Raw genomic sequence first — 187,050 nt, forward strand, 5'->3', positions numbered from 1 at the left:
CCGCAGGCCCCGAGCCTGCCGACCGGCGTACTGAAGGACCCCATCGATTCCGTCGGTAACACCGTCGGCACCGTGTTGCGCGCACCCGGCGAGATCCTCGGAGGAAACGGTGGCTGACATCGCGTTCGACACCCTGCCGTCCGCACGCGAGATCCTCCGGGAGCTGGACTCCGCCCACCACGAACCGGTCGTCTACCTCATCCGCGGCCGCTCGCAAACCGGTAAATCCACGCTGCTCAACGAGATCCGCACCCGACTCCGTGCCCGTGGCATCCCCCTCCAGGACGTGCTGACGGCCCACGGCGCCGAGCCGATCGTCAGCTCTCCCAACGGATCTGCGCCGTCGACGGGACTTCGCCCCGCGCTGATCGTCGACAATGCCCACACCCTGAGCCAGGCGGATCTCGAATACCTGCGCGGCACGGTGGAATCCGGGCAACGCACGGTCGTGATCGCGACCCAGCCGCGCCCGCACGACCTGCGCCTGCGCGCGCTGGCCGACACCGTCGCCCGCCGCGGCCGGGTGGTGGATCTGCGCGCCCTCGGCGTGGCCGACATCGCCCCGTTCGCCAGGGAGCTCGGCATGATGGTGCCGCGCCAGGTGTCCCAGCACATCCACCGGCAGACCGACGGCATCCGCGGCGGCGTGGTCGCCGCGCTGACCGCCGCCTGCTCGGCCCGGCTCGACGCGGGCATCGGCGCGGTCGACGCCGCCGTCGCCGCATGGGCGCGGTCGCTGCTGGACAATCTCGCGCCGGACCTGCTGGAAACCCTCGTCGTCGCCACCACCGGCGCGGGCTTGGACGCCAGCGAGCTCACCGAGGTGCTCGGCGTGGAACCCGTTGCCGCACAGCAGCTCATCGATCGGGCCAGGGCCAGCGCTCTGGTCACCGATGCCGACCTGCTGCTCACCCCCGCCGTCGCGCCGCTGCGCACGCTGCTCGGTGACCGCCGGTTCGTCGCGGTCCAGCGCAAGCTGCTCGGCGCGCGACTCGATGCGGGACTGCTGCGCGACCACACCGCGCTGCTGCTCGCCGAATCCGGCGTCCGCGACCCGCGGCTGGCCGAATTCCTCTCCGCCGCAGCGGAAAAGGCGGGCCGCGAGGCGGTGCGCTACTACGCGGCGGCCGCTGCGACCGGCGCCGACCCCGATCTCATCGCGCTGCGCTGGGCCGAAGCGGCAGGCCGCAACGGCGACGGCGAGACAGCCATGCGCCTGGCCGAGCCGGTGCTGGCCCGCTCCGGGGTGTCCGGCGCGGACCTCGCCGACGCCGTGCGGATCTGTGCCGCAGCACTGACCCGGCGTGGCCTGGTCGCCCGTGCGGCGCAATTGTATTCGTGGCTGGGCGCGCAGCGCGTCGGCGCGGATTGGGCCATCGGGGCGACCGTCCTCTCGCTGGCGGGCGACCGGTCCGGCGCGGTGGAGATGTCCGGCTCGGCGACGCAGTGGCCGCCGACCGAGGCCAACGCCCATGCCAGGCTGATCGCCACCGCACTCGCCGGCTCACTGAACGGACACGGCGGCACCGACGAAAGCCGCACTGTGCCAAGGCTGTCCGCGAACGGCACAGGTGCGGCGGTCTCCGCGCTGGTCCAGGCCGCACACGCGGACTCCGGCGTCGACCGATTCCTGCCCTGCACGGCGGTCTCCATCGCGACCCTGCTCTGCCTCGGCACCGGCGAGCCACGCCGGGCAGGCGACGCGCTGCGCCGCGCAACGGCCAGCGGCCTGCGCTGCCACCAGCTCGAGGTACTCGCGGCGTGGGTGGCCATGCTGAGCGGTGACGAACGCGCCGCGGCGGCCACGGTCGCCGCGCTCGATCACGACTCGCTCGACGTGCGCGACCGGCTGCTCGCACACGGTGTCACGGTCGGCCTGGCCAGGCGTACCGGTGATCATGCCGCGCTGGCCAAGGCCTGGCAGGCGGCCTACCTGATGTTCGACGACGTGGAGGCCGACTTGCTCGCGCTGCTGCCGATAGGCGAACTGTGGCTGGCCGGAATCCGCTTGCGTGACGAAGGTCGCATCGCGCCCCTGGTCGACTCCGCGCTGGCCCTGCTGCGCCGGTTGCACGAACCGCCCGCCTGGGCCAACGCCTTCCACTGGTACGGCGTGCAGGCCGCGATCCTGCACGAGAGCCCGCAGGAGTTGCTCCCGCATGCCCGGCCGCTCAAGGCCGCGGCCGAAGCGGGCGATCGGCACGCCGCGATCCTCGCCGACGCGGGCCGCACCTGGGTGCTGGTGCTGCGCGGTCAGGTCTCGGCGATGCCGGTCGAGGCGGCCGTCGCCGGCCTGAGCGAGATCGGCATGACCTGGGACGCCGCCCGGCTGGCCAGCGAGGCCGCCCTCGCCGCCGCCGACGCGCCGACCGCGACCGCGCTGCTCAAGCTGGCCCGCACGGTCCGCGCCGACGCCAGGCCGCAGGACCCGATCCGGCCGGCCGGCCCGACGCCGCCGCAGGCCGGCAAACCCGCCCCCGACCCGGCCGTCGGCGAGCCGACGGCCATCCTCAGCGAACGCGAACGGGAAGTCGCCGAGCTGGTTCTGCTCGGGCTGACCTACCGCGAGATCGGCGCCCGCCTGTACATTTCCGCCAAGACGGTGGAGCATCATGTCGCCCGTATTCGGCGCCGGATCGGTGCCCGGTCCCGATCGGAGCTATTGTCGATGCTCCGTGCCATGGGACATGGCTCCCTGCTGGTGTGACCAGCGAGTACGGATTCGTCAGCCGGGACGCCGAAGCGAGGTATTGAGATGGCCACAGGGGTGGGCCTGCGCGTCGCCGAGAACGACTGCACGGCGGCGATCGTCACCGACGGCGACGAAGAACCGTTGTTCATCGCCCGTGAGTCGTTGCTGTACATGTCCGACGACGGTGACGCCACGCTCGGCGGACCGCCACCGGACGAGAACGCGCATGCGATCACCGGCTTCGCGCTGGCCGTAGGCGACCCGGCGGGTATCTCCGTCGACGACGGCGAGGCCTATCGCGCCGAGGACCTGGTCGCCACCGCGCTGTTCTGCCTGATCAACCTGACCGCCGACCACCTCAACGGTCCGGCCGAGTTCTACGCGACCCACCCCGGTGACTGGCCGCGCGAATACGTGCAGGCGCTGCGCGACGCCCTGGACTACCTGGGCCTGCGATCGGTGCTGCTGGTCAGCGAGGCCGATCTGCCCGGCGCAGAGACCGACACCACGGGCAGCACGTTCGCCTACGACGCCGCCCGCGCGGCGCTGGCCGCGGTGCTCTCCACCCCGGCGGGCAGTACGCCGCCGGACCCGCCGCCCGCCGAGAATTCGACGGTGGACCCCGTCGTCATCCCGGCCGTGCCCGCCTCCGAGCCGACACCCCAGGCGTATTCGGCGGCCATCCCGATGGCCGAACCCGTGGCCACCGAGCAGACCGCGACGCCGAGCGCGCCCGCCCCGCAGGCCGAGCCGGCCAAGGATCGTAAGCAACTCCCGCTGCTGATCGGTGCCGCGGCAATGATCGGGCTGGTGCTCGGCGGCTTCGCGGTGGCGGTGCTGTTCCGGGAGGACAGCGAGACGCCGGTACCGCCGATGCGTGACGCCAAGTCCGATCAGGTGTCGGTGAGCCCGACGCCGCCGCCCGCACCGCCGATCAACTTCCCGACCGTGCCGGTGACGCCGACGACCACCGAGCCGCCGGTNCCACCGAGCCGCCGACCACGACACCGAGCTCGACGGTCCGCCCGCGGCCGACCACCACTACACCGCCTTTCCAGCCCCTACCGCAGATTCCGTCGATCCCCGGCCTGGAGATACCAGGCAGTCGGTGATTAAGAGAGCCCTTCCCCGGTTTGTGCCCTAAAGTGATGCGCTGACCGGTGTTGTCGGATGAATTGCAGGCGCCCGGTCTGTTGCTGGAGGACGACTGTGAGCCAACGGATTCCAGGGCCGTTGCCGCGGATTGAGCTGGCACGTGCGTGCCGACGAAGGGATTTCATGCGCAAGTTGGTGGCGCGCCGCGCCACGGTCAAAGCTGTCGCCCTCGCTTCGACCGTTTTCCTCGCACCCTTGCTCTGCACGACCACCGCCGCGGCGGCCCCGGAGACACCCGCGCAGCTGACCGCCGACGCGCTGCCGCAGGAACTCGTGCAGGCGATCGCGCGCGACCTGAAGATGACCCCGACGGAATACCTGGACCGTGCGGCCCGCGCCCAGCAGTTGCGCGACTACGCCCGCGACTTCCGCTCGGAACGCCCGGACTCCTACGCGGGCGCCTGGATCGGCACCGACGGCAAGCCCGTCGTCGCGGTGACCTCGCTCGACGCCGCCAAGATCGCCGCGGCCGACGGGTACCAGACCCGGCTCGCCCCGGTGTCCGCGGACGGCCTGGAAGGCTCACTGGTGCAACTGAATCAGTGGATCACCAGCCTGCCGCGCGAGATCTCCACCGCGATCAACTCCGTCGCCATCGACTTCCTCAACAGCCAGCTGGTGCTCAACGTCGCCAACACTCCGGCGGGCCACCTGCTGAACCTGCCGACCCTGATCGCCAACATCAAGGTCATCCTCTCGCCCGGCAGCGGCGGCGCGGTCGAGCGGCGGCCGATGGGTGGCGACACCTACATCAGCGCGCCGATCTCGCTGCACGACGCCTCGCTCAAGGGCGTCGACGTCTGCTCGTTCGGCTTCAACAGCACCGACGCGGCGGGCAATGCGCTGAATATCAGTGCGGGCCACTGCGATCCGAACATCGGCAAGGACTCCCAAGAGGCCACCGTCTACTACCCCAACGTCAAGGACATCCCGAACAGCCCGGAGCTGGGCAGCTTCGTCCAGGCCAAGCTGGGCGGGCAGAGCGCGCTCGACTACTCGGTGATCAAGCTGAACGACCGCGCGATCCGCGCCGGCATGGATCAGCCGACGGTGCGCGGCGCCAACGGCACCACCATCGCCATCACCGGCACCGCCGACCCGATCACCGGCGCGCCGGTGTGCAAGTCCGGGCAGTCGTCCACCTTCACGTGTGGCTTCGTGGTGGCCGATCGGGTGGAGACCCAGCTGTACACCTCCGAGGGCGAGAGCAAGATCGTGCGCGGCTTCGCCAGCTCCGCCTGCACGCTCGGCGGCGACAGCGGCGGCGCGATCGTCTCCGGCACCCTCGCACTCGGCATCACCAGTGGCTCCAACGCGGCCGAGGCACCGGACTGCAACGAGGCCAATATCGCGCTGGCGCAGTACGGCGGCACCGCGAGCCTCGGCATTCCGATCCGGCCGATCCTGGCCGATATCGACGCTTCCTCGGGCGGCGGACTCGGCAGCGGCATCACCGTGCGGACCCGGCCCAGCGCCGGGTGAGGCACGCCCGGACGCGGTGCCGATCGCTATGCCGGAAAAAAGCGACCACCAAACGAACCAGAGCGTCGTTATAAGTAGGCATACCGCGCTGGAGCCCATATAGTCTGGGCATGCTCCTGCCACGTATAGGTCATCTCCGATCAGCTGCGCGACAGACCCGGGTCCGAAAATCAGTTATCGCCGCTTCGGCGGCGATACTGCTGTTCGGGCCGACGGCGGCAGTAGCGACAGCGCAACCTGATCCGGCTCCTGGTCTGCCCGCCGAACTGGTTGCCGCGGTCGCCCGCGATCTGAAGATCTCCCCGGAGGAGTACCTGCACCGCGCCGACGTGGCCCAGCAGGTCGCCGCGTTCGCCACCACCGCCCAGCGGCAGTACCCGGCGGTGTTCGCCGGTTCATGGCTCGACGACAACGGCAAGGCGGTCGTCGCGCTGGCCCAGGGTCCCGGTGCCGACGAGGCCCGGACGGCCGCGCAGTCAGCGGGTTTCGAGGTCCGCAACGTGGCCAAGAGCGAGTCCGCGCTGCGCGGTGAGAAGACCGCGTTCCAGCGCTGGCTCGACGGACAGCCCGAGGCGGTGTCGGCCCTCGTGCGTGGCGTGGTGATCGATACGGTCAACAACAGCATCGCGGTGCGCGTCGACAAGCCGGGCCTGCCGATGCCGAACTTCATCGACCCGGCCCGGGTCATCGTGATGGCGCCGCCGGTCGCCGGTGAGCAGGCGACGCTGGAGGCCAGCGAGATCGCCGGCGCGGCGAACGGCGCGCTGGCAGGCGGCGACGGCTACGCCTCGGTCGCCGGACGGCTCTCGCTGCGCTGCTCGCTCGGCTTCAACGGCACCGACCGCAGCGGCAACATCGTGAATGTCACGGCGGGCCACTGCAATCCGGACATCCCGTCGGCGGGCAACGACAACGCCGCCCGGGTGCACGAGCTGAACGGCAACCGGCTCGGCAACGAGCTCGGCCGCTTCGAGAAGTCGGTGCTCGGCTCGCAGGACTACTCGATCGTCCGGATTGCCGACCAGTCGCGAGATCGCTTCGGCAACAACGAGGTCCGGGTGCCCGGCGCCGCGTCGATCCGCATCGACGGCGTCGCCACCCCGGTCGTCGGCGCCCCGGTCTGCAAGTCCGGTTCGCGGACCGGCTTCAGCTGCGGCGTGGTGAACGCGGTGGACCAGACCGTGCAGGTCGGCGAGCGTGAGCTCACCCAGGCCTTCTCGGCCAACATCTGCGCGCTGCCCGGCGACAGCGGTGGCCCGATCGTCACCGGCAGGCTGGCCCTCGGCATCTCCAGTGCCTCGTCGGTGGCCGACTACCCGATCTGCGAGATCCCCAACCTGATCGGTGCGCTCACCGGCAATACGCCGCAGCTGTTCGCGCAGCCGGTCAGCGTGGTGCTCTCGGACAACCCGGGGCTGCGGATCCGCACCGACTAGTCCGCACCATCGTCAAGGCCGGCAGCGTTGCGCTGCCGGCCTTTTCGCTGTCCTGGGCACGTTTCCACTGGCCTTACGCGGCCCTTTCCGCCACCGATGCGGTGCCGCGCCGGGCACCGGTGCGGCATTCTGGACAGCATGTGTCTGGTGTTGATCGGGTGGCGGGCTCATCCGGAGTATCGATTGATCGTCGCGGCCAACCGCGACGAGTTCTACACCCGGGCGACCGAGTCCATGCGGTGGTGGCCGGAGGTGCCCGGCCTGCTCGCCGGGCGCGATCAGGGCGCGAAGAACAAGGCCGCGGATGACCCGCCGGGCACCTGGCTCGGCCTCACCCGAGAGGACAACGGCCGCAACCGATTCGCCACAGTGACCAATGTGCGCGACCCGAAGGGCGAGCGCGGCGATGCCCGGTCCCGCGGCGCGCTGCTGATGGATTTTCTGCGGGGCGCCTCGGATCGCCATCCCAGCGGCGATTTCCCGGGCCCGGAGAAGTACGTGCTCGACGTCGCGGGCGCGCCCGACGACTACAACGGTTACAACCTGGTGGTGTCGGACCTGGAATCGCTGTGGTGGCATGGCAATCGCAGCGCCGCACCGCCGCGCGAGCTACTCCCCGGCTTCCACGGCCTCTCCAACGGTACGTTTGTGAGCTCGGCAGGGCTGAGTCCGGGTAACCCGGATTTAACCGCCCCACAGCCCATCTGGCCCAAAGTACGGTGCGGCGTAACCGAGCTGCGGGCGGTGGTGGAGTCCGATCCCGGTGCCGTGGACCGCTATTTCGCGGTGCTGGCCGATCGCGCCAAGGCCGCTGACGAGGAATTGCCGAACACCGGGGTGCCGCATCTGCTGGAGCGGCGGCTGTCGTCGAGGTTCATCGCCGACGGCGTGCACGGCACCCGCGCGAGCACCGTGCTGCTGGTGCGCGAGGACGGTTCCTTCGTCATGGCGGAGCGATCTTTCGGGCGGTTCGGCAGGCGCCGGGGCGCGGTGTCGTTCGACGGCACGCTGGAATTGCCCGCCTGACAACGCGAAACGGGCCCGCTTCTCCGAGGAGAAACGGGCCCGTTCGAGCAGTGGATGCTACTTCGGCGGAAGCGGCTTGTCCGCCCACTGGGTGGTGCCTTCCGGCGCCTGGATGGTGTTGAGCAGCTCGATGCCCGCGGCGAGCAGCGCCGGGCCACCGACGGCGATGGTGCCGAGGATGCCACCGATACCCGCGCCCACCGGGATGCCGAGCAGGCCGCCGACACCGAAGAGCGGCAGGCCGACGAAGAAGCCGACGACCGCGCCGATGGCGGTACCGACGAAGCCGCCGATGGCGGTGGCGATGCCGAACTTGCTGGCGAATTCGTTCTGCGCCCGCTGGTTCTCGATCGGCGACGCGATGTCCTTGGCCACCGTCTGCACGCCGAGCGGCTTGTCGCCGACGACCAGATCAGCAGGCTTTTCCGGGGTGATCTCGAGGACGGTGTCGTCCTTCTTGGCGACCGCCTTGACCGGCACGTTCTCGCCGCCGACGTTGAACTCGAGCGGGAACGAGATGACGGTGGCGCCCGTCTCGTTCTTGATGTTGGCGATCTGGGTCTTCGGACTTTCCGGGGTCGCGCCGTCCTCCTCGGTCAACGAGAAGGTTCCTCCCTTGAGCGACGCGACAACCGTCTTGTCCACCAACTTGACGGAGTAGTTGATGCCGGGGTCAGCCGGAGCGGCGACAGGCTCGGCATGCGCGGTTCCGAGTCCGATGGTCATCGCGCCGATGACCAACGCGGCACCCGCGGTGGTTCTGCGGAGGTTCATTCAGTTTCCAATCCATCATCAGGTCGCCTACCAGCCGATCCCCAGCACGCGAGAGCGCTCTTCATCAAATCCGGGCGGTCGCCCCGGATCCTCCCCGAGCAGTGTGAAGACAGGCACAGCAGACAGAACGTCGTGAGCGTAAACCAAGCACGACCGAGAAGCGAGATGCATTACAGGACTTGAGGACTAAGCCTGTCCTTACCGAGAAGGCCGGGGGCCTCGACGTTTACGGTGGTGATCACCTGAACTCGCCCTTGGATCGGCAAACCTTGTGTGATGTTCATCACAGGTAAATTTTGAGTCAAGCCCCAGCAAGAGGGGGCATAGCTCAGGTGCGAATCGTACGACAAGTAGCATATGTTACCGGTGGGTAACTTACTGCCGGTTAGGATACGAGCCAATCGGGCGGTGCCGAACCGCCCTCGCTCGTGTTGCCTCTAGAGAAAGGTCGCGACATGAATGCCCTGACAGTGACGCTGGGCACGATTGGGGCGACGCTCAGCCTCTTGTGTTGGGCGTCGTTCATCGGCGGCGTCCGGGACATCGTCCGCGCCATCATGATCGGACAGCCCGCACCGGATCGCTGGCGACCGTTCTTCCCGCGCTTCAAGCAGATGGTCATCGAGTTCCTCGCGCACACCAGGATGGCCAAGTTCCGCACCGTCGGCTGGGCGCACTGGCTGGTGATGATCGGCTTCATGGGTGGCGCCATCCTGTGGTTCGAGGCCTACGGTCAGACCTTCGACCCCGCCTTCCACTGGCCGATCATCGGCAACTGGGCGATCTACCACCTGTGGGACGAGATCCTCGGCATCGGCACGGTGCTCGGCATCGGCACGCTGATCGTCATCCGCCAGCTGAACCACCCACGACTGCCCGAGCGGCTGTCTCGCTTCAGCGGCTCGAAGTTCGGTCCCGCGTATGTGATCGAGCTGATCGTGCTGATCGAGGGCCTCGGCATGATCTTCGTGAAGGCGGGCAAGATCGCCGCCTACGGTCATGCGAATCCCGCGACCGACTTCTTCACCATGCAGGTGGCCAAGCTGCTGCCCGCGAACACCACCATGGTGGCGCTGTTCGCCTTCGTGAAGCTGATGTCCGGCATGGCCTTCCTCTACCTGGTGGGCCGCAACATCACCTGGGGTGTGGCGTGGCACCGGTTCTCGGCCTTCTTCAACATCTACTTCAAGCGTGAAGACGACGGCGGCGTCGCGCTCGGCGCGGCCAAGCCGATGATGTCGAAGGGTCAGCCGGTCGACATGGAGACCGCCGACCCGGACAACGACACCTTCGGCGCCGGCCGGATCGAGGACTTCTCCTGGAAGGGCTGGCTGGACTTCACCACCTGCACCGAATGCGGTCGGTGCCAGTCGCAGTGCCCCGCCTGGAACACCGGCAAGCCGCTCTCGCCCAAGCTGCTGATCATGTCGCTGCGCGACCACGGCAACGCGAAGGCGCCCTACCTGCTGGCCGGCGGCCGCAAGGACATGGGCGGCGACGAGGTCGGCCTGGTCGACGCCGAGGGCAAGCCGGACGAGGCTGCGCTGGCGAAGATCTCCGACGCCGCCAAGGCCGAAGCCGAGCGTCCGCTGGTCGGCGACCTCGAGGCCAACGGCATCATCGACCCCGAGGTGCTGTGGTCGTGCACCACCTGTGGCGCCTGCGTCGAGCAGTGCCCGGTCGACATCGAGCACGTCGACCACATCATCGACATGCGCCGCTACCAGGTGCTCATCGAGTCGGAGTTCCCGTCCGAGCTCGCCGGTCTGTTCAAGAACCTGGAGAACAAGGGCAACCCGTGGGGCCAGAACTCCAAGGATCGGCTCAACTGGATCAACGAGGTCGACTTCCAGATCCCGGTCTTCGGGCAGGACGCCGATAGCTTCGACGGCTACGACTACCTGTTCTGGGTGGGTTGCGCCGGCGCCTACGAGGACCGCGCGAAGAAGACCACCAAGGCGGTCGCCGAGCTGCTCGCCACCGCGGGCGTGAAGTTCATGGTGCTCGGTGCCGAGGAGACCTGCACCGGCGACTCGGCCCGGCGCGCGGGCAACGAGTTCCTGTTCCAGCAGCTCGCCGCGCAGAACATCGAGACGCTGAACTCGGTGTTCGAGGGGGTCGAGGACAAGAAAAAGAAGATCGTCGTCACCTGTGCGCACTGCTTCAACGCGCTCAACAACGAATACCCGCAGGTGGGCGGCTCGTACGAGGTGGTGCACCACACGCAGCTGCTGAACCGCCTGGTGCGCCAGAAGCAGCTGATCCCGGTCGCCTCGGTGTCGCAGAACGTCACCTACCACGACCCCTGCTACCTGGGTCGGCACAACAAGGTCTACAACGCACCGCGTGAACTCATGGAGGCCTCGGGCTCCACGCTGGTCGAAATGCCGCGCCACGGCGAACGTTCCATGTGCTGTGGCGCCGGTGGTGCGCGCATGTGGATGGAAGAGCAGCTCGGTAAACGGATCAACGTCGACCGGGTCGACGAGGGCTTGAACACCCTCGCTGCGAACCCGGGCAGCACGCCCGGCAAGATCGCGACCGGCTGCCCGTTCTGCCGCGTCATGCTCAACGACGGCGTCACCGCCGCGCAGGAGAAAGGCGCGGGTGAAGGAGTCGAGGTCGTCGATGTCGCGCAGCTGATGCTGGACGCCATCGACCGGGTCGACGCGGCGAAGCTCACCGAGAACCTCACCGTCGTGCAGCAGCCGAAAGCTCCTGCGGTCGAAGAGGTCACCGAGCCCGAGCCGGAGCCCTCGGTCGAGACACCGGCGGCTGCGAAGGCGGCGCCGGCCGGTGGTGGACTTGCCATGAAGGGTCCGGCGAAGGCACCCGGTGGTGGCGGACTCGGGATGAAGGGGGCCGCCAAGGCACCTGGAGCCAAGGCGGAATCCCCGGCAGCTGAAGCGGAGTCGACGCCGGAGGCACCGGTCAAGGGCCTGGCCATGAAGGGCCCGGGAAAGAAGCCCGGTGGGCTCGGCATGAAGGGTGCGGCCAAGGCGCCCGGGGCCAAGGCCGCGTCGGCTCCGGCCGCCGAATCCGCGCCTGCGGCAGAGTCTTCCGCAGCGGAATCCGCGGCTGAGGCGCCCGCTCCCAAGCCCGTCAAGGGTCTGGGAATGAAGGGTGCTGCCAAGGCGCCGGGGGCCAAAGCGCCGGGTGCGAAGGCGCCCGGAGCGAAGGCACCGGCTCCGGCAGCGCCTGCTTCGGCGGAACCCGCGGCTGCCGAGACCAGCGCTGCTCCGGAAAGTGCTGCTGCCGAACCGGTTTCGCAGCCCACCGAAACCAAGCCGACGGTGCCCGCCAAGGGTCTGGCCATGAAGTCCGGCTTCAAGCGTCCCGGGGCCAAGGCGCCGGGTGCTCCGGCGGCCGCACCCGCGGCTCCGGCGGAATCGGCGCCGGCTCCCGCCACCGAGCCCGCCGCGGAATCCACTGCGGAATCCACTGCGGCGGAATCGGCTTCGGAGACGGCTTCGCAGACGGAGCAGCCGGCCAACGGCAACGGTTCCCCTGCGGTCGCTCCCCCGGCGGCCAAGCCGGGTGGCCTCGGTTTCAAGTCCGGCGCGAAGGCTCCCGGCCGAAAGAACTGACCGCCCTGACTGAATAGCCCTTCCGATCGACCCGGGTCCGCACGTCGGACCCGGGTCGATCCGTGTCCGACGCCGTCACACCTTGACCAAGCGACCACTTTGCAAAAATACGTCCTACTATTACGCTCCTCTCGAAGGGTGATCTTGGGGGATCGGGAGTTCTCTCATAACTGATGAATAAGGGGGGCGTGTGTCGACGTCTGAGAACGGTGCCGAATCCGACAGACCGATGCTGGTGTCGGTGGTGATCCCGGTGTTCAACGGGCTACCCGATCTGGGCGAGCAGCTCGAAGGACTTGCCGAGCAAGACTATTCGGGGCCGTTCGAGGTGATCATCAGTGACAACGGCTCGACCGACGGCCTGCGCGCCTACCTCGACCGGCATCCGCTGACCGACCGGCTTCGCTTGCGCCACATAGACAGTTCCGCGCGACCGGGCGGTCCGTACGCCCGCAATGCGGGGACCGCCGCGGCGGCGGGTGATTTCATCGCCTACACCGATCAAGACGATCGCGTGCACGCCGGATGGCTCAGTGCGCTGGTGCGCGCGGCCGCGGACTACGACGCGGTCGGCGGCCCGATCGAGACCGAGACGCTCAACAGTTCCGAGGTGGCGGCCTGGCGGCCGACGCCCGAACCGGAGCAGCGCTTCACCACGCAGTATCTGCCGTTCGCCCATGGAAACAATATCGGCATGTGGCGCAAGACTTTCGACAAGCTCGGCGGCTACGACGAGACCATGCTCGGCGGTGGCGACGACGTCGATATCTCCTGGCGCATCCAGCAGGCCGGGCTCACCCTCGGGCACGCGCCCGAGGCGATGGTCGCCTACCGGCTGCGCACGACGCTGCGCGCCACCTGGCGCCAGGCGGTCGGTTATGGGCGTACCTCGACCGAGGTCTACGTCAAACATCGCCCGCTCGGCTGCCGGCGATTACCACTCTCGATGACCTGGTTGGCGCTGCTGATCGTGCTGCGGCACAATCCGGTGATTCCGTTGACGCGCAGCCGGATTCCCACCGGGCTGTGGGTATTGCACGCCGGTGTGCTGGTCGGGCGGATCCGTGCCAGCGTGCGGCATCGCACTTTCTACGTGTAGCGCGACTGGGGAACTACTGGGGACAACCTGGCCGAATTGTGCAGGTTCACCAGTTCCCTTATGGCGCTATCGATCCCGGCGCTCGGACCCGCGATACGTCAACATACTCGCTGCTACAGCGCGCCTTGATCCTTGCTCCGTCTGCACGGGCGACTTATCGTTTCTTGCACATTAGAGCTCGAAATGTCCCCGTTTACGTCACATTTGATCACTGATCAGTACGCCGGCCCCTACTGCTCAGGCTATGAGGAGCGCCATGAAGAATCAAAGAAGACTCACCATGTTCGGGGCCGCGGTAGCAATCGCACCCCTGTTGGCGGTTCTGTTCCCGGCCGGAACAGCCAGCGCGCACGGCTACATTTCTTCGCCGGCCAGCAGGCAGGCCCAGTGCGCGGCGGGCAGCGTGTCCTGCGGTCCGATCAAGTACGAACCGCAGAGCGTCGAAGGACCGAAAGGCCTGCGCAACTGCCACGGCAACAATGCCCAGTTCGCCGAACTCAACGACGACAGCAAGCCGTGGAAGGTGCATTCCGTCGGTTCGTCGGCGTCGTTCACCTGGACGAACACCGCGCGGCACAGCACGTCCAACTGGGAGTACTACATCGGCGGCACCCGGGTCGGGGTCTTCCCCGGCAACAACCAGCAGCCGGGCCAAACCGTCACGCACAACGTGAATTTCGGCGGCATCTCCGGACGCCAGAAGATGCTGGCCATCTGGAACATCGCCGACACCTCCAACGCCTTCTACGCCTGCGTCGATCTGAACATCGGCGGTGGCTCGAACCCGACCACCACCACGGTCCCGCCGACCACCACCACGACGACACCGCCGACCACGACGGTGCCGCCGACCACCACCCCGCCCACCGGCCGGCAGTGGGCCGTGGGCACCAGCTACGCAGCCGGCAACGAAGTCGCCTACGACGGCGCCCGCTACCTGTGCCGCCAAGCACACACCGCGAGCCCCGGCTGGGAACCCCCGAACACCCCCGCCCTATGGCAAAAGCTCTGAGCTGACGCAGCTGTCCCGGACCTCGACGCCGAGGCCCGGGACAGCTGCGTGTAGTTGCCGTTGACCTATCAGGCGCCGCGCACCGGACAGCCGGCAGTCATGCGGCGGCTACTCCGTTTCCTTCGGATGTCCTGCCAGGCATCGCTCGAGCAGGACCCGGCCAGCATGTTTACTGTCCTTGGGCGCATGTTCGATGAAGTACCAGAGCCGACCGCCGTCGGTGATTTTGTACTGGTACCGCTCATAAGCCTGTCCTTGGTAGCTGCCATAACGCAATTGGCCCTTGAGGGGATAAAGCCTCGGCGACTGCACGTCCGGAGCACGCGTGAGCGTGTCCCAGGCATCGACCATCGCGTTGCGCGCCGCAGCGAGACAGTCGATCCAGCCTTTCTGAGCCTCGCTGGTGATGAAAGCGATCTGGTATTCAGTTCGTTTGAGCGGTCGCGGCACATCTTGCCGCTTGCTCACTCATCACCCCTCGGGTCACGCACCACCACCGGCGTATCGAGATAGCTGAGGTCGGTGCCGTCCACCCGGACCCTCGGGTCGGCATGTGCCGCAGCGGTATCCCGCCACGCTGCCAAGGTGGCGGTCAGTCCGGCGAGCTGCCCGACAGCGAGCCCACCCCGCGCATGGTTGAGGAAGTCGGCTACGAACTCTGGACGTTCCGACTCGGGCAGTAGCTCGATCCAGGGAAAGGTGATCGTCAACCGTCCGACCAACCGTTCGAGGATTTCGTCATCGAGTGCGATCGCCAGCAGTTGGGTCAGGGCACCGAGCGTCTGCTCCGTCGCCGCCGACTCCGCCGCATCGGACAGCCGGACGGGCGGCGCGGAGCGACGAACGAGGATTACATCCCCGTTCTCCTCCATCGCCTCGATGACCCGGTTCGGATCGCGAAGGAACTCCGACCAGGTAGCTGTCGCACTCATACCTCCAGTATGTCAGAACTAGTTCTGAAGTCGAGGACTGAAATCCTTACCGCAGGTCAGCGCCTCAAATCAGGGGCGGGTGAGGGCGGCGTATCTGGCCAGGTGGTGGTCGCTGGGGCCGAATTCGTGTTCGATGGCGGTGAGGCGTTTGAAGTAGTGGCCGATGGCGAGTTCTTCGGTCATGCCCATGGCGCCGTGTAGTTGGACGGCGTTCTGGCCGATGAAGCGGGCGGCGCGGGCGATGGTGACCTTGGCGGCGGAGACGGCGCGGGCGCGGGTTGGGGTGTCGGCGTCGAGGGAGTGGATCGCCAGGTACACGGCGGCGATGGCTTGTTCGAGTTCCATGTACATGTCGACCATGCGGTGTTGCAGCACCTGGAAGCTGCCGAGGGGCTGGCCGAACTGCTTGCGCTGCTTGACATATTCGAGGGTGTCCGCGAGTACCTTGCGCAGGCAGCCGACGGCCTCGGCGGCGGTGGCGGCGATGGCCTCGTCCACGGCCGGTTCGATGGCGACCCAGGCTGTCCCCTCGACACCGAGCAGTGCGTCGGCGGGCAGGCGGAAGCCGGTGAAGATCAGGTCAGCGGCGACGCGATCATCGATGGTGCGGTACGAGTGCACCTCGATCCCGGCCGGTGGGCTGTCCGCGTCGAATGCGGTGTGGAACAACGAGATACCGCGCTGGTCGCGACGATTGCCCGCGGTGCGCGCGGTGATCAGCAGATGGGTCGCCAGCGGCGCGCTGGTCACTACCGTCTTGGTGCCGTCGAGCACCCACGAATCACCGTTGCGCCGTGCGGTAGTCGACACATCGTGCAGGGTGTGGCCCGAAGTCGGTTCCAGGGCAGCGAAAGCGGTGCGCACGTCGCCGGCGACGATCTGCCGCAACAGCGCGTCGGCCTGCTCGCCGCCGGACCGGTTCAACAGCCCGGCCCCGATCACCACCGTGTCCACGAACGGCTCGACGACCAGCGCACGCCCGAGTTCCTCGGCGATCACCATCAATTCGACCGGGCCGCCGCCCATCCCGTCGACCCGCTCGGGCAAAGTCGCGCCCAGAATGCCGAGCTCGTCGGCGAATCCGCGCCACACGGCGGGCTGCCAGCCGGCGCCCACCTTGGCCGCATGACGGCTCTTCGCCAGGTCGTAGCGGGCGCCGAGGAATCCGGCGAGCGCGGTGCGGAGCAGTTCCTGCTCGTGGGTAAGAGTGAAGTCCATCAGAGCCCCAATGCTGCTTTGGCGAGGATGTTTCGCTGAATTTCGTTGCTGCCCGCGTAGATCGAGCCGGCCCGGTCGTTGAAGTAGCGCAGCGGCGCGACGGCCTGCCACTGCTCACCACTGCGGTAATCGTCGGCGGGCGGGGTGAACTCCGCGATCGGCCCGCCCGGTGCGGTGGCGTGTGGCTGATACACCCGGCCGCGCGGACCGGCGGCGGTCAAAGCCAGCTCGGTCAATTTCTGACTCAGCTCGGTGGCCAGGATCTTCAGCATCGAGGAGGCCGGTCCCGGATTCTCACCACGCGACATCGCCGAAATCGTGCGGTACTCCAGGATTTCGAGCACCTCGGTGCGAATCCGCGCCTCGGCGAGTTTCGCCGCGAACGCCGGATCATCGATCAGCGAATTACCGTCTGGTCCAGTCTGTTCCGCCGCGTCGACCGCGATCTCCTGCGCCATTGCCTGCAAGTACGGCGCCATCGCCCCACCACGCTCGTGTACGAGCAGGTATTTCGCGACCGTCCACCCCTCGTCGATCTTGCCGAGCACGTTGCTCTTCGGCACCCGGACATTGTCGAAGAAGACCTGGTTCTGCACCTGCTCGCCGGAGGTCATCACCAGCGGCCGGATCTCGATGCCCGGCGTGCGCATATCGATCAGCAGGAAGGTGATGCCCTGCTGCTTCTTGCCGGTGCGCGAGGTACGCACGAGGCAGAAGATCCAATTCGCCTCGGTCGCATGGGTGGTCCAGATCTTGCTACCCGTGCACACGAGGTCGTCGCCGTCCTCGACGGCCGCCATCGTCAGCGACGCCAGGTCGGACCCGGCCTCCGGCTCCGAATATCCCTGGCAGAAAAAGACTTCGCCGGTCAGGATCCGCGGCAGATAGAACTCTTTCTGCTCCGGCGTCCCATACGCGATGATCGCGTGCGCCACCATCTTGATCCCCATCGGCGACAACGCGGGCGCCCCCGCCAGCGTCGACTCCCTGGTGAAGATGTAGTGCTGCGTCAAACTCCAATCGCACCCGCCGTACTGCACCGGCCACGCGGGCGCCGCCCACCCGCGCTCATGCAGAATTTGCTGCCACGCCATGCTCGCCTCGTGGTCCGGATACACGCTGGTCGCCAGCCGCCCCGCCCGCCGCAACTCCGGCGTCAGCTTCGCCGCCAGAAACTCGCGCACCTCGTCCCGAAATGCCAAATCCGCCGCTGACCAGTCGTAATCCATCTGCCCTCCCGGAGGGTGTGCGCAGTACGTCGACGCCCACCAGGGGCCCAGACGCGACAAAAACCTTTGTATTTCCCGCCACTGTAGCAAACTGAGGTCACCTGCCAGCACTTAGTTGCGCACCGGGTGAAACCCCCGCGCGCCGAGTCCCCGATCGAGGCGTTTGCACGCAAGGGCGACGCCCCTCTTTCGACACTGCCCCGATTCGATGGCACACAGCGCAGCGAAAATGCCGAATTTTGTTGTGGTGAAAGAGGTTCGGAGGGCCTAAATTGGGTCGGTTCTGGATCGAGAGGGAATCATGGGTAACGGCGTGGTCGACGGGGTCGGCATGAATGTGGTGGGGTTCGTGATCAGCGGGATCGATGAGCCAGCGCTGACCGATGTGCCGGCCGAGAGCGACGACGGCATCATGCAGGCTTGGGGGCAGGTGTTCCGGCGGCGGCGGGTGCCTGCCGAGAGCGTGGTGGCGATTCACGCGGAATGGGCGCCGTCGGCCACCGATCACGAGTTCATGACGAGAAACTTCCCGAACCTGGGCAACGTCACCTTCACCTTCGAGCGCCCGGAGCCGGAGGGGTGGCCCGCGGCGCTCGCGCATGCCGCCATCGTTCGCGAGACGGCGCTGCGCCGGGCGGCCGCCCAGGACCTGCTCCCGGCCTTCGATGCGGACGGCGACCAGGACGCGCCCGAGCGGGTATTGATTCCGATGCTGCGGATGGTGCAGCTGCCGCCGCCGATGTCGGCTGCACGCGCACTGATTCCCAACCAGCTCTATCTCCTGGCCGCCCGGGTCGCACCGACACCGCGCGGGACGTTGAGCATGAGCTGGGTGTTGCGGAACCAGGTCGACAGCGGCGAGGTCGACTTCGATGCGGCTCTGGCCGAAGCCTTTTCGAATCTCTCCGACGGCATGCGCATCGGCGTCGGTGAATCCGCAAGCGGCGCCGACCGACTCCTCTTCTTCGAGGGGAAGACGACCACTTTCATGCCGGCCGCCGCGATCGCGATGCCGAACTTCCACGATCTGCTGGTCGAGCACCTCGGCGGCGAGCGTTTCGTCGCGGGCATCTCCTGCCATGACAAATTGCATGTGGTGCGGGCGGATTCGGGGTGGGTCGGTGACCTGAAGCGCATGGTGTTCGCCGACGACCACAACGAAGAGGACCTCGTACCGACGCTACTGCTGGTCGAGCGCGACGGAATCAGCATCCTCGAGCAGAACGGCACCCCACTCATCTGAAACTAGCAGTCCTCGACCGCGGCCTTGACGTAGCCGACGGACTGATAGAGGTAGTCGTAGGCCCAGCGCAGCACCGACAGCCGGGGTTCGGGGTCGACGAAGAGAAGTTCACCGGCCCAGCACTTTCCGAGGATGTAGCGGGCGCGGGAAATGTGCGGGGTGAAAGTGACGACGATGACGCGCTGCCAACCGCCCGCCCGGGCCAGGCGAGCGAGTTCGCGTCCCTCGCCCTTGGTGGTCCTGGGCGAAGGATCGAAACAGATCACCTCGAAGCTGTAGCTACCGCGGCAGATTCGGTTGATCATGACGCTGTTTTCGTAGGGGTCCGAGATCAGGACTCGCGGGGCGAACCCCTCGGCGGCCAGCCGCAGGCCCAGCTGTTCACGTCCGTCGTGCGCGCCACCGAGGACGAGAACTGCGTCGGCGGGGGCCGGGGGATCGGTGCGGGGACGGACGTAGACGGGCCAGAGAGCGACCCCGGCGACAGCGAGCACGACGACGAGGACCAGGCAGGCCCGGACCCATCGGCGACGTCGCATCCGATCAATGCTAGCGACATCTTCGCAGGTCAGGGCGGCCAGGGCGGGATCTGTCGCCACATGTACACCTACCGTTGCCGTGACCCTTGCCTCGGTGACGTGGTGCGGCCACCGGCGGGGCTTATCAATCGATCATGCGATGCACAGTCTTCGGAACCGGGTACCTCGGGGCCACGCACGCAGCGTGCATGGCCGAGCTCGGGCATGACGTCATCGGGGTGGATGTCGACCCGGGCAAGGTCGCGAAGCTGTCCGATGGCGTGGTGCCGTTCTACGAACCCGGTCTCGAGGACGTGCTGCGGCGCAACCTCGACACCGGCAGGCTGCGCTTCACCACCTCCTATGCCGAGGCGGCGGCGCACGCCGACGTGCATTTCCTCGGGGTGGGGACGCCGCAGAAGAAGGGCGAGTACGCCGCCGACCTGAAATACGTGCACGCCGTGGTCGATACGCTCGCGCCGCTGCTGGAACGTCCGTCGGTGATCATCGGTAAGTCGACCGTGCCGGTGGGCACGGCCGCGGCGCTCGGCACCAGGGCGCGGCAGCTGACCTCGACCGACGTCGAGGTGGCCTGGAACCCGGAGTTCCTGCGCGAGGGCTTCGCGGTGAAGGACACGCTGCGCCCGGATCGTCTTGTGCTGGGGGTGGATCGGGCGCGACCGGGTGCGGGCTGGGTCGAGGACATGGTGCGCGAGATCTACGCGGAGCTGATCGCCGACGAGGTGCCGTTCCTGCTGACCGATTTGGCCACTGCCGAATTGGTGAAAGTCTCGGCGAATGCCTTTCTGGCCACCAAGATTTCGTTCATCAACGCGGTATCGGAAGTGTGCGAGGCGACCGGCGCCGACGTGACGATGCTGGCCGACGCGCTCGGTTACGACGCCCGCATCGGACGCCGATTCCTCAATGCCGGACTGGGTTTCGGCGGCGGTTGTCTGCCGAAGGATATTCGGGCCTTCATGGCCCGCTCCGGTGAACTCGGCGCCGACCACGCGGTGGCATTCCTGCGCGAGGTCGACAACATCAACATGCGCCGCCGCACCAAGGTGGTGGACATGGCCGCCCGCGCCTGCGGCGGTTCGCTGCTCGGCGCGAATGTCGCGGTGCTCGGCGCGGCGTTCAAACCGGAATCCGACGATGTTCGCGATTCGCCCGCACTGAATGTGGCGGGCATGATCCAGCTGCACGGCGCGGTAGTGACGGTGTATGACCCTAAGGCGCTGGAGAATTCACGCCGGGTGTTCCCGACCCTGAACTACGCGACCTCGGTGGCGGAGGCCTGTGAGCGAGCCGACGTTGTGTTGGTGCTCACCGAATGGGACGAGTTCACGGCGCTGCGCCCGGAGGATTTGAATAGGGTAGTTCGGACAAAATCCATCATCGACGGGAGGAATTGTCTCAATCGTGCCAACTGGCGGTCGGCCGGATGGGTGTACGCGGGACTCGGTACGCCGTAGAGTTGCGTCGCGAAGGCGGGGACTACTGCCGGACGATTAGTCCTGCCGTAGGCACGGTCGCTCTTCGACGGTATGGTCCGGGGAGCGGGCCTTCGCGCGGGCTCGCATGTCGTGAAGTGTGAACGAGATGGGCAGCTGATGAGTTCGGTACTGGGAGTTTCGGTGGGGGCCGGCGCTGTCCGTATGGCGCGGCCACACACCGGGAACCCCCACGGCCACGTCGAGGCGCACTCGTTCGATCTGCAGACCATTCCGGTTGCCGGGCAGACCGTGGAGGAGCTGGCCGCCGAGGCCGTCGGCGTCACGCTGGAGACCACTCCGGACATCATCGCCACCGCCATCGCCTACCGCAGCGAGCAGCACGCCCGCGCGCTCCGCGCCGCCATGGCACGCCAGCAGCTGACCAACTACGAGCTCGTCCCCGAGGTCGTCGCCGCACTCGAATTCGCCCAGTCCACCGGCGATATTCGCGGCATCTCGTCCCTGGTCGTCTACGACCTCGGCAGCTCCGGACTCACCGTGAGCGTGGTCGACACCCAGTCACGCGAGGTCCGCTACAGCGAACGCACCAGCGATATCAGCGGCGACTACCTCGACTCGCTGATCCGCGAACAGCAGATCGCCTCCGGCCGGATCGCGCACCCGCCGGACGCGGCGGGCCTGGCCGTCCTGGACGGGCTGTGTCGCGAAGCCAAGGAACAACTGTCCTCCAATACAGCCGTCGCGCTGCCCAGCGAACAGGGTCTGGTGCTGCTGGCGCAGGAGAACTTCGAATCGCTGATCATGCTGGCGATCGAGTCGTCGGCCCGGATGGCCCGCGACGTGATCACCCGCTCCGATCGGCCGGTGCACGGCGTGCTCGCGATCGGCGGCTGCGCGCGGATCCCCCTGGTAGCCAGGGTCCTCGAACGGTGGATGGGTGTTCCGGTGATCGTGCCGGAGAGCCCGGAGACGGTGATCGCCCGCGGCGCGGCGCTGCTGGCCCGGCCGGTCGTGCCGGAGCCCGTGGTCAGTGCCGCGGCAATGGATGCGGAGTTATCCCCCGCTTGGTTATCGGCCCCGCCCAAACGCCGCAAGCGCGAGATCAGCGGCGCCGTACTCACCGTCAGCGCACTCGCGGTGGTCGCCGCGATCGGGCTCGGGCTCGGCTACGGTCCGCAAGTGCTGCAACGCGATTCACACAGCGAAGGCTCGCCGTCGACCCCCACGACCAGCGCGCCGCGCACCACCACGCACGACCCGCAGATCGCGGTCGCACCCGCAACGCCGACGGAGACCGCCGCGGAGTCGATCGCCGCGCCACCGCCGCGCCGCCCGACCACGGAGGCTCCGCCGCCGCCCGCGCCAGGCCCGAACACCATTGTGGTGCCCGGCCTTCCGCCGATCGTGGTCCCCACGATCCCACCCGAGGTCTTCCCCTTCCCACCTCCGCCCCCGCGCTAGTCGGTCCGGGACGGTTCGACGCGGCGGCGGGCGCGGATCAGTTGCGCGCGTGCCGGGCTCGACGCGGCGGAGCCACCTGCTTTCCCCGCTGACCGAACGGGCGCGCGAGCATGACGGCGATACCCGTGGTCAGCGGGACGGACAGGGCCAGTGCGATACCGCCGACAGATGACCGGGCGATTTCGATGGCAACCGCGTCACCGGTCAGCACGTCGCGAATGGAACGACCCGCGACGCTGAACAACAGCAGCAGCGGCAGCGCACCACCCGCGTAGGCGAGCACCAGGGTGTACACGGTGCTGGCGATGTGGTCCCGCCCGACCCGCATGGCCGCCGTGAAAACCTCTCGGCGACTGGCGGACTCGTCGATCGCGGCCAGCTCGAACGCGGCCGAGGCCTGCGTGATGGTGACGTCGTTGAGCACGCCGAGCGAGCCGATGATGAACCCGGCCAGCAGCAGCCCGGTGATGCTCACGTGCTCCAGGTAGGTGGCGACGTTGGTGTTCTGCTCCTCGGACAGGCCGGTCAGATGCGTGATCTCGATGGCGACCCAGGACAGCACCGCCGCGACGACCATCGAGGTCAGCGTGCCGAGCAGCGCCGAACTGGTGCGCAGATTCACCCCGTGCGCGAGATACAGCACGGCATAGAGGATCAAGGAGCCCGCCACCAGCGCGACCGGAATCGCGGGCTTGCCGTCCAGCAGCGCGGGCAGCATGAACATCACCAGCACGGCGAAGGCGAACACCAGCCCGAGCAGGGCGCGCAGGCCGCGCCAGCGCGCCACCACCACGATCACCACGACGAACACCACGAAGATCAGCGTCAACGGAAAACCGCGTGCGTAGTCCTCGAACGAATACATAGGAGTGCCGCTGGGATCGGTCTGCCGCACCAGCCGGATCTCGTCCCCGGCGCGCAGGTCGGGTTGTCCTGGGCCGGGCGGGATTTCGAACAGGGTCTTGTTGCCCTGGTGCGGCCCGGACTCGATGGTGATCAGGCTGCGCTGGCAGGTGTAGGCGTTGTTGCGCGGCGGCTCCGGCTTCTCCACGAACACCTTGCCGATCGACGTGCTGCCGCACGGACCGACGTCCTGCATGGCCACCGGGCCCGCCTCGGTCTGCACCGCACCACCGCCCGCGTTCTGCATGGGCAGCGGGATGTCGATGTGCTGTTTGTCCGGCCACAGCATGACCGTGCCGAGCAGTACGAGGGCACCGATGACGGTGAGCAGGCCGACGACGACGCGTGCGGCGGTGTCACCGATCGCGATCGGACCGGAGTGGTCGTGGTGATGATGATGGTCGCTCATGACCGCGCGGGGCTCCTACCCTGTCCGTCGTTGCACTGGGGGCGTTCCCCAGCGGGCAGGAACGGCTGTGCGCCCCGAGTCGGCTGCCCGCGACCGAGCTTAAAGGATTTCATTTTCAAAAGCGCCGCGGCGAACGGAAAGGGCGGGCGGGAGTCGGCGCTGCGACATGGTGGCGCTGCGGCCGGGAAAGGGTTCGGAGGGGGCGGCGGAGAGCAGGGGGATGTCTCCGCCGCCCACAGGCCGGCGGCCCAGGGGGGTAGGCGGCCGAACCCGAGACCGGGTTAACCCAGGGGGGTAGGCAACCCGGTCGGGCACTCGAAAGTGCCAAGTCCTACTGTACACAAAAGTACTTCTAATGCGCTAGCTAGTCTCCAAACTTCGCGTATATCCATACATTCGGTCGGTTTATCCGCTAGAAGCGGGGCGGCGCGGTGGCCCGGCCGGGTCGCAACTCTATTGGCGATAGCTCGACAAGAAGTTGCCGAAGCGCTCGATGGCTACCGCGAGATCCCTGGCCCACGGCAGCGTCACGATCCGCAGGTGATCATGGTTGGGCCAGTTGAAGCCGGTCCCCTGCACCATCAGGATCTTCTCCTGCAGCAGCAGATCCAGGATCAGCTTCGAATCGTCATGGATCTCATGCACATTCGGGTCCAGCCGGGGGAACGCGTACAGCGCGCCCTTCGGCTTCACGCACGACACACCGGGAATCATGTTCAGCCGCTCCCACGCGACGTCGCGCTGCTCCAGCAGTCGGCCGCCGGGCAGGATCAGATCCTCGATGCTCTGATGCCCGCCGAGCGCGACCTGAATCGCATGCTGCGCAGGCACATTCGGGCACAGCCTGGACGAGGCGAGCAGGTCGATGCCCTCCAGCAGACCCGACGCGTGCTCCTTCGGACCAGTGATGGCCAGCCACCCGGCGCGGTAGCCCGCCACCCGATACGCCTTGGATAGACCGTTGAAGGTCAGGCACAGCAGATCGGGCGCCACCGAGGCCAGCGAAATATGCTTGGCGTCGTCGTAGAGGATCTTGTCGTAGATCTCGTCGGCGAGCAGCAGCAACTGATGCTTACGCGCAATATCGACGAGTTGCTGAAGAATTTCCGCAGAATATACGGCGCCGGTCGGATTATTCGGATTGATCACCAGCAAAGCCTTGGTCTTGTCGGTGATCTTCGATTCGATATCGGCGATGTCGGGCTGCCAGCCGCTGGACTCGTCGCACAGGTAATGCACCGGCGTGCCACCGGCCAGGCTGGTCATCGCGGTCCACAGCGGATAGTCCGGCGCCGGGATCAGCACCTCGTCACCGTTGTCCAGCAGCGCCTGCATGGTGATGGTGATCAGCTCGGAGACACCGTTGCCCAGGTAGACGCTGTCCACGTCCAGCTCCGGGAATCCGGGCACCAGCTCGTACCGGGTGACGATCGCGCGCCTGGCCGACAGGATGCCCTTGGATTCGGAGTAGCCCTGGGCATACGGCAGCGCCGCGATGATGTCGCGCATGATCACATCGGGGGCTTCGAACCCGAACGGCGCGGGGTTGCCGATATTGAGCTTGAGGATGCGATGACCCTCGGCCTCCAGCCGTGCTGCCTGCGCGTGTACCGGTCCACGAATCTCGTAGACGACGTTCTGTAGCTTCGTGGACTGCTCCAGCACGCGCGGCGGGCGATGCGGTAGATGACTTGGGCTCACCCGTCCCATGGTGCCATCCGCGGCAAATGGATAAACCGCCGCTCGCCGTCAATTGCCGGTATTTCACTAGGTGGCGACGAGCGGCCCGCAGTGATGTGATCAGTACCTCAGGAAGGGGAGTTGCCAGGAGGTATCCCCTTGGCGGCCGTGGTGCCGCAGAATTCTTCGATCCGCTCGTCCAGGAACCGCGCCTCGACCGCGTCGCGGAAATCCGGCCCCGCGATCCGCCTGCGCACACCGGTCAGCCGCTCCTCCAACTGCGCGAGGCGTTTGTCCTCGGCCAGACCGAGCACCGGCCGCAGCGCCTCGGTGGCGCCGTCGAGGCTGCCGTTGATCAGATGCGCGGCGGCGCAGTCGACCCGAGCCAGCGATTCGGCACCGTAGGACCGTTGCTCCGACGGACCGCTCGCGTACAGATCGATGGCGCGCTGGGTGGCGGCCAAGGCGAGCTCGGCCTCCCCGAGATGGATGTAGGTGGCGCCCGCGTAGTACTGCGCTTTGGCGTCGTTGAAGCCGAACACCCCACCCACCTCGTCATGCAGGGTGTCGGTTTCGGACACCTCGCGGGCATCGTCGGCCGCGCGGATGCAACGATCCGCCTCCGCCGGACTGCCCAGCCGAGACCAGATCCGGGCCTCGATATTGAGCAGCCGCACCTTCGCCGTCGCCGACTCGGCGAACTCCTGCCCGCTCTGCGCCAGCAGCACGCCCCGCCGCGGCCGCTCCGACCAGTACTCGATCAGCGCGTGCATGCCGCGGGTCCAGGCTCGCAACCCGTTGTGGCCACACAGTTCGGAGTAGGCCCAGGCCGCTCTGATCTGTTCACCCGCCGAGTCGTAGTAGCCGAGATCGGTACTGGCGTTGGCGAGCAACCCGGACAGGGTGCCCGCCAGCATGTACAGATGGCTGGTGTCGACGGGCCGTTGATGCCCCTCCAGCAGCCGGTAGACCCGCCGCCGGACCCGCAGCATCTCGACCATCATCGGCACCGGGGGCACGTGCACATAGTCGTTCGCGATGCGCGTCACGTCGGCATCGAGTTGCTCCAAGGTGGTAACGCCCAAGTTTGTGCTCTCCGCGTGGCCAGCGTGCTCGCTGGCCTCATGGGCAGCCGCCATGATCAGATCCCTCTCCGAAATCGCTGCTAACGCATCACCTCTCATCGCACCGGCGTCTATGAGAGCCAAAAGTTCCGCGTCGCTCGAATAGTGGACGCGCGCCGAGGTATCGGCGGACGCATCGATTCCAGGCGGGGTCGGGCGGTCGGCCATCGATGGATCGATCATGGCCGCAAACCGTGCCCGCACAACGTCGTCCGACCTGGCCAGGGAGGTATCGAGAGCGGCTTGATTGATCGGACGTGGATGGACGCGGACGCCGCCGGCCTCCCACTTCGACACCAGGCGTTCGTGCACCCCGAGGTGTGCCGCGAACTGCCTGATGCTCATGCGCTTGGCATCGCGAAGGGCACGGGCCTCTTTACCTGACCATTGCCGGACCACGATGTCATCCCTTCCGAAAGAACTCTTTCCCAGGGTACGAGGGGTTTGTGAGCACGGCTACATACGAAACAGAGCTGGTATCAGAGGCAGCGGAAAGGCAGCAGAAAGCGGGCGTGCGGGCAATACCGAAACCGGGCCGCGACCGGGACCCTTGAGCAGGGAGGCAAGGAGTTCGCCGTGAATGTGGAGAAACTCAGGACTGTTGACGATTGGGTTGCGTTCTATCGGCACGAGTTCGGGCTACCGGTGACCGAGCGTGGCGGCTTCGTCATGCTGCCGATCACCGGCCGCGTTTGCGTTGTCCACTTGCCTACCGCCCGTGCCGAAAAGGTACGGGCCGCACTGGATCAGCAAGGGGCCAGGGGGCCCATGCTGGCCAGGCAGATCCGGTGGAGCTTTCTGGCCGAACCGGACAGCCGGCCGGGAACGCAGGTGTTAGAGGTGCTCAACCGCCTCGACATCNTGTAAAAGAAACGGGTTCCCGTTGCCGCCCGGCGCTTTACCGGACCGATTCCGCCCCACTCTCGGCAGTCGACGGGGCGGACTCGGGCCGGTGCCACCGGCATCCCCTGTGCTGAAGCGAGCCATGGCGAGGAAGTCGCTTTAGTGTGGCGGGATGGGTGGTGATCGGCTGAGCGACCTGCGCGGGACGTATCAGGTGCGTGCGCACCAGATCGTTCCCGCGTCGGCCGCAGCCTTCGCCGGCCTGGATGTCATGCGCTGCTTCGGTTTCGATGTGCTGGAGCCGAACCCAGTGCGGCGCAGGAAGATTCCGGGTGGCACGGTCAAGATCGTGTTCGCGCTGGAGGGGACGTTCGAGGGCCGAAGTCTCGACCCGACCGCACTGGTCATAGGTTTACACGATCGGGCGGGCACGGCCGGGCATGCCGGACGGATGCGCAGCGTGCAGGTGCAACTCGATCCGTTGACGGCGCACCGGTTACTGGACGCGCCGATGGACGAGTTACGTAATGGCGCGGTCGAACTCGCCGAGTTGCAGGGACGTTCGGTGCAACGCCTGGCCGAGCGGCTTGCTGAAACAGCCACCTGGCCAGCGCGATTCGAGTTGGTGGCCGATTACTTTCGCGCGCGGTCGCGCGAGGCCGACGACACTGCGGATCGGGCGATCACGCATGCGGTCCGGCAATTGCGGCGTTCTGCGGGCAGGCTGCGGGTGGCGGATCTCGTCGCCGAAACAGGCTGGAGCGCAAGACATTTCCGGCGTCGGTTCGCCGAGCAGGTCGGGCTGCCACCGAAGGACTACGGTTCGCTGCTGCGCTTCTCGGCCGCGCTCACCGCGCTGACGAACGAACCGACGCGCGATATGAGCGTGCTCGCGGGGGATTTCGGCTACTACGACCAATCGCATCTGATCCGGGATTTCCAGCGCTTCGCCGGCGCACCGCCGGGGCGCCTGCTCGGGATGAGCATGACCCATTCGTCCAACACCGCGGCGGCCGGCGCGACATAGCGTGCACGGACCTCGACCGCGAAGGATCAGCGCGATGTCCGCTTCACCGATCACCGTGCGGATGGCCGTCTTCGGCATCGGCATTCATGCGATCAACCATGTACTCGTCCTACTGTTCTCGCCGTTCAGCTGGAACGCCGGCACCGTTTTCCATCTCACCCACGGACCGATCTACGCCGCGCTCCTGGTGCCGGTTCTGCGCGGCAAGAACTGGGCGCGGATCACCATCACAGTGCTGCTCGGTGGGCAGTTCCTCGGGCGGTTCGTGGTGTGGGTGATGTTTCCGAGCGCCGGCGCGCACCTGGCGTTGATCGGCGGGTGGGCGCTGTCGGTAGTGGTGCTCACGCTGCTGTGGGTGCCCGGTTCGACGCGGCGGTACTTTCGGCGGAGCCGTGCGCTGGCGGAGCAGCAGCGGGCCTAGCTCTGCCGCGATTCCGCGGCGTCCACCACGGCGGCGGGCAGCGGGAAGTTCAAGTAGGACTTCGACGGTGTCGGCCCGCGCTGGCCCTGATACTTCGAGCCCGCGGTGGCGCTGCCATAGGGATGCTCGGCCGGGCTGGTCAGCCGCAGCAGGCACAGCTGGCCGATCTTCATGCCGGGCCACAGGGTGATCGGCAGGTTCGCCACGTTCGACAGTTCGAGGGTGATGTGGCCGCTGAAGCCGGGATCGATGAAACCCGCGGTCGAGTGGGTCAGCAGACCGAGCCTGCCGAGACTCGACTTGCCCTCCAGCCGGCCCGCCAGATCGTCCGGCAGCGTGCACACCTCGAGCGTGGAGCCCAGCACGAACTCGCCCGGGTGCAGCACGAACGGCTCACCCGGGGCTGGTTCGACCAGGCTGGTCAGCTCGTCCTGGCGTTGCGCCGGGTCGATGTGGGTGTAGCGGGAGTTGTCGAACACCCGGAACATGCCGTCCAACCGCACGTCGATACTCGACGGCTGGATCAGGCTCGCCAGGAGCGGCTCGACGCCGAGACGCCCAGCGGCGATCTCCGCACGGATGTCGCGATCGGAAAGCAGCACGCCGAGCAGCGTAGCGCCTGCTGATCCAGGCTCTTCAGGCGCACAGTGGCAGTGCTGTTCAGCCGGTTCCTCAGCCGCCGCACAGCTTCGAGATGAGATCGTGGAAGAGTGACCACCAATTCCACACCGGGCCGGAGCTGGAACATGGTCCCGACGCTCGCCGCGCTGGCCGCGGTTCTCGCCGTTTGCGCCGTCGGACTGACCAGCAACGTCCTCGCGAAAAACGGGCTCACCGCGATCGACTCGCCGATCTCGGACTGGGCCGTCGCCCACCGCAACGGCACGCTCACGCCGCTCGCGATCACCGTCAGCTATCTCGGCGGCACCGTCGCGATGACCATCCTGGTGGTGCTCGCCGTCATCATTTATGGGCGGCGCGGACAGTGGCGGGAGGCCGGGCTGGTCATCTGTACCGGTCTCGGGTCATGGGTACTGGTCGATGGTGGGAAGCACCTCATCGGACGAGAACGCCCACCCACGGTCAACCACGTCATCGTCAAGACGAACCTGGCGTATCCCTCCGGGCACAGTCTCGGATCGATGGCGGTGATCGGAATCCTCTCGGTCCTGCTGATCCCGCAGATACGCCGTCCTGCGATGCGCTGGGTCGCGGGTGTCGCCGCCGTCGTCTTCGTTGCGGCAGTAGGGCTTTCCCGTATCTACCTCGGCGTGCACTGGCCGACCGACGTGCTCGGCGGCTGGGTGCTCGGTGCGCTCTTGGTCACCGTCTGCTTCGCTGGTTACCGCGATCTCGAACGGCGACAGATTTTGCTGCCGAGCAGCCGCTCTCCGAAAACCACACCGGCTGACGATGTGCCGGTGCGGGCCCAGCCGTCGGACACCCCGGCTCGGGGCACGCCTGCACCGCGCCGGTGATCATCGAATCGCTGGCTATCGTGGTGCGTAGCGCCGACCACAGAGGGAGTTGATCGAGGGCTTGTCTTCACCCATTGGTGCGCACGTCCTCGTCGGCGGCGGGCTGATCAAGAAGGGCCTGCGCGAGGCGCGGGAGATCGGGGCCGAGGCGATCCAATTCTTCGCGGGCAACCCGCGGGGCTGGAAGCAACCGACCGCCGACCCGCACGACGCGGCCGCGTTCCGCACTGCCTGCGCGGACCTGCCGGTTTTCGTGCACGCGCCGTATCTGCTGAATTTCGGCTCGCCGGACCCGGTCGTGCTGGAGAACTCCGCGCAGGCGCTGACCACCATCATGCGGCGCGCCGGCCTGGTCGGGGCGGCGGCGGTCATCGTGCACGCGGGCTCGTCGGTGCGCCGGGAACTGCGCGAGCAGGCATTGGATCGCCTGCCTGAACTCTTCGCTCCGCTGCTCGACGCCGCACCACCCGGCGTGCGACTACTCATCGAACCCACCTGCGGCGGCGGTGCGGCGCTGGCCTCGACCGTCGACAGCACCCTGCAGTACTTCGCCGCGCTCGACGACGAGCGGATCGGCCTGTGCATAGACACCTGCCACCTGCACTCGGCAGGCGAAGACATCACCACCGCCACCGCGCTGCACGCCGTAGTCACCAAGCTGACGGACGCGATCGGCCCGCACCGACTGGACCTGGTCCACGCCAACGACAGTCGCGACCCGGCAGGTTCACACCGCGACCGCCACGAAACCCTGGGCAAAGGCACGCTCGGCGAAGACGTCTTCCGCACCCTGTTCACCATCCCCCAGCTTCACGACGTCCCCATCTTGGTCGAGACCGCGACCAACGGTGTCGACGTAGCGCTACTGAAACGGCTGAGAGACGAAGTCCGGCAAACTGATTCGGCCATTCCCGACGACGGTTCGCCGGGAGTGCGGCCCGTGCAGCCGAGTGCACGGACTCAGCCGGTCGAATAAGGTCTTGGCGGCGAGGGGGTTTCGCCGGTGTGTCGTGCCCCCGCCGGAGCAGGTCGAGGAGGCGTCGTGGTGCTGGTGGACGGATCGGTCGAGCGTGGATTCGAGGTGGTTCGCGACGCTTTCGCGCACGCACAAGCCGCGGACGAAGGTGCGGCGCAGCTCTGCGTCTATCGGAACGGTCGCGTTGTCGTCGATCTCTGGGCGGGGCAGGACCCGATCTCCGGTATGGGATGGGACGCGGATTCGCTGTCGGTACTCATGTCGGTGTCGAAGGGGGTGACCGCGACCTGTGTGCACATGCTCGTGGAACGCGGACAACTCGATCTCGACGCACCGGTCGCTGACTACTGGCCCGAGTTCGCGGCAAACGGCAAAGCCACCATCACCGTCGCCGAACTGCTGGCGCACCGCGCAGGTCTGGCCGGGTTCGCCCCGGAGTCCGGAATCGGGGCCCAGGAGTTGACGGACTGGTCGCTGTGCACCTCGGCCTTGGCGGCCATGACTCCGGTCTGGCAGCCCGGAACCGCGTTCTACTACCACTCCATCACCTGGGGTTACCTGGCCGGTGAGCTGATCCGGCGGGTCACCGGCAAGAGCGTCGGCGATTTTCTCGCCGCGGAGATCGCCGGACCGCTCGGATTGAGCCTGTGGATCGGGCTGCCCGAAAACGAGGAGCACCGTGTCGTTCCCCAGTTCTCCCGCAAGGAACAGCCGAACGCCGCGCAGGTCGCCGCGGTACTCAGCGGGATGGGGATAGACGTCGACGCACCATTGATCCGGACGCTCCTCGCCGCCGTCGCGACCAGGGAAGACGGAGTCGCGCTGCTCAACACCCGCGCGGGGCACGCGGCCGAGGTACCCGCGGGCAACGCGATCGGCAACGCCCGCTCGCTGGCGCGGATGTACGCGGCGACCATCGGCGAGATCGATGGTGTCCGCCTGCTGAACTCCGCGACCGTCGACCGAGCACGGCAACCGCAAACCGACGGCCTGCGTGGTCCGGCGCCCTTGGACGTCCTGCCGGTAACCCACCGCTTCGCCAACGGCTATGAAATTCCTGGCCCCGCCCACGCCATGCTCGGCCCCGGATCCTTCGGCCACAACGGCACCGGTGGCCGAATTGCCTTCGCCCACCCCGAATCCGGCATCGCCCTGGCCTACACCTGCACCCACATGATCTGGGACGATGTCGCAGGACCCGACCCGCGCTGGCTCCCCTGGATCGCGGCGCTGCACGAGGCGATCGCCTAGCGCGGCAACGCCGAGTCATCCGGCCCGATCATTCAGCTGTCATCACGACGACTTGACAGCATACGTTGAGATCACGTCCCAGACGAAGACACCCGCTTCGGGATCCACGTCGACCGCCAGTAACTGGAGGCTGCGGACGGTGAGTGATGCGGGAGTCTTGATGATGGACAGCGCGAGTTCCACTGGGGCCGAGTCACGTTCGGCGGTGCCGTAACCGAGTGAGACATGCGGCCTCCGCAGCGGAGCAGGCAGCGCACGCTCCGTTCCGAAGACCTGCTCGGCGGCGTCACGGGTCGCGGTGTTCAGCTGCTTCCACTGCTCGTCCTCGGGCGCGGCTACGCCAGCGCCGTAGTCGTGCAACCACGGCCCCTGCATCGGGATCGCGAACGGCGCAGTGTTTGCAGCCACTGCCGCCAGGGCATCGGAATACCGGCTCAGTGCTTCATCGTCTTCTTCGTTGCGCCCACGGGGTTCACGTGGCTGTCGCATGCTGCCATCGCGGTTCCACTGCGGCTCAGCTCTCGAACGCTTTCTCTGCCGCAACAGGATTCGGCATTTGGCGATCGCGTTCGCTTAAATACCTCTATCAGGTCGAGTTGATCAACCATTTCACAACGGTACAGCCAGATGAGCTATTGCCCGGGTAGAGGTCCTCGCTCGGATACAGGTACTCACTGGGGTACAGCATCTGAGCCTTCGGGTAGATCCCCTTCGTGACGTCGTGGGTCATGTCGCCCCGGATCAGACTGATACCTTCCGCCATCTCCCCGAGCGAAGACCATAAGCCCGCGCGCGATAAGCGTGACGGTCTAGATCTGGTTGACCTTCGCGCCAGCACCGAAGCTTGTACAGGTGATCGAGCACTGCCACCATCGCCATCCACGTCTCACGCAGCGTCGTTGCTCGACGCAATGACTCGTTTGCAACGTCAGGTCACCGATCAGATCATCTATCCGAGTCATCCACTGAAGGTGTCGCCGCGAACGCGCTTTCGATAGCGTCGGAGCATTAGGAGGCGTTCATGGGCGACCAAATCTCCTGCGCTGTACCGTCTTCCCATGTCCGCGGGGAAGAACGCAGTCATCCGGCCCGCAGCCGGGAACCGCATTCGCAGGTGGAGCGCGACGCACCGTCGATCGATCTGGACCGGGCTCGCGCTTGCAGGTGCTAGCGGAGCAGGCTTCGCTGCCGCAGTGTTGGCGGGGGTCTCGCCCGCCTTCGGCCAGCCGCTCGCGACGCTGCTCGCCGGCGCGGGCGTACTCGCTGCTGGCATCCTGGCCTACCTCAACGGTGAACGCACCCGCGATCTCACCAAGCGACAACATGAAGCCGATGCGAAGCGCGAGCGAGAGCGCCACCAAACCGATACGGATCGTGAGCGCGAACGACACGCAGAGGACTCTCGCCGCACACTGGTATCGGACCTACGCGACCGGTACACCGCCATCGCCGCCCAGATCGCCGACACCAACTCTGCTGCCATTCGGCAAGCGGGTGTCTACGCGCTGACAGCACTCGCCGACGACTGGCATGCCTTCGGCGAGGACGACGAACGACAGGTCTGCATCAACCTACTCCAGTGGTACCTGCGTGTCCCGTTTCCTGTGGGTGACGACCCTACGAAGCCGGATCTGTCCGAGCGTGAAATCCGGCAGACCATCGTCGCGATCTTGGCAGAGCGCCGCCGTCGACCCGCCGACCATCCGAAATCCTGGGCCACCGCCGCCATCAGCCTTCATCAAGCATCACTGCCCGGTTGCACCTTCCTTACGGGCAATCTCGCGGATCTCAACTTTTCCGGAGCGGACTTAACCGGCGCGAACTTAAACTCCGCGAACCTGAACAGTACCCATCTGAACCTCACGATCCTGAATAATGCGGACCTGGCCAGAGCGAAACTGATCAAAGCAAACCTGGCGGGCGCGAACCTGACCAACGCTACATTGGCCTACGCGAGACTGAACAATGCAAACCTGTGGGGTGCGAACCTGACCAACGCGACATTGACCTACGCGAGACTGGGCGGCGCGGACCTGACCAACGCAAACCTGGACCGCGCGCGCCTGAACGGCGCACGCCTGAACGGCGCACGCCTGAACGGCGCGGACTTGACGGGCGCGAAACTGGCCAATGCTCAATTGTTCGGAATCACATACGACGAGACCACGCAGTGGCCGGAAGGGATTATTTCACCACAACCCGACGCCTGACCGACGATAACGGCTGTTTATCGATGCCTACACTGGCGGGCTAGGATCGGCTGCGAGAAAGTTCCGCGCTTCGACGACTGTCTGCAGCACTGGCTTCCCTGCAACATATTTGGCGTCGAACCCGCGACGAGGATCTTTCGGAGGCTTCAGTTCTGGTGTCGGAGGACTGCCGGGATCGATCTGGTCAATCATGTCGCTCAGGTAACTGCCAGATGAGTTGCTTGCCCGGATAGGTGTTCTCGCTCGGGAAAACGTCTTCACCGGGTAGAGCATCTGGTCCTTGGGAACGATCTCCATCGTGACGTCGTGAGTCATCTCCTCTCGAAGCAGACTGATTCCTTCTGCTATCTTCCCGCCCCGCTGTGCGTCGGCCCGCAGTTTGTACGCATCTCGATCCGGGCCAGGTTCGCCTTCTCACAGACATCGAAGGTTGTACAAGTGGCTGAGAGTGGCGGCCCCCATCCGCTTCTCGCGGGAGGTCATGGCGCGGCGCAGTGTCTCGATCGCTACATCGAGATCGCCGATCAGGTCATCCTCCCTCGTCATAGGTTGAACGTATCGGTGGTCCGAACATTCAAACCGGTTATCGCAGGGTGGTCCCGGCGGCACCGGCGGACACTCGTCCTTCTGCCACGAAAGCTGACCGGCACGAAGGTGCGGGTGCGATGATTTGTGTTGTGTCTGCCTGGCTTCCTCTGATTAGTGCTCTGGTCATCGCCACTGTGACGACATTCGGAATCGTCATCAACAACCGCGCCAACACTCGGGCTATCACAGCTGCAGACGAGCGGAACCAGACGACTCTCGAAGCAGCACAACGCAATATCGAACTATCCAACTCAGCCGCCGATACCCGCGAACACGACAAATGGCGGCGCGATGCCGTGCTGGAATCCGTGTCCTCAATACTTGAGGTCAGCGAAGGCATCCTCGATGCCCTACGCCGCTTCGAAGCCAGGCAATTAGGCTCGACTGAAGAGGAGACCGACTTCACAGACCTGCGCACACGCCTCTGGAGTGTCAGCAATTCAGCGCTCAAACTGCAAATCTTATCGACGCATCATCTCCACCGTCACACATCCCAACTGCAACGAGGGCTGGCGGCCGCGATAAATGACGCGGAGTCGATCACACGGATGAGCAGAACGGCGTATACCGATTCCGGTACTGCCCAACTCAAGTTAGAGGATGACATCAGGAAGCGCGGTCAGGACTACAGCAGCGCCCGGACGAAGGCCAGCCAAATCCTCTACGAGCTGATGGAAACCACACGAAAGGAACTCAGAATCCCCGACCATGGGGTCCCGCCCCCGCACCACTACTCATCATGAGTAGAACACGCGCCGACGCAGCCGATCGGTTTTGACGCGGCGGCCGCTCTGGTGGGGTGCTGCTGGTTGGCGGCGAGGGAGGAAGTACCCCTGTACTGCATGAGGATGGGCACACCCCAAGCGCCGCTCCGTATGAATATGCAGAGGCAGTTAGGGCCGGCCGATGTGCACTCGCAACGGGGATTACTCGCCGCGCCGGGACTGGGTAACTCCGGGGGCCGCTACATCCAGCCGTGAATGCGCCTGTCCGCGTCCGCCTTACCAGATCGGTCCGCTCGTGATCGGAATTGTGGCCGTACCCTGACGCCACATGGAGATCAGGGCACGACCGCAACTGCCCTTGTCGGACGACGACTCCGGCGGCTACGACGGTCAGACCGACACCGGATCACCCCGGCAATATTTGCCCCGGTTCGATCGCATAGTGGGCGGTGCAGTAGCCCGCACAATGTTTGGCCAAGGCCACGATCAGGCCCTCCGCAGTCGGGTGTCGGCCAGTACGTTGTGGTGCGTCATGATGACCTCCCGGCGTCGAGCGCCTAGGGCGGCGCGAGTGGGGGATGGGCAGACGGCAAGCCACACCGCGCAGGTGGGTTGTTGCCGGATTTCGCACCGATCTCCTCCCCTCGACGCCCTGCAGCAGGAACGCCAGCAGGTCAATCGCGGCATAGCGACTGAACTCTTTGCCCTGCAAGGCAATCGCGCATCGGCGATCCGATGCGACACGCCCGCCTGCTAAACACGCCCACGACTTGAAGTGGTGGGCTACCGCCTGGCGAAGCCTCTGCGGCGGTCCCGCCACCGAGGGTGTGCAGAGCACGATCCCGGCGTCGGCAATGACGAGCCGCGACCGGTTTGGGAAAAACTTGGGAAAAATCGAGGCAAGCAGGGCCTCCCGAGGCCGGCCGAACCCGCCTGAAACCGACCGAACCGACGGAAGCGTCCGCCTTGTTCACGACTGACAGTCCGGCTCGTCTCCGCAGGTCATCGGCTTCTACCTGGACTTTTCCCGCCCCCGCGCGGGTTCTGCTAAAGTCTCGACAGGCGGTTTGCCGCTTCGCCGATGTAGTTCAATGGTAGAACTTCTGCTTCCCAAGCAGACAGCGCGGGTTCGATTCCCGTCATCGGCTCTACGACGATTGATGCCCTGGCCAGATGTTTTGGTGCGGGGCATTTTTCTTTGTATGAGGGGTCGGGCTCAGTACCGGAGGGGTAGTGGGGGTGGCTCGTTGGGGGGATGTGGGGCGGGGATCGGGGGGTCGACGATCTGGGCATGTTGATTCGTCGCGCTGTATTGGCTTTGGGGCTGGCCGTGGGGGTTTGTTCGGGGGTGGTGACTGCTTGTACGTCGGATGCTGGGACCGCGTCTGCGTTGAAGTGGGAGCCGTGTCCGGAGAATGGTGAGTTCGACTGTGGCACAGTCACTGTGCCGGTCGATTGGGGGGAGCCGGAGGGGGAGACGATCGGGGTTGCGGTGGTGCGGGATCGGGCCGATGCGCCTTCGGAGAAGGTGGGGACGTTGGTTTCGTTGCCTGGTGGGCCGGGGACGTCGGGGGTGGATGAAATCCTGAAGGGGGGAAAGTTTTCGGCGGAGCTGCGGGGGCGGTTCGATATTGTGAGTTTGGATCCGCGGGGGGTGAAGCGGAGTCATCCGGTGCGGTGTGATGCGGGGCCGGCGGGGTATCGGCCGAATTTTGTGCCGGATCTGGGTGGGCGGATCGATGAGGTGCATTCGTATGCAAGGGATCTCGCGGCGAGTTGCCGGCAGTACACCGGGGCGTTGATGGAGCATCTCGATGCGGCGAGTGTGGCGCGGGATGTGGAGGCGCTGCGGGTGGCGGTCGGGGTGGATCAGATCAGTATCTACAGCAGGTCTTACGGGACGATGCCTGCGCAGTCGTATGCGGAGTTGTTTCCGAAACGCTTGCGCGCCTTGCTGATGGACAGCGTGGACGACCACAGTTTGGATGGGCGGGCGTTCATGAACAGTGAGGCACGCGCGGCCAAGGATGCTTATGGTGAGTTCGCGGCCTGGTGTGCCCGGGATGAGCAGTGCGCCTTGCACGGTGCGGACGTCGATCAGATCTTCAATGCGGTGTACGCCAAGTCAGCCCGCGGTGAGTTACGCGATCTCACCGAGACAACCAAGCAACTGGGTGCGATCGACCTGAACACACAGGTCATCCAACGGCTCTACCGTCCCGAATGGTCGAGGCTGGCAACGGATCTGCGGGCGTTGCTCGACCAGCCCGCAGCCAACCCGCTGCCACCCGCTTCGCCACAAGAGCAAGGTCAGCCGGTGCCGATGGCGCAAATCATCTTCTGTTCCGACTGGCGTTTCGACATCACCGACCAGGACCAATGGAACCAGCTGTGGCGTGAGCAGACCCAGAACGCCGCACCACTACGCGCCCACTTTGCTTGGGGCGCAGGCGCTTTGTGCTCCGGTTGGCCCATTGCACCGGCGAACCCGCCGCATCGCCCGCAGATCGTGGACGGTCCACTGATTCTCATCATGAACTCACTGCACGACCCGTCGACTCCGCACGAATGGGCACTCGGCGTCGAGCGGAATACCCCTGACGCCACCCTGCTGACCTACGAAGGCTGGGGCCATAGTGTTTACGACCGCTCCCCCTGCACCACCAGCGCCGCCGACCGCTACCTCATCGACTTGACCATCTCCCAAACCCGCTGTCCCGCAGCCTGATCGAGCATCTGAACGCGCGAGCGCCACAGGCCATTACGGCGTGACGGCCAGACGCCAGAGCGAGGTGACTTCCGCGGCGCGGGCGGCGTGCAGCGGGTCGCTGATGTCCTTGGCGCGCGGGTGCTGCGGAGTGGTGTCGGTCTTATCGATGACGTGCAGACCGGCACCCTCGATCAAAGCCAGCAGATCATCCCGGGTGCGCAACCCCAGATGCTCAGCGAGGTCGGACAGAATGAGCCAACCTTCCCCGCCCGGCTCGAGATGAGCGGCCAAGCCGGTCAGGAAACCGCGAAGCATCGCACTGTCCTGGTCGTACACCCCGTGCTCGATGGCGGAGGTCGGCCGAGCGGGCAGCCAAGGCGGATTGCAGACGATGAGGTCGGCGCGGCCGTCCGGAAAAAGCGTGGGGCCGACGATCGAGACGGCGCGGGCGAGGTCCAGCCGGTCGATGTTCTCGCGGGCACAGGCCAGCGCGCGCGGACTGTCGTCGGTCGCCACGACCTGGCCGACGCCGCGGTGGGCCAACAGCGCGGCCAGCACTCCGGTCCCGGTGCCGAGATCGAACGCGGTGCGCACGGCGCCGGCGAGCGGGGCCTGCGCGACCAGCTCGATGTATTCGCCGCGAATGGGCGAGAACACGCCGTAGTGCGGGTAGATGGTGGCATCGAGCGCGGGGATTCGCACACCCTTCTCCCGCCACTGGGCCGCACCGAGCACACCGAGCAGTTCGGTGAGCGCGATGAGCATCGGCCCCTCCGACGGCCCGTACACATCGGCACAGGCCGCGCGCACGTCGGGTGCGCGGCGCAGCGCGAGGGTGTGGTCCTGTTCGAGTTGGACGACCAGCTTGCCGAGCACCCGCGCGCGATGGTTGCGCGCCCTGCGCTGCAACCGGAACGTCTCGGACGGACTATCGCCTGGCCCAGGCGCTTTTCGGTCGACCCGGCGGCCCATCGCCTGGAGCAGCTGGCGGGCATTGTGGTAGTCGCCGCGCCACAGCAGCGCCGTGCCCTCACAGGCCAGGCGGTACGCGGTCTCGGCGGTCATGCGATCGTCGGCCACCACGATCCGGGTCGGGGCCGGTGTCGCGCTTTCGGAATGCCAAGGGGCCGATCGTTCGGTATCGGCTTCGGTCCAGGTCATCGTGGACATCAGCGCCTCCTCGTTGTCGAACATGCACGGGCACGGAGTGCACCGCGACGAGGAGTTGTCGACCCTTCCGAATAGATGCATCTCATTTTCCCATACACGCCCGGCACCGGCGTGACCAGGGCCGATCGACGGCGCCCTAGCTGGCCTCGGCGCGCAATCGACGGAATCTGCTGCCGTGGAAGACGAGCGGGTCGACGTCGGTGCGGGTGGCGATGCGGTGGATGCGCAGGATGACGACCGCGTGGTCGCCCGCGGGCACCTGAGCCTCCGGCACACCCTCGATCCACGCGGACGCACCGTCGATGAAGATCGCTTCACCGGTGCCACGATGCAATTCGGTACCGCGGAATCGGTCACCGTTGCGGGCGCCGAGCGAACGGGCCGCGTCCTGCTGATCGGTGCCGAGCAGGCTCAACCCGAGATGGCCCGCGGCGGCCAGTTTCGGCCAGGTCGACGAGGAATTCTGCACACAGAACGACACCAGCGGCGGATCGAGGGAGACCGGAACGAATGTGCTCACCGCGAGACCCTGTGGGGTGCCGTCGATTTCGGCGCACACCGCGACCACACCGCTGGGGAAGTTGGCGAAGGCGCGGCGCAATCCGCCACCGTCGGCGGGAAACTCGAAGAGCTCATGCATGATCGGGCACCTTCGCGGTGACGGCCAGCGCGCGGGCGACCGGCCGCCATCGTGCGCTGTAGGCGTCGATCACGCCGTCCTCCAGGAAGGTCCGATCCGACAGGTACAGCCCGGGCAGCGCGGCGGTGGCGCCGAGCTCGACGAGCACGGGCTTGAGCAGCAGGTCGGGGGCCAGTGCGTGGGCAGGTCCGGCGCCGAGCATTACCGGGACGGTCAGGACGCCCGCCAGCCCGGTGCCGCCGTCGAACTGCTCGAGGAACAGTTTCAACAGGCCGGTGTAGGTGGCTTTGAACGTCGGGCTCGCGAAAACCACCAGCTCCGAATCGGCGACCGTGCGGACGGCCGCCGCGACGCCCGGATCACCCCAGCCGAGCAGGGCGGCGCCGAAATCGACCAGGTCGACCACCGCGGGCTCCGCGTCGGGACGCAGCCCCTTCGCGACCAGTGTGGCCGCCGTCAACGTGCGCGAGGCGGGCTTCGGATTGCCGACTACGACCGTCACTGTCACTTTCGTATCCTTTTCGATCACGTGCTGGTTCGACCGGCGGACCGGTCAGATCACGCCGTGCAACGGTGGCGCGGTACCGTGCAGCAGCGCACGACCGAGATGCTGGTACTTCCAGCGGATCGGATCATGCAGGGTGTGCGTGCGCGCGTTGCGCCAGAAGTGGTGCAGATTGAGATCGGTAGCGGCACTTCGGGTTCCCCCCACTTCGAACAGCGCGCTCGACACCTCGTTGGCCGCCCGATCGGCCAGCACCTTCGCTGCGGCAACCGCCAGCGAGGCGCGAGCGGCGCCCTCCTCTTGCTCGATATCTACCACTGTGCCACTGAATTCGACGCCGTCAATCCCCCCATCGGGTGGTAGTGCACGGCTCTGCCCGGTGGCTGCGTCGACGGCTTTGCCCGCGGCGGCGAGGGTCGCCTCGGCAGCGGTGACCACGACCGAAAGCTCGCCGAAACGCTGGATCAGCAACGGATCGTCGACGGCGTCGGCGACACCGGCTTCGAACCAGGGACGGCTGGTGGTGCGCACGAACTCCGTTGCGGCGGTCAGCGCGCCACGCGCGATTCCCGCGTCGATGGCAGCGTGCAGCAGTTGCGCGAACGCACCGTAGCCGGTGGGCGCCTGCACGGCGGCGGAGCGGCGGATGAGCTGGTCTCGCTCGACCAGCACCTCCTCGAACGACACCGTTCCGCTGCCGGTGGTGCGCTGGCCGATACCGTTCCAGTCGTCGATGATTCGCACGCCCGGCGTATCGGCAGGCAGGTAGGCGATGTACTCCCCCGGCTCCAGGCCGCTGCGGCCCTCGGGATCGTCGAGCTTGGTGAGCACGGCGAGCACATTCGCGAAAAGCGAACCGGTGCAGTAGAACTTACGTCCGTCGACCCGGAATCCGCTGCCCGCGGGCCGCAGGGTGGTGCTGATGTCGGCAATGGTGGCGCCGCCACGCTCGGACTGCGCGTTGGCGATCCGGGCACCGTCGAGCACCTGCCCGAGGTAGCGCTGCCGCTGCGCGGCGGAGCCCGCCAGCCGCACCAGATTCACGTAGACGAAGTGACTGTGCGGGATCTGCGCGATGTTCGGATCGGCGGTCGCGAGAATCCGCACCACCTCCGCCACGGCACTCGGCGGCAGGTCCGCGCCGCCGTACTCGGCGGGCACGGTGACGGCGAGCAGCCCGCTGGCCGCGAGCCGCTGCACCTCCGGATGCGGCAGTATCCGGCCGCGGTCGCGCGCGGCGGCTCCGGAAGCGAAGTCGGCCGCTAGGTGTTCGGCGACCGAAAAGGCCTGCGCGGCCGACGTTATGCGGTCGGCCACGAAAGCGACGCCCCCGGTGTCCGCGGCCGCGGGCGACCACGCGGCAGACCGGGAGCGCCGCCCTTCCGAGACCGTCATCAGCCCACCGCCGCGACCGGACGCCGCGCGGCCTCCAGTTCGCGAACCAGCGGAAGGACTTTCGCGCCGAAGTACTCGACCTCCTCCTGGAAGTGCAGGAAGCCGCCCAGGATCAGGTCGACACCGAGCTCGCGGTAGGCGACGATGCGCTCGGCCACCTGCTCCGGGGTGCCGATCAGCTTCGTACGGAAACCGTCGTTGTACTGCACGAGGTCCTCGAACGAGGAGTCGGCCCACATGCCCTTGCCGTCCTTGGTGGACGCGCCCGCCTGCTGCACCGCATCCCGGAACCCTTGCACCGCAGGCTTGTTCGCCTTCTCGATGATCTCGCGCAGGGTGTCGTGCGCCTCTTTCTCGGTGTCGCGGGCGATGATGAAGCCGTTGAGGCCGAACTTCACTTCCCGGTCGTTCGCTCGCGCGATGCCACGCAGGTCGTCGAGCTGCTCGGTGACGCCGTCGAAGTCCTTGCCGTTAGAGAAGTACCAGTCGGCGTAGCGGCCACCGTTGCGCCGAGCCGCAGTGGAGTTACCGCCCTGGAACAGTTCGGGATTCGGCCGCTCGGGGGTGTTGAGCGGCTTCGGCTTCAGTGTGAAGTCGCGGATCCGGTAGAAGTCGCCGCCGTAGTTCACGTTGTCCTCGGTCCAGATCTTGCGGATCACCTCGAGGAATTCGGCGCTGCGCCGGTACCTTTCGTCGTGCTCGAGCCAGGGCTCGCCGAGCGCCGTGAATTCACCGGCGAACCAACCGGATACGACATTGATGGCGAAGCGGCCGTTGGAGAGATGGTCGGCGGTGGCGCCGAACTTCGCGAGCACCGCCGGATGCCAGAGGCCGGGGTGGATGGCCGCGATGACCTTCAGCCGCTCGGTCGCGCCGAGCAGCGCCAGGCTGAACGAGGTCGACTCGTGCTGGAACTCCGCGCCGTAGGAGGCGGTGTAGCGCACCTGGGAAAGCGCGTAGTCGAAACCGTTGTTCTCGGCGGTCTGGGCCAGCTTCTTGTTGTATTCGAAGTCCCAGCCGGTGCGCTGCTCGATATCGCTGGTGACCAGTCCCCCGCTGACATTGGGCACCCAGTAGGCGAATTTGATCTGTTCGGCGATCTGCTCCGTGGTCATAGCTGCTCCAGAGGGGTCGGGGGGTAGCCGTCGAGCTCCACCCACTCCAGCATCGCGACCCGACCGGCACGAGGGTTTGAATCTGTGCGATCGGATCGCGGTGCTGGGCGGGCGGGTCTCAGGCGTGGGTGAGGGCGTCGGCGAAGGTGGACCTGGCGAACTTGCCTGCCGGTGCGAAGCGCCCGAGCAGGGCCGTCGCGTCTTCGCCGGTGACGCGGGTGATGAAGGCGTTGGCCGCGTCCAGCGAGTCGATCTCGAGGAACGGCTGCGGGTGATGCAGCAGGCCGACCAGCGCGGTGGCGAACTTCGGGTGCACGGCGGCCGCCGCGAACAGCTGGTTGCCGATCTCGGCGAGCTCCGGATCACTCAGGAACAGCCGGGTGACCTTGTTGGCGGCGTCGCCGCGCACAGCGAGGAACGTCGCGTACTGCTCGGCGATCCAGGCTTCGTCGAACGGGCCGTCGTGCACCGCGGCGGCCGCGACCAACCGCTGCGCCTGGATGAGCCCGCTCTGCGCGCCCTGGCCCGCGACCGGGTCGTACGCGGCCGAGGTGTCACCGAGCGAGGCCACCACGTGGCCGCCCGCGGTGTGCCCGACGCCGGCCCGGACCACCGGCCGCACCGCGCCTTTCAGCCAGGAATGCGGGTCCTCGGCGATCACCTGGGTGGCCAGCACCTCGGGCAGATCCCAATCGATGAAGTCCCGGTAGATATCCTGCACGATCCGGTGCGCGGCTTCGGCGGAATCCGCTGCGGCGAACCGGGTTTCCCACTCGCTGCCCGGCCTGGCCCAGCCGAGGAACGCCCAGCTCGGGCCCGCGTCCTTGTGCAGGTAAGGGCCCCACCAGGCTTCGCCCTGATCGGCCAGGATGGAGAAGCCGCTGTGCGCGCCGCCCGCCGGGCTGCGATGCGCGAAAACGTCCTTGCCGTAGCCGATTCCGGACACGGTGACCGTCAGTAGTGAGCGCTGCGGTGCGTCGTAGGGGGTTCGGGTCTGGTCGATCGGGAACAGGTCGGACAGTCCGCCGCGGCCGGTGGCGACCAAGGTGAGGGCGTTGGCCGCGGCGATCGTGTCGAGGGTTTCCGGGGTCACCTGCTCGACGACGAAACGGCCGCCGCGTTCCTGGAAGGCGGTCAGTCGTTCGTCGGCTTTCAATCGGGTGTCGACGGCGATGCCGACATAGCCGTCGAAATTGCCGTCGAATTGGATCAGTTCGGCGCCGCCCGGTCCCGCGAGGCGGACACTGAGCCCGGTGTGCCGCGGCGCCCGGCCGGTGTAGGTGTCCAGCCCGAGGGCGGATTCGGACTGCTGGGTCACCCCGAATTGGAGCGCCGTGCCGGTGGCGGGCACATCGTCGCGCAGGCTGCGCTGATCGCGGTCGCTGTAGAGGGTGACGTCGAATCCGGCGTCGAGTAAGCCCAGTGCCGCAGTGACGCCGGTTTGGCCGGCGCCGATTACCGCGGCCGAACGGGTGGAACGGGGAACGGAATTCTGCGTTGTCATGTTCGGATCATCCGGGGTGTGACACGACCCTCGTGAGTGTTGCGATCAGCGAGAATCAATGAGCAGACAGGAATTTTGCCTGGCGTACCATCGGGCCATGTCGTTCACCGTTGCCGACCTGACCGGAGACCGCACCGAGCAGTACCGCCAGCTCACCGCGCAGGCCGAAGCGCTGGTGGCGGGCGAGCAGGATCGTATCGCCAACGCCGCCAATCTCGCGTCGCTGGTATTCCACGCACTGCCCGAACTGAATTGGGTCGGGTTCTATTTCTACGACGGACACGAACTGGTGGTCGGACCGTTCCAGGGCAAACCCGCGTGCGTCCGCATCCCTATCGGAAAAGGCGTCTGTGGTACCGCGGCCCAGTCCAGGGAAACGCAACTCGTACCGGATGTGCACGCGTTCCCCGGACATATCGCCTGCGATGCCGAGACACGGTCGGAAGTCGTTATTCCATTGGTGCACAACGGCGAACTCGTCGGGGTGTTCGACCTCGACAGTCCGAAGCCGGAGCGATTCGATGAAATCGATCAGTCCGGACTGGAAGCCATTGCGCAGGCGTTTCTCGATTCGCTCTCGTCGTAGCTGTGCACCCGGCGAACACCTTTGTGTTCGCCGGGTGTCAACATTTATGCACTCGGTGCGGCGACCGCCACCCCTGGGCGTGCGACCTCGTCGGGTAGCACGGTGGAGCCCGGTGCGCCCACCCGATAACGGGCCCCGCGGTGCTCGTCCGGCAGCCGGTCGCCCGCTTCGAACAACGCGTTGCGCAGAGTTCCCGGGACGTACTCGGTGGTGTACGCGCCACGCTCGGTCAGCACCGGAACAACATGGTGGACAACATCTTCGAAAGATCCCGGCGTTATGGCGTAGGCCAGATTGAAGCCGTCGAGATCGGTGTCCTCGACCCACTCCTGGAGGCGGTCCGCGACCGTGGCGCCGGAACCGACGAACACCGGCCCCATGCCGCCGATACCCGCCCACCGTCCGATATCGCGCACCGTCCACTCGCGACCGTCGTCATCGAACTCCTGGAAGGCGGCGACGGCGGACTGGATGGCGTTGCTCTGCACCTGACCGATGGGATCGTCCAGGTCATAACCGGACAGGTCGATGCCCATCCAGCCGGACATGAAGACGAGGCCGCCCTCGATACTGGCGTAGGACAGGTATTCCTCGTGCTTGCGCTGTGCCGCCTCGTCGGTGGCGTCGGTGATGATGGTCGCCAGCGCGTAGATCCTGGCCGAGTACGGGTCGCGACCCGCCTCCCGCAGCGCCGCGCGGATGCGGGAAACCGTCTGTGCGAGTAGTCGTTTCGACGGTGCCGCGATGAAGATGGCCTCGGCGTTCTCCGCGGCGAACCGCACACCGCGCGTCGAGGCGCCCGCCTGGTAGATCACCGGCGTGCGCTGCGGTGACGGCTCCGAGAGGTGGATGCCCGGCACGGTGAAGTGTTTGCCCTGATGGCCGATGTGATGCACCTTGGCCGGATCGACGTAGATGCCCTGGGCGGCGTCGCGCACTACCGCGTCGTCCTCCCACGATCCTTCCCACAGCTTGTACAAGACCTCCAGGTATTCGTCGGCCTGGTTGTAGCGCTCGTCGTGGTCGAGCTGATCGTCGGCGCCGAAATTCCGTGCCGCCGAAGGCAAGTAGCCGGTGACCACATTCCAGCCGATGCGTCCGTTGGTCAGGTGGTCGAGGGTGGAGAGCCGGCGGGCGAAGGGGAAGGGATGCTCGAAGCCGGTGCCGGTGGTGATGCCGAACCCGAGGTGCTCGGTGACCGCGGCCATGGCCGAGACCAGCAGCAGTGGGTCGGCCACCGGGATCTGCGCGCCCTGCCGCAGCGCCGCGATGTCGTTGCCGCCGTAGACGTCATAGGTGCCGAGGACGTCGGCGATGAAGATGCCGTCGAACCGCCCCTGCTCCAGCAGCTTCGCCAGATCGGTCCAGTAGCTCAGTTCCTTGTATCGGTGCGACTGGTCGTCCGGATGTCGCCACAGGCCGGGTGATTGGTGGGCGACGCAGTTCATGTCGAAGGCGTTGAAACGAATTCGGCGGGTCACTGCGCCGCTCCCGTCGCGGGCTTGTGTTCGCCGGCGCTCCAGGCGAACGGCAGGTCGGTGCCGTTCAGCAGGTAATCGCCTATCGCCCTGGCCTTTTGGATCGCCGGGTTGTGCACCGAGATGGTGCGGGCGTTGCGCCAGTGCCGGTCCAGCCGCTGCCGCTCCGAGACCACCGAGGCGCCGCCGACTTCGAACAGCAACGTGGTGGCGGGCAGTACCAGATCGATCACCGCGAGCTGGGCTTGCGCGGCGGCGAGTTCGGCTGCCACCAAGGATTTCTCGTCCTGCGCGCCACCGGCGAGCACCTCGTCGAGGACGTCGGCGACGGCGAGCACACTGGCCTTGGCGGCGAAGGCGGCGGCCGACAAGCGCCCGATCACCTGCTGCACCAAGGGATCCTGGCGCGGAATGCCTGCCGCGGAGTGTGAGTAACTGCGGGTGCGGCCCGCCACCCACTCCCTGGCATCCAGCTCGGCGCGCTGGGCGATACCGGCGAGCACCGCGAGCTGGACCAGTTGTAGATAGGAGGTCGCGTAGGTCGGGCCGGGAGCGCCGTAACCGGGGCCGAGGATGCGGTCGTCGGCCACCACCACATCGGTGAACTCCGTGGTGCCGCTGGCGGTGAGCCGCTGCCCGAAGCCGTCCCAGTCGTCGTGCTGCCGCACGCCATCGGCGTTCGCGTCGACGAGCACACCCACCCGTTCACCGTCGCGATCCGCCGCGACCAGGATGTAGTCCGCGTACAGGGAGCCGGTGCTGTAGTACTTCACACCATTGAGCAACCAGCGGTCACCGTCCCTGGTCAGCCGGGTGCGATAGCGGTCGACCGCGCCGACCCCCGGTTCGGTGATGGCATTGCCGACCAGCGTGCTCGTCGCCGTGCGCAGCCACTGCTCGCGGCCGGGTCCCGGCTCGGCGAGCAGATGATCCTCGACGAACGAGAAGTGCACGCGCAGCGCCTGCGGCAGGTTCGATTCGGCCGCGGCCAGCTCGATCAGCAGCCGGAACAGCTGCCGCACGCTGACGCCGTACCCGCCGAACTCGACCGGCACCCGCAACGCCCCGAACTTCGCCTCACGCAGCCAGCCGACCTCCTCGAACGGCAGCCGGCGATCGATCTCCCGCGCCACCGCGCCCTGCGCTATGCGCTCGAAGATCGGTCCGAAGACCGCATCCAGTTCGGAATCTGTGGCGGATTCAGCCTCGATGGATGTCATCACCCCACGATGGCGCAGCAAAGGGGACGGCTCACGGGTTGCGCGCACCACGATCCGAAATGGCGAGCGGCGGTAGTTGTCGGTGCGGCTCGCTACAGTCGCGACGTGGCTGGATCGCAATACTCGTTCATGGCAGAGGTGTGGGAACACGCAGGCCAGGGGTCCTGGCATTTCGTTTCGCTGCCCGCGGAGGTCGCCGACGAGATCGAGGAGCGGTACGCCCATCGCGCAGGCGGGTTCGGCTCGGTCCGCGTGCACGTCACCATCGGCGCCAGCCGCTGGTCGACCTCGCTGTTCCCGGACAAGTCACGCGCCACCTACATACTGCCGGTGAAGAAGACGGTCCGTAGCGCCGAGGATCTCGGCGCCGGCTCGCGGGCCCGGATCGAATTGGTCGTCGCGATCTGAGGGGGTTCAGCGCGGAACGGACATGCACTCGGAGGCGATCCGGGTCCGCGCGGTGCGGGCCTTCTCGGCGTCCTCCTTGTTCATGCCCAGGGTTTCCTGATCGGCGGCCTTCGTGTCGTACTCGTCGCTGATCAGTACGCGCAGGCCGTCCTGCGAGATGCCCTGTTCGATAAAGAGTTTCGCGGCACAGTCGGCGAGCTGCTGACTCTTGAGGCCCTTGGCCTGCAGAGACTTGGCGAGGTCCGCCTGCGTCACCGCCGGCGCTGCCGCCGCCTTGTCGTTGCCGCATGCCGCGAGCACCGGCAGCGCGATGAGCGCCGCGGCGATCAGGGAGATCCGCACCTGAATCCCAATCTGTCGAAATAGCCACCGTCGTGCAATGGACGCCGTGGGGACGTCGGCCACGATGGTACCGATCGGGTCAGAACCCTACGTGCACAACGCGTTGCGGGACCATGTCCAAGCCCTCAGAGATCCATCGCCGCCCGCAGCGCGGTGTCCAGGCGTTCCAGCGTCTCGGATTCCATCTCGTCGACACGTTCGGCGAGCCAGCCACGGAAGATGCGGCCGATGTTCCCGGCGTGCACCCAGCCGTACTGCTGCACCGGCACCGCGAGGATGTCCCCGGGATCGTCCTGGACCACCTCGGCGGCGATCAGCCACGGCCTCGGCGACTCGTTGATGCCGTCACTGCTGATGAGCACGACTGTGCGCCGACGCGGCGAACCATGCGGGTTGTAGATCCACAGTTCACCCCGCCGCACGCATCGCCTCCTCGGCGGCGGCCATTTCAGCCGCGTCCGCGGCGGCCTGAGCCGTCACATCCGGTACCGGACCGCACCCGGTGCGCACGGCCTCACGCCGCGCGGCCTTGGAAATCCACGCCGAGGGTGACATGCCCGCGCGGGCCGCGGCCTGCTCGGCGAAGGACCAGGCGGCCTCATCCAGCGAAAGGGTGACCTTACGCGTTGCCATACCAATTATCGTACCGGCTTTTCGTGCCACTGCCAGCGGAGATTGTCCGGTTCCAGGCAGTGGACCGGCAACTGATGGCTAGTGACTGCTGTTACTGTGGGCGCCTGAATACCCGGAGAGGCGGACAACATGACGATGTTGAACCATCATCGGACCGGCTCCGGCGAGCCACTGGTTCTGGTGCACGGCATCGGCAGCCGGTGGCAGGTGTGGGAGCCGATCATCGATACCCTCGCCGAGTCGTTCGACGTGATCGCCGTCGATCTGCCCGGGTTCGCCGGTTCGGCACCGCTCGCCACCACCACTGTGGACACACTCACCGACGCACTCGCCGAATTCCTTGCCGCACAGGGCATCGAGGGACCACACCTGGCGGGCAATTCGATGGGCGGGTTGATCACGCTGAATCTCGGCGCCCGCGGGCTCGCTCGCTCCGTGACCGCTTTTTCACCGATCGCGTTCTGGGACAAGGCCGGTCGCGTCTGGTGCCAGCAGTCGCTGGGCAAGTCGCGCATGCTCGCGGGCAGGCTGAAGCCCGTGCTACCGACGATCCTCGGCACCGCCGCGGGACGCACCGCCTTCCTGAGTTTGGTCTTCGGCAAGCCATGGGCCGTCGACGCGCAAGTGGCCGTTGATACCGCGAACGGGGCTGCCGATGCACCGGGTTTCGAACCGGCGCTCGCTTCGTTCACCGACGCGAAGCTGCTCGAAACCGGCGGCCTCGCAGACATTCCCGTTACCGTCGCCTGGGGCAATCGCGACATCCTGCTGACCTACCGCACCCAGAGCCGCCGCGCCCGCGCGCTGCTGCCGCACGCCGAGCACGTCACGTTGCACGGCAGCGGGCATACACCGTTCTACGACGATCCCACCGCGTGCGCGCGAGCGGTGCTCGACACCATCGCCAGGAAGTAACCGCTACTCAGCGCTCCCGGCGCGGTTCGGTCAGCGTGTCCGGATGCGCCTTGCCGAGCAGGATGCGTACCGCATTGCGCCAGCGCTGCTGGATGATTCGGTTCCGATCCACCTCGCCGGTCAGCAGCACCCGCAGTGCGAGGCCGGTCATGATCTCGATGGTGAACTCGGTGATCGTCGGCACCCGAGGGTCGTCCGGGAACTCCGCGCGAAAGACATCACGAATGCTGGTGTGCATCAACTCGAACAGCCGATGCTCCAGCGGCAGAAAGGCGGCGAGCAGTTCGGGGTCCGTGCGCGCGCCCACCCACATTTCCAGCGCGGCCCAGAACGACGGCCCGCTGAGCATCCGCATGGTCAGCTCGACGGCCGTCTCCAACCGATCGGCCGTCGCCGGAATATCCTCGAATTCCTTTGTCAGCTGATCGAATCGGCGGGCAGCGAGATGCTCGACGGCACCGGCAAGCAGATCGGCCTTGGTCGGAAAATGATGCTGCAGCGTGCCGCGCGGCACACCGGCCCGCTTCTGCACCTCCAGCGTGGTGGTGCCCGCGTAACCCACCTCGATCAAGCTCTCCACCGCCGCGTCCAGGAGCCGCGTGCGCATGCGCGCGCGGCGCTGCGCCTGCGTCTCCCGGACGCGTTCGCCCGAGGTGGTCAGCGTCCCTGCCATTGCGGTTCGCGCTTCTGCGCGAAGGCGAGCGCGCCCTCGGCGGCGTCTTTGGAAAACAGTGCGGGCAAGGCGATCTCGCCCTGCTTGGCGAACGCGTCGGCCACCGGCCAGTCCGGCGACTCGTCGATGATCCGCTTGCTCGCGGCGACGGCGAGCGGTGCGGCGGTGGCGATTTCGGCGGCCAGCTCCAGCGCGACGGCCAATGCGGTGCCGGGCTCGGCGATCCGATTGACCAGACCCAGCTGGTAGAGCCGTTCGGCGCCGATCCGCCCGCCGGTGAGCGCGAGCTCGGCGGCCATGCTGCGCGGCAGCCGCTGGGTCAGGCGCAGCACGCCACCACCCGCGGCGACCAAGCCGCGCTTGACTTCCGGGATGCCGAACTGCGCGTTACTGGCGGCGACGATGAGGTCACCGGAGAGCGCCAACTCGAAACCGCCGGCCAGCGCGAAGCCCTCGACGGCCGAGATCATCGGCTTCACCGGAGGTTTCGCGGCAATGCCCAGCGGGCCACGCCGCTGCGTCATCGGCATCTCGCCCTTCGACGCGGCGACGAGATCCATCCCCGCGCTGAAGGTGCCACCCGCGCCGGTGAGCACCAGCACCCGGGCCGCATCGTCGGCCTCGAACTCGTCGACGGCGTGCTCGATGGCCTGCGCGGTCGCCAAGTTGATCGCGTTGCGGGCCTCGGGGCGGTTGATGGTCAGCACGGTGATGGCGTCGCGCCGTTCGACCAGGATCAGGCCGGATCCTTCCGCGTCCCGCGTCGAGTCGCCCTGCGCTGCTGCGGTCATTTGACGGTCCTCTCGATGAGCGTCAGCTTGTCTGCTGCGGTGATGTCGGCGGCAACGCCGAGCGGGTCGCCTTCGTCGAACGCGGCGACGGTCTCGGCGTCGGATGCCCGGATCAGTATGCGGGCGCCGGTCGGCGTCAACGCGCTGACCACGACCGCCTCGGCCTCGTCGGCGTGGTCCGGCGCGGGGCCTTTGCGGTAGGCGACGGTGTACGACTCGACCGTGGCGGGCCCGGTGTAGCCGGGCGCCGCTTCGCGCCGGGCGGCAGGCACCTGCGCCTCGATCGAACGGAACAGGCGCGCAGGCGGTTCGGCCGAGTAGACGCCGACACCGTGCTTGGTGATGTACCAGCCGAGCGCGGTCGCCAAACCGTACGCACTCGGGTCCTCACGCAACAGGCCGACCAGAGTCGCGATCGAATGGGTGGCGTAGTTGTTGCCGGGCCCGCCCCCGAAGGGGAGCCCGCCGGTGACCGAGAGCGGCCGCGCCGGATCGTCGATCGGCAGGCCGAGCGCCTCGGCGGCGACCTGGACCGCGACCGGGAAACACGAGTACAGGTCGATATGCGCGACGTCATCGATGCCGATGCCCGCGGCGCCCAGGGCGGCCTGTCCGGCGGCCGCGATGGCGGGTGAAGCGGCCAGGTCCGCGCGTTCGGAGACGAACCATTCGTCGGTGGCGGTGGCGCCGCCGTGCGGGAACACCCACCGGTCCCGCGGCACCCCGGCCGCGGTCGCGGCGGCCGCGCTGCACACGATCAGCCCGGCGCCCTGATTCACCGAAAGGTTCGCGATGAGCAGCTTCGGATACGGCGTAGACACCATACGATTCGCGGGCGTCGGCGTCACCAGATCGGCGGCCGCCTGCGGTGTGGGCTGCCAGGCATAAGGATTGCCCGCCGCCACCTCGGACAGCCGCGACCACAGCCCGCCGATCCGCGCGCGATGCTCGTCCTCGCTCAGCCCGAGCCGGCCGCGCAGCGCGGTTTCCATCAGCGCGTAGAAGTACACCGGTCCCCACAGCCCTGCCGCGGTTTCCATATCGGAGTTGGGCGCGCGATCAGAGCCGATGAGTTCGGTCGGCTGCACGTCGTCGGCCTGTTCCGGCCAATCCAGCGTGGCGCCCGTGCGGGTGGCGGTATTCCAGGCGGCCACCGCCTCGGCGCCGGTGATCAGCGCGATGTCGCACTGCCCGTCGGCGATCGCCTGGGCGACGGTATTGAGCAGCCGCTGCGGCGCGTCGCCGCCGAAACGCACCGACTGCACCGTCCGCTTCGGCGAGGCCCCGAGTTCCGTGGCGACCAGTGCGCCCAGATCCGCGTACGGCCTGCTGACCGGGGCCGCCGCCGCGATCAGATCGGCGGACCGGAGCAGCCGATCGCCGGCGCCGCTGTCGGCGCCCGCGCGGCGCAGCGATTCGGCGGCGAGCTCGACCGGGCCCGGCAGGCCCGGCTCGCCACTCCGGTGCACGACCTGTCCGGCACCGACGAGCACCGGCGTCCGGGGATCCATTCCCGCTGGCAGCATTGTTCCTCCGATGATCTTGCGGGGCGTCGAGCGTGCCACGAACGGACCCGGTCGGCGCGGATACCGTCAGCATTGACGGTAACTTGCGTTCGATTAGAACAGAGACCGAACGGCCGGGCAATGGCCCCCTACCGTTGAACTGACTCGCGGGTAAGATCCGGGAATGGGCACCAACATCGCGCTGCGCTTCGACGGCGACCGCGCCTACGTCACCCTCGACCGGCCGGACAAGCACAACGGCCTCACCATCGACATGCTCCGGGACCTGATCGACACCGCGCACACCATCGCGGACCGCACCGACGTGCGCGCGGTCATCCTGTCCGGCAACGGCCCGAGCTTCAGCAGCGGCCTGGACATCGCCAAGGCCACCGGTGACCCGCTGTCCATCGTGCGCAGCTTCGTCCCACTGCCGTGGCGTGGCACCAACACCTTCCAAGAGGCCTGCTGGGCGTGGCGGCGGTTGCGGGTGCCGGTGATCGCCGCGGTGCACGGCCGCTGCTACGGCGGTGGACTGCAACTCGCACTGGCCGCCGACTTCCGCTTCGCCACCCCCGACGCGGAGTTCTCCGTGATGGAGGTCAAGCACGGTCTGGTGCCCGACATGACCGGCGCGGCCACCCTGTCCCGGCTGATCGGCGTCGACAAGGCGCTGTTGCTCGCCATGACCGCGGACACGGTCGACGCCGCCTACGCCGAGCGCATCGGCCTGGTCACCGAGGTCACCGCGGACCCGGTCGCCGCCGCGGAGAAACTCGCCGAGCGCATCGCGACCCGCTCGCCGCATGCCGTCGCCGGCGCCAAGCGGCTGTTCGACAAGGCCTGGGAGGCTTCGACACGCCGCACGTTCGCGCTGGAACGCGCGACGCAGCTGCCATTGATCATTCGGCTGGCCACGGCGGGGAGCAAATCCAAGAAAAAGTAATGCTCAGAGCTCATTTTTGAGCTACGCGCCACAATTTCGGCGAGCGCGCTGCTAGCATTTCCCAAGGATTTGCCAGCCAGTCGAATTGTGGTGCGCTACACACCGCGAGGGGTCTGTGTATCGCGGGAAGTCTGTGTGTCGCATCGCGCTCGGCGTGATACGGAGGGCTCACAGACCTTGACCAGAACGGCATCCATCTTGCTCTCGGCGCTGGCGGGTGCTTCAGCCTTGCTTATCAGTGCTGCCACCCCGGCCACCGCCAACCCGAACACCATCAACCCCATTCCGGTACTCAATGGCAGCACCGGCCTGCCCCACCTGCATGGCCGAACCAAAGCCGTGTTCCAGATGACCGGCATGGCCAGCCCGAACAACACCCAGGCCTACAACGTGCTGGGCACCGACCTCGGCATCATGTGGGACAACGGCAACGGCGAGTTGCTGACAGCGTTCGGCGACACCGCCGGCCTCGGATTCCCGAATCTGCTGGCGGGCAGTATGTGGTCGTGGCGGTCCAATATTCTGATGCGCAGCCACACCCAGAACCCGGCGGGCGGGATCTACTTCGACAGTGTCGTCCGGGATGTCTTCGGGCAGGCGCGTGATCTTATCCCCAGCCCGAAAATCCCGTTCCTGGAGATCAGCCGCATCCCGACCGCGGGCATCTCGGTCGGCGGGGTGCAATTCATGAGCCTCATGTCCGTGCGGAGCTGGGACGACGTCGGGCAATGGAGCACCAATTTCTCCGGGCTCGCCGCGTCCGGCGACAACGGCGAGACCTGGGGTGAATTGCCCGCCACCCGGCGCCCGGACGAGGGCGGCAACAGCAACTTCCAGATGAGCGCCTTCCTCAAGGACGGCGGCTTCGTCTACCAGTACGGCACCCCGTCCGGCCGCAACCAGGCCGCGTTCGTGGCCCGGGTGCCGGAAGCCGAGATCACCGACCTCGGTGCGTACGAATACTGGGACGGCGAAGGGTGGCGACGCGGCGACGTCAACGCGGCGGCGCCGATCATGTGGGGCGTCGGCGAACTGTCGGTGATGTACAACGCGTATCTGGGCCAGTACATCTCGCTCACCACCGATCCGTTCAACTCGGTGGTGATGCGGCGCGCGCCCGCGCCGACCGGTCCCTGGAGTGAGCCCGAGGTATTGATCGACACCAGGGAACTGCCGAGCGCATACGCGCCGTCGATCTTCCCGTACCAGACCGGACGTGATCTGTACTACCTCACCACCGTGCACAGTCAGTACAACGTGCTGCTCATGCGCACAACGCTGTAGCGGGTTTCCCGCACCCGGTTCCGCGCGATCCGGCACGACCTTGACCTCAACACGACTTCACGTATGAGGCTCGGTGGTGTCGGATCGTCGTCTGCAGGAGGAACCATGGGAACCGTCGCGTCCGTGCGGGAATGGCTCAGCGCCAACGCACATCCGGTCATCGATACCGATCCCGGCTATACCGGTCCGGACCTCGATCCGCTGATCGATCGGCTCGGTTCGGCGACCGTGGTCGGACTGGGTGAGTCGACACGGTTCTCCCGGCAGATCTACGGCGTGCAGGAGCGCGTCTTCCGTGCGCTGGTGCAGCGACACGGCTTCCGCGGCTTGGCCATTCAGGACAGCGCGCGGTCCGGTGAGCGGTGGGATCAGTATGTGCGCACCGGTGCGGGCGATCCCGAAACGGTGCTGGCCGGTTCGTGGCGGCCGTGGCGGACGACGGAAACCATTGCGGCACTGGAGTGGATCCGCGCGTTCAACCAGGACCACCCCGACGACCCGGTGCGGATATTCGGCGTCCAGCCGCCGCGTGCGGAGCCTGCCGACTACGACGTCGTGCTCGAGCACGTTCGGCGCGTCGCACCGGATCGACTGGCCGACCTCGAGGTTCACCTCACGCCGATTCGTACCGCGCATCAGGTGGACGAACATGTCCAGCGTCATCAAGGCATTCACCCGGGTCGCCCGTTCGCCGAGCACGCGCGAGAGGCGGTTGCATTGCTCGAATCCTTGCCGAACACACCGGAATCCGTTCGCGCGCACGCACGGTTGATACTCGACTTCCATGAGAACAGCGTCGCCGGGCAAGGTGGATTCGCCGGCGATGAGCGGCTTGCGGGCGAGCGGGTCATCGATTGGCAGCGGCGCAGCGGAGCGAAGATCGTCTACTGGGACGGCATCGCGCACACCACGAATCTCGGGATACGTATGGGGACAGCGGAATTCCGGGGCGTCGGCACTTATCTGCACAAGGAGTTCGGCCCCGATTACGTGTCGGTGGCCCTCGGCTTCCACCACGGCGACCTCGGCGTGGCGATAGCGCCCGACCCGCGGCCCGATCTGCTGGACGCGATCCTCGGCTCGATTGATCTACCGAATTACTTCGTCGACCTCCGCGACGACGCACCGGAGGCCGTGCGCGACTGGTTCCGCGGCCCGGCGAAGGTCCGCGTCATCAGCGGCATCTACGACCCGGCCGAGGACGCCACCGCCAACCTCGGCCTCGACTCGCTGTCCGACGCCTTCGACGTATTGGTGCACATCCGGGAAACCTCGCCGGTGCACTGGCTGCCGATCGAGGATCAATAGACTCGCGGGCATGGATGCGACCGATTGGGACGAGCGCTACGCGCACACTGAATTGGTCTGGGGCGCACCGCCGAACAACACCGTGGTGGAGCACGTCTTCGGGCTGGAGCGGCGCACACCGCTGCAGCCCGACCATCCCGACGGCGACCCGCCCGAACTCCCGCGCGCCCTCGACCTGGCCTGCGGCGAAGGTCGCAACGCACTCTGGCTGGCCACGCACGGCTGGCAGGTGCACGCCGTCGACTATTCACAGGTCGGCGTGGACAAGGGCCGGACCATCGCCACCCGGCTGTCCCGCTCGGTGCGCAGCCGGATCACCTGGCAGTGCGCCGACGTCACCGATTTCGCCGCCGCCGAGCTCACCGGTCCGTTCGAACTGGTTCTGATGGTCTTCCTGCACCTACCCGCCGAGCAACGACGCACGGTGGTCCGTCAGGCTGCTGACCTGCTGGTTCCCGAGGGCACTCTGCTCGTTCTCGGCCATGACTCCACCAACCTCACCGAGGGTTACGGCGGCCCGCAGGACCCGTCCGTCCTCTTCACTCCGGACGACATCGTCGCCGACCTGGGCGAGGCCGTCGCGGACGACCGAATCAAGGTCCGGCTGGCCGAACGCGTCTTCCGCCCCACCGAGGGGCGCGATGCCATCGACGCGCTGGTCATCGCCACCCGTCCGGCGGCTAACGCCGACGAGGTCGAACCCGTCTCCTGACTACCCGCTCCAGCGCTGCAACCAGGGTGTGACCGTGTCGGCGATGACGTCGAATCCCGTGCGGAACGAGTGCGGCTGACCAGGAATCACGCGCAGCTCCGCCACATCGGCAGCGTCCGGAATGCCGAACGGATCGCTACCCCCGTTGATCACGACCACCTCGATATCACCCGCTTCGAGCAGCTCCGCGCGCCGCGACTTCTCCGGCTTCCCCGGCGGATGCAGCGGAAACGACAGCGCGATCACCCCGCGCGCCTCGACCGCGATCGCCGTGCGACAGGCGACCCGCGCTCCGTTGCTCCGCCCACCCTGGATCAGCGGAACCTTCTTCACCCGGGCCCGCAGCGCGGCCACGATCTCCAGCCAGGCCTCGTCCTGCTTTACCGCCGACCCGGGCGCCCGCCGGCCCGCGAGCCGATAAGGCTGCACAACTCTGGCTACCGCGCCACCCAGCGCCACCGCCGCGTCGCGCACGGCCAGGATGTCCTTCGCGTCGACCCCGCCGCCCGAACCGTGCGTGAGCACCAGCAGAAACGCGGGCTTGCGTGGCTGGTCAAGCTCGATTTCTGCGGGTCCGGCACTCGTTTCGATGCGCACACCTCACGGTAACCGGGTCGGCGCGTCAACTCGCGACGCCCCGCGTGGCGCTGTTTTTCGCGTCACATTCCCGCTCGAGCCTTTGCCAGCCCATTACCGGTCGGTAATATGGACCGTAAGTTACCCGCGAGTAGCATGCGGAACACCGGCTACCGGTAGAGCGAAACACGGGCGGGAACGGTCAACCAACCGACCGCACCAACTCAACGGAGAGTGAGTACTGACATGGGTCACTACAAGAGCAACGTCCGCGACCTGGAGTTCAACCTCTTCGAGGTCCTGGGACTGGGTTCGATCCTCGACAGCGGCGCCTACGGCGACCTCGACACGGACACCGTCAAGGAGATGCTCAACGAGGTGCGTCGCCTGGCCGAGGGCCCGCTCGCGGAGTCGTTCGCCGACGCTGACCGCAACCCGCCGGTCTTCGACCCGCAGACGCACACCGTCGCGATCCCCGAATCGTTCAAGAAGTCCTTCCGCGCGCTGCAGGAAGGCGGCTGGGAGAAGCTCGGCATCCCCGAGGAGCTCGGCGGACTCGGCGTCCCGCGCACCGTGCACTGGGCCATCAGCGAGCTGATCCTCGGCGCACAGCCCGCCGCGTACATGTACGCCGCAGGCCCCGGCTTCAACACCATCTTCCACAACAACGGCACCGACGAGCAGAAGAAGTGGGCCAAGATCGCGATCGACCGCGACTGGGGCGCCACCATGGTGCTCACCGAGCCCGACGCGGGCTCCGATGTCGGCGCGGGTCGCACCAAGGCGATCAAGCAGGAAGACGGCACCTGGCACATCGAAGGCGTGAAGCGCTTCATCACCTCCGCCGACGCCGACGACATGTTCGAGAACACCGTGCACCTGGTGCTGGCCCGCCCCGAGGGCGCAGGCCCCGGCACCAAGGGTCTGTCGCTGTTCTTCGTACCGAAGTTCCACTTCGACCACGAGACCGGTGAACTCGGCGACCGCAACGGCGTCTTCGTCACCGGTGTCGAGCACAAGATGGGCCTGAAGGTCTCGGCCACCTGTGAGGTCACCTTCGGCGGCAACGGCATTCCGGCCAAGGGCTGGCTCGTCGGCGAGGTGCACAACGGCATCGCGCAGATGTTCGACGTCATCGAGAACGCCCGGATGATGGTGGGCACCAAGGCCATCGCCACTCTGTCGACCGGTTACCTCAACGCCCTCGACTACGCCAAGGAGCGCGTCCAGGGTGCCGACCTGACCAAGATGACCGACAAGGCCGCGCCCCGCGTGACCATCACCCATCACCCCGACGTCCGGCGCTCGCTGGCCAGCCAGAAGGCCTACGCCGAGGGCCTGCGCGCGATCTACCTCTACACCGCCGCGCACCAGGATCCCGATGTCGCCCAGCAGGTTTCCGGCGCCGACGCCGATCTCGCGGACCGGGTCAACGACCTGCTGCTGCCGATCGTCAAGGGTGTCGGTTCCGAGCGGGCCTACCAGTACCTGACCGAATCGCTGCAGACCCTGGGTGGCTCCGGCTTCCTGCAGGACTACCCGATCGAGCAGTACATCCGCGACGCGAAGATCGACTCGCTCTACGAGGGCACCACCGCGATCCAGGCGCAGGACTTCTTCTTCCGCAAGATCGCGCGGGACCGCGGCGTCGCGCTGGCGCACGTGGCAGGCCAGGTGCAGAAGTTCATCGAGTCGGAGGCGGGCAACGGCCGCCTGAAGGGTGAGCGCAAGCTGCTCGCCACCGCGCTCGAGGACGTGCAGGCCATGGCCGCCACGCTCACCGGGCACCTGATGGGCGCCCAGGAGAACCCGTCCGAGCTGTACAAGGTCGGCCTCGGTTCGGTGCGCTTCCTGCTCGCCGTCGGCGACCTGCTCATCGGCTGGCAGCTGCTGCGTCAGGCCGAGATCGCCATCAAGGCGCTCGACAACGGCGCCACCGGTGCCGACGAGTCGTTCTACCAGGGCAAGGTCGCGGTCGCGCAGTTCTTCGCGCGCAACATGCTGCCGGAGCTGACCGCGGTCCGCACCATCCTGTCGAACCTGGACAACGACATCATGGAGCTGGACGAAGCAGCGTTCTGATCTAGATAACGACGAAAAACGGCCCGGATTGCTCCGGGCCGTTTTTCGTTGTCAGGCTGTGCTGGAACCGACCAGATCGTCGACGACGACCAGGTTGCCGCCCAGCTGTTTGGCTTGATACATCGCGGTGTCGGCGCACGCGAGCAGATAGGCAGGCGTCGGCGCGTCACCGATCCCGTCGAAAACCGCCACCCCGACGCTCGCGGTCACCACCACCGATTCCGGATCCAGACCGGCCGCCGCAACCGCCTCGTCCGATTCGGCGACCGCTTGCCGCACCAGTTCCGCGACCGAACGCGCCGTCAGCGTGTCGAGCGGCCCGAAGATCACGAACTCCTCACCGCCCATCCGTGCCAACAGCAGTCGGGAGCCGACCGCGCGGCGCAGCCGTTTGGCCGTCCGGCTCAGCACCACGTCGCCCATGGCGTGCCCGAAGCGGTCGTTGATGTCCTTGAACCGGTCCAGATCGATCGCGATCGCACAGGCCGGCGCCGACCGGCCGGACTGCCGCAACGTGGACAGATTCAATTCGAGCCCGCGACGGTTCAACAGCGCGGTCAATTGATCGGTCACCGCGTCCTGGCGCAGCACCCAGTAGCAGAACTGCATCGAGGGCAGCAGCACAACGCCCGCCGCCACCGAGATCAGCACGATCGCCAGGCCGACCATCGGATCACCGCCCACCGCGACCATCCGGGTGGTCAGCGCCACCACCGACACCACCGTCCAGGCCGCATGCACCGCCAGCACCTTGGCGTTGTGCATCACCGCCAGATAGCCACCGGTAACGACCAGCAGAACGAGGCCGAGCGCGCCGTACACGCGGTCCGCTTCCTGCCAACAGGCCACCGTGATCGCAAGATCCGCGGCGGCGAACAGGGTCAGCGACTCGGTGCGGCTCGGCCACGGCCGCAGCCACCAGCGCAGGGCCCAGAACAGCGCGAACGCGACAACGAGCCAGTCGAGCGCCTGGCCGAGTCTGCTCGGCGGGCCGGTCTCGGACGACAGCACCAGGATGGCGATGCCGGCCAGCACCGCGCCACCCATACCGACGGCCACCTTCGTCCAGCGCACCGCCGCGTGCGAGTCGAGGGCACGCGCCAGCCAGTTGTAATCGGCCGGATCGTGCCACCAAGCCTCGAGCATCACGCGACCATTGGCCACAGCCACCACCAAGCGCAGAAGGATCAGTTCCATCGCAGATACGCCGAGCGCGAGATTCCTCGTCGAATCTCACCAGCTAACTGATCAAGTGTATTGCCGGCGCGCCATAGGGGTCGTTGTGTTGGTGCGCACAGCGTTTTGAGCTGGGGAAATCCTGGCTGGAAAGCCGCGCTTTCGGTCCGCCGCGCTGCCACAGTCACCACTCAGCTATCTCAATCAGTTGGCTACGGATACGACAAAGCGGCCCGGATCGCTCCGGGCCGCTTCGTGACATTCAGGACGCCCCGCCGTCCCCGCCCGGCACCATGCGGGGCGGTATCTCTTCGGTGAATTACGGGGCGGGCTTGTTGCCCGAGCCGCTGGACAGCGCCTTGACGATCTCGGCGATGGCCTTGCTCGAGCCGGTCCCGGTCGGGTCCGGCTCACCCGGGGCCACCACCGGCTCCACGGTGCCCGGCTCCATTTCAGCCCCGGTGCCGCGTCGGCGGTCGCCATACCCGACCCGGCAATGAGGACGCCGGCAGCCGCGGCCAGCACGATCCCGAATACACGCGTTTTCTTCATTCAGTTGCTTCCTTTACCGAATATCCAGGTCGACACCCTTTGGTATCAACCGGAGCCAGTTCTATCACGGTAATTCGAGGGTCAGCGACTGTTCAGTCATCGCGGATTTCGGCCAGTGGTTGCGGGTGGGTTGCAATTCGATGGGTGCGCAACTTTCAAACTGTAAGCTGACATATTGCCAGTTCTCGCCCATATTTTCACCGGCATCCGGATTCGGGGCATGCCCGAAAGACACCCGCTACCGGGCCTTTTGTGGCGAAATAGCAATTCGACATAATGCTCCAGCGATGACCTACCGCAACTATGGCAAACCGGTAGCATACTCGGAACTAATTGAGCATTCATCGACTGACCACATTTGCGTCATCCAGCAATCAAGGGGCTATGTTGTGATTCATTGCATGCGGAATTAATGTAACGCCAGGAGAAGATTCACCGAATAGTGCCGGGCACCCGCTGAGGACTGCGTCAGAGGTCCCACTGTTTGAGGCCGTACGAGTCGGCTACCCAGATCGCCTTGTCGGTAACCGCTATGCCCCTCGGCGTGTGCAGCACCCCCGGCCCGGACGGCACCACCGACTGCACACCCTCAGGCGTCATCTTGAGGACTCGCGGAGTAGCGTTGCGCACTCCCCCTGCTGGACCACATACGCATTGCCGGCAGCATCGATATCCAACCCCATCGACCGATCGAGGTCGGTGAACGGCAGGGTCGTCTCGTTGCCGGCAGCATCGCGCCGAACGACACCCATCCTGTCCTCACTGTTGGAGACAGTAATCGTTCCCGCATCATCGACATAGATGCCGAATGGGAAAGAGAGATTCCCCGGCAGGATGGTCTCCTGCACCCCACTCGGATCGACCCGGACAATCCTACTGTTCCAGCTGCCGAATGCTTATAGGCTCTCTGCCTCACGGGCGAGAACGATAACCTCGGCATACCTACTCACTACCCGCAAGGGTCCTACGTCGAGTCTCTGCGCAAATCAGATCCGCGCAAGCACCCAAAACTATTTGAGTTTCTCCCACAACTCCTCATCCAAGCGCCAGCCATCATCGATTAGCGTGGATACACCATTCTTGATATCAGCGAAGCCGGGTTGCCCCTCGGCCCATATCGACCAGTTTATCGACACCTGCAAGGTAAGCATCTCCGAATCGCGAGTCATTTGGCATACAATCGGACTGGGTCGATTCACCTGCTGAGGACCACAAACCCATTGCCTACCATTGACAATTTCGACGGAATGGTCGAATACCGACCTGCCATTACGCACAGTTATGGCGTCCCCTTCCACCTCATATGCGGATGGCAACTGCGCCATAGCGGCCCTGATCCACAACGCATCCCATACAGTTCTCGAACCAGTCGCTGCATCGATATTAGGCCGCACCGCTTCCTGCATGAATTTTGAAACATTCGCAAAATTCAGATCATCGACAGAACTGACTACCTGGCCGACCCACCACGGGCTTATCGTCACATTCCGGGGAAGAGTAGCGCACTGCAGCATTCTATACTCATCAGCTAATTCCGAGGAGCGCAAGGGTACATCGAGCTCGTCGTCCCAATACGTCAAGGAAACGTCGATAGCCAGCGGTCGGCAGAACTCAGATAGAAATCCAAATAAAGCCGACAACGCGACGGAATTCAAATCGGCCTCGTGCCCCAGATCGTCCAAGTCTCGCTCCAGCGCTATCACCAGGCCGGAATCATAAATTTCCGGCATATCACTCGCAGCGGTTTGACCAATCATCTGATACGACTCCATACTTGACCAGATCGGATATATTCGGCTAAGACGGCACGAGTATCCGGGTTCACAATCGTTACTCGATCCAGGTAATTGATGTTCTTGATAGCAGGGAGGTTACCCAAGAGTTCATCGAAAAGGTTCTCCTCCTTGATCAAGGTGCCATCAGGTCTCCGTGCCGTGAATGTGCCATCGGGACGCCATTCTTTCAGTTGCCCCTTCGTGCTGCTGCCGGTGTAGACCCTAGCATAAATCGTCGCACCCAGCTCGCCACTCATCGGCTTTTGCCAAAGTACCCTTTCCACCGCTTTATCGATACCATGATGAATCTTCGCCGTGAACTCTTGCGCAGTCTTTACCGGCTTCGCTAGTGCCGCAATTTCGACTCGACTGTCAAGAACGGGACCGCCTCTGGTCAGACTGACGGATGGACTATTGCTCGACAACAAACCGACATCGAACTCTGGCAATGCCTCGTCGGTACCAGGCCGTTTCAAAACGAAACGTTCAAGCGAAGTGACAGCGTGCATTCCAGGGTTCTCTGCCAGTAACCGCTGCACCTCGTACAGCTCGTGCAATACTTCCGGGAATTGCGCGTCTGTCTTCCCTTGATGGAACTTCAACCACTCATCCAGATCTCGCACGCGCGGTCTGGTCGAGGAGTCAAAGATATCGTTTGCGAGCTGCGCTCGGTTGAGCGGCGGTACACCAGCCCCACCGGTTCCGCCTCCAGGACCGGAACCGCCGCTACCTCCGCGAACGCTCTGCGCGAAGGCTCGGCCGAGCTCGAGTGCCCGCCCGTGCAGATCTGTGAGAGCTCTTCCGATGGTATTAACCTTCGCGCCCATGTCGGCGAATATTTCGCCCATGATTGCGCCTTCACGAGCTGCTGAACCCCGCCACGATGTTCCGGCAAAAGCGACATCCGGATTAGAGTCCAAAGTGCCGATCTTCGTTTGGATGAATTCGGTGATCTGAGTATCGGCCCGCGCCCACCAGTCGCCGAGTCTCTGAGGCACCCGGTCCAAAATCGTCGCACTTCTCGTCGCAGCATTAGACATCCAGCTCGGCATACGAGAATTGGTACCGCCGCCGAGTGCAGGGTCAATGCGTGTGGGCTCTTCAGGCTTAGGTGAGCGAGGTCCACGTCCAAATCGCAGTCCTGCCACTCCTACGGCTGCGCTGACACTGAGAAGGCCGACTGATTCCCACGGATTTTCCTTGATTTCTTTCGGCGTAACTCCGATCAGATCGCCAATTAGCGCGTTTTCGCGATCCGGGCGCTGGTAGGTGGAGCCGATACCATCGGATCCGACACGGATGGTGCTTGTCGTCGCCATGAAGTCAGTGAGGTTTCCCGCCAGATACTCAACACTGCCGACTACTGGGCGTACGAATGCTCCACCGATCTCAGCCAGTCGCTTTTCCCGATCAGGCGGCTGATATGTCGTCATCACGCCGTTCTGGGTTACCCGAATCGATGACATGCCTGCCATACCGTCCGTGACCTTTCGGAACGGATAGGCGACGACGTCGATTGCCATCCCACCCAAAGCCGTACCACCGGTTATGGCGCCCGCAGCGACTTTCTCCCACGCCATACGGTCGTCCGGCGCGTTGTTATGACCGATCGGTTTGCCATTCGCGTCGAAGATGGTCTCGGATTTATCCGCGTACCGACGCGTCCGTGTGCCATTCAGATTATAGGTGTCTTCGTACCATTCACCTTTACCGCGGAATTCATCGATCAACAGGCCTGCCTTATTGGTGTGTAGCCAATGCAGACCGTCTTTTCCCTGCTCGGTGCGGCTGAGGTACGTATTGCCTTGACCATCATCCGTCAACGACCATCGTTTTCCGGTCTTGTCTAGGTGCCACCTGCTTCCATCACTGTCGATTCCGCCGACAAGTGTGCTGTCGACTCCGCCCTTCCCGTTCGGGGCAGCTTGGGTGATCAGTACATTTCCGTAATTGTCGTGGTGATAGTTGTTGTACAGGCCCTGTTCGTTCAGCACACCGACGTCGGTGCCCACCCTGTTGCCGTTCACGTCGTACGACGGCGTTTCGACGCGCTTGCCGTCCGCGCTTATATCGGCCTCCATCGGAGCCGGGGACGCCGGATCGCCTCCTGCCGGTACGGTGTAGATCTTCGCCTTCCCGAGGTCTGCACCGTTGGTGCCGTCGGGATACCGGACCGCATACGAACCGTCAGCATTCGCCGTCCAAGTAGTCACGCCTCCCTGGCCATTGGAGACGGACCGCATCTGCGTGATGGTGCCGTCGGCGTTACGAATCGTGGTGTCGATCGTTTGCCCGCCGGTGCCCGGCACGATCACGCTCGTCGCCAACCCGCCGTTGCCGGTTGGCGTGTCCCACGGAACGCCCTCAACAGGAGGCGCGGTAGGCGGCACCGGAGGAGCTTTGTCGTCGACCGGTTTGTCGGTGCCAGGGTTTGTGGTCGCCGGCGCCTGCTGCGGGTTCTGTTGCGGCTGTTGGTTTTGCGCTGGCTGCGGATTCTGTTGGGGTGGCGGGTTGTTCGCTGGCTGAGTGGCAGGTGCCTGCACCTGCTGGTTGGCTCCGGGGACTGGCGGATTCTTCTGCTGCTCCTCGAGCCTGGCGCGGTTGGCCGCCTCCTGCTCCGCCGGCGTCTTCGGACTGTCGCCCAGGCCGGTCTGGTAGCTGACCGGCTTGATCACTGGCGCTCCGAAAGGTGTATCGACAGCCGGGAACGGCGCCGAATCGATCACCGCAGCAGCTGAATTCGCCGTGGGCCGAGCCGACTCGATCAGCTCCTTGCCCGCGAAGATTCGTGCCAGCTGCTGACTTGAAGAGGCCGCGGTCATGCCGTGGAAGTTATGGATACGACCCGCGCCGGTACCCGCGCGTGCGGAATCGTCAACCGCCACACCACCCGCCGACAACGAGGACAGATGCGCGGTGCGCGCCGACACCCAGGGCGCCACCTCGGTTCGCATCGGCCAAGCCGAGTTACTCGCCATAACAGACCTCAATCGCAGTCAGAATTCGAGAAGAGAGAAAAGATGCCGCGGTTTGACCCTCGAACTCGACGGCAAGACGACAAAGCGGCCCGGAGCTTTCCGGGCAGCTTGGTATTCAATGCTGGTTCAGACGACGATTCGAGCTTCCGCAGAGGGACTTACGCCCCGTGACGGCTGCTGCGACCTCCGCCTACGAGACCGGAGCGTCGACGTACATCCAGGTGCCGTTGCGGTAAACCTGGTGCTCGTAGTACCGGATCCGGATCGGCACGCGCCATACACCGTTCAGACATGCGGCAGCGCTCAGCCTGTCGGCGGTCCACGCGTAGCCGAACCTCCGCCTGCTCCGACATCCCCTCGACTACTGACCGAGGTATTGCCCCCACGACGGCAGGATGAAGACCGGATCACACGCGGGATAACGTCTTTGCACCGTCTTCGCCGGGATGTGGCGGTGCAGCACCTGTCAGCAGCATCCGAAACTGCAGCATTTTTCCCGGCGATGCCGGGGCGCACTAAGAGGTCCAGATCGGTAGAATCGACATCACCCGGGCACAGAACCAGCCCGTGACCAGCGACGAATCCGATAGCCACGCAACACTATTGCGGAACCGCTCCCGACTTCAAGAGAGCCACAGATCACCAGGACTCAAAACTAGCGAACGCGGCGGGATCGATAGCGGCGAGCATTTTCTGAAGATATGCTGCTCTGGCCGTACGCCCTTTGATGCCCGAGCCCTCGTCGATGAACAGGCAAAATGGTAAAGACACTTCGACAGCGCATTGAAGCTCGAATTAGCAAGCTCCAAAGCACCTGACTCGACACTGAGTAGAACCGCCCTACCACCATCGATGTCGAACCCGAACAACATCGAGTACAGGTCGGCCGGAACAGCACCGATCACCATCAGTGCGGTATTCGCAGTACGTCACGCAAAGCCACCGGCACCGTGCCAACCCACCTGAGCTGCAGCCATCGCATCTATTTCCGCATCGCTGACACCTTGGACCGACTCGGCACGGAACCCTCTGGGCAAGCTCCTGATCGACAATCACGAATTAGACGAGTCTCGGCGACCTGTCTTTTCACAGGTACCCCACCAAGGAAGGGTCAGCCGGCAGGACCGGCATACTGAGTAATATTCTCAGCTTGGACGAGCGGCTTCATGCAACGAGCTGGCTACTCTATGGCATGCCACAGAATGTCATCGCCCTATACCGATACCAATAGCACTCTCAGCGGCGGCCAAGATTCGCGGTACTTCGGGAGGCGTCCAGCGTTTGAGGTCGTCGTAAACAATATCCATCGGCGATACCGAACGTTCGAGTCCATCACGACCGCGCAGGGTCAAGATATAATTTGCTCCCTGATCATCCGAAATAAGATCCCATGCAGCACCATGCTCTACGATCAATACTTGCGCGACGTAAGCTGCAAGCATTGTGTGCAACCACCGCCAGTCGTCGTCGTCCATGGAATCATATTCTTGGGAAGCGACGAAATCATCAAAGATGGCTAGAAAGGACAATGGATCGGCATCCAGGTCGAGATGGCCGGCGTCCAGCGCATCAACCAACCCTGCCAATGCCTCTCGACGTTGCCTCTCCCACTCGGCAATTCGAGAAGAGTTCGAATCCATTGCGTCCCTCATTCCTACATGTGCCATACGTATCTGATATTAGCGCGGGCTAGCTCGGCGACCAGATCAGGACTTGGACCCGCCCCAAGGAACTCCCACATCGGATCATAGCCTGGATCGGCCTTGCGTAGTGCGTAGTCTTTAGCGATCTGATGCTTGATATGGGGGCTCAATGGCACTTCGAGCTCCTTGGTGACCCACTTGCCGGGTTTTACCTCGACTCTTCGATACCGTTGGTACATTTTTACTTCGATAGCGATAATGCGACCGTTACCGAGATCGACCGGGACGTCCACCTTCCTGACCGTGTCCTTATCGATCGGAAAGTGCGGATCGGTGTTCTCTGGCACGTTATACGGACGTTCAGGCCCCGCTCCGTACCGTTCACGCGAATTTACTTCTGCTTCCTGCCAACGCCTACTCTTGTCCTTCAAGTTGCGGACCTGCTTGATCGACTTCGCAGCTTTCCCCGGCATCAGAGCGGGTAGTAGTTTTTGAGGCCGCCATGGACCGTTCGGTGACGGTGTTGCAGCGGAATCAAACCTTGTTGCACCCGAATTGATGCTCCCGCCAAAATTATCGAAGAAGCCACTGGGTACGCCTGCGGGCACAGCTCTCGGACCATCGATCAACGAACGGATCGTGTGGGCGAAATCTCGGTAGACCTGGAGCTCCGCCTCGAGGAATGCAGCGATCTTCGAAGGCGTTTTGTCGGTTCCACGCCGGGGCCGGGGCTCAGTGGTAGTCGACGCGGCATCCCGTGGTCGTTGCCTCGGTTGCGTGCTGCGAGGTTGCGCAGCCGGCGCACCGTGCGGCTGGTTTCCGGTACCGCCGCGTGAAGGTGTCCGGTCGACGGGGCGGGGTGTTGGTGAATCTTGGTGCGTAATGCCGCCCCGATTGGGTGCAGCATTGCCCTGCTCACGGCTTGGGTTTCGGACGGGGCTTGCGTCTTTACGCGCAGGGACGTCTACCTTTGGTCCCCTCGGCACACCGAGTGTGTTCGGCTTGCCCGCCAGCTTGTCAGCCGCCTTCGCCGCGGCCCCGATGGCAGCTGCATCTCCCAGATGTGCGGTGCCAGTGGCGATCTTGCCGACCTGGGCAGCGGCTGCCGCGGTCTCCCCGCCTGCGGCAGCCGCACCGCCGCCCTTGATGGGGGAGAACAGGGTGACGGTGCCGAAGACTGCTCGGCCAAGAGTGCCCCCGGGATCGTCGGAGAAGGTGGTCCAGTCGGTACCGATAAGAAGTTTGGAGGTTTCGTTCAGCGCGGACTTGTTGTTGTCCCAGATTTCGCCGAAGGTCGTGCCAAGCCCTTGCTTGCCCGCCGCGAAGCCGTAGATAGTCCCGAAGTCCTTGACCCTCGCTTGGGCGTTGCTTGTGAACACCGTGGCGAGGCTTTGGCCCAAGCCGGTAAAGGCTTCCACCTTTGTCGTCAGGTTCGGTTCTTTACCGAAGAACTTGCCGATGTCGTTGATGTTGTCGTTGGCGCCGGTCAGCGCACCAATGCCTTCAAGTAACCCGCCTGCGGCGCCGTAGACGCCCTTTCGGTAGGCGTTGGCGAAGTCGAGAGTCTTGTCGAGGACACTGCGGGTGTCGATCTCATTCCCATTCTTGTCGAACTCGACCGTCTCACCACCGTCGTAGACAATCCGGAAACCGTTGTCGTGGTTTTCGATTCGGCCTCGCGTGTTGTTCTCGAGGTCTTGGATGGTGTCGATCATCTTGCCGTCGGGGCCGCGGGTCGAACCCAGAACGATCTGACCGTTACGTGACCACGACCACAGCAATTCACCGTTCGGTGCGAACTTGCGCCTCGCGACGGCGTTGCCAGCCGCATCCACCATGCTTTCGGCAGTATTGGGGCCGTCAGGTGCGATCTCCCAGCGATTGCCTTGCTGATCGGTCCGCCAGCCGAGGCCGTCGCCACCCATCTGGCCGACAACCCATGGTGTAGCAAACTCTTTACTGCCAGGGCGGCTTTCGAGGGTTACCCTGCTGCCATCGGGTAGAAGTTTGGTTTCCAGATAGCTGACACCATCGGGCTGCTTTTCGAGTATCGACCTCGCAATGTCCCCGTTCGAGTCCGCTGACTCTTTTGCCCAGTTGCCCTTGCCATCGCCCTGGATGTATTCGTTGGCACCGTTGACCATGTCGCCGCCTGCGGGGACGGTGTAAGTCTCGGTCGCGCCCGCGTTCGGCTGACCCGCGCCCGCCACGTAGGTGACCGAATGGCGGCCGTCGGCGTGGGCGGTCCACACGGTCACACCACCCTGATCGTTGGCCACTGCCCGATGTGAGGTGATGACTTTGCCGTCGGCGTCGCGAACTTCGGTGTCGATCGTCTGGCCGCCTGTACCAGCGACGATGGTGCTGGTCTGGGTACCGCCGTTGCCCATAGGGGTTACCTGCGGGACACCCTCGACCGGAGGCGTAGCGGGCGGGGCTGGAGGAGCGATGGGTTGTCCCGGCAAGGGACCCGGTGGCGTCTTGTTTTCGACCGGCTTGTCACTGGTCGGCGCCGTCGGCGGTGCAACCGTTGTCGCGGGCGGTGCGATGGCCGCTGGTGCGGGCGGAGGTGCGTCCTTCTGCTGGTTGTTCTCGCGGATCCGCCGGTCGTTCGCGTCGATCTCGGCCTGTAGCCTGTCCGACTCTTCTTTGGTGGTTGGACCAGGCGATCCCAGGCCCTTGTCGAAACCGATGGGCTTGGCCCCGGTTATGACAACTGGCCCATTGGACGGTGCCGAGGCTGCCGGTTGCGCGTCTGCGGCCTGGAACGGAGCCGAATCGGCCACCGCAGCCATGGAATTCGCGTTCGGCCGGGCTGACTCGACCAGCTCCTTGCCCGCGAAGATTCGTGCCAACTGTTGGCCTGAAGAGGTCGCGGTCATGCCATGGAAGTTGTGGACACGGCCCTCGCCGGTACCCGCGCGTGCGGAATCATCAACCGCCACACCGCCCGCCGACAACGAGGCCAAGTGCGAGGTACGGGTCGACGCCCATGGCGGCACTTCGTTCTGCTTCGGCCGCACCGAATTACTCGCCATAACAGACCTCAATCGCAGTCAGAATTCGAGAAGAGAGAAAAGATGCCGCGGTTTGACCCCTCGAACTCGACGGCAAGACGACAAAGCGGCCCGGAGCTTTCCGGGCCGCTTGGTATTCAATGTTGGTTCAGATGACGATTCGAGCTTTCGCGGAAAGACCTACGTCCCCATGGCGGCTGCTGCGACCTCCGCCTACGAGACCGGTGCGTCGACGTACATCCATGTCCCGTTGCGGTAAACCTGGTGCTCGTAGTACAGGATCTGGTAACCGTCGCGCATGCGCTTCACACCGAGTTCCCATGCACCGTTGAACTCTTCGCCGCCGATGCCGACGCGGATGCGGTGTACTTCGACGCTCTTGTTGTCGTAGCGGATGACCAGGCGCACCGTGTTGGAATGCTCGTCGGTGTCGACTTCCTCCACTCGCTTGAATCCAGCGATATGGATAGTGTCACCGTAAAGGGTGGGCTGCATTTCTACGACCATGAAGGTATCGGGCATGGTGCTTTGCTTTCTGTGCTGGTGAGCAGGGTTGTCCTGCTTCAGATTTCCTCTTGGAGCGAGGAGGGGATTTTGTAGCGGGCCTTGGGTGGTTCTTGGCCGGGGACGTGCAGGCGGAGGAAGCCGCGTAGTTCGTCGATGTGTTGCTGGAGGGCGCGGATCAGGCGGATGGCTTCGCGGAAGCGTTTTTTGTCGTCTGCCGCTTGGGTTTCCAGGATCTCGACGCGGGTGCGGAGTTTGCCTACCTCACGCGCCTGCCAGGCGGTGATCGCACCGATGACGGTGGCGACGGCGATGCCGAAGGCTTGCACCAGTTCGGGATTCAGCCAGTGCTGGGCCATTCATAGCCTGCCTTCCTGCCGGTCGACCGGGGTCACCGCCGGTCGAATGAGCAGGCCGGCGAGCACGGGGGTGAGCAGGCCGTAGACGGCCAGCACCGCTTCGATCCACGCGGTATCGATCTGGTGGCCGACTATGAAGGCGATAACTCCGGTGACGGCGACGAGTACCGAACGGATGAGCGCGGGTTCGGGAATCCGGTTCATCAGATCCGTCCTTCCGACGCGGCGAGCAACCGGTCGAGCTTGAGTTCGAGCGCCTTGAGGCGCTGTTCGTTGCGGTAGTCCGCGGCGTCGGAGTTGAGTACGTAGCCCGCGACGGTGTCGCGGTATTCCGAGTCGGCGACCCGGGATTGGAAGCCGTAGGTGAGCTCGAAGTGCACCCGACGCAGCTTGTCGAGCAGTTCACGCTGCTCGGAGTCCGAAAGTGCCATCAGTGCACTGCCTTTCAGTCGGTCCGCGATGTCGGCGCGGAATTGGTCCATGTCCATGCAGCCGGGATCCCATTTGCCTTGCTTGGGTCCGGCCCACTCTTTGTGGGCGATCACGCGATCGGCGCCGTGGCCGAGCTTGCGCAGGATCGCCGCACAGCAGCCGACGTAGGCGTCGTACTGCGCGTCCGACCAGCCCTCGGTGCCGTTGTTGACGGCCTCGATGCCGATGGTGCGGAAATTGGCGTTGTCCTCCGGCAGGCCGGGCCAGGAACCCGCGCCGGCATGCCAGGCGACACCGGCCGCGACCACGGTCACCGTGCCGTCCTGCGCCAGATGCAGCTGCGACAGCGGTCCTGCCAAAGAAGGTATGCCGTAGGCGATTTCGGTCGGCGGCGAATGCGAGCTGCCGGTGTGGTGGGCAACTATGCCCCAGATGTCACCGAAATCCCCGTGGCCGCGTTCCCGCCACCCGGGGAATTCGACGACCCGCAGACCCTCCTCGCGGAGCACGTCCGCGAGCCATACCGGATCACCGGTCCAAGACATAGTTGTCCTACTTTCTGAAAAATACTGCGCCGCGCGGTATTACGTGCGCATCAGAGGATCCGCACGTATCCGCCCGCGGATACGGTGCCCGCCGCCCCGCCCGAAGCAGGCACCGCCAAGGCCTCCACGGTCACCAGATCACCCGCGACGATGTCGACGGTTGCGTTGACCGTCAAGGTGCCCGACGGGCCTTCGACCGGGGGATCGATGGTCGCGACGATCGTCGAATTGACGCGCAGCCGAGCCTGTAGCTGGGTGGGACCGCCGAACCCGGTGGTCGCGCCGGTAAACGGGATCGAGGCGGTCACCGCGGCGGCATTCTTGTTGCCGACAGCCCGCAGGCCGTCGTTGACGACGACGGAGCCGGGAAATCCACCGGTGTCGGCCGTCCAGTTCTTGATAAGGCCCCATGCCTCGGGCATCGGCTGGGTGCCGGTTTTCGTCATACGGACCGGCAGAAAGGCTGGAATTCCAGCGACGACGACGAATGGCATCAGATCCTCCGAAAGCAATGAGCGATTAGACCGGATTGAAGTAGAGGTAGCTGTTCACGCCGCCCGCGACTGTGGTGTTCCAATTGAGGAACGTCGAACCGGTCATTCGCAGCCACACCCGGTCTCCACGCGCCAGGGTCAACGTCTTGGCCGGAATGGCCACCGACGCGGCGGCGGTGGCGAACGTTTGGACCGGGATGTCGTTGTGCATGACCTCGAAGGTTCGCTTCTCGCTGACACCTAGGTTGCCGGACACCTCCAGCCCGCAATACACAGTCACCGTGCCAGGGCCGCTGGAAACCAGTTCGTCGTTCGCGCTGATGACGGTCTCCCCGAAGCCACTGCGGACGACCCAACCCGTCAGCTTGACCTTCGGGGTGTCGGCGGGGACGGACTGATTGCCGTTCTTGTTCATGCCCATCGGCACCGCGGCTTCGGCCATACCGGCTGCAACGATGAACGGCACCGCTACGCCCCAGCCGAAGACGTTGCGTCCGTGGCACTCTCGACTGCGGCAGGGCTTGTTCCGGCGGAACCCTCCGGCTGCTCCATGGGCGGCTCGGCGGGCTGTTCCGTGGGCGGCTCCACCGGCGGTTCAACGGGCGGCTCGACAGGCGGCTCCACCGGCGGCTCAACAGGCGGCTCAACAGGCGGCTCAACAGGCGGTCCAGTGCCCGAACCTGGCGAAACAGGCCGTTCATTAGCCGGCGGAGTAGCAGACCTCGGCCAGCCGACATACATCGTCATGCGACCGTCACTCCCTTGATGCTGGCCTGCAAACCCTTACCCGCACCGGCATCCAACGTGGTGATCGAGACGGTGACCCGATCCCCCGGGTTGAAGGTCCAGGTCAGCGGAACCGTGGTATCCCCAGCCTGATTCGCCGGAAGGATGGTCGCCGACGAACCCGTCACGGCCGTGGTGCCGTTCACCTTCAGTTCGACGACAAGGTTTCCGGTGCCCGCGGTTTCGCCGCGATAGGTCACCGAGCTGACCAAGATCTTCCGTTCGATCCGCAGACCCTCCGGCATCACATTGCCCGGGCCTGCGGCGCGAGTTCCGCTGTGCGACTTGAACGCGATGTCATAGATCTGCCCGACCGGCGTCGGCGTGCGGGCGTCGGTCAGCCGCGGGTCGGTGCTCGCGATCGTATCGATCGCTGTGCGAGCGGCCGCCGCGGTGGCTGCGGTGAGCACCGACCGGCCCAGCGCGGTCGAGTCGGAGATCTGGTTCGCCGGATGGTTGTGCGCGGTCGGGGTGCGCGGATTCGTCAGACGTGCGTCGTCACCGGCGACCGCGGTGGTCGCGGTATCGCCGATGGCAGGCGGGAACGTCGCGGGCTTGCCGGTGATACCCGCCCAGTCGGTGGTGCCCGCCTGACCACGGATCACCACGCCCTGCCCGTTCGGCAACCAGCCGCCGCGCGCCGCGTGATAGACGTACAGCAGCCCATCCGCCTTGACCACATACTGCGCGCCGTCGCCGGGGGCGGCGGGCAGCTGGGCGTAGGTGCCGACCTGCCCGTCGATCTTGATGCCCTCGCCACGCGGCCCCATGACAACGGCGTTACCGGCCGAGGCAGGCACCGGCGAGACCAGCGTCAGATCGACCAGGCCGGTCGAACCGACATCCGGCTTCTCCGGGTCGGCGCCCGGAACATATTCGGGCACAGTGAAACTGAAGGACTCCATCGGAACCCGTTCACCGTCATAGGACAGGTCGAACGACACCCGCCAGGTCCACTGCGAGGGATTCGTCGCCGTACTCGGCGCGACGAGTCGCACGCCACGTCGACCGCGCCAGGTGATGAAACCCCATTCGTCCAACTGACATTCGTAGTGGCTCGGCAGCTGGACATAGGTCGCCGGGCCCGACTGTGCACCGGGGACAAGCACTTTCGGCGCGTCGGCGGTGAAGGTGAGCGAGCCGGTCAGCGGCTCGAATTCGGGGGTGTCACCGACGTCGCCGTCGTCGAGGACGTTCGCGAGGAAACGCCCGACGACTTTGCCGTACTTCAACGGGGGCAGATCGGCCATGGATCAATGCCTTTCGGACAGCAGGCAGCCGGAAACGGCATACCGGAATACGGAAAATGAGTGCGGCCGTTTGGTCAGCCGGTATAGAGCAGCGGTCCCGGCTACACAGGCAGCGCGCGAACGTGGATATGCGAGTAGTTGGAGTCGATGTTGTAGCCCCCCGTACCCTCCATTCGCTGCGCCACGACGTACAGGGTGATCGTCTGGTTCGCGGGAACTATGCCGTAGGTCGCACCAGGCTTTGTCGGGTACTGAAAGCCCGGCGAGACAAGCACATACGCGATGCGCGAGACCCGGTGGCTCCAGCCGTATCCGACGCGCTCACCGGTGGGACTGCCGATGCGCACTTCGATATCGCAGCGCGTCGGTTGTTCCGTCTGCACCTGCACGCCGCCCTCGACGAGTGGGCGCCATGCCGTCGGCTGCGCCGGAATCGTGATGGCGGCCAGCGTCCTGACCTTATCCGTGACGTTCTTGGCGGTGGTGAACTGCTTCTGCCCGATCACCCACGGCCCACTCGGCCGCGGGCTGGGGATGGGCCGGAACTTCTGGGTGGCGGCATCCCAGGCGAGCACGTGGTCTTGACCGAGCGAACGTTCGCTGTCGATCAGGACATCGGAAGCATCCTGGATCCGCCCTTTCGCGCCCGGATCACCGACGTCACCGGTCTCGCCGCGCGGGAAGGTGATCTCCACCTGCTGGGCCGGCGAGGTACCCGTGACCCTGGCGGCCGCAGCCGATCCGGTGGGTCCAGCGACGGCGATTCCGGTCAGCTGATTCGACGCACCCCGGCTACCGACCGTGCGGAAGGCCTTGCCGAAAGCGATGAACCCCATCCCGGTCCAGTAGTAGATGCTGTTCTCCGCGACGACTCGCCACGCTTTGCGTGCGTCCGCCGTGGTGAGTTTCAGTTGGTTCAGGGCAGCCACGTCGGCGACGTCGCCTTGCCACGACCACGGCCACGCCGCGTCGCCTTCCGGCCCGACCGCACCCTGGTTACCTTCGCGGAGTTCGATCAGAGCTTCACGATCGACCAGCTCGAACGGGTTCACCGTGTAAGGCAGCCCGATCGAGTCGGCGACGCCACGCATGGTGATCATGATGTCGTCCTCGTAGACGACGGTCGGTTCGCTGTTCACAGCGTTGTCGGTGGTCACAGCGCCCCCACGGGTCGGGCGAAGCACACGATCGACGCGCACTCCATGGAATAGTCGTAGTTGGCAGTGCCCGAACGGCGCAGCAGCACATGCAGCGTCACCGGCTGACCGGCGGGCACGACACCGATGGTGCTGTCCGGGGTCATGGTGCGCACCGCATAGTGCGGCTGGAATCGGGCGAGGGTGCTTGCGCCGGTCACGAAGCCGACGCCGAGCGCGACGAGCTGGCCGGTCACCGAGCCGATGCGCACCTCGGCATCGATGCGGGTAGCGAATTCATTCCAATTCTCATCGGGGCGTACGACGACGCCACCGGTGATGATCGGCCGCCAGTCGGTGTCCTGTGCCGGAATATTCAACTGCGCAATGTTTTTCGTAGCGGCGGTGATCCCCGTCTGCGAGGCGACGAAGCCGGGACCGTTATCCCAGGAACGTCCCTCGAGCATGGTCCATGGTCCACGCAGGCCGGGGTACGGCCGCGGCTTCCACTTCCCGGCCGCCGGGTCCCATGTCGGCACTGCGCGATCGATGTGCGGACCGTCGGCGTAGTCCGGTGCGTTCCGGATCGGCCCTGGACCACCGGCTTCACCTTTGCGGCCCTTGCCGCCGCGCGGAACCGTCAGGTTCAGTGTCAGATTGGGTGCGGTGCCGGTCACCGACGCCTGGAGATCGGACCCGACGGGTCCGGTGTCGACCGCGCCGATGGTGATCGTGCACGGCTGCCCGTCGGGACCCGCGGCACCGAAGGCCGCGGTGAACTCGTCGAATCCGGCACCGTTCCAGTACACCAGGGCGCCGGTGGACAAGATCCGCCATGCTTTGCCCGCATGTGCCATCGTCAGCTTGGGGGTGAGCGCCGAGAGCGCGGACTGATCCGCGATGTCACCTTCCCAGCGGAACGGCCTGGCGGCCTCGCCCGGCTTGCCGCGGCCTCCAGTAGTGCCGGTCATCAACTCCAGGGAGCCGTCGCGCGGCGTACCGTGCATGGACTGCACGACACCGGGCGCACCGACACCCTCGTCGATGCCGCGGACCTCGGTCGACGCGAAATACTCTCTTACCGTAGACATTTCACCTCACTCGATTGGTTCTGCGAAAACGACGATCGATGCCCGGGATGGCGAGAATCCGATATTGCCGTTGCCGTCGCCGACCCGCTCGACCGCGACAATCAGATTCGCGGGTGCTCCGGCGGGGACTGTGGCGAAATCCGACGTCGGCGACAGTACTTTCGATGTGGTGCCGTCGCGATAGCACGGAACAACCGGCATATACACCCAGGCGCCGGAGCACGCGATAGAGGTAGCCACGATCTCGCCCTGCGAATGATGCAGCCGCACAGTGGCTTCCGCGCTCACCCCGGCATCGCCGCGACTGTAGATATGCCCGTATACGACGGGACGCCATCGGAAGGGCAGTGGCGCGATGGTGAACGTACCGGCCTCGATCCGACCGGCGTTCTCTTGCCGTTCGACCCCGAAATCTTCCTGGTACCACGACCAGGGCCCCAGCCCCAGCGGCGTGGCCGACGATCGGAACTTCCGGCTGGACTTGTCGTAGGCGAACACACTGCCGACACCCGGGGTACGCACCTTGTCGTAGTCCGGGGACTCGGTGATCTGCCCGGACGCACCGGGCGGACCCTTCGGACCGCGCGGACCGGCCGGGACGGTCACCTTCAACTGCTGGTCCGCGCCCGTCCCGCTGAACTCCACGGCGGGCACGGTGTAGTTCTCCCCGCGTTCGGTCTTCGTGACGGTGACGGTGGTCGGCGCGGCAACCGGACCCCGAGGTCCGACCGCGTCCGGGGAATGCCGCCACTCGGTACCGGTCCAGACATCCATACCGTTGTCGTCGAGCCGATGCCACCAGCTGCCACGATCCTCCGCTCCGAGCCCGGTCGGCCGGGCCGCCGCATTGGCGATCTCACCCATCTTTCGGAAAGTGGTGCGTGGCCGACCCCGCTTGCCCTGCTCACCGGGTGGGCCCGGCGGTAGGTCCAGGTTCGCGGATCCCGCGGAGACGGTCGTCTGCGCGGTCAGCACGGGCAACCCATCGACGTCGGGCACCCGCTTGATGGTGATATGGGCGGGAAAAGTGATGTCCGCCATGGTTTCTCCTCTTCGAAAGGGCTCAGAAGATGAGCAGGTCGAGATCGGCGCCGACGTCGGTGGCCAGATCCTTGATCGCGGCGGCGACGCGGCCGAGCCGCTGCCATGCCTTGACGATCGAGTCCTCTTCATCGGATCCGTCGCCGACCACGATGTGCCATTTCGCGGCGGTCTCACGGTCGTCGGTGAAGGTCAGTTCGGTCACGTAATCGGTGAAGATCTTGCCGTCGAGTGCGAAGCCGATCTGGTCGCCGAGCCCGTAGTCCTGACCGAGGATGTAGGGGGCGTTGTCTTCGACGGTCACCCGCTTACTGGTGTAGCCGCGGGTCAGGTGCATGCCCTGGCGGGCGGCGACCAGACCGTCCAGGTTGAACGCCTTGTCGCTGCCCGAGATGTACAGCTCCCGGAAGGCATACGGACCGGCCCGGTCCACCCGCTCCATGTTGCGGTAGACGTTCCATGCGAGGAACACGTCGTTGAGCTGCCCGCGGTACAGCCAGCCGAGCCCGATGAGCGACAGCAAGCCCTTGATCACGAACTCGATGCCCGCGTTCACCCAGCCGGGCGAGCGGCCGCCGATGATGATGTCGGTGGCGGTGGGCTTGTGCAGCGCGATCTCGGATTTGCCGATCCCGGAGTACTCGCCTTCGAAGTACCACACCCAGGGGTAGTTCCGGAAAGTGCCCTGACTGAGGCGCTCTCCATACACCGCTTCGTATTCGGTGGTGGAGTCCAGGTTCGGGTAGCGCACGGGCGTGGTGCCGTCGCCGGTGAATTCTTCGATCCAGGAACGGATTCCGTCGATCAGCGTGCCGGTCGGGCCGGTGACACCCGACTTGTCCACGGTCTCCAGCACCACGGTCGGCCGATCGAGGTGGAACCATTTCGGCGCCGGCTGTTCGTCCTCGTCGGGCAGGAAGAACCGGGCGGTCAGCATGACGCCGGAGTCTTCGAGCATGGGGGCGAACAGCTTGTCGGCCATGTCGAAACGGGCCGACGCCGCGCTCCACTTGCTGGTGTCGTGCAGCGGATCCACCGGGACGACGGCGATCGGGAAGAGCAGGTTGCCGGTGCCGCCCCACTCCGGCTTCTCGGCGTGCTGCGGCGGCACCCAGCCCGGCGCCTGCAGGCGCATCAGGTTGGTCGTCAGGTAGTTGGTGATAATGGTGCGCACCGGGCCGAACTGGATCATGTGCCGCGGGAACTGCGCCAGAATCGGCGCGAAAGGGCTTGCCCAGCAACAGATCGTCGAGATGTGGTTCCAGCAGTGGATGGCCTCGATGTCGACGGTCTCGACGCCGTACTCGTCCCGGACGATCGAGGCCTTGGTGATGTAACCATCCCAGCGGAATCCCTTGGTGTTCACCGTGATCGGGATGGTGGCGTCTTCGTGGTCTTTATTGTTGAAGAGGTGGTCGAAGTGCACCATGTCGCGCGGGCAGATCATCTTGAGTCCGCCGGGTGCGTTGCGCGGGTAGGTGAACTCCAGCGAGAGGTAGCTGTGCTCCTCGCCGACCTCCTGCATCCATTTGTCCCAATAGCGCACCAGGACATCAGGATCGCGTAGCTGCTCCTGTTCGTCTTTGTACGCCTTGTCCATGCGCAGGGCTTCGTCCTGCGGGTCCCAGGCAGGCATGCTCATCAGAACGGCCTCGACGATCGCGGCGTGACCGAGACGACCAGGCTGGACTGCAGATTGCCGCCGTCGACCTGGACGATGATGTCGGTGGCGCTCCATGGCGGCAGCGCGGCGAGCCAGCGGCGACCGGCCAACTGGCCCCAGACATTCTGCGGCGTCGTCGAATTCCCCGAGTACAGGCGAGCGGTGCGATGCCGAGGATGCGTATCGATCCGCAGGGTCTGTGCGGCGGTGAGCCGAGGCGTGTGCACCAACCGCGGGGTCGCACCTCCCGTCGGATCCAGAATCGCCCAGCGGCCGGGACCATTCATGGTGTACCGCGGCCAGGCAGGCTGGTCGGCGGCGTTGCGTGCCCGCACCTTGCCCTCGTTGAGGCCCGAGGTGTTGGTCCACACCGCGGTTTCGTCGAAATGTCGTTCCAGCGGATCCATCGCGGTCGCCGACATCTTGTACAGCGCAAAGGCATTGCGCGCCGGGTCGATCTCGCCGACGGCTTCAGGTGCGCTGTCGAGCTGCACCTGCTGGAACCGCCAGCCCTGATGACGGGTGAAAAACCCGATGGTGGACGGCTTGTCGGTGGACCAACCGCGGAACCAAGCATCGTGCACCGCGTAGAAATCCCGGACCGGATGCGCGCCAGTGCTTTTCGCGGACTGGGAGATCACCGCGATGAAGTCCCATTCCTTCTTGGCGCGGATCGAGCGCTGGAAGGTCGCGCCGTCCTGGCGCGCACCCTCGTTGACGAGCAATTGCACCGGGGCGAACATGTACCCGGTCTGGTTCGACAGCCGGACGCCTTCGCGTCCGGCATTCGAGCCGGACAGGTGCCACACCCGGCCGTTGACGTCCCACAGGACGATCTTCGTGTAATGGCTGTTGTCCAAAAGTTGGTGGGTCATCGGCCGAGCCCTCCTCCGCGTTGTTGCGCCACCGTGCGACGCCGGCGAACCCGCTCCACCGCGATGGCGGCGCTCTTGGGGTCCATGCCGTTGAAGTTGTAGATGTCTCCCCGGGCGGTGCGACCGCCCGGACCTTTGGCGAGATTGGTCAGGCCGAAACCGGTGCCGAGCTCCTCTTTCACGCCGCTGGCCACGATCTCGATAGGTTTGGTGATGAACTCCGCGGCGGTGCCCGCGACCATCGACCCGATCATCGAGCCGATCGCGGGAGCCAGCGCGCCCAGCGGGCCGAGGAACGGGGCGACCAAGGTGCCGGCGGCGGTACCGAGGGTGCTGCCGACAGTGGACGCCGCGCCCTTGATCGCGCCGGTGATACCGCCGACCAGGCCGTTCTGCTGGAGGCCGCTGATGCCGCCTTGCAAAGCGGCGAGCCCGACCTGCTGATCGCGGGTCATCTGCGGCGTCGCACTCTGGGTGCCGGTGGGGTTCCAGTCGATACCGGTGTACTCCTTGACGACCGCGGCGATGCTCGACGACCACTTGCCCTCGGGATCCACGCTCTTGTAGAGATCACCGAGCGCGTCACCCTGTTCGGCGCCGAATTGGGCGCCGGCCTCGATGATTGCGTTGCCGTTCGGGCCCACCAGCGGCGCGAGCACGGAAGCCGCGTCGCCACCGAGCTGACCGCCCGCGACATTGAGGAGATCCTTGAAGCTGCTCGTGTAGGGGTCGTAGATCTCGTCGCTCAGTGCCAGCGACTGCGCACCGAATCCGGCCGCACCGACCGCAGGAGTTCCGCCGGTCGGTGCATCGGTCAGCGGCACATCGACACTCGACGGGTCGCCGGACTGCCCGTTCTTGCTCGGGCGGTTGCGGACCAGGTACGAGCCGGTCGGTGAGGGGGTCGGGACGCCACCGTAGGTGTACGACCCGCCACCGGAATACGAGGAACCCCCACCGGATGCGCCGGTGACACTCTCATCCGTCTGTTGCGGCACAAACGAATTCCCGCCGTCACCGCTGCCGTTTTCGCCGGTACCGACGCTGGTCGGCCCGCTGGCTCCGAGCCCGGATCCGCCTGACTCGCCGGACAATGTCATCGACGCGGACAGGCTGCCGCCGAACTTCGCACCGATCAAACTGCCGAGCTGGGCACCGATCACCGGCGCCAACGCGCCGTCGGGCCCGAGTGCGGGCGCCAGCACCGAGCCCAATGCGGCACCGACCTGACTGCCCGCCTGGGTTGCCGCACCGACGATGCCGGTGGCCAAGGCGGTCGACAACGACCCCAAGGGGTTGAGGCCGCCGGTGCGCACCGCCGTGGACTGGCCGGCCTCGTTGCCGGTCGGCATATTCCCGATCGGCGCCTGGTACGCGCGGCCGAAGCCGAGCGCCCCGGGCGTCCCCTCGGACCGCACCCGCATGGCGGCCCCCAACGGATTTGCTTCGCCGAGATCGGGCGAGTCCGAACGGGTCGCCGACTCCTGTGCCGGGGCGCCTGCCGCACCGCCGGAGCCGAGCACCGAGTTCAGTACGCCGCCCGGCCCGAAGGCGGGCGCGACGATCGAACCCAGCGCGGCACCGGCGGCGCCGCCCGCATTGATGGCGGCATTCCCGATGCCGCCGAGGACATCGGCCACCATGCCGAACAGGCCGAAATCCTGTGGCCGGAAAGCGGCATCCGGGCTGGTCGGCGCGATGGGGTTGCGCAGCAGATCGCGCCACGACTGGGCCGCCGAGCCACCCGCGCCGACCAGACCGCCGTCGGCGAAACCGGGCAGCATGCCACCCAAATAGGCCGGCGACGGCACCCAACCGCCGTTGATCGCGGCCAGCAGCGGCAACGCATTCGACGTCGCCGCGGCATTGACCACGAACTCACCGGGCGACAACCGGGCAAGAACCTGGTCTTGCCGCGGCCCGCCCGGCCCGTGCACCATGCCGCCGTTCGCGAAACGCTGCGGCGTGCGGCCTTCGACACCCGACCCGGGTACACCCGAATCGTCGCTGACCTCGTCGCCGGAGTCGTTGTCGCCGTGGCGATCTCGGGCCGGACCGGACAGCGTCGCCTTCGAGCTGACCCGAACGATCCTGGTCCGCGTCTTGGCGGCTTTGCCGTCCGGGTCGTAGCGGTTGAGCGCACCGGTCGCGACCCAGTTTGCGAAGAATTTCGGTACCGCGCCGAGGATTTCCTGGAAAGCCTGTGTCAGCGAACCGATTTGCACGGAATCACCGGTGATCCCGTTCGCCGACACCGACGAATCGCCGGCCACCAGGATCGGCTCGTCACCGGGCAGGGTGATCACCGAGGTGCCGGTGACCTTGCCGCCTTCCCAGACCGCCCCGCTCGGCAACGAGACCTTCTGCCCGGGGCCGGGCTGGCCGCTGTTGGACATGGCCAGGATGTCCGGCATCGCCATGACCGGCGGGCGCGCCGAAGGTCGCCTCGAGTCCGGCGGAGTCCGCACATCGGAGCTCATTTGTTTCTCCACATTCGCATCTACTTTCTCGGCCGTTTGCGCAGATCAACGCCCGCGGGCTAGTCCTCCCAGTTGAGGAACTCGTTCATCTCGTCGATCCCGGTGGCCGTGCCGATTCGTTCGCGCCCGGACTTCACGCCGGGGCGCGGCACGAGTTCCGGACGGTTGCGGCCGTTCCTGGCGTCGTCGGTTTTCGCCCAGACGAGCCAGCGCAGCGAATCGGTGATGTCGGCCAGCAGGAACTGGTCGAGCTGCCAGCGGTAACTCTCGGGATTCATCGCACGAAACAGCGCGGACTCGGCGGGTAGCCATCGGACGATCGCCTTCAGCTCACGCCAGCCGAGCACCTCGGTGCCGAGCTGACGCAACCGCAGGCCGAGCGTGATCAGGTCGTATTCGATAGCCTCGCAATGCTCTTCGAGAAGAGCATCGAGGCTTAGGATTCCCCCAGGTTGACTCCCGAGTGGGTGCGCCAGGCATCCAGCAGCTCGTGGTAGGCGTCCGGATCCATCTCGTCCAGCACCGCGAGCGACTCGGCGGACAGAGTCAGCTCCAGCAGTGTGTACATCGCGTCGACGTCGCCGAGGCGGCGGATCCGGCGGATCAGGCCCGGCTTGAGATACGACAGGGACGGGAGATTCAATTCGGCATCGCCCACTTTGTAGACGAAGTCGTCTTTTACCTGAAGCGGGCGGTTGAGGGTGATGGGGGCTTTCGGGGAAGTCATTGGTTCGCAGACCCTTTCATGACATGTTTGTGCGCAGGTGATGGAAGATTTTTTGAAATGGGAAATAAGGGCCCAACGGTGGCGGGCGGGCCTGCGCATAGGTGTGAAACCCGCCACCGCTGGGGGCTTTTATCAGGCGGTCTTGATGCCGTCGTCGAGGTAGCGGTAAGCCTTGACCTGGGCGTCGTCCTTGAACGCCTCAATGGTGATGTTGAAGCCGGCCAGTTCCTTGGACACGAACTTGCGCTCCTGAACCTGCGAGATCGAGGCATTCGGCAGCACGATGCGCATCTTCTTGTTCTCGCTCAGCATGTCGAACACCCATGCGCGACGCGGCAGCACCGAGCCGGTCTCCTTGATCGCGTACTGCTTGCCCGAGGTGGCCGACGCCGCAGTGGGGACGACATTGCCGTCGCCGAACACCTGGGTGAGGACATCCTCGTCCCACACCGCGTACAAGGTGAGGCCGAAGCGGACCGAGTGCTCGGTCTGCAGGTTGGCGATGATGTCGGCGTTCCAGTCCTTGACCTGCTCGATCTTGCGCTCGCCCTTGGACTCGATGCCGTCCTCCGAGACGTAGCCGAGGGCCTTGAACGCGTCGACCGGCTTGACGCTCGCGCCGACCGGCAGCAGAGTGCCGATCGGGGCGACCAGCACACCGCCGGAAACAGTGACCGGAGCACCGGTACCGATGTACTTGCTAGAAGGCAAAGCCATTGTGATTCTCCCTTGGGATTGTTGCGCAGGCCCATGGGATTTCGGTATTCAGTTGTGGCTCCCATGAGGGGGAGTCAGGCGAGGGCTACGCCTCGCACGTTTGATGTCCGCACGACCGCGTTCCCCCGATAGAGAGAGGCGGGCGGCGTTCCCGTCAGTAGACCTGGGTAGCGGGACGATCATCGGAGACTGCGAAACCGCCCCAATCGACGATCTCGTAACCGCCGCTACTGCCGGCATACCCTGCAAGCACCGAGACAAGTAGCTGCTTCACGGTCTTCTCGCCCCAGGTATCCCGGTGGACAAGTTGATGACCGCGCCTGTCGTCGTCGCGGTGCACGTAACTGAGCACGCAGTAGGGCGAATAGAATCTCGCCTCCATCTGCGAGAACACGAAGTCTTCTCCCGGTATCGTCGGGTGAATATCGAAGATAAATGCATTGGGCCAGCCGTTTGCGTTGACGATCCGAACCAACCGCGCATACCGGAATGGCTCGGCAATCCACTTCACCAGCAGGGTTTCATCCTTCTTGAGGCTGATCTCTCGCTGTGTCACTGCTATCTCTCCTTGTTCAGGCGACCAGTTGTGTTGGCGTACAAGGTGTTCAGGCCGCTTTGCCGCGTACGATCAAATCGGCGACGATGGTGTGTCGCGGGGCGGCCGTCGCCGGATCGGTGTCGTTCTCGAGGCCGACATCTTCGATGTAGTCGCACCACACGGTGCCGAGGTAGCCCGGCGCAGCAGCCGAGAGGATGGCGCGGACAAGCCCGGCCAAAGCGGCTGCGGCACCGGCATCATCGGTGCATTCGAGGACAACGCGTGGCCGATCCAGAATCAGGTTCGGACCGCGGCGACCCTCTCGATCTTCGATGTCCTGTCGCAGGATTCGATCGTTCCGCTTGACCCGCACCATCCGCGCCGGCCGTGGCTCCGGAATCCGGGTGACCACCTTCGCGGTGTCGGAAACTGCGGTGAGTTGCGCGGTCAGGTAATCGACCAGAGTCTTCTCGATGTCGGGGTACACGATTCGTTCGGTCATCGCGCTACCACCCTTTCGTGGCTATGGCTCTTGCCGGGCTTGCTCGATCCGCTGACGCAGTTGATCGACGACTCCCGCATAGGCTTCGGTCTTGGTCGCGGCCTCGAAGGACAGGCCGCGGGGATGGACGGCGTACCAGCGGCCGTCGTCGGTTTGGCTGACCTGGATGTCGTCGAGGTCGTAGAACGACTCGGGGTCCGGTACCGGCCACTCGCCGTTCTCGTCCTTGGTGACGTGCAGGCCGGTATCGAACGCACCGGGCGCGCCACCGGGGGTAGCGGTCCAGCGGATCTCCTCCAGCTCGGGATGCACTCGCACACCGCGCTTTACGAGATACTCGGCGACGCGCGTCGCCTGCTTGATGCCGGTCACCGTCGGCTCCGCCGTCTTGGGCGACTGCTTGCTCCGCCATTCGGGCAGGTGGATCACCGACAGTTCCTCGGCCAGCGCCTTCACCTGTGGATCCAGCTCCGCGGTGTCCGCGGACTCGGCGAGCTTCCCGCTGAGAGCCTGCTGGATGAACGCCAGGAACTCCGGCGTCACCAGCTGTCCGGCATCGGTGCGCACGTACTCCGGCGGTGGCTGATGGTTGGCGAACTGGATGGACTCGACAATTTTCTTGTCAGACAATGTGTTACGTCCCCTGATCTGAACTCGGTGGATGCTGGGCATGAAAAAGCCCAGTCCCGACCAGGGATTGGGCTTGGGCATAGACGGCGGGCGGACCTCGCCGCGCTCGGGTTTACAGACCCAGGAGCGGGCGGATCAGGGGCGCCAGGTGGCAGGCCAGGGTAATCAGGTCGAGGACGACGGTGAGCATCGATTCACCTCCTCTCGAGAGGGTCAATAACGCCGGGACGAGTCCGGCACGATGCGACCTGCTTCGACCAAGGTGTTGAAGGCCAACGCTTTTCGACGGCAGTGGTCGACGGAGCAGGCGCGGTGGACGCGCATCGACTCGTGAGCCTGGGCGATGGTGAGCGGGGCCGCCGGGGTGGCGTGGTCGGCCAGTTCGAGCAGCTCCAGGACGGTGTTGTCCATGTCAGACCTCGGTTGTCGAAAAGGTTCGGGCTCCGGCGGGTTCACCGTGCCATGTGAGACGTTTGAGCCCCACCCCCGATCAGGGGGTGTACCGGGGGTGGGGCGAAACGCCCCGGTCGCATCTGCACGTCTGCAACCGCGAGAAAGGGGTCAGCGGGAGACAGGAGCGGAAACCGGGGCGGGTATGTGGCAGGCTCGCGCCCGCTTGTCATCGATCTCGAAGAGGTTTCGGGGGCATGCCACATGCATTCGCTACGCCGGCCACACAGGGGGCCGTAATAGCGGAACGTGAAAGTGATTGGTAGTACGAGAGTTTCCCGGAGAAGTTCGGGATGAGGGCGCAGCTGTGGCGCTGCACAAAGCTTCACCTAAAGCGCGGAAGATGTCAACCCCCGAATACAGAATTGCATGAAAAACGCAGGTAGATGGCTACTTTCGAGCGTCCACCCGAGAGCATCGATTGCCCATAAAACGCCGATTGCCCCACCTCCTGCGAGGTGGGGCAATCGGCTCAGCTGCAAGCAGATGTACTACGAGGCCTCCGCCGAGCCCGTGCTCAGCAGCTTGAGGAGGTCACCGAGGATCGTGGCCGAACCGCTCTCGGTCGCGGTGTCGGTCTTGGCGGAACCGGTGCCCGAGCCCGAGTCGGTGCCGGCCGAGGCCAGGCCCGAACCGGCCAGGATGATGCCTGCGGTAGCCGCGAACACAACGCCGAACACGCGAATCTTGCTCATCTGAGAATCTTCCCCTTGAAAAAATTGTCCCTCGAATCGACAACCTGCTGGTTATCGGTCGAGAGTTTTCTAGCACAGGGTTTACCCGGCTAGCGACCCGCCAGTCACGCGCAACGCACGACGTCAATTGCCGATCGATAACGGGTCATGCACAGCGAGGGTTTCGGAACAATACCTGCAAATTCGGTGCAGGGCCGCGACTTCTACGGTTTCCCAGGCGCTCCGGGAACTTCGTTCACATACCGGCATCTCGACGCACCAGTCCCCGGCACTCGGCCGAGTCCGCAGCCGATGCACAGCCACCGACCCAGCTATCGCCGAGCGTGAACGTTGCGAATAGCGCACCCGGTCACAGGTACCCAGCAATTCGAGAGTTATGTTGTGATTCATTTCATACGAAATGACTGTAACTTTCTGCGTTCTTTCGCCGAGCGCGCACCGAATTACGTTTTGAAACAACTCAATTCGAGTCATTCACGGCGGCCGGTGCGCGACGTCGCATCGGATGCACCAGGTGTTCGTCCAATACCTCACCCACGGTGTACAACTCTGGCCAGCCCGGTGCCCACGGCCCGGGTAGTGGGGCGATTTTCCCTGCGTTGCGCAGTGTTTGGATCCGCCGCACGGTCAGTCCCTGATACTCGGCGCCGAGTTCCTTTGCCAACGTGGCGATCCCGGATGCGTTGAGCCGGTGCCGGCGCGCCTGCTCGAGTTTCTGCTCGTCCAGCTCGATCGGTGCGGCAGGCGGGCACACGATCCACAGTGCGGCCTGCACCACCGTGCGGATCTCCGAGGGGGCGCCCTCGGCACCCTCGGTCATGGCCAGCGCGATCAGGTTTCGGTCCAGCCAGCGAGCGAGGCCGGGCGTGGACGGTGATCCGGCATAGTCGAGACCACGCTGCTCACACACGAGCCGCACCCACGAGACGAGTACCGCGTGTAATTCGTCGGCGGCCCGGGAGGCGGCGGGGTTGTAGGGCAGGGGCTGTTCGCTCGGTCTGCGGTTCATCCGATAGTCACCGCGGGTGCTCAATCGGGACTGCCTGGTCAGCGAAATGCTGAGATCCTCGGCGAGATCGGGGATTTCGCGAAGCAACTCAGCGAGCGCACGGAGTTCGATGCGGTCGAGGTACAGGTGGTTCGGGTGCTCGGTCACCGGGAAACCGCCTCGATGGACCGCGGTGCGGTGGTGGTTGTCATGGTGTCGTTTCCTCTTCGGTGGCATGCCAGTGGTCGAGCGAGGTCACCGTGCGGTGGTCGCAGCGCAGCACGGGCGGATCGGGGTTCACGGCGAGCAGATCGGCTGGTGGGTGGCGCCAGCCCGCGTCGTCGCACATCACGCAGTTGCGGGCGGCTTCGCGGCGGTGCACGGCATCGGCGCGCAGGTCGCTGCCGTGCGCCGCGTCCCACCGCTGTCTGGCGCGCCTCGCGTCGGCACAGCCACCGCACGGTGGCGGCGCGGGGTGATTGCGGTGCATCGGGCATTGCCGGGGCGGCGCCGATCGCACTGCCCTGGAAGAACTTTCAGGGTCATGGGCAGGGACAGGGGTTTCGATGTGCTCCGGCAATTGCTCGACAGCTGGTTCAGCTTCGGCCGGAACCCTTGCTGCAGTGGGTGTTCGAGCAGATGGTGCAGCACTTGCTTGCGCACGAAGCTGTCTGGCTTGCCCGGAGACCTGACCGCCTTTGCGACCCGCGTCGGCCCGTTTACGGCGTCGGTCCTCGATTTCGGCCTTCGACATCTGGCGTTCGCCCCAGTCGTGGAACTGGTAGCCGCCGTCGACGGCCATCCACAGGCCCACCTCCACCAGCTTTTTCGCCTGCGCCGCCGAGCCGAGGCCGCGCACGATCGCGGCGGGCACGAAACCCTCGGTGAGCTGTTGCATCGACCACGAGCCGGCCCGCACCCACAGCCCCATCGCGGCGTTGCCCGCCGCGACGGCCTTGGGATGGAAACCGAGCTGGTCGTCGACCTGGAACCACGGCATCAGCGGTTCCCCTCGGCCACCTCGCGGTTGATCGCCTCGGCGAGCAGCCGGGCGTGGCCGTGCCGGACGTAGGCGTCGGTGTGCCGCCCGTCGAACAGATAGCCGCGGGCATAGGCGACGGCGCCACCCCAGGAGCGCCAGTGCTCCAGCGACCACCAGCGTTGCAGCTGGTGCCGGGTGGCGACCGCGATGATGCTCTGCCCCCAGCGCACCATGGCTTCCGGACTGGCCAGGCTGAAATACGCACTGAGATCGGCGATCAGGCGCAGCGGATTGCCCGCGGGCAGCGCGGTGATCGGATCACCCTCGGCAGCAACCCAATACGTCGGAATACCGGTGATGGTCCGCTGCCCGACGACGCCGTAACCGCCGGGATCCTTACCGAGGCAACAGCCCGCCGGACGCAGCGGGTCCGCGATCAATGCACAGGCGATGACCTCCAAGTGCGGGAACAGACCGGCGCCGATCTCGGCGGCGAGGTCACCCGCGATACCCGCCCCCTGTGAATAACCAGCCAGCACTACACGATTGGGCGTTGCTTCGATCGCATCGATCAAGGCCTGCCTACCTGCCGCCACACTGTCGGCGAACGCGACGTGCCGCCCGTAATCCGCCGGATAAGGCACCATTCGCACGACAAAACGCCGTGGGTCGAGAGCTTCGGCGAAGGCGGCGGTGACCGGATCGCCATTCGGATTCCAGGTACCTCCGACGATCAACACATCGATGACCTCGCCGGGAGCGAGCAACTTGCCGAATAAACGGCGGCCGAAAATGGCCACGTGGTCTGTCCTTTCGTGCACGACTCGACCGGTTGAGCGCATGACGGAACCACTCGGTCAGGTCGGAGAATGAGAAAACGAGAGCGCCGGATCAGCGGGGCGCGTGCAATACCGGGCCGGGGCGTTCGGCCGCGGTGCCGCAGTGATCACAGGAGCCCGGCTGTGCGACAGCGGTTTCCAGTCGAAGATTCGACGGATGGGTGGCGATGGCGTTACCGAGTTCGGCACAGACGGGATTGGCATAGCCGTAGTCGACGTACACCATCCGGTGATCCACATCGACGATGACGCCGTGTTCGACGGCGCCGCGCGCCGCGGTCGTTCCGAGGTAGGTGACGCGGGCACCGATATGGTGCCGGAAGATCTCGAGGGCGGGATTCGCGCGACGCCGTCGCGCCGGCTTGCTCACCGCGGGCTCGGCTCGGGGTCGATCGGTGCCGTCGGGTCCGGGGTCGCGACGAGTGTCGCGCTGCGCACCCGGGCGTCGCGTGGATCGTGGATGAGGACCACGACGACGGCGTGCGGTTCGTCGCCGCCGAGGTAGGGAATGCCGGAGATGCCCGGGCGCCACGCGCCGAATCCGGCGAGCCTCGGCACACTGCGCACGGCGTGATCGAGTGCCGTCTCGGCGGTAGCTGATCGATCGCTCAACACCGCCCATCCGCCTTCCGGCAGGCAGTGATTTGCGTCACAAAATGTTTGGTACGACACGCCGAAAGTCGACGGCGGGACTCGCCGGGCGACCGGCGGGCATCAGTGATTGTCATCGCATCTCCGCTTGGTCGGGCAAGAGGTCGACGACGCGGCGCCGCACTACCGCGGCGATCCGAACGAGCTCGTCCAGCGTGAACGAGCCGTGCGCGGCGAGCAGGCTGCGCAGGTCGGAAGCCGGCAGCCCGGAACGCGCGGCCAAGTCCTCGAGACAAAGTCCCGCATCGGACATGGCGAGCCGCACCTTCCCGGCAACCATCTGGTCTAGATGTTCCATACGGAGCACACTAAGGTCCGTTTGGACCTGTTGCAACTCACAGATGACCTTTACGGGCGAAATATCCGATAACTGTGGGAAACCTTGGTGTTTTTACGGCATGTCGTTTGCCAGGTAGCCGTTCGGACCTCAGAATGGTCCATATGGGTGTGGAAAAGGTACCTTCGGACATCAATCGCGCAGTAGGAGCAGAGCTCAGGGCAGCCCGGGCTCGGCGAGCCCTGACGCGTCCGCAACTCGCGGCGCTGACCGGCCTCGGAGTCAGCACGATTCAGCGCTTCGAGAACGGCGACCGGTCGCCGGACATGCAGCAGCTGCACGCGTTGTGCACCGCACTGGACATTCCGATGCGGGAGTTCGTGGCGCTCGCGCTGCGCGACGTCGAACGCCCCGCGGAGTAACGCACACAACCGAACAGCACCCACACTGCCGTCACCACCGGGTCTCGGCGGTGCGAAAGCTATTGCGCGGGACAGTGAGTCGAAAAGACGATCGGCGAACTGATGCGGCGCAGGACTTCACGCCCTGACATCGGCGCGCCGTGTGAGAAGACCGCGCCGGCACCCTACTGCCGTGCGGCGAAAACGCTTATGCGCAGCGTGGATCGGCACCACCGTCGGCCACCACCACGGTGTCGTCGACGATCACTCCGGTGGCCGCCTCGGCGTACTGCAGCACCGCTTCGACCGGATCTACGCCCATCACCCACGCCGCGAGTACGACGTCACACAACGTGCCCTTGCCCTGCACAACCCGCCGGGCAACTTCATCCCCGATAGCCGTACCCAGTGTGACTGCGGCGTTGTTTCCCCGCCCCGCCGCAAACGGTCTGACTGAGTCGATCTGGTCCACGACTGTTATCCCCTTCACTTCGCTCAACCTTGAGCCCCACTCCGAGACAGAACCGGACTGGCGTCCCGGAATCTGGCGTAGTTATATCCCATTCGCCGGGGGGTCGCCCACCAAAGTCGCCCTGCCACAGAATGATTCGTGGCTCGCCGGGCTAACCAGCGGCGCGCTGTGAGATAGCCGGAAGTTGGCTCGAGCCGCACATCGCGGCCGGAAGGCGGCGGCGTGCGGCTCGTCGGCGGGGACGGGCGTTGCCCAGGAGTTGTTGCGGTCACTCACATTTCACGACGGGGATCGGATCGTATTTGACCGTCCGGGTGGTCCGGGAGACCTCGCGACCGGAGCGCTTGTCGGTGATGATGCGGGTGTCGGAGATGGTGAAGCCGGGGGCGCCCTCCGAGGCGATGCAGTCCTTGCCCTTCGGGAGCTTGATGGTGGTCGGCTCGGTCGGCTTGGTCTTCTCACCGGTCACCGATTCGACGTTCAGGGTCTTGGTACCCCAGAGCCGAACGGTCACTTCGGAATCGGTGGTGACGGCCTCGATGAAGACGCCGTGCGGGGTGTTGTTGCGGAAGCGCAGATCGATCGCGCCGTCGAAGACGGTCGCCTCGCGCGCGGCCGGGTAGCGGGAGATGTAGTAGCTGTGCTCGGTGTGGCCCGCGTCTTCCATGCCCGCGAAGTACGCGGCGTTGTAGAGGGTGGTGGCGAACTGGCTGATGCCGCCGCCGACGGCGGTGCTCGGCCTGCCGTGATCGATGATGCCGGACTCCACGTAGCCCTCGGCGGTGCCGCGCGGGCCGGTGAAGTCGTTGAGCGAGAAAGTATCTCCCGGCTTCACGACCGCGCCGTTGACCTTCCTGGCAACCACCTTGATGTTCACCCCGGACGGGCCGCTGAAGCCGTTGGTGGTGAACGTGCCCATGGTCTCGACCACGCCGAGCCCCTGTGCCGCCTCGGTGGTCAGCTTCGGCTCCACTTTTTCGTAGATCGCCTGGCCGGTCCGCTCCTGCGGCGCGGCGAGCAGCGCGGCGAACTGCTCGAAGGTCTTCGGCCAGTTGATTTTGTCACCGACGACCGCGGGCACCACGGTCGGTTTGCCGCCGGTGAGTGCGAACGTCGCGTCCTTCGCCTCGATCTCCGAGGGCGCGAGTTGCGGCGCCAGCAAACCGACCGCGACGTTTTGATCGACGGCCATGGCGAGCCCGCCTTGACCGTCGGGCGCGAAGGACAGCACCGACGCGATCTGCTCCGGGTCGAGCTTGGCCGACCCGCCCTTGCCCGCGAAGACGATCGGCGCGCGCACCGCGGGCTCGGCCACTTCGCGCAGGGCTTGGTCGACCGCGTCCGGGCGGACGGTGAGCGGTGCGGGGTGCACCGGCAGGTCCAGCGCGGCACCGGTGATCCACTTGTCGATCAGGTCGGTGCGGGCGGCCGGGGTGTCCAGCACGCGGCCGGGGACCGGGGCGACCGCGACCGGTCGTGCCTTGTCGAAGGCGATGGTGCCTTCGACCGAGGGTCTGTCGTGTACGCGTAGCGCGGTCAGCTGGCGATCCAGCGCGGCGTCGTCGACGCCGCTGGCCACCGCGACATCGCGGGTGGTGAAGAACGAGGTGAGCCGGGTGATCGGGTCGAGCGGCTGCTTGCCGATGCGCGCCCAGGTGCCGTCCCAGTCGACGGTCAGCCCCGCGGCGGCGGGGACGAGCCTGGTCTGCACGTCACCGATGCGCAGCGGTAGTTCCCGGTCGGCGCGCGGTGCGAGTTCGGCGCGCAACTTCGTGTCCGCGGCCTCGGTGTCCAGGCCGCCGACGTCGACGCCCGCGACGACCGTGCCGCGCGGCACCTCGCCCGAGGAGAGCACCAGATCGACCGCGTAGGCGAGGCCGGTCACCGCGAGCACCGCACCGACCGCGAGGCCGGCCCGCTTCAGCACGGTGCGATTCAGCCGCTGCGCGGGAGGACCGGAGATGGGCCGCCGGGTCGGTGGCGCCGGACGCTCCCCCGGCTTGGCCCGATGGGTGGCGCGCCTGGTCGGGGTGACCTGTAGCGGTTCGGTGGGGGCGGAATCGCCGCCCCACTCCTGGGGCTGCTGCGCCCCGTTGGCCTGGGCCGATTCGAGCAGCTGGCGTAAACCGACCTCGCCCGCCGGTTGTTGGCCGCGGCGTCCGGTGCTCGACTGGCTCGTCACGAACCGTCCTCCCCGTTCGGTTGAGTTGGGACTCACTGGGTGCGAGTCTCCGCCAACGATAGTGCGCCCCAGCGACAACGTCAGGTGAGCACTGATCTACAGCTAATTCCTTGCAAAGAACCCGGTGGGCTACGCAAAGGGCCCCGCGCAGTTGCCGGGTCGGGGGTCTGGCAACTACGCGGAGCCGATCTGATTATCGGTGCGGCGCACCGTGCGTTACACCGCCGGACGGACCAGGATCGAATCGAGGCGGGACAATCGAGGACGAACGAGTGTCCGGCCACCGCACACACGAGGAGAGGGATGGCATGCAGCTGGGAATGATCGGCCTCGGACGAATGGGCGCCAATATCGTGCGCCGCATCGTCAAGGACGGGCACACCGCCGTCGGCTACGAACGTCGTCCGCACCAGATCGACGTGCTGCGCCAGGAGCTGGGTGACAAGTTCCAGGGCAGCACCGACCTCGCCGAATTCGTGGGCACGCTGGAGACACCGCGGGTGGTGTGGGTGATGATCCCGGCGGGCGCCACCGGCGCCGTCATCGACCAGGTGGCCGAGCTGCTCGAGCCCGGCGACATCATCATCGACGGCGGCAACAGTCGCTACCACGAGGACATCAAGCGGGCCGAGCAGTTGCAGCCCAAGGGCATCCACTATGTGGACATCGGCACCTCGGGCGGTGTCTTCGGCCTGCAACGCGGCTTCTGCCTGATGATCGGCGGCGAGGCCGAACCGGTGAAATATCTCGACCCGCTGCTGAAATCCATCGCACCCGGCGTCGAGGCGGCCGAGCGGACGCCGGGTCGCACCGGTGAGCCATCGATGGCCGAGCAGGGTTACCTGCACTGCGGGCCGGCCGGCGCGGGACACTTCGTCAAGATGGTGCACAACGGCATCGAGTACGGCGCGATGGCCGCGTACGCCGAGGGCCTGAACATCCTGCACCGGGCCAATTACGGCGCCGAGCACGACGGCGAGTTCTCCGCCGAGGAGACGCCGCTCGAGCACCCGGAGTACTACCGCTACGCCATCGATGTGCCCGAGGTGACCGAGGTGTGGCGGCGCGGTTCGGTGGTCGCCTCCTGGTTGCTGGACCTCACCGCGAGCGCGCTGCACGCCGATCCGAACCTCGATTCCTACAGCGGCCGGGTCTCGGATTCCGGCGAGGGCCGGTGGACGATCGACGCCGCGATCGACACCGGCGTTCCGGTGCCGGTGCTCGCGGCCGCCCTGTTCCAGCGGTTCTCCTCGCGCGGCGAGGCGCTCTACGCGGACAAGATGCTCTCGGCCATGCGCAAAGCGTTCGGCGGGCACAACGAGCTACCCGGGGCGTAACGCCCGACCGCGGCTCCCGCGGTGGGCGGGAGCCGCGCTCAGCGGATCAGAAGCCGGCCGCCTGCGCCAGCAGCTTGGCGACGGCCAGCGGGCCGAACCAGAACAGATAATTGATGCCGTAGAGAAATGCCATGACCGGCACGTCCTTTCAGTCGAAGTTGCGGTCGATCCAGTCGATCGTCTGCATGCCGAACAGGTCGGTGCCCCAGCCGTAGAGGTCGGTGAGCATGCGAACCATGCTGCAGTCGGTCGGCTGATAGGTCACCTCGGTGCCGCCTGCCCGATAGATGTCGGCCAGCTCCCGGGAGTCCTTGGCGGGCACCAGCGACATGAGCGAGTCGTCGGCGGCGCAGGAGGTGATGGCCACCTTCGCCTTCGGCGTGCCGGAGCGGCCGAGGATGTTGTCCTCGAACGCGCGCTGGAACGCCGGCTGGTCGGCGGGGCTGAGGCCGGAGTTGAACAGGGTGTTCAGTGGCAGGAATGGCAGCCCGAAGTAGGCAGGCGTCTGGCACTGGGTGCGGAAGGCGTTCGCCAGCCCGACGCCCGCCGGGTTGAGCTTCGCGTTCACCTCCATCTCCGGGTACGCGGGCTCCAGGCCGAGCAGGGTGGCCAGCGCGAAGCCGGAGCCGACCGAGCCGTCGGCGACCCGCATGAAGTTGCGCGGGTTGACCACCATCCCTTCCAGCACGGCGGATTTCACGTCGAGCTCCGGCGCGTACGTGGGCTGCAGCTCGGCCGAGAAGCCCGCGCCGACGCCGCCGCCCGCGATCCCGAACAGCGCGATCTGCGCCTGCGGATCGAGTCCGGCCTCGCGATGCGCCAAAGCCGCACGGACACCGTCGAGTTGGGCGTGCGCGGCGAACTTGCCCGCGAAGACGCCGTGCGGCTTGCGATCTCCGTCGTTGCCGACATCGGAGATCATCACCGCGTAACCCTTGTCGAACATCAGCGCCAGCGGGCCGAGTGCGGACCAGGACGAGCCGTCCAGCGGGTCGCCACCGGTCCACTGGGTGCTCGGATGACACGACCAGCCGACGCTGTCGTTGGCCTCCTGGTAGGAGATCACCTTCTTCTCACCGACGGGCACACCGTGATTCGGGATCATCAGGATGCCGGTGCTGATCATCGGGGTGACACCGTCGATGCCGGTGGTCACGTACATCAGCTTGTACGCCTCGACGTCGGGCGGTGTGATGCCCAGGAACATCACGTCGACCTTCTTGGCCTTCAACAGCGTTCCGGGCTGCTCGGTACCGGTCAGCGGCGGCTCTTCGTAGAACGGGTCGTTGGCGAGCAAGGCCTGGAACGCCTGATCCGGCGGAACCGGTTGCGCGCCTTGGATCTGGCCGACGACGAAACCGTTGAAGACGCGGTCCAGTCCGGGTGTCGGCATCTCCGTCTGCGCCGCGGCGGTTCCCGCGGTCAGTACCAGCGAAGCGGCCGTCGCAACGGCCACGGTGAAGCGTTTCATCTAGCGCACCGCCATCGTATCGATCGGGGTTATCTGGATCTCCCTGGCCGCGGAGTCGAGCAGCTGCGGAATGTTCAGCAGCGGACGATGCGATTCCATCTGGATCTCATAGGGCGTACGCATCACGGCTTCCAATGCGGGCCAGTTGTTCTCGACCTGGAACTTGTACTTGGGCAGCAGCTCCGAGGTGATGTAATCCCAGCGCGGGCCGAACTCCGACCAATTCCATTCCGGCAGTGGCAGGGTCAGCAGGGCGGGCCGGCCATCGGCCATGGTGAACGGGATACGCACCGGATGGAACTCCCGCGGCGGGGCCACGCCCGCGACCGACGGTGAGCCCGCCGCGCCGCTGACGTAGGTGATCGCCTCGCCGACGCTGCCCTTGTAGCCGCGTGCCTCGTCCCACTGCGCCCCGATCACCCACTCCTGTTCCCGGCGAAGCAAAGTCCCGTTGCCCGCGGCGATCCGGTCGTAGTCGCCGGAGGCCACCCCGCGCCAAGCTTCCATGATGTCAGCACCGAACAACCCGGCCGCCTGGAACTCCTCCAGCGCGGGCAGGCCCTCGGTGACGTAGGCCTCGTGCATGGGCATCAGGTCCGAGAAGATGTTCTTCTGCATCACCAGGATCAATCCGATGAGGTAGCGCAGATCTTCCGGCGTGATCTGGGAGCCCGCCTCGGCCAGCGCCATCAGCCCGCGCGGAAGTTGGGCCACCGCTTGCGGTCCGGCCGCCTGGTCGACCGCCGCGATGATGCCGCGCGCGGATTCGGAGAGACCGGGCAGGCCGTAGAGGTTGCCCATCAGCTCGAAATCGAGCAGCCCGCCGCCGAAGTCGGCGCCGACCTGCCCGCCCATCCCCGCCCACTGCAGCTCTCGGTGGTTCAACTGCAGGTCTTCGTAGTAGCGATAAGACCTGACCAGGTTGGTGCGGTTGGCCTCGACGCCCGCGCGCGGATCCCAGGACCGCAGGTCGATGCCGGCCTTGTTCGTCGCGGCGACTAGCCAGTACTGATAGAGCAGGGCGGCATATCGGGTGGGCGCGACGCCTTGGCCGCGCGCCTCGTCCAGTAGCCCGCGCAGCTCGGCCGCGTCGTAGGGCAGTTCGGGGTTGACGCCGCCGGGGCTCGACGCGGCATCCCGGTTCACCAGCGGCAGATCCAGGTAGCGATCCACCTCGCCCGCCGCTGTGGCCGGGGCCGTTGCCGCGAGTCCGAGACCGACCGCGGCCGCCAGCGCCAGTGCGGTGGCGCGCAGCGCTATACCGATTCGCATCAGCTGTTCAGCCTTCCTCTCTGCTAGCTCGATTCGAGTTATTCGTTAAGCCGAAGAGATGTCCTGCCGGTAGCTGCCTATCGATCGGGCGGTGGTATAACGCCATCTCGATTAACAAGCACCGGTAGCACAGTAGGTGACGTGCAGGTAAACACAGAGATCAGCCCCGTCGCAAGGCACGATATGACAAACGATCAGCAACTGAAGAAGACCTGTAACACGAAAGTTGCGAGCTAGTAGCTACAAACTCGGACGTTTAACACGGCAAATGGGAGCAAAAAGGCGAACCGCACCGAATGAGATAACTCACAGCAACGGCGAGCAAGCCGTGAGACCCCCGGGGGCTACCCGAAACTCACCGTCTCAGACAGAATGGGTGGGACAACTACGTCCACGGACCGCGACCCGCGCGGCCCGGATAGTGGGGTGAATCCATGGCCCAGAAGCATGTGGTCCGCAACGGCGAGGTCGACCTCGCCGTCTATGAACAAGGCAATCCGGACGGGCCGACGATCCTGCTGCTGCACGGCTGGCCGGACTCCCATCGGCTGTGGGACAACGTCCTGCCCGAGCTCACCGAGCGGTTCCGGCTGTTGAGCGTGGATAATCGCGGTCACGGCGAATCGACCAATCCGTCGGGCACAGCGGCCATTTCGACCACGACGCTGGCCTCGGACTACGTCGCGGTGATCGAGGCACTCGGCGGCGGCGAGCCGGTGCACGTGCTCGCGCACGACTGGGGCAGCGTCGCCACCTGGGAAATCGTCTGCCGCCCTGACGCGCAACGGTTGATCGCGTCATTCACCTCGGTCTCCGGGCCGAGCATCGCGCACGCGAGCAAGTGGGCACGCAGCCGCCTCGCCCGGCCGACACCGCGCAATATCGCGTTGCCACTGGCCCAGCTCGGCTCCTTCGCCTACTCGACCTTGCTCGCACTGCCGGTACTGCCACAGGCCGCGATCAAGGTGGGGATGAACGAACAGCGCTGGCGCGCCATGCTTTCCGCCACCGAGGGCGCACCGCCGGAGCAGATCCACCTCGCGCCGACCTTCAAGCAGGACATGGCGAACGGGCTGCGCATCTACCGGTCCACGTGGGCCGCGAATCCGCTGCGGGACCGCGACCAATTCACCACGGTCCCTACGCAGATCATCGTCGGCACCCGCGATCCCGCAGTGCGGCAGTCGAGTTACGCCGACGAGGACCGGTGGGCCGACCAGGTCTGGCTGCGCGTGGTGAAAGGCGGGCACTGGCTGCCGTTCTCGCATCCGCAGTTGCTCGCCTCGGCCGCCGTCGAATTGATCGACGCGGTATCCGGTGCGCCGCAAACCCGAGCCCTGCGCCGGGCGCGGATGGGGTTGTCGCGCAAGCCGTTCGAGGATCAACTCGTCGTGATCACCGGCGGCGGTAGCGGTATCGGCCGGGCGACGGCGCTGGCCTTCGCGCGCGAGGGCGCCGAGGTCGTGGTGTCCGACATCAACGGGATCGCGGCGGAGGCGACCGTGGCGCTGATCGCGCAGGCGGGTGGCACCGGCCACGCCTACGAGCTGGACGTCTCCGACGCGTCGGCGGTGCGCAAACATGCCGATGGCGTGATCCTCGAGCACGGTGTGCCCGACATCCTGATCAACAACGCGGGCATCGGGCAAGCCGGAAAATTCCTCGACACCTCCGCCGCCGATTTCGACCGGGTACTCGCGGTCAACCTGCACGGCGTCGTCAACGGCTGCCGCGCCTTCGCGGGCCCGATGGCCGAGCGCGGACTCGGCGGGCACATCGTCAACCTGTCCAGCATGGCCGCCTACACCCCGCAGCAGGCTTTCTCGGCGTACTCCACGAGTAAGGCCGCGGTGTTCATGTTCTCCGACTGCCTACGCACCGAATTGGCAAGCAGCGGAATCGGTGTCAGCACCATCTGCCCCGGCATCGTGCACACCGACATCGTGCGCAACACCCGCATGTCCGGCGTCTCGGCCGAGGAGGAGCAGCGTAGACAGCAGCTCTACGACCGGCTGTACCGGTTGCGCGGTTACGGGCCGGAGAAGGTTGCGAAGCAGATCCTGCGGGCGGTGCGGAAAAACAAGGACGTCGTCCCGGTGACCCCGGAAGCCCGGCTGCAGTACGTCTTCGGGCGCTTGGCACCGGGCGTGGTTCGATTCGCCGCTGCCCGAGGCAGTTTGGTGCGCTGACCGAAAAAGGTGGCACCCGAGGATCGGGTGCCACCTTCTGTCAGTTGTTGACGACGCTACCGCTCGACGATGGCGACGACGCCCTGTCCACCGGCGGCACAGATGGAGATCAGCGCGCGGCCGGATCCCTTCTCCGCCAGCATCTTCGCGGTCGAGGCGACGATGCGGCCGCCGGTCGCGGCGAACGGGTGACCCGCCGCCAGCGAAGAACCGTTGACGTTGAGCTTGCTGCGGTCGATCGAGCCGAGCGCGCCGTCGAGACCGAGGCGCTCCTTGCAGTAGGCGTCGGACTCCCACGCGGTGAGCGTCGCGAGCACCACCGAGGCGAACGCCTCGTGGATCTCGTAGTAGTCGAAGTCCTGCAGGGTCAGGCCGTTTCGGGCGAGCATGCGCGGCACCGCGTAGGTGGGCGCCATCAGCAGGCCGTCCGGGCCGTGGATGTAGTCGACCGCCGCGACCTCGCTGTCGACCAGGTGGGCGAGCACCGGCAGGTTGCGCTCGGTGGCCCATTCCTCGCTGGACAGCAGCACCGTGGAGGCGCCGTCGGTCAGCGGGGTGGAGTTGCCCGCGGTCATGGTGGCGTCACCGGCCTTGACGCCGAACACCGGCTTGAGGGTGGCCAGCTTCTCCACGGTCGAGCCGGGACGCAGGTTGTCGTCGCGGGTCAGCCCGAGGAACGGGGTGACCAGGTCGTCGAAGAAACCGCGATCGTAGGCGGCCGCCATGTTCTTGTGCGACAGGTAGGCCAGCTCGTCCTGGGCCTCGCGCGGCACGGCGAATTCCTTGGCGGTGATGGCGGCGTGCTCACCCATGGACAGCCCGGTGCGCGGCTCGGCGTTGCGCGGGATCTCGATGCCGAGCATGCCCGGACGCAGCTGGCCGACCAGCTTGAGCCGGTCCTTGTTGGTCTTGGCGCGGTTGGCGTCGAGCATCCATTCGCGCATGCCCTCGCTGACGCCGATCGGGGCGTCCGAGGTGGTGTCGGTACCGCCGCCGACGCCGGCCTCGATGCGGCCCTGGGCAATCGCGTCACCCACGGTGACGACGGCCTGGAGACCGGTGCCGCAGGCCAGCTGCAGATCGTGGGCCGGGGTGTACGGGCTGAGCTTGCTGCCGAGCACGCTCTCGCGGATCATGCCGTGCTCGCCGACCCGCTTCAGTACGGCGCCGCCGACCACCATGCCGAGCCGCTCGCCCTGCAGGCCGAAACGGCTGACCAGGCCGTCCAGCGCGGCGGTGAACATGTCCTGGTTGGAGGCGTGCGCGTACGCCTTGTCGGAGCGAGCGAACGGAATCCGGTTGCCGCCCACGATCGCGACCGGGCGGGTGGTCTTACCGGTCTTGGCGGTGCTCTTCGCCGAACGGGATTTGGTTGTCACTCGAGTCTCCAGGTCTCGTTGGGGATGTTCGGCGCTCCGGAGTCCGCGTGGAAATCTCCACAGATCGGCGCCCCGTCGCGATTGGTTTACATTAAACTTACTCTGGAGTAAGTTTAATGTCGACACCGTACCCGCAAATGTGTGCCAGCGGTCCACTGCCGGGTACCACCAGACCCGAGAACTGAACATCGCGGCGTGAGCGAGAGTCGGTGACGGGTTAGCTTGCGTAACCTCGCCAGGGACCGTGCACGCCGCCTGTCAACACAGAAAAGGTAGGAACAGTGGCAGCCAGCAAGAGTAAGGGTGCTCCCAACCTCTACGGATCGTTCGTCCACTCGGCCCCCGGTCAGTTCCTGGCGAGCAAGCTGGGACTGCCGCAGCCGGAGAATCTGCGTCGCTACAAGCAGGGCGAGCCCGCCCTGCCCGGCCCCGTGCTGCTCGGCGGTAAGGGCCGGGTCGCCGAGCCGGTGCGCGCCCTACTGTCGGACTACACCTTCGTCGACTCGCCCAGCGCGGGAACGAAGCTCGGCGCGCTGGTGTTCGACGCGACCGGCATCGGGTCCATCGAAGACCTGTCCCAGCTCTACGAATTCTTCCAGCCCGCCATGCGCACCATCGCCGCGTCCGGGCGCATCGTCGTCATCGGCACCACCCCCGAGCTGACGTCGAGCGTGGACGAGCAGATCGCGCAGCGCGCGCTCGAGGGCTTCACCCGCTCGGTGGCCAAGGAGCTGCTGCGCGGCGCCACCGCCCAGCTGGTGTACCTGCACCCGGAGGCCGCCGCGGGCGCGTCCGGCCTGGAGTCGACGCTGCGCTTCCTGCTCTCGGCCAAGTCGGCCTTCGTCGACGGCCAGGTCATCCGGGTCGGCAAGGACGACGCCACTCCGCCGACCAGCTGGGACCGCCCGCTGGAGGGCAAGGTCGCCGTGGTCACCGGCGCCGCGCGCGGCATCGGCGCGACCATCGCCGAGGTGTTCGCCCGCGACGGCGCGACGGTGATCGTCGCGGACATCCCGGCCGCCGGTGAGGCGCTGTCGCAGACCGCGAACAAGGTCGGCGGCACCGCACTGGCGCTGGACGTGACCGCGCCCGACGCCGCGGAGAAGCTGGCCGAGTTCGCCACCGAGCGCTTCGGCGGCATCGACATCGTGGTGCACAACGCGGGCATCACCAGGGACAAGCTGCTCGCCAACATGGACGACGGCCGGTGGAACTCGGTGCTCAACGTCAATCTCGCGGCACCGCACCGAATCACCGAGGGCCTGGTCGCCCGTGGCGCGCTGAAGGAGGGCGGCCGGGTGATCGACGTGTCCTCCATCGCGGGCATCGCGGGCAACCGCGGCCAGACCAACTACGGCACATCCAAGGCCGGTGTCATCGGCATGGTCGACGCCGAGGCGCCGAAGCTGGCGGAGAAGGGCATCACCATCAACGCGGTGGCGCCCGGCTTCATCGAAACCGCGATGACCGCCGCCATCCCGCTGGCCACCCGCGAGGCGGGCAGGCTGATGAGCTCGCTGCTGCAGGGCGGGCAGACCGTCGACGTCGCCGAGACCATCGCCTACTTCGCCAGCCCGGCGTCGAACGCGGTGACCGGCAACGTGGTTCGCGTCTGCGGGCAGAGCCTGATCGGAGCATGATGACCGAACTCATCTCGCTCACCGAAACACCCAAGAACGGCCCGCTGTATCTGAAGGCCGCGCTGGGAGCGGTTCCGCTGCCGCTGGTTTCGGCGCGTAAGCCGACGCTGCCGGATCGGGCGAGCAAGCTCGACGGCCTGCAGGTCGATCCGGATCATCTGGCCGCGTACTGCCGGGCCACCGGGCTGCGGTTCGGCGATGCGCTGCCGCTGACCTACCCGTTCATCCTCACCTTCCCGATCGTGATGCAACTCGTTGTGCAGCGCGACTTTCCGTTCGTCGCGGTCGGTGCGGTGCACGCGGAGAACGTGATCGAGCGGACCCGCGACATCTCGGTGAGCGAGCCGCTGGACATCAAGGCGCACATCGAGAACTTGCGGGAGCACCCGAAGGGGCTGCTGGTGGACGCGATCACCGAGATCAGCGTCGGCCGCGAGCTGGTGTGGCGGCAGGTCACCACCTTCCTGCACCAGCAGCGCACCTCGCTCTCGGGCGGGCCCAAGCCGGAGCCCAAGCCGGAAGAGGTGCCGCCGCCGCCGCTGCGCACCTGGCGGGTCGATCAGAAGACGATCAACCAGTACGCCGCGGCCTCGGGTGATCACAACCCGATCCACACCTCGGCGTTGGGCGCCAAGGCTTTCGGGTTCCCGAAGCCGATCGCGCACGGCATGTGGTCGGCCGCGCACCTGATCGGCACGGTCGAGGGCCGGGTACCGGGCAAGACCACCTACTCGGTGAAGTTCGGCAAGCCGATCTTCCTGCCGTCGACGGTGAACGTGTATGCGGATCAGGTGGCCGGCGGCTGGGATCTGGCCGTGCTGAACCCGAAGAAGGGGTTCCCGCACCTCACCGCGACACTGCGCTGACGCACTCGACTGCCGGAGCCGCACCCTCGTTCGGGTGCGGCTCCGTGCGTTGAATTACCCTGCGCCACGCATGTTTTCGCCTGCCTTACAGGAAACTGTCGACGAAGTTCTCCCGTGCCGGGAGAGGTCGGTGCGCGTCGGGTGCCGGTCAGCAGCTGCAGTCGCAGCCGCAGCAATCGCAGTTACAGTTCTCGCAGCCACCACAGCCACAGTCGCCATTGCAGTTCTTCATCCAGGCGTCCTTGCGTTCGCCGGTGCACGGCTGGGTGTGGTCGGCACAGCAGGCGTACCCGGTGCAGTACCCGCCGACGATGAGGGCCAGCGACTCGCCGATACCCGGACGACGATGCCGGGTGCGCCGCGCGCTCATCCGCACGTCGGTGCTGTCGTGCGAGATCCCGCAGCTGTGGCCGGCTACCGTGCCGATCCCGCGGCCGAGTCGGCGCAGCACGCCGGCCAGCGGGTCGAGCAGCATCCAGCGCACCGTGGGGACGGCATCGAGCTCGGCTTCCGTTACTGCTTCGCGCAGCCGTGAATCCGATTCCCGCAGTAGGTCATACGCCTGCGGCATGGTCGTTCCGGTGGCGGCGAGCGGATTGAACCGGCCGCGGGCCAGGTCCTGCTCGTAGTCCTGCACGGCATCGGCCAGGTGCGCGATCCGGCCGAATTGCCAACCGGCGGCGCGCAATGCGTCGACATTGGCCGGGCGCTCCGCCAAAACCGCTGTGTGCGCGAAGAACTCGGACGCGCAGAGCTGGGTCGGCTCGGTCAATCGCGCCAGCGAATCCGTCCCACCGGCCGTCGCCGCCTGCTCCAACCCCGTCTGTGCGCTCAACGCGGCGACGAGAGGTTCGACATCCAACCCGATGCGCTGTGCGCTCAACCGCGCCTGCCCGGCCCAGCGGCTCGCCGCCTTCGCCATCGGCGTGCGAGCCAGGGCGGACGCGTCGCCGTCGTCCACATGGTCGCGGACCTTAGCCGACGCCAGCAACAGTGACGCGGTGGTGGCCAGTCGCACACCCGGCGAATTCGCGGCCGCGACCGACGCGCGTTGCATGCCGCGCAGGGCACACCGCCCCGCCGTGCTGCGCTCGACCGCGCCCGCGGACTGTGCCTCGGTGAGCATGCTCAGCACGATCGCATCGACATTCGTTGTCGCACGGGCCAATTGCCCGTGCTCGTCCCGCAGCCCCAGACACAGCCCGCACATATGTGTGCGCCACTCGGCCGCATCGATGCCGTACTTCGCCGCGCCGTGCGCACACGGCCTGAGCAACCCGAACAATTCCGCCCCGTTCTCCCCGGCCCGTTCCGCGCAGAGCCGGTCTGTACTTGTTGATCACCGCACTCTGGCAGGCCGTTAACGGCACGGCAACCGGTACCCGCCACTTCCGCCACAGTGGCGAGCCGGAGTTACTCCGCCTTCTTGCGCCCGGCCAGACCGCGCCACGCGAGATCGTCGAGCAGGTCGACCGCCTCGGCCACCTCGATCCGGCCGCTGGCCACCCGGTCCGCGATGGCCTCGCCCGCACCGATCACGGCGGCCGCGACAATGTCGAAATTGGTGCCGGGCTCAGGGTGTTTGGCGCTGGATTCCAGCAGCTTGGCGGTCAATTCGATGACGCGCTCGCGGGCGTTCTCGATCTCCGACGCGAACGCCTGCTGACCGATCGCCTGCCGATAGAGCACCTGCCAGGAGCGCCGGTTGCGGTCCACGAAGCCGAGGAAGCCCTCCAGCGCGACCCGCACCTGTTCGTGCGGCGTCAGCTGGGGGTTTCCTGCGGGCACCACCGATTCGATGAAGCGCAGACCCTCGCGCTGGATGCAGGCGCGGAACAGTTCGTCCTTGGAGCCGTAGTACAGGTACAGCATCGGCTTCGATATCTTGGCCTCGGCGGCGATGGCATCCATCGACGTATCGTGGAAGCCCTTCCGCGAGAACACCTCGACCGCGGCATCGAGCATCTGCTGCTCACGAACCGCTCGAGGAAGTCGCTTCGTTCCGCCCGCCATCCACTCTCCTACCGCACGGTGAAGTTCACATATTACTCCAAGGTAAGTTCCGCGGGTCGCATTTGCTCATCAGTCGCGGGAACCGGGCCTCAGCAGCGCGGCAGCGCGCCCTTGAACGCCGCCATCCGTAGCACCGACGCGTCCACCTGCGCGGCGGGCAAGCGGCCCGCTGCCACCGCCTGCTCCAGCTGATCGAGCACGCTGGGCACCGCGTCGGTGGTGATCCACAGCGCGTTGTCCGCGCCGGCGACCAGCGCGGCCTCCACCGCGTCCGCGATGGACAGCCGGTTGGTGATCGCGGCCATGCCGCCCAGGTCATCGGTGAAGATCGGCCCCTGGAACGGGGCGGCGCCGTAACCACGGCCCTCCCGCAGCAGCGTCATCACCTGGGGGCTGATGCTCGCGGGCACGTCGGGGGTGGTGAGGCCGGGGACGTCGAGGTGACCGACCATCACGCCCGCGCCGGAACCGATCAGCGCGCGGAACGGGACGAGATCGACGGTCTGCATGCTGTCCAGCGGTGGTGTGCGGACCGCGCCGCGGTGCGAATCGCCCGAGCCGGACCCGTGGCCGGGGAAGTGCTTGAGCACGGTGCCCACGCCGACCTCACGCATGGCGCGGATGTAGGCGTCGGCGTAGCGGGTGACCACGGCGGGATCGTCGGAGAAGGAGCGGTCGCCGATGACGGAATCGGCGGGCTGGGCGCTCACATCGACGTCGGGGGCGAAGTTCACCGTCACACCGAGGTCCTTCAGCGCGCGGCCCCTGGTCAGGGTGGCGTCGTGGAACTGTTCGGCGGTCATCGCGTCGACGGTGGCCCTGGCCGAGGGCGCGGCGCCGATCAGGTTCTTCACCCGGGAGACGCGGCCGCCTTCCTCGTCGATGGTCACCATGAGCGGCACCTTGGCCGACTGCTTGATCTGCTCGAGGCTGCCGTCGCTCAGCAGCGTCAGGTCGGTCCAGCCGCCGACGAAGATGCCGCCGACCTGTTCGGTGCCCACCACATTCGCGGCGTCGTCGGCGCCGGTGACGCCGACGGTCAACAGCTGCGCCAGCTTCTGCCGCAGCGTGAACTGCCCGAGATATCCGGCCGTGCAATCCGGCTTCGCGGATGTTGTTGCCTGCGTTGATGATTCGGACGTCGACTCGGGCGACGCCGCTTGCGACGGCGTCGGGTCGGCGCCACCGCCGGACGAGCAGGCGGTCGCGACGGCGGCCAGCACGGCGAGCACGAGCAGGGGCGTCTTCCGCATGGAAGTAAACCGTACTGATCCCGCGCGCCAGCAAGTAGGCCGGGCTCGGCCAGGGTAGCCTTGTTCAATAGCCGTGAGTCTCCCACCAGGAGGTCATCGTGCCCTGCGATCTGATGCTCATTGCCTACGATGGGTCCGAGAACGCCAAGCGGGCCATCGAATACGCCGGGCGGTTCCTCAGCGCGAACAGAGCGATCGTGCTCACCGCGTGGGAGCCGATGGTGCGCCAAGCCGCCCGCCTGTCCGGACTGTCCGGGGTGATGCAGCCGGAATGGGTGCCCGACGACGAGATCGAGGACGTCGCCTACGTCGACGCCCGCACCATCAACACCGAGGGCGTCCGGCTGGCCAAGCTCGCCGGGCTCAATGCCGAGGCGCGCACCGCCGAATGCACGACGACCATCTGGAATGCCATCGTCGAATGCGCCGATGACCTGGACGTCGACATCATCGTGGCGGGCACCAGGGGAGCCACCGGCATTCGCGCACTGATGCACAGCAGCGTCGCCGACGCGGTCCTCAAGCACTGTCATCGCCCGGTCCTCATGGTTCCGCCGGGCAAGGAACCCGCTGCCAAAACTGGGTAGGTGCGGGCGGCCACGCGGCCAAGCGCATTGGCAAGGTCGCTTCCCCGTGAGCGAGCGAACCGAAGACACAGCCGCGTAGCGCGGTCACGTCGCGATCGAGGGTTGGCGAGGTCGCTTCGTGAGGGCGCTCACGGAGCGGGTTTCGGGGGTGGGGGCGGGGTTAGGGTCGAAGGACTATGGATGGATTCCTGCTTGCTCAGCCGGATGGGGTGGTCCGGACGTCCGGGAGCCGCGCCGCCTTCGACGAGGCGGAGCCCGCGATCGCCGCGCTGCGGGACGGCACCGCTGAGCTGATCGTCGGCGCGTTGCCGTTCGATCCGCGCAGGCCTGCCGCGCTGACGGTGCCCGAACACGCGCGGCACATGGCGGGGCCGTGGCGGCCCGCCGCCCTTCCCGACCTGCCCGCCGTCCAGTTCGTGACCGAAATCCCCAGTGCCGCTGAACATATCGCGCGCGTGACGAAACTCGTTGAGCAGCTGAACGATCCGGCACAACCACTGCAAAAGGTGGTCGCCGCCCGGTCGGTGATGGCCGAGGCGTCCGCCGCATTGGACCCCGAGCTCGTCGCGGCCCACCTGCTGGCCAGGCACCCACACGCCAATGTGTTCGCCGTCGACCTGTCCCCCGCCGGGCGAACAGGTGCGACGCTGGTCGGTGCCACGCCCGAGGTGCTGATCGCCCGGCACGGCGAGACGGTCACGCTACGCCCGTTGGCCGGCACAATGCCCAGGCTCGCCGACCCGGGTGCCGATGCCGTCCAGGCCCGAGAGCTGCTGTCCAGCACCAAGAATCGCGCCGAGCATGCCTTCGTCATCGAGTGGATCCGGGAGAAACTCGGCCCGGTCTGCGCCGAGCTGTGCATCCCCGACGGTCCGGAACTGATCAGCACGCCCGAGGTCTGGCATCTCGCCACCCCCATCACCGGGCGGCTGCGCGACCCCGCGACCACCGCGCTCGAACTGGCACTGTTGCTGCATCCCACGCCCGCCGTCTGCGGCACCCCGACCGACCTCGCGCTCGACACCATCGCCGATCTGGAGGAGGACCGCGGTTTCTATGGTGGCGCGGTCGGCTGGTGCGATGCGCGGGGCGACGGCTCGTGGGTGGTCGCCATCCGCTGCGCGGAACTGTCGGCCGACGGACGCACCGTGCACGCCTACGCGGGCGGCGGCATCGTCGCCGCCTCGGACCCGAAAACCGAGCTCGACGAAACCACGGCCAAGCTCCGCACCCTGCTCGGCGGGCTGCACTGCGCCATCCCCGCACACTGAGCCGGCGCGCTCGGCCGGGCCGTTGATAGCACCCGGAATCCCCGGTGATCGCCGCCTCAACCGGACTGCCGACCGACAATCGGCGGGCTGAACGCACCGGATACGGTTGCGGGCTGCTAGGTTGACCGGGAATGTGCCTGCATCGATGTATTGGAGTGCCGCAATGAAGTTTGCTGTTCCTGGTGTTGCGAGTGCTGTCGGCGGCGCCGTACTCGGCGTGATCGCGGTGCTCCTCGTCACGGTGGCGGTGCAGCAGAACTCGCGTCCCGACATCGACCGCAGCGGCGACAAGGACTCCTCGTTGCTGAACAACGTCGAGTACGGCAGTCGCTGAGCCGCTGACCCCCGCTTCACCCACCGACTCGCTCGGACCGGCGGCGCGGCGGCACAACACCGCGCCGCTCGGTAGACGCTGGTTCGCCGGGACGGTGCTCGCGGCGTTCCTGCTGACCTTCCTGCAGGCGCCGGGACGCACGGTCGCCGACACCAAGTACGACCTGGCGCAGAACCCGCTGGGTTTCCTCGAACGCGCCAGCCACCTGTGGAGCAGCCAGGCCCCGATGGGCCAGGTGCAGAACCAGGCTTACGGATACTTCTTCCCGCACGGCACGTTCTTCTCGCTCGGCCATGTGCTCGGCCTGCCCGCCTGGGCCACCCAGCGCATCTGGTGGGCGCTGCTGCTCATCGCCGGGTTCTGGGGCATCATCCGGCTCTGCGAGACCCTCGGCATCGGCACCCGCGGCTCCCGCATCATCGCCGCGACCGCGTTCGCGCTGTCTCCACGGGTGCTCACCACGCTCGGCTCCATCTCGTCCGAGACGCTGCCGATGATGCTGGCGCCTTGGGTGTTGCTGGCACCAGCGGCGCTGGGCATCCGCTATCGGAATCGACGGCGAACGGTCGATCCAGGTGGTGTTCGGCGGGACTCGGACGCGATTCGCAGGGCAGCGCACGCGCCGGATTCCGGTTCGTCGCGAGGTGACGGCCCTGCGCGGGCCGGGACCGACGCGGGCGCCGATCGGCCGACGCAACGCGGGCGGCGCGGTGGTGCCGAATCGGCGGCAGGCAGCGCGCTGGCACTGGCGCTGATGGGGTCGGTCAATGCCGTCGCCACGGTCGCGGCGTTCCTGCCCGCGCTGCTGTGGTGGGCGTCGTATCGGCCGAACAAGCAGTGGTGGCGCTTCACCATGGCCTGGGTGCCGCTGCTCGTGCTCGCCACGTTCTGGTGGGCGGTGCCGCTGCTGTTGCTCGGCAAGGTGAGCCCGCCGTTCCTGGATTACATCGAATCCTCCGGTGTGACAACGCAGTGGGCCTCGCTCGCCGAGGTGCTGCGCGGCACGGACAGTTGGACGCCGTTCGTCTCGCCCGAGCGCATCGCCGGTGCAGTGTTGGTGACCCAGCCCGCGGCGGTGCTCGCGACCGGGCTGCTCGCGGCGGCGGGCATGGCCGGACTGGCGATGCGGTCCATGCCGTACCGCGGCCGGTTGACGCTGATCCTGTGCGTCGGCCTGGTCGGCATCTGCGCCGGCTACGTCGGTGAACTGGGCGGGCCATTCGCGGAATCGGTGCGGCTGTTCCTGGATTCCGGTGGGGCACCGCTGCGCAATGTGCACAAGCTGGAACCGCTGATCCGAATTCCCTTGGTGCTCGGCCTCGCCCAGCTGCTGGCCCGGGTGCCGCTGCCCGCCTCGGTGCCGATGCCGGTGTGGCGCAGCGCGTTCGCGCATCCGGAGCGGGATCGTGCCGTCGCGGTGGCCGCGCTGATCCTCACCGCCCTGGCCCTGTCCACCTCGCTGGCCTGGACCGGCAAACTGGCCCCGCGCGGCGCCTACGACAAGGTGCCCGCGTATTGGCAGCAGACGGCGGACTGGTTGCAGGACAACGCTTCCGACACCAGGGCGCTGATCGTGCCCGGTGCCCCCTTCGGCAGTCAGGTCTGGGGACTGACGCGCGACGAACCGTTGCAGGCGTTGGCGAGCACGCCGTGGGCGGTCCGCGACGCCGTGCCGCTGAACCCGCCGGGCACCATCCGCGCGATGGATTCGGTGCAGCGACTGATCGCCGACGGCAGACCGTCGAACGGACTCGCGGCGACCCTGGCCGGGCAGGGCATCGGAATCCTGGTGTTGCGCAACGATCTCGATGCCGAGACATCGCGATCGACCCGGCCGATGCTGGCGCACCGGGCGATCGACGGATCCCCCGGCCTGGCCAAGGTCGCGGAGTTCGGTGCGCCGATCGAATCCGCGGTCATCGCTGAGGATCTCGTTGCGGACGGTGATCTACGGCCTGCCTACCCGGCGGTCGAGATCTACCGGGTGCAGACGCCGACGCCCGGCACACCGGCCGAGGTGCGCAGCGGAACCGGTGCGCCGCCGTCGTTCCCCGGCGCGTACACGGTGCCGCTCGACGCGTTACCCGTGGTGCAGGGCGGGCCCGAAGTGCTCGAACGCCTGCACCGCGATCCGGGCAGCACCGAGACGCCCGCCATGCTGGCCGCCGACGCGAGGCGCGCCGGACTGCCGATCGGACCGTTGACCGTCACCGACACCCCGATGGACCGGGAATCCGACTTCGGTCGCGTCGACAACCACAACTCCGCGCTGCGTGCGCCCGACGACGCCCGCCGCACCCACAACCTGGTGCCCGACTACCCGGTGCCCGGCACCGACCTGGTGCGCGGGGAATGGACGGGCGCGACCGTCACCGCGTCCAGTTCGGCCGCCGACGCCACCCAGCTGGGTGGCGCAGCGCCGGGCAGCTCTACCGCGGCCGTCGTCGACGGAGATCCGGCCACCGCGTGGATCAGCAACGGTTCCGAACCCGCGCTCGGGCAATGGCTACGACTCGATCTGGACCAGCCGATCCGGGTCGGCCAGCTGAGCTTCAGCACCAGCGCGGCCGCCATCGGCGATCCGGTGAAGTGGGTCGAGGTGCGCACCGCCAACGGCACCGTGGGTACCCGCATTACCGAACCCGGTACGCCGGTGTCGGTTTCGCTGCCAGCGGGCAAGACACAGTGGATCACCATCACCGCCATCCGCACCGAAAACGGCAAGCGCGGTGGACAGTTCGGCATCAGCGAGATCGCGCTCGACGACTACTCCGTCCGTGATCAGCCGGTCCCCGTCGACATCCGGCACCGGACCGTGCTTCCGCCGACCCCGGCGGGTGCGCAGATCCAGGCTTGGGATCTCGGGCAGGAATTCCCCGGGCGCAGTGCCTGTTTCGATTCGCCGGACCGAGTGCGCTGCAGCAAGGGTCTCGCGTTGGCACCCGAGGAACCGGGCAACTTTCAACGCACGCTGTCGGTGCCCGAACCCATGTCCGTCACGCCGGAGCTGACCGTCCGGACCCGGCAGGGTCCCGCACTGGAGGCGCTGCTCACCGACCACGACCGCCCGGTCGCCAGGGGCAAGGCCGACGTCGGAGACCTGCGTGGCGCCGCGTTCGCCGCCACCGATGGCGATCCGCGCACCAGTTGGACCGCGCCCGAGGACTCGGTGCGGGTACTGACCGGCGCCAAACCCACCCTGACGATCGAGCTGCCCGCCCCCACGCTGGTGACCGGACTGGAGCTGACCCCGTCGCTCGGCGGCCTGCCCGCCGCACCCACCTCGGTGGTGGTCAACCTCGGTGACGGCCCCCAAGTTCGTGAGCTGGACAAGAGCACCGCAGGTGCGCCGGCCCGAATCTCGCTGCACCCCACCGTGACCGATCGCATCGAGCTGAGCATCCGGGACTGGCAGCCCGTCCTGGACCGGACGGCAATGGGTTTCGTGCTCGCGCAGCCTGCGGGACTGGCCGAGGTGTCGGTGCTCGGCCCGGACTATCCCGCGCCCGCGGCGCTCGACCGGGAGATCACCGTCCCGTGCGAAATCGGCCCGACCATCAACATCGACGGACAACTACGGCGCACCACCGTCACCGCGACCGCGGCTGAACTACGCTCCGGCGCTCCCGTTCCCGCACGCGTCTGCGCGGAGGACGCTTCGCCGCAGCCCGATTCCGGTGCGCTCGGACTTTCGCAGGGTCGCGCCGACGTCACCGTCGGGCCGACCGACCTGTTCTTCGTCGACCGGCTCCGCCTCGACCGCACCGGGCTCGCCGCACCGGCCGCGCAGTCGTCCGGCACCCGCGTCCTCGTGCTGCCGCTGAGTACTAATGTAGGTTGGCAGGCAACAACTTCCGACGGGAAGACCCTCGATCCGGTGGTGATCGACGGCTGGCAGCAAGCCTGGCTGCTGCCGCCCGGCGCCACCGGTCCCGTCACCGTGTCGTTCCCTATCGACCGCTGGTACCGCCTCGGCATCTTCGGCGGACTCCTGCTGCTCCTGCCGCTGATAGCTCTGGCGATTCCGCGGCGCGCCCGCACCACCGCGAAACCGGTTGGCGCCGAGCTCAACATCGCGCCCGAGACCGCCGGCACGGCACCCGCCGCCGCAGCCCCCGCAACGCCCGACCTCGATACCGCATCGTCGGATGCCGCAGCCATCTCAGGCTCGGCCACCCCCACCGTCGATGCCTCGGCTCTCTCCAACTCGACCACCATCAGCACGGATGCTGTTGCCCACGTGCCGGATTCCACGCCACGAACGTGGGGCACCCGCTGGCTCGGGGCACTCGGCCTCGCGGCAGCAGCAACGCTGATCGCCGGTCCGGTCGGAACCATCGTCACCGCAGTAGTTCTCGCCGCCGTCCGGTTCTATCCACAGGTCACACCCCGAGCGCTCGTAGTCATCGCAGGCGTCGGCACGGCACTCTCCGCAGCAGCCCTGTCGACCGGACCGTGGCGCGCCTCGGGCGGCTACATGGGCGGCTCGCTGTGGGCGCAACTCCCCGCAGTCCTCGCGGTGATCGCCGTCGGCGTCGCCGCACTGCCGCCGCCTCGGCCATTCGGGCTGCGCCGCAACGGACCTCGTTGATAATGTGACGCCGCGTGAGGGAATGTGCCGAATGCGGTTTCGTCTACGACCTGACCCGCGCGACCGATGTCGCGCCGCTGGCCAGAGAGCACGCCGTGGAGTACGCGGACCTGCTCCTCACCGACTCACCGAAGTTACGGCGGCGACCCGAGCCCGACACCTGGTCGCCGCTCGAGTACGCCTGCCACATGCGGGATGTGCTTCTCGTGCAACGGGAACGCGCACTGGCCGCCCGGCGCAGCACGACCCCCGACGCCACCCCGATGGGCCGGGACGAGCGCGTCGAGCACGACGGGTACCTCGACCAGAAGCCCTCGGACGTCGGCCGCCAGCTTCGGGACGCGGCGCAACTGTTCGCCAATGTGCTGGAACGACTGAGCGGCGACGACTGGGAGCGGACGCTGATCTACAGCTACCCCGAGCCGCAGGAACGTTCGCTGCGCTGGCTCGCGCTGCACACCCTGCACGAACTCCGGCACCACTTGCTCGACATGCACCGGCAACTGGATACCTGAGCGCGCCGGGCGATCACGGCGCCGCGAGGCGGTCTTCCTCTTCGACTTCCTCGGCCGGCTTCGCCCGGTCCCGCCTGCGCGCCCACTGCCGCACCGGCTCCTCGATCAGCGCGTAGCTGGCCGCGGCGACGGGCAGGGTCAGCGCGATGGTGAGGATGAGGACGTAGCCGAAGTCGCCGCTGAACGGCAGGATCCCGAACACCGGGAACACCACCCACAGCACCGCGAGATGCCAGAGGAAGATCCCGTAGGACCAGCGCCCGATGGTCGCGGCCACCCGCGATTTCAGCCACCGATGCCCGCTGCTCGGGTCGCCGAGCACCAGCGGGGCGAGCAGCGCGAAGCCGATGATCGCGCCCAGCGCCATCTTCGCCGCGTACTGCCACGGCTGGGCGTGCGTCAGTCCGGCGGGGCCGCCGATATCGGTGGCCGAGATGAGGAAAGCAATCAGCGCGATGATCCACATCAACGGTTGATTTCCGGCGAGCGTGCGCCATTTCGATAGCCGTTCGCTACCAAAAGAAAGTTCTGCCAGCACCATTCCCATCGCGAACCACGGCAGATATCCGGGCAGCCAATTGTCGGAATGGATGGCGTCCGGAGTCGGCACCGGAATGAAGTTCCAACTCAACGACACCGCGGCCAGACCGAGCAGTACCGGCACCCGCCACCGAGCGGTGCTGCCGCGCAACCAGACCACCGCGAACGCCAGCAACGGCAGCACCAGATAGAAGGCCACCTCGACCGAGAGGCTCCACATCTGGGTCAGCCCATCGGTCAGTGTCAGCGGCACGAACACCTGCAGCAACGCCAGATTCGACACCCAGACGCGTAGCCCCGCCGTGCCCGCCGCACTCGGCAGCAGCACCAGAACCGCGCACACCACAACCCAATACGCAGGCAGGATGCGTGCGGCGCGATGCCGCAGGTAGTAGCCGAGCGTCGGCGCGTTACCCAGCCCGCGGGCCGCGGCGGCATGCGGGCGCCAGAGCAGAAAGCCGGAGAGTGCGAAGAACACCGCGACCGCCATATCGAAGCGGCCCCACACCCGCCCGAGCACCGGGGTGCCCGCGGCGCCGGTCTGGAAGGCGACGTGCGTCAGCAGCACACCGAGCGCGGCCAGCCCGCGCATGCCTTCGAGCGCGGGCAGAAAGGCGCGTGCCGGAACCGATTCGGTCGCCGGGGCGACCGCGACGGCGGAAGTGGACGGGGATGCGGTCATCGGACTCCAGTCTGCCTTGCCAATTCTTAGGTGATAACCCCACGTTTCACATTTCGCGCTAAACTCGGGCGATTTCTCGGCCGTTTCCGGCCTCGGCGCCGCATGGTACGTCACCGGACTGTTAGTGTCGGGGCTCACGAGTGCCGCGGGAGGCCCGCCGTACTCGCCGGAACGACCCTGTTCTACGACGAGGAGAGTTTGCATGGCACTGAGTGCCGGAACCAGAAGGACGGTGGCCTGCCTGCTCGTGGGTCTCGGCGCGTTGCTGATTGTCGCCGCGCTGCTGATCCCGACTTACACCGTCGGCAAACTGTCGAAGACTCCTCTCGATCTCGAGATCACCACGATCGCGACCAACGCGCCGGGCGAGGAAAGCCTGGTGCTCGACTCCAAGTCGCTCAGCGCGCCCGAGGGTGCCGCGAAGATCGATACGAACGTGCCGCTGGTCTCGCAGCGCTTCCTCACCGTCGAGGAGCCCTCCGACGCCACCGAGATGACGGTGCAGGCGGGTCAGACGCTGCGGCGCATCGACAAGCAGGGCGACACCGGCCTGCTCACCGCGAGCATCGACCGGGTCACCATCGACCGCAAGACCGGCGAGCCGGTCTCGAAGGAGCCGAACGGCTCCATCGCGGTCAACGTGGACAAGGAGATGAAGTCGGTCGCGGATCCGGTGCAGCACACCGGTTTGCAGTACCGGTTCCCGATCGGGACCGAGCAGAAGACCTACCCGTACTTCGATCTCAACGCGCGCAAGACGTTCGACATCAACTACGTCGGCGAGACCGAGATCAACAGCATGAAGGTCTACCACTTCCAGCAGACCATCCCGGCGACCAACCTGAACGACGTGGTGAAGGCGCCGACCAACCGGCTCACCTTCCCCGCCGCGAAGTGGGGCGTGCCCGGCGACGGCGACGTCACCATGTCGCGCTGGTACACCAACACCCGCGACGTGTGGGTCGAGCCGAAGACCGGCACCGTGATCAAGGGTGGCGAGCAGCTGCACCTGTACTACGGCCGTGACTCCAAGCCCGAGGTCACCGCGCTGAAGTCGCACATCGTGTTCGACGAGAACACCATCGAGTCGCAGATCTCGGTGGCCAAGGAGAACATCGACAAGCTGTCGCTGTACGGGCGCATCATGCCGATCGTGCTCGGCGTGCTCGGTGTGATCGCACTGATCGTCGGCATCATCCTCGGCGTCCGTGGTGGCGGTTCGACGCCCGCTCCGGCGCGCGGCGGTGGACCGCTGAGCCAGGGACGCGGTGGACCGGCACCGGCCGGTGGTGGTGCGCGTCGCGTGGACAACGATCCGCCGACCGAGCAGATCAACGTCACGAAACAACCTTGATGTAGCTGAAGATTCGGCCCCCGGTCCTTGTGACCGGGGGCCGTTTTGTTGCGCCTCCCCGGGTGTGCACCACCGGTAGCGACGATCAGTTGGGGCACCGCGCCAACCGCCGGTAGCGAAGTCAGATGGACGCTGAGGCGACCGCCGGTAGCGGCAGTGATCGGCTCAGCTCGTCGAAAGGCTTGCTACAGCTGGGGTTCGGGTTCGTGGCGACGGACATTGCTGTCTCGATCGGCGGTGCGCAGGACGATCACGGCGACCACGAGGGTGGTGGCGGCCGCGACGGAGGCAACGGTGGTGATCAGCGTCGGGATGGAGCGGGCGAACGAAACCATCAGTGCCACTTCGACGGCCAAGCCGAGCCAGGTCAGCGCGGCGAGAGCGGTGCGGTCCACGGCGATCGCCGAGAGCATCGCGCCCTGCAGGACCGCGAGGATGGCGCCGTGCAACGCGAACAGCCACAGCAAGCCTTGGATGGGGGCGTAGTCCTGGCCGGCCAGCAGCGGAGCCAGTGGTGCGGCGAGCGCGGCACCGAGCACCGCCACGATGCCGATGCCCGACAAGACCGCGAGCGCCGATCTGATCGCCTGCGCCGAATGCGTGGGCTGCGCCATCCGCGGGTACAGCACCACACCGACCGCCTGCGGCAACCAGAATGCGATCTTCGCGGCGATGGTGCCGAGTGCGTACCGGCTGGCATCCGCTTCGTCGAGGACCATGCGGACCACGATCAGATCCGTGGACGATAACGCCATCAACGCCGCCTGCACCTGCGCGGCGCGCAGCACCGGCAGCACACCGACGGCGTCGTCCTCGTCGGTTCCAGCACGTGACCTCGGGGTTGGCGACCCCGCGACGAACCGGGCGAACGCCGCGGCCGCCGCGACACCTACCGCCGCCGCACACAACGCCAGCGCGGCCCCACCGCCTACAGCGAGCAGCACCAGCGCGGGCGCGACCCGAAGGATGCCCGCGGCACCGAGCACCACGCCCAAGGCCCGAAACCGCCTGCCACCCTGGAGAACTCCCTGTTCACCGGAGAGCAGCACCAGCGCGGGGGCCGCACCGAGCGCGGCAGCACACGCGGCGACCCCGACGTTCAACGCAGCGGTCACCACCGGCACCAGCACCGCGACCACCACCGCGACGATCACCGCGCACCGCCATTGCAGGCGCCGCAGCGCCGCGACACTCGCCCCCCGGACCAGCTCCCTGGCCACCACGTTCTGCAACGCCAGCGCGGGCACCGCACACAACAACTGCACCGCGAGCAGACTCGCGAACTCGCTGTACCCGGATACCCCGAGCCACCGTCCGGCCAGCAGCTGCAAGAGGTACCCGGCCACGTTGGCCGTCATTGCCCCCGCCGTCACCAACGTCAGATCCGCCACCACAGGAAACCGACGGACAGCAGACACGCCCGCCATCGTCCCACCCGACCGTAGCCGCCGATATCCCGCCCCGCCGGGGCGAACCGGTCAGCGGGACTGTCGGCGCTCGAGCTTCCAGCGGACGTACTCGCCGAGCGGGATATCCGGGCGCTTCAGGAACGCTTTGGGTCGACGCGCACGCAGCCGGATTTCGGCGGCGTCCGATACCTCGACGTCGACCGGGCCGGTCGCACCGAGCAGATCCTGGTGCGCGCGGTGCCGGTTGGCGCGGTGCACTCTGGCTCGCTTGCGTGGCAGATTCTTGCGCGACGCCTTGTCGTTCTCGCCGTAGGTGTTGCGGCGGTCCTTGGCGTAGCTCAGCTGCTTCTTCTCCTGCGGAGATTTCCTCACCACCGAGTGAGGATATGGCCGGCGCGGACGCCTGCCGAATTCTTTTCCGACCGTGGCGGCACCGGGTGCGGGGCGGTCGGACCGTAGGGTGCACAAGCGTGAGGGCGAGCGGTCTCGGGCAACGGAGCCGGTGGGTGACGGTGGTGCCTGCCGGGTACAGCGCGGTGTTGGCGCTGCTCATCGTCGGGCCGCTGCTCGGTTCCGGGTACTTGTTGCTGCGGGATGCGGTGAGTACGCCGCGGTCTTATGCGACCGATTCGGCGCTGGGGCTCGGGGATGCCGCTCCGCGTGCGGTGCCGCAGGATGCGTTGCTGGCTTGGCTGTCGCCGGTCATCGATGGTGGGTTGATCGTCAAGGCGATACTGCTCGTCGCGCTGTGGGCGGCGGGCTACGGGGCTGCCGTGCTGGCGCGGGAATTGCTGGGAGTGCCGGTCGGTGCACAGCTGGTCGCGACGACGGTGGCGCTGTGGAATCCGTACGTGGCCGAACGCCTGCTGCAAGGCCACTGGAGTCTGCTCGCCGGGTACGCCGCGCTGCCGTGGGTTGCGTTGGCTGCGTATCGGATTCGCGGCTCGGCGCGGCACGGCTCCGTGAGCGCGTGGGCAGGCTTGGTGGCAAGCCTTGCCGCAGCGGGACTCACGCCGACCGGTGCGCTACTGGCCGGAATCACCGCGCTGTCGCTAGTCGGGCGGCGGCATCTCGCCACTGTGCTCGCCGTGCTGATTGCGGCGTCCGCACCCTGGCTGGCCGCCACCGCGCTGTCCGGGGCGGGCGGCTCGCCCTCTGATCCGGCGGGCATTGCCGCGTTCGCCGCCCGCGCCGAGCCTGGTCTCGGCACGCTCGGCAGCCTGGCCGGGCTCGGCGGCATCTGGAACGGCGACGCGGTACCCGATTCCCGCACCACACTTCTCGCGTTGATCGGGACCGTACTGCTGCTCGTCATTGTCGCGACGGGGGTGCGGTCAGTAGTCACCGGCGGCACCGACCCGGATCAGCGATACCTCCGTCGCGCACTGGTCGTGCTCGCGGCGCTCGCCGTCCTGCTGCCCACCCTCGGCGCGACACCGTGGGGCATGCAGGTGCTGGAGTGGCTCGTCGCGCACGTGCCCGGTGCAGGTCTGCTGCGGGACACCCAGAAGTACGTGGCACTGGCGATGCCCGCCTACGCGCTGTGTGCCGCGGCGGGTTGCGGAGTTATCGCCCAGCGGTTCTCGGCTGCTGCTGACCATCCACACGGCGCGGAAGCCATCGCACGGCAAGGGATCGACCCTGTGCCGGCGGACGACACGAGCGGCACGAGCGGCACGAGCGGCACGGACGACCGAGCCTCATCGCCGAGTGTCGCTGCCTCGATGACGGGCTCGGTCGTCACACGCTCGGTCGCAACGATTTTCATCGCGCTTCTGGTGCTGCCCCTCCTCGATCTCGCGTGGGGCGCCAGCGGCGCGGTGCGCCCGGTGCACTACCCAGCCGGATGGCAGCAAGTTGCCGAAAAAGTGGATGGGCCCGGCGATGTCGCGGTTCTCCCGGGTGGCATGTTCCGCAAGTTCCGGTACAGCGGAAAAGCTCCGGTGCTGGACCCCGCGCCACGCATGCTGCCCAACGACGTGCTGCAGACCGGCGAGCTCCCGGTGCGCGGCCGTACCGTGTCCGGCGAGGGCGCCCGTGCCCGCGCCGTGGAAGCGCTACTGCTGCACGGTGGTTCGGCCCAGGAGCTGGCGGCGAACGGCATCGGCTGGGTGCTCGTCGAGCACGGCACCCCAGGCCCGCTCGGTGATTCGAAAACAACACTCGCACAGCTGGATCCGGTGTTCCACGATGCCGACCTCACGCTGTACCGGGTACCCGGAGCCATCCAGCAGCGCAGTGTTTCAGCGATGGATCGGACCCTTGTCATTGCGGCGCACGCACTTTGGGTGACACTGCTGGTCGGCGGCGCGCTCATCGCAGCAGTGGCGCGCCCTGCTCATCACAGACGCTGATCAAGCCTGCGCGTGCCCCGCCGCGATGACCTGCCGTTCAAACGGCGACGGCGCGGCGGGCATGGCGGCGAACCGCAAACGCAAGACTGTTCAGTGTTCGGAGCGCGGAGCAATCAATCCAGAGGTGTGCTCACCACGCGCGACAGCAGCCAGCACGTCGTACACACCGTTTCCGGTTTGCTCCCAAGAGAATTCACGGGCTCGCGAGCGCGCCTTCTCCCCCATGACGGTGCGCGCGGCGTGCTCGTCGAGCAATTCGCCTACCGCGTCGGCCAATTGGGCGACGTCATCGACCAGGACGCCGGTGACGCCGTCGACGATGGAGTCGGTGAGCCCGCGCGAGCTGCGGTAGCCGATGGTCGGCACACCGTGCTGGGCGGCCTCGATCACCGCAAGGCCCCACCCTTCTTTGCGCGAGGGCAGCACGTGCACCCAAGCGCGGGAGAGCAGTTCGTGTTTGCGGCGCTCGTCCACGTGGCCGTGAAAGGTCACGGCGTCGGCGATGGCGAGGTCGTGCGCGTCGGCCTTCAGGTTGTCCGCCCACCAGCCGTCGCCGATCACGTCCAGGTGCAGGCCGGGGATGCGGGTGCGTAGTCGCGCGACCACGGCGAGCGCGTCCTCGATCTGCTTGTGCGGCACCAGGCGCGAGAGCACCACGATCCGTGGGTTCGCGGTGCGGGTTTCGGTGGCGCCGGTCGGGGCGTCGGCGGGCACCGGTTCGGCGCCGTTGCGCACCACCGCGATCCGGGACTGTTCGACGCCGAGGGTGGCCAGTTCTTCGGCCGAGGGCAGCGAGACGGTCAGGTACTGGTTGCGCCGATGCACCCGGGGCGAGAGCCGCGACTCGATCCACCAGCCGATCCGGCCGACCAGCCGTCCGGCGACGGGCCACTGCTCCCGGTGCCCGTGGTGCACGAGGACCACGGACGGCGCCTTGGTGGCGGCGGTGGCGAAGAACGGGATGCCGTTCTGGGTGTCGATGACCGCGTCGGGCCGCAGGCCGCGCAACGGTCCGAGGCCGAGTCGGCCGAGTGCCATGGCGGCCAGTGCCCGTGGATAGACGGAGAAGCGACCGCCCGCGCGACTGATGTCGATGCCGTCGATGCGTTCGCGTTTCGCCGCCCCGGGGTAGCGGGCGGTGCGCAGGGTGACCTTGACCCCGCGTGCGGCGAGCTGCGCGCCGACCTGTTCGAGGTACCGCTCGCTGCCGCCGCCCTGCGGGTGCCCGGTGTCACGCCAGCACAGCAGGAGGACTTCGCGCACGGTCGAGCTTCTCTCGGTCAGGTGGTCCCGGTCGGGAACATCGGATATCGCGCTACACCCTAACCCGAGCTCCGCGACAGCAGCTGATCACCGAGCAGTCGGCAGGTTATGCGAGACTCGGCGCCGTGTTGAAAGCCGAAAAGACGCCCGCCGACGGTGCGCGAGCGCGCGCACCGCGGTTCGCGCGCCGGGCGACGCTGCGCCGGTCGTTGCGGTTGCTCGGTAGTTTCCGGTTCGAGCAGACCGATCCGGCGGTGTTCTACGGCGGCCTGGCCGAGGACAGCGCGGCGATGCTCGGCGATTTCTACACAGATCTCACGGGTGCGGATCTGGCGGGGGCGACGATCCTGGATGTCGGGGGCGGACCGGGCTATTTCGCCGACGAGTTCGTCAAGACGGGTGCCCGGTACATTCCGGTCGAGCCGGATCCGTCGGAGATGCACGCGGCCGGACTATCCGTGGCGGGTGCGGTGCGCGGCTCGGGGATGGCGCTGCCGTTTCGCGACGACGCGGTGGATATCTGCTTCTCGTCGAATGTCGCCGAACATGTGGCAAAGCCGTGGCTGATGGCGGACGAGATGGTGCGGGTGACCCGGCCGGGCGGGCTGATCGTCTTGTCGTACACGGTCTGGCACGGTCCGTTCGGCGGCCACGAGACGGGGCCGTGGCATTACCTCGGTGGCGAGTACGCCGCGCGGCGGTATCGCCGCAAGCACGGCAAGGAACCCAAGAACCGGTTCGGCACTTCGCTGTTCGCGGTGCGCGCGTCGGACGGGTTGCGCTGGGCGGCAAGCACTTCCGCCGACGTGCAGACAATCTTTCCGCGATATCACCCACGCTGGGCGTGGTGGCTGGTCCGTATCCCGATGGTCCGCGAGTTGCTGGTGAGCAATTTGGTCGTGGTGGCAACCAAGAAGTAGCTCTAGTGCTCCAGCCAGCCGCGTCGCCAGTTACGCCTGCCGCACGGCTCGTGCGCGGGCCGCGTCCAGGGGGATTCCTGGATAGCCAGCCCCACGGTCTCCAGCGTGGTCAGTCCGACCTGATCAGCTAATGCTCCGACAACGGCGACGGCCTCGGCGGCCTGCATGGCCGCGGTCGCTTGCTCGATGGTCAGCGTCCGGCCCGGTAGGAAGGAGACGCCCCATCCTCCCGCACCAACACTCTTCGCTTGATGCTCGGTTTGATCGCTGGTCATCAGCGCCCGGTCGACCACTTGCACCGCCATGACTCAGGCTCCCCAATGTGGTATCGGTTCAGGAATCGAGCGAGCTGATCAGTAGCTATCAGCATCCTCTTTCCAGCAACAGAACGCAATAGTGCGTTCTACGAAAAGCGAACCGACGGGTTGGCATTGGTCCTGCTCAGCGGGACTGGGTGGACGCAGAACTGAAACAGGTTACAGACAACGCAGTGGCAAAACTGTAACGTGTTCTCATGCATTACGACAGCTTGTTCATCGGCGGCCGCTGGACCGCGCCAGCCAGCACCGAGCGCGTTCAGGTCATCTCGCCGGCCACGGTCGAGCCGGTGGGCAGCGTCCCCGCGGTGGCCCGCGCCGACGTCGACGCCGCGGTCGCCGCGGCCCGGCACGCCTTCGATCACGGCCCATGGCCGTCCACCCCGCCCGAAGAGCGGGCCCAAGTACTCACCCGCGTCGCGCGACTGATCGAGGAACGCTCGGCCGAGCTGATGGCCGCGCTCACCGCCGAGATGGGCGCGCCGCAGATGATCGCGATGACGCTCAACCAGATTCCCGCGGTGGCCGCGCTCGACGCCTACGCTGGGCTCGCGAAGTCGTTCCCGTGGACCGAGACCCGCACCGGCATGTTCGGCACCACACGCGTCAGCCGGGAGCCGCGCGGTGTCGTCGCGGCCGTCACGGCGTGGAACGTGCCGCTGTTTCTCGCGGCCAACAAACTTGCGCCGTCGTTGCTGGCGGGCTGCACCGTGGTGCTCAAACCCGCACCGCTGACGCCGATCACCGCCAATATGCTGGCGGACATCTTCACCGAAGCGGGCCTGCCCGAGGGCGTGCTCTCGGTGCTGCCCGCCGAGGCCGAGGCGGCCGAGTATCTGGTCTCGCACCCCGGTGTCGACAAGGTCACCTTCACCGGCAGCACGGCGGTGGGCAAGAAGATCGGCGCGATCGCTACCGGTCAGCTCAAGAGCGTCTCGCTCGAGCTCGGCGGCAAGTCCGCGGCAATCTTGTTGCCGGACATGGATATCGCGGGCATTCCGGTGCTCGCCTTCTCCGGTCTGATGAACAGCGGACAGGGTTGCGTCGCGCAGACCCGAATCCTGGCCCCGCGCAGCAGGTATGACGAGATCCTCGACGCGCTGGTCGAGCACGTGAAGACCATGAAGGTCGGCGACCCGAACGATCCGACCGTGCAGCTGGGCCCGCTGATCTCGGAGCGTCAGCGCGAGCGGGTCGAGGGCTATATCGCCAAGGGCAAGGCCGAGGGCGCGCGGCTCGTGCTCGGCGGCGGGCGGCCCGAGGGGCTGGATCGCGGCTGGTTCGTCGAGCCGACCATCTTCGCCGATGTGGACAACAAGTCGACCATCGCTCAGGAGGAGATCTTCGGCCCGGTGCTGTCGGTGATCCCCTACGAGACCGAGGACGAAGCCGTGGCCATTGCCAACGACTCGGTGTACGGCCTGGCCGGATCGGTGTGGACCGCAGACGTCGAGCACGGGGCCGAACTCGCCGCGCGGGTGCGCACCGGGACGTTCGCGATCAACTGGTACGCGTTCGATCCCAGCTCACCGTTCGGCGGCTACAAGGCCTCCGGACTCGGGCGCGAGAACGGCCCGGAGGGTCTCGACGCATTCTGCGAACAGAAGTCGCTGCTCATGCCCATGGGCTGGACGGGCTGATCAGTCGGTCGGCATGACCACCCGCAGGACGGGCTCGCTGTGGCGGCCCGTGAGGCTCGGCGCGTCGACGATCTCGACGCGCCAGCCCGGGGGCAGGACCGCCTGCAAACGCCCGGCAGCGCGGCGTAGCGGCGTGCTAGCGGTCGCCAGTTCGAAGCCGGCAACCAGGGGGGCGATGGACGCCCCGGTCTCCAGATCGGTCATGCTCCAACCACCTCTCGCGCGTCGATCCCATCGTTCGCCGCGAGCATCGCGGGAAACCGATGTCGATAGGGAAGTAGTTCAGTCGATCAGTTAACTTTTAGCAATCGGACTGGTAGGTCATGAGACCAAGAACACGGCAAGCATAAGCCACTTGTGCGCAAACCTCGCACACCGGGCAACTACCCCATATCGAGCTGCCGCAAACGTTGGGTGCTCGTGACCTGTGCGCACCGACCATTACCAATAGCACCACAACTTCGGGTTCCTGCGGCGGGAAACACGCCATACCGACGACTGATGATCCGTCATGCTGATGGCGGTGGGACACTGCCTCAGTTGCGACAGGTTGCGCGGGGGCATGATTCGCGGCGTTCGTCGTGAAAACTACTGTCCCGCCGCGTCGCCGGGATTCTTCATCCTGAGGTGGCGCACCGACCGATCACTGTCGCAATGACCGACGGTAATCCGCCGGAGTCGTGCCGGTCGCCGCCCGGAGATGGGTGCGCAGCGCAGTCACACTGCCGAAGCCGGACTGTGCGGCGACCACTTCGACTGGCAGGTCGGTGGTTTCGAGCAGCTCGCGGGCCCGCACGGTGTGCTGCGCGTCGAGCCAGCGCCGCGGCGTGGTGCCGACCTCCGCTTTGAAGCGACGGATGAAGGTGCGCTCGCTCATCAGCGCGTGCGCGGCCAGCGCCGAAACATCCGGCGCCGCAGCCGGGTTCCGCGCCGCCCAGGCCATAGTCGCGGCCAGGCCGCCGTGGAAGCCGTTGTCCGCCAAGGCGTCCGGGATGTATTGCGCCTGACCGCCGGAACGATGTGGTGGCGTCACATTCCACCGGGCCAACTCCGCCGCCGGGCTCGCGCCGAGTTCTCGGCGTGCGATGTGCAGGCACAAATCCAATCCTGCCGACAGGCCTGCGGACGTGAGCACGTCACCGTCGTCCACGTACAGCGCGGCCGGATCCAGCTTGACGGCGGGAAAAAGATCGGCGAATTCATCGCAATAGGCCCAGTGTGTCGTGGCGGGTCGGCCGTCCAGCAGCCCGGCCCGCGCGAGCACGAAAGCGCCGACGCAGATGCTCACCATGGTCGCGCCCCGCGCCGCCGCGGCACGCAGTGCCGCGAGCGCCTCCTCGGGCGGCGGCAGGGTAGGCAGTCCGATTCCCGGCACCACCACGATGTCGGCGGTCGTCAGCGCTTCCAGCCCATACTCGACCCGCAGTTCGAACCCGTTCGGCGTCCACACCGGACCGGGCCGCACCCCACAGGTCTCCATCCGGAACCCCGCCGGTTCGCCGAACTTCCCTGGTCCGTGCCGGAAAACCTGGACGGCGCACGCGAGGTCATAGGTCATGACACCGTCCAAGACCAGCGCGACGACCTGTTTCACCCGGCCAGTTTGGCACAAATCAGAGCATTAGTGTCATCCCTGCCACTCACTGTGCCCTGCCTGCCCGCGCTTCACTGAATTCGATGCACGAGCGAGAGGGAATCTGGATGACCACGCCGACCAGCATTGATTGGGAATGGGCCGTACGAACGGGTGGCGCATTGTCCGGCAAACAACGCCGACAACTCATGGCCACTGTCACCCGAGCACTGCCCGCCCTGCTCGCCGATCGCGCCCACCTAGCCCTCGGCCGCCGCGGCGCGGGCCGCCTCGACTTCGCCGGCCTGCGCCTCCCCGATTCGGCTCTCGCCCGCGCGGCGGAGGCCGAAGCGCACGAATCGCTCTCTCCCCACGTGCTCGGCCATTCCTACCGCACCTACTTCTTCGGCCGAGTCCTCGCCGACCTCGACGGCGCCCGCTACGACGACGAGTTGGTCTACGTCTCCTGCCTGCTGCACGACCTGCAACTCGAACACCCCACGCCCAACCGCTGTTTCGCCGTCACCGGCGCCGAACGCGCCGTCGCCTTCGCCGCCGAGGCCGGCGCCACCCCCGCCCAACTCCAAGCCATCGGCAGCGCCATCGCCACCCACATCACCCCCGGCGACGGCAAAAACCTCAGCGACCCAGGCCGATTCATCTACGCAGGCGCCTCCGTAGACGTAATCGGCAGCCGCCTAGCGGATCTCGACCCCACCTGGGTCGACGAACTCCTGCACCGCCACCCCCGCCACAACTTCAGCAAGCACATGGTCACCGCCCTCACCAACGAAGCCCGAGCAATGCCGCACGGCCGCACCCACTGGCTCAACACCCGCACCGCCCTACGCCAACTCACCAACTACTCCCCATTCCCCGAATAACCCTCCCCCACAAAAGATTCCCCACCCCACCCAGACAAACGACGAGTGGCACATGGTGTCGGCAAACGCCGAGGAGCCCTCTCCACCATGTGCCACTCGACACCTATTCAGTACCCAAGTTTGTCGCAAGCACACCCCTTGCGGATTCTCTGTTCGGTGCGCGGTCAATTACCAGCAGACCGTAATCCCCACCATGCGAATATGTTTCGGCTATTCGGCGGGCCAACCTCCGAGCAATGGGTTTCCAAACGGATCCGGACGAAGATCACGTGCCTTCGGTCCAGAACCGTTGCAGGCAGGCGACAGCCTCGGCCTTGGTCATCGCCGCAATCTCGCTATCCGTCAGACCGGCACGGCTGATGAGCAGATGAACCAGATCAGCGGGCAGCGATTCCCTCGGCACCTCGGGAATGCCGCGTTCGGGCAGCGTGCCGTCCAGCACGCACTGCCAGAATGACTCCTCGTCCACCGCCAACTGGTCGCGCAGGATATGCGCCCACAATGTGGCGCCGTAGGTGGTTCGATTCACCGGATGCGAGATTCGGGTTCGCAGAATCCGGCCGTCGAGTAGCCCGAATTCATACGTGACATGGTGGGTTCCGGTCCGGCCGCGCGCGTCTCGAACCCGCGCCCAGCCCTCGACCTTGCAGAACTGCTCATGCCGTTCGCGGGTCGGCTGCGGCCACGTCACCTGGTCACTCCGACCAGCCAATCACGAAGCTGGACATCGTCACTGAGGGCAATCAGCTGCACCAAGCCCCAGCTTTCCCGGTGGTTGGGCGCGTTCCGGAGCCGACTCTGCCAGTCGTCAGCGTATTCCCGCAGGGCGACGATCATCTCGTCGACAGCCTCGTCGAACGTGGCACCGTCAGCGGCGATGGGCAAGCCCGGCAAGAACACCGACCACCCACCGTCTTCGGCCACCACCTCGGCCGTGGCCGGGCACAGCTTGGCGAGCGCGTAGCGCAGCCGCTCCGCATCTACGACAGCGGCGTACTCCGCGTCACGACGGACGGTCGCCACCCGCCCCTGGCCGGCGGCATCCAGCAAATCCTTCAAATGAGCGCGGGCTTCGGTGTAGCTGTCGTAGTGGATCGCAGACATCGGGCACCTTTCGATCGGTACCACCATGGTCGCCGACCCACGTGAGTACGTCAAGTACTTGAAGTACTTGCGGTAGAGATGGTCGCTGCTCGATGCAACGCTCTGAAACGAAACCGCCCGCACCATTGGAAATGGTGCGGGCGGTTGACGTTGTGCGGATCAGCCGAGGCGTTCCTTCAATGCCTCGAACTCGTCGCGAACGCCGGAGGGGAGCTTGTCGCCGACGAATTCGAACCATTCCTCGATGAGCGGGATTTCTTTGCGCCACTCGTCGGCGTCGACCTTCAGGGCCTCGTCGACGTCGTCCGGGTCGACCTTGAGGCCGTCGAGGTCGAGGTGGGCGGCGACGGGGACGTGGCCGATGGCGGTGGCCTCGGCCTCGGCGGTGCCGTCGACGCGGCCGACGATCCACTCCAGCACGCGGGAGTTCTCACCGAAGCCGGGCCACAGGAAACGGCCGTCGGCGCCGCGACGGAACCAGTTGACGTAGAAGATCTTCGGCAGCTTGTTCGCGTCGGCGTTCTTGCCGAGGTTGATCCAGTGGTTCAGGTAGTCACCGACGTGATAGCCCATGAACGGGATCATCGCCATCGGGTCGCGGCGCACGGTGCCGACCTTGCCCTCGGCCGCGGCGGTCTGCTCCGACGACAGGGTGGCGCCCATGAAAACGCCGTGCTGCCAGTCGAAGGACTCGGTGACCAGCGGGACCGTGGTCTTGCGCCGGCCGCCGAACAGGATCGCCGAGATCGGCACGCCCTGCGGGTCGTCCCACTCGGGCGCCAGGATCGGGCACTGCGCCATCGGCGTGCAGTAGCGCGAGTTCGGGTGGGCGGCAAGGGTTTCGGTCTCCCGGAGGTACCAGTCGTTGCCCTTCCAGTCGATCAGATGATCGGGCTCGCCCTCCAGACCTTCCCACCACACGTCGTTGTTGTCGGTCAGCGCGACGTTGGTGTAGACGGTGTTGCCCGCCTCCATGGTGGCCATGGCATTCGGGTTGGAGCTGCGGTTGGTGCCCGGCGCGACGCCGAAGAAGCCGTACTCCGGGTTCACCGCGTAGAGGCGGCCGTCCTTGCCGAAGCGCATCCAGGCGATGTCGTCGCCGAGGGTTTCGGCGCGCCAGCCGGGCACGGTGGGCTGGATCATCGCGAGGTTGGTCTTGCCGCAGGCGCTCGGGAAGGCGGCCGCGATGTAGTAGGCCTTGTTCTCCGGGGAGATCAGCTTGAGGATCAGCATGTGCTCGGCCAGCCAGCCCTCGTCGTGCGCCATCGCCGAGGCGATGCGCAGCGAGTAGCACTTCTTGCCGAGCAGCGCGTTGCCGCCGTAGCCGGAGCCGTAGCTCCAGATCTCGCGATCCTCCGGGAAGTGGGTGATGTATTTGGTGTCGTTGCACGGCCACGGCACGTCGGCCTGACCCTCGGCCAGCGGGGCGCCGACGGAGTGCAGCGCCTTCACGAACGGACGGTCGGTGCCGAGCTTCTCCAGCGCGGCCTTGCCCATCCTGGTCATCACGCGCATCGAGACGACGACGTATTCGGAGTCGGTGATCTCCACGCCCAGCTTGGGGTCCTCGGCACCGAGCGGGCCCATGCAGAACGGCACCACGTACAGGGTGCGGCCCTTCATCGAGCCGCGGTACAGCTCGGTCATGGTGGCGCGCATCTCGGCGGGGTCGACCCAGTTGTTGGTCGGTCCGGCGTCGGCTTCGCTCTTGGAACAGATGTAGGTGCGCGACTCGACCCGCGCCACGTCCGACGGATCGGAGAGCGCGAGGAAGGAATTCGGCTTCTTCTTCGGATCGAGCTGCTTGAAGGTGCCCGCCTCGACGAGCTGAGTGGTCAAACGATCCCATTCTTCGTCGGAACCGTCGGCCCAGACCACTCGCTCTGGCTGAGTGAGTTCTGCGACTTCCTGTACCCAGGCGAGTAGTTCGCTGTGCTCGGTCGGCGGCTTGCCGTCGGATCCACGAAGACCAGGAATGGTCGCTGAGGTCATGAAACCTCTCCTGAGATGGGCGGTCCCTACGATGCATCGCCGCCTGGCCACAAAGGCCCTGTTGACCAGCGCGAATACACCGAGCGCCACCATTGGCGGGAAGGCACCCGCTACGACCAGTCGAAAGCGCGCCCCGGCTGGACGGCGGACGAGGACTTAGCGGACGCCCAAGTTCCTGATTAGAGGTTAACGCGATGTGACGACGGGAACGGAATCGGGTTCGTCACTATGTACCCATTCTTAAGAGTTAATCAACCCGCCGCGATCCAACGGTCGAGGATCGCGATATCGCGTTCACACGCCGCGAGTTGGCCGGGTTGTTCGGCAACCATGCGCCGTAAACGCGCTTCTACTTCGGCGACGCGCCGATCGGTCTCCACCATTCGGGTGGCGCTCAGCTGCACCACCCGGTCGGCCAGCACCGTCTCGGTTTCCACGAGCGCGGTCGCTATCCGCTGCTCGAGCTGGGCTTTTACATTGATGAGCGCGTCGGAGACCCACTGCCGGACGTGCGCGCGATCGGCCAGTTGCCCGCGGGCGCGCACCACCCAGCCCGCCACGCCCGCGCCGAGCAGCAGGGTCACCGGCACGCTCGCGAAATCCAGCGCCGGGACCAGCGAAAGTGGCGAAACCAACAACCTGCCGAGGCCGACACCAGCCGACGCGCCGAGCGCGATCACTAGGTGATCTTCGACACCACGGTGTCGCGGATCCGGATCGGGGCCGACCCGCGGCGCGGGGTCGCGACGGCGCGACGGCATGGTCTGCCCCGGCGCGGCACCGAGTAATCCCGGCCCCGTGCCGGGTAATCCCGGCCCGACGCTGCTATCGATGTGCGCGGTGAGTTCGGCGAGGCGCTGGTCGATGGCGAGGTCCAGCGCGCCGGTCAGTTCGGTGGTGGCGTGCTGCAACCGCTCGGGGTAGCCGCCGAGCTCGCTGCGGCGCATGCGGTCGAGGTCGGCGCGGGTCGCGGTGTGCAGCGCCCGGATCCGGGCGCCCACCTCCGTCATCAGGTCGACCCGCGCGAGGTGCAGCTGGCCGCGCAGCGTGGACATGGCGGTGGCCCGGCCGCCGTCCCGGCCGGCGAGCATGATCGCGCGCTCCTCGCGCAGCCTGGCTGTCTCGGCGCCGGACTGCAGCGCCGTCACCTGCTCGACGACCCGCTGCCGGGTATCGGCGAGCACGCGTGCGGTCACCGCCGCGAGCCGATCGCCACCCTCGGCCGCCGCACCGGTCGCCGCCGCGGCCAAGGCGGCGTGCAGCGCGCCGAGGCCGGACCGATCGAGCAGTCCCGCATCGCCCGCGGTGCGCGCCGCCGCCGCGAGCCGCGCCGAGACCGGCACGATGTCCAGGTCGGCGACGCTCTGCGCGGCCAGCAGTTCCAGGTCGCGCGCCCGAACCGAGCGCCAATCCTGGTAGGCGTGAATGGCGTTCATGGCGAGCAGGATTCGCGTGCCGTCCGAGCGGAGTCGGTGCACGATGCGCAGGATCTCGGCACCGAGGGTGGTCCCGGCGTCCAGCAGGATCAGCGCGACCGGCGACGGCGCGGTTCCCGACGGTGAGGTGGTCTCCACCGCCGTACTCGCGTCGCTCACCGGGTCGGTCAGTTCGATGCGCGGCTCGAACCTAGCCAGTTCGGTGCGCAGCAGCGCGGTGTTGGCGTCGGCCGGCCCGATCAAGGTCACCGCACCCGCCACGCCGGTCCCGCGCACCGCGCGCAGCAGCGCTATGCCCTGCGGATTCCACCGCGCTACAACGGCTTCGACCTCTGCGGGCGGGCCGGCCGATCGTTCGGCCGCAGCAGGCTGCGCGGAGGCGACAGCCGATGTGGGTGCGTCGGCAGGCAAGTCGAGCGGTCGATCACCACCGTGCGACGCGGTGGACGGACGCGTGGGCACAGCGGGCCGCTCGGCAGCAACAGACTGCGCTGGTCGATCAGGGGCCGAGCCGGTTATTCCTGCGGCGGCTCGAGGATCGGCACCACCGGGCGGTTCAGAGTCCGGCACTGCTCATCCGTTCCCATAGTCGGATGTAGCCGTTGTGCACGCGCAAGGCGGCGCGGCGGGCGGCGGGCGGCATATCGCTGGAGACGACGGCGCGCCAGCGGGCGGCACGCGCCATGGCGTCGTCGGCATCCGCGGGCGCCGGGGCGCGATAACCCGCCGCAAGATGGGCGACCCCGGGATGGGCCAGACCGGCGCACAGGCCGAGCCACCGTGCGTCGTCACCGAAGAGGTACGCCTCCAAGATGTCTCGGGCGGTGCTGCCTTCCGTCGGCACCGCTTGCGCGGCCAGCCGGGACAGTTCGTCGAGCAGCTCACCGCCGCGCAGCGCGGAGACCTGCTCGTACCGGCGGTGCAGCAACTGGTGCACCGCGTCGATTCCACTTGCGGCGTGCAGGATTTGCAGCAACGTCTGCGGGGCGAGCCCCGGGTCGTGGCCGAGCGCGGCGAGCGCACAGGTCACCCCGTACAGGTCCCAGCGTTGCAGGAGTTGCTCGCGTTCGGCCAGGTCCGGGCCGGGTGCGACGAACAGGTCCGGTGAAAGGGTCAGTGCGGCATCGGCATTCGCGGCCAGCCTGCGCAGCGCGGTCAGGTCGGCCTCGGTCATCGCGCCCGCCCTGGTGCGCATGGCCAGCGAGGCGACCACCGGCAGCACCGCGAGACCCAGCTCCCTGCCGTACTGCTCGGCGGCGGCGACCGCGTCCGCCCAGCGCGCGCCGATCGCGTCCGCCTTGTTCAGCACCACGATGGTGCGCTCCGGCGGCAGCGTGGCCAGCACGCGGCGATCCGCGGGCGAGGGTGCGGCGGACAGCACGTAGACGGCGATATCGGCGTCCAGCACCGGATCGGGCATGTCCGGCTCGTCGACCGGGCCGGACTCGACGGCGGACATCAGTGCGAGCGCGTGCGACACCGTGGTCCGGCCCGCGTGCGAGCGGCCGAGCACCTGGATGCGCGGCGGTGTGCGCCAGGCACTGACCGCGGCGCTCGCGGCATAGCCGATCTGCTTGTCCCGCCCCGTCCCGAACCGCAACTCGGCGAGCAGCCGGTCGAGCTGGTCGTGTTCGCGTGCGGGTACCCCGCGTTCCCGCAACGGCCCGTCGGACTCGGTGGCTGTCGGCATGTCGTACCCCCTCTACGGTGCGCAATTCTTGCAGAAGACGCAGAGGTTGGCGGGGACGACCGCTCAGGTACCGCTGAAGTATTTGTTCACGGTGCGCACGGCCCAGTTCGGCGCGTATTTCGCGGCGGCGGCCAGGACCTTTGCCTGCGCGCCGATCTCGTAGTGCACCCGAGGCAGCCGGCTGCGCTTACGCGTGGCCTCCCAGATGCCCGCCGCGACATCCTCCGCGGTGAGCCGGACGCCGAGCGACTTGGTCGTCCCGGTTTCCACGCCATCGACCATCGCGGTGTCCACGAACAGCGGCCAGATCGCGATCACCCGGATGTCGTGGCGCTCCCATTCGAGATCCAAGGCCTCCGTGAGGCTTTTGACCGCCGCCTTGCTCGCGCCGTAGCTGGCGAGTTCGGGCTGGCCGTAGATCGCCGAGGCCGAGCACAAATTCACCACTTGTGCGCCCGGCGTATCCCGCAGATAGCCGAACGCCGTGTGCGTGCCGGTGAGCACGCCACCGAGGTTGACATCGATGATCGCCTGATGGGTGGCCAGTTCGAGGCCTTCGAACGGGCCCGCGCGCAGGATGCCCGCGTTGTTGATCAGGATGTCCAGCTGCCCGGCGGCCGCGTGGAATTCGGCCAGCCGCTCCGTCCATTGCGTGGCGTTCATCACATCGAGAACGCCGGTGTGCACGCTGCCACCTGTGCCTGCGATGTCGGCCGCGAGCCTGCCCAGCCCGACCTCGTCGATATCGTAGGCGCCGACGCGATACCCCTGCGCAGCGAAAAGCAGAGCCGTCGCGCGGCCGATTCCGGCCGCTGCTCCGGTGATGAACACTGACGGTCTGCCCATACCGCGCAGTCTAGTGCGGCGGGGCGGACCGGACCGGGCTTCCCAGACCCGCCACCGGTCATTTACCCTGCTTGGACGTGGTCGGCGCCAGTGTTGGTGCACAACTTCGCTTTTCGACAAGCGACAACCGACCTCACCGACGAGGAGGTCGCGATGACAGCAGATGTCATCGGCACTGCCGATACGGAGCCCGCCCTAGCGGACCGGAAACCGCTGCTGCCGAGTAACGATCCGTTCCACCGCCCGCCCAAGGGTTTCGCGGCCAAACCGCCGGGCACCGTCCTGCGCAGCCGCAAGATCGAGCTCGCCCTGTTCGGTGTTGTGCCGCAGCAGGTCTCGGCCTGGCAATTGCTCTACCGCAGTTGCGATATGCACGGCACGCCGGAGGCGGCGATCACCACGGTGCTGCTACCACTGGACGCCGATCCACAAGAAGACAGACCGCTCTTGGCCTTTCAGACCGCCATGGACGCGGTCACCGAGAAGTGTTCCCCCTCCTATGCATTGCGCTACGGCGCCCGCGCGCTCGGCTCGGTCACCCAGTTCGAGTGGCTGCTCGTCGCGAACGCGCTGCGCCGCGGCTGGGCCGTCAGCATCGCCGATCACGAGGGCCCGCGCGGAAACTTCGGCGCACCACGCGAACCCGGCTATCGCTCGCTCGACGGCGTGCGCGCGGCACAGCGGTTCGCCCCGCTCGGCCTCGGCCCGCACACGCCGGTCGCGGTGTGGGGTTACTCCGGTGGCGGCATGGCCAGCGCCTGGATGGTGGAGATGGCGCCGACCTACGCGCCCGAGCTCGACATCGTCGGCGCGGTGCTCGGCGCACCCGTCGGCGATCCGGGACAGGTCTTCGCCCGGCTGAACGGCTCCAGCTACGCCGGGCTGCCCGCGATCGTGATCGCGGCGCTGCGCAGGCTGTATCCGGTGCTCGGCGCGATGCTGCAGAACGAACTCACCCTCGACGGTCGTCGTTTCGTGGCCCGCGCGGAGTCGGCGACGCCGTTCGGCGCCATCTTCGGCCTCGCCAACAAGCGCATGGACGACTACCTGAGCCGTCCGCTCGACGAGCTGATCGCGACGCCTGAGTTCCAGGCCATGTTCGACGATCTGCGCCTGGGCAATTCGACGCCGACCTGCCCGTTGCTCGTGGTGCAGCCGGTACACGACCAGGTGATCCACATGGACGGCATCGACGGCCAGGTCGAGCGCTACCGGCGCGGCGGCGCGGCGGTGAGCTACGTGCGCGACCGGCTCAGCGAGCATTTCTCGCTGCTGCCGCTGTCCACGCCGCTGAGCCTGGAATGGCTGGCAGACCGGCTGGCCGGGCAACCGGTGAGCGACGAGGGTGACAGCACCGTCTGGTCGGTCGCCGCGTCGTTGACCGGCGCCCGCGGCCTGTACGAGATGATGGTGACCGCGGCCAAGGTCGCACTCGGCCGCCCGCTGCGACAGGAGAGCGCGCCGGTGGCCACGATCGCCCGCGCACGCGCCGCCTGACCTCCCGCTGGACGGCAAGCGCACAGTCGATTGCCGTACCACTCCTTCCATGCTGGACAATGGACGCCGTGAACGACGCCGCGAACCATACTGCCGAGTCAGTTCCGGGCCCGCCGTCCACAGGTTCGGCCCCGACCGACCGTGCGCCCAGGAAAAACCCGGGCTCTCGCCTGTACCCCCGTGTCACCAGCTTCCGGTCGCGCCGAGGCGCGCTGACCGCGACACAGCAGCAATCGTGGGCCAGGATGTGGCCGGCGATCGGCCGCGAGGTCGCCGACGAACCGCTGGACGCCACCGCCTGGTTCGGCCGCGAAGCACCGCTGGTCATCGAGATCGGCTGCGGCACCGGCACCGCCACCGCGGCGATGGCCCAGGCCGAACCGCACCTGAATCTGATCGGCATCGAGGTGTACCGGCCCGGCCTCGCCCAACTGGTGCAGCGCATCGAGCGGGAAAAGATCGACAACATCCGATTGCTGCGCGGCGACGCCGTGGATGTGCTGGAAAATATGATTGCTGCCGGATCGCTGACCGGCGTCCGAGTGTTCTTTCCCGACCCGTGGCCGAAGGCGCGTCACCACAAACGGCGCCTGCTGCAGCCCGCGACATTCGCATTGATCGCCGATCGACTAAAACCCGGCGGTGTGTTGCATGTCGCTACCGATCACGCAGACTATGCCGAACATATTGCTGCGGTAGGCGCGGAGGAACCGCTGCTCAAAGGCATGAATGAGGCTGCCGGTGGGGTAAGTGCGGAGCATCGGGACACCGCTCCGATCGGTTTCGAAAGGCCTGTCACGAAATTCGAGGGCAAGGCACATCGTGCGGGTAGCGCCATTACGGAGCTCATATGGGGGAAGATTGAATAATGAGCGAGCGTAGCGAGCGAACGATTAGCTCAGCCGTCCTGACGGTCATGACGGAACCGAGCGTTAGCGAGGTGGAGTCATGAGCGTCTCTGAGATGGCCCACGAGGTGGTCGATGTTGCCGGGGAGGTGCAGGGCACCGGTTCCGAAGGTCTGGGCGGCGTCACCCCGGACGTGCGCCGGGTTCTGCTGGTGTGGGACGCCCCGAACCTCGACATGGGTCTCGGCGCCATCCTCGGCGGGCGGCCGACAGCCGCATATCGCCCCAGATTCGACGCGCTCGGCCGCTGGCTGCTGGCGCGCACGGCCGAATTGTCGGTCGGCAACGTGCATCGGGTCGAGCCGGAAGCCACCGTTTTCACCAATATCGCGCCGGGCACGGCCGATGTGGTGCGGCCGTGGGTCGAGGCACTGCGCAACGTCGGTTACGCGGTCTTCGCGAAGCCCAAGATCGACGAGGACTCCGACGTCGACGCCGACATGCTCGCGCATATCGAAATGCGCAGTCGCGGTGCCGGGCTGGCGGGCATCATGGTCGCCTCGGCCGATGGCCAGGCGTTTCGGGAACCGCTCGAAGAACTCGCCGCCAGCGGAATCCCTTGTCAGGTATTAGGCTTCCGCGAGCACGCGAGTTGGGCCGTCACTTCGGATACCCTCGAATTCATCGATCTCGAGGACATCCCGGGCGTGTTCCGTGAACCGCTGCCCAGGGTCAGCCTCGACTCGCTGCCCGACGAGGGCGCTTGGCTGCAGCCGTTCCGGCCGCTGTCGGCGCTGCTCACCTCTCGCCCAGCGCAAGGAGTCGCTTAAGTGTTCACACGCTGGGGCGATCTGGTCTACAAGCTGCGCTTCGGCGTCATCGGTATCGTCGCGGCCGCGCTCTTGGCGCTGGGCGGATACGGCCTCGGTTTGGGAGACCATCTCAGCTCCAGCGGGTGGGATGATCCGACCTCGGAATCCTCGCGGGGCGCGCAGATCGCCGACGCGGCGTTCGGCCGCGATCACAACAGCGACGTCATCGTGCTGTACACCGCGCCCGAGGGCAAGACGATCGATGATCCGGAGTTCAAGCAGAAGATCGTCGACAGTCTGAACAGCCTGCCGCGCGAACACCCGGAGATCAGCAAGATCAACGGCGCCTACTGGCCCACCGAGACCGGCCAGGCCTCACCGCTGACCTTCGGTTCGAAGGACAAGAAGTACACCTTCGCCTCGATCGCCATCAAGGGCGACAACGACACCGAGATGCTGAACAACTTCCGGAAGGTGAAGAATGTCTTCACCATTCCGGGAGTGGACGTGCAGGTCGCCGGTCTGCAAGCGGTGGCGGGCACGCTGAACGACACCATGGCCGAGGATCAGCACCGGATGGAGATCCTGGCCATCCCCGCCGTCGCGGTGTTGCTGTTCTTCATCTTCGGTGGTCTGGTCGCCGCCGGACTGCCGCTGATCGTCGGTGGTCTCACCGTGATCGGCGCGCAGGGCATCGTGCTTTTCATCACCAGATTCACCGAGGTCAACTCGTTCGTCGCGCCGGTGGTCTCGATGATCGGCCTGGGTTTGGCGATCGACTACGGCCTGTTCATCGTCAGTAGATTCCGTGAGGAACTCGCCGAGGGCTACAGCACCCCCGCCGCGGTGCGCCGGTCGGTGATGACCGCGGGCCGCACCGTCGTGTTCTCCGCGACGATGATCATCGCCAGCCTCGGCGGCATGCTGCTGTTCCCGCAGGGCTTCCTGAAATCGATTGCCTACGGATCCATTGCCACGGTCTCGCTGGCGGCGCTGACCTCGATCACCATCCTGCCCGCGATGCTCGGCGTGCTCGGCCCGCGGGTGGACATGTTCGGGTTCAAGAAGTTCCGCAAGACCAAAACCGCCGACGAGGTCGAGAACGGTTTCTGGGGCAAGTCCACCCGCTGGGTGATGCAGCATCCGCTCAAGATCGCGATTCCGATCTGCATCCTGTTGCTGCTGTTGATCATTCCGGTCAAGAATCTGGCCTTCGGCGGCATCAACGAGCGGTATCTGCCGCCGGACAATTCGACGCGGCTGGCGCAGGCGAAGTTCGACTCGATCTTCCCGCTGCGTAAATCCGATCCGATCCAACTGGTGTTCGTATCGCAGAACAGCAACGACGTCGGCAAGGTGTGGGCCCAGGCCAAGCAGGCGCCGGGGCTCGCAGGCACCTTCGACGTGCCGTCGCGCTCGAACACCGACAACCAGGTCTATCGCACCAGTGCGACCCTCGCCGACTCCGAGGACGCCGACCCGACTATCGACTATCTGCGCTCGATCGACGTGCCCGACGGCGTGGAAATGTACGTCGGCGGACAGCCGGTGATCCAGAAGGACAGCATCGACGCGCTGCTGGACCGGATGCCGTTGATGATCGGGCTGGTCCTGCTCGTCACCACGCTGCTGATGTTCCTGACCTTCGGCTCGCTGGTGCTGCCGATCAAGGCCGCGCTGATGAGCGCCCTCGGCTTGGGTTCCACGCTCGGCATTTTGACGTGGATCTTCGTCGACGGGCACGGCGCCGGGCTGCTGAACTTCACTCCGCAGCCGATCATGTCGCCGGTGCTGGTGCTGATCATCGCGGTGATCTACGGTCTGTCCACCGACTACGAGGTCTTCCTGCTCTCCCGGATGGTCGAGGCGCGCACGCAAGGTGCGTCCACCACCGAGGCGGTGCGCATCGGCACCGCGCAGACCGGTCGCATCATCACCGCAGCCGCGCTCATCCTGCTCGTGGTCACCGGTGCGTTCGCGTTCTCCGATCTGGTGATGATGCAGTACCTCGCGTACGGCATGATCGCCGCGCTGTTCATCGACGCCACCATTCTGCGCATGCTGCTGGTCCCCGCGACCATGAAGCTGCTCGGTGACGACTGCTGGTGGGCGCCGGCCTGGATGAAGAAGATCCAGCAGAAGATCGGGCTCGGCGAGCCCATCCTCGACGACGAACGGCCCGGCGGCGGTGAGGTCGTCGACCTGGTCAAGACGACCCCCATCACCGATCCCGTCACCATGCAGATCCCCGCCATCAACGAGGGCAATCGGCCGCGCAAGCCGCGCCGCCCGCGCACGGTGGAGGAGATCGAAGCCGAGGCGCCGACGCGCAGGCTCGACAAGATTCCGCCCGCCGCGCCCAAGCCGCCGGTGACGCCGGCGCCCGCGCCGCTCGACCCGACGCGTCAGCGGCCCGCATCGCCGTCCGGATTCGCGTCGGACCCGAGCATGCCGCGGCAGGCTCCGGCCGATCCGAATGGGCAGCGGCACATACCGTTCCCCTCGGTTCCGCATGATCCCACCGGGCCGCGGCCCGGCCCGCCCTTCGATGGTGGCGGTCGCGATGGTGGCGCTCGGTCCGACGGGGCCTCGGGTGCGTCGTTCTCGGCGTTCGAGTCTCCTGCGGCGAGCTCGTTCGAGCCACCGGCCGGGTCGGGTTTCGAGCCGCCCGCTGCCGCACCGTCTTTCGAACCGCCTGCGACTCCGGCAGTTTCCTTCGACGGCAACAGGCGCCCCGAAGCCAAGTTCGAGCCGACGCAGCCGACGCCTTCCGTGTCCCCCGCTGGTCCGGCACCGGCGGCATACTCGGAGTTCGTTGCGCCACAACAGGATCCGCCTGCGGAGCGGCCCGCCCACCACGCCGCCCCGGCCGTCCCGCCGGAGGAACCGGCCGAGATCACCGACGTGGGTGACCCGAATCGCAACAGCATCGAGAACTGGATGGCCGAACTTCGCTCGTCGCGTCGCTCCGGCAAGCCGGAAGAAGGCCGTCACCACGGTGGCGATGGGCGCACCGTCAGCGTCAACGAACTGCTCCGCCGCCGCGACCGGGAGTAATCGGTCGCAGCGGCGGAGGGGATCCGGCGCGGATCAGGGCTTCGGCGTCTCTCCGGTTTCGCGTGAGTTCGCCCCCGCCTCGGCGAATGCGCGCGCATACCTGGTGCCCACGACGAGGAGCAGCACGCCGACCGCCAGGAAGGCGGCGACGCGAAGCAGACCGCCGAGCGTGGCCAGATCGAACAGGAACAGTTTGGCCAAAGCCGCTGCGGTGACCAGCAAGCCGGAGCCGAGAGCGAGTTTGGCGACTGCGGTGGCCTTGCCGATATTGCGCAGACCGTAGAACAGCGCGGCGGTGGCGCCCGCCATCCACAGGATGGTCGCGGCGCTGTGGCCGATGAGGAAGCCGTCGTCCGCGCCGGTCGCGACGCCGATCGAGACGGTCGCTGCCGTCACCGAATACAGTCCGGCGATGCTTGCGGCGATCCACTGCAACTCGGCGGTGTTCTGCAAGCTCGGCAGTTTCCGGGCACACCAAACCGCCACTGCGACCACCGCGAGTGCTAGTACCGCGCCGATTACCGTCGAGATGCCGAGATTTGCTTCCGAACGATGCTGGGAGGCAAGGATATCCGGGCCGGCTGCGTTCAGGAAGGCGAAAGCGCCCAGTGTCGCGAAGGCGGCACCGATACCGGCGGTGACACCGGAACGCCGCTGCCCGGCCACGCCGAGGAAGGCCAACGCCACCAGGAACCACGCGGTCGGCAGGGTCCGCGGGTCGGTGAGCGAGACGCACGTCTCGAGCAATGCGATCGATCCGGCTACTGCGGCTACCAGTGCGGTATGGCCCGGAATCTTCGCCACGGCAGTCACTTTCGGTATCAGCGTGGTTGCCGCCACCGCGAGAAGTACCGCAGCATAGAGGCCCGCGATCGTTGCCGCGATAGGCCGTTCGGCCTCGTACATCCCCGGCACGACCAGCATCGGCACCGTCGCCAGCGCGAACATCAGCGAGGCGGTGAGATCGGTGGGCTTGCGACGCACCACCACGATGGTCCCGACCAAGCCAACCAGCGCTACCGCCACCGCGGCGAGCAGCAGCAGCGGCCGCTCCCCCGCCGCCGGACCGCCGAGGATCGCACCCGCGACGAACAGGAAGGTAGCCAGCGCCGCAGGCAATGTGCGCACCACATGCAGATACGGCCAGTCCCGCACCAATTGCACAGGCACACAGGCGAACTGCAATACGATCAGGAACGCCAGCAACGCCAGTTCCGTCGTCAAGATCGGTGACAGCACCGCCGCGCCGACCACCACCAGCACCGCCAACGGCTGCGACTGCCACCGCATCGCCACTGCCACACCGACGGCAGCGACGCCGAACGCCACCGCGAACCCGATCACCGGATGCAGCCAGTGGTAGATCGCCGTCACCGCAACCACATCCAGATACGCGCCCGCAATACCGGTGGCCGCCAACGCGATCCCACCGACCCGGCCACCGACCCGCCCGAACACCCGCATCCCCGCAGCCACCAGCGCCACCGAGAACACCGCGCCCGCAACAACCCTCGGCACCGGTCCGAAGAATCCCGCCTGCGCGGCCAGCACCAGCAACATCACCACGCCGATCAACGTGACAGCGACACCCGCCACCGCGAGCAGCCGGCTGATCACCCCGTCCCGCTGCCACCATGGCATGTGCGGAGCCCGCGGACCACTACGCGGCGGCGGCCGCATGCCCGGCGGCATCGGCGCGCCCATCGGCGAAACCGGTCCCCGCGGCGGCATCGGCCCACGCGCCCCCGGCATCTGCCCCTGCGCCGCAGCATTCGGCGGCATCATCCCGCCCTGCGGCCCCGCCCAACCGGACACCGTCCCAGCCGGAGCCGGAGCGAACCGCGGCACATAGGCCGGCGGCACCATCGAGCCCGGCGGCACCACACCGGGCGGAATCGGATGCATAGGCCAAGTCGTCTCCACCGGCGCAGCCGAACCCGGCGCACCCGATCCCGGAGCAGCAGCCCGATCGCCTGCCTCCGCCGAAGCACCCGAACCCGGCGCAGCAGGACTCTGCTCCCCCGCAGCCGACCTCGGCGCAGCGGGACCCTGATCCCCCGCACCGGCCTNGGGTGGGTGGGGTCGAGGGTGGCCAGGACGTTGCGGCCCAGCTCGGGTGGCATCACGATGGCGCTCAAGACGGAACCGGTGGTGACCATCGGGCGGCCGGCCAGCAGTTGGACCGGGAGGCCGTACAGATTCCGGAGTTCGTGTGCGATTTCGAGGGGAGTCCGACAGCGCTCGAACATATTCATGGTCGCCGCCCTTTGCTATCAAAGTTGCAGAAAGGCAACGGTATTCCATCCAGCGGTCAACGAGTCGTACGCAATGTCCCACTTCGGTCGATTGTGATGACTTAGCGTCGTACCCTGAAACCCAGATGTAACAAAGGGAATTGGGTACATGGACGATTCGTCGATCGGCGTGCGCATCCGAATGTTCCGCGGCAAGGCGCTCACCCAGCGGCAACTCGCGGATACGGCCGGGGTCAGCGTCGACCTGGTGCGCAAGCTGGAGCAGGGCGGCCGCCAGACCGCCTCGATCGCCAGCCTGCAGAAACTGGCTCGCGCACTGGACGTGGACATCGCCGATCTCATCGGCAAACGCGCGGGCGTGCCGTCCAGTGACCCCGATGCGGGCATCGTCGCCATCCGGCGCGCACTGACGCCGGTCGACGACCTGCTCGGTGAGACGAACGAAGAAGCGGCGATCAGTCTCGACGACGGCCGCCGCGCGGTCGATTACGCCTGGGGCGCCTACTGGGTCGGCCGCTACGAACTACTCACCTCGATCCTCCCGTCCGGGCTGACCCAGTTGCGCGCCACCGTGCACGCCGCGCGCAACGGCTCCGTCGCGGTCGCCAATGAGTTGCTGGCCCGGATGTATTGGGTCACCGGCTGTACCCTGGTGCACCTCGGTCAGACCGATCCGGCGTTCCTGGCGATCCGGCACGCGCTCGCGGCGGCGGAGGAGGGCAACGACCCGCTACTGCTCGGCACCATCCGCGGCTCGGTCGCCTGGCAGCTGCTCGTGCAGGGCCGCTACGACGAATCACGCCGGGTGGCGTTGCGCGCGGCGACCGGGCTGGAGCCGACCGGCGACGTCACCCCGGCGCACCTGTCGGCCTACGGTTCGCTGGTCCTGCTCGGCGCGACCGCGGCGGGCCGGGCGCAGGCGGTACCCGAGGCGTTAGCACTGGTCGAGGCGGCGAACGAGGTCGCACTGCGGATCGGCACGGACCGCCGCGACTACGAAACCTATTTCGGCCCTTCGCAAGTCGTCATGCAGACGGTCGACGTCAACGTCTCCGCCGAGCGGTACGCCGAGGCCCTGGCCGCCGCGAAGGCCATGCCCGTCAACAGCGGGCTCCCGCAGGCCTGCCGCGCCCGCCACCTCACCGACACCGCCGTCGCGCTGACCCGCACCGGCCAGCACCGGCGCGCGCTCGACACGCTGCTCACCGCCGAACGGGTCGGCGGCCCCGACTGGCTCAAATACCAATCCCTGCCCCGGCACATCGTCTCCGAGCTGCTGGACCACGACCGCCGAGTCCCGTTGCGCGCCTTCGCCCGCCGCATCGGCGTCAACACCTGACGACGGCAGGCCCGACCTCCGGTGAACGGCGCGGGCAAACCTCTCCCGTCGCATCGGGGACAACACCTGATCGACGGTGGGTCTACTTCGCCGCGAATGGTGCTGCGGCGCGGTCGATCACCTCGTCCAGGATCTCGCGCGAGCGGACGAGGTCGTCGATGGTGCGGTCGATCCGCTGCCGCTGGATCGTCAACTGGGCGACCAGCTCCGGGGTCGCGGATTCGTTCGGCCCACCGTCCACGTCGCGCATGCACGGCAGGAGCTGGCCGATGGTCTTGCTGTTCAGCCCGGCCGCGAAGAGTTCCTGGATGTGAATGACCCGGTCCACGGCCCGCTCGGAGTACTCTCGGTGCCCGCCGGGCGTGCGCTCGGACGCCAGCAGCAGTTGCTCCTCGTAGTAACGCAGCGACCGTTCGCTGACGCCGGTGCGCTTGGCCAGTTCCCCGATGCGCATCCGGTCAGTGCCCCATCATGCGACGCCAGTGCGCTATGAAGGGGTGCTTGGCGGTGACCGAACCGAATCGGACGCGGCCACGCACCACCAGGTGCAGTGGGCCGAGCGGGGGCCCGGTGCGGACCTTGTTGTTCACGCTGGACCCGATCAGGTCGACCTCGTTGAGGTCGACGGTGGCCTCGGCAGGCACGATCAGCGTGAGCGAGCTGCAATAGTCGTCGACGTTCAGTTCGACCACCTGGGTGGACATGATCGCCTCGGTGAAGTCGAGGGTCACGCCGGACAGCAAGCTGTTGAGGTGCAGCGACGGCGCGACATGCCAGGGCCCGCGCCTGCTCACGCCGGACAGGCGGGACCGAATCACGCCGCCAGGCACGGTGTTCGCACTCAGCGGTGGCGGTACCGGCCGGTGCTTGACGAATGAGGGAGCGGTGTTCACGAAGGTGGACGGCGGCACGCTGGGCCGGCCGACCAGCCGGACGCCGGGCAGGTCGATCAGCACGGAGTTCAGTTCGCCGCGCGTCTTGGCGGCCAGCGCCGTGTCCATCCGCTCGGTGAACTCGCCGAGCGAGAGCATGCCGAGCCCGACGGCGCGCTGCAGCAGCTCACCGACGTGCTCGCGCTCGGCGTCGGATACGCGTAGATCCCGGTCGCCTATCGCGCCTCCGGAGCCGACGCCATTGGATACCGATTCGGGTCCGCCCATGATTCGAGATTACCGATTCCAGCCCCGACATGTATCAGGGCAATCCCGGATGCCCGGGTACTACTTCGAGCGCGTCCTACTCGTCGAGACCCTGCTCGATCGCGTAGCGGGTGAGCTCGACCCGATTGGCCAACTGAAGTTTGCGCAGCGTCGCTTGGACGTGGTTCTCCACGGTCCGATGGCTCAGCCCCAGCCGCGACGCGATCTGCTTGGCGGACAAGCCCTTCGCGACCATGCGCAGCACCTCGGTCTCCCGCTCGGTCAGGGCCGGGCGGTGCGGTTCGTCGGGCTCGGCCGGGGTGGTGGCCATGCGCCGGTACTCACCGAGCACCAGGCCCGCGAGTCCGGGTGTGAACACCGGCTGGCCCGCCGCCGTCGCGCGCACGGCCTCGATCAGCTCCGCCACCGACGCGCTCTTCACCAGGTAGCCCGAGGCCCCGGCCTTGATCGCGTCGAGCACGTCGTCGCGTTCGGCCGAGGCGGAGAGCACGAGCACCCGGCTGTCCGGCGAGACGCGCAGCACCTCGGCGGTGGCCTGCGCGCCGTTCCCGTCGGGCAGCTGCATGTCCATCAGCACCACCGCGGGCCGCACCGCCGCCGCCCGCCTGGTCGCGCTGCCGACCCCGTCCGCGGTGGCGGCCACCTCGAAGCCCGCCTCGGCGAGGTCGCGGGAGACGCCGTCGCGCCACATCGGGTGGTCGTCCACCACCATCACCGAAATTGCCTCGGCCGCAGCATCATCGGTCACGGCGCACCTCCTGTTTCGTCGAACCTCATGTGCGCGGCACCCGGAATTCCCACTCGGTGCCGAAGCCGACCCCGCCGTCGATCTCGGTGAGCAGATCGGCGGTGCCGCCGAGTGCGCCGATCCGGCCGACGATGGACCGCGAAACCCCGAGTCGCCCTTCGGCTTCCGCCTCGGCCAGCCGGCCCGGCGGGATGCCGACCCCGTCGTCGCGCACGCTGATCACCAGCTCGTCACCCGTGTCCTCCAGCAGCACATAGGCTTTCGCGTCGGGTCCGGCGTGCAGCGCGACGTTCGACAGTGCCGTCGCGACGGCCGCCGCGATCTCGGCCCCGGCCCACCGCCCGACCAGCACCGGATGGCCGGGCGTGGAGACGAACACCGACGGCGTCGCGTGCACAGTCAGCAACGGACGCAGATCGACCTCGGCGCCGCCGGAATCTCCTCGATCGGCCGTCTCGGTGATCAGCACCCGCAGCGCCACTTCCTGTTCGGCGGCGCGCTGGGCCAATTCCTCGGTGGGCCCGCCGATCTCGGTGCCGCGCCGCTTGATGTAGCTGAGCACCTGCAGCACCCCGTCGTGCACCTCACGCGAAAGCCGTTCCCGCTCTTCGGTGGCCGCGGTGAGCCGGACCGCGCGTTCGAGCTGGTCCTGGGCGCGGCGCGCGGTGTTGGCCGCCAAACCCAGCGCCAGGCCGACGGAGACGAGCACCGGCACCGTCGCATCGGTCCACACGTCCTGCCCCCACTGATCGCGCACGGTCAGCGCGACCGAGGCGATCAGCGCGCCGGACAGCACACCCGCGACCGGTCCGCGCAGGATCGCCGCGCCGATCACCGCATTGGTGGCCCACAGCGTGGTCGGCAGCGTCTGATGTCCGTGGTACCAGTCGTAGTCGGCGACCAGACGGGTCGCCGCCATCAACGCGATGACCACCACGTGATCACCGAACACCACCCAGACGCGGACCCGCCGTACCTCGGGAAACCGCCACTGCGACAACATGATCGCCGACGCACCGGACCAGACCGCCATCAAGGCGATGAGCACCCAGCTCAACCGCTGATTCTGGTAATAGGGCGCCGACGCGAACTGCTGCAGCACCGCGTAGAGCAGCGTCACCAGCCGCAACGCCTGCGCGGCCCGCCACAGCGGGGTCGTCGCCACGTCGGACGAGTGCGGCTCAGCCCCTCGGCGCACCATCGAACTCAGTCCTTCGGCGCGCGCTCATCGGGTGCCGGATAGACGATCCCGGATTCTTTCGCTTCTTCCTTCGCCAGGGTCGCCGCCACATCGAAGCGTCCGGGCTCCGGCTCGTCCGGCTCGGCGTCGTATAGGTCCTCGCCGGTCTGTAGTTCTCCGAACATCTCCTCCGGACTGTCCGAAAGCAGTGACCGGATAGCGGTATTCATCACCGCGACCAGCGGCACCGCGAGCAGACCGCCCGCGATCCCGCCGAGCACCACGCCCGCGGTGATCGCGAGCACCACCGCCAGCGGATGGATGCTCACCGCGCGCCCCAGCAGCAGTGGTTGCAGCACATGCCCTTCCAGCTGCATCACCGCGATGATGATGCCGAGCACGATCAGCGACGTGATGAGCCCCTTGGTCACCAGCGCGATGAACACCGCGACGAACCCCGCCACGAACGCACCGATGATCGGGATGAACGCGCCGATGAATACCAGCGAGGCCAGCGGAAGGGCCAGCGGCACACCGAGAATGCCGAGCCCGGTGCCGATGCCGATGGCGTCCACCGCCGCGACGGCCACGGTGGCGCGCACGAACCCGACTAGCGTGCCGAACCCGAGCTGCCCGGCCGTGCGCACCCGCTCGCGCTGCGGCGTCGGCACGATCCTGGTGACGAACCGCCAGATCTGATCGCCGCCGTAAAGGAAGAAGATGAGGATGAACAGGGTCAGAAAGAGACCGGTGAGCAGCTCGGCGAGCACCGTCGCGGTGGTCAGTGCGCCGCTGGTGAGCCGGTCCTGATTGGACTGGATCGTCTTGATGATCTGGTCACCGGCATTGCGGATCTGATCGTTGCTCAGATGCGGCGGCCCGGTGATCAGCCAATCCTGGATCTTGTGAATGCTGTTGGTGAACTCGTCGGACAGCTGCGGCACGCCGGCCACGAACTGCTCGACGACGAAGGTCATCACGCCCGCCACCAGGCCGAGCGACCCGACCAGTGCGACGAACACACCCACCGGACGCGGCACCCCGAGCCGCTGCAACCAGTCCACCAGCGGCGCCAGCAGCGCGGCCGCGAGCAGCGCGATGGCGAGCGGAATGACCACCGTCGCCAGCTTCTGCACGATCGCGGCGAACGCGAGCACCACCGCGAACAGGACCAGCAGCCGCCAGCCCCACTCCGCCGACACCCGCACGATCGGGTGTACCGAGTCCGCGGCGGGCCGGGTCAGGGCGGCTTTCCGCTTCGGGCTTGCCTTGGGGTCCGTCACCTGGCCGAGCATAACCAGCGCAGCGGCCCATTGTCCGTCCTCAGCGTGCGCCGAGCCGGACGAATGCCAGGCCGCCGGACAGCGCCGCGGGGAACCTCACATGATCGAAACGCTAGATTGTTGGTTGTGTCAGCGCCCTTGGAAGCGGTCAAACAGACCATGCGAACGCGCTGGCCGCTGTACCTGACATCGATGCTGCTGGCCAATGCCTTCGGTGCGGTGCTGGTGTGGGCCTTCATCCAGTACGGGCTGCCGGTCCCCGAGGGCGCGCCCGACGGTGCCAGGAGCACCGGCCTGCTCGTGCCCGCCCTGGTGTTCGTCACCGGCGGCTTGCTGAGCATGGTCGCGTCCGCGCTGATGCTGCGCCCGGTGATGCGCTGGCAGATGCGCGGCGGACCACCGAGCCGCCAAGAGCAGATGGCCGCGCTGCACGCCCCGCTGCGGCAGGCCATCCTGCACCTGGCGCTGTGGCTGATCGGCGGAGCGATCCTCGCCCTGCTGATCATCTCCGAAGAGCCCAAACTGGCCGGCGCCGTCATCGTCACCCTGTGTATGGCCGCGACCATCGTGTTCGGCTTCACCTACATGCTCGGCGAACGCATCCTTCGCCCGGTCGCCGCAGCGGCCCTGACCGCAGGCACCTTCGATCACACCTTGACCCCGGGCGTCGGCACCCGGATGGCAATGACCTGGGGCATGGGCACTTTCGCCCCCACCATCGCCATCGTGCTGCTGTGTATCACGCAGATCTCCTCGGACGTGAAATTCTCCGCCCAGTCGCTGGCCATCTCCATCCTGCTGCTCTGCGGCGTGGTGATCCTGCAGGCGCTGGCGCTGTCCATGCTCACCGGCTCCAGCATCTCCGACCCGGTGCGACAGCTCAGCCAGGCCATCGACCGGGTGCAGGAGGGCGCGCGCGACGTCCAGGTCGAGGTGTTCGACGGCAGCGAGATCGGGCTGCTGCAGGTCGGCTTCAACCGGATGATGGAAGAAGCCGCCAAGCGCCGCCAGCTGCAGGAACTGTTCGGTCAGCACGTCGGCGAGGAGGTCGCCCAGCGCGCACTCGACTACGGCACCGAGCTCGGCGGGGAGACCAGGTTCGTCGCCGTGCTGTTCGTCGACATGGTCGGCTCCACCGCGACCGCCGCCGAACGCCCGCCGACCGAGGTGGTCAGCCTGCTCAACGAGTTCTTCCGGATCGTGGTCGACGTCATCGACCGGCACAACGGCTTCGTGAACAAGTTCGTCGGCGACGCGGCGCTGGCCATCTTCGGCGCACCGCTGGACCGGCCGGACGCACCGACCGCCGCGCTGGCCGCGGCCCGCGAGCTGCGCGCGGTGCTGCGCGAAGTGCCCGGCCTCGACATCGGTATCGGCGTCTCGGCGGGATTGGCCGTCGCCGGAAATATCGGGGCGGCGAATCGTTTCGAATACACGGTGATCGGCGATCCGGTCAACGAGGCGTCCCGGCTGACCGAGCTCGCCAAAGACCAGCCCGGCCGCACCTTGGCCTCCGGCAGCGCGCTGTATTTCGCCGAGGAAAGCGAGCAGGACAAGTGGGAAACCGGCGACGAGGTACAGCTGCGCGGGCGGCGCCGAAAAACGCTGCTCGCCTACCCCAGAGCAGAGCTCGACGCGCCGAAACCTACCGACGCCGAAACAGTACGTTCGTTAGGCTGACCTGGTGACGGCCAACGGGGAACCGGCAGGAGATCCTGCGCCGCCTCCCACGACCGACGGCCGCCGTGGCAAATTCTGGTGGGTCAAATGGGTGCTCGGGGTCGCCCTGCTGGCCTTGTTGATCGCCGAGGGCATCTACCTATGGCCGCGACTGCACGAATCGTGGCGCAAACTCAGCGACATTCACTGGGGGTGGGTCGCCGCCTGTATTTGGTTACAGGCCTTGTCGATGAGCGGATTCGGGCGGGTGCAGAAACAGCTGCTGCACGCCGGGGGTGTCGAGGTAAGTCAGCGTAAATCTGTCGCGGTGGTCTACGGCGCCACCGCCATGTCCGTCACACTTCCCGCAGGTCAGGTGTTTTCCACCGCCTTCACCTACCGCCAGACCAGGCGGTTCGGCGCGAGTCCGATCGTCGCGTCCTGGCAGTTGGTGTTCTCCGGCGTGGTCGCCGCGGCGGGGCTCGCGTTGCTCGGGGTGGGTGGCACGTTCCTGTCCGGCGGCAGCATCGGGCCGTTCAAACTGATCCTGTCGCTGGCCGCGGTGGTCGCGGTGGTGTGGGTCGGCAACTATGTCTCGCGCAATCCAGGGTCGCTGGAGTCGCTGCTGCGTAAGGCGCTCGCCCTGGTCAATCGGCTACGCAAGCGGCCGGCCGACCAGGGCGCGGGCAAGGTCGGCGAAGTGCTGGCGCAGTTGGAGTCGGTGGATCTCGGCAAGCGCGACGGTTCCCTGGTCGGGCTGTGGGCGCTGGTGCACCGGTTCGCCGACGTGGCCTGCCTCGGCGCCGCCTGTTATGCCGTCGGCGCGGATGCCCGGCTGGCCGGGCTGCTGCTGGCGTTCGCCGTGGGTAAGGCGGTCGGCTCGATTCCCTTCGCGCCCGGCGGGATCGTCTATGTCGACGCGACACTCATCTACGGCCTCACCGCGGCCGCCGGACTACCCGCCGCGCAGGCGGTCGCGGCGGCGTTCGTGTACCGGCTGGTGAGCTTCATCCTGGTCGCGATCGTCGGCTGGATCGTCTTCCTGTTCCTGTTCCGCACCCCGCAGGACGACGACGCCGAGTACGAGAAGGAATTCTCCCAGCGCCGGTTCTGAGCTCGGCCCATCCCGGAACACGCAGCCCCGCAGGCGCTTCACATTTGACCAGGACCGGCCAACTACGCTTGCCGCGTGAAGAAACTGGTGCCGTTGGTAGTAGATGCGCTGCTGGTGATCCTGTTCTGTGCGATCGGCAGGCGTAGTCACGACGAGGCCGTGCTCACCGGACTACTTCGCACGCTGTGGCCGTTCGCCATCGGCCTGGCCATCGGCTGGACCGTGGCGGTCGCCGCGGCGAGCCGGATGTTCGGTGACGCCGGCCGCGACGCCCGCTTCGACGGAACCGCCTTGTGGCCCACCGGGATTCTGGTCTGGCTCGGCACCCTGGGCGGCGGCATGCTGCTGCGCGTGGTCAGCGGTCAGGGCACTGCATTCAGCTTCATCCTGGTGGCAGGTGTGGTGCTCGCGCTGTTCCTGCTCGGCTGGCGCGCGGCCATCAAAGCGCTGAATTAAGTCTCCGGCGCGGCCAGCGACTGCAGCATCCGGACCGCCATGCGCGCGGTGGCGTCGCCGCTGTCCACGTCGTTGATGTGGATGGCGAAGGCCAGGTCGCCCATGATCGCGATCAGCCAGCCGTCCCGTCCCGCGGTCGCGCTGAACCCGTTGACGTCGCGGTACATTCGCAGGCTCGCGAACTCGGGGGCGTTGGTCGAGTCGCGCAGCATGCTGTGCAGCCGGTCGGTGACCTCCCTGGGCAGCGGCGCGAGTTGCGCGTCGGTGGTGCTCGGCCGGGCGACCTCGATCATCGGCCGCGGCACCTCGCCGCGCGCGATCGCGGCGGCGGCGATCGCCATGCCGAACGGGCTGGCCAGCACCGCGTCCGAGCCGCCGCCCTGGCGGACCTGTTCGGCGCTGCGGCCCGCGACGGCCAGCCGCCCGGTCACCTCGTCGAGTCCGGGCACCTTGAAGTCGATACCGACGCCGAGCGCGGTCGCGGCCTCGGCCGCCTCCTGCACCGGAATCTCGTGCGGCGCCTTGCCTTTGGTGACGGCCGCGATATTGCGGAACAGCTCGATATTGCCGCCGACCGGATAGAGGCCGGTGAACGCCACCGGCCCGTGCTCGCTGGCCTGCGAGTTCTGCGCGACCGCGACCACCGCGCCACTGGAGGGCTGGATCGCCACGATCGCGGCGGGGGTGGCGGAGCTGACGACCGCGTCCTCGGCGGCGCGCTGCAACCGCTGGTCCATGGTGCCCGCGATGTCCGGGCCCGGCGGGCCCTGCACACCGGCGAGCTGGCCGACGAAACGACCGTCCTGTTCGAAAACCTGCACACCCCAACCGGAGTGCTGTTCCTGGCTCTCCTGCTGCACCTTGCGTAAGGCGTCCAGCATGGGCGACCAGATCCGGCGGTCGGCGGAGATGAGCCGCGGCTGCTTCTCCATCACCACGCCGGGGATCGGCGCCATGTCCTTCTCCAGGATGGCGAAGTCGGGCTCGCGCAGGTTCACCGCGACCACCGGTTTGCCCTGCGAGGTGGCCACCTGCTGCATCAGCGACGGCCCGGTGATCAGCGGCGCGACCGGCTCGATGGCCTTGGCCAGTGCGTTGGTCGAGCCGACCGGGTCGGGCATCTTCGCGGGGTCGAGCTTGATCACGTTGATGATCTGCTCGGTCATCAGCGGCTGTCCCGCGATGTCGTTGACCTTCGGCGCCGGGGACGGCTCGGTGCGCACCAGGCGCACGGTGCGATTGTGGTCGAGCTGGGGCATCACCACGGCCGGATCCCAGGAGATGCGCCAGCCGATGGCGAGCTTGCGCACATTGCCCTGCAGGCTGTAGTTCCAGTTTTTGCGGTCGCCGAAGGTCCAGGCGGCGTCCATGCTGAAGATCGCCGCTTCGGAGTCGAGGCCGATGAATTGGGTCTTCTTGTAATCCACCTTGCCCGGCTGCAGTCCAGCAAACATTTGCTTCAGCGTTGCCGAAGCCGCGGACGGGTACGACGTGAGCTCGGAAGCCTTGGAGTAGTCCTGCTTGTCGAGCAGTTCGGTGAAGCGCTCGACGACAGCCTCCGCCTCGTTCTTACCCTCACTTACACCGCACGATCCCATCGCGATCGCGAGCGCCGCCACCCCCGCGAGTGCCATAGCGCCCCGGACGCGAAAGCGGCGGGATCCCCAGACATCCATGTCGCCCACTCTTCACTCTTGTCACTCCAGTAACAAGACCACCGTACCTGAAAAAGACCTGTCTGCGGTGCCTCCGCCACAAGGACGTTACCCATGCTCAGCATCTCAATTGTGCCCGAAAGCTCCCGTCTCGGGGGACCGATCCTGATCGTTGTCCAGTGCTACGGCGACAACCGGCGCCGCTACCGTACCGGGGCCCCACGCAAAGTTGTGCACTTACTGCCCTACTCGGCGTTTCGGATCACTGAGTACCCAGAGCGAGCGTCTACGAACCGCGAATCACCCCCGTTAACCACCGGCGAACTCTGTTCGCACAGAGCGGAACCATTGGCGCCGATTGCGACGTAATCTTGTAATTACTGTAAGCAACACTGAAGAGTAAGTAGGTGATCCCCTCATGAGGCATCAACACCGGGGACGGGGCTTCGGACGACCGGGCGGCTGGCAGCAGGCCGACCTACCGGATCCGGCGGACGTGCCGGACTGGTTCGCGGGCAGGTTGCCCGAGGACTGGTTCGCCGGTCCACCCGTCATCGAGATCGACCGGGACGAGATCGTCGTCATCGGTGAACTGCCGATCCCCCAGCCCGAGAAGACTCCCGTCGACGCGGAAGGCACCGCGGAAGCGGCCACTGAGGAAGTGCCGCGGGCGACCAAGGAGGGCGCCATCTCACGCTTCCGCGAGTCCACCCGCCCGGCCCGCATGCAGATCGCGGACGAGGCGCAGCGCCGCTACGGCCGCAGTGTTGCGTGGGGCGTGTCGGTCGATGGCGAACGGATCATGTTCACCCACTTGGCGGTCCCCGTCATGACCCGGCTGCGTCAACCCGAACGCAAGGTGCTCGACACGCTGGTCGACTCGGGCGTGGCGCGTTCGCGGGCGGACGCGCTGGCCTGGACGGTGAAACTGGCCGGCCAGCACGCGGAATCCTGGCTGGCGGAGTTGCGCGACGCTATGCGGAAGGTGGACGACCTGCGGTCGGAGGGACCGCAGGGACTGTAGGCCCCGGAGTTTCGCGACACCCAGCCCGATCGGTGCGGGCGACAAAGTAGTCGCTGGTCTTTCCGGACGCGCCGGGTAGGACTTCGCCGTAGGGCCTACGACTAATGTTGCGGGCATGTCCGCACCCGGTCCGATCCTGGTTCTCAACGGCCCGAACCTGAACATGCTCGGCACTCGTCAGCCGGAGGTCTACGGGTCGGCGACGCTCGACGACGTCGTCGAACTCTGCAGGCAGACCGCGCAACGTTACGGCCGCGAGATCGCCGCCTTCCAATCCAATTCCGAAGGCGCGCTGATCGACCGGATCCATCGGGCGCGCGGCGTCGAGTCGGGCATCGTGATCAATCCCGGCGGGCTCACCCACACCTCGGTGGCGCTGCGGGACGCGCTGGTGATCCCGGAACTCCCCATCGTGGAGGTGCATATCAGCAATGTGCACGCCCGCGAGGAGTTCCGGCATCACTCCTATATCTCCCCGATCGCGACCGCGGTGGTCGCCGGGATGGGGATTCAGGGATATGCGGCGGCGATCGAATTCCTGGTTCGCTCCGCCTGATCGCCGCGCATTCAGTTGATCTGAAAGACCGGGAATCCCGGTGCGATAGCGGCCAATTCCGCGTCGGTGGCGTCCTTGGTGACGCCCTCGAAGAACTTGCCCACTTCCCAGCCCCACTTGCGCAGGTACAGCCGCAGCAGCGGGACCTTGTCCGCGTCGGCGATCTCGGTGGCGGTGAACTGCTCGACCTTGCGTCCGAGCCGCAGTTCGCCGCCGCCGGCCACACGCAGATTGCGTACCCACTGCGTGTGCCCGCGCGGCGCGACGAGGAAACGGGCGCCGTCTTCGCGCACCATCAGGTTGACCATCGTGGTCCGCCACTGCCCGCTCTTGCGACCGCGGACCGCCAGCAGCCGCGAACCCATGACGCTGATGCCGAGCCTGGGCAGCCAGTTGAAGATGCGGTTCATGATCGGGTCCAGGCCGGCCGGGCCGATGTAGCGGGTGCTGTGGTCCATGGTCGATCTCCTTTGTGAGCACTGCTCTCTATTGTGATAAGTGTTCCACTTCCGCGAAGGTGAGTCAAGAGCACTGCTCTCTTTTCTTGAACCCGCAGTTCACCGCGCATAGCGGCGGCGGCATCGCGCGGATTTCCGGCGCGCACCCGACAATGTGGGGATGACGCGCGAGACCGTTCGCCGGGTGGTGCTCGCCCCGGACAAGTTCAAGGGGTCGCTGACCGCACCCCAGGTGGCGGCCGCGCTCGCGACGGGCATCGCGGAAGTCGCACCGGCGGTGCAAGTCCGACAGGTGCCGGTCGCCGACGGCGGAGACGGGACCGTCGACGCGTTCGTGGCGAGCGGGTGGACGCGGGTCGAGTTGTCCGCGCCCGGACCTACCGGCGTGCCCGGCAGCACGTCGTACGCGGTGCAGGCGGAAACAGCCGTCATCGAGTTGGCCGCCGTGGTCGGTCTTGCGAAACTCCCTGCGGGACGGCCGGATCCGCTCGGTGCGAGCACCTACGGGTTGGGCGTTGTCATCGCACACGCGCTCGACAATGGTGCCACCCATATCGTGCTCGGTTTGGGCGGCAGCGCTTCCACCGATGGCGGTGCGGGCATGGTGCAGGCGCTCGGTGCCCGCATCCTGGATGCCGACGGCCACGAATTAGCCCAGGGTGGTGCGGCTTTGACCCGCGCCGCCCAGTTGGACCTTTCCGGCCTTCATCCTGGAATCGCCGCCGGCATTGTCACCTTGGCCTGCGATGTGGACAACCCACTGCTCGGCCCCAAAGGTGCCGTCGCGGTCTACGCGCCCCAGAAAGGCACCGATACAGCCGATTTCGCCCTTCTCGAAGAGGCACTCGCGAACTGGGCACGACTCGCAGGTCCCACCTTCGCGCATCATCCCGGCGCCGGCGCCGCGGGCGGAACAGGTTTCGGCGCACTCGCCGTCCTCGGCGCGCAGGTGCGCAGCGGCATCGAGGTGATCCTCGAACTGCTGGACTTTCCCGCACTACTCGACGGTGCCGAACTCGTCATCACCGGCGAGGGCTCGCTCGATGCGCAGAGCCTGCACGGCAAGGCCCCCATCGGCGTCTGCGAATCCGCACGCAAGGCCGGGATTCCCGTCATCGCCGTCGCGGGCCGCAATCTTCTTGCCGCACAAGAGATCCGCGCGGCGGGTTTCACCGCCTGCTACGCCCTCACCGATCTGGAGCCGGACCCGGCCCGCTCGATCGCGCGGGCGAGCCACCTTTTGCAGCAAGTCGGCGCACAGATAGCAGAGCGGCACCTGACGCGATAAGGCCGGTGCTGCAAGCGATTACAGAGTCCCGCTAGTCCAGCCGGTTCGCCACGAGCGGTACTAGCTAGCCGAAGCCAGCAGGTTGCCGAGGAGCTCGTGGCGGTGCTTGTCGCCCCACTCTTCGAGGGGGCGCAGGGCGACGGCCAATTCCGCGCCGAGCGGGGTGAGGGAGTATTCGACCCGGGGCGGAACCTCGGGGTAGACCTCCCGGTGCACGACGCCGCTCGCCTCGAGGTGCCGCAGATTCTCCGCGAGCACCTTTTCGCTGACGCCGGCCAGCAGGCGCCGGATCTCGCCGAATCGTTGCGGGCGCTCACTCAGCGCCCACATCAGGTGCAGTTTCCATTTACCGCCGACGACATCGATCGCCACGGACATGCCACACACGTCGTGATCCGCGTCACTGCTCATGTCCACCGCACTCCTTCTGACCATATTTCGAACCTCTAGGTAAGCAACCCCACCTGAACGTTCGGTCTTCCCGACTTTACCTGCGGCAACGAGTATTGGTCCCGGCGCCGACACCATCCGAACCAGAAGCGAAGGGACACACAATGTCCGCACAGACCAGCCCCCGTTCCGTCTCCGTCGTCGGCCTCGGGCCGATGGGCCAGTCGATGGTCCGGGCCTTCCTGGACGCCGGCGTCGAGGTGACCGTATGGAACCGCAGCACCGACAAGGTCGACGCGATGGTCGAACTCGGCGCCAAGCCGGCCGCGACCGTCGCCGACGCGCTGGACGCCAACGAGGTGACCGTGCTGAGCCTCACCCACTACGCCGCCATGTACGACGTGCTCGGTCAGGCCACCGATCACCTGGCGGGCAAGGTGATCGCGAACCTGTCCTCCGATTCCCCGGAGAAGGCCCGGAAGGGTGCTGAGTGGGTCCGCTCGCACGGCGCGCAGTTCCTGTCCGGCGGCGTCATGTCGGCGGGTGACAACATCGCCCATCCCGCGTCGTACATCTTCTACAGCGGCCCGCGCGAGGTCTTCGACGCGCACGCCGAGCTGCTGCGCCCGCTGAGCCCGCAGGAGTACCTCGGCGCGGACGACGGTCTCGCGCAGATCTTCTACCAGGCGCTGCTGACCATCTTCCATCCGTGGCTGCTCGCCTTCGACCAGGCGACCGCGATGATCGACCGCTCCGGCCACAGCATCAGCCAGTTCATCCCGTTCGCCGTCCGCTCCGCCGCCGCGTTCCCCTATTTCATGGAGGAGTTCTCGGTGGCCAACCAGAACGGCGGCTGGGCCACCCTGGCGAGCCTGAAAATGATGGACGCCGGTGCACAGCACATCATCGACGCCAGCGAGGAGGTCGGCGTCGACGCGACGTTCTCGCACACCGCACAGTCGTTGTGGCGCAAGGCCATTGCCGCCTCCGAAGAGAAGGGCGAGGCCGTCTCGACCTACGCACTGCTCCGCGGGGACAAGGTCTAGTCGACATGCCTCAGCGGAAACCCATCGGCTCCATCTCCGTCGTCGGCCTGGGGCCGATGGGTCAGGCTGTGGTCCGGGCCTTCCTGGACGCCGGTGTCACGGTGACGGTGTGGAATCGCAGCACCGAAAAGGCCGACACCATGGTCGAACTCGGCGCCCGGCGCGCCGCGACCGTCCGCGAGGTACTCGACGCCAACGACCTGATCGTGGTCAGCCTCACGCACTACGCGGCGATGTACGACGCACTCGGCCAGGCATCGGATCACCTGGCGGGCAAGGTGATTGCCAATCTGTCCTCGGATTCCCCGGCCAGCACTCGCGAGGCCGCGGCGTGGGTGCGCTCGCACGGCGGGGACTTCCTGGCCGGCGGCGTCATGGCACAGAGCGACGGTCTCACCGACCCTGAGTCCTACGTGTTCTATGCCGGCCGCCGTGCGGTATTCGAAGCCCATCGTGACCTGTTGAGCGTGCTCAACACACCGGAGTATCTCGGCGAGGACGAGGGCTTGGCCCAGCTGTATTACCAAGCGGTCCTTGCCATCTTCAATCCGTTGCTGCTCGGCGTCGAACAGGCGCTGGCGATGATCGACCGCTCCGGCGAGCCGATCGATCGTTTCCTGCCTTATGCCCAACGTTCACTGGGCCGGGTCGACGATGTGTACGCGGGTCTGGCCGCGTCGGCACAGGCCGGCGGGCTGGGCGACGTCGCCAATCTGCAGATGATGGCGGCGGGCGCGCGGCACGTGCTCGAGACCAGCGAGGCCGTCGGCGTCGACACCGCTCTGGCCCGGACCGTTCAGTCCTACTGGCACCGGGCGATTGCCGAAAGCGGGCGGCGCGGCGAGCTCGTCCCGACCTTCGCCGTGCTCCGCGGCGACCACGCGTAGTGCCGCCGGTCCGAGCGTCGAGCCGGCTTGCTGGTCAAGCTGTCTCGACGCGGGACCCGAGGCGTGGGAAGGGGCTGGTGGAGAAGACGACCTCCACGGTCACCTCGAAGTAGGCCGCGATCCGCAGGGCCAGATGCAAGCTCGGGCTGTACTCGCCGCGTTCCAGGTAGCCGATCGTTTGATAGTGCACACCGAGCGCCTCCGCCAACTCGCGGCGCGAGATGCCGCGCTCGGCGCGCAACATCGCGATCCGGTTGTAGATGACCTCAGTAGGCACGCTGCATCGCTTTCTCCCGGCGGACGGCCACGCTGGAGCCGGACTCGCGGCGGGCCATCCTGCGCAGCACCACCGGCGCGACGAGCAAGCCCGCTACCGCCCAGATGCCGAGCACACCAACGGTTTCCAGCTGCCGCCAGGACTGTTCGAGTTCGATGGCGACCGCCTCGTCCGGCAGCAGCGCCGAGCGCATGCCGAGCCCGAGCCAGTACACCGGGAACAGCTGGGCCGCGCCCTGCACCCAGCCGGGCATCGAGGTGATCGGGTAGAAGATGCCGGACACCGCGACGAGCGCCATGATCGGGAAGGTCATCAGCGCGAAGTTGCGCGGGTCGGCGAACACCGAGCCGAAGACGGCGCCGATCGGCAGGGTGGCGAGCAGGCCGAGCACCAGCACCCAGGTCAACGTCACCCACGATCCGACCTGGCCGAGCGCGAGTCCGTCCACGATGAACATGCCGCCGACCAGCAACAGCGCAGACGGAATGAGCACCCAGCCGGACACCTGGATGATTTTGCCGATCAGGTAGCCGACCATGCCGTTCGGGGTCGCCTTGGCCCGCAGCAGGGTGCCGTCTTCCCGGTCGAGGGTGAGCTGCTGTCCCATGCCGATGATGCCGTTGATCGCGACCAGCATGCCGATCGTGCTGGGCAACGCGAGCGAGCCGAGCAGTACGCCGCTCCCCTCGAACGACGCGTTCCGCATGAAGAACAGCACCACCAGCATGGCGACGGGCCAGAACAGGAGCCCGAACAGGTCTTGGCCGTTGGTGAGTCCCTGTTTCAGCTCGATCATGCCGCGCGTCCAGCCCTGCCGAACCGCAATCGCCATCGGGTTCATCGCCCTACCTCCTCGATCGTGTGCACCTCGGACTCGACCTGCCCGGATTCGAACCGGCGCACCAGCGTCATGTAGGTGTCCTCCAGTGAGGCGCGGCGGACCTCCAGGTCGCCGATGGCCGCGCCGTGCTGCTTGAACAATTCGTGCACGAACTCGGTCGACTCGGTGGTGGAGTGCACGAATCGTTGCCCGCCGTTGGTCCAGCTCACCTCGGCCGCACCGGATATCCGGCGGGAGAGTTCGTCGGCCGAACCGTCCGCGATGATGCGCCCGCCGGCCAGGATCAGGATCCGGTCGGCGAGTTTCTCGGCCTCGTCGAGGTCGTGGGTGGTGAGCAGGATGGTGGTCTGCTGGTCGTCGGCGAGGCGGTGGACCAGGTCGTGGAACTCGCGCCGGGCCTCCGGGTCGAAGCCCGCGGTCGGCTCGTCCAGGAACAGCACTTCGGGGCGGCCCACGATGCCGATCGCCACGTCGATTCTGCGGCGCTGGCCGCCGGACAGGTCTTTGATCCTGCTCGACGCCTGATCGGTGAGGCCCACAGCCTTGACGAGTTCGTCTGTGTCCCAAGGGCGTTGGATGTCCTCGGTGCCGTAGGGCGCATAGAAGGCACCCAGATAGTCGAGCAGTTCGCGCACCCGCCACTTGCCGTGATCGCGCCATGACTGCAGGACGACGCCGATGCGCGCCCGCCAGGCCTCGTCGCCGTGCGCCGGATCGGTGCCGAGCACTTCGGCGCGGCCGGCCGACCGCATGCGGAAGCCCTCCAGGATCTCGATGGTGGTCGTCTTACCCGCACCGTTCGGACCGAGCAGCACCAGCACCTCGCCGTGCCGCGCTTGGAATGTCACGTCGTGCAAGACATCCGTGCTGCCGTAGCGCATCCGCAGTTTCTCGACGTCGATGGCGACGCCCTGACCCACTGTCATGGTTCTCTCCCCGTTGCGGGTTACCGTCGACTCGTAGCATATCTACTACATTTCGCCGCGACAATGCATTACTTCTCGGGGCCATCCTTGACATGCAGCCTTTCGGCTGCCTAATCTTTCAACATGCAGCCGAACGGCTGCATAAATCGAGAAGGTGGCATGGACGAGGTATTCAAGGCACTGGCCGACCCCCATCGTCGGCGACTGCTCGACAGCCTCAACGCACGCAACGGGCAAACACTGCGCGAGTTGTGCGCCGGGCTCGCGATGGCGCGCCAGTCGGTCAGCAAACACCTGGCCGTTCTGGAGGCGGCCAACTTGATCACCACCCGTCGCAGCGGCCGCGAAAAACTGCACTACCTCAACGCCGAACCCATCAACGCCATCACCGAGCGCTGGATCACCCGTTACCACCGTGCCCGCGTGCACGCGCTGGCCGATCTCAAGAACGCACTGGAGGCAAAACCCATGAGCGACAACGCATTCGTCTACACGACTTACATCAAGACCAGCCCGGAAACGCTGTGGCACGCGCTCACCGATCCGGCGTTCACCGATCGTTACTGGGGCGCGGCCTTCGACACCGACTGGCAGCCCGGCTCCGAAATGGTGTGGCACCAAAAGAATTGGACCAGCAAGGATCCGGAACAGGTTGTGCTGGAAGCCGACCCGTACACCAAGCTGGCCTACACCTGGCACACCTTCGATGCCGCGTTCGCGGAAACCTTCGGCATGCCGGCGAGCGAGGTGGCCGCCTTGGCCGACGAGCCGCGCTCGAAGGTGACCTTCGAACTCGAGCCCGCCGGGGACGAGGTAGTGAAGCTGACCGTCGTGCACGACGGCTTCCAGCCGGGAAGCGCTCTGCTGGAATCGATCAGCGGTGGTTGGCCGAGCATCTTGTCCGGGCTCAAGTCCTTGCTGGAGACCGGTGCGGAGCTGCCCGAACCGACTGTGTAGCGAGCAGTCCCGCTGAACCCGATTCCTCCAGGCCACGCACCGGTAAGATGCATTGGTCCGTGTCCAGCTCGGTTGGAGCACGAGTCCGTCAGGGCGACTGCGGGACTGAGCCTGTCGCACAAATTGGGGAAATCATGATCAAGGTCCTGCTGCAAACCTCCATGGGTGACATCGAGCTCGAACTCGATGAAGCGAAGGCGCCCAAGACCGTGCGTAATTTCCTGACCTACGTCAACAGTGGCCACTACGACGGCACGATTTTCCACCGGGTGATCGACGGTTTCATGATCCAGGGCGGTGGCATCGACACCACCATGCGCGAGAAGCCCGCGCCCAACAAGGTCGAGAACGAGGCGAAGAACGGGCTGAAGAACGTCACCTACAGCGTGGCGATGGCGCGCACGTCCGACCCGCAGTCGGCGTCGGCCCAGTTCTTCATCAACACCAACGACAATGCGTTCCTCGACTACCCGGGCCAGGACGGCTGGGGTTACGCGGTATTCGGCAAGGTCACCCGCGGCCAGGACGTCGTCGACCAGATCGGCAAGGTCAAGACGGGCGCGCAGGACGTCCCCGTCCAGCAGGTCGTGCTCACCTCGGCCACCGTCACCCGCTGAGCTCGATCCCCGCTGCGGCGCACCGATGCGGCGGGCTGAATTGGCTCAGGCATATTTCGGGTTCTGACTTTTCGAGGAGTCCACGGTGGCTGTGCAGAGTGACGAGTTCTTCCGGATTGTGGGCACCCTCGCCGACGTGCAACCCACCAAAGGCGAGAAGTACACCTCGTACAAGGTGCGCGGCAAGCTGTTCGGCTATTACTGGCCACGCACCCAGACGGTCGGCCTGAAACAAACCCTCTCCGAGCAGAAGGCGCTGGTATCCGAGCGCCCCGGGGTGTTCGAGGAACAGTTCACCGCAGGCGGTTTCGGCTGGGTCGTCGTGCACCTGTCCGGTATCGACGCCGACGAACTGGCCGAACTCGTCTTCGAGGCATGGCGGCTGTCCGCGCCCGAAGAGCTGGTCGCCGAGGTGCCCGACCTGCCGCCGGTACCCCGCTAGGCCTGCCTCGCCGGTTCCCCAGTGCGTTCGACGCCGGGCTGGTCGGCGTCGAACGCACTGCGGATTCGGGCTGATCGACCCTTGGCTACTCGATCACGGCTCCCGCTGAGCGGTACTGAAAAGCGCTGTGGCGGAGAGAAAGACCAGCGAGGCCGTGTGCCAGTCGGTGAGGAGCCCGGCGATCGCGGCCAGCGCCGTGCTCAGTGTCAATGCCAGTATCGGAGTGATCCTTGGACCGAGATTGTTCGGCGGTAAGCGTGGATCCCCGTCTTCGGCAGGTGGTTTGCCTATTGTCATGTGCAGTCCGTTGTTTACATATGCAAGGTTGATTCGGATAATTGTTCGGTGATCGGTGGTGGTCCGCGCGCGGCGGTAACGGCCATGATCATTTCGATACCTCGTCGCCGAAGTCGTTACGTCAGTTGCTTATAGCCTGACAACTCCTCGACCGGAAGACCGTCAAATAGTTGACGGTTTCGCAGGAAGAATCTGCAATACACTCGGTAAGTGGCAACAAGTAACACCGCCGCATCAACTATCGGCTCGCGGATCCGGCGCTCCCGGCGGACCAAGAAGATGAGCCAGGCAACGCTCGCCGCGCATGTCGATCGGTCCGAGTCGTGGATGCGCGGCATCGAGGCAGGTCGGATCAAGCTGGACAAGCACTCGGTGATCGACCGGCTGGCCGATGTCCTCGAGGTCGATGTGGCGTGGCTGCTCGGGCAGCCGTGCGAGCTCACCCAGGACACCAGGCACCGCGCGGTACCCGCACTGCGGGCCGCGTTGCGGCGCACCAGCCTCAGTCTGTCCGGGCACGCCGGCCTGCGCGCGGTGACACCACAGCCGCTGCTCACCGACCTGCGCGATGATGTCGACCGAATCACCAGGCGCAGACAGGCCGCGAATCTGTTCGAGGTGATGCGGCAGTTGCCCGACCTCACCGAAGCGTTGAACACCGGCGCCTTGCTGGCCTCGGGCACCGAGCGGGACGTGATCGACGGCCTCATCATCGAGACCTCGCATGTCGCCCGCACCGTCCTCAACCAGCTCGGCTACCACGACCTGGCCTGGACCGCCGTCGAGAACGCCGCCACCGCCGCGGCCAGGCTCGGTGATCCACTGATGAGTGCCTGCTCGGCGTGGGATCGCTGCGGCGTATTGCTGCACACGGACACGCTGGACGAGGCACTCACGGTCGCCGAGGCCGCGTTGAGCGAACTGCAAGATCTCATGACATCGCCCACGCCACAGGTACTTTCGCTGTGGGGCGCGTTGCACCTGCGGTGCGCGGTCGCGTCGGCCCGCCTGCACGACGGCAGCACAGCATGGGCGTACCTCGCCGAGGCCGAGGCGGCTGCCGCCCGACTCGGCATGGACCGCAACGATTTTCAAACAGTCTTCGGACCGACCAACTGCGGGATTCACGCTACCGAGATCGCCGTCGCACTCGACCGACCCGATATCGCGCTGAAGCACCACACCAGCATCAATCTGGCGGGCCTGATGTCCAAGGAACGCCACACTCGGCACCGCATCGAAGTCGCCCGCGCGCAGGGCAGACTCAAACACGATGCCGCCGCCGTCGAGCAGTTGGAGCGTGCGATATGCCTGGCGCCACAGTACGTCTACAACCATCCGACGGTGCGGGATCTGGTCGACGAACTGAGCAGGCGGGCGCAGCCGAGCGCGGTCGATGCCGGGCTCGGTGCGATCGAACGTGCGATGCGTCTTGCCTGAGCGTGCCGAGTCCGCCCGCTGGAACGGACTCGGCCTTCGCAGCCGTTGCGACGTTTACGTGAGTGCTCCCTGCCGCCGGCTATCGGGAATTCCCTTGCGAGCGTCCGGCATCGAGTCGTTCTGTACCGGCGGGAGCATCCCGAGGTCGACGCCGACCGCGCTCGTGACGAGGTGCAGCCTGCGTTGCTGCGGATCGGTCAAGGCCGGGACGAGCAGGGTTGGCATGCCGACCTCGACGGCCACGCCATCTCGCGAAGGGCGGTCGCCGACCATCAGCGTTTCCGCGGCGCAGGTGCGCAGTTTTTCGAGTGCCCGCTCGAATATCGCGGGGTCCGGTTTCTGCACGCCCTCCTCATTGGACAGGACGAAGGTGTCGATCAAGTCGAGCAGGTTCGCGTCTTTGAAGACCGGCCGGATATCGAAATGGATATTACTGAGAACGCAGATCTTATAGCCGCTTTGCTTGAGTGCGATGAGAGTGGCGGCGGCGTCGACTGCAAACTTGTTGAGGCTCGCGTCGGAATCGACCTCGAATAGTGCGTCAGCGACTTCGCTGGGCAGTTTCGCATCGGTGAACACCGCATAATACGTGTCCCGATGAGCTTCGTAGCTGATATTGCCCTGTGGCGACTGCAATCGATTCGGTTGGCCCGCAGCTACTTTGATGTCCAGCAACACCTTGTTCACGGCATCGGCGTGGGATTCACGACCTGCCCGCTGCAGCGCCTCGCGAGCCCAACCTTGCGGCGTAAGTTCCGAAACAAGCGTGCCTCGCCAGTCGAAGACAACCGCTCGGATGACATGCGGGGGCGACCCGTTCAATGACATGCGGAGCAGGCTATCGACGGGATGACCGACGACATGTATCAAATTGCTATTACTGGCGGGTCAAACTGTCGAGCTACCCGACACTTCCCATGATGGGCGTACGAACAGTCAGGGATACGCGCACCGATACACCGGATCTGCCCATCGCACACCGCATTACGCATGATGGTTGGGTGCTCGACTACGACAATGAAGCGACCCACTACGACCGAACCCGGGGTGGAGTGCCCCGGGCGGCGGCTGCGGCCGCCGCACTCAGCAGCATGCTGCCGCCGCGCAGCCTGGTACTCGACCTTGCCGTCGGCACCGGGATCGTGGCCATCGAGCTCGCGGTGCTCGGGCACCACGTGGTCGGCATCGACCTTTCGGGCGGCATGCTGCGGCACGCAGCCCGGCGATTGCCGGGCCGAGTGGCGCGAGCCGACGCCACGGCGCTCCCACTGCCGGACGGCTCGATCGACACGGTGACCGCAGTGTGGTTGTTGCACTTGCTCACCGACGCCGAACCGGTACTCACCGAAGTGGCCAGAGTCCTGCGGCCCGGCGGACTCTTCCTCACCACAGCGGACAAGGTCGCTGCCGCACGCCTGGCGGACAAGGCCGTTCCGGAGGATCGACCGCACACCGATACCTGTGCACAACTCACCGCGCTCGGTGCTCGCCACCAGCTGCACTTGGCCGCGGCGGCGTCCTTCATCGGCCACGGCCAGGGCAGAGCAGGCGGGGCCGACCCGCACTACCCCGTCCTGGGGTTTCGTCGCGCCGGGTAACCGTTGTCGGCGTTCAGATTCGGACGAGGACCTGGTCCATGGTTTTGCGGGTGAGGTCGGGGACTACGGCGTGGTCGGCGGGGTAGCCGATGGGGATTACCGCGAAGGCTTTCTCGTTGCGGGGGCGGTTGAGGACTTCGGAGAGGAACTTCATCGGGCTCGGGGTGTGGGTGAGGGCGGCCAGGCCGGCGAGGTGCAGGGCGGTGAGCAGCATGCCCACCGCGATGCCGACCGATTCGTCGCCGTAGTAGTGCTTGTAGGTGGTGCCGTCGGGGCGCAGGCCGAAACGCTGCTGGAAGACGACGAGCAGGTAGGGGGCCTCGGTGAGGTGCGGCTTGTGCTCGTCGGTGCCGAGCGGGCGCAGGGCCGACAGCCATTCTTCGCCGAGGCGGCCGTTGTAGGAGATGCGTTCCTCGGCTTCGGCCGCCTCCCGAATCCTGGCGCGCACCTCGGGATCTTCGACGAGGACGAAGGTCCACGGTTGTTGATGGGCGCCCGACGGCGCGGTGTTGGCCACCGCGATGGCGTCGAGCACCAGTTGCTCCGGCACCGGATCGGTCGAGAACATGCGCACGGTGCGACGCTCGTCCATCCGCCGGCGGAACTCGGCCGACTTGGCGAGCGCTTCCGCGACGGGAATCCGGTTGGGGTGGTAAGGAATCGGCTGATACGGATGCCCGTGCAGCGGTGTCCACGTGGTCATGTTTCGCAGTGTGATCCGCCTGAACCGGACAGGCAACGCTCCCACGAAGTTATCGTCCACTCGGCCAGACAGCCGGACTGCGTGCCGCTGCCGAGACCGCGCCCATCCGCGCTGTCGTCCGCCACGAATACATGGTGCTTGGCGTTTGCGACCCGAAGCCGACACATGGAGGAATGCTATGAGCTCGTTCAGTTTCGATTGGGTTCTGGCTGGTCAGAACGGCGGTGATCCGTTGGCGGCGGCACTGTACGGCCCGCTCTCGATGGTGCTCAACATCCTCGCCGCGCTGCAGACCGGTGAGATCGTCTGACGCACGGTCGCGCCGAACGCGTCAGCGCACAGGCAGTGGTGCTTCCGGTGCGTGCGTGATCGCCACCTGCCCGGTGCGCAGATAGGTCATCACGGCCTCGTCGACCGCGGGATTGCCGCGGCCGAAGTTCCCGTGATCCCCACCCTCGACGGTGACGAGGGACCCGTTCAGCGCACGCGACATGGCCGGTCCGCCTTCGTATTTGGTGAGGGCGTCGTGCTTGCTCTGGATGACCAGCGGCGCGGTGGCGAGCCCGGCACCACTGATCGCGACCGGCGTGGTGACGGGTTTCCAAGAGCCGCAAGCCATTCCGGAGCGAACCAGGTCGGCCCTGGCGTCCATGGCATTGCCGCCGGAGGCGATGGTGGCAATCGCCGAGCCGATGACGTCCAGGCGGCCGGGGATGGCGTTTTCGTTGCAGGTGATCGCGGCGAAGACGGAACGCCCGGTGGTGTCGGTGGCGGTGGCGCCCTCGATGGTGCGCAGGCGGTGCACGTTCGCCGGGTTGGCGAGCGCATCGGCCATCGCGCGGGCGAAGGTGGGCCAGTAGGTGCGGGTGTAGGTGGCGACCGAGGTGGCGCCGAGCAGTGGACCCTGCGTGGTGGCGCCGCGAGAGATCAAGGTGCGCAACAGGTTCTGCAGTTTGCCGGTCTGTTCCAGACCACCGTTGTAGCCGTCGCGGGCGATCTCGGCCAGCGGTTCGGGCAACGAACCGGGCAGGTCGGCGAGGCTGGCCGGTGGCGGGGTGAGGTTGGCGTACCAGCCGCCACCCTGGTCGACGGCGAGACGTACCCAGTTCTGATAGACCTGCAAAGCGGTGTCGCCGAGGTGATATTCGGAGCTGTGCTCGGCGATCCAGGTGAACAGATCGTCGAGCCGCTGCTTGCCCGCGATCTGCTGCTGAGCGAACTCCTCGGTCCACACCCAGTCGGGATTGACGTTGGAGTCCAGCACCATTCGCTCGACCCGGTCGGGGAACAGCGAGGCGTACACCGCGCCGAGGTAGGTGCCGTACGAAGTGCCGAGGTAACTGATCCGCTCCAGACCTAGTGCCGCACGCACGGCGTCCATATCGCGGGCGGTGTTCTCGGTGGTGATGGTGTCGAGGTAGCCGGGCAGCGCGGCGTCGCACGCCTTCTTGATGGCGTTGCGGTCGCCGCCGCCGAGCGACACCGGCCCGCCGTCCCCGGTCGCGCAGTCCAGCGGGGTGGCCCAGCGCAATCCGCGCGGCTGCACCGCGATCCGGTCGTAGTGGGTGGTCAGCTCGGCGGGAAATACGTCGGTCCGCTGGCCCCAGAAGTCCAGTCCGTCCGCGCCCGGCCCACCCGGATTGGCGAAGACGACACCGCGCCGTGCACCGGTCGCCGCGATCCGGCTGACGGTCACCTCGATCTTCGGCCCGTCCGGTTCCGCGTAGTTCATCGGCACCTCGACGACGGCACACCGCACGCCGTGACCCGCGGCCACCGACCCCGCCGGGCAGTCGCCGAAGGACGGACCCGGCGCGGCCGCGGCCGGACCGGACATGATCGATCCACCGAGCAGGCACGCGGCCATGGCAGCCGCGGCACCGGAGAACAGCCGAACCTTCATCATGTTTCGTACCTCCACGGGCCGCCGCCACGCGCGCGTGCGCGACCCCGATCATGAGCATTCTGCGCAGGCCGGGAGCGAGGAGACAAGTCGAGCGACCGATTTCGCCGGTCACGCGCGGCAATCGGCGGCTGAGCCACTACCCGTCGGCGGACCGCACGGGAACCGAGCGGACCGGACGGTAGGCGTTGCGGAATGCGCGGATGACGTCGCACGGGAGTAGCGTCGAGCCATGTCGACGGAGGTCCGTATCAACACCGCGCTGGAACGCTTCGAGCTCTATGTCGACGACGCGAACGCCGGGTACGTCGAATATCAAGACACCCAAGCCGAACGCGCGTTCGTGCACACCGAGATCTACCCCCGCTACGAGGGCCAGGGCTACGGCCGCGTACTGGTCGAGGCGGCGTTGAACAGCACCGCCCAGGACAAACTGGGTGCGCTCCCCATGTGCCCGATGGTGCACCACTTCATCGAGACCAGGCCCGAATACCTGGTGATGGTGCCGCATTGGGCGCGCGACAGTTTGAACCTGCCTCAGTAAGCGGCGACCGCCCCGTCGAGCGCCTGTTGCAGATCGGCGCGCACCAGTCGCGCGATATCGCCGGGTTTGTTCGGCAATTCGGTGATCGGCTTCCCGAAGTAGAAGCTGGCCGACTTGGCCTCCTCCTTGTTCGGCTGCACGGTGGGGTCCAGGCGCGGCCCATAACTCAGACCCATCGACACCAGCACCGGCTCGACGCCGAGCTTCATCGCGCGAAAGGCGATGTGCCCGATGCCGCTACCGACCGGCTGCACCTGGGTGGGGTCGACCTCGTTGCAGGTGCCCTCCGGGAATACCGCCACCCCGTCGCCGCGCGCGATCCGCTGCGCGCAGATATCCATCATCCGCTGCCCAGCCGCATTGACCGCCCGGATCCCGTGATCCTTGCCGCGGAACACCGGTATCCCGCCCATCATGTCGATCTTGCGCCGCTGCTCGGGCTCCTCGAACAGCTCGTCCTTGGCCAGCACCCGCACCCGCCCGATCACCGGTCGCAACGCACTGCGCCACGCCGCCGCCGCGACCGTATACGGATCGTTCTCGGAAAGATGATTGATCGAGATCAACAGCGGTCTGCCCTGCCGAATCGCGGCCCGCAAACCGGCGCGCGCACCCTCGGCGTACGCGACGCGGGGATAGTAACGACGGGCCAGAATGGCGTACGCACCCCAGGCTTTCAGCCGATTCTGGCGATGCTCGAGATAGAAGTCGTACACGGTGTCGCTGTTCTCGAGGCGCACCTCGGGCGGTTCCATGACACGGACTCTACGACGCCCGAATCCGCCCGACACCGGCCCCCGACCCAAAATTCCGGCCACTTAACTCGTCTGCGGAAGCGCATATCCACGAAACAACTGCGATGATGTCCGAGTGGCACGCGCAGACGACCCGGATGATCGGAAAACTCGCGGCGGGCACGGCGACCGTAAGCGGCGAGATTTCCGGCACGGCGAGCAGGTGGTGCGCGCCGGCACGCTGCTGGTGTCGGCGACCGAGCTGGCCGAACCCACCTTTCGGCGCACCGTTGTCTACATCATCGAGCACAACGAGGCGGGCAGCCTCGGCGTCGTGCTGAACCGGCCCAGCGATACGGCCGTGCACGACGTGCTGCCTCGCTGGACGGAGGTGGCGGCCGCGCCGCGCACCCTGTTCATCGGCGGCCCGGTCAAACGGGACGCGGCACTGTGCCTCGGCACCGTGCGCGTCGGCGCGACCATCGACGGCGTCCCCGGCCTGCGCCGGATCGACGGCCGGGTGGTGCTCGTCGACCTGGACGCGGATCCGGAGGAGATCGGCAGGCTGGTCGAGGGCATCCGGGTGTTCGCGGGATACGCGGGCTGGACCTTCGGGCAGCTCGAGGGCGAGCTGGAGAACGACGACTGGATCGTGCTGTCCGCGTTGCCCTCCGACCCGATCAGCACCGGCCGCGCGGACCTCTGGGCGCACGTCCTGCGCCGCCAGCCCCTGCCCCTTTCACTGCTGGCAACACACCCGATCGAACTCGAACGAAATTGAGATGTGCGCTCCGATTGAACCGTTCACCCCTGCTGATTCGTGGGATGAGCGGGAGGTGAGCAATGCCCGACAACCGTACGGAGTTGTTGCGGGTCCTGTACGACGAACACGCGGCCGCGCTGTGGCGGTACACGCTCGGTTTGGTGCGCGACCCCGGCCGGGCCGAGGACATCGTGCAGGAGACGTTGCTGCGGGCGTGGCAGCGCCCGAACGTATTGGATCAGTCCGACACCTCGGCGCGCGCGTGGCTGTTCACCGTGGCCCGCAATCTCGCCGTGGATGAACATCGCAGCGCCCGCAACCGGCGCGAGTTCCGCACCGACGCACCGCCCGAGCAGGCCACCCCCGACCAGGCCGACCGCGCGCTGGACGGCTGGGTGGTCGCGGACGCGTTGGGCAGGCTCAGCCCCGATCATCGCGAGGTGATTGTGCGGGCCTACTATCGGGGCCTTTCCACACATCAGATCGCCGCGGAACTCGACATTCCGCCGGGCACGGTGAAATCGCGAATGCACTATGGCATGCGGGCACTACGGCTGGCATTACAGGAGATGGGGGTGACGAACCAATGAACGAACTCGCGGATGACTACACCACGTGGGACGCGCCTTACGTGCTCGGCTCCCTGACCCGGACCGAACGCCGGGAATACGAGGAGCATTTGGCCGGCTGCCCCGCCTGCCAGGCCGCCGTCGCCGAGCTGGCCGGAATGCCCGGCATGCTCGCCATGGTCGATCCGGCGACCGCGCTGGCGATGCTCGAGTCGCCCGAAGCCGGTGCGGCGGACGCGGGCTCGCCGCCGCCCGAGGCGGGCCCTCCGGTACCGCAATTGCTGCCGAGGCTCGCTGCCGAGGCCGAGAAACGCAGGCGTCGCAGCCGGTGGGTGTCCGTCGGTGCCGCCGTAGCGGCCGCTGCCGCCGCGGTGGCCATCGCGGTGCCGGTGGTCGCCACCGTCACCTCGTCGGACACGCCAACCACTGAACAGGTTGTCGCCGAACGCAGTATGCAGGCGCTCGAGCCGAGTCCGGTGACGGCGAGTTTCAAGGTCGTGCGGGCCGACAACCGGACGCGCATCGTGATGAGCTGCAGTTACGGACCGAGTAACCAGCAGTACAGCTGGACGTTGAAGCTGTTCGTGCTCGGCACCGACGGCAGCCAGACCGAACTCGATCAGTGGCCGGCCGGTCCGGGCACCGAGCTGACCATCGACCGGACCATCGACAAGGCACCGGACCAGATCCGAGCCGTGGAGATCCGGTTGGCGTCCACCGGCAAAACGCTGCTGTCCGGCACGGTCTGACAACAGACCGAGCCCCCCGCCGGATCGGGCGGGGGGCTCGGTACCCCTCATCGTGCGGTCGTGCTCACTGGGTCTGACGGCGGAAAGTCGAGTTGGCCCAGAAGAATCCGGCGGCGGTGAGACCGGCGCACCAGGCGAGCGCGAGGATGCCGTTGTTGCCGATCTCGCTGCCCATCAGCAGGCCGCGCACGGTCTCGGTGATCGGCGTGAACGGCTGGTACTCGGCGAACTGGCGCAGCCCGACGGGCATGGTGTCGGTGGCGACCAGGCCGCTGCCCAGGAACGGCAGCATGATGATCGGGAAGACGACGTTGCTCGCGCCCTCCGGGTTCGACGACAGCAGACCCAAGGCCACTGCGAGCCAGTTCAATCCGAAGATGGTGAAGCTGAGCAGACCGAACGCGGCGATCCATTCGACGACATTGGCGTCGGGGCGCCACCCGATGAGCAGCGAGACCGCGGCCATCAACACGATGCCGCCCAGCGCTTGCAGCAGCGCACCGAGCACGTGACCGGTCAGCATCGACGACTGCGTGATGCCCATGGTGCGGAACCGGTTGACGATGCCCTTGGACGTATCGGAGGCGATGGACACCGCCACCGACGCCGTGATGTAGGCCGGGACCATCAGCAGCATGCCTGGCGCGAGGTAGTCGATATAGTTTCCGCCGGAAGACTTTTCGAGTGCTCCGCCGAAGACGAACTTGAAGACCAGCAGCAGGACGGTCGGCATCACGACGACGCCGATGCTCATGCTCGGATAGCGCTTCGCGTGGGTCAGATTGCGCCGCAACATCGTTGCGGAGTCGGCGAGTGCGTAGGACATGGTGCTCATGCGACGGTTTCCTTTTCGGAGGTCGGCTGGCCGGTGAGAGTGAGGAAGACATCGTCGAGGTTGGGCGTGTGCACGGCGAGCCCCTCGACCTCGATCTGCTCGTAGTCGAGTCGATCCAGCAGGGCCCGTAGGGATTTCACACTGCCATCGCTCGGTACCGCGAGGGTCAGATCGTCATCGTCATCGTCGTCATCGACCAACTGCGCGGCGACACCCAGTGCGGCGGACGCGGCGAACAAGGCGGTGCGGTCGGCGAACTGCAACCGGATATGCCCACCCGGCACCAGCCGCTTCAGTTCCGCCGCAGTGCCTTCCGCGACGATCCGGCCGTGGTCGAGCACCGCGATGCGGTCGGCCAACTGGTCGGCCTCCTCCAGATACTGCGTGGTGAGGAAGACGGTGACGTTGTAGTCGTCGACCAACCCGCGGATGAGATCCCAGATGACCCGGCGGCTGCGCGGATCCAGACCGGTGGTCGGCTCGTCGAGGAAGATGATGCGCGGATCACCGACCAGGGTCATCGCCAGATCCAGCCGCCTGGTCATGCCGCCGGAGTAGGTGGACGCGGGCTTGTCGCCCGCCTCGACCAGGTCGAATCGCGCCAGCAGATCCGCTGCCAGCCTTTTGCTTTCGCGCCGCGGCAGATGCTGCAGATCGCCCATCAGGATCAGGTTCTCCCGGCCGGTGAGCAGTTCGTCGACCGCGGAGAACTGGCCGGTGACCCCGATCGCCTTACGCACCGCGTCGCGTTCGGACTCGACATCGTGGCCGCCGACCCGGGTTTCGCCGTCGTCGGCGTGGATGAGGGTGCTGAGGATCTGCACGGTGGTGGTCTTGCCCGCGCCGTTCGGGCCGAGCAGCGAGTAGACCGTGCCCTCGGGGACGGTGATGTCGATGCCGTCGAGCACCACGTGCTCGCCGAATGATTTGCGCAGGCCCAGTGCCGAGATGGCGGGTGCGCGATGGCCGTTGACCATGGCGGTCCTTTCAGAAAAATGGATTAGCGAATGCGCATGCATGCATGACTGAGTTACACCGCACCCGGTGTCCCGGTGCGGCTCGAGCTGTTGCTGTTCAGTTGTGCGGCGGCTCCTCGACTAGATGTCGAGGTCCTCGATCTGCGGGCGTTTCGCGATATCGAGCACCCGCTCGTACACCTTCTCCGGCAGCTTGTCCTTCAATTCTTCGACCGAGTCCACGATCTCCAGGATGAAATCGCCCCAGTCCTGTTCGCCGACGCCGAGCATGCGCCGCCAGTTCGTCAAATCCTTGATCCAGTTCTCGGATTGCGGATACTCGTCCCAGTTGGAGTAGTGCGCGTGCAGCACGAATTTGCCTTTGCGACTGCGGAACACCCGGATGTGTTCCATGCGCTGGTCGGTGACCTCGTTCGTCTCGAAGAGCAGCGCCCCGGAGAACCGGACCTGCCGGACGCCGTTGTGGCCGACCCGGACGATGACCTCGTCGTACCCTTCTTGTCGACCCTCTTCCAATTCGATGAACCGGCGCAGCGCCGTGGTCACCGCCCCGGAGAGATTGCCGCCAACCAGCTCCTGGGCCCGCTGGAACAGCGGCAGATCGTCATCGGCAACATAGATCGTCTTGTTGGGCATGACCCAACTATACGTAGATGTATACGTACACGCAAGCGCTCCCGCTCATGCCGTGGATTTGCCCGCGCCGGAGAGTCTTCGCCGAGGCGCGCCACCGCTATGCGACACGCCCTCGCCGCTCCCCGGTAGTTCAGCGTTGAACCGCCCAGCGTCCCGGCTCGTATCACTCCTGTACGCAGAAAGTGATCTCGCGTGTGCCCGATGCACAGGTGGACACCGCGGGAAGGAGTGCCGATGCAGACCCGGGTCGTCGATTATCTGGTGCAGGCGGTTTCGGCCCTGGGCGTCCGGCACCTCTTCGGGGTGGACGGTGCGAACATCGAGGACCTGTACGACGCGATCTTCGACGCGCCGTACGACCTCACCGGGGTGATCGCCAAACACGAGTTTTCCGCGGCGACCATGGCCGACGGTTATGCCCGATCGACCGGCGGACTCGGTGTCGTCGCCGCGACCTCCGGTGGCGGCGCGATGAATCTTGTTGCCGGACTTGCCGAATCATTCGCCTCCCGGGTGCCGGTGCTCGCGCTGGTCGGCCAGCCACCGACGGCGCACGCGGGCAACGGCGCCTTCCAGGACACCAGTGGACATGCGGGCACCATCGATGCCGCCAAGATGTTCGGCGAGATCAGCCGGTACTGCGCCCGCGTCGAGACCGCCGCCGAGCTGCCGGATCAGCTGGCCAGGGCGGTCGGCGCCGCTCGGCGCGGCGGTCCGGCCGTGCTGCTGCTGCCCAAGGAGGTGCAACAGGCGAGCATGGGTGCGGCGTCACCAATTCGCTTGCCCACCAAGGTGTATCGGCGCGACGAGGCCGGACTGGACCGATTGCGCGCCGCGCTGACGACGGCACGACGGACCGGGAAGGTCGTGATCATCGCCGGTGACCAGGTCGCCCGCGACGATGCACGCGGCGAACTCGCTCGCCTGGCCGCCGTCTTGGATGCCGCGGTGGGCGTCGCCCCGGATGCCAAGGACACCTACGACAACCACGACCCCGGCTTCTGCGGCGTCGCGGGCAGCATGGGGCATCCGGAACTCGGCGCGGCGATCCGGTCCGCGGCATTGTGCCTGCTCGTCGGCACCCCGATGCCGATCACTACCCGCACCGGGCTGGACGAACTGCTGACGGGCGGCACCGTGGCGAGCATCGGCGTGACGCCGCCCTATCTGCCCGCCGTCCATGCCACCAGCACCGACCTGGCCCGCACCTTGCGCGAGCTCGCCGACGAATTCGCCGCTGGGCCTTCGACATTCGAACAGCGCCGGGCCACTGCGCTTACTCCACTGCGGGTGCCGGAATCCACCGGTCCCGGGCTGCGCTATCGACAGCTGGTGGAGACCATCGAGGCGGCGCTACCCGACGGCACCGATGTGTTTGCCGACGCGGGCAATACCGGTGCGGCCGTGGTGCATCACCTGCGGGTGCCGCGCGGCGGCCGGTTCGTCGTCGCGCTCGGGATGGGCGGCATGGGTTACGCGTTCGGCGCGGGCATCGGCTCCGCGTTCGCCCGCGGCGCCGGGCACCGCACCGTTGTCGTGGCCGGCGACGGCGCGTTCTTCATGCACGGCATGGAGATTCACACCGCGATCGAACACGAGTTGCCGATCACCTTCATCGTGCTCAACAACAACGCCCATGCCATGTGCGTGGCCAGGGAGCGGCTGTACTACCGAGACCGATACTCCTTCAACAGGTTTCAGACCGCGCACCTCGGGGCGGGCGTCGACGCCATGTTCCCCGGTCTGTCCACCTGTTCGGTGCGCAGTACCGCCGAATTGGCTGCGGCCCTGCCGCATTGCCTGCAAACCCCTGGGCCGTCGTTCCTCTCGATCGACGTGGACCCGGATGAGATTCCGCCGTTTCTGCCGTTCTTGACCGCCATCGAACAAATTCAGGAGTAAGCAATGACCACCAGTGCTCTGCCGGCACTCAGCGATATCCCGGCCGACGACACGCCGCCCGGTGTGCTGCGTATCGAGAACTCCGACAAGGACGCGACCACGCCGATCATCATGGACATGCTGCGGTCGGTGTACCCGCACGACCAGGTCTTCGGCGAATACTGTCCGGTGCAGGCCTATATCGCCGCGCCGCCGCGCGAGGTGTACGAGTACCTCGCCGATACGCGTTCGCTGGAGGAGTGGACCTACAGCCTGCGCGGGTTCGTCCCGGCCGAGGAGCCGGGTCTGTGGCTGGCCTACGACCGGCTCGGCGACGAGACCCAGATTTTCACCAGGACCGTCGCGCATCCGGAGGCGATGACCGTCGACTATCACTGCGCCTGGGACCAGTCACAGCACCTGTGGATGATCTACCTGCTGCGGGTCGTCGATGCGCAGGCGGTGTTCAACAAGCCGGGTTCGGTGGTGCTGTGGGTCAATTGCAAGCATCCGTTCTACGACGAGAACCCCTATCCGGAGACCGCGCCGCCGAAGCGGCCGGTCTGGGTCGGCGACTTCTGGGACATGTTCTCCGCGGGCCATCAGTTGGAGATGGACAACCTCAAGGCGATCTGCGAGTACCGGGCAGCGCACGGCCTGCCCGTCAAACCCGACTGGATGAAGTGAGATTCGCATGATTTCCACCAACCCGGACGCCCCGGGACTGCCCGCGGTCAGCCTGGTCGATGTGGCCAGCTACCTGCCGGGGGAGCCGGTCGGCACCGAATACTTCACCCAGTTCTCCCGCTCGGACCGGATGGCCAAGAACGTGATGTTCCGCTCGCCCAAGGCCCGCCACCATGTGGACCGGGACGAGACGGCGGTGGACATGGTCGAGCGCGCAGTCGCCCCACTGATCGAACGCCATGGCGCGCAGTTCATCTCGGATATCGACGTGCTGATCACGCACACCCAGCTGCCGACCAACCCGGTGATGGGATGCGGGCCGGAGGTCGCCAAGCGGCTCGGCGCCCGACCCGACTTCGTCTACGACGTGCACAACGGCGGCTGTGCCGCCTTCGTGCACATGATGTCGATGGCCCGCATGGTGTTGCAGACCACCAGCGCCAGGACCGCGCTGATCGCGGCGACGCAGAACTGCGCGGGACCGGTGTTCACCCAGCCCGATATCCGCAAGCTGGCCCAGGCGCCGGTGCCCGGCGACGGCTGCGGAGTGGGTCTGCTGGTGAAGGACGACAGCGCGCCGATCCTGGACATCGAGTGCCGCACCTACCCCGAATTCGCCGGGGACATGGAGTTTTCCACCAATGGCGACCGCAAGTACTGGGAACCGGGCGAGGGCCAGGGCTGCGTCAGCTTCACCGAATCCAAGATCACCAAGGTGTTCGCGCGCGGCAACCGGCTGGTGCCGGAAGTGGCGCTGGCGGTGTGCGATCGGATCGGGGTGAAGGGCCGCGACATCGATACGTTCGTCACCAATCAGCCGAACCGGCTGTTCCTGCGCAACTGGCACGACGCGCTCGAGCTGCCCGCCGAACGGCATCCGGACACCTTCGACCGGTGCGGAAACCTGTTCGCCGCAGGCATTCCGGTGACGCTGGACCTGGAGAACCGGGCGGGCAGGCTGCGCAACGGGTCGGTGGTGCTGATGTCGGCGTTCGCGCACGCGGGCGACTTCGCGGGCGCCGCGGCCATTCGGTGGGGCGCGGCGCGATGAGCCCGCACCTCGTCGAGGAGAGCACGCCGTCGCGGCAGCGTGGCGGCTCTTCGGCGGCGGAGTTCGACCTGACACTGAGCGAGAATCCGTTCCCGCCGTTGCCTTCGGTGCTGCGAGCGGTGAACAGTGCGCTGGCCCAAGCCAATCGGTATCCGGAGTTCTTACCGCGCGAGCTGCCGGCATTGATCGCACGACATCTGGGTCTGCATCCGGATCAGGTCGTGGTCGGCTCGGGCGCGACCGGGGTGGCGCTGCAGATCATGCAGTCGTTGACCGCCTCCGGTGCCGGAATCGTCTACGCGACACCGACGTTCGACGGTTACCCGATCATGGCCGAGATGACGGGCCTGGAGACGGTCGCGGTGCCGTTGGACTCGGCGGGCGAGCAGGATCTGCCCGCGATGGCCAGGGCCATCGATAAACGGACCGGCCTGGTGGCGGTGTGCCGTCCGCACAATCCCACGGGCACGGTGGTGTCGGCGCGCGAACTCACAGCGTTTTTGGGCGAGGTGCCCGCTCGGGTTCCGGTCATCCTGGACGAGGCCTACGTCGAGTTCCTGGGTGCCGCCGAGTACATCGACCCGCTCGCGCTGTTGCGGCGTCACCCGAATCTCCTTGTGCTGCGCACGTTCTCGAAGGCGTACGGATTAGCCGGGCTGCGCATCGGTTATGCCTTCGGCAGGCGCGAGCTGGTGGCCCGGGTGCGCACGCTGCAATTGCCGTTCGGGATGAGCGCGGCCGCGGTAGCGGCGGTGTCCGCGTGCTACGCGGCCGAGCCCGAGCTCGCCGCGCGGACCATGCGGATCACCGCCGAGCGGGACGCCCTGCGCGACGCGCTACGGCGCTGCGGGATCGCGGTGCCCCGCAGTCACGCGAACTTCCTGTACCTGCCGGGGCCCGGCGTGGCCACCGCGCTGCGGCGGGCGGGCATCGCCGCCAAGGCGTATCCGGATGGGAGCGCGCGCATTGCGGTCGGCGATCCGGTAGCGGCGCACGCTGTTCTGCGGGCGCTCGAGACGCTACGCAGGTAGCCGCGCCCGGCCCCGCGCGTCAGTCGGTCACAGCGGCAAAGTCCCCGGACTCACCTTGGTTCGGGGGGTTGTGCGCATCCGGATACCAGCCGACCTCGGCAGAGAAATGCGTGGTGGTGCTGGCGGCATGGCAGTGCGCCCATGTCCTATGATCCGGCCGAACTTATGGCATCGTCACGTACGGTGATGTGGTGACGTACTGGCTTGCGCCTGTTAAGACGGTGACTGCCTCCAGGCGCGGCGACGCTGGAAATGCCGGAGCGGTGACGGGCGTCCCTCGACTTTGCCGGGCACGTCGGTGTTGGTTCGCATGCCGAGGACGGGTCTGTGAGTAGTGACCGTTTCGGGTCGCACGGTGGTTTCATCCGGCGAGTGCTGTTACCGCAAGACGCCGTGACCGACCACTACCCATTTATGCTGCCAGTTGTGCGGTATCTGACCCGCCCGGGCGGCCTGGCGCTCTCGCCAGGAGTCACATTCCTAGTGGGAGAGAACGGTTCTGGCAAGTCGACCCTGCTAGAGGCGATCGCGGTCGCAGCGGGATTCAATCCGGAAGGCGGAAGCCGCAACTTCCGATTCGTCACCCGCGCCAGCGAGTCGTCGCTCGGTGATCATCTGGTCCTGCACCGGGGCATCACCAAGCCGCGCACCGGCTTCTTCTTGCGGGCCGAGTCCTACTACAACGTGGCATCGGAGATTGAGCGACTCGATCGTGGGGGTGGTCCGCCGCTGTTACCGGCCTACGGCGGAATCTCACCGCACGAGCGTTCCCACGGCGAGTCGTTCGTAGACCTGGTAACCCATCGCTTCGGGCCCCAGGGGCTGTATCTGCTGGACGAGCCGGAGGCAGCGCTGTCGGTTCGTGGATGCATGGCCGTACTCGCGCGATTGGCCGAACTCACAGACCAGGGTTGTCAGATAGTCGTAGCCACCCACTCACCTATCCTGCTTGCACTGCCGGGTGCGGCCATCTTCGAGATCGCCGACGACGGATGCATCCGACCAGTGGACTACGACAATGCACTGCCCGTCCGACTCACTCGCGACTTCCTCTCCGCTCCCGACAAGTTCGTGCGCTACCTGCTGACCGACGATAAGGACGAGTCCGCGGATCGCTGACGTCCAACCTCGAGGCTGGGGTTGTGGCGCCGAGTCCCGAAGCCGTTATTGCCTTTGCTTCACAGCGTATTCGAGGGCAAACGCCCTACGTCCTGCCATACCTGGCAGGCGCGAAAGTCGGCCGGCAGGGCCTGAAAACGCTGTGCTGAAAGCAGATTCACCTGATACGCTGAACGCAGCCGAGACATCGAGTCCGGATATGTTGGGGGCAACAATGAGCTACCACTGACTTCAGGGGCATCCCCTTGCCTTCTGTCAGTAGCGCACATTCAAAGCCATTGATCTGCAATGTTTTTGGGGGAATACTATGTTCCGTAAGACTCTCGCCTCGATCGCACTTGCTTTACTCAGCTCAATTCCCACAGCTGCGGCTTCACAAGCCACAGTGTTAGAATTTAAAACCTCGCATTCAGAAATACGCACCAGAATCGAATCCAACATTGATTGGGATCTCGTCGTCCGTGTATTCAACACGCCGGGCGAGTGTGAATCTGCAGTTGTGGGTTATCGACGGCCCGGTACCGTACCCATGTGTGTTCCCCATGACACGAAACAAAGCGGAAGGGTGTGGCTGCTGATGCTGTACTACCTGTAATCTGGGCCTCTTGTAGCTGTCGCCGGTAGGCAGGTGACAACGTTGCGGCCCACCGGCAGCGGCAGGTGCCCGTTGGCGATATCGCAATGACGAAAAGGCATACTCGACAGTCATGACACCGGAGCCAACAATCCAAGGCCGAGCGTTTCTTGCAGTCCTGGACAAGACCACAATTGAAACAGCGCGGGAGGCCGCTGTGGCCGAGGCTCAGACCTACCCGGCCGACGCTACCGTCGCCCAAACCATCGAGACCCCAGCCTCGGTCACCTACCGCACGCCAATCACCGTCGTCTGGAACAGTGACGGCCACGAGCACCAAGACCGACAGTGGACCGATGCACCCGACGACCTCGATCCGGAAGCATTCGACACTGCACTGCGTGAGATGGGGTGGACTCGCACCAGCGACTGGGACGACCGCTGGGAAGCAACCGTCTGTCGCACCAGCACCAGCACTCCACCACCGCCACCCACCGCGACCAAGCCTCGGACGACCACCATTCTGCGCCTCACTCCCGAAGCAGTCGCAGATTACGAAGCTCTCATGTGACCAGGCTTCCGGCGACGCAGCGGCAGCGATCCGAGTAGGTATCGCCGTTATGAACGGGCGGCGGCGGTGGCGCGCGTGGCACCAAGCTCTGTGAGCCTGCCCGGCAAGTGAGCTGACGGCGTTTTTGGGCCATCCGAATCTACGTGTGCTGCGCACCTTCTCGACTGCGTACGCCTTGGCCGGACCGCGCATCGGCTACGCCTTCGGCAGCCGCGAGCTCGTGGCCCGGGTGCGCAGGCTGCAATTACCATTAGGGATGAGCGCATCAGGCGGCCACTGCCGCGTCGGGCTCCTCCGCCTGCTTGGCCCAGCGTTGGGCCAGCGCGGCGCAGGTGATCAGCTGGATCTGGTGGAACATCATCAACGGCAGCACGATCAGCCCGACCGGCTGGCTCGCGAAAAGCACGGTCGCCATGGGCAATCCGGTGGCGAGGCTCTTCTTGGAGCCGCAGAACACGATCACGATCCGGTCCGCGCGCGAGAAGCCGAAGACCCGGCCGATCAGCATGGTCACCGCGATGACGAGCGCGAGCAGCACGCAGCACACCCCGGCCAGTGCGAGGATCCGCCACGGCGAGAGCATGTGCCAGATGCCCTCCACCATGCCCGCGCTGAACGCGCTGTAGACGACGAGCAGGATCGAGCCGCGGTCCACCAGCTTCGTCGGCTCGGCGTACCGGCTGAGCCAGCGGTGCACCTTGGGCCGGATCAGCTGGCCGATGAAGAACGGCACCAGCAGTTGCAGCACGATGTCGCCGATCGAGGAGAAATCGACGCTGGCCTGGCCCGTGGTGTTCATCAACAGGATGACGAGCAGCGGAGTCACGAAGACACCCAGCAGGTTCGACGCCGTCGCGCTCACGATCGCACCGGGCACATTGCCCTTCGCTATCGAGGTGAACGCGATGGAGGACTGCACGGTGGACGGCACCAGGCACAGGAACAGCAGCCCCGTGTACAGGTCGTCGGTCAGCACGCCGGGCACCAGCAGGTGCGCCGCCAGCCCGAGCAGCGGGAAGAGCACGAAGGTGCTGGCCAGCACGACGACGTGCAGCCGCCAGTGGGTGAGCCCCGCCAGCGCCTCCTTCGGCGAGAGGCGGGTGCCGTACAGCAGGAAGAGCAATGCGATGGCAATCTTCGTCAGCACGCCGACTACGTCGGCAGCGGTACCCCGGGCGGGAAAAACGCTGGCCAGGGCAACCGTAGCGAGGATCGACAGGATGAAACCGTCGATATAGAACTTGCTGAGGAATCGCACAACACACGCTAACGCCGAGACTGTGCCCTGATCGAACCGAGAAGTACGTATTTCGTCACACCATGGGATGTCTGGGCATACTAGAAATATACGAACGTTCGTCCGTACACTTGCCGAAAGCCGTACGAACGAAGGAACGACGATGAAGATCCGCCGACTGGGCTGGGCAGGCGTAGAAATCGAATTCGACGGCGCCACACTGGTGATCGACGCCGTGCAGGACAGCGAGCTGCTGCGCGGTGCCCTGCCGGACGGCGCATTGACCACCCCGCGGCCCGCGGATGCCGCACTGGTCACCCACCTGCACCTCGACCACGCCGATCCGTCCGGGCTGTCACGCATCTTGGCGGCCGACGGCATCGTGCTGCGCCCCGAGCCGATGGTGGGCACCGGCGACGATCTCGCGTGGACCGCCGCGGCCGAGAAAGGCTTCGCCGCACACGATCTGCCGACCCGGGTGATGACAGAGTGGGCGACCACCACCATCGGCCCGTTCGAGGTGACCGCGGTACCCGCCGTCGACGGACTCGGCGACCCACAGGTGAACTGGGTCGTCGGCGCGGGCGGCCACCGAATCTTCCACGGCGGCGATACCCTCTTTCACGGCATGTGGTGGCTCATCGCTCGCCGCTGCGGCCCATTCGACGTCGCATTCCTGCCGATAAACGGCGCGGCAGTGGACTTTCCACACCTGCAACCGGCCAGTCCGTTGCCCGCTGTGCTCACGCCGGAGCAAGCCGTGCTGGCGGGACACCTACTGGGCGCACGTACAGTCGTCCCGATCCACTTCGGCCTCGACCGGCCCCCGTACTACGTGGAGGTCGACGACTCGCTGGCCGAGTTCCGGTCCGCAGCATCAGATCTCGGTGTACACACCACGGTGCTGGCGCCGGGAGAATCGCTGGAACTCTGCGCGATGGCGACGAATCGCAGCGAATAGGCTCGACTCACGGACGCCCGCGGAGGCGGGGCAGAAGGGCGGCACGCGGTATCTCGCTATGCGCGTCGGCGTAGCAACAACTTTCGGGTGCGGGAAGAAGCGGAGCCGCTGAGCGCGATGCCTGCATGCTCAGCGAAAGCCGTGGCGTCCGAGGCGGTCGACGTCTTGGACTTGTCCGCGGCCCAAGCGATGAAGCGCGCGGTGAAGTCCGCACCGCAGGCATGCACCAACAATGGGAAGCGGCGTGCGACCTCGTCTGCGCGTTTGCGCAGCAACGCTCGTGCCGTCGCAGCGACGGCTTCGGTATCGAAACCGTCCGGCACCGGGCTCCCGGCCACCAGTGCCCGAACCAATGCCGCCTGCCGCTCGGCGAGCAGAACGGTATCGGCTTCCGGCGGCTGCGGTTTCATGCGCGCGCCGAACGTGCGCGCCCAGTGATCGACGGTCGGTGCGCGGACGCGGCGATAGCATCGAGTTCGTCGAGGAGCTCGGCGGCGGGTGGATAGTTGCCGTCGCGTTCCAGCATCAGCGGCACCGGGTGCAGGTCGGTGAAAGCACCGACGAGAGCCAGGACTTCGGCGGGGATCGGATCGGTGTGCGTGTCGTGGTAGCGGCCGTCGGATTCGTGGCCACCCGCGACGTGACAGTAGGCAACGCGATCCGTTGGCAGGCGCAGCAATTCGGCACGAGGATCGCGGGCGCGGTTGCGGGCGTTCGCATAAACGTTCGCGATGTCGAGCAGCAGATACACGCCGGTCCGATCGACGAGTTCGGCGAGGAACTCCGACTCGGTGTATTCGTCGTCGGGCCAGTCGAACAGTGCAGCGATGTTCTCTACCGCCAGCGGCACGTCGAGCACCGCCTGGGTTCGGGAGATGTTGCGCGCCAACACATCCAGCGCCGCCTTGGAACGCGGCACCGGCAGCAGATGCCCTGCCTCGACGCCACCCGCGCGCACGAACGCGACATGCTCGCTCACCAGCGGCGCACCGAGCGCTTCCGCGCACGCGGCGAGATGCTCGATCCGGTGCTCCTGCACCGGTTCGGCGCCACCGAGCGACAACGAAATACCGTGCGGCACAATCGCGGTCCCGGCCGCGCGCAGGGCTGTTAGTTCGGCGGGAATCGTGAGCTCCGATCCGCCTAGCAGCCGCTGGCGGACCGGCAAGGACTCCGCGATCACCTCGGCGAACCCGAGCCCATCCAGTTCCGCGAGCACGCCACAGATCTCCGGCCGCCAGCCGATCCCGAGCGCGCCGTCCGGCAGGGGTCCGCTCATCCGCGGGCGCCGGCCCGTGCCGTGGTCAGCCGCCACAGCCGCCCCCCCCCCCCCCCCAGCCGCCACCTCCGCCACCGCCCCCACCCCCACCGCCGCTCCCACCATCGCCGCCG

The 187,050-nt window shown here is 66.6% G+C and carries 178 protein-coding genes, 1 tRNA gene and 1 pseudogene; 74 read left to right on the forward strand and 106 right to left on the reverse strand.

The annotated features are described in order from the left end of the window. The first annotated feature begins 109 nt into the window (after positions 1-109). From DBO33_RS00005 to DBO33_RS00025, 4 genes are all read left to right on the forward strand, one after another. Positions 110-2,707, forward strand: a complete 2,598-nt coding sequence (locus DBO33_RS00005; RefSeq protein WP_107653198.1) for a LuxR C-terminal-related transcriptional regulator — start codon at positions 110-112, stop codon at positions 2,705-2,707. A gap of 1,263 nt (positions 2,708-3,970) precedes the next feature. Beyond that, positions 3,971-5,329 (forward strand): S1 family peptidase, encoded by a 1,359-nt coding sequence (locus tag DBO33_RS00015; protein WP_107653199.1) that lies wholly within the window; start codon positions 3,971-3,973, stop codon positions 5,327-5,329. A gap of 110 nt (positions 5,330-5,439) precedes the next feature. Further along, positions 5,440-6,765: a S1 family peptidase gene (locus tag DBO33_RS00020; protein WP_107653200.1), complete on the forward strand. Its 1,326-nt coding sequence runs from the start codon at positions 5,440-5,442 to the stop codon at positions 6,763-6,765. A gap of 138 nt (positions 6,766-6,903) precedes the next feature. Further along, positions 6,904-7,791, forward strand: a complete 888-nt coding sequence (locus DBO33_RS00025; protein WP_107653201.1) for an NRDE family protein — start codon at positions 6,904-6,906, stop codon at positions 7,789-7,791. 57 nt (positions 7,792-7,848) lie between these two features. Here DBO33_RS00025 and DBO33_RS00030 read toward each other — a convergent pair whose 3' ends face one another. Then, on the reverse strand, positions 7,849-8,565 hold the full coding sequence (locus DBO33_RS00030; protein WP_107653202.1) for a hypothetical protein: 717 nt from the start codon (positions 8,563-8,565) through the stop codon (positions 7,849-7,851). Positions 8,566-9,020: 455 nt separating this feature from the next. Between DBO33_RS00030 and DBO33_RS00035 the strand changes: the two genes are divergently transcribed. From DBO33_RS00035 to DBO33_RS00045, 3 genes are all read left to right on the forward strand, one after another. Then, positions 9,021-12,152, forward strand: a complete 3,132-nt coding sequence (locus DBO33_RS00035; protein WP_107653203.1) for a (Fe-S)-binding protein — start codon at positions 9,021-9,023, stop codon at positions 12,150-12,152. A gap of 190 nt (positions 12,153-12,342) precedes the next feature. Beyond that, positions 12,343-13,251, forward strand: coding sequence for a glycosyltransferase (locus DBO33_RS00040; RefSeq protein ID WP_234390613.1), 909 nt, complete (start codon positions 12,343-12,345; stop codon positions 13,249-13,251). Between the two features lie 256 nt (positions 13,252-13,507). Next, positions 13,508-14,263 (forward strand): lytic polysaccharide monooxygenase, encoded by a 756-nt coding sequence (locus DBO33_RS00045; protein WP_107653205.1) that lies wholly within the window; start codon positions 13,508-13,510, stop codon positions 14,261-14,263. 108 nt (positions 14,264-14,371) lie between these two features. On the opposite strand, the gene DBO33_RS00050 is transcribed toward DBO33_RS00045, so the two are convergent. The 4 genes from DBO33_RS00050 to DBO33_RS00065 form a co-directional block, all read right to left on the reverse strand. Then, on the reverse strand, positions 14,372-14,731 hold the full coding sequence (locus DBO33_RS00050) for a hypothetical protein (protein ID WP_199856495.1): 360 nt from the start codon (positions 14,729-14,731) through the stop codon (positions 14,372-14,374). Continuing rightward, the gene (locus DBO33_RS00055) at positions 14,728-15,195 is read right to left on the reverse strand and encodes a hypothetical protein (RefSeq protein ID WP_107653206.1); all 468 of its coding nucleotides are present in this window, start codon (positions 15,193-15,195) and stop codon (positions 14,728-14,730) included. The genes DBO33_RS00050 and DBO33_RS00055 overlap by 4 nt, the downstream gene beginning before the upstream one ends. A 69-nt stretch (positions 15,196-15,264) precedes the next feature. After that, on the reverse strand, positions 15,265-16,413 hold the full coding sequence (locus DBO33_RS00060; RefSeq protein ID WP_107653207.1) for an acyl-CoA dehydrogenase family protein: 1,149 nt from the start codon (positions 16,411-16,413) through the stop codon (positions 15,265-15,267). After that, on the reverse strand, positions 16,413-17,642 hold the full coding sequence (locus DBO33_RS00065) for an acyl-CoA dehydrogenase family protein (RefSeq protein ID WP_107653208.1): 1,230 nt from the start codon (positions 17,640-17,642) through the stop codon (positions 16,413-16,415). Before DBO33_RS00065 ends, DBO33_RS00060 begins: the two co-directional genes overlap by 1 nt. Positions 17,643-17,943: 301 nt before the next feature. Between DBO33_RS00065 and DBO33_RS00070 the strand changes: the two genes are divergently transcribed. Beyond that, on the forward strand, positions 17,944-18,885 hold the full coding sequence (locus tag DBO33_RS00070; RefSeq protein ID WP_107653209.1) for a hypothetical protein: 942 nt from the start codon (positions 17,944-17,946) through the stop codon (positions 18,883-18,885). A 2-nt stretch (positions 18,886-18,887) separates the two neighbouring features. Here DBO33_RS00070 and DBO33_RS00075 read toward each other — a convergent pair whose 3' ends face one another. Further along, on the reverse strand, positions 18,888-19,424 hold the full coding sequence (locus DBO33_RS00075; RefSeq protein WP_107653210.1) for a YdcF family protein: 537 nt from the start codon (positions 19,422-19,424) through the stop codon (positions 18,888-18,890). Positions 19,425-19,558: 134 nt separating this feature from the next. Between DBO33_RS00075 and DBO33_RS00080 the strand changes: the two genes are divergently transcribed. Continuing rightward, the gene (locus tag DBO33_RS00080; RefSeq protein ID WP_107653211.1) at positions 19,559-20,881 is read left to right on the forward strand and encodes a UDP-glucose dehydrogenase family protein; all 1,323 of its coding nucleotides are present in this window, start codon (positions 19,559-19,561) and stop codon (positions 20,879-20,881) included. 138 nt (positions 20,882-21,019) lie between these two features. After that, complete coding sequence (locus tag DBO33_RS00085) at positions 21,020-22,324, forward strand: Hsp70 family protein (protein WP_234390614.1); 1,305 nt, start codon at positions 21,020-21,022, stop codon at positions 22,322-22,324. Positions 22,325-22,361: 37 nt separating this feature from the next. Here DBO33_RS00085 and DBO33_RS00090 read toward each other — a convergent pair whose 3' ends face one another. From DBO33_RS00090 to DBO33_RS00100, 3 genes are all read right to left on the reverse strand, one after another. Then, complete coding sequence (locus tag DBO33_RS00090) at positions 22,362-23,636, reverse strand: YibE/F family protein (protein ID WP_107653213.1); 1,275 nt, start codon at positions 23,634-23,636, stop codon at positions 22,362-22,364. A gap of 453 nt (positions 23,637-24,089) precedes the next feature. Then, entirely contained in the window at positions 24,090-25,346 is a 1,257-nt protein-coding gene (locus tag DBO33_RS00095; protein ID WP_107653214.1) for a pyridoxal phosphate-dependent aminotransferase, read from the reverse strand. Positions 25,347-25,444: 98 nt separating this feature from the next. Continuing rightward, a complete protein-coding gene (locus tag DBO33_RS00100; RefSeq protein WP_234390615.1) occupies positions 25,445-26,455 on the reverse strand; it encodes an XRE family transcriptional regulator in 1,011 nt (336 codons plus the stop codon). A 1,000-nt stretch (positions 26,456-27,455) separates the two neighbouring features. Here DBO33_RS00100 and DBO33_RS00110 point away from each other — a divergent pair. Both DBO33_RS00110 and DBO33_RS00115 read left to right on the forward strand, forming a co-directional pair. Further along, positions 27,456-28,310, forward strand: coding sequence for a helix-turn-helix domain-containing protein (locus DBO33_RS00110; protein ID WP_107653216.1), 855 nt, complete (start codon positions 27,456-27,458; stop codon positions 28,308-28,310). 34 nt (positions 28,311-28,344) lie between these two features. Further along, on the forward strand, positions 28,345-28,731 hold the full coding sequence (locus DBO33_RS00115) for a hypothetical protein (protein ID WP_107653217.1): 387 nt from the start codon (positions 28,345-28,347) through the stop codon (positions 28,729-28,731). Here DBO33_RS00115 and dcd read toward each other — a convergent pair. Next, positions 28,728-29,333 (reverse strand): dCTP deaminase, encoded by a 606-nt coding sequence (dcd, locus tag DBO33_RS00120; protein WP_107653218.1) that lies wholly within the window; start codon positions 29,331-29,333, stop codon positions 28,728-28,730. The genes DBO33_RS00115 and dcd overlap by 4 nt on opposite strands. 108 nt (positions 29,334-29,441) lie before the next feature. On the opposite strand from dcd, the gene DBO33_RS00125 reads away from it, so the two are divergent. The 3 genes from DBO33_RS00125 to DBO33_RS00135 all read left to right on the forward strand — a co-directional run bounded on the left by DBO33_RS00125 (position 29,442) and on the right by DBO33_RS00135 (position 32,436). Continuing rightward, the gene (locus DBO33_RS00125) at positions 29,442-30,209 is read left to right on the forward strand and encodes a phosphatase PAP2 family protein (RefSeq protein ID WP_107653219.1); all 768 of its coding nucleotides are present in this window, start codon (positions 29,442-29,444) and stop codon (positions 30,207-30,209) included. A 61-nt stretch (positions 30,210-30,270) separates the two neighbouring features. Further along, entirely contained in the window at positions 30,271-31,185 is a 915-nt protein-coding gene (locus DBO33_RS00130) for a deoxyribonuclease IV (RefSeq protein ID WP_159080074.1), read from the forward strand. A 66-nt stretch (positions 31,186-31,251) separates the two neighbouring features. Further along, positions 31,252-32,436 (forward strand): serine hydrolase domain-containing protein, encoded by a 1,185-nt coding sequence (locus tag DBO33_RS00135; RefSeq protein ID WP_199856496.1) that lies wholly within the window; start codon positions 31,252-31,254, stop codon positions 32,434-32,436. Positions 32,437-32,478: 42 nt separating this feature from the next. Here the strand turns inward: DBO33_RS00135 and DBO33_RS00140 are convergent, their stop codons facing one another. Then, on the reverse strand, positions 32,479-32,925 hold the full coding sequence (locus DBO33_RS00140; RefSeq protein WP_107653221.1) for a 2'-5' RNA ligase family protein: 447 nt from the start codon (positions 32,923-32,925) through the stop codon (positions 32,479-32,481). 569 nt (positions 32,926-33,494) lie between these two features. Here DBO33_RS00140 and DBO33_RS00145 point away from each other — a divergent pair. Beyond that, positions 33,495-34,646, forward strand: a complete 1,152-nt coding sequence (locus DBO33_RS00145) for a pentapeptide repeat-containing protein (RefSeq protein WP_107653222.1) — start codon at positions 33,495-33,497, stop codon at positions 34,644-34,646. A gap of 27 nt (positions 34,647-34,673) precedes the next feature. Here DBO33_RS00145 and DBO33_RS42510 read toward each other — a convergent pair whose 3' ends face one another. After that, a complete protein-coding gene (locus tag DBO33_RS42510) occupies positions 34,674-34,961 on the reverse strand; it encodes a hypothetical protein (protein WP_159080076.1) in 288 nt (95 codons plus the stop codon). Positions 34,962-35,060: 99 nt separating this feature from the next. Further along, a complete protein-coding gene (locus DBO33_RS44370) occupies positions 35,061-35,192 on the reverse strand; it encodes a hypothetical protein (protein WP_267897869.1) in 132 nt (43 codons plus the stop codon). Between the two features lie 131 nt (positions 35,193-35,323). Between DBO33_RS44370 and DBO33_RS00150 the strand changes: the two genes are divergently transcribed. The 3 genes from DBO33_RS00150 (at position 35,324) to DBO33_RS00160 (ending at position 38,687) form a co-directional block, all read left to right on the forward strand. After that, complete coding sequence (locus tag DBO33_RS00150) at positions 35,324-35,977, forward strand: hypothetical protein (RefSeq protein ID WP_159080077.1); 654 nt, start codon at positions 35,324-35,326, stop codon at positions 35,975-35,977. 1,059 nt (positions 35,978-37,036) lie between these two features. Beyond that, positions 37,037-37,107, forward strand: a tRNA-Gly gene (locus DBO33_RS00155). Positions 37,108-37,250: 143 nt separating this feature from the next. Further along, the gene (locus DBO33_RS00160) at positions 37,251-38,687 is read left to right on the forward strand and encodes an alpha/beta hydrolase (protein WP_234390616.1); all 1,437 of its coding nucleotides are present in this window, start codon (positions 37,251-37,253) and stop codon (positions 38,685-38,687) included. 33 nt (positions 38,688-38,720) lie between these two features. Here DBO33_RS00160 and DBO33_RS00165 read toward each other — a convergent pair whose 3' ends face one another. The 6 genes from DBO33_RS00165 to DBO33_RS00190 all read right to left on the reverse strand — a co-directional run bounded on the left by DBO33_RS00165 (position 38,721) and on the right by DBO33_RS00190 (position 44,998). After that, positions 38,721-39,839, reverse strand: coding sequence for a methyltransferase (locus tag DBO33_RS00165; protein ID WP_107659821.1), 1,119 nt, complete (start codon positions 39,837-39,839; stop codon positions 38,721-38,723). A gap of 136 nt (positions 39,840-39,975) precedes the next feature. Continuing rightward, positions 39,976-40,479, reverse strand: a complete 504-nt coding sequence (locus DBO33_RS00170; protein ID WP_107653225.1) for a flavin reductase family protein — start codon at positions 40,477-40,479, stop codon at positions 39,976-39,978. Next, a complete protein-coding gene (locus DBO33_RS00175) occupies positions 40,472-40,987 on the reverse strand; it encodes an NADPH-dependent FMN reductase (protein ID WP_199856497.1) in 516 nt (171 codons plus the stop codon). The genes DBO33_RS00170 and DBO33_RS00175 overlap by 8 nt, the downstream gene beginning before the upstream one ends. A 45-nt stretch (positions 40,988-41,032) precedes the next feature. Further along, positions 41,033-42,379: an acyl-CoA dehydrogenase family protein gene (locus DBO33_RS00180; RefSeq protein WP_107653227.1), complete on the reverse strand. Its 1,347-nt coding sequence runs from the start codon at positions 42,377-42,379 to the stop codon at positions 41,033-41,035. Continuing rightward, positions 42,379-43,494 (reverse strand): dimethylsulfone monooxygenase SfnG, encoded by a 1,116-nt coding sequence (sfnG, locus tag DBO33_RS00185; RefSeq protein ID WP_107653228.1) that lies wholly within the window; start codon positions 43,492-43,494, stop codon positions 42,379-42,381. Before sfnG ends, DBO33_RS00180 begins: the two co-directional genes overlap by 1 nt. A gap of 118 nt (positions 43,495-43,612) precedes the next feature. Then, positions 43,613-44,998 carry a styrene monooxygenase/indole monooxygenase family protein gene (locus DBO33_RS00190; RefSeq protein ID WP_107653229.1) on the reverse strand — a complete coding sequence of 462 codons (1,386 nt, stop codon included), beginning with the start codon at positions 44,996-44,998 and terminating at the stop codon, positions 43,613-43,615. Positions 44,999-45,095: 97 nt separating this feature from the next. Between DBO33_RS00190 and DBO33_RS00195 the strand changes: the two genes are divergently transcribed. Next, entirely contained in the window at positions 45,096-45,584 is a 489-nt protein-coding gene (locus DBO33_RS00195) for a GAF domain-containing protein (RefSeq protein WP_107653230.1), read from the forward strand. A gap of 44 nt (positions 45,585-45,628) precedes the next feature. On the opposite strand, the gene DBO33_RS00200 is transcribed toward DBO33_RS00195, so the two are convergent. Continuing rightward, the gene (locus DBO33_RS00200; RefSeq protein ID WP_107653231.1) at positions 45,629-47,065 is read right to left on the reverse strand and encodes an LLM class flavin-dependent oxidoreductase; all 1,437 of its coding nucleotides are present in this window, start codon (positions 47,063-47,065) and stop codon (positions 45,629-45,631) included. Beyond that, positions 47,062-48,282, reverse strand: coding sequence for an acyl-CoA dehydrogenase family protein (locus DBO33_RS00205; RefSeq protein WP_107659822.1), 1,221 nt, complete (start codon positions 48,280-48,282; stop codon positions 47,062-47,064). Before DBO33_RS00205 ends, DBO33_RS00200 begins: the two co-directional genes overlap by 4 nt. Before the next feature lie 105 nt (positions 48,283-48,387). On the opposite strand from DBO33_RS00205, the gene DBO33_RS00210 reads away from it, so the two are divergent. Beyond that, complete coding sequence (locus DBO33_RS00210; RefSeq protein ID WP_234390617.1) at positions 48,388-48,690, forward strand: DUF1905 domain-containing protein; 303 nt, start codon at positions 48,388-48,390, stop codon at positions 48,688-48,690. 6 nt (positions 48,691-48,696) lie between these two features. Here DBO33_RS00210 and DBO33_RS00215 read toward each other — a convergent pair whose 3' ends face one another. From DBO33_RS00215 to DBO33_RS00225, 3 genes are all read right to left on the reverse strand, one after another. Continuing rightward, positions 48,697-49,032, reverse strand: a complete 336-nt coding sequence (locus DBO33_RS00215) for a hypothetical protein (RefSeq protein WP_107653233.1) — start codon at positions 49,030-49,032, stop codon at positions 48,697-48,699. Between the two features lie 125 nt (positions 49,033-49,157). Next, positions 49,158-49,454 carry a hypothetical protein gene (locus DBO33_RS00220; RefSeq protein WP_107653234.1) on the reverse strand — a complete coding sequence of 99 codons (297 nt, stop codon included), beginning with the start codon at positions 49,452-49,454 and terminating at the stop codon, positions 49,158-49,160. Further along, positions 49,441-49,665, reverse strand: a complete 225-nt coding sequence (locus tag DBO33_RS00225; RefSeq protein WP_107653235.1) for a hypothetical protein — start codon at positions 49,663-49,665, stop codon at positions 49,441-49,443. The genes DBO33_RS00220 and DBO33_RS00225 overlap by 14 nt, the downstream gene beginning before the upstream one ends. A 129-nt stretch (positions 49,666-49,794) precedes the next feature. Here DBO33_RS00225 and DBO33_RS00230 point away from each other — a divergent pair, with 129 nt between their 5' ends. Continuing rightward, positions 49,795-50,580 carry an alpha/beta fold hydrolase gene (locus DBO33_RS00230; RefSeq protein WP_107653236.1) on the forward strand — a complete coding sequence of 262 codons (786 nt, stop codon included), beginning with the start codon at positions 49,795-49,797 and terminating at the stop codon, positions 50,578-50,580. A 7-nt stretch (positions 50,581-50,587) separates the two neighbouring features. On the opposite strand, the gene DBO33_RS00235 is transcribed toward DBO33_RS00230, so the two are convergent. From DBO33_RS00235 to DBO33_RS00245, 3 genes are read right to left on the reverse strand one after another with little or no spacing between them, the layout of a single operon-like run. Beyond that, on the reverse strand, positions 50,588-51,253 hold the full coding sequence (locus DBO33_RS00235; protein WP_107653237.1) for a TetR/AcrR family transcriptional regulator: 666 nt from the start codon (positions 51,251-51,253) through the stop codon (positions 50,588-50,590). Then, entirely contained in the window at positions 51,238-52,044 is an 807-nt protein-coding gene (locus DBO33_RS00240) for a crotonase/enoyl-CoA hydratase family protein (RefSeq protein ID WP_199856498.1), read from the reverse strand. The genes DBO33_RS00235 and DBO33_RS00240 overlap by 16 nt, the downstream gene beginning before the upstream one ends. Beyond that, a complete protein-coding gene (locus DBO33_RS00245) occupies positions 52,041-53,570 on the reverse strand; it encodes a thiolase C-terminal domain-containing protein (protein WP_107653238.1) in 1,530 nt (509 codons plus the stop codon). Before DBO33_RS00245 ends, DBO33_RS00240 begins: the two co-directional genes overlap by 4 nt. 163 nt (positions 53,571-53,733) lie before the next feature. Here DBO33_RS00245 and DBO33_RS00250 point away from each other — a divergent pair, with 163 nt between their 5' ends. The 4 genes from DBO33_RS00250 to DBO33_RS00265 all read left to right on the forward strand — a co-directional run bounded on the left by DBO33_RS00250 (position 53,734) and on the right by DBO33_RS00265 (position 57,799). After that, complete coding sequence (locus tag DBO33_RS00250; protein WP_107653239.1) at positions 53,734-54,495, forward strand: crotonase/enoyl-CoA hydratase family protein; 762 nt, start codon at positions 53,734-53,736, stop codon at positions 54,493-54,495. Positions 54,496-54,672: 177 nt separating this feature from the next. Next, on the forward strand, positions 54,673-55,779 hold the full coding sequence (locus DBO33_RS00255; protein WP_107653240.1) for a DUF4185 domain-containing protein: 1,107 nt from the start codon (positions 54,673-54,675) through the stop codon (positions 55,777-55,779). A 105-nt stretch (positions 55,780-55,884) separates the two neighbouring features. Continuing rightward, positions 55,885-57,087 carry an erythromycin esterase family protein gene (locus DBO33_RS00260; protein ID WP_107653241.1) on the forward strand — a complete coding sequence of 401 codons (1,203 nt, stop codon included), beginning with the start codon at positions 55,885-55,887 and terminating at the stop codon, positions 57,085-57,087. Positions 57,088-57,097: 10 nt separating this feature from the next. Beyond that, positions 57,098-57,799, forward strand: coding sequence for a class I SAM-dependent methyltransferase (locus tag DBO33_RS00265; protein WP_107653242.1), 702 nt, complete (start codon positions 57,098-57,100; stop codon positions 57,797-57,799). Here DBO33_RS00265 and DBO33_RS00270 read toward each other — a convergent pair whose 3' ends face one another. Then, entirely contained in the window at positions 57,800-58,396 is a 597-nt protein-coding gene (locus DBO33_RS00270) for an alpha/beta hydrolase family protein (RefSeq protein ID WP_107653243.1), read from the reverse strand. Between the two features lie 225 nt (positions 58,397-58,621). On the opposite strand from DBO33_RS00270, the gene DBO33_RS00275 reads away from it, so the two are divergent. Continuing rightward, positions 58,622-60,457, forward strand: a complete 1,836-nt coding sequence (locus DBO33_RS00275; protein ID WP_107653244.1) for an acyl-CoA dehydrogenase — start codon at positions 58,622-58,624, stop codon at positions 60,455-60,457. Between the two features lie 51 nt (positions 60,458-60,508). On the opposite strand, the gene DBO33_RS00280 is transcribed toward DBO33_RS00275, so the two are convergent. The 27 genes from DBO33_RS00280 to DBO33_RS00395 all read right to left on the reverse strand — a co-directional run bounded on the left by DBO33_RS00280 (position 60,509) and on the right by DBO33_RS00395 (position 87,368). Continuing rightward, entirely contained in the window at positions 60,509-61,654 is a 1,146-nt protein-coding gene (locus tag DBO33_RS00280) for a GGDEF domain-containing protein (RefSeq protein ID WP_107653245.1), read from the reverse strand. Between the two features lie 298 nt (positions 61,655-61,952). Then, entirely contained in the window at positions 61,953-62,084 is a 132-nt protein-coding gene (locus tag DBO33_RS44375; RefSeq protein ID WP_267897870.1) for a hypothetical protein, read from the reverse strand. A gap of 569 nt (positions 62,085-62,653) precedes the next feature. After that, positions 62,654-62,785: a hypothetical protein gene (locus tag DBO33_RS44380; RefSeq protein WP_267897871.1), complete on the reverse strand. Its 132-nt coding sequence runs from the start codon at positions 62,783-62,785 to the stop codon at positions 62,654-62,656. Further along, positions 62,782-63,033: an NHL repeat-containing protein gene (locus tag DBO33_RS00285; protein WP_107653246.1), complete on the reverse strand. Its 252-nt coding sequence runs from the start codon at positions 63,031-63,033 to the stop codon at positions 62,782-62,784. The genes DBO33_RS44380 and DBO33_RS00285 overlap by 4 nt, the downstream gene beginning before the upstream one ends. A 162-nt stretch (positions 63,034-63,195) precedes the next feature. Beyond that, positions 63,196-63,942 (reverse strand): hypothetical protein, encoded by a 747-nt coding sequence (locus DBO33_RS42515; protein ID WP_159080079.1) that lies wholly within the window; start codon positions 63,940-63,942, stop codon positions 63,196-63,198. After that, the gene (locus tag DBO33_RS00290; protein WP_107653247.1) at positions 63,939-66,914 is read right to left on the reverse strand and encodes a hypothetical protein; all 2,976 of its coding nucleotides are present in this window, start codon (positions 66,912-66,914) and stop codon (positions 63,939-63,941) included. The genes DBO33_RS42515 and DBO33_RS00290 overlap by 4 nt, the downstream gene beginning before the upstream one ends. A 1,229-nt stretch (positions 66,915-68,143) precedes the next feature. Next, positions 68,144-68,578: a hypothetical protein gene (locus DBO33_RS42520; protein WP_159080080.1), complete on the reverse strand. Its 435-nt coding sequence runs from the start codon at positions 68,576-68,578 to the stop codon at positions 68,144-68,146. A gap of 14 nt (positions 68,579-68,592) precedes the next feature. Beyond that, entirely contained in the window at positions 68,593-71,619 is a 3,027-nt protein-coding gene (locus tag DBO33_RS00295; RefSeq protein ID WP_107653248.1) for a hypothetical protein, read from the reverse strand. A gap of 192 nt (positions 71,620-71,811) precedes the next feature. Continuing rightward, on the reverse strand, positions 71,812-72,120 hold the full coding sequence (locus tag DBO33_RS00300) for a hypothetical protein (RefSeq protein ID WP_159080081.1): 309 nt from the start codon (positions 72,118-72,120) through the stop codon (positions 71,812-71,814). A 41-nt stretch (positions 72,121-72,161) separates the two neighbouring features. Further along, on the reverse strand, positions 72,162-72,461 hold the full coding sequence (locus DBO33_RS00305) for a hypothetical protein (protein WP_107653250.1): 300 nt from the start codon (positions 72,459-72,461) through the stop codon (positions 72,162-72,164). After that, on the reverse strand, positions 72,462-72,665 hold the full coding sequence (locus DBO33_RS00310; RefSeq protein WP_107653251.1) for a hypothetical protein: 204 nt from the start codon (positions 72,663-72,665) through the stop codon (positions 72,462-72,464). After that, positions 72,665-73,438, reverse strand: a complete 774-nt coding sequence (locus DBO33_RS00315; protein ID WP_107653252.1) for a peptidoglycan recognition protein family protein — start codon at positions 73,436-73,438, stop codon at positions 72,665-72,667. Before DBO33_RS00315 ends, DBO33_RS00310 begins: the two co-directional genes overlap by 1 nt. Positions 73,439-73,488: 50 nt before the next feature. Further along, a complete protein-coding gene (locus tag DBO33_RS00320) occupies positions 73,489-73,884 on the reverse strand; it encodes a hypothetical protein (protein ID WP_107653253.1) in 396 nt (131 codons plus the stop codon). A 73-nt stretch (positions 73,885-73,957) separates the two neighbouring features. Beyond that, positions 73,958-74,398 carry a complement C1q domain-containing protein gene (locus tag DBO33_RS00325; protein WP_159080082.1) on the reverse strand — a complete coding sequence of 147 codons (441 nt, stop codon included), beginning with the start codon at positions 74,396-74,398 and terminating at the stop codon, positions 73,958-73,960. A gap of 277 nt (positions 74,399-74,675) precedes the next feature. Further along, the gene (locus tag DBO33_RS00335; RefSeq protein WP_107653255.1) at positions 74,676-75,968 is read right to left on the reverse strand and encodes a hypothetical protein; all 1,293 of its coding nucleotides are present in this window, start codon (positions 75,966-75,968) and stop codon (positions 74,676-74,678) included. A gap of 101 nt (positions 75,969-76,069) precedes the next feature. Next, on the reverse strand, positions 76,070-77,125 hold the full coding sequence (locus tag DBO33_RS00340) for a hypothetical protein (RefSeq protein ID WP_107653256.1): 1,056 nt from the start codon (positions 77,123-77,125) through the stop codon (positions 76,070-76,072). Beyond that, positions 77,122-78,195 carry a hypothetical protein gene (locus tag DBO33_RS00345; RefSeq protein ID WP_107653257.1) on the reverse strand — a complete coding sequence of 358 codons (1,074 nt, stop codon included), beginning with the start codon at positions 78,193-78,195 and terminating at the stop codon, positions 77,122-77,124. Before DBO33_RS00345 ends, DBO33_RS00340 begins: the two co-directional genes overlap by 4 nt. A 6-nt stretch (positions 78,196-78,201) precedes the next feature. Further along, entirely contained in the window at positions 78,202-79,236 is a 1,035-nt protein-coding gene (locus tag DBO33_RS00350; RefSeq protein WP_107653258.1) for a hypothetical protein, read from the reverse strand. A 22-nt stretch (positions 79,237-79,258) separates the two neighbouring features. Continuing rightward, positions 79,259-80,878, reverse strand: a complete 1,620-nt coding sequence (locus DBO33_RS00355) for a Gp37-like protein (protein WP_234390618.1) — start codon at positions 80,876-80,878, stop codon at positions 79,259-79,261. Further along, on the reverse strand, positions 80,878-81,774 hold the full coding sequence (locus DBO33_RS00360) for a phage tail protein (protein WP_199856499.1): 897 nt from the start codon (positions 81,772-81,774) through the stop codon (positions 80,878-80,880). The genes DBO33_RS00355 and DBO33_RS00360 overlap by 1 nt, the downstream gene beginning before the upstream one ends. Continuing rightward, complete coding sequence (locus tag DBO33_RS00365) at positions 81,771-84,254, reverse strand: hypothetical protein (RefSeq protein ID WP_159080083.1); 2,484 nt, start codon at positions 84,252-84,254, stop codon at positions 81,771-81,773. The genes DBO33_RS00360 and DBO33_RS00365 overlap by 4 nt, the downstream gene beginning before the upstream one ends. Before the next feature lie 59 nt (positions 84,255-84,313). Beyond that, positions 84,314-84,622, reverse strand: a complete 309-nt coding sequence (locus DBO33_RS00370) for a DUF5361 domain-containing protein (protein ID WP_107653260.1) — start codon at positions 84,620-84,622, stop codon at positions 84,314-84,316. A 68-nt stretch (positions 84,623-84,690) separates the two neighbouring features. Continuing rightward, positions 84,691-84,981 carry a hypothetical protein gene (locus tag DBO33_RS00375; protein ID WP_107653261.1) on the reverse strand — a complete coding sequence of 97 codons (291 nt, stop codon included), beginning with the start codon at positions 84,979-84,981 and terminating at the stop codon, positions 84,691-84,693. A gap of 132 nt (positions 84,982-85,113) precedes the next feature. Continuing rightward, positions 85,114-85,698 (reverse strand): phage tail tube protein, encoded by a 585-nt coding sequence (locus DBO33_RS00380; RefSeq protein WP_159080084.1) that lies wholly within the window; start codon positions 85,696-85,698, stop codon positions 85,114-85,116. Positions 85,699-85,852: 154 nt separating this feature from the next. Beyond that, positions 85,853-86,254 carry a hypothetical protein gene (locus tag DBO33_RS00385; RefSeq protein WP_107653263.1) on the reverse strand — a complete coding sequence of 134 codons (402 nt, stop codon included), beginning with the start codon at positions 86,252-86,254 and terminating at the stop codon, positions 85,853-85,855. A 49-nt stretch (positions 86,255-86,303) separates the two neighbouring features. Continuing rightward, positions 86,304-86,738: a hypothetical protein gene (locus DBO33_RS00390; RefSeq protein ID WP_107653264.1), complete on the reverse strand. Its 435-nt coding sequence runs from the start codon at positions 86,736-86,738 to the stop codon at positions 86,304-86,306. A gap of 21 nt (positions 86,739-86,759) precedes the next feature. Next, entirely contained in the window at positions 86,760-87,368 is a 609-nt protein-coding gene (locus DBO33_RS00395; protein WP_107653265.1) for a hypothetical protein, read from the reverse strand. 40 nt (positions 87,369-87,408) lie between these two features. Between DBO33_RS00395 and DBO33_RS42525 the strand changes: the two genes are divergently transcribed. Then, positions 87,409-87,588 (forward strand): hypothetical protein, encoded by a 180-nt coding sequence (locus DBO33_RS42525; RefSeq protein ID WP_159080085.1) that lies wholly within the window; start codon positions 87,409-87,411, stop codon positions 87,586-87,588. Here DBO33_RS42525 and DBO33_RS00400 read toward each other — a convergent pair. The 8 genes from DBO33_RS00400 to DBO33_RS00435 all read right to left on the reverse strand — a co-directional run bounded on the left by DBO33_RS00400 (position 87,582) and on the right by DBO33_RS00435 (position 92,271). Further along, complete coding sequence (locus DBO33_RS00400; RefSeq protein WP_107653266.1) at positions 87,582-87,779, reverse strand: hypothetical protein; 198 nt, start codon at positions 87,777-87,779, stop codon at positions 87,582-87,584. The two genes, DBO33_RS42525 and DBO33_RS00400, sit on opposite strands and share 7 nt — an antisense overlap. 530 nt (positions 87,780-88,309) lie before the next feature. Next, the gene (locus DBO33_RS00405; RefSeq protein ID WP_107653267.1) at positions 88,310-88,513 is read right to left on the reverse strand and encodes a hypothetical protein; all 204 of its coding nucleotides are present in this window, start codon (positions 88,511-88,513) and stop codon (positions 88,310-88,312) included. A 460-nt stretch (positions 88,514-88,973) separates the two neighbouring features. Next, positions 88,974-89,669: a hypothetical protein gene (locus DBO33_RS00410; protein WP_107653268.1), complete on the reverse strand. Its 696-nt coding sequence runs from the start codon at positions 89,667-89,669 to the stop codon at positions 88,974-88,976. Between the two features lie 40 nt (positions 89,670-89,709). Then, positions 89,710-90,501 (reverse strand): hypothetical protein, encoded by a 792-nt coding sequence (locus DBO33_RS00415; RefSeq protein WP_107653269.1) that lies wholly within the window; start codon positions 90,499-90,501, stop codon positions 89,710-89,712. Next, on the reverse strand, positions 90,501-91,283 hold the full coding sequence (locus tag DBO33_RS00420; RefSeq protein WP_159080086.1) for a PE-PPE domain-containing protein: 783 nt from the start codon (positions 91,281-91,283) through the stop codon (positions 90,501-90,503). Before DBO33_RS00420 ends, DBO33_RS00415 begins: the two co-directional genes overlap by 1 nt. Before the next feature lie 91 nt (positions 91,284-91,374). Continuing rightward, on the reverse strand, positions 91,375-91,692 hold the full coding sequence (locus DBO33_RS00425; protein WP_107653271.1) for a hypothetical protein: 318 nt from the start codon (positions 91,690-91,692) through the stop codon (positions 91,375-91,377). After that, the gene (locus DBO33_RS00430) at positions 91,689-91,934 is read right to left on the reverse strand and encodes a hypothetical protein (protein WP_159080087.1); all 246 of its coding nucleotides are present in this window, start codon (positions 91,932-91,934) and stop codon (positions 91,689-91,691) included. The genes DBO33_RS00425 and DBO33_RS00430 overlap by 4 nt, the downstream gene beginning before the upstream one ends. 112 nt (positions 91,935-92,046) lie before the next feature. Continuing rightward, the gene (locus DBO33_RS00435) at positions 92,047-92,271 is read right to left on the reverse strand and encodes a hypothetical protein (RefSeq protein WP_159080088.1); all 225 of its coding nucleotides are present in this window, start codon (positions 92,269-92,271) and stop codon (positions 92,047-92,049) included. 143 nt (positions 92,272-92,414) lie between these two features. Here DBO33_RS00435 and DBO33_RS00440 point away from each other — a divergent pair, with 143 nt between their 5' ends. Continuing rightward, positions 92,415-92,672, forward strand: coding sequence for a helix-turn-helix domain-containing protein (locus tag DBO33_RS00440; RefSeq protein WP_159080089.1), 258 nt, complete (start codon positions 92,415-92,417; stop codon positions 92,670-92,672). 187 nt (positions 92,673-92,859) lie between these two features. Here the strand turns inward: DBO33_RS00440 and DBO33_RS42530 are convergent, their stop codons facing one another. Continuing rightward, on the reverse strand, positions 92,860-93,141 hold the full coding sequence (locus tag DBO33_RS42530; RefSeq protein ID WP_234390619.1) for a hypothetical protein: 282 nt from the start codon (positions 93,139-93,141) through the stop codon (positions 92,860-92,862). Positions 93,142-93,391: 250 nt separating this feature from the next. Next, positions 93,392-95,305, reverse strand: a complete 1,914-nt coding sequence (locus DBO33_RS00445; protein ID WP_107653275.1) for a VanW family protein — start codon at positions 95,303-95,305, stop codon at positions 93,392-93,394. Positions 95,306-95,613: 308 nt separating this feature from the next. Here DBO33_RS00445 and gnd point away from each other — a divergent pair, with 308 nt between their 5' ends. Then, entirely contained in the window at positions 95,614-96,642 is a 1,029-nt protein-coding gene (gene gnd / locus DBO33_RS00450; RefSeq protein WP_107659826.1) for a phosphogluconate dehydrogenase (NAD(+)-dependent, decarboxylating), read from the forward strand. A gap of 148 nt (positions 96,643-96,790) precedes the next feature. On the opposite strand, the gene DBO33_RS00455 is transcribed toward gnd, so the two are convergent. Further along, positions 96,791-98,113, reverse strand: coding sequence for a lipase family protein (locus DBO33_RS00455; protein WP_107653276.1), 1,323 nt, complete (start codon positions 98,111-98,113; stop codon positions 96,791-96,793). Then, positions 98,114-99,385 (reverse strand): hypothetical protein, encoded by a 1,272-nt coding sequence (locus DBO33_RS00460; protein ID WP_107653277.1) that lies wholly within the window; start codon positions 99,383-99,385, stop codon positions 98,114-98,116. It lies immediately after the preceding gene. A gap of 434 nt (positions 99,386-99,819) precedes the next feature. On the opposite strand from DBO33_RS00460, the gene DBO33_RS00465 reads away from it, so the two are divergent. After that, complete coding sequence (locus tag DBO33_RS00465; RefSeq protein WP_107653278.1) at positions 99,820-101,574, forward strand: SDR family oxidoreductase; 1,755 nt, start codon at positions 99,820-99,822, stop codon at positions 101,572-101,574. Positions 101,575-101,630: 56 nt separating this feature from the next. Here the strand turns inward: DBO33_RS00465 and DBO33_RS00470 are convergent, their stop codons facing one another. Then, positions 101,631-102,953, reverse strand: a complete 1,323-nt coding sequence (locus DBO33_RS00470; RefSeq protein ID WP_107653279.1) for an acetyl-CoA C-acetyltransferase — start codon at positions 102,951-102,953, stop codon at positions 101,631-101,633. A gap of 281 nt (positions 102,954-103,234) precedes the next feature. On the opposite strand from DBO33_RS00470, the gene DBO33_RS00475 reads away from it, so the two are divergent. Both DBO33_RS00475 and DBO33_RS00480 read left to right on the forward strand, forming a co-directional pair. Then, a complete protein-coding gene (locus DBO33_RS00475) occupies positions 103,235-104,593 on the forward strand; it encodes a 3-oxoacyl-ACP reductase (protein WP_107653280.1) in 1,359 nt (452 codons plus the stop codon). After that, a complete protein-coding gene (locus DBO33_RS00480) occupies positions 104,590-105,459 on the forward strand; it encodes a MaoC family dehydratase (protein ID WP_107653281.1) in 870 nt (289 codons plus the stop codon). Before DBO33_RS00475 ends, DBO33_RS00480 begins: the two co-directional genes overlap by 4 nt. Before the next feature lie 148 nt (positions 105,460-105,607). Here the strand turns inward: DBO33_RS00480 and DBO33_RS00485 are convergent, their stop codons facing one another. The 3 genes from DBO33_RS00485 to DBO33_RS00495 form a co-directional block, all read right to left on the reverse strand. Beyond that, on the reverse strand, positions 105,608-106,744 hold the full coding sequence (locus DBO33_RS00485) for a DUF5685 family protein (protein WP_107653282.1): 1,137 nt from the start codon (positions 106,742-106,744) through the stop codon (positions 105,608-105,610). Between the two features lie 128 nt (positions 106,745-106,872). After that, positions 106,873-107,472, reverse strand: a complete 600-nt coding sequence (locus DBO33_RS00490) for a TetR/AcrR family transcriptional regulator (RefSeq protein WP_107653283.1) — start codon at positions 107,470-107,472, stop codon at positions 106,873-106,875. Positions 107,473-107,561: 89 nt separating this feature from the next. Continuing rightward, the gene (locus DBO33_RS00495) at positions 107,562-108,725 is read right to left on the reverse strand and encodes a glycoside hydrolase family 3 N-terminal domain-containing protein (protein WP_107653284.1); all 1,164 of its coding nucleotides are present in this window, start codon (positions 108,723-108,725) and stop codon (positions 107,562-107,564) included. A 98-nt stretch (positions 108,726-108,823) separates the two neighbouring features. Here DBO33_RS00495 and DBO33_RS00500 point away from each other — a divergent pair, with 98 nt between their 5' ends. The 5 genes from DBO33_RS00500 (at position 108,824) to DBO33_RS00520 (ending at position 116,023) form a co-directional block, all read left to right on the forward strand. After that, positions 108,824-109,312: a universal stress protein gene (locus DBO33_RS00500; RefSeq protein ID WP_107653285.1), complete on the forward strand. Its 489-nt coding sequence runs from the start codon at positions 108,824-108,826 to the stop codon at positions 109,310-109,312. Positions 109,313-109,488: 176 nt separating this feature from the next. Then, a complete protein-coding gene (locus tag DBO33_RS00505; RefSeq protein WP_107653286.1) occupies positions 109,489-110,583 on the forward strand; it encodes an isochorismate synthase in 1,095 nt (364 codons plus the stop codon). A 163-nt stretch (positions 110,584-110,746) separates the two neighbouring features. Then, a complete protein-coding gene (locus DBO33_RS00510) occupies positions 110,747-110,917 on the forward strand; it encodes a DUF2613 domain-containing protein (protein WP_083894819.1) in 171 nt (56 codons plus the stop codon). Between the two features lie 4 nt (positions 110,918-110,921). After that, positions 110,922-115,508: an alpha-(1->3)-arabinofuranosyltransferase domain-containing protein gene (locus DBO33_RS43765; RefSeq protein ID WP_107653287.1), complete on the forward strand. Its 4,587-nt coding sequence runs from the start codon at positions 110,922-110,924 to the stop codon at positions 115,506-115,508. 95 nt (positions 115,509-115,603) lie between these two features. Continuing rightward, on the forward strand, positions 115,604-116,023 hold the full coding sequence (locus DBO33_RS00520; protein ID WP_370465416.1) for a DinB family protein: 420 nt from the start codon (positions 115,604-115,606) through the stop codon (positions 116,021-116,023). A gap of 13 nt (positions 116,024-116,036) precedes the next feature. Here DBO33_RS00520 and DBO33_RS00525 read toward each other — a convergent pair whose 3' ends face one another. After that, positions 116,037-117,245, reverse strand: a complete 1,209-nt coding sequence (locus tag DBO33_RS00525) for an acyltransferase family protein (protein WP_107653288.1) — start codon at positions 117,243-117,245, stop codon at positions 116,037-116,039. A gap of 202 nt (positions 117,246-117,447) precedes the next feature. Between DBO33_RS00525 and DBO33_RS00530 the strand changes: the two genes are divergently transcribed. Beyond that, the gene (locus DBO33_RS00530; protein WP_107653289.1) at positions 117,448-118,599 is read left to right on the forward strand and encodes a DUF3068 domain-containing protein; all 1,152 of its coding nucleotides are present in this window, start codon (positions 117,448-117,450) and stop codon (positions 118,597-118,599) included. A gap of 185 nt (positions 118,600-118,784) precedes the next feature. Here DBO33_RS00530 and DBO33_RS00535 read toward each other — a convergent pair whose 3' ends face one another. Further along, positions 118,785-120,026 (reverse strand): polysaccharide biosynthesis protein, encoded by a 1,242-nt coding sequence (locus DBO33_RS00535; protein WP_107653290.1) that lies wholly within the window; start codon positions 120,024-120,026, stop codon positions 118,785-118,787. 51 nt (positions 120,027-120,077) lie between these two features. Continuing rightward, positions 120,078-120,383 carry a hypothetical protein gene (locus tag DBO33_RS00540; RefSeq protein WP_107653291.1) on the reverse strand — a complete coding sequence of 102 codons (306 nt, stop codon included), beginning with the start codon at positions 120,381-120,383 and terminating at the stop codon, positions 120,078-120,080. Positions 120,384-120,523: 140 nt separating this feature from the next. Here DBO33_RS00540 and DBO33_RS00545 point away from each other — a divergent pair, with 140 nt between their 5' ends. Beyond that, on the forward strand, positions 120,524-122,362 hold the full coding sequence (locus DBO33_RS00545; RefSeq protein WP_325050791.1) for a hypothetical protein: 1,839 nt from the start codon (positions 120,524-120,526) through the stop codon (positions 122,360-122,362). 90 nt (positions 122,363-122,452) lie between these two features. On the opposite strand, the gene DBO33_RS00550 is transcribed toward DBO33_RS00545, so the two are convergent. Continuing rightward, the gene (locus DBO33_RS00550) at positions 122,453-123,625 is read right to left on the reverse strand and encodes a glycosyltransferase family 4 protein (RefSeq protein WP_107653292.1); all 1,173 of its coding nucleotides are present in this window, start codon (positions 123,623-123,625) and stop codon (positions 122,453-122,455) included. 125 nt (positions 123,626-123,750) lie between these two features. On the opposite strand from DBO33_RS00550, the gene DBO33_RS00555 reads away from it, so the two are divergent. After that, a complete protein-coding gene (locus DBO33_RS00555; protein ID WP_107653293.1) occupies positions 123,751-124,545 on the forward strand; it encodes a class I SAM-dependent methyltransferase in 795 nt (264 codons plus the stop codon). Positions 124,546-124,547: 2 nt separating this feature from the next. Here the strand turns inward: DBO33_RS00555 and DBO33_RS00560 are convergent, their stop codons facing one another. After that, positions 124,548-124,850 carry a hypothetical protein gene (locus tag DBO33_RS00560; RefSeq protein ID WP_107653294.1) on the reverse strand — a complete coding sequence of 101 codons (303 nt, stop codon included), beginning with the start codon at positions 124,848-124,850 and terminating at the stop codon, positions 124,548-124,550. A 209-nt stretch (positions 124,851-125,059) separates the two neighbouring features. On the opposite strand from DBO33_RS00560, the gene DBO33_RS00565 reads away from it, so the two are divergent. After that, positions 125,060-126,502 carry an aldehyde dehydrogenase gene (locus DBO33_RS00565; RefSeq protein WP_107653295.1) on the forward strand — a complete coding sequence of 481 codons (1,443 nt, stop codon included), beginning with the start codon at positions 125,060-125,062 and terminating at the stop codon, positions 126,500-126,502. Here the strand turns inward: DBO33_RS00565 and DBO33_RS00570 are convergent, their stop codons facing one another. Both DBO33_RS00570 and DBO33_RS00575 read right to left on the reverse strand, forming a co-directional pair. Further along, positions 126,503-126,706 (reverse strand): hypothetical protein, encoded by a 204-nt coding sequence (locus tag DBO33_RS00570; protein WP_107653296.1) that lies wholly within the window; start codon positions 126,704-126,706, stop codon positions 126,503-126,505. A gap of 439 nt (positions 126,707-127,145) precedes the next feature. Then, a complete protein-coding gene (locus tag DBO33_RS00575; protein WP_107653297.1) occupies positions 127,146-128,096 on the reverse strand; it encodes a GlxA family transcriptional regulator in 951 nt (316 codons plus the stop codon). Between the two features lie 83 nt (positions 128,097-128,179). Between DBO33_RS00575 and DBO33_RS00580 the strand changes: the two genes are divergently transcribed. Next, complete coding sequence (locus DBO33_RS00580) at positions 128,180-128,959, forward strand: HD domain-containing protein (RefSeq protein ID WP_234390622.1); 780 nt, start codon at positions 128,180-128,182, stop codon at positions 128,957-128,959. A gap of 265 nt (positions 128,960-129,224) precedes the next feature. On the opposite strand, the gene DBO33_RS00585 is transcribed toward DBO33_RS00580, so the two are convergent. From DBO33_RS00585 to DBO33_RS00610, 6 genes are all read right to left on the reverse strand, one after another. Then, the gene (locus tag DBO33_RS00585) at positions 129,225-129,650 is read right to left on the reverse strand and encodes a cytotoxic translational repressor of toxin-antitoxin stability system (RefSeq protein WP_107653299.1); all 426 of its coding nucleotides are present in this window, start codon (positions 129,648-129,650) and stop codon (positions 129,225-129,227) included. After that, positions 129,647-130,063 carry a prevent-host-death protein gene (locus DBO33_RS00590; protein WP_107659829.1) on the reverse strand — a complete coding sequence of 139 codons (417 nt, stop codon included), beginning with the start codon at positions 130,061-130,063 and terminating at the stop codon, positions 129,647-129,649. Before DBO33_RS00590 ends, DBO33_RS00585 begins: the two co-directional genes overlap by 4 nt. A gap of 159 nt (positions 130,064-130,222) precedes the next feature. Beyond that, complete coding sequence (locus DBO33_RS00595) at positions 130,223-132,055, reverse strand: phosphoenolpyruvate carboxykinase (GTP) (RefSeq protein WP_107653300.1); 1,833 nt, start codon at positions 132,053-132,055, stop codon at positions 130,223-130,225. 251 nt (positions 132,056-132,306) lie between these two features. Further along, positions 132,307-133,953, reverse strand: coding sequence for a hypothetical protein (locus tag DBO33_RS00600; RefSeq protein ID WP_234390623.1), 1,647 nt, complete (start codon positions 133,951-133,953; stop codon positions 132,307-132,309). Positions 133,954-134,047: 94 nt separating this feature from the next. Then, positions 134,048-135,181, reverse strand: coding sequence for a hypothetical protein (locus tag DBO33_RS00605; RefSeq protein ID WP_107653301.1), 1,134 nt, complete (start codon positions 135,179-135,181; stop codon positions 134,048-134,050). 63 nt (positions 135,182-135,244) lie between these two features. After that, positions 135,245-136,027 (reverse strand): SDR family oxidoreductase, encoded by a 783-nt coding sequence (locus DBO33_RS00610; protein ID WP_107653302.1) that lies wholly within the window; start codon positions 136,025-136,027, stop codon positions 135,245-135,247. Positions 136,028-136,180: 153 nt separating this feature from the next. On the opposite strand from DBO33_RS00610, the gene DBO33_RS00615 reads away from it, so the two are divergent. From DBO33_RS00615 to DBO33_RS00630, 4 genes are all read left to right on the forward strand, one after another. Next, positions 136,181-137,524 (forward strand): lipase family protein, encoded by a 1,344-nt coding sequence (locus DBO33_RS00615; protein WP_107659831.1) that lies wholly within the window; start codon positions 136,181-136,183, stop codon positions 137,522-137,524. A gap of 59 nt (positions 137,525-137,583) precedes the next feature. Beyond that, positions 137,584-138,393: a tRNA (guanosine(46)-N7)-methyltransferase TrmB gene (trmB, locus tag DBO33_RS00620; protein ID WP_107653303.1), complete on the forward strand. Its 810-nt coding sequence runs from the start codon at positions 137,584-137,586 to the stop codon at positions 138,391-138,393. A gap of 79 nt (positions 138,394-138,472) precedes the next feature. Beyond that, the gene (locus tag DBO33_RS00625; protein ID WP_194832313.1) at positions 138,473-139,201 is read left to right on the forward strand and encodes an NYN domain-containing protein; all 729 of its coding nucleotides are present in this window, start codon (positions 138,473-138,475) and stop codon (positions 139,199-139,201) included. Next, on the forward strand, positions 139,202-142,240 hold the full coding sequence (locus DBO33_RS00630) for an MMPL family transporter (RefSeq protein WP_107653304.1): 3,039 nt from the start codon (positions 139,202-139,204) through the stop codon (positions 142,238-142,240). 33 nt (positions 142,241-142,273) lie between these two features. Here DBO33_RS00630 and DBO33_RS00635 read toward each other — a convergent pair whose 3' ends face one another. Next, complete coding sequence (locus tag DBO33_RS00635; RefSeq protein ID WP_456093891.1) at positions 142,274-144,025, reverse strand: DUF2339 domain-containing protein; 1,752 nt, start codon at positions 144,023-144,025, stop codon at positions 142,274-142,276. 618 nt (positions 144,026-144,643) lie between these two features. On the opposite strand from DBO33_RS00635, the gene DBO33_RS00645 reads away from it, so the two are divergent. Continuing rightward, on the forward strand, positions 144,644-145,834 hold the full coding sequence (locus DBO33_RS00645) for a helix-turn-helix domain-containing protein (protein WP_107653306.1): 1,191 nt from the start codon (positions 144,644-144,646) through the stop codon (positions 145,832-145,834). An 82-nt stretch (positions 145,835-145,916) separates the two neighbouring features. Here DBO33_RS00645 and DBO33_RS00650 read toward each other — a convergent pair whose 3' ends face one another. From DBO33_RS00650 to DBO33_RS00670, 5 genes are all read right to left on the reverse strand, one after another. Further along, a complete protein-coding gene (locus tag DBO33_RS00650) occupies positions 145,917-146,288 on the reverse strand; it encodes a MerR family transcriptional regulator (protein ID WP_107653307.1) in 372 nt (123 codons plus the stop codon). Between the two features lie 4 nt (positions 146,289-146,292). Beyond that, the gene (locus DBO33_RS00655) at positions 146,293-146,946 is read right to left on the reverse strand and encodes a DUF1707 SHOCT-like domain-containing protein (RefSeq protein WP_107659834.1); all 654 of its coding nucleotides are present in this window, start codon (positions 146,944-146,946) and stop codon (positions 146,293-146,295) included. Between the two features lie 124 nt (positions 146,947-147,070). Then, positions 147,071-147,706: a response regulator gene (locus tag DBO33_RS00660; RefSeq protein WP_107659835.1), complete on the reverse strand. Its 636-nt coding sequence runs from the start codon at positions 147,704-147,706 to the stop codon at positions 147,071-147,073. A 61-nt stretch (positions 147,707-147,767) separates the two neighbouring features. Beyond that, positions 147,768-148,943 carry a MacS family sensor histidine kinase gene (gene macS / locus DBO33_RS00665; RefSeq protein WP_107653308.1) on the reverse strand — a complete coding sequence of 392 codons (1,176 nt, stop codon included), beginning with the start codon at positions 148,941-148,943 and terminating at the stop codon, positions 147,768-147,770. 5 nt (positions 148,944-148,948) lie between these two features. Continuing rightward, the gene (locus DBO33_RS00670) at positions 148,949-150,205 is read right to left on the reverse strand and encodes an AI-2E family transporter (protein WP_107659836.1); all 1,257 of its coding nucleotides are present in this window, start codon (positions 150,203-150,205) and stop codon (positions 148,949-148,951) included. Positions 150,206-150,364: 159 nt separating this feature from the next. Here DBO33_RS00670 and DBO33_RS00675 point away from each other — a divergent pair, with 159 nt between their 5' ends. The 3 genes from DBO33_RS00675 to DBO33_RS00685 all read left to right on the forward strand — a co-directional run bounded on the left by DBO33_RS00675 (position 150,365) and on the right by DBO33_RS00685 (position 153,434). Continuing rightward, a complete protein-coding gene (locus tag DBO33_RS00675) occupies positions 150,365-151,885 on the forward strand; it encodes an adenylate/guanylate cyclase domain-containing protein (protein WP_199856910.1) in 1,521 nt (506 codons plus the stop codon). A 4-nt stretch (positions 151,886-151,889) separates the two neighbouring features. Beyond that, positions 151,890-152,978 carry a lysylphosphatidylglycerol synthase transmembrane domain-containing protein gene (locus DBO33_RS00680; RefSeq protein WP_107653309.1) on the forward strand — a complete coding sequence of 363 codons (1,089 nt, stop codon included), beginning with the start codon at positions 151,890-151,892 and terminating at the stop codon, positions 152,976-152,978. A 75-nt stretch (positions 152,979-153,053) separates the two neighbouring features. Then, positions 153,054-153,434 carry a DUF3054 domain-containing protein gene (locus DBO33_RS00685; protein ID WP_107653310.1) on the forward strand — a complete coding sequence of 127 codons (381 nt, stop codon included), beginning with the start codon at positions 153,054-153,056 and terminating at the stop codon, positions 153,432-153,434. Here DBO33_RS00685 and DBO33_RS00690 read toward each other — a convergent pair. Beyond that, complete coding sequence (locus DBO33_RS00690; RefSeq protein ID WP_234390625.1) at positions 153,431-155,110, reverse strand: NTF2-like N-terminal transpeptidase domain-containing protein; 1,680 nt, start codon at positions 155,108-155,110, stop codon at positions 153,431-153,433. The two genes, DBO33_RS00685 and DBO33_RS00690, sit on opposite strands and share 4 nt — an antisense overlap. 397 nt (positions 155,111-155,507) lie before the next feature. On the opposite strand from DBO33_RS00690, the gene DBO33_RS00695 reads away from it, so the two are divergent. Together DBO33_RS00695 and aroQ are read left to right on the forward strand one after the other, a co-directional pair. Beyond that, complete coding sequence (locus tag DBO33_RS00695; protein WP_107653311.1) at positions 155,508-156,113, forward strand: hypothetical protein; 606 nt, start codon at positions 155,508-155,510, stop codon at positions 156,111-156,113. A 115-nt stretch (positions 156,114-156,228) separates the two neighbouring features. Continuing rightward, positions 156,229-156,669, forward strand: a complete 441-nt coding sequence (aroQ, locus tag DBO33_RS00700) for a type II 3-dehydroquinate dehydratase (protein ID WP_107653312.1) — start codon at positions 156,229-156,231, stop codon at positions 156,667-156,669. 11 nt (positions 156,670-156,680) lie between these two features. Here the strand turns inward: aroQ and DBO33_RS00705 are convergent, their stop codons facing one another. Continuing rightward, positions 156,681-157,127, reverse strand: a complete 447-nt coding sequence (locus DBO33_RS00705) for a nitroreductase family deazaflavin-dependent oxidoreductase (RefSeq protein ID WP_107653313.1) — start codon at positions 157,125-157,127, stop codon at positions 156,681-156,683. A gap of 160 nt (positions 157,128-157,287) precedes the next feature. Here DBO33_RS00705 and DBO33_RS00710 point away from each other — a divergent pair, with 160 nt between their 5' ends. Next, a complete protein-coding gene (locus DBO33_RS00710) occupies positions 157,288-158,415 on the forward strand; it encodes a glycerate kinase (protein WP_107653314.1) in 1,128 nt (375 codons plus the stop codon). Between the two features lie 60 nt (positions 158,416-158,475). Here the strand turns inward: DBO33_RS00710 and DBO33_RS00715 are convergent, their stop codons facing one another. Next, on the reverse strand, positions 158,476-158,826 hold the full coding sequence (locus DBO33_RS00715) for a winged helix-turn-helix transcriptional regulator (protein ID WP_228540284.1): 351 nt from the start codon (positions 158,824-158,826) through the stop codon (positions 158,476-158,478). Between the two features lie 143 nt (positions 158,827-158,969). Here DBO33_RS00715 and DBO33_RS00720 point away from each other — a divergent pair, with 143 nt between their 5' ends. Both DBO33_RS00720 and DBO33_RS00725 read left to right on the forward strand, forming a co-directional pair. Then, positions 158,970-159,851, forward strand: a complete 882-nt coding sequence (locus DBO33_RS00720; protein WP_107653316.1) for an NAD(P)-dependent oxidoreductase — start codon at positions 158,970-158,972, stop codon at positions 159,849-159,851. A gap of 5 nt (positions 159,852-159,856) precedes the next feature. Continuing rightward, positions 159,857-160,738 (forward strand): NAD(P)-dependent oxidoreductase, encoded by an 882-nt coding sequence (locus tag DBO33_RS00725; protein WP_107653317.1) that lies wholly within the window; start codon positions 159,857-159,859, stop codon positions 160,736-160,738. A 34-nt stretch (positions 160,739-160,772) separates the two neighbouring features. Here DBO33_RS00725 and DBO33_RS00730 read toward each other — a convergent pair whose 3' ends face one another. Genes DBO33_RS00730 through DBO33_RS00740 form a run of 3 tightly spaced genes read right to left on the reverse strand, consistent with a single transcriptional unit; the run spans position 160,773 to position 162,782 of the window. After that, positions 160,773-161,015, reverse strand: a complete 243-nt coding sequence (locus tag DBO33_RS00730) for a helix-turn-helix transcriptional regulator (protein ID WP_107653318.1) — start codon at positions 161,013-161,015, stop codon at positions 160,773-160,775. Then, the gene (locus tag DBO33_RS00735) at positions 161,005-161,856 is read right to left on the reverse strand and encodes an ABC transporter permease (protein WP_107653319.1); all 852 of its coding nucleotides are present in this window, start codon (positions 161,854-161,856) and stop codon (positions 161,005-161,007) included. The genes DBO33_RS00730 and DBO33_RS00735 overlap by 11 nt, the downstream gene beginning before the upstream one ends. Next, entirely contained in the window at positions 161,853-162,782 is a 930-nt protein-coding gene (locus tag DBO33_RS00740) for an ABC transporter ATP-binding protein (RefSeq protein ID WP_107653320.1), read from the reverse strand. Before DBO33_RS00740 ends, DBO33_RS00735 begins: the two co-directional genes overlap by 4 nt. Positions 162,783-162,941: 159 nt before the next feature. On the opposite strand from DBO33_RS00740, the gene DBO33_RS00745 reads away from it, so the two are divergent. The 4 genes from DBO33_RS00745 (at position 162,942) to DBO33_RS00760 (ending at position 166,535) form a co-directional block, all read left to right on the forward strand. Next, complete coding sequence (locus DBO33_RS00745; protein WP_107653321.1) at positions 162,942-163,739, forward strand: ArsR/SmtB family transcription factor; 798 nt, start codon at positions 162,942-162,944, stop codon at positions 163,737-163,739. A gap of 134 nt (positions 163,740-163,873) precedes the next feature. After that, entirely contained in the window at positions 163,874-164,356 is a 483-nt protein-coding gene (locus DBO33_RS00750) for a peptidylprolyl isomerase (RefSeq protein WP_186818764.1), read from the forward strand. 85 nt (positions 164,357-164,441) lie between these two features. Continuing rightward, the gene (locus tag DBO33_RS00755) at positions 164,442-164,798 is read left to right on the forward strand and encodes an MmcQ/YjbR family DNA-binding protein (protein ID WP_107653322.1); all 357 of its coding nucleotides are present in this window, start codon (positions 164,442-164,444) and stop codon (positions 164,796-164,798) included. 507 nt (positions 164,799-165,305) lie between these two features. Then, positions 165,306-166,535 carry a helix-turn-helix domain-containing protein gene (locus DBO33_RS00760; RefSeq protein WP_159080090.1) on the forward strand — a complete coding sequence of 410 codons (1,230 nt, stop codon included), beginning with the start codon at positions 165,306-165,308 and terminating at the stop codon, positions 166,533-166,535. A 54-nt stretch (positions 166,536-166,589) separates the two neighbouring features. Here DBO33_RS00760 and DBO33_RS00765 read toward each other — a convergent pair whose 3' ends face one another. Further along, a complete protein-coding gene (locus DBO33_RS00765; protein ID WP_199856501.1) occupies positions 166,590-167,363 on the reverse strand; it encodes an HAD family hydrolase in 774 nt (257 codons plus the stop codon). 92 nt (positions 167,364-167,455) lie between these two features. Between DBO33_RS00765 and DBO33_RS00770 the strand changes: the two genes are divergently transcribed. Continuing rightward, positions 167,456-168,133 (forward strand): class I SAM-dependent methyltransferase, encoded by a 678-nt coding sequence (locus DBO33_RS00770; RefSeq protein WP_199856502.1) that lies wholly within the window; start codon positions 167,456-167,458, stop codon positions 168,131-168,133. Between the two features lie 13 nt (positions 168,134-168,146). Here DBO33_RS00770 and DBO33_RS00775 read toward each other — a convergent pair whose 3' ends face one another. Further along, positions 168,147-168,836 carry a nitroreductase family protein gene (locus tag DBO33_RS00775; RefSeq protein ID WP_107653324.1) on the reverse strand — a complete coding sequence of 230 codons (690 nt, stop codon included), beginning with the start codon at positions 168,834-168,836 and terminating at the stop codon, positions 168,147-168,149. 178 nt (positions 168,837-169,014) lie between these two features. Here DBO33_RS00775 and DBO33_RS44385 point away from each other — a divergent pair, with 178 nt between their 5' ends. Beyond that, positions 169,015-169,146, forward strand: a complete 132-nt coding sequence (locus tag DBO33_RS44385; protein WP_255528012.1) for a hypothetical protein — start codon at positions 169,015-169,017, stop codon at positions 169,144-169,146. Between the two features lie 21 nt (positions 169,147-169,167). Here DBO33_RS44385 and DBO33_RS00780 read toward each other — a convergent pair whose 3' ends face one another. Continuing rightward, on the reverse strand, positions 169,168-170,742 hold the full coding sequence (locus DBO33_RS00780) for an alpha/beta hydrolase (protein WP_107653325.1): 1,575 nt from the start codon (positions 170,740-170,742) through the stop codon (positions 169,168-169,170). Positions 170,743-170,971: 229 nt separating this feature from the next. On the opposite strand from DBO33_RS00780, the gene DBO33_RS00785 reads away from it, so the two are divergent. Continuing rightward, positions 170,972-171,283 (forward strand): GNAT family N-acetyltransferase, encoded by a 312-nt coding sequence (locus DBO33_RS00785; protein WP_107653326.1) that lies wholly within the window; start codon positions 170,972-170,974, stop codon positions 171,281-171,283. On the opposite strand, the gene DBO33_RS00790 is transcribed toward DBO33_RS00785, so the two are convergent. Further along, positions 171,277-172,038 (reverse strand): lysophospholipid acyltransferase family protein, encoded by a 762-nt coding sequence (locus DBO33_RS00790; protein WP_107653327.1) that lies wholly within the window; start codon positions 172,036-172,038, stop codon positions 171,277-171,279. The genes DBO33_RS00785 and DBO33_RS00790 overlap by 7 nt on opposite strands. A 115-nt stretch (positions 172,039-172,153) precedes the next feature. On the opposite strand from DBO33_RS00790, the gene DBO33_RS00795 reads away from it, so the two are divergent. The 3 genes from DBO33_RS00795 to DBO33_RS00805 all read left to right on the forward strand — a co-directional run bounded on the left by DBO33_RS00795 (position 172,154) and on the right by DBO33_RS00805 (position 174,098). Then, a complete protein-coding gene (locus tag DBO33_RS00795) occupies positions 172,154-172,798 on the forward strand; it encodes a YqgE/AlgH family protein (protein WP_107653328.1) in 645 nt (214 codons plus the stop codon). A gap of 62 nt (positions 172,799-172,860) precedes the next feature. Then, positions 172,861-173,370, forward strand: a complete 510-nt coding sequence (locus DBO33_RS00800; RefSeq protein WP_107653329.1) for a sigma-70 family RNA polymerase sigma factor — start codon at positions 172,861-172,863, stop codon at positions 173,368-173,370. Next, positions 173,367-174,098 carry an anti-sigma factor family protein gene (locus tag DBO33_RS00805; RefSeq protein WP_107653330.1) on the forward strand — a complete coding sequence of 244 codons (732 nt, stop codon included), beginning with the start codon at positions 173,367-173,369 and terminating at the stop codon, positions 174,096-174,098. Before DBO33_RS00800 ends, DBO33_RS00805 begins: the two co-directional genes overlap by 4 nt. 64 nt (positions 174,099-174,162) lie before the next feature. On the opposite strand, the gene DBO33_RS00810 is transcribed toward DBO33_RS00805, so the two are convergent. From DBO33_RS00810 to DBO33_RS00820, 3 genes are all read right to left on the reverse strand, one after another. Then, positions 174,163-174,933 carry an ABC transporter permease gene (locus DBO33_RS00810; RefSeq protein ID WP_107653331.1) on the reverse strand — a complete coding sequence of 257 codons (771 nt, stop codon included), beginning with the start codon at positions 174,931-174,933 and terminating at the stop codon, positions 174,163-174,165. Beyond that, positions 174,930-175,910, reverse strand: coding sequence for an ATP-binding cassette domain-containing protein (locus DBO33_RS00815; RefSeq protein ID WP_107653332.1), 981 nt, complete (start codon positions 175,908-175,910; stop codon positions 174,930-174,932). Before DBO33_RS00815 ends, DBO33_RS00810 begins: the two co-directional genes overlap by 4 nt. Positions 175,911-176,030: 120 nt before the next feature. Beyond that, on the reverse strand, positions 176,031-176,546 hold the full coding sequence (locus DBO33_RS00820; protein ID WP_107653333.1) for an EXLDI protein: 516 nt from the start codon (positions 176,544-176,546) through the stop codon (positions 176,031-176,033). A gap of 234 nt (positions 176,547-176,780) precedes the next feature. Here DBO33_RS00820 and DBO33_RS00825 point away from each other — a divergent pair, with 234 nt between their 5' ends. The 7 genes and pseudogenes from DBO33_RS00825 to DBO33_RS00855 all read left to right on the forward strand — a co-directional run. Beyond that, positions 176,781-178,448: a thiamine pyrophosphate-binding protein gene (locus DBO33_RS00825; protein ID WP_107653334.1), complete on the forward strand. Its 1,668-nt coding sequence runs from the start codon at positions 176,781-176,783 to the stop codon at positions 178,446-178,448. Positions 178,449-178,451: 3 nt separating this feature from the next. Further along, positions 178,452-179,114, forward strand: a complete 663-nt coding sequence (locus tag DBO33_RS00830) for an SRPBCC family protein (protein ID WP_107653335.1) — start codon at positions 178,452-178,454, stop codon at positions 179,112-179,114. A gap of 7 nt (positions 179,115-179,121) precedes the next feature. After that, positions 179,122-180,165: a 3-oxoacyl-ACP synthase III family protein gene (locus DBO33_RS00835; protein ID WP_107653336.1), complete on the forward strand. Its 1,044-nt coding sequence runs from the start codon at positions 179,122-179,124 to the stop codon at positions 180,163-180,165. Beyond that, complete coding sequence (locus DBO33_RS00840; RefSeq protein ID WP_107653337.1) at positions 180,162-181,196, forward strand: aminotransferase class I/II-fold pyridoxal phosphate-dependent enzyme; 1,035 nt, start codon at positions 180,162-180,164, stop codon at positions 181,194-181,196. The genes DBO33_RS00835 and DBO33_RS00840 overlap by 4 nt, the downstream gene beginning before the upstream one ends. A 426-nt stretch (positions 181,197-181,622) precedes the next feature. Continuing rightward, positions 181,623-182,315 (forward strand): AAA family ATPase, encoded by a 693-nt coding sequence (locus DBO33_RS00845; RefSeq protein WP_325050680.1) that lies wholly within the window; start codon positions 181,623-181,625, stop codon positions 182,313-182,315. Between the two features lie 791 nt (positions 182,316-183,106). Beyond that, positions 183,107-183,460, forward strand: a complete 354-nt coding sequence (locus tag DBO33_RS00850) for a hypothetical protein (RefSeq protein ID WP_107653339.1) — start codon at positions 183,107-183,109, stop codon at positions 183,458-183,460. Positions 183,461-183,584: 124 nt separating this feature from the next. After that, positions 183,585-183,716 (forward strand): annotated as a pseudogene (locus tag DBO33_RS00855) (aminotransferase class I/II-fold pyridoxal phosphate-dependent enzyme); the annotation flags it as partial. A gap of 9 nt (positions 183,717-183,725) precedes the next feature. Here the strand turns inward: DBO33_RS00855 and DBO33_RS00860 are convergent. Beyond that, entirely contained in the window at positions 183,726-184,718 is a 993-nt protein-coding gene (locus DBO33_RS00860) for a bile acid:sodium symporter family protein (RefSeq protein ID WP_107653340.1), read from the reverse strand. A gap of 142 nt (positions 184,719-184,860) precedes the next feature. On the opposite strand from DBO33_RS00860, the gene DBO33_RS00865 reads away from it, so the two are divergent. Next, positions 184,861-185,658 carry an MBL fold metallo-hydrolase gene (locus DBO33_RS00865; RefSeq protein WP_107653341.1) on the forward strand — a complete coding sequence of 266 codons (798 nt, stop codon included), beginning with the start codon at positions 184,861-184,863 and terminating at the stop codon, positions 185,656-185,658. 56 nt (positions 185,659-185,714) lie between these two features. On the opposite strand, the gene DBO33_RS00870 is transcribed toward DBO33_RS00865, so the two are convergent. Further along, complete coding sequence (locus tag DBO33_RS00870; protein WP_107653342.1) at positions 185,715-186,068, reverse strand: hypothetical protein; 354 nt, start codon at positions 186,066-186,068, stop codon at positions 185,715-185,717. Beyond that, complete coding sequence (locus DBO33_RS00875; RefSeq protein ID WP_107653343.1) at positions 186,065-186,937, reverse strand: DUF692 domain-containing protein; 873 nt, start codon at positions 186,935-186,937, stop codon at positions 186,065-186,067. Before DBO33_RS00875 ends, DBO33_RS00870 begins: the two co-directional genes overlap by 4 nt. Between the last annotated feature and the right edge of the window lie 113 nt (positions 186,938-187,050).

This window comes from Nocardia suismassiliense (genome assembly GCF_900269665.1).
GTDB lineage: Bacteria > Actinomycetota > Actinomycetes > Mycobacteriales > Mycobacteriaceae > Nocardia > Nocardia suismassiliense.

Coding starts and splice junctions, on each gene's coding strand:
- DBO33_RS00115 (WP_107653217.1), top strand. CDS start 28,345: ATGTCCGCTTCACCGATCACCGTGCGGATGGCCGTCTTCGGCATCGGC.
- DBO33_RS00235 (WP_107653237.1), bottom strand. CDS start 51,253: ATGGCAGGGACGCTGACCACCTCGGGCGAACGCGTCCGGGAGACGCAG.
- DBO33_RS00695 (WP_107653311.1), top strand. CDS start 155,508: ATGAGGCATCAACACCGGGGACGGGGCTTCGGACGACCGGGCGGCTGG.
- DBO33_RS00080 (WP_107653211.1), top strand. CDS start 19,559: ATGCGATGCACAGTCTTCGGAACCGGGTACCTCGGGGCCACGCACGCA.
- DBO33_RS00650 (WP_107653307.1), bottom strand. CDS start 146,288: ATGCGCATCGGGGAACTGGCCAAGCGCACCGGCGTCAGCGAACGGTCG.
- DBO33_RS00295 (WP_107653248.1), bottom strand. CDS start 71,619: ATGGCGAGTAATTCGGTGCGGCCGAAGCAGAACGAAGTGCCGCCATGG.
- DBO33_RS00660 (WP_107659835.1), bottom strand. CDS start 147,706: ATGGTGGTGGACGACCACCCGATGTGGCGCGACGGCGTCTCCCGCGAC.
- DBO33_RS00710 (WP_107653314.1), top strand. CDS start 157,288: ATGACGCGCGAGACCGTTCGCCGGGTGGTGCTCGCCCCGGACAAGTTC.
- DBO33_RS00595 (WP_107653300.1), bottom strand. CDS start 132,055: ATGACCTCAGCGACCATTCCTGGTCTTCGTGGATCCGACGGCAAGCCG.
- DBO33_RS00190 (WP_107653229.1), bottom strand. CDS start 44,998: ATGACAACGCAGAATTCCGTTCCCCGTTCCACCCGTTCGGCCGCGGTA.
- DBO33_RS00160 (WP_234390616.1), top strand. CDS start 37,251: ATGTTGATTCGTCGCGCTGTATTGGCTTTGGGGCTGGCCGTGGGGGTT.
- DBO33_RS42525 (WP_159080085.1), top strand. CDS start 87,409: ATGAAAAAGCCCAGTCCCGACCAGGGATTGGGCTTGGGCATAGACGGC.
- DBO33_RS00315 (WP_107653252.1), bottom strand. CDS start 73,438: ATGTCTTGGACCGGTGATCCGGTATGGCTCGCGGACGTGCTCCGCGAG.
- DBO33_RS44370 (WP_267897869.1), bottom strand. CDS start 35,192: ATGACGAGGGAGGATGACCTGATCGGCGATCTCGATGTAGCGATCGAG.
- DBO33_RS00565 (WP_107653295.1), top strand. CDS start 125,060: ATGCATTACGACAGCTTGTTCATCGGCGGCCGCTGGACCGCGCCAGCC.
- DBO33_RS00085 (WP_234390614.1), top strand. CDS start 21,020: ATGAGTTCGGTACTGGGAGTTTCGGTGGGGGCCGGCGCTGTCCGTATG.
- DBO33_RS00440 (WP_159080089.1), top strand. CDS start 92,415: ATGGGTGTGGAAAAGGTACCTTCGGACATCAATCGCGCAGTAGGAGCA.
- DBO33_RS00780 (WP_107653325.1), bottom strand. CDS start 170,742: ATGATGAAGGTTCGGCTGTTCTCCGGTGCCGCGGCTGCCATGGCCGCG.
- DBO33_RS00570 (WP_107653296.1), bottom strand. CDS start 126,706: ATGACCGATCTGGAGACCGGGGCGTCCATCGCCCCCCTGGTTGCCGGC.
- DBO33_RS00245 (WP_107653238.1), bottom strand. CDS start 53,570: ATGCTGCCAGCGGGAATGGATCCCCGGACGCCGGTGCTCGTCGGTGCC.
- DBO33_RS00785 (WP_107653326.1), top strand. CDS start 170,972: ATGTCGACGGAGGTCCGTATCAACACCGCGCTGGAACGCTTCGAGCTC.
- DBO33_RS00875 (WP_107653343.1), bottom strand. CDS start 186,937: ATGAGCGGACCCCTGCCGGACGGCGCGCTCGGGATCGGCTGGCGGCCG.
- DBO33_RS00560 (WP_107653294.1), bottom strand. CDS start 124,850: ATGGCGGTGCAAGTGGTCGACCGGGCGCTGATGACCAGCGATCAAACC.
- DBO33_RS00145 (WP_107653222.1), top strand. CDS start 33,495: ATGTCCGCGGGGAAGAACGCAGTCATCCGGCCCGCAGCCGGGAACCGC.
- DBO33_RS00400 (WP_107653266.1), bottom strand. CDS start 87,779: ATGGACAACACCGTCCTGGAGCTGCTCGAACTGGCCGACCACGCCACC.
- DBO33_RS00225 (WP_107653235.1), bottom strand. CDS start 49,665: ATGGCAACGCGTAAGGTCACCCTTTCGCTGGATGAGGCCGCCTGGTCC.
- DBO33_RS00815 (WP_107653332.1), bottom strand. CDS start 175,910: ATGGTCAACGGCCATCGCGCACCCGCCATCTCGGCACTGGGCCTGCGC.
- DBO33_RS00765 (WP_199856501.1), bottom strand. CDS start 167,363: ATGTCATTGAACGGGTCGCCCCCGCATGTCATCCGAGCGGTTGTCTTC.
- DBO33_RS00090 (WP_107653213.1), bottom strand. CDS start 23,636: ATGAGCGACCATCATCATCACCACGACCACTCCGGTCCGATCGCGATC.
- DBO33_RS00320 (WP_107653253.1), bottom strand. CDS start 73,884: ATGACGAAAACCGGCACCCAGCCGATGCCCGAGGCATGGGGCCTTATC.
- DBO33_RS00790 (WP_107653327.1), bottom strand. CDS start 172,038: ATGGAACCGCCCGAGGTGCGCCTCGAGAACAGCGACACCGTGTACGAC.
- DBO33_RS00230 (WP_107653236.1), top strand. CDS start 49,795: ATGACGATGTTGAACCATCATCGGACCGGCTCCGGCGAGCCACTGGTT.
- DBO33_RS00095 (WP_107653214.1), bottom strand. CDS start 25,346: ATGGGACGGGTGAGCCCAAGTCATCTACCGCATCGCCCGCCGCGCGTG.
- DBO33_RS00480 (WP_107653281.1), top strand. CDS start 104,590: ATGATGACCGAACTCATCTCGCTCACCGAAACACCCAAGAACGGCCCG.
- DBO33_RS42520 (WP_159080080.1), bottom strand. CDS start 68,578: ATGGATTCGAACTCTTCTCGAATTGCCGAGTGGGAGAGGCAACGTCGA.
- DBO33_RS00260 (WP_107653241.1), top strand. CDS start 55,885: ATGGGAACCGTCGCGTCCGTGCGGGAATGGCTCAGCGCCAACGCACAT.
- DBO33_RS44375 (WP_267897870.1), bottom strand. CDS start 62,084: ATGGAGCCGGGCACCGTGGAGCCGGTGGTGGCCCCGGGTGAGCCGGAC.
- DBO33_RS00605 (WP_107653301.1), bottom strand. CDS start 135,181: ATGCCGACAGCCACCGAGTCCGACGGGCCGTTGCGGGAACGCGGGGTA.
- DBO33_RS00240 (WP_199856498.1), bottom strand. CDS start 52,044: ATGACCGCAGCAGCGCAGGGCGACTCGACGCGGGACGCGGAAGGATCC.
- DBO33_RS00275 (WP_107653244.1), top strand. CDS start 58,622: ATGGGTCACTACAAGAGCAACGTCCGCGACCTGGAGTTCAACCTCTTC.
- DBO33_RS00310 (WP_107653251.1), bottom strand. CDS start 72,665: ATGAACCGGATTCCCGAACCCGCGCTCATCCGTTCGGTACTCGTCGCC.
- DBO33_RS00345 (WP_107653257.1), bottom strand. CDS start 78,195: ATGTCTACGGTAAGAGAGTATTTCGCGTCGACCGAGGTCCGCGGCATC.
- DBO33_RS00280 (WP_107653245.1), bottom strand. CDS start 61,654: ATGGAACTGATCCTTCTGCGCTTGGTGGTGGCTGTGGCCAATGGTCGC.
- gnd (WP_107659826.1), top strand. CDS start 95,614: ATGCAGCTGGGAATGATCGGCCTCGGACGAATGGGCGCCAATATCGTG.
- DBO33_RS00825 (WP_107653334.1), top strand. CDS start 176,781: ATGCAGACCCGGGTCGTCGATTATCTGGTGCAGGCGGTTTCGGCCCTG.
- DBO33_RS00705 (WP_107653313.1), bottom strand. CDS start 157,127: ATGGACCACAGCACCCGCTACATCGGCCCGGCCGGCCTGGACCCGATC.
- DBO33_RS00580 (WP_234390622.1), top strand. CDS start 128,180: ATGCACGAGCGAGAGGGAATCTGGATGACCACGCCGACCAGCATTGAT.
- DBO33_RS00465 (WP_107653278.1), top strand. CDS start 99,820: ATGGCCCAGAAGCATGTGGTCCGCAACGGCGAGGTCGACCTCGCCGTC.
- DBO33_RS00305 (WP_107653250.1), bottom strand. CDS start 72,461: ATGGCCCAGCACTGGCTGAATCCCGAACTGGTGCAAGCCTTCGGCATC.
- DBO33_RS00060 (WP_107653207.1), bottom strand. CDS start 16,413: ATGGACTTCACTCTTACCCACGAGCAGGAACTGCTCCGCACCGCGCTC.
- DBO33_RS00035 (WP_107653203.1), top strand. CDS start 9,021: ATGAATGCCCTGACAGTGACGCTGGGCACGATTGGGGCGACGCTCAGC.
- DBO33_RS00140 (WP_107653221.1), bottom strand. CDS start 32,925: ATGCGACAGCCACGTGAACCCCGTGGGCGCAACGAAGAAGACGATGAA.
- DBO33_RS00375 (WP_107653261.1), bottom strand. CDS start 84,981: ATGACTTCCCCGAAAGCCCCCATCACCCTCAACCGCCCGCTTCAGGTA.
- DBO33_RS00030 (WP_107653202.1), bottom strand. CDS start 8,565: ATGAACCTCCGCAGAACCACCGCGGGTGCCGCGTTGGTCATCGGCGCG.
- DBO33_RS00360 (WP_199856499.1), bottom strand. CDS start 81,774: ATGACCCACCAACTTTTGGACAACAGCCATTACACGAAGATCGTCCTG.
- DBO33_RS00610 (WP_107653302.1), bottom strand. CDS start 136,027: ATGGGCAGACCGTCAGTGTTCATCACCGGAGCAGCGGCCGGAATCGGC.
- DBO33_RS00380 (WP_159080084.1), bottom strand. CDS start 85,698: ATGGCTTTGCCTTCTAGCAAGTACATCGGTACCGGTGCTCCGGTCACT.
- trmB (WP_107653303.1), top strand. CDS start 137,584: ATGGACGCCGTGAACGACGCCGCGAACCATACTGCCGAGTCAGTTCCG.
- DBO33_RS00835 (WP_107653336.1), top strand. CDS start 179,122: ATGATTTCCACCAACCCGGACGCCCCGGGACTGCCCGCGGTCAGCCTG.
- DBO33_RS00415 (WP_107653269.1), bottom strand. CDS start 90,501: ATGCCGTGGTTCCAGGTCGACGACCAGCTCGGTTTCCATCCCAAGGCC.
- DBO33_RS00250 (WP_107653239.1), top strand. CDS start 53,734: ATGGGCACCAACATCGCGCTGCGCTTCGACGGCGACCGCGCCTACGTC.
- DBO33_RS00495 (WP_107653284.1), bottom strand. CDS start 108,725: ATGCGGAAGACGCCCCTGCTCGTGCTCGCCGTGCTGGCCGCCGTCGCG.
- DBO33_RS00740 (WP_107653320.1), bottom strand. CDS start 162,782: ATGACAGTGGGTCAGGGCGTCGCCATCGACGTCGAGAAACTGCGGATG.
- DBO33_RS00455 (WP_107653276.1), bottom strand. CDS start 98,113: ATGAAACGCTTCACCGTGGCCGTTGCGACGGCCGCTTCGCTGGTACTG.
- DBO33_RS00770 (WP_199856502.1), top strand. CDS start 167,456: ATGGGCGTACGAACAGTCAGGGATACGCGCACCGATACACCGGATCTG.
- DBO33_RS00830 (WP_107653335.1), top strand. CDS start 178,452: ATGACCACCAGTGCTCTGCCGGCACTCAGCGATATCCCGGCCGACGAC.
- DBO33_RS00335 (WP_107653255.1), bottom strand. CDS start 75,968: ATGGCCGATCTGCCCCCGTTGAAGTACGGCAAAGTCGTCGGGCGTTTC.
- DBO33_RS00810 (WP_107653331.1), bottom strand. CDS start 174,933: ATGAGCACCATGTCCTACGCACTCGCCGACTCCGCAACGATGTTGCGG.
- DBO33_RS42515 (WP_159080079.1), bottom strand. CDS start 63,942: ATGATTGGTCAAACCGCTGCGAGTGATATGCCGGAAATTTATGATTCC.
- DBO33_RS00025 (WP_107653201.1), top strand. CDS start 6,904: ATGTGTCTGGTGTTGATCGGGTGGCGGGCTCATCCGGAGTATCGATTG.
- DBO33_RS00870 (WP_107653342.1), bottom strand. CDS start 186,068: ATGAAACCGCAGCCGCCGGAAGCCGATACCGTTCTGCTCGCCGAGCGG.
- DBO33_RS00525 (WP_107653288.1), bottom strand. CDS start 117,245: ATGACCGCATCCCCGTCCACTTCCGCCGTCGCGGTCGCCCCGGCGACC.
- DBO33_RS00355 (WP_234390618.1), bottom strand. CDS start 80,878: ATGAGCATGCCTGCCTGGGACCCGCAGGACGAAGCCCTGCGCATGGAC.
- DBO33_RS00535 (WP_107653290.1), bottom strand. CDS start 120,026: ATGGCGGGCGTGTCTGCTGTCCGTCGGTTTCCTGTGGTGGCGGATCTG.
- DBO33_RS00405 (WP_107653267.1), bottom strand. CDS start 88,513: ATGAGCAAGATTCGCGTGTTCGGCGTTGTGTTCGCGGCTACCGCAGGC.
- DBO33_RS00745 (WP_107653321.1), top strand. CDS start 162,942: ATGGACGAGGTATTCAAGGCACTGGCCGACCCCCATCGTCGGCGACTG.
- DBO33_RS44385 (WP_255528012.1), top strand. CDS start 169,015: ATGAGCTCGTTCAGTTTCGATTGGGTTCTGGCTGGTCAGAACGGCGGT.
- DBO33_RS00195 (WP_107653230.1), top strand. CDS start 45,096: ATGTCGTTCACCGTTGCCGACCTGACCGGAGACCGCACCGAGCAGTAC.
- DBO33_RS00645 (WP_107653306.1), top strand. CDS start 144,644: ATGGACGATTCGTCGATCGGCGTGCGCATCCGAATGTTCCGCGGCAAG.
- sfnG (WP_107653228.1), bottom strand. CDS start 43,494: ATGACCACGGAGCAGATCGCCGAACAGATCAAATTCGCCTACTGGGTG.
- DBO33_RS00055 (WP_107653206.1), bottom strand. CDS start 15,195: ATGAGTGCGACAGCTACCTGGTCGGAGTTCCTTCGCGATCCGAACCGG.
- DBO33_RS00805 (WP_107653330.1), top strand. CDS start 173,367: ATGAACGAACTCGCGGATGACTACACCACGTGGGACGCGCCTTACGTG.
- DBO33_RS00165 (WP_107659821.1), bottom strand. CDS start 39,839: ATGTCCACGATGACCTGGACCGAAGCCGATACCGAACGATCGGCCCCT.
- DBO33_RS00625 (WP_194832313.1), top strand. CDS start 138,473: ATGAGCGTCTCTGAGATGGCCCACGAGGTGGTCGATGTTGCCGGGGAG.
- DBO33_RS00390 (WP_107653264.1), bottom strand. CDS start 86,738: ATGACCGAACGAATCGTGTACCCCGACATCGAGAAGACTCTGGTCGAT.
- DBO33_RS42510 (WP_159080076.1), bottom strand. CDS start 34,961: ATGACTCACGACGTCACGATGGAGATCGTTCCCAAGGACCAGATGCTC.
- DBO33_RS00065 (WP_107653208.1), bottom strand. CDS start 17,642: ATGGATTACGACTGGTCAGCGGCGGATTTGGCATTTCGGGACGAGGTG.
- DBO33_RS00300 (WP_159080081.1), bottom strand. CDS start 72,120: ATGCCCGATACCTTCATGGTCGTAGAAATGCAGCCCACCCTTTACGGT.
- DBO33_RS44380 (WP_267897871.1), bottom strand. CDS start 62,785: ATGACGCCTGAGGGTGTGCAGTCGGTGGTGCCGTCCGGGCCGGGGGTG.
- DBO33_RS00015 (WP_107653199.1), top strand. CDS start 3,971: ATGCGCAAGTTGGTGGCGCGCCGCGCCACGGTCAAAGCTGTCGCCCTC.
- DBO33_RS00750 (WP_186818764.1), top strand. CDS start 163,874: ATGATCAAGGTCCTGCTGCAAACCTCCATGGGTGACATCGAGCTCGAA.
- DBO33_RS00635 (WP_456093891.1), bottom strand. CDS start 144,025: ATGATGCCGCCGAATGCTGCGGCGCAGGGGCAGATGCCGGGGGCGCGT.
- DBO33_RS00205 (WP_107659822.1), bottom strand. CDS start 48,282: ATGACATCCATCGAGGCTGAATCCGCCACAGATTCCGAACTGGATGCG.
- DBO33_RS00690 (WP_234390625.1), bottom strand. CDS start 155,110: ATGGATGTCTGGGGATCCCGCCGCTTTCGCGTCCGGGGCGCTATGGCA.
- DBO33_RS00840 (WP_107653337.1), top strand. CDS start 180,162: ATGAGCCCGCACCTCGTCGAGGAGAGCACGCCGTCGCGGCAGCGTGGC.
- DBO33_RS00865 (WP_107653341.1), top strand. CDS start 184,861: ATGAAGATCCGCCGACTGGGCTGGGCAGGCGTAGAAATCGAATTCGAC.
- DBO33_RS00800 (WP_107653329.1), top strand. CDS start 172,861: ATGCCCGACAACCGTACGGAGTTGTTGCGGGTCCTGTACGACGAACAC.
- DBO33_RS00045 (WP_107653205.1), top strand. CDS start 13,508: ATGAAGAATCAAAGAAGACTCACCATGTTCGGGGCCGCGGTAGCAATC.
- DBO33_RS00675 (WP_199856910.1), top strand. CDS start 150,365: ATGCGAACGCGCTGGCCGCTGTACCTGACATCGATGCTGCTGGCCAAT.
- DBO33_RS00530 (WP_107653289.1), top strand. CDS start 117,448: ATGGCACTGAGTGCCGGAACCAGAAGGACGGTGGCCTGCCTGCTCGTG.
- DBO33_RS00820 (WP_107653333.1), bottom strand. CDS start 176,546: ATGCCCAACAAGACGATCTATGTTGCCGATGACGATCTGCCGCTGTTC.
- macS (WP_107653308.1), bottom strand. CDS start 148,943: ATGGTGCGCCGAGGGGCTGAGCCGCACTCGTCCGACGTGGCGACGACC.
- DBO33_RS00070 (WP_107653209.1), top strand. CDS start 17,944: ATGGGTAACGGCGTGGTCGACGGGGTCGGCATGAATGTGGTGGGGTTC.
- DBO33_RS00590 (WP_107659829.1), bottom strand. CDS start 130,063: ATGTCTGCGATCCACTACGACAGCTACACCGAAGCCCGCGCTCATTTG.
- DBO33_RS00715 (WP_228540284.1), bottom strand. CDS start 158,826: ATGAGCAGTGACGCGGATCACGACGTGTGTGGCATGTCCGTGGCGATC.
- DBO33_RS00725 (WP_107653317.1), top strand. CDS start 159,857: ATGCCTCAGCGGAAACCCATCGGCTCCATCTCCGTCGTCGGCCTGGGG.
- DBO33_RS00110 (WP_107653216.1), top strand. CDS start 27,456: ATGGGTGGTGATCGGCTGAGCGACCTGCGCGGGACGTATCAGGTGCGT.
- DBO33_RS00290 (WP_107653247.1), bottom strand. CDS start 66,914: ATGCGAACCGAGGTGGCGCCCTGGGTGTCGGCGCGCACCGCGCATCTG.
- DBO33_RS00435 (WP_159080088.1), bottom strand. CDS start 92,271: ATGGAACATCTAGACCAGATGGTTGCCGGGAAGGTGCGGCTCGCCATG.
- DBO33_RS00075 (WP_107653210.1), bottom strand. CDS start 19,424: ATGCGACGTCGCCGATGGGTCCGGGCCTGCCTGGTCCTCGTCGTCGTG.
- DBO33_RS00615 (WP_107659831.1), top strand. CDS start 136,181: ATGACAGCAGATGTCATCGGCACTGCCGATACGGAGCCCGCCCTAGCG.
- DBO33_RS00265 (WP_107653242.1), top strand. CDS start 57,098: ATGGATGCGACCGATTGGGACGAGCGCTACGCGCACACTGAATTGGTC.
- DBO33_RS00180 (WP_107653227.1), bottom strand. CDS start 42,379: ATGACGGTCTCGGAAGGGCGGCGCTCCCGGTCTGCCGCGTGGTCGCCC.
- DBO33_RS00490 (WP_107653283.1), bottom strand. CDS start 107,472: ATGGCGGGCGGAACGAAGCGACTTCCTCGAGCGGTTCGTGAGCAGCAG.
- DBO33_RS00460 (WP_107653277.1), bottom strand. CDS start 99,385: ATGCGAATCGGTATAGCGCTGCGCGCCACCGCACTGGCGCTGGCGGCC.
- DBO33_RS00510 (WP_083894819.1), top strand. CDS start 110,747: ATGAAGTTTGCTGTTCCTGGTGTTGCGAGTGCTGTCGGCGGCGCCGTA.
- DBO33_RS00365 (WP_159080083.1), bottom strand. CDS start 84,254: ATGAGCTCCGATGTGCGGACTCCGCCGGACTCGAGGCGACCTTCGGCG.
- DBO33_RS00350 (WP_107653258.1), bottom strand. CDS start 79,236: ATGGCGGACATCACTTTTCCCGCCCATATCACCATCAAGCGGGTGCCC.
- DBO33_RS00100 (WP_234390615.1), bottom strand. CDS start 26,455: ATGGCGGCTGCCCATGAGGCCAGCGAGCACGCTGGCCACGCGGAGAGC.
- DBO33_RS00170 (WP_107653225.1), bottom strand. CDS start 40,479: ATGCATGAGCTCTTCGAGTTTCCCGCCGACGGTGGCGGATTGCGCCGC.
- aroQ (WP_107653312.1), top strand. CDS start 156,229: ATGTCCGCACCCGGTCCGATCCTGGTTCTCAACGGCCCGAACCTGAAC.
- DBO33_RS00020 (WP_107653200.1), top strand. CDS start 5,440: ATGCTCCTGCCACGTATAGGTCATCTCCGATCAGCTGCGCGACAGACC.
- DBO33_RS00775 (WP_107653324.1), bottom strand. CDS start 168,836: ATGACCACGTGGACACCGCTGCACGGGCATCCGTATCAGCCGATTCCT.
- DBO33_RS00720 (WP_107653316.1), top strand. CDS start 158,970: ATGTCCGCACAGACCAGCCCCCGTTCCGTCTCCGTCGTCGGCCTCGGG.
- DBO33_RS00735 (WP_107653319.1), bottom strand. CDS start 161,856: ATGAACCCGATGGCGATTGCGGTTCGGCAGGGCTGGACGCGCGGCATG.
- DBO33_RS00505 (WP_107653286.1), top strand. CDS start 109,489: ATGGATGGATTCCTGCTTGCTCAGCCGGATGGGGTGGTCCGGACGTCC.